Consider the following 230686-nt stretch of genomic DNA (forward strand, 5'->3'; position numbering starts at 1 on the left):
CGGTTATTTCTTTCCAAATTCTGTTGTGGTAAAAGGAACCTCATTTAATTTTTTAGGAAATTATGTTGAGCAAATCAAAGAAATAGTACTGAGGAAAATTATTTTGAATGTAAAATTTTATCAAGTTGTGCTACTTCCTTTATTAATAGGATTTATACTGATCTATAAAGATTATAAAAGTATACTGAGTTTTCAAAAAATCATTATTAATAACTTCCTTATTGTAGCTTGGAGTCTTACATTAATGCTACAATGTATTTTTGGGGAATTCAAAGGGCCTTTCAGGTATGAGGCTTATCTATTAACTGTTTTTTCAATGATCTTGATTCCAAGGCTGAAGCCTTTTTTTATAAGTCCTTTATCTGAATTTAAAAAAGAAAAATTTACAGGTGCGATTCTTATTGTAAATATTATATTATTAATCTATAAGTTCTGTTTTGCACATATATTAATAAAGCAGGGCAGCGAAAATATTTACGAACAGCAAATTCAGTCTGCAAAATTCTTAAAGAAATATTACAATAATTCTAATGTTGTTGCTAATGATATTGGTGCAATTTGTTATTTCTCGGATATTCATTTGCTTGATTTTGTCGGACTGGGTTCAACAGAAATGATTCCATTCAACAAAAAAGGAGCAGTTATAGATAGTAGATTTAAAAATTATCTTACAAAATACTGTAAAGAAAACAATTACCAGCTCGCAATAGCTTATGAAGAATGGCTGAGGGGTCAAACACCTGAAAACTGGAAAAAAGTTGCAGTTCTTACCATTAAAAATAATGTAGTTGTAGGTCAGGATCATGTTTTTATTTATTCGATCGATCCTAAAATTCATGAATCACTTAAACAGAATGTGAAGGATTTTAAGTGGAATAAAAATGTTGACGTTAAGATCATGGAATGAAAATTTAAATTTATTTAATATAACTCTATTTATCTCCTTCTTTACTCACTTTTCTTCCTATATATAATGATATACTTATTTCTTTAATCATAGATTGAAGCTTTTTGGTGTAAGTGATTGATTTTAATTTTCATATAAGTTTTTGTAGATTGGAAAATTATTTATATTTTTGCACCCTAAAATAAAAAGCAATTAAATGCCTACTATTCAACAATTAGTAAGAAAAGGAAGAGTCGCACTCACCAAGAAGAGTAAATCGGCTGCCCTTGATTCTTGTCCACAAAGACGAGGTGTATGTACGAGAGTATATACTACCACTCCTAAGAAACCTAACTCTGCACTTAGAAAAGTTGCAAGGGTAAGACTTTCTAACGGGAAGGAAGTCAACGCCTACATCCCGGGCGAAGGACATAATCTTCAAGAGCACTCGATAGTATTGGTACGCGGCGGAAGGGTGAAAGACCTACCGGGAGTACGTTATCATATCGTAAGAGGAGCATTAGATACTGCAGGTGTAAGCGGTAGAACACAGAGAAGATCTAAGTATGGAGCTAAGAGACCAAAACCAGGTCAGGCAGCAGCTGCACCAGCTAAAGGAAAGAAAAAATAATCATTAAATAAGGTACAGAAGCAATGAGAAAGACAAAAGCGAAAAAAAGACCGTTGTTACCAGATCCGAAATTTAATGATCAATTGGTAACAAGATTTGTAAACAATTTAATGCTAGACGGTAAAAAGTCTATCGCATTCAAAATATTCTACGATGCATTAGACCTTGTAGAAGCTAAAAAAGGAGAAACTGAAAAAACTGCCCTTGAAATCTGGAAAGATGCATTAACTAACGTTATGCCTCACGTAGAAGTACGTTCTAGAAGAGTAGGTGGAGCTAACTTCCAGATTCCTATGCCAATCAGAGCTGACAGAAAAATTTCTATGGCAATGAAATGGTTAATCAAATATTCTACAGCTAGAAATGATAAGTCTATGGCTTTGAAATTAGCTAACGAAGTTGTAGCTGCTTCTAGAGAAGAAGGTGCTGCTTACAAGAAAAAATCTGATACTCACAAAATGGCGGAAGCTAACAAAGCTTTCTCACACTTTAAATTCTAATTAGAAATGAGTAGAGATCTTAAATTTACAAGAAACATTGGTATTGCTGCCCACATTGATGCGGGAAAAACTACCACTACAGAAAGAATCTTATTCTATACTGGTGTAAACCATAAAATTGGAGAAGTTCATGATGGAGCTTCTACAATGGACTGGATGGAGCAGGAAGCAGAAAGAGGTATTACAATTACTTCTGCTGCAACAACTTGTTCTTGGAATTTTCCAACAGACCAAGGTAAAATTTTACCTGAAAGTAAGCCTTACCACTTCAATATCATCGATACACCGGGACACGTTGACTTCACAGTAGAAGTAAACAGATCTTTAAGAGTATTAGATGGTTTGGTATTCTTATTCTCTGCAGTAGATGGAGTAGAGCCTCAGTCTGAAACAAACTGGAGACTTGCTGACAACTATAAAGTTGCAAGAATGGGATTCGTAAACAAAATGGACAGACAAGGTGCTGACTTCCTTAACGTGGTAAACCAGGTTAAGACGATGTTAGGATCAAACGCTGTTCCAATCGTTTTACCAATCGGTGCTGAAGAAGATTTCAAAGGTGTTGTTGACTTAATTAAAAACAGAGCTATCATCTGGGATGAAGCAGGACAAGGAGCTACTTTCGAAGTAGTGCCAATTCCTGAAGACATGAAGGCTGAAGTTCACGAATACAGAGAGAAATTAGTAGAAGCTGTAGCTGACTACGATGAGACTTTGATGGAGAAATTCTTCGAAGATCCAGATTCAATCTCTGAAGACGAAATCAACGAAGCTCTAAGAAAAGCTACTATTGATCTTTCTATTATCCCAATGACTTGTGGTTCTTCATTCAAGAATAAAGGAGTACAGTTTATGTTGGATGCAGTATGTAAATACTTGCCTTCTCCATTGGATAAAGATGATATCAAAGGTACTGACCCTAGAACTGATCTTGATATTACAAGAAAACCATCTGTAGACGAGCCTTTCGCAGCTCTAGCATTTAAGATTGCTACTGACCCATTCGTGGGAAGATTGGCATTCTTCAGAGCATACTCTGGAAGACTAGATGCAGGTTCTTATATCTTGAACACTCGTTCAGGAGATAAAGAAAGAATCTCTAGAATCTATCAGATGCACGCTAACAAGCAAAATCCTGTAGAATATATTGAAGCAGGAGATATCGGTGCAGCTGTAGGTTTCAAATCTATCAAAACTGGTGATACAATGTGTGACGAGAAAAACCCAATCGTTCTTGAATCGATGGTTTTCCCTGATCCTGTAATTGGTATCGCTGTTGAGCCTAAAACTAAGGCTGACCAGGATAAAATGGGTAACGCTCTAGCCAAATTAGCTGAAGAAGATCCTACTTTCCAGGTTAAAACTGACGAAGCTTCTGGACAAACGATTATCTCAGGAATGGGTGAGCTTCACCTTGATATTCTTGTAGACCGTATGAGAAGAGAATTCAAAGTAGAAGTTAACCAAGGTCAACCTCAGGTTGAGTACAAAGAGAATCTTACAAGAGTTGCTCAACACAGAGAAGTTTACAAAAAACAATCTGGTGGTAAAGGTAAATTTGCTGACATTGTATTTGAACTAGGACCTGCTGACGAAGGTAAAGTTGGTTTAGAATTCATCAATGAGATCAAAGGTGGTAACGTTCCTAGAGAATTTGTTCCTGCAATTGAAAAAGGCTTTAAAGCTGCAATGAAAAACGGTCCTTTGGCTGGTTTCGAAGTTGAAGGTATTAAAGTTACTCTTAAAGACGGATCTTTCCACGCAGTGGATTCTGATGCACTTTCTTTCGAATTAGCTGCTAAATTAGGATTTAAAGAAGCGGGACGTGCTGCTAAGCCAGTAATCATGGAGCCTATTATGAAATTGGAGGTTGTAACTCCGGAAGAATATATGGGTAACATCATTGGTGACCTTAACAAGAGAAGAGGTACTATCAGTGGACAAGAAGAAAAGAACGGTGCCGTTGTAATCAAAGGTTCAGTTCCACTTTCTGAAATGTTTGGATATGTAACAACTCTAAGAACACTTTCATCAGGAAGAGCTACTTCTTCTATGGAATTAGAGAAGTACCAAGCTACTCCTCAAAACGTTGCTGAAGATATCATTGCTAAAGCAAAAGGTTAATTTTTTAAATTAAAGAAATGTCACAAAGAATCAGAATAAAACTAAAATCTTACGATTACAACTTGGTAGACAAGTCTGCTGAGAAAATCGTAAAAACGGTAAAGGCTACTGGTGCTGTTGTAAACGGACCAATTCCATTGCCAACTAATAAGAGAATCTTCACTGTATTGAGATCTCCACACGTAAACAAGAAGGCTAGAGAGCAGTTCCAATTATCAGCTCACAAGAGATTGATGGATATCTACTCTTCTTCTTCTAAAACTGTGGATGCTCTAATGAAATTAGAGTTACCAAGCGGTGTAGACGTTGAAATTAAAGTGTGATAACGTGCATACTTTGCCCGTGATTATATAAAAATCCGTCCCTTTCGAGGGGCGGATTTTTTATTTACATTAACTGGAAACTATTTTAAAGTATAATTATAAAGTAGAATTTCTTAAATGTATTTGTTTTGGATGTTTATTGATAAGTTAGATTAAAATTTTAAACCAATTTATAAGAATTTATATTTTTTTAAAATTCAATTAAAACTTACCTTCCTGTCTAATAGTTGGTTATCTAATGTTTTATATTTGCTTTCAAATAATTCCTAATATTTAATAAGCAATAATGGTCTGAAAATTAACAACAGACAAAGATTTAAAATTTTACACAAATGAAAAGAAAAAAAATGAATACACTGGTTCCTGCCGGTGTGAAGAAAGCTATTGTTTTTTTGAGTTTTGCTCCGGTAGCTTTACTAATGTCATGTAATAATGATCATAATGATGATATGCATGAACTGAATTCTTATCCGTCGGAGCTTATCAGTACACCAATTTCTACTTCTAATTTTCCGGCAGCTGTTGCAGAATCCCAGACTCCGATTGATATTATTCCGGCTAATGCTATACGTATTCACAGTAATGAACCTGTAATGCATTATGGTGCTATCAATTTAAGTTCTGTAGCCAATAATGCAGGTGAGAATTTAAGAGTCAATGTTAGCGGGGCAGATAATGCTAATAACTATATTACTGTGGCAGGAAAAAAATATAATCTTGTTAATTTTCACTTCCATTATAGCAGTGAGCATACTGTAGATGGGAAATACAGTAAAATGGAGATCCATTTTGTAAACGTTGCGGCAGATAATTCGTATGCTGTTTTGAGTGTTTTGGTTGATATAGGAACGGGTAACTCTTCTATTCAGAATTTATTTGCGCAGTCTCCAACAATAAATAATGCCATCAACTCACCTAATACGACATTCAATCTTTTAGATTTATTTCCGAGCAACACTCGTGAATATTATACATACAGTGGTTCACTTACAACTCCAAACTTTGGAGCAAACTCTGCTCTTACAAATGGAGGTCCGGTGGATTGGTTTGTGTTTAAAAATAAACAGCAACTTTCTGATGCACAGTTCAACTCTTATACATCAATCTATACAGATCCTAATTTCCGATCAATACAACCTTTAAACGGTAGAAAGGTATATGTGAATCCTGGATATTAATGAAAAGAAAAAATAAGAATACACAACATATTACTTAATTTAGAAACTTCGTCGATTTCGGCGGAGTTTTTGATGAATTATAGTGAAGAGAGTTTAAGAAATTCTTCAAATACAAAAGCATAAAAATTAATACATACTAAATGTTAAAATTAAATAACAGCGTTTTTGAAAAATTTTCAAATTGGGCTACAAAATTTACAGGAAGCTCTTATGCTTTTATAGGAGCCACTCTTATTGTTATTGTTTGGGCTGTTTTAGGACCTGTTTTTAATTATTCTGAAACTTGGCAACTAGTTATTAATACCGGGACTACAATTATCACTTTTTTGATGGTTTTTTTAATTCAGAAAGCACAAAATAAAGATTCAAAAGCCATTCAGATAAAGCTTAATGAATTGCTTGCTGCCAATGAAAAAGCGAGTAACCGTATTGTTGATATTGAAGACCTCACAGAAAAAGAGCTCGACCAGCTTCATTGTTATTATGAAAAATTAGCTGATTTTGCAGAAGAAGATGCTGATATTCATTCTTCCCATTCCATAGATGCTGCTAAAAGAAATCAGAATTATAAACATGATCAATTCAAAAAAAGGCATGATGAATGGCTTCAAAAACAAAAAAAGGAATCGTAATGATTCCTTTTTTATTTAAGTGTAAAAATTATCTTTTCATAAAGTATCCAAAATAAGAACAGCTTCCCATAAGGTTTTTGGTAACCTCTGCATCTGCATATTGCGATTTCAGGATAGCAAAATAGGTTCTATATTTTTGATTTTTAATATCATTAAGCTGAATTTGATAAGCATCGCTTTTCTCAGAATATTTAGGATCGGAGTAATCAATTTTTGACGGATTTTTTGCTTCATATTGATAATACTTTCCTTGTTCGGCACTTGCCATCTGGAAAAGAACTCTTGCTTTTTGATCTTTATTGGTTGAAAGGTCTAGAGCTTTCTTGTAATAATTAATAGCCAGATCGAAATTATCAGGTTCAATGTAAGATGTATCTAGGAAGTTCTTGTAGTAATATTGGTATGGCGTTTTCTTATCCGTATTCCAGAAATCATATTTTCCGCCATTACTGTTGTCGATATCCATTACGAATACTTCTCTGTAATATCCTAAAATTGAGGTGTTATAAAGTAAATTTCCGATCAGCTGATTGGCCTGTGCTGCTTTTTCATCTTTCCCGCTGCCAATTTTCCTTAATTGAATTAAAGCATCGGAAAGTTCAAGCTTATTCATCGAATTTTTAATGAAAGGAAATGCCGAATAATCTTCAGTTTCTATACTAATATTGTCTGGGCTTTCAAAACTTTCCCACACATTGTGCCCGAAGATAAGATTGGAAACATTTTTAAAGCCATTATATTCGGAAACGGCATATTGGCGAGGTGTTACTTTTTGATTATTTTCGGTCCATTCATAATTCAGTCTTGGAATTCCGGTGAAACTTTGGGCTTTCTGATAATAAGATTTAGCCTTTCCAAAATCCGCCATTCTCATTGCTCTGTCTCCATAAATTACACTGAAAAAGGCATCAATATTTCCTACATCATTGATATTTTTAGCAATAATTTGTTGCTCAAATTGTGACTTATTAGGCTTTCTGTAAAAATCTTCAACACTTTTTACCAAACTTGAATTCGGGTTATACTGAAGATCAGAAAGTTTATTACTCATCAGGAACGATTTTCCATCTTCTCCTTGTAAGAAATAACGGTTGGCCAAAACATCTTTAAGGAAAGAAGCAGTTGACGGAACCGGACCATAATAAGAATCGTAGTCTGATTGAGTACTGTCTTTCTTAACTTCTTTTTCAACAAAATATTCCGAATAATCTTTCATTAAATGATCTTCATATTCCGCAGTGATTTTTGGTTGGGAAACAATATCGTTCAGAACTTTCATTCTTTTTATTTCTTCAAGATATTCCGGATTGTTGGTTTTAATATCTTCTAAAATTTCCGTACTTGCTTTGTAATCTTTTTTCAAAAACTTCAAGTAAGCATCTGCGATCTGCCAATATTCATCTTTGGATTTCGTCTTTGTTTTTTCTGTGAATTTTTCAAGATCATCTAAGAAATCTTTTTGCTTTTCATCGTAGTAATAACTTTGATTTTTAGTGTAAAAAGGAATTCGGTTAGGATTATCTAGCAATTCATCATCGCTTTGGTCAGCTTTACTGTTTTCGGTTGTTGAATCTGATTTTATTCCGAATAGTTTTTTAAAGAATCGTACGATCTTTTGCCAGAAAGACAATTCTTTTTCTTTTACCTCAGGAGTTTCGGCTTTAGCCGGATCGGTGGTTGTATTTGTAGTGCTTTTTTGAGCGGTTGCATTATTACCATTATCTGTGGAAGCATAGTAATATGTCGGAAGATAACTTCTTTCCAACTCATTGATACTTCTTACGGCCATTACTTTCAGAATCTCAGAATCAGGATTAATGTCGAACATTTTTTCCATAATGGGAATTGGATTAGTAAAATCTTCATATCCCAAAAGGAAATATCCCATATTTTTTTCCTCATTTGTTCTGGCTCTTTTTAAGATGTTATTAAAAGAAGCGGTATCCGAAAGTTTCATCGAAACAAATGCAGATTTCTTGCGGCTTTTACTGTTCATAAAAACCTGAAAAAAGTTCCAGTTGGCATCACTGTTCATCTGTAAACCTCTTTGCGCACCTGCCAATTGATCTAGAGACATAAAATAAGGTGCTCCTTTCAATTTTATAGGTTCTACATAAGTTTTGAATGCCTGAAGAGCTGGATCATAATTTCTTGTATAATGATTAAAACGGACAAGCTGATAACCATATCGTTGTTTGATCTCCGGATTTTTTGCAGCATTGTATAAAGAGGTTAATGCAGAAATTATTTTAGGATAATCAAGATTGGTGGCATTTTTATCCGTGCTGTTTTCTCTGTAATAGAAAGAATCTGCACTTTCCACATAATTGATTTTCATGTAAGGTTCCAGATATTTAGCCTCGATCAAATAATCAATTCCTTCATGATATTTTTGATAAAAACCAACGCCTAATTTTGTGAGTAAAGCATTATTGGGGTTTCCTTTTTTCAGTTCATTAAGATCATTCATGCTCATTTTATTGACCATGAAATCTGTTTCAGTATAACTTAACTGATTATTAAAGAACTTTCTCCAAGACTCAATATTTTCATCAGGAATTTGAGATTGCTTGAAATCTGTATAAAACCGCGTTGAATAGCTGTGAAGAAAAGGTAAATACGATTTATCCTTGATGATGCTTTGCGTGAATAGATTAAAATATTCATAATCTGGATCAGACCATGCGCAGGCATCAGATTTCGTGTAAAAAAGTGATAAAACGGCAAGTGAAAGTAAGTACTTTTTCATTTTTATGAGTGGTGTTTTTAAGCTTTTATTAAAAATTAAAATTCTGATTAACAACAAATTTACTATCTAATTGATAATAAATAATATCAAATTGCGGTATTTTTTTCTCTAAAAAATTAACAACGGTTTGAAGCTGTTCATCAGAGATCTCTTCAATTTTTATTTTGAAACCTTTATTAAGATAATTTCCGAAATAAAATCCGTCTTTTTCGATCTCAATTTTGTTTTCTGATATTTTTTGAAAATTAGGATTGTTTAAATCTTCTTTAGATAAAGCATTGATGAGTTTATGCTTTCCTAAATGATTGGTGACAATTCCCCACGAGTAAATCGGAAGGGCAACCGCAATTTTCTTTATCGGATAATCTTCAATGTTCGACAAATAACTTTTCAAAGTATTCACATCCAAAATTGAATTGATGTCGGCATTTTCCAACGGGGAAGAAGTGGAGTAGCACATCAAATAGACTTTTTCAACAGGTGGAATTCCGGTTTGAGCTTTATCTTTTACCTGATGAAGGCGAAGTGTACAGGTAATTTGTTTTCCTGAGATCTTTTTTAATTCTTTTAAAAATTTGAAATAATCATCACGTGTTCCGGCGGTCCAATCGCAGTCGATTTGAATTTCATTGTTGATATTTAAATGATATTCTGTCGTTTTCTTTTGAACTAATTGATTGATTTTTTCGGCTAAAAATTTAATTTCATCTTGTGAAATATTCAATAAGGTTCGATTCGTTATAAAAACGGTTGGAACAATTTGTTTGTTGGTCTGGAAACTTTTGTCTTTCGTAATAACTGCAATCGGCTGAAATTTCCCTTCCACTTTATCTACATCAAAAAACCGTGTGTATAAATAAGGAACGGTAGCCTTGTCTAAAACTTTTTTCTCTTTCTGATCTAATGAAAGTTTCGTTTTCCAGTAATAGAAAGTATATGAATGATCATTTTTCTTATTGCATGAAACAATTAGAAAAAGAAAGAATACTATTTTTAGGATTTTCATTATTGATAAAATGCGCTGTCACAAATACAACTTCCGCTTTCTGTTTCTGAAACAGAGCAGCAGTCTTCGGATTTTGAAATGTTTCCTTTTTCGTCCGTCATATAGATTTTCTCTTTATCAAATTTTACATAAAAAGTTTCATTAAAACTATTAAAATGGACTTTCATGACTTTCGGGTTGTATTTTCCGGCATTCATTTCTTCTTTGGTTTCTTCACCACTAGCCTGATTAACCTGTACAAGCCCGAAATGAACATCACCATTTTTCTTTACATCCACATAGTAAGCCGGAGTTCCAGTTCCGCTATAGCCTTCAAGGATGTTGAAATCTCTTTTTCCTGTAAAAGGAGCTTTAGACTGAGCAAAAGACAGCATGCTGATGCATAAAATAAATAAGCAGAAAACCTTTTTCATATTTTTTTTCTCAAAATTAAAGATATTCAAGCAAAAATTAAACCGTAAAAACACGGTGATTGCTTTTAGAAGAGGTTTTAAGTAATAGCATTTTTTAATTTTTTAAACGCTATATTTTTTTTAAAAATAAAAAACCATCCCAAAATTGGAATGGTTTGTAAATTACTAACAATTTTTATTTAAAATACCGTTGCAGCCAGTTGAATCCTTGCATATTTGTTCGAAGGATTCCACATCGCCATCATAGAAACGGGAAGGCTGTAGTGATCTGTGATTTTAACGGTTTTGGTGGCTTTAACACCAGTATTTACGATGTCGAAACTATTCTTTCCGTTACCATAAAGAAAGGTTTGATCATTAAGAGCGAAGCCAGCACCAACAAACGCGTCCAGATTTACTTTTTTACCAGAAATTACGGGATAGCTTACCTGTACATAGGTAGAATATTTATTCTTTTTATAGCTTCCGTCTGGTTCTAAAACAACTTCTCCGGCGTTCGCTCCTCCGTAAAGCATAATATCTGCTTCAACATTGATAGGAAATGAAGGTCCGAAAGTATAATTGGTTCTTAAATCAATAATATGAGCCGTTCTTCTGTTTGAATAATGGAAAATATCTTCTGATGCAATTGCCGTGTTGATGTTTCTAGAATTAAATAAATCCCACAACCCAATATAAAAACGTCCGTTTGAATATTGAACATAATAATTGATTTCTTTATAATGGGTTCCGTCTTTATCATCAGTTAAAGAAGAGGCTCCCCAAATTCCGACTTTCCATTTTTTTTCTGCATCCAGAGCGTAAGATAGATTTCCCATCACAACAGGTTTGTCGGTAATGATCAATCCTCTCCAAAGGTGGTTGTTCTGAATGTTTGCAGTGAAATCTAATCTGTTGTCATCTTTAATTTCTTCAGCTTCTTGAGCAAAAAGCTTCCCTATGCCCAGGGTTACCAGGCAGATAATTGTTACGAATTTTTTCATGGATAATTAGTTTAAAACACTGTAGAGTAATGCTGCTAAAACGGCTCCTAAAATTGGTCCTGCAACAGGAATCCATGCATATCCCCAATCACTGCTTCCTTTAATCGGAAGAATGGAGTGCATAATTCTTGGTCCGAGATCTCTCGCCGGATTGATGGCGTAACCTGTAGTTCCACCTAATGAAAGACCGATAGCCCAAACTAAGAAAGCAACAGGTACTGCTCCGATAGAGCCTAATCCTATTTTTGCTGTAGTATCGGTGTGTAAAGAAAGGCTGGGATCTGCAAAATAAAAGATTACAAAAACAAGTACAAAAGTTCCGATCGTTTCACTAATGAAATTTGAAGAAACTTTCCTGATTGCCGGACCGGTACTGAAACAAGCGAGTTTGCCTCCTTCATCTTCGGTGATCGCAAAATGATCTTTATAAAATAGCCAAACGAGAAATGCTCCCAATGCGGCTCCGATCATTTGGGCTGCAATATATGTAGGAACAAGATCCCACGAGAATTTTCCTGCAACTGCCAAACCAATTGTAACGGCTGGATTCAAGTGAGCGCCACTGATGGGACCTGCTACCTGAACGCCTACAAAGACCGCCAGTGCCCATGCTGTGGAAATAACGATCCATCCGGAATTATTTCCTTTGGTGTCTTTCAAAACAACGTTTGCTACAACGCCGTTACCCAATAGTATAAGAAGCATTGTGCCAATTATTTCTGCTATAAAAGGTGTCATATTCGTATTTTTTTATGTGAGAAAAGTTAGTCTTAGATCCAGCTTTGAGAACGCTTTACAGCTTTGCTCCAGAAATGGATCATTTTAGCTGCTTTCTCTTTTTCCAATTGAGGGTGGAAATCTTTATCTACGATCCATTGAGATTGAATTTCATCAATGTTTTTCCAGTATCCGACAGCAAGACCTGCAAGATAAGCTGCGCCTAGAGCAGTTGTTTCTAAAGTCTTTGGTCTCGTAATCTTAACTGAGAAAAGATCAGACTGAATCTGCATTAATAAATCACTTGCAGAAGCGCCACCATCAACTCTTAGTTCAAGACTTGGTCTTCCGGAATCTGCTTCCATTGCTTTTACAATATCATACACCTGAAAAGCAATTCCTTCCAAAGTTGCTCTTGCAATGTGTCCGTTGGTGGTTCCACGAGTCACTCCTACGATAGTTCCTCTTGCATATTGATCCCAATAAGGAGCTCCTAAACCAGTTAATGCAGGAACAAAATAAACTCCGCCATTGTCTTCTACTGTTTTCGCAAGATCATTTACTTCTTCGGCTGAGTTGATCAGTTTAAGTCCATCTCTTAACCATTGTATCGCTGCACCTCCTACAAATACACTTCCTTCTAAAGCATAATTTACTTCTCCATTTATTTTCCACGCAACTGTCGTCAGAAGGTTGTTTTTTGATTCTACCGCTTCTTTTCCTGTATTCATTAATAAAAAGCATCCGGTTCCGTAGGTATTTTTTACCATTCCCGGAGTGGTGCACATTTGTCCGAATAGAGCAGCCTGTTGATCTCCCGCAATTCCGGCAATAGGAATTTTAGTTGAAAATAAAGTGGTTGCTGTTTCACCGTAAATTTCACTGCTTTGCTTTACTTCAGGTAAAATAGCTCTTGGAATATTGAATAATTCCAACAAATCATTATCCCAATCTAAGGTGTGAATATTCAGAAGCATTGTTCTGCTGGCGTTCGAAACATCAGTGATAAACATTTTTCCGCGGGTAAGCTTCCAAACTAGCCAAGTATCGACGGTTCCGAAACAAAGTTTTCCGGCTTCGGCTTTTTCTCTTGCTCCTTCAACATTATCTAATATCCATTTTAATTTTGTTGCAGAAAAATAAGCATCCAAAACAAGACCTGTCTTCTTTTTGATCATTTCGGTGTGACCTTCTGCTTTTAGTTCATCGCAGTATTTTGATGTTCTTCTGTCTTGCCAGACAATAGCATTGTAAACGGGTTCACCGGATTCTTTATCCCAGACGACAGTAGTTTCACGTTGGTTGGTGATTCCGATGGCGGCAACTTCCAGCCCCGAAATTCCGGCTTTTGCAATGACTTCTGCTGCTACTGAGATCTGCGATGACCAAATTTCATTAGGATCATGCTCAACCCAACCTGGAGTGGGGTAGATCTGTTCAAAACTCTTTTGGGAGATATATTCTATTTCTCCACTGTGGTTGAATAAAATGGCTCTAGAAGAGGTAGTGCCTTGATCTAAAGCGAGAATTAATTTTTCACGCATGCTGTATATTAATTAAGGTTGATTGTTTTCGGAGAGTATGGTATTAATAAATAACCTTTTGCTAATTCAATGAATTCCTTTTCCTGCTGCAATGCCCATTCCTGTGAAAGTCCTCTTTCTTCTGCAATAGTCACTGCTACTTTGTGAGCGCTGTCTATGGCTGCTCTTGCGTCTAAAAATAGCATACGGACTCTTCGTGCCAGAACGTCTTCAATTGTTTCTGCCATTTCATATCGTACTGCCCAGACGATTTCTGCGACTGTGAATGGATGATCCGGATGGATCTTTTCTGAATATCCAGGATTGCTTTCCTGCAATTTTTTGATAGAAGGAATATCTGAACCGTAAACATATAAATGACTGCTTCTGTCAACCAGATCAGCTTTCATATTGCCATGAATAGATAAGTTTTCTGTTTTGGAAGTTGTGATACCCAGTTTATGTATTTCCATGGCTTTGTTGATGGTGTCTTCCGCCATTTTACGGTAGGTTGTCCATTTTCCACCGATAATAGAAACCAATCCTGTATCAGATGTGATGACTTTGTGACTTCTTGAAACTTCTTTAGTGCTTTTACCTTCGCCTTCGGGAGCTGCAAGAGGTCTTAATCCTGCGAAGACAGATTTTACGTCTTCACGGGTTGGTTTTTTTGATAAATATTGTCTTGCTGTGGTTAAAACGAAATTAATTTCTTCTTCCAACGCTCTAGGTTCAAAACTTTCGTTTTCCAATAAAGTATCAGTTGTTCCTACCAACGCTCTGTCGTGCCACGGAACAACAAATAAAACTCTTCCGTCTGAGGTTTTAGGAATCATTATCGCATCATCGCTTTTTAAGAATGATTTATCTAAAACTAAGTGAATTCCCTGGCTGGGAACAACTAGTTTACCATGCTTGGGATTATTCATATTCAAAATATCGTTGGTGAATACTCCTGTTGCGTTGATGACTACTTTTGTGTGTATTTCGTATTGCTTTTGTGTAAATTGATCTTCTGCAAGTACACCGCTTATTTTTCCTGAAGCATTTTTAAGAAGGTTAATTACTTTTAAATAATTAATAACACTTCCTCCTTTTTCAATAATTGTTTGAGCTAAATTAATTGCCAAACGAGCATCGTCAAATTGCCCATCCTGATACACAACTCCGCTCATCAGATTTTTCTGTTCAATCGTTGGAAGTTTGCTTACGGTTTTAGACTTACTTATATATTGAGTTCTTCCAAGGCTTAATTTCCCGGCAAGGAAATCATAGATAGATAATCCTATTTTATAATAAATTCCGCCCCACCATGTATAGTTGGGAATGATGAAAGATTGGTTTTTTACAACATGCGCTGCATTTTGTGCAAGCAAGCCTCTTTCTTTTAATGCTTCTTTTACCAGGCCGATATCTCCCTGAGCAAGATATCTTACGCCACCATGTACGAGTTTCGTACTTCTGCTGGAAGTGGCTTTTGCAAAATCATGAGATTCTATCAATAAAGTTTTGAATCCTCTGCTTGTTGCATCTAATGCTGAACCTAAGCCACTGGCTCCTCCTCCTATGATAATAAAATCCCACTCCTGAGTATTGGCTAATTTATTTAGTTCTTCATTTCGTTTCATAATACTTCGTTTATGTTTCGTTTTCAAATGTATTAATTAAAAATGAAACTAAAAAGAAAATAAATGAAATTTTTAAGGTCTCAATAAAAATTAATAAATTTGATGAATGGAAAAATTACAACCACGACATAATGATATATTAAAGGAAATAGACGAAAAAGACTATGTTCTTGTTCAGGAATTGTGTGAAAAGTTTAATGTCTCCTCGGTTACGATCCGAAAGGATCTGACGTATTTAGAAAGCTTAGGGTTGCTTTTTCGTAATCATGGAGGAGCAAGTAAGCATGTAAGATATGCCTATGAAAAGAATGTTGGTGAAAAAGAAAGCATTAATGTAGAAGCAAAACAAAATATTGCTAAAGCTGCTTTACAGTTGATACAGGAAAATGACTGTATTATATTGGCTTCCGGAACAACGATGCATTATCTTGCAAGAATGCTTGTGAATTTTGGTCAGCTTACTGTACTTACTTCCTCTTTAAGGGTTGCGCTAGAGCTTTGCAATAATCCTAATATTAATATTATACAGTTAGGAGGAGAGGTTAGAAAAAGTTCTACTTCTATAGTAGGTTCTATTTCGGAAACTATTCTAAAACAGTTTTCATGCAATAAATTATTCCTCGGCGTTGATGGTATTGATATGGAGTTTGGAATAAGCACATCCAATGCCGCAGAAGCGCACCTTAATCAACTAATGATTGAATGTTCTGAGAAAGTGGTGATATTGGCAGATTCTTCAAAGCTTAATAAAAAAGGATTCGGAAAGATTGCTCCTCTGGATAAAATCGATTACCTCATAACGGATGACGGAATCTTAGAAGAAGACAGAAGGGGACTTGAAGAAAGAGGCGTTTCTGTTATTACGAAATAAATTTAATAATTGATAAATAATTATTGTATAAATCACCCTGCATTTGCTAATTTTCTGTAAACTGCTAAAAATCAAAATATTTTGCAATAAAATTTGTCAATTTGAAAATTATTCATAAATTTGCACACTCATTTTAGGGGTAGAGTATGCCTATATCAAAAGTAGAAATTACTCAAACCTTCCTGAAATGAAAGTGTATCCAAGAAAATTTTATAACATATTATATAAATAATGTCAGGTATTATTGGTAAAAAAATCGGTATGACATCTTTGTTTAACGAAGAAGGAAAAAACATTCCTTGTACAGTTATCCAAGCTGGTCCATGCTCGGTTTTACAGGTCAGAACCATTGAAAAGGACGGCTATAAAGCAGTTCAATTAGGTTTCGATGACAAGAGTGAGAAGAACGTTGGTAAAGCGTTAGCTGGTCATTTTAAAAAGGCTGGTTCAGCTCCTAAAGCTAAGTTGGTAGAATTCTACAGAGAATTCGTAGACCAAGTAACAGTAGGAGAAGATGTAACTGTGAAACTATTCGCTGAAGGTGAATTTGTTGACGTAACAGGAACTTCTAAAGGTAAAGGTTTCCAAGGTGTTGTTAAAAGACACGGATTTGGAGGTGTAATGCAAGCTACTCATGGTCAGCACAACAGACTTAGAGCTCCAGGTTCTATCGGTGCTGGATCGGATCCTTCGAGAGTATTCAAAGGAATGAGAATGGCAGGTAGAATGGGAGGTAAGCAGGTAACTGTACAAAACCTTCAAGTATTAAAAGTGGATCAAGAACAAAATCTTTTAGTAGTAAAAGGTGCTGTTCCGGGAGCTAAAAATTCTTATGTAATTATCAGAAAATGGAACTAGTAGTATTAAATACATCAGGAAAAGAAACCGGAAAAAAAGTAACTCTAGACGAATCTGTATTCGGTATTGAGCCAAACAAGCACGCGGTTTACTTAGAAGTAAAACAGTACCTTGCTGCACAAAGACAAGGGACTCATAAATCAAAAGAAAGAAGCGAAATTACTGCTTCTACTAAGAAACTTAAGAAGCAAAAAGGATCTGGATCTGCTAGATATGGTGATATTAAATCTCCAACTTTCAGAGGTGGAGGTAGAGTATTCGGACCTAAGCCAAGAGACTACAGGTTCAAATTGAACAAAGCTCTTAAGAGATTAGCTAAAAAATCTGTTCTTTCTCAGAAAATGAGAGACAACAGCATCAGAATTGTAGAAGGATTGAGCATTGCTGCTCCTAAAACTAAAGATTTCATCACTATCTTGAATGCATTAGCATTAAATGATACTAAATCTTTATTCATTCTTCCTGATACAAACAAGAATGTATATTTATCTTCAAGAAACTTACCTAAGACTAAAGTTATGAAATTCAACGAAATTTCTTCTTATGACTTAATCAATGCAGGTGAGATCGTTTTCTTAGAAGGTGCAGTTGAAAAATTCCAGGAAAATTTAAAGAAATAAATCATGTCACTAATTATTAAACCAGTTATTTCAGAAAAAGCAAACTATCTTACAGATTTAAGAGGTGCTTATTCTTTCTTAGTACAACCTAAGGCGAATAAAATCCAGATTAAAAATGCAATAGAGCAAGCTTATGGTGTAAAAGTAGCAGACGTTAGAACGATGATTTATGCGCCTAAAGTTTCTTCGAAATACACGAAAAAAGGTCTTCAAGTAGGAAAGACAAACAAATTGAAAAAAGCGGTTATCACTCTTGCAGAAGGGGAAGTAATCGATATTTTTGCTGTAAATTAATTATTAATTATAAATAATAGTAATGTCTGTTAGAAAATTAAAACCTATCACCCCAGGACAGAGATTCAGAATTGTAAACAATTTTGAGGAAATTACTACTAACAAACCAGAGAAATCTCTAACTGTTGGTATTAGTAAGTCAGGTGGACGTAACCAAACTGGTAAAATGACCATGCGTTACACCGGAGGTGGACACAAAAAGAAATACAGAATTATCGACTTCAAAAGAAACAAGCATGATGTTGAAGCAACGGTAAAAACTGTAGAATATGATCCAAACAGAACTGCATTTATCGCTTTATTAGAGTATGCTGACGGAGAGAAGAGATATATCATCGCTCCAAACGGTATCAAAGTAGATCAAAAGGTAGTTTCAGGAGAAAGCGTAGAACCGAATATCGGTAACGCAATGAAATTGAAAAACATTCCATTGGGTACTGTTATTTCTTGTGTTGAAATGAAGCCTGGACAAGGTGCTATTTTAGCAAGAAGTGCTGGTTCTTCAGCTCAACTTACTTCAAGAGATGGAAAATATGCAATCATCAAATTGCCTTCAGGAGAATCTAGAATGATCCTTACTGAGTGTTATGCAATGATTGGATCTGTTTCTAACTCTGATCATCAGTTAACTGTTTCAGGTAAGGCTGGTAGAAGCAGATGGTTAGGTAGAAGACCTAGAACTAGACCGGTAGTAATGAACCCTGTAGATCACCCAATGGGAGGTGGTGAAGGACGTTCATCTGGAGGTCACCCAAGATCTAGAAATGGTATGCCTGCTAAAGGTTACAAAACTAGAAAGAAAAACAAAGCGTCTAACCGTCATATCATATCTAAACGTAAATAATTATGGCAAGATCACTTAAAAAAGGACCATTCATCGCATATACTTTAGATAAGAAGGTTCAGGCAAATATAGAGGCTGGAAAGAAAACAGTTATTAAAACTTGGTCTAGAGCATCAATGATCTCTCCGGACTTCGTAGGACAAACTATTGCAGTACACAACGGGAAATCTTTTATCCCTGTTTATGTTACAGAAAACATGGTTGGTCACAAGCTAGGCGAATTTTCTCCAACAAGATCTTTCAGAGGTCATGGTGGTAACAAAAACAAAGGAAGTAGATAATCATGGGATCAAGAAAAAGAGAAAGTGCATTAGCACGTAAATTAACGAATCAAGATGTAGTAAAAGCATTACATAATGATTGCCCTTCTTCTCCAAGAAAGATGAGATTAGTTGCTGATATCATCAGAGGAGTTGAAGTTGACAAAGCTTTATACATTCTAAAATATTCTAAAAAAGATGCTTCTAACAAATTAGAGAAAGTATTACTTTCTGCGATGGCCAACTGGCAGTCAAAGAACGAAGGTGCTGATATCGAAGAAGCTAATCTTATCATTAAAGAAATTTTTGTAGATAGTGCTAGACAATTGAAGAGACTAAGACCTGCACCACAAGGTAGAGGACACAGAATCAGAAAAAGATCTAACCACATTACACTAATCTTAGGTAATAAAGAAAATTAATCAAGGTATGGGACAGAAGACAAATCCAATTGGTAACAGATTAGGTATCATCAGAGGATGGGATTCAAACTGGTTTGGTGGTAAAGATTATGGAGACAGAATCGCTGAAGACTACAAAATCAGAAGATACCTTGAAGCTAGATTATCTAAAGGTGGAATTTCAAAAATTTATATTGAAAGAACATTAAAATTAGTAACAGTAACAATCACTACTGCTAGACCGGGACTTATCATCGGTAAAGGAGGTCAGGAAGTTGACAAGTTAAAAGAAGAATTGAAGAAACTTACTAAAAAGGATATTCAAATCAATATTTTCGAAATCAAAAGACCTGAACTTGATGCAGTTTTAGTTGCTGATAGCATTGCTAAGCAAATTGAAAACAGAATTTCTTACAGAAGAGCTGTTAAAATGGCTATCGCTTCTACAATGAGAATGGGTGCTGAAGGTATCAAAGTTCAAATCTCTGGTAGATTGAACGGTGCTGAAATGGCTCGTTCTGAAAACTTCAAAGACGGAAGAATTCCATTATCAACTTTCAGAGCAGATATCGATTATCATATCGGTGAAGCACTTACTCAATACGGTAAGTTAGGAGTTAAAGTTTGGATCATGAAAGGAGAAGTTTACGGTAAGAGAGATCTTATGCCATTAGTAGGACAACAGAAGAAAGGTGGTCCTTCAGGAGGCGGAAACAGAGGAGATAGAGACAACAGAAGACCTTCAAGAGATAAAAAAAATAATTAATAAAATTTTAGAGGATAGTTTTTAAACGACCGTTACTTTTTTAAAATCTAAATTCTAAAATCTAAAATTTAAGAAATTATGTTACAACCAAAAAGAACCAAATTCCGTAGAGTTCATAAGATGAAGATGAAGGGGATTGCTCAAAGAGGTAATCAACTTGCTTACGGAACTTTCGGAATCAAAGCTACAGAAGGAGCTTGGATCACTGCAAGACAAATTGAAGCTGCTCGTATCGCTGCTACAAGATATATGAAGAGAGAAGGTCAACTATGGATCAAAATATTCCCGGATAAGCCAATTACTAAAAAACCAGCCGAAGTACGTATGGGTAAAGGTAAAGGTGCTGTGGAATATTGGGTAGCTGTAGTGAAGCCAGGTAAAATTATGTTCGAGGTCGGAGGAGTATCTTACGAAATCGCTAAAGAAGCATTAAGACTTGCTGCACAAAAATTACCGATAGTTACTAAATTTGTAGTTGCTAACGATTTTGTTAAACCTCTATAATCTTTGAATACAATGAAACAAGCTGAAATTAAAAATCTAAGCGCTGAAGATATTCAAGCAAAATTGGCTGAAGCTAAAGCTGAATTCACTAAAATGAAATTAGCTCACAAAATCAGCCCACTTGAAAATCCAATTCAAATCAGAGATTTGAGAAGAACGATCGCAAGACTAAATACTGAGTTAACTAACAAACAACAATAAGATTTTCATACATTATGGAAAGAAACTTAAGAAAAGAAAGAATCGGAATAGTTTCCAGCAATAAAATGGAAAAGACCATTGTTGTAAGTGAGACGACTAGAGTGAAACACCCGATGTACGGTAAATTCGTATTGAAAACGAAAAAATATACTGCACACGACGAAAACAACGAATGCACAGAAGGAGATACAGTTCTTATCCAAGAAACTAGACCTATGAGCAAGAGTAAGAGATGGAGATTAGTAAGAATCATTGAAAAAGCTAAGTAATAATGTTACAAACAGAATCAAGATTAAAAGTTGCTGATAACACTGGTGCTAAAGAGGTACTAGTAATCAGAGTTCTGGGTGGTACCAGAAGAAGATATGCTTCAGTTGGTGATAAGATTGTAGTTACTATCAAGGCTTCTACACCATCAGGAAACGCAAAGAAAGGTCAAGTATCTAAAGCGGTAGTAGTAAGAACTAAAAAAGCAGTGAGAAGAAAAGATGGTTCATACATCAAATTCGAAGACAATGCTTGTGTTTTACTAAACGCTGGTGGAGAAATGAGAGGAACACGTGTTTTCGGACCTGTTGCTCGTGAGTTGAGAGACAAAGAATATATGAAGATCATTTCATTGGCTCCTGAAGTACTTTAATTTTAAAAATTTTTAAAAGAAAATGTCAAAGTTAAAAATAAAAAGAGGAGATAACGTAATCATTACTACTGGTAAGAAAGATATCAAAGGTAAAACTGGTGAAGTTATTGAAGTGATCAAAAAAGAAGGAAGAGACCCTAGAGTTATCGTTGCAGGACTTAACATCGTTAAAAAACACGTTAAGCCTTCAGCTTCAAATCCTCAAGGAGGAATCACAGAAAAAGAAGCTTCTATTCATATCTCAAACATAGCTTTAGTTGATAAAGACGGAAAAGCTATCAAAATCGGTTACAAAATCGAAGGAGATAAGAAAGTAAGAATTAACAAAAAAACGGGTGAAACTTTATAATTTTAAATAACACATGGAATATATAGCAAGACCCAAGAAAGCATATAAAGAAACGATTGTTCCTGCAATGATGGAAGAATTTGGGTACAAATCTGTAATGCAGGTACCTAGATTAGAAAAAATCATCTTATCTCAAGGTTTAGGTGATGCTACTGCAGACAAGAAAATTATTGATTATGCTGTAGAAGAACTTACAAATATTACTGGCCAAAAGGCTGTAGGTACTATTTCTAAGAAAGACGAAGCTGCTTTCAAATTAAGAAAAGGTATGCCTGTAGGTGCTAAGGTAACTCTTAGAGCTAGCAAAATGTACGAATTCTTAGACAGACTTACTGCTTCTGCTTTGCCACGTATTAGAGATTTCTCTGGTATTAAAGCTGACGGTTTCGATGGTAGAGGTAATTATAACTTAGGTATTACTGAGCAAATTATCTTCCCTGAGATCGCAATCGACAAAGTGAAAAAAATCCAAGGGATGGACATCACTTTCGTTACAACTGCGAAAACAGATAAAGAAGCTAAAGCATTGTTAACTCACTTCGGTTTACCTTTCAAAAAGAACTAAGAAATGGCTAAAGAATCAATGAAAGCGCGTGAGCGCAAAAGAGAAGCTACTGTAGCTAAATACGCTGAAAAAAGAAAAGCTTTAAAAGAAGCTGGTGATTATGAAGGACTTCAAAAATTACCAAAAAACGCTTCTCCTGTAAGATTACACAACAGATGTAAACTAACAGGTAGACCAAGAGGTTACATGAGAACTTTCGGTCTTTCTAGAGTAACTTTCCGTGAAATGGCCAACAACGGTCTTATTCCGGGAGTGAAAAAAGCTAGTTGGTAGTTAATACTAATTAAAAAATCGGGACAATTAAGTTGTCTGGATACTAAAGAAATAAATATCAGACCGAAGTTTTCTGAAGTCTGATATTTTAATCTTCAAGTCCCTTCAATACTGATTGTCTTTAACCAATAATTTAAAAAAGAAAAATGGTAACAGATCCAATTTCAGATTTCCTAACAAGAGTAAGGAACGCACAAAGCGCAGGCCACAAAGTGGTGGAAATTCCTGCATCGAAAATCAAAAAGGAGCTTACAAAAATCTTATTTGACCAAGGGTATATCTTAAACTACAAGTTTGAAGAGAGCGCTGTTCAAGGAACGATCAAAATAGCTTTGAAGTATGACAAGCAAACTAGTAAGCCTGCAATCAAGTCTATCCAAAGAGCTTCAAGACCAGGTCTAAGACAATACAAAGGTTCTACTGAACTTCCAAGAGTATTGAACGGTTTGGGTATCGCTATTATCTCTACTTCTAGAGGGGTAATGACTGATAAAAAAGCTAGAGAAGAAAAAGTAGGCGGTGAAGTAATCTGCTATGTTTATTAATTTTTAATCAAAGGAAAATGTCAAGAATTGGTAAAGCAATTATAACAATTCCCGCTGGAATTACTGTCACTGAAAAAGACGGTGTGGTAACTGTAAAAGGTCCTAAAGGAGAACTTACTCAGGAGCTTACAGAAGGAATTACTTTAGAACAAAACGATGGTGTGCTTACATTCAGCAGACCGTCTGATTCTAAGCAACACAGAGCGCTACACGGTTTATACCGAGCGTTGATCAATAACATGATTTTGGGAACTGCTGAAGGTTTCACAAAAAAGTTAGAACTAGTAGGGGTAGGATACAGAGCGTCACACACAGGTCAAAAACTTGAGTTAGCTTTAGGATTCTCTCACGGTATCGTTTTAGAACTTCCAAAAGAAGTAATAATCGACACATTGACTGAAAAAGGTAAAAACCCAATTATTACTTTAACGTCTCATGACAAGCAACTTCTAGGAATGGTTTCTGCAAAGATCCGTTCATTCAGAAAGCCTGAGCCATACAAAGGAAAAGGTGTAAGATTCGTAGGAGAAATTGTTAGACGTAAAGCTGGTAAATCTGCTTAATAAATTATAAGTATTATGGCATTAAGTAAAGTAGAAAAAAGAATAAGAATAAAAAGAAGAGTAAGAGGAAAAATCTCTGGATCTTCTGAATTGCCAAGATTATCTGTATATAAAAGTAATAAGGAAATTTACGCTCAGTTAATCGACGACAAAGACGGTAAAACTTTAGTATCTGCTTCTTCTAGAGATAAAGGAGTTGACGCTAAAGGTACAAAAAGTGAAGTTTCTGCCGCTGTTGGTAAAGCTATTGCTGCTAAAGCAGTTGCTGCAGGAATTGGAGCTATTGTATTTGATAGAAACGGTTTCGTATACCACGGTAGAGTGAAAGCTCTAGCTGATGGTGCGAGAGAAGGAGGACTTAAATTCTAATCATTAAATTTCGGAAAATATGTTAGGACTAGATAATATAGAAAGAGTAAAACCGGGAGGATTAGAATTAAAAGATCGTCTCGTATCAGTTAACAGAGTAACTAAAGTAACAAAAGGTGGTAGAGCTTTCGGGTTTTCTGCTATCGTTGTTGTTGGAAATGAAGAAGGAGTTATTGGTTACGGTTTAGGTAAATCTAAAGAGGTTGCTTCTGCAATTGCTAAAGCAGTTGAAGACGCTAAGAAAAACCTTGTTAAAGTACCTGTAATGAACCATACAATCCCTCACCAGACTACTGCTAGATACGGTGGTGCAGATATCTTCTTGAGACCTGCTTCTCACGGTACAGGACTTATTGCAGGTGGTGCAGTAAGAGCGGTATTGGAGTCTGCTGGTATTCACGATATCCTTTCAAAATCTAAAGGATCTTCTAACCCTCACAACGTAGTGAAAGCTACTTTCAAAGCGTTGTTAGACATCAGAAGACCTGAAGAAATTGCAAGAATGAGAGGAGTTTCTCTAAGTAAAGTGTTTAACGGTTAATAAATAAACAATGGCAACAATTAAAGTAAAACAAGTAAGAAGCGCTATTGGTAGAACAAAAACCCAAAAGAGAACGCTTGAAGCATTAGGATTTAAGAAACTTCACCAAGTTGTAGAGCACGAAGCTACGCCTTCTATTTTAGGTATGATAGCTGCAGTTAGTCATTTACTTGAAGTTCAAAAATAATTTTAAAAAGAAATTAAAATGAATTTAAACAACATAAAACCTGCTGCAGGTTCTACTTTTAGTTCAAAAAGAATTGGTAGAGGACAAGGTAGTGGAAAAGGAGGTACTTCTACGAAAGGTCACAAAGGACAGAAAGCAAGAGCTGGTTATTCTCAGAAGATCGGTTTTGAAGGAGGTCAGATGCCTTTACAAAGAAGATTACCGAAATTCGGTTTCAAAAATGTAAACAGAAAAGAATTTAGAGCTATTAACCTAGACGATATTCAAACTTTAATTGATACTAAATCTGTAACAGGAGATATTACAAAAGAAGTTTTGGTACAAAACGGTTTAGCTACTAAAAACGAATCAGTGAAAATTATGGGTAGAGGAGAATTGAAATCTGCGGTTTCAATTTCTGCTGATAAATTTACTAAATCTGCATTAGAGCTGATCTCTAAAGCAGGTGGACAAGCAATTACATTATAATAGTAACTAATGAAAGAATTTATACAAACCCTTAAGAATATTTGGAGCCTAAAGGAACTAAGAGATAAAATTCTCTTTACGTTAGGTATTATCCTTGTGTATAGATTCGCATCTTATATCTCGTTGCCTGCAATTAACCTTGCAGAAGTAGGGGATCTCTTAGAGCATTATAAAAATCAAGGCGGTAACAAGCAAGGAGCAGGTCTCCTTGGCTTGCTTTCGTCGTTTACGGGTGGGGCTTTCAGTCACGCTTCCGTAATGGCGTTAGGTATCATGCCTTATATTTCAGCTTCTATTATTGTTCAGTTGATGGGGATGGCTATTCCTTATCTTCAGAAACTTCAGAAAGATGGAGAGTCCGGTAGAAATACATTGAATCAAATTACTAGATGGTTAACAATTGGGGTTTGTCTTGTACAGGCACCTTCTTATTTAACTTCTATTACTCAATTATTCTTACCATATGCTCAGTTCCAGTCTGCATATTATGTAGAGCCAAATTCTATTATGTTCTGGTTACCAAGTATTGTTATACTTGTTGCCGGATCAGTATTTGCAATGTGGCTAGGTGAGAAAATTACTGACAAAGGAATCGGAAATGGTATTTCTATCCTTATTATGGTTGGTATCTTATCTAGACTTCCAGAAGCATTTGTACAGGAAATGGCCGTGCAGAACGGAAAAGGAGGAATGGGATCTATCATGATCCTTATTGAAGTGATATTCTGGATGTTGGTAGTTCTTTTAGCAGTCGTCCTCTCGGTCGCTGTTAGAAAAATTCCAATTCAATATGTAAGCAGAGCTCAAGCAAGAGGAGGTGTAAATAGAAATCTTATGCAAGGAGCAAGACAATGGATTCCATTGAAAGTTAATGCTGCCGGGGTTATGCCGATTATCTTTGCTCAGGCATTGATGTTCGTACCTGGTTTATTAACCAAATTCGATGAGTCTAATACTTTTCTTGCAGGTTTCAAGAATGTTTTTAGCTGGCAGTACAATGTATTGTTTGCGCTATTAATTATTATCTTCTCATTTTTCTATACTGCAATTACTATTCCGGTAAACCAAATGGCTGATGATTTGAAGAGAAATGGAGGTTTAGTACCGAAAGTAAGACCCGGTAAAGAGACAGCTGATTATTTAGATGATATTTTATCAAAAATTACCTTGCCAGGTGCAATATTTTTATCTATCTTTGCAGTCCTTCCAGCAATTGTGCATGGAAGCTTTGTTCAGACAGATGCGTTCGCCCTATTTTTCGGGGGAACATCACTATTGATTATGGTGGGAGTTATTTTGGATACAGTTCAACAGATTAATACATATCTGCTGAACCATCACTATGATGGCTTAATGCAGTCTAAACTGTCAAGAACGACTGGATATTAATTTATGGCAAAACAAAAACATATTGAACAAGACGGCGTTATAACGGAAGCACTTTCGAACGCTCAGTTCCGTGTAGAGCTAGAAAATGGGCATATGCTTATCGCTCATATTTCTGGTAAAATGAGAATGCATTATATTAAACTTTTACCTGGTGATAAGGTAAAACTAGAAATGTCTCCCTATGATTTGACAAAAGGGAGAATTACTTTTAGATATTAAACAACCGCCAAATGGAGTCTTCGGGTTTCCATTTGGCTATTGTTAAAAAATAAATACTATCAAATGAAAGTTAGAGCATCAATCAAAAAAAGAAGTGCTGATTGCAAGATCGTACGCAGAAAAGGTGTACTATTTGTGATCAACAAGAAGAACCCAAAATTTAAACAAAGACAAGGCTAATATTAAATTATGGCGAGAATTGCAGGTATTGATTTACCAAAAAACAAAAGAGGCGTTATCGGTTTAACTTATATTTACGGAGTTGGAAGAAGTACTTCTTCTGAAATCCTTAAAGTAGCCGGTATTAGCGAAGATAAGAAAGTCAACGAATGGAATGACGATGAATTGGCTGCAATCAGAAATTATATTACTGAAAACGTAAAAGTTGAAGGTGAGTTAAGATCTGAAGTGCAATTGAACATCAAGAGATTGATGGACATAGGATGCCAACGAGGAATACGTCACAGACTAGGACTACCTTTAAGAGGCCAGAGAACGAAAAACAACTCTAGAACCCGTAAAGGAAAGAGAAAAACAGTTGCTAACAAGAAAAAAGCAAGTAAATAATCGTTAGGAATTATGGCAAAACAAAGTAAAGTAGTTAAAAAAAGAAAAGTAAAAGTTGAAGCTATTGGTGAAGCGCATATTCAAGCTTCTTTCAATAACATCATCATTTCTTTAACAAATAAAAGCGGAGAAGTTATCTCTTGGGCTTCTGCCGGTAAAATGGGATTCAGAGGTTCTAAAAAGAACACTCCTTTTGCTGCTCAAATGGCAGCTGAAAATTGCTCTAACGTAGCTCACGAAGCTGGATTAAGAAGAGTAAAGGTGTATGTGAAAGGTCCAGGTGCAGGTAGAGAATCTGCTATCAGAACAATTCACAATTCAGGTATTGAAGTTAGCGAAATTATTGACGTTACTCCTATGCCACACAATGGATGTAGACCACCAAAAAGAAGAAGAGTTTAATTTTTAGAATTTACCCATTATGGCAAGATATATTGGACCTAAAACTAAGATTGCTAGAAAGTTTGGTGCTGCAATCTACGGAGATGATAAAAACTTCGAAAAGAGAAAAAACCAACCGCCAGGACAACATGGTCCTAACAAAAGAAGAGGTGCTAAAAAATCAGAATATGCAGTTCAGTTAGCTGAAAAACAAAAAGCTAAATATACTTACGGTATTTTAGAAAGACAGTTTGCAAATTTATTCGATAAAGCACACAGAAGTAAAGGTGTAACAGGTGAAGTTCTATTACAGCTTTGTGAATCAAGATTGGATAACGTAGTATACAGATTAGGTTTTGCTAAAACCAGAGCTGGTGCTAGACAGTTAACTTCTCACAGACACATCACTGTGAATGGTGAGATCCTTAACATCCCTTCTTATTTAGTAAAAGCTGGTGATGTAATCGCTGTAAGAGAAAAATCTAAGTCTCTTGAAGTTGTTACTGACTCATTGGCTGCTAAAGCAAATTATGAGTGGTTACAATTCAACGATGAGAAGAAAGAAGGTACTTTCATCTCTGCTCCTGAGAGAATCCAAATTCCGGAAGACATCAAGGAACAGCTTATCGTCGAACTTTACTCTAAATAATTTTTTAATCAAATTTTTGCTCAACCCAATAATATGGCAATTTTACAATTCATAAAACCCGATAAAGTAATTTTACTTAACTCTGATGAATTTAAAGGTCAATTCGAATTCAGACCTCTAGAACCAGGTTTCGGGCTTACAATCGGTAATGCTTTGAGAAGAGTGTTGCTTTCTTCTCTGGAAGGATACGCTATTTCATCTATCAAAATAGAAGGTGTAGAGCACGAATTTTCAACTATTCCAGGAGTAATCGAAGACGTAACCGAAATTATTCTTAACCTTAAGCAGGTAAGACTAAAAGCTACGGCAGAAAACCAGACGAATGAGCAGGTTGTTGCTAAAGTTTCGGGACAGACGATTATTACTGCTGGAGATTTAGGTAAATCTATCAATGGATTCGAGATTTTAAATCCGGATTTGTTAATCTGTAACCTAAACAGTGATGTAACTTTCGAAATCACCTTCAATGTAGAGAAAGGTAGAGGGTATGTTCCTTCAGAACAAAATAAGACAAACAATGCTCCTGTAGGAACTATTGCTATTGACTCTATTTTTACCCCTATTAAGAAAGTACAATACAGTATTGAAAATTATCGTGTAGAGCAAAAAACAGACTACGAAAAACTTGTATTAGATATAGAAACTGATGGCTCAATCAGCCCTCAGAATGCTTTAACAGAAGCTTCTAAGATATTAATTTATCACTTCATGTTGTTCTCTGATGAGAGAATCACGTTGGAGACTGAAGCAGTAAAAGCATCTATCCAATACGATGAAGAGACTCTTCACACAAGACAACTTCTTAAGTCTAAATTAGCAGATATGGATCTTTCAGTAAGAGCCCTTAACTGTCTGAAAGCGGCTGAAGTCGAAACTCTTGGAGAACTGGTTTCTTACAGTAAGTCTGATTTGATGAAATTCAGAAATTTTGGTAAAAAATCTTTGACAGAACTAGAAGAATTAGTGCATTCAAAAGGTCTTAACTTCGGTTTCGACGTTGCAAAATATAAGTTAGACGCTGATAAATAATTAATAATGAGACACGGTAAAAAATTCAATCACTTAGGAAGAACAGCTTCTCATAGAAGTGCTTTACTTTCTAATATGGCTTGTTCTCTAATTGAGCATAAAAGAATCAACACTACTGTAGCTAAAGCGAAAGCTTTAAGAGTATATGTTGAACCTCTATTAACAAAGGCAAAAGAAGATACTACACACAATAGAAGAATTGTTTTTTCATATCTTCAAAGTAAAGAAGCGGTTACTGAACTTTTCAGATCAGTAGCTCCTAAAATCGCAGAAAGAAACGGCGGATATACAAGAATCATCAAGACTGGTTTCAGACAAGGTGATGCTGCTGATATGGCTCTTATCGAGCTTGTTGATTTCAACGAACTTTACAATCCTAATGCTGAAGAGAAAAAGACTACTAGAAGAAGTAGAAGAGCTACAACTGCTAAAAAAGAAGCTGTAGTTGCTGATGCTCCTAAAGTAGAAGAAAAAGTTGAAGAGCCTAAGGCTGAAGCAACTGATTCTACAGAGGAAAAAACTGAGGAATAATATAATATTTTCTTCAAGATATAAAAGGAGCGTGTATTTATTTACAGGCTCCTTTATTTTTAATAAAAATTTAACCATGAAAAAAACTTTACTTTTTATTTTATTACAGTTTTGCGTGTTAGTTTTCAGTCAGGTACCCACATTAGACTGGCAACTTACTACTCCTTTCATAAGACAGGAGCAGGTAAAAAAAATGGAAATCTTACCGGATGGCAGCTATTTAGCGCATAAGGATAACGATAATAATGATTTAATTATCACCGAAAACAATGGCAAAACATGGAGACAGATTAATGATAATTCAAAAACTGTCGCCGACTTTACGATTCATAATAACAAAGGGTATGCTATCATAGGAGGTGATCTTAGAATTACAGATCCCAAGTTTTCTACTGCGGGAGTTTCTTACCCGCTTCCTACAAATACTCAGACAATTTTTGTATTGAATGACAGCACTATATTCATAGGCTCGGATAATAGCAGAATACATAAATCTACCAACGGAGGGGCAACATGGGTTAGCTATATTGTTCCAACAGTATATCAGGATAAAATCATGAGTGTATTTTTTACTGATGCAAATACTGGATTTTGTGTTTCGGATGCAACGGTTGGAAACAGTTTTATTTTTAAAACGACTAATGGTGGGCAGACATGGGTGAAGATGAATACAAGTTCTGTGGAATTTAGCAAGATTGTATTTAAAGATTCAATGAATGGAATTGCTACAAAATATGGTGGAAACCCTCTATATACTTTAGATGGTGGAAATACTTGGAATGAAGCTGCAGGCGTTGGAACCTTAAATGATATTAAATTGTATAACAATGAATATATTGCCATAGGAAATCCTAATAAATTATACAAAACTGCTACTGGAGAATCTTGGACAAATACAGGAGATATGTATCCTCCAGTTTTTCATGTTTTTACTTGTCTTGCGACTCATCCTGATTTTGTTCTTGTGGGAACAAATAATGAAACAGGTAGTAGCCAATTACGCCATACCATTTTTAAAAGTACTAATTTGCTGAATTGGAATCCTTTAAATATTAAATGGATCTACTGGGCACTTTACAATCAGGCTTATGCAAGTGAAAAATTAGCAATAGTACCTTTTAGTTATTTTTCTCAAGACAAAGGTTATTCTTGGGAGGCTTCGAGAAATGATTTCCCTGCAGGAGCAATGAATATATTACCTGATGGGAGAGGTATTGCTATAGGAAGAAGTACATCTCAATTTTGGAAAACAATTGATAATGGACTAACTTGGACGGAAGCTATATCTCCTAATACAAGATTAACCATCCCGGCTATGAAACCCAATGGAGATTTTGCAATTGCCAATTTGGGAACCAATTCCAACCAATTTACAGGATATATCTCAACATATTCTGCTGCGGGTGGATGGACTCCGCCGGTGAGCGTTGAATGGGAAGTTTCTTCCATGAAATTTATTGATAATAACGTAGGTTTTCTTGTGCAGCGAGAAAAAGTGATGAAAACTGTAGATGGTGGACTGACATGGACGGCCGTTACCAATTATCCCGGAGCAATAATAGATGCAAGGAATATTGTCTTTGGAAACTCTTCAAGAGTATACATTGGTAAATATTATACAACGAACTTAGGAGCTACATGGACGGCTGTACCTTCGCCAATGTCATTTTTTAAAGATTATGAAATTTTTTCGGACGGCACAGGATATGCTATGGATCTCTATAGAGATATTTATAAAACAACCAATTTTGGAGCATCTTGGCAGAAAATTATAACAACACAATTGTTGGCTACACCAGGCAGTACGATTAACAAAGTTGCTTTTGCTAAAAATTATATGGTAGCAGTAGGGTCAACAGGTTTCTATGTATTAGACCTGGTAACGGGTAATCTTTCTACCAACGATCCTAAATTAGAAGTAAATAATAAAATGAGGATTTATCCTAATCCTACTTCTTCAATATTATTTTTTGACATAAAAGATAAAATAAAAAGTATCATTGTATTTGATATTTCCGGAAGGATTTTCAAAAATATTGAGAATGTAAAACAAAGCTCAATTGATATTTCTGATTTAGAAAAAGGAAATTATTTTGTGAAAATAATTACTGAAGATAAGACGTACTTAGAAAAAGTCATTAAGAAATAAATAAAAACCGTTCAGGCTTCTGAACGGTTTTTTATGTTTTAGATTTTGGTTCTTTTCAACTCGATAATGTTGTTACCTTGTTCAAGGTGAAGACTGTCTCCTTTTACTCTCGCGGTCATATCATCTTTTTTATAGATTGTTTCGCCATCTTTTGTTTCTTTCTTTTCCAGTGTGAAAGTTTTTTTGTTGCTTGTGATCGCAACAGTACTTTCTTTCGGGTCATTCTTGAAAACTACTTTTACTAAAGCTCCATCTGTTGCTTTGTAAACGAAATCTGTCTTTTCCGTTTTCTGTCCATTAACTTCTATCGTAGATGAATTTACTGTAGAAGAATCTATTTTCCCGTTATTATCAACAATAGTTGTTTCTGAACTATCAGTTTTAATAATATTTTTATTGCCGCTTTCAGTTTTGTTGCAACTTACTAATGATAAAGCAACAAGTGAAACTGTGATTAAAAGTCCTTTTTTCATGTTATTTATTCTTTAAATGTATTTGAAAGTTAATTTTCTGTGGTAAAGAAATTAGAATAAATTTAATAAAACAAAAAACAAACCAATAATTATCGCTGAAAATTTAAAAATAAAAATCTTAAGACATGATTTTATACGTATGGTCAAAAAGATGTGTTTTGAGCTTTAATATTAACTAAAATTTAACTTGCAATTCCTTTAAAAGATAAGCTATATATGGTCAGAAAAGTTAAAAATTGATTAAATTTGTATAAACTATAAAAAAAACAGAAAAATGAGTTACATTTCTTATATAGAAGCGAGACAAATTTTGGATTCAAGAGGAAATCCTACAATAGAAGTAGATGTATTTACTGAAAGCGGGGCAATGGGCCGTGCAGCAGTTCCTTCGGGAGCATCTACAGGAGAACATGAAGCGGTTGAATTACGTGATGGTGGTTCAGAATATATGGGGAAAGGAGTTCTTAAAGCTGTTGAAAATGTAAGAGAAGTAATAGCACCTGAATTGGTGGGTCTTCCTGTTTTTGATCAGAATCTTTTAGATCAGATCATGATTGAACTTGATGGGACACCTAATAAAGGAAGTCTTGGGGCAAATGCAATCCTTGGAGTTTCTTTGGCAGCAGCAAAAGCAGCAGCAGCAGAATTGAAAATGCCTTTATATAAATATGTAGGTGGTGTTAATGCAAACACACTTCCTGTTCCGATGATGAACGTTATCAATGGTGGTTCTCACTCTGATGCGCCTATCGCGTTCCAGGAATTTATGGTAATGCCGGTAAAAGCAGACTCTTTCTCTCATGCGTTGAGAAAAGGAACTGAAATTTTCCACAACCTAAAAGCAATTCTTCATTCAAGAGGTCTTTCTACTGCAGTAGGTGACGAAGGTGGTTTTGCACCAACTTTCAAAGGAACTGAAGATGCTTTGGATACTTTGCTTCAGGCAATAGAAAAAGCGGGTTACAAACCTGGTGATGATGTAATGATCGCATTAGACTGTGCTGCTTCAGAATTCTACAAAGACGGAATTTATGATTACAGAAAATTCCAGACTCCGGATGCTGCACAATTTACGAGCAGTGAGCAGGTTTCTTATTTAGCTGATCTTGCAAACAAATACCCGATTATTTCTATCGAAGACGGTATGCAGGAAAATGACTGGGAAGGTTGGAAAATGTTAACTGACAAGATTGGTGACAGAGTACAATTGGTAGGTGACGATTTATTCGTAACGAATGTTGAAAGATTAGCAAGAGGTGTTGAAGAAGGAATTGCCAACTCAATCCTTGTAAAAGTAAACCAAATTGGTTCTCTTTCTGAAACAATGGCGGCTGTACAAATGGCTCAACACAACAAATTCACTTCAGTAATGTCTCACAGATCAGGTGAAACTGAAGATTCTACAATCGCTGATTTAGCAGTTGCTATGAATTGCGGACAGATCAAAACAGGTTCTGCTTCAAGATCAGACAGAATGGCGAAATACAACCAATTATTGAGAATTGAAGAAGCTCTTGGTGAAACAGCAATTTTCCCAGGTTTAGGAGCATTTAAGATCAAAAGATAATCGAAATTATAAATAACGGCAAGCGATAATTTTTGTTTGCCGTATTTTATGGAATTTAGTAAATTTAGAAAAAAAATAAATAAATGTCAGACAACAAAGTAATATTGAATTACGACGGTAATTCATATGAATATCCAATCGTGGATAGTACTATCGGAGACAGAGGGATCGATATTTCAAAACTAAGAGACCAAACAGGTTTAATCACTCTAGATTTAGGTTACAAAAATACAGGAGCTACACTTAGCGACATTACTTACTTAGACGGGGATAAAGGAGAATTATTCTATAGAGGATATCCTATTGAGCAGATTGCTGAAAAGTCTAACTTCACAGAAGTAATGTATCTTTTGTTACACGGTGAATTACCAACTTCAGATCAATTCAATACCTTCAACGGTAATATCAAAAAATATAACTTCGTAGCAGAGGAGATGAAAAAAATCATCGATGCTTTCCCTCGTTCTGCTCACCCAATGGGAGTTTTATCTTCTTTAACTTCTGCTTTAACTGCCTTCAACCCGAAAGCTGTTAATGTAAACTCTAAAGAAGAAATGGACCTTGCTGCAGAATTGCTTATTGCTAAATTTGCTCACCTTGCTGCTTGGACATACAGAAAAACTCTAGGTTTACCATTAAACCACGGAGATAATAGTCTAAACTATGTAGAGAACTTCTACAAAATGGCGTTCAGATTACCAAATGAAGAGTTTGAAATCAACCCTGTGGTAACTGCTGCTTTAGATAAATTATTAATCCTTCATGCTGACCACGAGCAAAACTGTTCTACATCTACTGTAAGAATGGTTGGTTCTGCTCATACAGGTCTTTTCGCTTCAGTTTCTGCGGGTATTTCTGCACTTTGGGGACCACTTCACGGTGGTGCAAACCAAGCAGTTATCGAAATGCTTGAATTGATCGAAAAAGACGGTGGAGATGTTAACAAGTGGGTTGAAAAAGCTAAAGATAAAAACGACAGCTTCCGTTTGATGGGATTCGGACACAGAGTTTACAAAAACTTCGATCCAAGAGCGAAAATCATCAAAAAAGCTGCTGATGATCTATTAGTTGCATTAGGAATTGAAGACAAAGCTCTTGATATTGCTATGCAGTTAGAAAAAGTAGCATTGGAAGATGAGTACTTCATCGAAAGAAAGTTATATCCAAACGTAGATTTCTACTCAGGAATCATCTACAGAGCATTAGGAATTCCTACAGAAATGTTTACAGTAATGTTTGCATTAGGAAGACTTCCGGGATGGATCGCTCAATGGAAAGAAATGAGATTAAAAGGAGATCCAATCGGAAGACCAAGACAGGTTTACCAAGGAGCTCAAAAAAGAGACTATATCGATTTAGTAAACAGATAATATTTGTTTCAGATAAATATAAATCCCAAAGTTTTTAAGCTTTGGGATTTTTTTTGTTTGAATATTTTACTGTAATTAAGATTCTTTATTTTATTTTAAATCATGAAAAAATATTAATCAGTAATTTTCAGACTTGAAATTTTCTCATTCTTAATCTCAAATTTATACTTTAAAACAATCGGACTCCCATCAAAAGTTCCCGAAACTTTAGTTGTTAAGATGGTTGTTTGATCTTCATTAAAAACATCAATAACTTCTAGTTTGGTTTTGTATTCTTCATTAGTTTTTTCGTTCCAGTCTTTTATTTCTTCTTTTCCTTTGTGAGTTTTTCCTTCATCAAAAACTTTTGGATCATCCGAAAAGCACTCAGAATATGAATTACTGTCAAAATTTTCCTGAGCTTCTAATAGGTTTTTTAAAATAATAGGTAAATCCATTTTTATAATTTTTAGGTTAATTTAAATTGTTGGAATCGTTCCTCCATCAATCACATATTCAGTTCCGGTTAAATAACTTGCTCGTGGAGATACTAAGAATCCTACAAACTCTGCTACATCTTCCGGTTGAGCAGGTCTTCCGATGGGAATTCCACCCAACGCATTCATCACGCTTTGGGTTGCTTCTTCTATTGTTGAATTGGAGCTTTCAGCAATTCTTTCCATCATTCTTGTTGCAGAATCTGTCATGATCCATCCCGGTGAAACCGTCAAAACTCGAACTCCTTTTGATGAAACTTCCTTTGACAAACCTTTGCTGTAATTAATTAAACCCGCTTTTGCAGCCGCATACGGCAAAGTAGAATCATACAGCGGCAATCTCCCCTGAATTGAAGCAATATGAATAATTACGCCACTTTTTTGTTCGATCATTTGTGGTAAAAATCCTCTGTCTAAGCGAACGGGAGCCAGCAAATTTGTTTGAATTGATATTTCCCAATCTTCATCCGTCAAAACAGAAAATCCACCACCTTTTGTTTCCGAACCGCCGAGAGTATTGATTAAAATATCAAGCTTTCTGAATTTTGACAAAACTTCATCAACAACTTTTTGTGTACTTTCAGATTTACTTAAATCAGAAGCGATAAAATGAAGTTTTTCATTCATAATTTCCGGATGATATCTTGCGGTTACAATTACTGTTGCACCTGCGGCTAATAATCTTTCTGCGATGGCCTTTCCTGCGCCTTTTGTTCCACCAGTTACTAAGGCTATTTTATTGCTTAGTTCATTATTAAAATTAAATTGTTCGTTCATACGTTTAAAGTTTGGTACAAATTTCAGGAGTATGATGGGTTTATACAAGTACGGAAATACGATTCATATAGGGATAAATTTTTCCCCTATTGGTGTTTTTAGAACATTGATTAATTTTGTTGTATGTATGAAAGAAAAATTCCGCCTAATTTAAATTGTGGTCTTGACCTAATTGGTGAAGTGCTTTATGGCAAATGGAAGATCCGTTTGTTATGGTTTATCAATGAAGGTTTTCTGCGACCAAGTGAGTTGCAGAGGAAAATTCCGGATGCTTCCCGTAGGGTTTTGAATATTCAGTTGAAAGAATTGGAAGATCATGAGCTTGTTACGAAGAAAATATACCCTGTTGTTCCTCCAAAAGTTGAGTACAGCCTTACTGAATTTGGTAAAACTTTAATTCCGGTAATTTCTGTTTTGGGTGAATGGGGAGATAAAAATGAAGAACGTCTTCGAACGGTTATTCTTAATCGATTAGAAAATAATTCAGAAGAAATAAGCTAAGAAAGTATAGTCAGATAAAAGTAAAACCTGCTTTTGTGAGCAGGTTTTTTATTTTTAATTAAGGACATTGGCATCTGTCGCATGTCCAGATATAGCATTTTCCTGAGTCATCCCATTCGCAGCAGCGTCTTGCTCCACCGATTGCGATGCCTCCTACAATTGATTTTTGTTGATCTCTTCCTAATTTTTGTGCGTGTTTCAGCACTGGATTTTTCTTGTTCATGATTTTGTGATTTGATGTTAATAGTTAAATTTTAATTTTTCGCGAAAATTATATCACTAAGATAGGAATTTATTTTAAATGTTTATTAAATTTTATACGTAAATTAATAATTAGCAATATGTTATATTTAAAATTATCTTTCAAAACCTTAGACGAAAGCAATTAAATCTGTCTTTAATTCAAAAAAACTTAACTAAAAACTGTAGAATTGAGATTTTGCAGTATAAAATTAAAGCTTGTTTATAAAACAGCTCAAAAGTTTCCTAAATACAGACCTTTACTTATATTTGTAGTATTGCATAAATCTTTATGAAACTAAACATTAAAAACGAAACGGGAAGGCTGAGATCTGTAGTTTTAGGCCAACCCAATTCAATGGGACCCGTTCCCACGCTTGAGGAAAGTTATGATGCCAAGTCATATTACTCAATCGAAAACAACATGTATCCAAAAGAAGAGGATATCATCAATGAAATGAATGCTTTTGAAGCGGTTTTAAAAAAATATGATGTAGAAGTGCTGCGTCCGAGTATCATTAAAGATTACAATCAGGTTTTCGCAAGAGATGTAGCTTTTGTGATCGACGATAAAATGATCATTTCAAACGTAATTGCCGATAGAGCAGACGAGCAGGAAGCTTATAAAAATGTTTACGAGAAAGTAGCATGGAGAACAATAATCAATCTTCCGGAAACTGCCCATATTGAAGGCGGAGATGTAATTGTTTGGAATGATTTTCTTTTCATAGGGACATGTTTCAGTGAAGATTACAGAAATTATAAAACTGCAAGAACAAACGAATACGCGATTGAAATTCTAAAGGAATATTTTCCAAAAAAGAGAATTATTGATCTGGAATTAAAGAAAAATGACAGAATTCCATACGAAGGAATCTTGCACTTAGATTGTACATTCAACCCGATAGGAAAGGATAAGTGCATTATTTACAAAAATGGTTTTGTGGATGAAAGCGATTACCGTCTGATCATCGATATTTTTGGTGAAGAAAACTGTTTCCACGTTACAGACGAAGAAATGTTTGAAATGTTTCCCAATATCTTTTCCATCTCTCCTGAAATTGTAGTTTCGGACAAAACATTCACAAGAATGAACAATCACCTGAGAAACGAATGGGGAATGACCGTCGAAGAAATTCCTTACAGAGAAATTTCTAAAATGGGAGGTCTTTTACGTTGTTCAACGATGCCACTTGTTAGGGAGTAGCAGTGTAGTAGGGTTTTAGAGTGGGAGTGTGTAAGAGTTGGACAATATTAGTTTGAGAATAAGGGAAATGTAGGATTTAAGAGTTTATAAAGTATTTGTTTTTTTCTATTTTAGTTGAAAATACAAAGATGTCAATAATTAAATTTCATCAGGATCTGAAGGTCTTTCAAAAATCGGTTGATGTTGCTATGATTATTTTTGAACTTTCGAAGTCTTTTTCTAAGGAGGAACTTTATTCTCTGACCGGTCAAATCAGGAGATCTTCAAGGTCAGTTTCTGCAAATATCAGTGAAGCTTGGGGAAAAAGAAAATATGAAAAATCTTTTGTAGCAAAACTTACAGATTCTGAAGGTGAAGCGAGAGAAACTCAAACATGGCTTCTATTTGCTCTAAAATGTAATTACATTAATGAAGAACAATTTAATAATTTAAACAATCAGTATAATCAAATAATTGGGATGTTGGTCAATATGATGAGTCAGTCACAAAGTTGGTGTACATTTTCGTCAATAAATAAAGAAGAAAAATAATTTATACTAAAAAACTAAAACACTCAGACTCTTAAACCCAAACACCCTCAAACTCAAAACAGATGCAGACAACAGATACAGTATTAATGATAGAGCCGATTGCATTCGGTTACAATGCAGAAACGGCGGAAAACAATTATTTTCAGGTTGAACAGAAAGGTTCTGATATTCAATCTAAGGCTTTGGCAGAATTTAATATTTTCGTTGAGAAATTAAGAAGTAAAGGAATCAATGTGATCACTGTAAAAGACACAATAGATCCTCACACACCAGATTCAATTTTCCCGAATAACTGGGTAAGTTTCCACAAAGACGGAAAAGTAGTTTTGTATCCGATGTTCGCTTCTAACAGAAGAGTGGAAAGAAGAGAAGATATTATTGAAATAATAAAAGAACAAGGTTTTCAAGTTTCTGAAATTGATGACTGGTCGTTACCGGAAATCCAAGGTCACTTTTTGGAAGGAACAGGAAGTATGATTTTCGACCACGACAATAAATTGGCTTACGGTTCGGTTTCTTTAAGATTGGATGAAAGATTGTTCAGAGAATTTTGTGAGAAATATGACTTTACACCTGTTGTTTTTCATTCTTTTCAGACGGTAGGTTCAGAAAGACTTCCGATTTATCATACAAACGTTATGATGTGTGTTGCAGATAAATTCGTTGTAATTTGTCTTGACTGCATCGATAATGAACTGGAAAGAAGCAAAGTAATCGAAACCATTAAAAATTCAGGAAAAGAAATTATTGAAATTTCTGAAGAGCAAATGCAGCAGTTTGCAGGAAATATGCTACAGGTTCAGAATAAAGACGGAGAAAAATTTTTGGTGATGAGCCAGACTGCATTTAAATCTTTAAATGAAAATCAGGTTTCAGCAATTGAAAAATACTGTGAGATTATTTATTCGGATTTAAATACAATTGAGGTAAATGGTGGTGGAAGCGCACGTTGCATGCTTGCCGAGGTTTTCTTGCCAAAAAAATAATCTTCTCATTTGTCATTCTGAACAAAATGAAAGCAATGAAGAATCTATTATTTGAAATTGATTTTTCGTTTGTAGAAATTACAGAGTTTATATTTACAACTTAAATCTAGTGTACTAGAGCAAATACTCTCAGCAGTAGAATAAATATCCAGTACACTAGAACAAGTATCCTGCTAAGCGCAGGAAATCTTAAAAGTCATAAGCATTATCCTTTCTTTACAAAAATAAAAACAGATTGCACAATCTATAATCTTTCCCATAGTAGATTAAAAATGAAGTGACTCATAAAAAAGACGAAGAAAAATGATATATTTATATTCAATTTTTAAATCTTAAAATTATGGGAATACTTAAAGAAGAATATGTTCCGATAGCAGATGCATTATTAAACAGCTTTAGTAGGGATTTGAACTTATTTGAAGCGGAAAATCATTTGTTCAGTGCAGGATATTTAGCATCTATGCAAAATAAAGCCAATGAATTGAGAGCAAAAGAAACAGGTGATGCAGTTCTCGAACAACAAAAATTAGCGACCCAAGAGCTGTACCGGTTGGGAAATGAACTCAACAAGCCAATGAAACTTTTGAATTTGGTTTTTGATAAGGCGGGTGTAAAAACCTCATTGGCAAGTGATATTCTTAAAAAAGTGAAGAAAAGAAATTTTGAAGGAGTACTGCAATCTCTGAAATCATTAAAAGAGATCGTCACTTCTCAATCTGCATTGCTTACCACCAACGGGATGAAAGCAGATACTGAAACCACGTTGCAAAATGCTTTTGATGCCATTACTACAAAAGGCAATGAGCAGACAGACTTTCAACAGCAGAGAAAAGCCTTTACTTCTGCCAATAAAGGCTTGTATAAGGAACTCTATATTTATATAGGTGAAGTTGCTAGATTGGGTAAAATTATCTTTCAGGGGGAGCAGAAAGCTTCGGAATATACGATAGATAATCTTATTGCTATGGTGAATAGCTCTCGAAATAATGCGGGTAATAGTCAACAAAAAGTATAACCTTATTGATCAAAATTGTATGGGTATGTAGCAAGATTATTATTTTATCTATATATTCGTGCTATAAATTTTACGATAACACAGCGTAAGCTATCTTATTGGTTACTGGAAACCGCTAATTTTCAAAAAGAAACCCAATAGATAGACTTACGCCTGCGTCTCATATGGGCGTGGGCGAAGTCTTTCTGGTTTCCCGGTTCTTAGCGGTACCGCAGTAACAGATTGGCTTTAGTTCCACGCCTTTTTGTTTTTTCTAAATACAGAAAATTTCTAAGGTCTGATATAATACGCCAAATTCTGTCGCTTCGCATGTGTATTTTTGATAGACAACATTAAACCAAAGAGATATGAAGCTAAAATATTTAAAAAACAGATCAATAGATATTGAAAATTATGTTAGATTTGCAAAATATTAAATAAAAACACAAAAATGAAAAAGAATTACTCTGCAAAAAGAGTGCATTTTCTATGCGCAACTTCGAAATCAAGAGCATATATAAACTAACAATAACACAAGTATGAAAAAACTTTACATTGGTGCACTTATGGTGTGCACTACTGCTGTATTGTATTCTCAGGAAGTGGTTTGGCAGAAGGATATTAAATCTAATACACAGGATTTTCTGAGCCAGGTTACCACAACCATTGACGGACAGTATTTAATTACAGGAAGCTCCATTCAGAGCAATAAGCTTCAGGCAGGAGGCAGTAAGCAGAATAACGGTTACGATTTTCACTTAGTCAAGCTTAATCAACAAGGTGAAGAGGTTTGGGAGAAATATTTCTCTGGCCAGAATCATGATTTCTTATCTGCAACTGTAGCCACCCAAGAGGGAGGTTTTCTTTTGGCAGGAACATCTTATTCAGGAAAAGGTCTTGACAAAAAAGATGATTCTAAAGGAGGTTCTGAAATCTGGTTGATAAAAATTAATGAGTTTGGAGATGAAATCTGGCAAAAAACAATCGGCTCGTCAGCCGACGAAGAAGCAAGATCAGTAATTCAGACCACAGATTTAGGATTCTTTATAGCTGGTAACGTTCAGAATTCAGCTAAAGGTTACGGTTCAAAGGATATTTTGATTGTAAGACTCGACAAAAACGGAAAAGAATCATCACAATTAATTTTAGGCGGAAAAGGTCTTGATGAAGTTGAAAAAATGATTCCAACTAGAGATGGTGGTGCTTTGCTAGGGATGTATTCCAGAAGCGGAAAAATAGCTGGAAGTGGGAAGATGGATGCCGGAAGTTTTGCAAAGCAAAGTGAGAATTTTGGAGAGGGAGATTATTGGATTATTAAACTTTCGAAAGAAGGCAAAGTTGAATGGGAAAAGAATTTTGGAGGAAAAGGTGACGATCATTTAAGAACATTGGCACTAACATCGGAAGGATTCTTAATCGGAGGTGAAAGCCGTTCAGAGCGATCTGGAAATAAAACTGTTGGAATTGAAGAGGGTACGGATTTATGGTTAATTTCTTTGAATGAAAAAGGTGATGAAATCTGGCAGAAATCTTACAATTTCAAAAACAGAGATGTTTTGATGGGAATGAGTGTTCTTAGCAGGGAGTCGGAAGATGGAAGCGGGAAGTCTACCAAAGGAGTGCTGATCGGAGGATATACTCAGGCGGAAGGAAGAATTGAAAGTGATGATGAGAAATTCTGGATGCTGTATTTAGATGAAAACGGCAACGAACAATGGAGAAAGCACGTTCAGGGTGAGTCAAGTAAGAAAGAAGAAAGATTATCTGATATTAAGTTCAATAGAGATGGTAGTATCGTTCTAGCAGGCACCAGTGCTGAGGAGCTTGGCAAAGAAAATTGGAAAATCATTAAACTTGGAGACAAACAAATTGATCAATTGATCGTAAAACAAGACATTAAGATTTATCCGAATCCTGTATCAGATTATACTTATGTTGAGATTGGTTTTGATTTCAAAGATGCTGAAATTATTTTGTATGATATGTCAGGAAGACAATTACAAAGTTTAAAAACTAAGAATAAAGTGACGAAAATCAATACTCAGGCTTTGATTCAGGGAGCTTATTTAATTGTTATTAAAACGGATACGAATAAAACGGCTAACGCTAAGCTCATAAAAAAATAAACACAAATAGATTCAAATGAAAAAAGTTAAATTAAGTGCACTTCTATTGGCTGCGATTTTAGGAAATGTCAATACTTTAAAAGCACAGGATGGTTTCACTAATAAATATATTAATTTTCTTAAACCAACACCTGAAGTTGGAAAATTAATATCATCAATAGATTTTCCTGTAAGCCAAACAAGTGGAGCTTTGGATTTAAAACTTCCTTTGTATACAATCAAGACAAAGAGTGTTGATATTCCTATTACACTCAGCTACAAAAACTCTGGTTTTCAGGTTAATGAGGAAAGTTCTAATGTAGGTTTTGGATGGGATCTTGATGTGGGTGGTAGAATATATAGACAGGTTCGAGGATATGTTGATTATCAGCAGGGCTTCAGAGAATTCAGACAATCTGGTAACAGAGTTTTGTTCCCGGAATGTCCAGATGTTGATTATAATTCTCCTACTGTCCAGGATGCCTGTAATATGGATTACAAATATATGTTTGGTATTTTTGGTAACCCATCAATAAATTATGGCTTTGATGGAAATCATTACAATTATCAGGGGATGGGAATTCCTCTTCCGGGGGGAAATGGTATTTGGCCATTTCAGTCTGCAAATACTGTTTATCAAGACGCAGAAAGCGAAGCCGATATTTTTTATTATAAATACCCAAACGGATCAGGCAAATTTTTTCATGGGGATCTTTTTCAAATTAAAAGTATTCCGTTTACCAAGGAAAAAATAACTGAAAATACAATAACTGATACTCAAGGAAATACGTTTTATTTTAATGATCGAGCGGATGAAATAACACAATCTTTAAGTAACACTATCAAATATTTTAGCGCTGGCTCTCCTGTACCATCAAACGGTCCTAGAAGTAATAATTATTCATACTCATTACTCTTAAGTAAAATCACAACAAACTCAAATGATGTTATAGATTTTACTTATTCAACTGTTGAGTATATTAAATATGGTCCGAAAGTTTGGAAAATTAGAAGAAGTGTAAATACAATCCCAAATTCAGGTAACTTTAACTTTACACCTATCACGAATGGATATTTTGATAATGAAGAGACCAGCCAACAAAAAATTAAAACAAAAAAAATAGAGAGTATTTCTTTAAACAACAAGGTTATTGCAAGATTCATCTATTCTGATTTGCCCCGTAACGACCTGTATTATGAAACAACTAATGCTCCAAAATCATTGTCTAAAATTTTAATACTAGATGAATCCGGTAGAACCATAAATACTATAAACTTTCATCAATCCTATTTTGGACAAAACAGCACAACTCAAAGTAGTTTGCAGGAGGTATCAAAATATCTAAGATTAAGACTTGATTCTTTCGAGAATAATGATGCAAGCTATAAATTCGGATATTTCAATTCGGTTGACAATATCTTACCTAATAAATCAATTCAAGATAGCAAAGATCATTGGGGGTTCTATAACGGTAAACCAGCACATTATGGTCATCTAATGGGCAAATCCCAATTAATCGAAGAAATTGGTAATAGCTATAAGTATCCTGATTTGGAAAAGACAAAATTAACCGTTTTAAAAGAGGTTACTTTTCCAACTGGAGGTAATGAACAATATGGGTATGAATTAAATACTGTAAACAGCGGAAACGTTGGAGGGCTAAGAATTGCATCTATTACTAAGAATGATAGTAATGGAGGGAGTATCAAGAAAAATATAACCTATGATAATGGCTATCTTTATACAGACCCTCAATATGTAACTTTTGAAGCAACGAATGCATATCCACAGTCAACACCATTTTTACCTAAGCCACTTCTTTATCGTTTCAACGTTTTTTCTTCAACATCAATTAATGATTTAATGGGATTCAACGGCTTTCCGGTTTATTATTCAAAAATTACAGAAGAAAATGTTAATCCTACAAATGAAAATTTAGGTAAAACGGTTACTGAATACAGTTACTTTGAAGATGTTATTGGAGATACAGGCTACACACCAGCTTACTACATGACTAATATTTCTTATGATTGGAAAAGAAATCTCCCTCTAAAAGTTTCATACTTCAGAGCTAATGAAACGGCTCCTTACAAAAAGATAACCAATCATTACACATTTTTGGATACTCCTATAGATATTAGTGATGCAATGTATCCCGGGCCTGGTGGAGGATTTCCAACGTTGCTTAAACAAAACGAGTCTCAATATACATCATATAAATTGTTCGTTCAGAAATTACAGACAACTATTAATAATCAGACGGGTATTTGGATGTCCGGAATACCTGCAAATGAGTTAAAAGCAGAGTTTGAATTTAGTTTTTCAAGATTAATTTCTGCTCAATTTTTTAAAGATAAAGAAACCGTTGAAGAAACTATAGACGGTAATTTATTAACGACCTCAACAGACTATAAATATGATAATCCAATCAATGCACAATTAACTTCTGAAATCACAACTTTTCCAGATAATTCTACACAGGAAAAAATTTATAAATATGCTCATGAAAAAGGAATCCAAAAACTTATCGATGCAAATATGATAAGTGTTCCATTAGAGACTGAAATTAAAAAAGATAGTAAAGTAATAAGTATAATCGAGCAAAAGTATGATAATCCAGCTCATTTATTCCCAACATCGGTTTTAACCAATGATATTCAAAACAATGCGACTATTACTGAACTCACCTTTAATAAATATGATAGTAAAGGGAAATTGCAACAGTATACTACTAAAGATGGTGTTCCAATCTCTATTATATGGGGGTATAACAATACAGAGCCTATTGCAAAAATAGAAGGCGCAAAACTATCTGATATTCAACAATCTTTTATTGACAGTATTGTTAATGCATCCAATACCGATGCTCTAGCCGCTCCAAATAATGACGAAGCTTCATTTTTATCTACTCTGAATACATTCAAGAATAATCTTCCAAATTATCAAGTAACGACGTATACCTACGATCCATTGATTGGCGTAAGAAGCATCACTCCACCATCAGGCATTAGAGAAGTTTATATTTATGATAATGCTAATAGATTAAAAGAGATCAGAGAAAATGATGCAACAGGAAAATTGTTGAAAGAATTTAAATACAACTACAAAAACTAACACAGGATGAAAAAGATAATTATTCCAATTGGAGCTTTGCTTATCACGAGTTTAGCCCATGCACAGAATCTGCCTAACACTGAAAATTATATTGAAACCAGAACGTATCTTGAACCAGTAGCAACAAGCAGTTCAACTGCAAAACAAATCCATACCGTTCAGTATTTTGACGGACTAGGAAGACCAAAACAGGTAGTGAATGTAAAAGCATCGCCATTAGGAAGAGATGTAGTTACTCAAATCGAATATGATAGTTTCGGAAGACAGACAAAAGACTTTTTACCCGTCCCACAGTCTCAGACTTTAAACGGAGCCATTGTTCCGACTCCATTGGCTAATGCTACCAACACACCTTTAGGAAATGAAAAAATCTATGCAGAAAAAATCTTAGAAAATTCACCTTTAGACAGAATCCAGCAACAAATCCAGGTTGGAACTGACTGGAGTACTAAACCTGTGAAATTTAGTTATGATACCAATATCACCAATGAACTTTTTAAATTTGCAACTTCTACTACGTGGGAAAATGGAGCTACTAAAAGCACTCTTACAAATTTATGGGGATACCCTCCCAGTCAGCTCTACAAAAATACGGTAATAGATGAAGATGGAAACAAAACCATAGAATTCAAAAACGGACAGGGGCAGAAACTTTTAGTACGAAAAATGCTAAGTGATACTGAACATGCCGATACATATTATGTGTATAATGAGTATAACCAATTGGCATTTGTCATCCCTCCAACGGCAGTGTATCAGACTTTAACGGATGATATACTGAATAATTTATGCTATCAATACCGATATGATGGCAGAAATCGTTTGGTCGAAAAGAAACTTCCAGGCAAAGGTTGGGAATATATGCTGTACGATAAACAGGATCGTTTAGTTGCAAAACAAGACACTGTTTTAAAAGGAAAAGGACAGTGGTTATATACAAAATATGATCAATTTGGAAGAGTTGCCATTACAGGAATAGGAACTGGCTACCAAAGAAGTGTTGAACAAAATACAGTTGACGGTTTTGGTTCTAATAATGTTAACAGAGTAACAGTAGCCCCTTTCAACAGGCAGGGAGTAGATGTGTATTACGGAAGTCAGGACAGTAGTTATCCAAACTCTTCAAATTGGGTGACATTATTGTCATTGACTTATTACGATACTTATCCAAATTACAGCTTCAATCCAACTTTTCCAACCGATATTTTCGGACTGACTTTAACAGATAATCCTGCAACTACAGGTAAAAGTACCAAAGGACTTCCTGTGATGAGTTTGGTTAAAAATATTGAGGATGATAATTGGACAAAAAACTACTCATATTATGACACCAGAGGAAGAGTTGTCGGAACGTATTCTATAAATCATTTGGGTGGATTTACAGAAACAAAATCTGAACTTGATTTTGCTGGAGCTACAAAACAAAATATAACCCGCCACAAAAGATTAAATTCGGATACTGAAAAAGTAATCACAGAGACTCTTGAATACGATCATCAAAATAGATTACTTGTTCACAAACATAAGATAGATAATAATACTGAGGAAATTTTAGCTCAAAATAAATACAATGAACTTTCTCAGTTAGAATCTAAAAAAGTAGGTGGGACAAATATTGCAACGCCACTTCAAACCATTGATTATGCCTACAATATCAGAGGCTGGTTAACTAAAATCAATAACCCTACAAATTTAGGTGGGAAATTATTTGGATATGAAATAAAGTATAACGATCCTGAGCCATTATTGGGAATTCAAGAGCCTAAATATAATGGAAATATCTCTGAGGTTGATTGGAAAACAGCAACCGATGGTATCCTGAAAAGATATACATATAAATATGATGGTCTTAACAGGCTTACATATGGGAAAAGTTATCAGCCGTTATCTACTACTTTAAATGTCGATTATTATGAAAATGTAGAATATGATCATAATGGGAATATTACAACCCTAGCACGTGGAAAAAAAAGATTAGAAAGTGCATCAATTACTGAAATGATTGATAATTTAACATATAATTATCAAGGCAACAAACTTGTTACGATAACAGATGCGACAGGAAATAGTGATGGTTATAAAGGGGGAGGGAATACAATTACCTATGATACCAATGGCAATATGACCAGCATGCTTGATAAAAAGATAAAACAAATAGATTATAATTTCCTCAATCTGCCTAATTATATTCAAATGAATTCTGCAATTGGCGCAGGGTATACCCTAAATCATATCTATAGTGCTGATGGAACTAAACTTACAAAACAATACAAAAAACTTTCAACAGTAATTAATACGGATTATTTGGATGGTTTTAATTATGAGCATAGCTCAATGGGATCAATCGCATCAGATTTAAAATTTGTATCTACTACAGAAGGGTTTTATAGTTTTGAAAATAATAAGTATATTTATCAGTACAAAGATCAGGTTGGAAACATTAGAGTTTCCTATTATAAAGATGCTGGAGGAAATGCCGTAATAGATGATGCCGTTGATTTTTATCCATTTGGATTTGAGCATGGGGCTATTCCTGCATCAACAGTTACTCCTAATTATAAGTATAGTTTTCAGTCTCAGGAAAAACAAGTTCATACCGGTTGGAATTCTTTTAAATGGAGAAATTATGATCCTTCGCTTGGAAGATTCTTCAATATTGATCCTTTGAGCGAAAAGTATGCTTATCAATCTCATTATAATTTTTCTGAAAATAGGGTGATTGATGGTCGTGAATTGGAAGGGTTGGAATGGGTGACTACAAAAAATAATCAAGGAGTAACTACGCATCGACAACTTACTGTTTCAATTGCAAATGATGCATCACTCAATGAAAGACAATTTAGTAGGATAGTTGATGCCATAAAAACAGATTTTTCAACTACATTTGGAGCTGATGGAGCAACAGCAGAGTTAATAGTTTCTAATAACTCAACTATGAGAACTAGTTTAGTAAATGTGACAAGTGAGATTGTAACTAACGAAAATGGAGAAGAACAATTAAGATATAGAGGAGGTGTAACAGCAACCTTAGGAGAGTCTCAAACAAATACTTTTTCAGCTACTGGTACAGTTGATGGTTCTAGGAGGAATACTAGCGATATAACAAGATCATTTAATCATGAGGCTGCACATGCAGCTGGACTGGATCACCCTTGGGAAAATAGAGATCATGTTTCTGATATTAATCAAAATTCACCAACTGTACAACCAACTGCAATTAAAAGTAATCTATTAAATTCAGGAGCAAATCCTAATTCTAATTATAATGTAGATGCTAATGGTACAAGTTTAACTCCGGGACAATTTAACACGATGGATCGTAATATAGAAGCTCAGCAACCTCAACAATCACAAAATCCATAAAATTATGAAAGTATATTTTTTTATTTTAATATGTCTATTATTTAGTTGTAAAAGCTATGATAATTACAGTCAGCAGAGCTTATGTGGAAATAACTTTGAAATTCAATATAATAAATCAAGTAAATATGTATTACCTAAAAAAGGAAAAAGTAAAAACTATTTTATAGTCTATCTTGAAAATAATTTTAATGATAGAATACATATTACTATTAATCAAAAAGAGATTTTTAATAAGCTAGTTATAACAAATGATAAAAAACCTGATGAATATTCAGATATGCTAATATATAGAATGGATAAGAATAATAAATACACTATGAATATTCAAGGAGAAAATACAAAAACATGTGTTGAGCTCACTCTTGATAATAAGTATAGGGCTATCTATTTGTTCTACTATCAAAATAAGTGGATTATAAGATTCTCTAATCAAATGAGAATTAATTAAATTAGAATTACCCCCGCTGCGCAAAGTCTGTGACTTTGAGTAAATAAAAATAACCCACCATAAACGAAGCTAAAAAAAGAAGTAGCAATGTGTATTCTTTCATCATTGTTGTTTTATTATAACTGTAAAAAAATAAAATAGAAACCCTCTGAATTTCTCAGAGGGTTTCTATTTATCGCTGTAATTATTGGATTTGCTTTTTTTTGAGGAATTTTTATGGTAAATTTTAATTTGGCGCGAATATTTTTCATTTAATATTAATATTTCATTAAATTGGTTTCAGTTTGTGGTTCCGTTGTTAGTTGTTCCTCAGTTAACGCACTATCTTTTAGATGGGTTCATATGGAGAAAACCTAAAAAAATCATTTAACTTTGTAAAAATTCAATTTAAAATATTATTTATTAACGGGATGAAGTAAAAAGTGCTTATGAAAACGAAAATTATGCTATTGATGGCGCTGTTGCCATTCTTTTTTATTAACGCTCAGCAGAAAACATTCTGTAATCCGATCAATATTGATTATGGATATACGCCGTTCAAGAATTTTTCGAGTCAGGGGAAACATCGTGCGACAGCTGATCCGGTGATCGTTAATTTTAAAAATAAATTATTCCTTTTTTCAACCAATCAGGAGGGATATTGGTACAGCGATGATATGCTGGATTGGAAATTTGTGAAAAGAAAATTCCTTAGAGACAACAAATATACTCACGATCTTAATGCTCCTGCAGTTTGGGCAATGAAAGATACTTTGTATGTGTACGGCTCAACTTGGGAACAGGATTTCCCGATCTGGAAAAGTACAAATCCAACAAAAGATGATTGGCATATTGCCGTTGATACATTGAAAGTCGGAGCTTGGGATCCAGCTTTTCATTATGATGAGGATAAAAATAAACTGTATTTATATTGGGGTTCAAGCAACGAATGGCCTTTATTAGGTACAGAAGTTAAAGTGAAAAATTTACAGTCTGAAGGTTTTGTGAAACCTATTTTAAGATTAAAACCTGAAGATCACGGCTGGGAACGTTTCGGAGAATATAATGACAATGTTTTCTTACAACCTTTTGTGGAAGGTGCTTGGGTTACAAAACACAACGGAAAATATTATATGCAGTACGGTGCTCCGGCAACAGAATTCAGCGGTTATTCTGATGGTGTGTATGTAAGTAAAAATCCTTTGGAAGGTTACGAATATCAGCAACACAATCCGTTTTCTTATAAACCGGGAGGTTTTGCGAGAGGTGCTGGACATGGAGCAACTTTTGAAGATAATTTCAAAAACTGGTGGCACGTTTCAACAATATTTATTTCAACTAAAAATAATTTTGAAAGAAGATTAGGGATTTGGCCTGCCGGATTTGATAAAGACGATGTTATGTACACCAATACGGCTTATGGTGATTATCCTACATTTCTTCCGCAATATGCTCAGGGAAAAGATTTTTCTAAAGGATTATTTGCAGGCTGGATGTTGTTGAATTATAATAAACCTGTTCAGGTTTCATCTACTTTGGGTGGTTATCAATCGAATATGGCTGTGGATGAAGATATCAAGACCTATTGGAGTGCAAAAACAGGAAATTCGGGAGAATGGTTTCAAACTGACTTAGGAGAAATTTCTACGATCAATGCGATTCAGATCAATTATGCAGATCAGGATGTTGAGTTTTTAGGTAAAACTTTAGGCAAAATGCATCAGTATAAAATTTACGGTTCAAACGACGGTAAAAAATGGAATGTTATTGTTGATAAAAGTAAAAATACCAAAGACGTTCCTCACGATTATGTAGAACTGGAAAAACCTGCCAAAGCGAGATTCCTGAAAATGGAAAACTTAAAAATGCCAACAGGAAAATTTGCATTAAGCGGTTTCAGAGTATTCGGAAAAGGAGAAGGTGCAAAACCCGCAAAGGTTGAAAACTTTGTTCCTCTGAGAGCTGACGCTAAAAAATTTGGTGAAAGAAGAAGCATCTGGATGAAGTGGCAACAAAATCAGGATGCAGACGGATATGTGATCTATTGGGGGAAATCTCCGGATAAATTATACGGAAGTATCATGGTTTACGGTAAGAATGAATATTTCTTCACCGGAGCAGACAGAGTAGATTCTTATTATTTCCAGATCGAAGCTTTTAATGCTAATGGAATTTCGGAAAGAACGGAAGTCGTAAAGTCAGAATAAAATTTAAAATATATTTATTTCCAACCCTCAGAATTAGTTTCTGAGGGTTTTTTGTGGTCGATTTTTTTCAAAAATGCATCAATTTTAGTCATTAAAAAAGAAGCATTATTTTCTTTATCCCAATCGAGATGTCCGCCATTGAATTCGAAAGATCCATTAATGATCTTGTTTTTATTTAAAAGAGAATCTAATATTTCTTTTTGTGATAACGGAATGACCTGATCACTATTTCCATTATAAGAAAGTGTTGGAGCTGAGGTTTGTGTTATCCAATGGGTCGGACTGGCAAAATTCATCATTGATACATTGGAAGAAAGACTTTTGGGATCAACTAAATGTTTTTCAACAAAAGAATAATCTGAATATGTTTTAAAATTGGGATCAGACAAATCTGATGGTCCAACAATATTGATAACTGCTTTTACTTTTTTATCCTGATCAAATTTATAAGCATAAAGCATTGATAAATGCCCGCCGGCACTGTTTCCTAGAAGAATAAATTTAGGCTTATAGTGTAATGTTTTTTCTAAATAGAGAAGCGCATTGTTGATGTCATCGGTCTGATTTGGGATTGCAAAACGCGAAGTTGAAGCCAGTCGATAATTAATATTAGCAAAAATATGATTCGGGAATTTCTTCATCATGGATAAGGTAAAGAAAGATAAATTTGATTTCTCCCCACCACGCCATCCGCCGCCATGGATCATGATAAAGACATCCGACTTTGAAGTTGAATTGTTTTTAGGGATATAAAGATCCATTTTTTGTTCAGGATCTTTTCCGTAAGAGATGTTTTCTTGGCTTTCGAAAGAGATTTCCTTACCGAGATTTATCGTTTTTTTTCTGCAGCTTGTATTGAACAGTAGCATAGAGAAACATCCGAGAATTATAATTAAGTTTTTCATACGTATTAAAGATAAAAAACTCGCTGATTTCTCAACGAGTTACTGTACAAAATAATTTATATGAAGAATGATTGTTTCCTATCTTGTTCTGTTTTTGATTGCATCGGAAGCACTTTCAATATCTCTTACTTTTTTTACTTTTTGGTTTCCAAAGTTATAAGTGATGCTTACGGTCATTGATTGTCTGTATTGGTCATTTTTGATGTAGTTGTAGTTTCCGTTGGCTTGCGTATCTTCAATCTCAACAACATTTGTTCTTAGTACATCATTTACGTTTACTGCAAAAGTCCAGTCGTTCCAGTTTTTCTTTAAGCTTAAATCTAAACTCATTAAGTTTTTCAACACTCCAAGTTCAATTTGTTGCTTATCAACGAAGAAGTAATTAACTCCCAAGAACCAAGTTTTCTTTTTGTCTAAACGTAATGTATTGTTGGTTTGAATAACTAAGCTTGTTGATTTTGAAGTATTAATATAATCATCAAAAACCTGTCCTGTTGTTGGATCTGTGTTCAAAAAGCCATCATTAATATTATGCTGAACACCAATATTAAAGTTCGTAGTCAAATATTGTTTAAATAAGGTCTTTTGAATTCCCACCATTGCAGACATTTCCTGCTTTGTTCCAAAATTGGTTCTGATATAAGCAAGTTGTAGCTTTTCAACACCACCTTCCTGATATTTTCTCTGTAAAGGAACTTGAGTTATTGCATCTTTGAATAATGAATGGTTCAAAATCAAGAAATAAGAGTTTTTATACATGTATGTCAGTTCCTGATTATACACAGAAGAAGCCTTTACAAATGGATTGTTTTGAGTATAATTATCTTTTGTAATGATATTTTTCACAGGATTTAGCTCCCAGAAACTAGGTCTTCTCATTCTGCTTGAAAATGCGTATGAAATATTATTTTTATCATTGATCGCATAATTGAAGCTTAAATAAGGTAAAAGATTATTATAATTTCTTTTAATTTCTTGGTATTTCATTGCTTCTACCTCGTTTTGAGGATTGTCTGCAGTTCCTAAACTTCTTGTGATCTCATATCTCGCACCAACTTTTCCGGACAATTTATCCGAGAACTTTTTTTCAAAAGTTAAATAAGCTCCATATATATTCTCATCATAAATAAAGTGGTTGAAATCTGGTTTGGTACTGGCTAGATTTCCGTCTGTATCGTAAAAATAAGTATAGTTTTTTGTATCGTTGTCTGTTTTAGTTTTGTTAAAATTTCCTCCTAGTGAAACTGTAAAATCATTTTTTAATTTTTGAATATAATCTACAGTTGCAGAGAAGTTATTGATAATTTGAGGAATGTCCTGAGTTATTTTTTGTTCCGGCTGTATAAGTTGCCCAAATGTATTGTCAACCAAAGTGTTATTATCAGAATATTGGAATCTCTTATAATTAAGATAAGCCGCATTCAAGTTTAATTTACTTCCCAGAGAATCAGTTTTTAATTCATAATTTAAGTTTACAGAATTATTGTAGTTGCGGGCATCTTCCTTGTTCTGCGTACGGTTATAATCTGTGGTAAGTAGATTTCCTTCTTTATCATATTTTGTTATTTTATTAATTAAATTAATGGTAGAATTGTAGCTTTTATTTGCCCAGGAATTCCATGTTAAAGCTAAATTGCTTTTCTCAGTCAATTGATAATCAATATTTAAATAACCTCCTATGTTTTTGTTTGGATCATCAATGTTACCTGTTGATTCGTTTTTAACCGTACTTGTCCCGTTTCTTAAAATATAACTTTGAGGATTAATATTTTCTCCGCCGCTTAAATTTGCACTGATTCCTAATTTATCTTTTCTATAGTTGGCAGAAAAACTTGCGTTGCTTCCGTTGAATTTGTTTTGAGTATTAGACATTCTCATGTTTCCGCTCAAACCATCGCTCATTTTTTTCTTTAAAACGATATTGATGATCCCATCTGAAGATTCAACCTGATATTCACTTCCCGGAACGGTGATTACCTCAATTTTCTGGATGTTTTCTGCAGGAGTATTTTTTAAGAATTGAACTAATGAATCTGCATCCATATTGGTTTTTCTACCATTGATATAGATTAAAGCATTACTTTTTCCTGCAATTCTCAATGTTTTGTCATCAGTAGAAGAAAGTAGAGGAGTTTGCTTTAGTAGATCAAAAGTTGTATTTCCTTTTGTAACAGGCGAAGCGGCAACATCGTAAACAAAACGATCACTTTGTTTTTTGAAAACCTGCTTCGTTAAGGTTACTCCTTCTATACTTTTAGTTTTTAAGGTATCTGATTTTTTTTCCTGTGCGAAGGTCAATCCGCTGAAAAATATAGCTGCGATAAGAATTTGAGTTTTCATGATAATCGTTTTAGAGAGTTTAATAGCTTGTATATGTTATTATTTGATATTGCAAAGATATATAATTAATTTAGTATCTTGCAATACAAAGTAGTAAAAATATTTTTATACTTATTTTAACATGTTGATTTACAGTGGTTAAAATTTAAATAAAAATTTTGATGTACTTTGATTTTCTACATAATAAGACAACTGTAACAAGGATTTTGTTACAGAGAAATGTAAAATTTTAGAAAAATAATTTTATTCTCTATCGAAACGGGCTAATTTTTTATCAACCCAGATAGTAGCGAAAGGGAAAAAAGCGGACAATAATGCGAAGACAAAATCTTCATCATCCCAATTATAAATTTTTCTTGCCGGAAGACAAAGTAAAAGATAAAGCGTGAAGAAAAGTCCATGAAGACTTCCGATTACACTAATGAAGATGATGGAATATAAATTTTCATCATAACGAATCCATATCATGGCAACACCATATAATAAAACACAGGAAAGTGCTTCTGCAACGCAGATTTGTTTAAACCATTTAATGATTTTTTCCTGAGAATATTTTGAGAAAATTTTATCGATGAAGTCCATTTTTTGAGTTATGAATGATGAATTTTAAGGTATGAATTAAAATCTAAACCCTAATTTCTAAAACCTTCTTCCTGTGTGCAAATTTACTTATAAAAATTACTACCATCCAAATAATCAAAAACTTCTGGTGGCAGCATGGGTCTTACATTTTTACCATCTTTGATCATGGTTCGGATCTCCGTTGCAGAGAGCTCGATAACCGGAGCTTTAATTAAAGAAATATTTTCATTTTGAAGGTATTCGGAATCTTTTTTCTCCCCATCAAAAACTCTTGGATACACAATAATATGATGATTTTTGATCAACGTTTCATAGTTTTTCCACTTGTGTAAACTGCTCAGATTATCTTCACCCATAATTAAACTAAAAGAATAGTCTGGGTGTTTTTCGTGAAGATAAGTCAATGTGTCAATCGTATAACTCGGCTTTGGAAGAGAAAATTCCACATTGGAAGCTCTCATATTCGGATAATTTTTAATGGAAAGTTGTACCATATCCAGTCTGTTATGGTCTTTCAATAAAGATTTTTTATCCTTAAAAGGGTTTTGTGGACTTACCACAAACCACAATTCTTCCATATCTGAATTTTCTAAAATATAATTAGCCAAAATCAGATGCCCAATATGAATTGGATTAAACGAACCGAAAAATAAGCCTATTTTTTTCATGAATATTCCTAATCCCTAAACTTAACGTCCTTTATATTAAGATAATGCGTAACATTTCCTTTCCAATGATTCTCTTCTAAAGTGAACACAATATCGAATTTTTTATTTTTAAAATCTTCTACAAACTGACCCAATTTGAAGCCAACACATTCGATATTTCTGCCTGTAGATTCCTGTTTTATGTAAAACTTAACGTGATTATTATCTTTTCCCATCGTTTTTACATAACCTGAAAGTTTTTGGTTTTTGATCGCCAAAATCGGTTTCATGTTATGAGGCCCAAATGGCGCTAACTTTCTATGGAAATTAATAAACTCTCTGTTTATATCATCAATCTGAATCTCAGAATCTATCAAAATAGAAGGTTCTTTTTGATGTTCTTTGATCTTTTCGGCAACAACTTTTTCAAATTTTATTTTGAAAGCATCAAACTTGTCCTTTTCCATTGAAAGCCCTGCAGCAGCGTGATGACCACCAAATTTCAGGAAATATTCAGAACAGATATCCAACGCTTCATGAACGTCAAAATCCGAAACAGATCTCGCAGAAGCTACCATTTCTCCGTTGTTTCCATCGGTGAATACTAGAGTAGGCTTGTAATATGTTTCAATAAGTCTGGAAGCAACAATTCCGATAACGCCTTTGTTCCATTCAGGATGGTAAACGATGGTTGTAAGTTTGCTTTGCTGTTGAGATTCAATGATTTGGTTCAAAGCTGAAAGCGTAGAATTCATATCGAGTTCACGTCTTTCATCGTTGAGGTTCATAATATCGCCAACAATTTGGTTGGCATGTTTCAGATTATCCGAAACCATCAACTGAACAGCAGCTTTTCCATGGGAAATTCTTCCTGCAGCATTAATTTTCGGAGCAATTTCAAAAACAATATTAGAGATCTCGAAATGAGATAATTTATCTTCTGGAATTAATAATCTTAAGCCTAAATTTCTCGTTTTTCTAAGAATTTTAAGTCCCATTTTAGCCAAAACCCTGTTTTCGCCGGTCATAGAAACAATATCAGCAGCAATAGAAATTGCCAGAAGATCTGTTAATTCAAATAATTCGGCATCGGGAAGTTTGTAAATGGTATTTAAACCCTGACATAATTTAAAGCCAACTCCACACCCTGAAAGTTCTTTGAACGGATATCTGCAGTCGCTTCTTTTTGGGTCTAAAACAGCTACGGCGTTTGGGATCTCGTCTCCGGGTAAATGGTGGTCGCAGATGATAAAATCAATGTCTAAACTTTTGGCATAGTTGATCATATCAAGTGCTTTGATTCCGCAGTCTAAAGCAATAATTAACGAAAAACCGTTTTGCTTGGCGAAATCAATTCCTTCTGTGGAAATTCCATAACCTTCAGAATTTCTGTCCGGAATATAAAAATCTAAATATTTTTTCTCAACAATTTTGCTGAGGTATAGGTACATTAAAGCTACGGCAGTAGTTCCATCTACGTCGTAATCTCCGTAAACCATTATTTTTTCTCCATTTTCAATAGCATTTGCAATACGCTCAACAGCTTTTTGCATATCTGCCATTAAAAATGGGCTGTGTATATCGGTAAGATTTGGTTTGAAAAATTCTCTGGCCTTTTGATAATCGTCAATCCCTCTAAGAACGAGGAGTCTAGATTCGAAAGTTCCAAAACCAAGAGACGAACTTAATCCATCCACTATATCCTCATCGGGTTCAGGCTTGTAAATCCATTTTTGACTCATTTCACAAAAATAAGGAAAATTTATTTTAAAAACGACGAATTGTTGTCATAAAAAAAATAGTGTAATATTTAATAATCTATTGTTTATCAGTGTTTTGGTTGTTTTGTTGAAACTTTTTTAAATAAATTTTAATAAAATTTGAATTAATGAAAACCGAAACAGATTTGTCCTCGTAGATAACATTATAACACTTAAAAAATTAATATTATGAAAAAAACGATCAGTGTTTCAAACAAAGGTGCCACTTTGGATACCGGAAGACGAAACTTTCTTAAACTTGGAGGACTTGGTATTGCTATGGCAGGCCTTGCTCTTGTAGGATGTTCAGATAATGAGTTTGATTATCAATACATGGATCCAGCCAATAAATTTGATCTTGGTACAGGAGATGTTGGTGTTTTAAACTATGCGTATGCACTTGAACAATTGGAAGCAGATTTTTATACTAAAGTAGTAAATAACTTCTACTCAGGAATTTCTGATGCCGAAAAAACACTTTTTACAGATCTGTATCATCATGAAGTCATTCACAGAGATTTCTTTAAGGCTGCCATAAGCGGAGCTACAACAAATGTGCTTCCAACGTTAGAATTTCAATATCCAGGTGTGAATTTCAGTAACAGAGCTTCAGTCTTAGCTACTGCAAAAGCACTTGAAGATACTGGTGTAGCTGCTTATAACGGAGCAGGAAAATATATTACAAATCCCGATTATTTAGTCATTGCAGGGAAAATCGTTTCTGTTGAGGCAAGACATGCTTCTGCTATCAGAAATCTGATTAATCCTGGTTCTGCTGATTTTTCAGGAGATGATGTAATCAACGCAACCGGGTTGGATGTTGCTAAAGAGCCAACTGAAATTGTAAGTGTGGCCGGAGGATTCATCAAAACGCCATTCACTTGGAAAGAAAGAGGTATTAGCTAAATTATTCATCTTCAAAATCAACAATTATGAACATTCTTAAATTACTAGATAAACTTTCTAACGATAAATTTTTCACTACAGAATCATCAAGATTAGAAACTCTTACGAATATGTCTTCAATCGGTAAAAAAGCAGCAGTTGCTGCTGTACCATTGGGATTGGGAACTTTAATGGCAACTTCAGCGAAAGCTGAAACCACAACAACTTCAGGAACTTATTTTAAAACTCCGTTAACAGACGCTTTACAGCTGGCTTTAACTTTAGAATATCTTGAAGATGAATATTATGCAAAAGGTTTGGGTACTGCAGGGCTTATTCCGAGCTCGGATAAAGTTGTATTTATGCAGATCTCAAAACATGAAACGGCTCACGTTGCCTTTTTGAAAAGTACATTGACTTCTTTAGGGGTAACGCCTGGAGTTAAACCAACTTTCGACTTTACGGTAGGTGGTGCTTTTGCTCCTTTTAGTGACTATAATCAATTCCTTATTCTGGCTCAGGCTTTTGAAGATACTGGAGTTAGAGCATATAAAGGACAGGCTGGAAATGTGATGTCGAACAAAGCCGTTTTACAGGCAGCTTTGCAGATACATTCCGTTGAGGCAAGACATGCTTCTCAGGTGAGAAGAATGAGAGCAAATAAAGGCTGGATAGAATTAGCAGATGGTGGAAACATGCCTGCAGCAACAAATGCAGTGTATGCAGGCGAAGGTATTACAAATCAAGCTGGATTCAATACAGCAACTGCTTTTGGTGCTGCTGCAGGTTCTGCTGCTTACGACGAAGTTTTAAGTGGTAGTGACGCAACTGCAATTGCATCTTTGTTTATTGTATAAGTGATTTCTTAATATTAGGTGTAAGATCCTTTTTCAGAATTTTCTGAAAAAGGATTTTTCATTTAAAAAATGATATATTCGCCAAACTAAACTTAAAATTATTACTATGAAAAAAATTATCATCGGTGTATTTTTATTGGGCACTATTTGTGAAGCCAATGCACAGAAAATTAGTCTTGGAAAAGCGGTGGATGTAGTTTCTAAAGGCTCAAAAGCACTTACTTTTACCAATGAGGATGCAGTAAAATTATCCAAAGAGTCAGTAGATTATATGGATAAGAATAATGCTATCGCAGGTCCCAAAGATCCTTATACAGTAAGATTGAACAAACTTTTCGGAAAACATAAGACTCAGGACGGTCTTAATCTTAATTATAAAGTCTACAAGGTAAAAGATATTAATGCTTTTGCATGCGCAGATGGAAGTGTGCGCGTTTTCTCTTCTTTGATGGATATTATGACGGATGATGAATTGCTGGCTGTAATCGGTCACGAAATCGGTCACGTGAAAAATCAGGATACTAAAGATGCTATTAAATCTGCTTATTTAAAGGCTGCGGCGCTTGATGCGGCTTCTTCGGCTTCATCTTCTGTAGCTACATTGAATGATAGCCAGGTTGGTAAAATGGCCAATGAATTTCTTGATGCTTCACACAGTAAAAAACAGGAGTCAGAAGCAGATACTTATTCTTATGATTTCATGAAAGCGAATAAATATAATGTTGTGGGAGCTTACACAGCTTTCAAAAAATTAGCATTGCTTTCGGAAGGAAGTACTCAGTCTGGTTTTCAAAAGATGTTTAATTCTCACCCTGACAGCGAAAAAAGAGCTCAGGCTATTAAGAAAAAAGCAGAAAAAGATGGTTTGTGGAAAGATCCGGGAGCAGTCACTTTACCAACATCAAAACTTACGAAATAGTAAATATCTAATTTTATCATAAATCCTCAAAGTTGCTTTGAGGATTTTTTTTTTTTTTTTTTTTGATGTTAAATGTTTTTGTTAAAATATATTTTCTTTATTAATTCTTTCTTTAAAGAAACTTGTTTGATGATTTTAAAAATATAAATGTTTCATTTTTAATAATTTTTGACGTTATTTATTTCACATGGGAAGGAAATGGGAGTGTTCTTTACGATAAATAAATTCAAAAAAAATGAAAATAATTTGAATCACGGAATGATAAAATTTTATTCTTTAAAAAAGAATGATGATTTATAATAATTCCGTAAATTTAATTATGTATATTATATTTTTTGTAATTTAAAATTGATTTAAATATGTTAAATTAAGTTAAAATATTATTTTTTTTTTTTTAAAATATATATTTGCCGAATAATAAAAAACATTATGAATAAAAAAATTACAGTAGGTTTCTTTTGTTTAATGACAGCTTCATTGTTTTGCAAAATTAACGCTCAAACTTATCAAACATTAAATGTTACCAGTGGTTATAATCAAGATCTTATTGCAAACGGATCTGGTACAGCATCATCCAGTACAACTCAAAGTGTAGATTCTCCCACTTATGGTTATGTATTTATGTCTACAGATTTTATTAATGGATCGGGCGTGGCTCCTACATCTGGTTTGCCCAGCTCGGGATTGATTAATTCTGCGAATACCGCCGGGTTATCATTTCAACTAGCTCCATATACCTCAAATAACTCTCTGAGGTTAGTTAATGAAAATGATTTGGGAGTTTTAAATTTCAGTTCAACGCCTAAAGCTTCAAAATTATTTATGTTGGCTACAGCAGGAAGCGGGACGTCAGTTGCTAGTGTGGTTGTTAATTTTACGGATGGTAGTAATCAGACTTTTACCGATCTATATGTACAAGACTGGTATGGGGGTACAGAGTTTGCGATAAAAGGTATTGGACGCGGAAATAGGATTACGGATGCTGTCGAAAATAATAGTAATGATCCTAGATTGTATGAGATAGCTTTATCTATTAGTGCTGCTAATCAGTCGAAAAGTATTTCCAGTATTTCAGTAACAAAAACATCATCTAATACAAGTTTTTTGTGTGTATTTGGTTTTTCTTACCAAGTTGCCAATGCTTGTATTGCAACGGATTCTATAACAACCTCAAATATAACTCCAAATTCAGCAACTGTTTCTTGGCAAGCGATTCCGGGAGTTTCATCTTATGAGCTTTACAGAAGCACATCAAATGTAGCTCCGGTGGGCTCGACTACGCCAACGGATACGGGGATTACGACTGCTTCAAAAAATATTACAGGCTTGTCTCCTGCTACATCATATAATGTATGGGTAAGATCAAACTGTGGAGGAGGAAGCGTGAGTGATTGGAGTATTGCAGCGGCTAATTTTACAACGTCTTGTATGAGTGTGAACGCTCCATATACAGAGGATTTTAATTCTACAGCAACGGGAACTCTTCCAATGTGTACTTCGCAGCAGGTTATAAATCCGGGCGGAGATTGGATTGTTGATAATGCTACAGGATTAGCTGGGTTTACTTCTAATGTAGTCTACACGACAAATAGCACCACAAATGATGCAAATACGTGGTTTTATACCAATGGTGTTAATTTGCAGGCAGGAACTTCTTATACTTTTACATTTGACTATGCTAATTATGCTAGTCCTCAGAATTTTAAAGTTGCATATGGTACATCGCCGATAGATACTTCAATGACTAATGTAATAAGTGATTTTGCTAATGTAGATGTATCTTCATATACACCTGGATCTTTTACAATTACACCTTCAACAAGCGGTGTTTATTATTTAGGATTCAATGTGTATACAACTACAGATATGATTGGAAGTTTTGGAGTTATGATGTTTGATAATATATCATTAACTACAAGTTCTTTATCTACTTCAGAGAATTTATTATCACAGAATATGCAGGTTTATCCAAACCCGACAAGTGACTACTTAAATATAAAAGGAGCTAAGAAAGTTTCAGGAATCAAAGTTTTCGATGTTTCAGGTAGAGTAGTTTTATCTTCAGACAAAGCGGAACAAAGACTTGACGTTTCTCAACTGACTAAAGGAGCTTATATTCTTAACTTGAAAAATGCAGATGGAACTTCTTCAACTAACAAGTTTATTAAGAAATAATAATTTAGCAATTAATTAAGATAATAAAATAGCTACTCAAATGAGTAGCTATTTTATTTTTTAGATGTTCTTAATCATTAAGAATACATTTTTTCTCTTAATTCTTTGATCTTTTTATCAGCAAGATATTCGTCGTAAGTCATTTCTCTATCGATAATTCCTTGAGGAGTTAGCTCGATGATTCTGTTACAGACCGTTGAAAGCATTTCGTGGTCATGAGATGACAACAAAAGATTTCCTTTGAAGTTAGACAATGAGTTGTTCAATGTTGTGATACTTTCCAAGTCCAAGTGGTTGGTAGGCTCATCAAGTAAAAGAACGTTTGCTTTCTGAAGCATCATTCTACTGAACATACATCTCATTTTTTCACCTCCTGAAAGTACTTTACAAGATTTTAAAGCTTCATCACCAGAGAATAGCATTCTACCTAAGAATCCTCTCATGAATTCTTCGTGACGCTCTTCATCATTTTTAGTGAATTGTCTTAGCCAATCTACCAAGCTAATGTCATCTTGGAAGAATTTAGTGTTATCTAAAGGCATGTGAGATTGGTTTGTGGTAACTCCCCAAGCCACAGTTCCTTTGTCGGCTTCAATATTTCCTGCTAGAATTTCGAAAAATTCTGTGATTGCTAAAGAGCTTTTAGAAAGTACAGCAACTTTATCTCCTTTTTTAAGATTTAAGTCGATGTTTGAGAACAATAATTCTCCGTCTTTCGTTTTTTCAAGACCTTTTACATCTAAGATTTGATCTCCTGCTTCTCTTTCCATTTCGAAAATAATCGCCGGATATCTTCTTGAAGAAGGCTTAATATCATCGATGTTTAATTTATCGATCATTTTCTTTCTTGCAGTAGCCTGTTTAGCTTTTGCAACGTTTGAACTAAATCTTGCGATGAAATCCTGAAGCTCTTTTTTCTTCTCTTCTGCTTTTTTGTTAGCCTGAGCTCTTTGTCTTGTTGCCAATTGAGAAGCTTGGTACCAGAAAGAATAGTTACCTGTATAAAGGTTTAATTTAGCATAATCTAAATCTCCGATATTTGTACAAACCGTATCCAAGAAGTGACGGTCGTGAGATACAACAATTACTGTATTTTCGTAATCAGCAAGGAAGTTTTCCAACCAAGCAATTGTTTCAATGTCAAGGTCATTCGTAGGTTCATCAAGGATCAATACGTCAGGATTTCCAAAAAGAGCTTGGGCCAAAAGAACCTTTACTTTGTCCTGATTCTCAAGTTCACTCATCATCTGCCAATGCATACCATCTTTGATACCTACGTTAGAAAGCATCGTTTGTGCATCAGATTCAGAGTTCCAGCCTCCCATTTCATCATAAACTACACCTAGTTCACCTGCTTTGATACCGTCTTCATCAGAGAAATCTTCTTTGGCATACAAAGCGTCCATCTCTTCTTTTATTTCAAATAATTTTTTGTTTCCTCTCAAAACAGTTTCAAGAACAGTAAATTCGTCATAAGCAAAGTGATCCTGCTCCAAAACTGACATTCTTTTCCCTGGTTCCAGAGATACATGTCCTGTTGTTGGGTCCTGTTTTCCTGTTAATATTTTAAGGAATGTAGACTTTCCTGCTCCATTTGCTCCGATGATTCCGTAGCAGTTTCCTTTGGTAAACATGATGTTTACATCATCAAAAAGAACTCTTTTCCCGAATTGTAAAGATAAGTTAGATACTGTTAACATATAGTTTTGTAAATTTGGCGCAAAAATACGAAAAGAATTTGGGTATTTCGTAATAATGTAATATTCAAGTTTTTAAATATGGGGTATTTTTTATATATTTCATTAATGAAATTAAAAAAAGCGAAGTCTTAAAAGGGACGGCTTAATATAGAATTGGGGATAACTCAATTTTAATATAATTATTTAGGAATACTAAAATGAAGATTGAAAAAACAGTTAATATATTAAATAGAAGAGCTAGATTCGAATATGAATTTATCGAAGAAATGGAAGCGGGGATGGTTTTAACGGGTACTGAAATCAAGTCTTTACGTTCTTCGAAAGCATCAATAACAGAATCGTTCTGTCAGTTTATTAATGGGGAATTGTACATCATTAATATGATGATTGATGAATATAAATTGGGAACATTTTATAATCACAAAACAAAAAGGGAACGGAAATTGCTGTTGCACAAAAAAGAATTACAAAAGCTCGAAAAGAAATTAAAAGATGCTGGTAATACTATTATACCTTTGAAATTATATATAAATGATAGAGGTAAAGCGAAGGTGCTAATCGCCTTGGGAAGAGGGAAAAAGCTTTTTGATAAAAGGGAGAGCATAAAAGATAGAGAAAACAAACGAAATCTGGACAGAATATTAAAGAAAAGTTAAAAATCATTTGAAAAACTTTGTATATAAAGAAAAATTATATTTATTTTGCATTATCAATTATTTAATCATTTAATTCTATGAAAAATCTAAAATTAGGAATTTCAGCATTGGCACTTACTGTTGCTTCTACTGTGTTCGCTCAGACTACCAACAATCCGTGGATGATCGGAGTTGGTGCTCATGCAGAGAACCATACAGCAGTTAGAAATACATTCAGTAACACTTTTGCTGCAAAGAATTTAACGAAGACAATGTTCAATACGAACAACTTCTCTATTACACCTCCACTATCTAAACTTACAGTTGCTAGAAACGTAGCTAAAGGTTTTGTAGTAGACTGGCAGACTACTGTTGGTAATGTTGAGAACAAGAGATTCAACATGGGTAAAGAGTTTATGTTGATGACGGGTCTTGGTTTACAAGTAAAGGCTGCAGGTCTTTTATGGAACGAAGAATCTTGGTTTGATCCATACTTAAGAGTTGGTGCTAACTACTTAAGACATGACTATACTGCTCTTACTTTCCCAAGAACTGATGTTAACGGAGAGTGGGTACAGAATGGTGATAACGGTAACGAGAACGGTAAAGCTAACTTCTTTACAGTTTCTACTGGTGCTGGTGTAAACTTCTGGTTGACTAAAAACTTCGGTTTAGGGGTACAAGGAGATTACGTTTCAACTCCAGGTGATAAGTCTACAGTTGCTAACTTCTGGCAAGCTTCTGCTTCATTGAACTTCAGATTCGGAAACAGAGACAGAGATAAGGATGGTATCTTAGATAAAGACGATTTATGTCCAGATACACCAGGTTTACCAGAATTCCAAGGATGTCCTGATACTGACGGTGATGGAGTTCCAGATAAAGACGATCAGTGTCCAGATGTTGCTGGTCCAGTTGAAAACAACGGTTGTCCTTGGCCAGATACTGACGGTGACGGTGTAATCGACAAAGATGATGCTTGTCCTACAGTTGCAGGTCCTGCTGAAAACAATGGTTGTCCTTGGCCAGATACTGACGGTGATGGTATCCTTGACAAAGATGATGCTTGTCCTACAGTTCCAGGTCTTCCAGAATACAACGGATGTCCTAAACCTAAGACACAAACTGCTATTGATGTTGAAACTAAATTAGGAAGTGTATTCTTCGATTTCAACAAAGCTACAATCAAAGCTGAATCTAAAGGTGCTTTAGATGCTGCTGCAGACATTATCAAAACTGATAAAGGTAACTATCTATTAGAAGGTAGAACTGATGCTAAAGGTGCTGAGGCTTACAACTTGAAATTATCTAGAGAAAGAGCTGCTGCTGTAGTTGCTGCTTTAGATGCAAGAGGTGTAGATCCTAACGCTCTTAAATCTGTAGGTGTTGGTGAATCTAAAGCTACAGTTTCTGAAAAAGCTTCTGATGCTGAAAGACAAGTTGACAGAAAAGTAGTTGTAAAAGCTATTGAAAATGATGCTGAGTGGAATGCAATCGCTAAGAAAGATTACGCTGACGCTCCAGTTAAGAAAGCTGTTGCTAAGAAAAAAGCAGTAGCTAAGAAAAAAGCTCCGGCTAAAAAGAAAAAATAATTAAATTTTTCTAAATATAAATACCTCCAGTTCTCTGGGGGTATTTTTTTTTCGTTTACTTTTAATTAATTTTGTTGAAAATTTAAAATAAAATGGGAAGAGCGTTTGAATATAGAAAAGCTTCTAAAATGGCCCGTTGGGATAAAATGGCCAAGACTTTCTCTAAAATAGGTAAAGACATTGCATTAGCAGTTAAGGCCGGTGGACCTGATGTTGAAGCAAATCCTGCATTGAGAAGATGCATCCAGAATGCGAAAGGTGCAAACATGCCAAAAGATAATGTTGAAAGAGCTATCAAAAAGGCAAGTGGTGCAGATGCAGAAAACTATGAAGAGATCACTTATGAAGGATACGGACAAGGTGGTGTCGCTTTCTTTGTAGAATGTACTACAAACAATACAACAAGAACTGTTGCTAATGTAAGGGCTATTTTCAATAAGTTTGACGGTAACCTTGGTAAAAACGGCGAATTGGCATTTATCTTCGATAGAAAAGGTATTTTCAGCATAGATATCGCTCAGATCAAAATGGATTGGGATGATTTCGAAATGGAAATGATCGACGGAGGAGCAGAAGATGTAGAAAAAGATGAAGAAGAGGTAATGATTACAACTGCTTTTGAGGATTTCGGTTCTTTATCTCATAAATTAGATGAGCTTAAAATCGAAGTGAAAAGTGCAGAACTTCAAAGAATCGCTAACAATACAAAAGAAGTTACAGAAGAACAGTTCAAAGCTAATATGAAAATGCTTGACCGTTTTGAGGAAGATGATGACGTACAAAACGTGTATCACAACATGGAAATCACAGAAGAGTTGATGAACGCTCTATAAAAATAATATAACATTCATATACAGTTAACTTTCAATTAGTTTCTTTGCATAAAACTATGAAAAGAGATATTGAGTTAGTTGTTATTTCGGATGTTCATTTGGGAACTTATGGATGTAAGGCTAAAGAATTATTAAGATATTTGAACTCTATTCAGCCTAAAACTTTAGTTTTGAATGGTGATATTATCGATATCTGGCAATTCAAAAAGTCTTACTTCCCTAAACCTCATTTAAAGGTGATCAAGAAAATTCTTTCATTGGCCACCAAAAATACCGATGTGTACTACATCACAGGGAACCACGACGAGATGTTCCGCAAGTTTACCGATTTTCAATTGGGTAAGCTTAAAGTCTGCAATAAAATCTGTTTAGATATCAATCAAAAGAAAACCTGGATCTTTCATGGAGATGTTTTCGATGCATCTGTCCAGCATTCTAAGTGGATCGCGAAATTAGGAGGAAAAGGCTACGATTTATTAATTGTAATCAATAATGTTGTAAATTGGTTCTTAGAGAAAATGGGTAAAGAGAAATATTCATTTTCAAAAAAGATAAAAAACAACGTAAAAAAAGCAGTAAAATATATCGGAGATTTTGAATTAACAGCTTCTGAACTGGCCATCGATAATCATTATGATTATGTTATTTGCGGACACATTCATCAGCCTCAAATCCGTGAAGTTGTAACTAAAAAAGGATCTTGTACTTATCTTAATTCCGGAGATTGGATTGAAAACCTTTCTGCTTTGGAATATAACGATAATGAATGGAAGATCTTTTATTACGACGAACACAAACATTTGCTGAAAGATGATGAAGCAGAAGAAATTCAGGATATGGATAATACCGAGCTTTTGAAAATAGTAACCAATTTTTCCTAAATGAAAATTTTATACGCATTTCAGGGCACCGGGAACGGACACGTCGCAAGAGCACAGGAAATTATTCCTATTCTAAAAAAATATGCTTCGGTTGATACTTTGATCAGCGGTCACCAATCGCAATTAAAGGCTGATTTCGACATTAACTCTCAATATAAAGGTATTTCACTGCTTTACAATAAAACCGGAGGATTATCCTATCGAAAAACGTTTTTTGAGAATAAATTTCTTGAGGCTGTAAAAACGATCAGAGAATTAGAGTTAAAACAGTATGATTTAATTATTAATGATTACGAACCTTTGACGGGTTGGGCTTCTAAATTGAAGAAGCTTCCTATGATCGAATTAAGTCATCAAGCATCAATGAGTTTTCCCGAAACACCAAAACCTGACAAAAAGGATTTCTTAGGCGAAATGATTCTCAAATATTATGTTCCAAGTGAAAGAAGAATCGGTTTCCATTTTGAAAATTATCATCCTCAAATTAAAAAACCTGTTATCAGACATAAGATCAGAAATCTCAATCCTGATAAAAAAGGTTATTATCTGGTGTATTTACCGAGTTTTTCTGATGAAAATATCATTAAAGTTTTAGAGCAGATTCCTGTTGAATGGAAAGTATTTTCTAAACACAGTAAAATTCAGACTAAAATAAAAAATGTTGAAATTTTCCCAATTGATGAAATTCAATATTTAAAATCTTTCGAAAACTGTGACGGGATTTTATGCAACGCTGGTTTTGAAACCCCTGCCGAAGCCCTTTTTATGGATAAAAAATTATTCGTTATTCCGATTCATAATCAATATGAGCAGGAATGCAATGCGTGTGCTTTAGATAAAATGGGAATCCCAAATTCTAAAGTTTTAGATTTAAATGAAATAAAGGATTGGGTAGCTTCCGATCATCATCTGAAAGTTGACTACCCGGATGATATTGAGCAAATATTGGTGAATGAAGTTTTAATTCTTTAAAAAAATATCATCAACATCACTCATTCTCGTCATCACAGCTCTTGCATAAGAACAGTGCGGATAAACTTTCCAATTATTTTCTCTTGAGAATTTGATGGCTTCTTCAACCAAATATTTCCCCATTCCTCTTCCTTCAAATTCTGGATGAACCAAGACGAAGGAAATAATCAATTTATTGTCTTCAGGAAAAATAGTATACGTCAGTCTTCCTATTTCTTTGATCTCGTTATTTAATGTAAGAACTCCGCCGTTTCCGGATTTATTATTTTCAAATTTCATAATTAAGGCTTTGTTGATTAAATACAAAAATTGAACCGACTTGAAGTGGTGAATTATGATTGGTCAATTTGATTCTCTCGTCAATTTTTTTTTGTGAAGGTAATTAACAACTCACTTGCAAAGCAAAATTGACAATTGATACAATCAACTATCCTTTCCCGTATAATAATTATAATCTTTAATGACAACATTAATAAACTGTCTTTCCGTCATTTTTGTGCCGTCAATTTCAAGCTTTAAAATCCCTTTAATTTTATCGGAAAGTTTACTGATAATCTGTCTGTCATCAACTCTCAAAGCTTTTGTGTAGTTATCTTTAATAATTCTCATATCATTGTCAGTTAGAGCAATGACTTGCGGAAACGATGGAATATAATCTTCTTTAATATTTTCTAAGATTGTATGAGAAATATTAATGGTGTTTTTTAGTGAAATTACAGCAGTTCCCGAAGCAATATCTCCTAAACGTTGATTATTTTTAGAAACGATCATGGAAATTAAACCAACAACACCTGCAAAAGAAGTATCAATCAATCTGAACATCCAGCGAATAAGATAATCTCCAAAACTTGCCTGGTAACCATCAATTTTCACAACACGGATCTTCATTAATTTTTTTCCGGGTGTCTGGCCTTCCATCAAGCTTTCCAGCACTACAGGATAAATATAAATGGGGAAAGTTATCGCAATATAAATTGCCATTTGTGACCATTGATCGAGTCCATTCAACAAATAACCAAGGTCGAAAAAATTAAAAAATACGTAGAAAGCAACGACTACATAAGCAACCTTTATCAGAAGATCGATGATAAACGCAAGCATCCTCTCTCCAACACTGGCGATGTTGAAATTAATATTTACATTTTGTGAAGTATTAATCGCAATTTGAGACATATTTTTTATTATTTTAGCCTTACAATTATGAGAGAAGTTTATTTCATTAAACAAAATAAAGAAAAATGGTTGGGAATTGAACAGGTTATTCAAGGGAAAATTAAAAAAAATCCTGATGACCTGTCTTCGTTGTACATTAACTTGATTAATGATCTTTCTTTTGCCCAGACTTATTATCCCAAAAGTAATACAACGGTTTATTTAAATCACTTATCTTCTCAGATATTTCAAAAAATTTACAAAACGAAAAGGGTAGAGCAAAATAGATTGCTATATTTTTTCAAAACAGAAGTTCCTTTGTTGGTCTATCAGTACAGAAGATATTTGACGTACGCATTTTTGTTTTTTACTTTGTTTACTTTGATTGGGGTTCTTTCTGCAATTTATGACAAAGATTTTGCGAATATTATTCTTGGAGAAAGCTATGTTAACGAAACCATAGAAAATATCAAAAAGGGAAATGCTGTAGGAGTTTATCAAAGCGGTTCAACCTGGGGCAGTACGATCGGAATTATTTTCAACAATATCGGAGTCGGCGCAAAATTGTACATCTACGGAATTGCAGGCGGAGTCGGAACTTTATACGCTTTGCTTTCAAACAGTGTAATGTTGGGCTCTTTCCAGTATTTTTTCTATGATTACGGAGCATTAAAAGACAGCGCAAGAGGAATCTGGCTTCACGGCGTTTTTGAGATTTTCTCGATGGTTGTTGAAGCGATGTGCGGATTGATCTTGGGAGCATCTATTTTATTTCCGAAAACTTTGTCAAGGTTTAATTCGTTTAAAAATGGGTTTAAAGATTCATTTAAAATATTTTTAAGCACGGTTCCATTTACGATCTGTGCAGGAATTATCGAAGGATATATCACAAGACATGCTTTGAAAATGCCTTTGATTCTGAATTTAATTATTATTTTCGGAACACTGGCGATCATAGGATTTTATTATATTATTTATCCGTCAATTGTCAACAAAAAAACTAATAACCAGATCAATGATGCAGTTTTATAAAAAAAGAGATTTTGGAACTTTTATAAGTGACAGTTTCACGTTTTTCAAATTATACGGTAAGAATTACTTTAAAAATTATATTTTACTGAATGGTTTGCTGATGATTTTAATGATCACAGTATTTGTTTTAGGATACAGAGAATTATTTTCACAGATTTTCGGTTCAAATCTAAGTGGCGAAAGCTATTATTTTCAACAATATTTTGAAGATAATCTTGGAATGCTGATTACCATCGGAATTCTGACCTTTCTTCTTTTCCTAATTTTAATAATCGTTAATTATCTTTTCCCCGTTTTTTATCTAAAAAGATTGGGACAGGGACAGGAAAAGATCAAAACGGATGATATTTTGAGCGACTTTAAAAACAATGCAGGGAAAATTGCCAAGCTTTGTTTAGGAATGATATTTATCGTTACACCGCTGTCATTCATTATAATAGGATTTTCTTATGTGTTGGTTCTGATCGTGATAGGATTCTTTTTAATCTTACTGGTTTTTCCAACGCTATTCAATGTTGTTACATTTTTGATGTATGATTATTTTAATTCTAGCCGAGGCTTTTTCGAAAGTTTAAGCTATTCCATTAGATCTCAGTTTTCTTATCCGAACGGCAGAGAAAAATCGCCGTATTGGAAATATTGGGGAGCAACGATCATTGTTTCAATCATTTTATATGTTGTAACTTCAATTTTTACATTTGTTCCGATGATGTTCTTTTACGGATCACTTTTAACGTCCGCTCCGGATGGTAATTTTGAACAAAATCCGTTTGCAGGGACAGCAGGAATACTTTTCTTTGTACTTTACGGAGTTTCGATGCTTGTATCATTTTTCCTTTCAAATATGCTGTACGTGAATTCCGGATTGATGTATTACGATAGCAGAACAGACCTTCATCAAAAAGTAGAATTAGCAGAAATAGATACCATCGGTAATAATGAATAAAATCTTTTTTTTCTTACTGATATTTTTCTCCTATGAATCTTCATTTGCTCAGGATCAGACAGATCCGCCGCCAGTTGCGGAAGCCTATATAGATTCATTGAACACGGGACATTACAAAAATATGTACCGTGCAGATTCTGTTTTGCTTAAAAATCCGGTTTCAGAAAACACGGTTTATCCAAAAAAGTTCAAGGAAAATATTCAGTCGAGATACAAAGGAAATGAGTTTGATTATACAACCGTAAAACCTAAAGAATCTTTTTGGCAGAAGCTTTTAAGAAAGATCGATAAAATATTGCAAAGTATTTTTGGCGACACCGTTTTCACTAAATCAGGCAATATTGCAGGGATTTTAATTCGAATATTTGCCATTATTCTGGTCGGTTTTCTTTTGTATTTTATCATTAAATATTTAATTGGAAAAGACGGGAATTTCATTTTTGGAAAAAAGAACAAGAAAGTTATTATTAAGGATGAAGAGCTTCATGAAAACATTCATGAGATCAATTTCCCGGAAAGTATTGCTAAGTTCGAAAGAGAAGGGGATTACCGTTCTGCAGTTCGTTATCAGTTTTTATTTGTCTTGAAAAAATTAAGTGATAAAAAATCCATCAACTGGAATCCAGAGAAGACCAATAAAGATTACGTGACAGAATTAAAAGTTCCCAATCTGAAAAATGAATTTTCTAATTTATCTTATATTTTCGAATATGTTTGGTACGGTGAATTCAGTATTGATGAACAAAGTTATCAGAAATTCAAAGCCCAATATCAAGCATTTAAACCTTAATTAAACTCTTTTTAAAATGAATAAAACTTTCAAAATATATGCTGTAATTTTCATCGTTGTGATGGTGATTTTGGCGTTGCTTGAAGTGAACAAAAAAGAGGTTACAGACTGGCGTAAGAATTTTGATACGAATGAAAAATCACCTTTCGGATTATTCGTTTTCGATCATGAAGCTAAAGATCTTTTTAAAAATAAACTAAAAAAAATAGATCAGACACCTTACGATTATTACAATAGTCACAAAAAAGAATCTCATAATATTCTGGTGGTAGAAACTGAAATAGACACAGAATCCTGGAACAAGATTTTGGATCAGGTTTCCAAGGGTTCAGATGCGATGTTCATTGTAAGCCAAATTCCAAAAGAAGTTTCAGACAGCATTGGATATTATGATTCGGAAATCTCTTTTGCGGATGAAAATGTTTTAAAACTAACCGATAAAAAATACCAGAACGATTTTATTAAATTAGATAAATTTCCGTCAGGCAGAGGATTTTCTTATATTAAACCTCAAGTTGAAGTTTTAGGAAAAACGGTTGAAAAGAATAATTCTGATCAAGCCAATTTTATTAAAATTAAATTCGGAAAAGGAAATATTTATGTTCACTGTGAGCCGCTTTTCATGACGAATTATTATCTTTTGAAATCGGGAAATATAAAATATGCTCAAGATGTTTTTTCGTATCTTGATGACAAAGAAACGCTTTGGTTTGTAGAAAGCAATGCGAAAGTTTCTCGTTTTTTCATGAGATTTATTTTGTCAAATCCTGCGTTAAAATATGCCTGGTGGGTGTTTTTAGGAGGATTGGTATTGTTTATTTTCTTTAATGCAAAACGAAAACAGCGAATTGTTCCGATCATCGAGCCTTTGAAAAATACTTCGGTAGATTTTGTGAAAAGTATCGGAAATCTTTATCTTCAGGAAGGCGATTTTCATGATATGATGTCGAAAAAAGGCCAATATTTTCTCAATAAAGTAAGAATGGATTTCCTCATTGATACCCAAAATTTAGATGAAGAATTTGCTAAAAAGCTTCAATTAAAAACAGGAAAACCAATTGAGATGATCAATGAAGCAATAAACCTTATCAAAAAAGCTCAAGATCCTTATGCAAGCGTGATGAAGGAAGATTTAGCAAGAATGAATAAGATTTTAGATGAAATTTTAAAATAAAAACGGGAGTCCCGAAGAGAAAACTTAAAACAGGGTTGGATGAAGCCCAATCAATTGAAAATTAAACAAAATAATTAAAATGTAACGATATAATTATTGGTAAACTGTTACATTGATACATTGTTATATTGAAAAATATATTAATATGGAAAACCTTGAAAACCAAAACTTAGAAAATCAAAGTTCTATAAATCTAGATAAAAAAGAAGGCGATTTTCAATCCCGAATTGATATGATCGAGCTTCGTGCAAGTTTAGAAAAAGTAAAATCTGAAATTGCAAAAGTAATTGTTGGTCAGGAAAATATGGTTGAGCATCTTTTGGCTGCACTTTTATCAAACGGTCACGTTTTGATCGAAGGTGTTCCGGGAGTTGCAAAAACGATCACGGCAAAATTGTTGGCTAAAACAATTGATGTTGGATTTAGCAGAATTCAGTTTACACCGGATTTGATGCCTTCCGATATTTTGGGAACATCAATTTTTAATGTCAAAAATTCTGAATTTGAATTTAAAAAAGGTCCGATTTTCTCCAATTTTATTCTGATCGATGAGATCAACAGATCGCCTGCAAAAACTCAGGCTGCGATGTTTGAAGTAATGGAAGAAAGACAAATTACAATGGACGGAATCCGTTATGTAATGGAAGAACCGTTCTTAGTAGTTGCGACACAAAACCCTATTGAGCATGAAGGGACGTACAGGCTTCCTGAAGCGCAATTAGACCGTTTCTTATTTAAAATTAATGTAGGCTATCCAAATCTGGAACAGGAAATTGCAATCATCAAAAATCAGCACGAAAGCAAAAGAGAAGATAAAACTGAAGTTGTAAATCGCGTTGTCACAGCACAGCAATTAAAGAGTTATCAACAATTGGTTAAAGAGATCATTGTTGAGACTCATTTGATGGAATATATTGCGAAAATCATTGTAAACACAAGAGAGAACCAGTTTTTATATTTGGGAGCTTCGCCGAGAGCAAGTTTAGCATTATTAACCGCTTCAAAATCTTTTGCAGCATTAAGAGGACGAGATTTTGTAACTCCGGAAGACATCAAAGAAGCAAGTTACGCAGTTTTGAGGCACAGAGTAATTGTTTCGCCGGAAAGAGAAATGGAAGGTTTAACTGCTGATGAAATTATACGCCAAATATTAGAAGGAATAGAAATTCCGAGGTAGGTTGCATATAAAAGGTTGCAGGTTATAGTTTACAGATTCAAGGTTAAAGTTTTTAAGTTATGGCAAATTTTAAAGAATTATTGGTTTGGCAGAAGTCTATTAATTTTGTTACTGAAATTTATAGGACGACAGAAAGTTTTCCTAAAGATGAAACCTTTGGGTTGAAATCTCAGATCAGGAGAGCATCGGTTTCAATACCTTCAAATATTGCAGAAGGAAACTCAAGAAGAAGTAAACCTGATTATCTGCAATTTCTAAAGATTTCTAGAGGAAGTTGTGCAGAAGTTGAAACGCAATTAATTATTTCAAAAAACCTCAACTTTTTAAATGAAAACGAATATTTACAATTAAATCAGAATATTATAGAAATTTCAAAAATGTTAAACGGACTTATTAACTCTTTAAAATAAAACTTTAAAACATTCACCCAAGCCTATAACCTAAAATCAACTACCTGCAACCAAATAAATGAAAAACTTATACATCAATACACGCTTTTTTTTCGCACTCATTGGAGTGGGGATCCTTTATGTTTTTGCGTTTTTCTTTCCGATTTTAATGGTTGTTGCGCATAGTGTTTTGGTCTTGTGTTTTCTTGCGGTGATGGTTGATTATTTATTAATTTTTAACCAAAAAGACGGCATTTTGGCACAAAGAGTCTTACCAGAGAAATTATCCAACGGTGACGAGAATCCTGTAAAAATTGATATAAAAAATAATTACAGTTTTAAGATCAATGCTAAAATTATTGATGAAATTCCGTTTCAGTTTCAAAAGAGAGATTTTTTAATTAAAAAACTGATCGAATCCGGGCGAAATACTTATTTTCAATATACTTTAGAACCAAAAGAAAGAGGAGAATATAATTTTGGAAGCTTAAATATTTATGCTTCATCGCCAATAGGTTTTATTTCTAAAAGATTTAGGTTTCAAAAAGATGCTAATTTAGCTTCGTATCCGTCATTTGTACATTTGAGAAAGTACGAATTAATGGCTCTGCAAAGCGAGTTTTTAATGGGCGGAATTAAAAAGATCCGAAAGCTCGGTCACACCATGGAATTTGAGCAGATCAAAGAATATGTTCCCGGTGATGATATCAGAACGATCAATTGGAAGGCGACTTCCAAAACAAACCGTTTAATGGTCAACCAGTTTCAGGATGAGAAATCACAGCGTATTTTTATGTTGATTGATACCGGAAGAACGATGAAAATGCCTTTCAAAGGATTAAGCCTTTTGGATTATTCCATCAATGCAACCATGGCGCTGTCTCATATTATTTTGAAAAAAGGAGACAGGGCTGGAATGATGACTTTCTCGAAGAAGACCGAAAATAAAATTGCGGCGGAAAATAAATCCGGTCAGCTTAAAAAGATCTCGGAAGCACTTTATAATATCAATACCAACTTTTTTGAAAGTGACTTTAACAGATTATATCAAGACGTAAAATATTCTATCAATCAGAGAAGTTTAATTTTATTATTTACAAATTTTGAAACATTGGATGGATTAAACCGTCAATTAAAATATCTCCGCGGAATTGCAAAAAATCATTTGTTGGTTGTTGTGTTTTTCAAAAATGCAGAACTTCATACTTTGATCGATAAAAATCCGGAAAGTATGCAGGAAATCTATGATGAAATTATTGCTGAGAAATTTGAGTTTGAAAAGAAATTGATCATTCAGGAACTTCGTAAATACGGAATTTATACGGTGTATACGCTTCCTGAAAATTTAAATATCGATGTTATCAATAAATATTTAGAGATAAAAGCGAGAGGAATTTTATAATTTTGCCTTATTATAATTTTAAATACTTATTCTATATATTGAATCATTTAACATTTATCAATTATCATTTATAAATAAATCACATGAAAATAACACTTAACAGAATAAACGACGATTTTTTATTTGAATGTACGAATTCTCAAGGAAATTCTATTCTTTTGGATAATACAACACAACCCGGCGCAAAAGGAGTTTCTCCAATGGAAAGTGTTTTAATGGCAGTTGCAGGATGCAGCGGAATAGACATTGTTTCTATCCTTAAAAAACAAAGACAGGAGATTACAGATTTTAAAGCAGAAGTTGAAGGAGAGAGAGTTCAGATCGAAGATGCAAAACCTTTTAAAGCAATTAAAGTTAAATTTTTACTAGAAGGAAATATCGATCCCAAAAAAGCGCAAAAAGCTGCAGAATTATCTTTCGAAAAATACTGTTCAGTTTCTAAAACTTTGGAACCCAATGTAGAAATTGGTTATGAAGTTTTTGTGAATGGAGAAAAGATTTAAGCTAAAAAACGTAAAATAAAAAACCCGGATTTGATGTCCGGGTTTTTGTTTGTCAATAATTTGGGTATTATCTTTTAATGATTTTTGTGCTTTTTACGGTACCGTCTTTTGCTGTCAGTGTTAAAATGTATACTCCTGCTTTCACACCTTCCAAATGTAATGCTGAAGATGGATTATCAAAAGTTTTCACAGTAATCCCTGAAAGATCTGTAACCACAGCACGTTTCACGTTGTCTGATTTTTCAATATTTAAAACATCCGTGAACGGATTAGGATAAGCAACGATTTGTTTTTCGGCTTTTACCTCACTTGTAGCTAAAACCAATGGCTCTAAAGTTATAATAACCTTCCATGTATTATCATCAACAAGGTTATAATCTGCACTACAGTCAGATCCACCATAAGTTCTCCAGGCTCTCAGTTCAAAATTTACATTTCCTGTAAGGTCATTTGCTAAAGTTAAACCTGATCTTTCATAAGAGAAAGTTCCTGTGGTACCGCCTGAACCAGATGTTACAGATGGTTCTGAAGTACCATTGGTTGTACAAACTAACAAACTCTTTTGTTCAGACATCCATCCGTTTCCTTGAGTGGTCATCGTATAAGATACACCGGTTGATTTTATTTTGTAACCTGCCGGAACTGCCACTGTAAGTAAGCCCGGACAGTTTGTTGTCGCTGTAATGCTTGGTGTACCGCTGCTGTACATTGTATTGATAACTCCTGATGTGTAGCTTGTAGAGACTTGCCCGGTAGCAAACTCTTTCATTTTCCAGAAACCTTGTGATGAGCCACAATTTGATCTTACCCAGAAATAATACGTCTGCCCTGTAGCCAAACTATTTAAGGTTACGGAAGTATTTCCTGCTGCTACGCTTCCTGTGGGGGTAGTTGTCGCAGTTGGGGCATTAGGAGAAGTGCTTACATAGTATTGATAGCCTGATAAAGGTGCGCTGGCAGGAGCTGTCCAGTTCAAAGTAGCGCCTGTCATCGTAGAAGTATACGTAATATTGGATGGTGAAGCGCATGCAGCATAGAGATCTGCCGAAAAAGCAAAAATATTAGGAACTCCTCCTGATACTTTGGTTACTGTAACACTTTGTATATTTTTTGACTGATTCCCGGCATCTATTGCTAACGGAATTTGATATAATCTAGGATCTGTTCCGCCTCCGGCTTCTAAATTGTCATTATTGATATTAATCCTTCCAATCCCCTGAATGGCAAAATTTGATCCATAATACCAATCTGAGATATCAACTCCACTAAAAGTTTGAGTGGTAGAATCTGAAAAATTAACGGTAACATTTACTGTACAGTCACCACTTCCGCCAGTTGCCAACATGTATAAACTCAGAACCGGTGTAGGTGTTGAAAAAGTTAATGTTCCGGAATCATTTACGTTTTGTAGTCTTAAAGAATTGTTGGAGCTGTAAGGTGCAAGCTGATAACTCAATCCCGAAGTGGATCCTACAGCCGAATTGATAATTCTGTTAATAGGAAGTCCATAAGTGAGCGCTGTACTTGAAGAGGTCAATTGAAAATCCCTAGATACAAAAGCATAACTCACGCCGTCTACATCATTGTTGGTAGATGAAGCTGAGGGGCCAACTCCGTTTGCGATAACATCGGCATTGAAACCGCTTTGAATTGCTATCGACTGATATTCCTGCGCTTTAATTTGATTAATAAACATGCTTGATAATACCAAGCCCGTAATAGGTAGTAGTTTTGTTTTCATAGAAGCAGTAATGATTTTTGTTGTGCTAATATATGTATTATGTTGTAAATAATTTAATAAAATTTTAAAATTAATATTAAATTTTAATTAAAAATGTTTTTTAGGTGTCTTTGCTTTATTTATTAATAATTAGATAGTAATTAATTATAAAAAATACCCTTCCATTGAATGAAAGGGTAGAATATTGAAAAATGATTTCCTTAGTTTTTAATGATCTTTTTAGTAAGTGTTTCTTTTTCTGTAATAATTTTAAGAATATATATTCCCGAAGTATTACTATGAATAGAAACTTTCGTGTTTTGAGAATTAATTCCTATTTGTTTCTGAATAATTCTTCCCTGCGCATCATAAATTTCAATTGAATTGATCTTAGAATCAGCAGCTATATTCACATCTCCTTTCGTAGGATTTGGATAAATATTCACAGAATTTTTTTCGTTTGAAATATTATTTGTTGATAATACGGGACCGGTTGTGTTGCAATCGGTATAAACAGCACAAGTTGTATTACCCATCATATCTAATTGATCCTGTATGGCCGCAGCTTCGCTCGCATCACAACATATGAATTGACTTGGTGATGCAATAAGGTAATCAATCATTTCATTTACACCATTTTTTATGTATAATCTTTCCAATACAGAAGATGCTAAGATGAAGTTTTGCATGTTTGGACAATTATTTACATTCAGACTTTTTAGATAATTATCACCATTTAGGGTTGGCATATTACTGTCATAAAACTCATTGTAACCATAGTCTTTAATAAGAATTGATTGTAATTTCTGATGTCCGCTAAAATCTATATCAACGAATTTATTATATCCAATCGAAATCAACTCTAAGTTTGGAGTACTGTGAATGTTGAAGGCAGTCAGATTATTATTAAAAACATGAAGCTTTTTTAAGTTGTTTGAACTTCCTTGAATGCTGGTTATCATGTTAGAATTACAGTCTAATATTTCTACACTTGGCATTTTTAATAGATTCACATTTGTAATTTTGTTTGCCGTTACGGATAATGCTTTGATATTTGGGCTGTTATCCATCAAAATATTATCTATGGTTGTAAGCAAGCCTTTATAGGCAATAATTTCTTGTAAGTTTGGACAATTTTTTACATTTAGGTTGGTAAGACTTGTTCTCGCAACATTGGTAGAAACTAAATTTGTACAACCTTCTAGATTCACATCTCTTAAAGCCAATTTTTCCGGGGAAGAAATATGGTTCGGACCAAAATAATCTTGATGGTTATGATTAAATTGAGTCAGAGAAATACAATTTTTTAGATTAACCATTTCTAAGGCACTTTGAAAACTCAAATCAATATTTATAAGTGATGTACAGTTTTCACCTTTTAAATATTTCAACCTCATTCCTTTTTCTGGTAAGCTAGTTGGTGTAAAAGAATTGTTTTCAATGCTTATTTCTAGGCTAGTCAAGTTGGCCATATTACTTACATCAATTCCTCTTAAAGGATGATCATTAAATGCTATAGTTTCTAGATTTGGAGAACCTTTTAAATCTACATCATATAAGCTGCCCCAATAATAGAATTGTGTTTGCCCCATATTTTCTAGCCCGACACCATCATATTTAATTTTTTTCAAATTAATCATTCCATACGTATTGATAGAGCTTAAAGATGTAGGAGTAATAGGATAAGATTCATTCAAATCCAATTCTTTAATTTGAGAAAGCTCAGACAATTGTAAAATACCATCTACGTTTGCATCAATTTTAAAATATTGATTACTAAGATTTTTTGCAACCATATTAGATGAGGATGAATAAAGTAATGCTGCTTTAAAAGTCGGATCAAGATAAGGTATTGTACTAATTGTTTGTGAAATACTTCCTGTGGATGGTAAAATATCAGAACTGTCTTTTAAAACTTCCGTTAATACAGGATTGTTCGAAACATTAAGTGTTTGAATGTTATTCGGATGCGCATCAATAAAAGACAAACCTGAAAGCTGATTTCCGGATAAATTAACGGTAATAAGATTAGGTAAATTTGATACGTTGATATAAATAAGGCTGTTGTTAGCTAAATCAATATTCTTGATGTTTGGGGAATATTGAAAATAAGCACCAGCGATATTATTATTGTTGGCTATAATTGTTTGCAGGCTTTCCAACCCCTGTAATTCTAATCTTTGAATGGTGTTATTAGAGCAGTCAAGTTTTACAAGATTTCTGAATTGAAATATTCCGTCAAGTTCATGTATATTAGAATTTGATAAATTCAGTTCACTTACTTTTTCAGCTTCATTTTTACTAATATCTCCATCTGCATTTGCATCTACTGCAAAATAATTTCCGTTTAGATCCTTTGCTATCATATTTCCTGATGAGGAAGCAACTAGTTTTGCTTTAAAATTTCCTTCCAGATTCAATATTTGCGCTTTTAATCCCAACATGAACATCGAGAAAGAAAGCAAAAGAAATAATTTTGTTTTCATAGTATAATTTTTTATTGTGTGTTTTAATTTTAGCTGATTTTATTCTTTTTAAGAAAAAATATTGATGTTTGATAAAAAATATTATCAAGAAAATATTAGCAGATTTATTGAGTAATTAATTGCTTTTTGGTGTTAAAAAAGAAACCAGCTTTAAAAAGCAAGATATAGACAGAGCAGTTCTGTTTAAGTTTTCCTAATAAGAATATTAGGAAAGCAAAAGGGAATTTTGTTTTCATTTGTGTTTTTGTGATGCAAATATAAATAAATTATAGATATCTCGCGACTATTATAATTTAGATATAAATCTATAGATTCAGTCCATAAAAAAGCCCCTTAAAAAGAGGCTTAGAATTATATCGTCATTCTGGGTTTCATTAATTTTGCGACGGTGGCAGTCCATCCAGTTTGATGTGATGCGCCAACTCCGCGACCATTATCTCCATGGAAATATTCAAAGAAAGTGATGTAATTTTTAAAATTTTCATCATGATTAAATGTCGCATTTCCTCCATTGAAAGCTCTTTCTCCATTTTCATCTTTTAAGAATATAGAGCAAAGCCTGCCGCTGATATTTTGGGCAACTTCGTCAAGATTTCTTTTGTCACCGCTTCCAGTTGGTAATTCTACCTTTAAACTGTTTCCGTAATAAAAATGGAAGCGTTGCAAACTTTCCACGATCAGAAAATTGATAGGAAACCAAATTGGACCTCTCCAGTTGCTGTTTCCTCCAAACATTCTGCTGTCACTTTCTGCGGGAGTATAATAGACCCTATTTTCTCTACCATGTACAGAAAACACAAACGGGTTTTCTTCATATACTTTAGACATTGCCCTGATTCCGTACGAGCTTAAAAATTCTTTTTCATCAAGCATTCTTGTCAGAACTTTCGACAATCTGTTTTTACGCAGAATACTCATCAAATGCTTTCTTCCGTGACCTTCCTCTTCCCAATGAGACACAAGTTTTGTTAATTCCGGTTTGTTTTTTAAGATCCATTCCATTCTTGTCGTAAAGTTTGGCATCTTATCAAGCAAATGATGATCAATAACTTCCACAGCAAACAAAGGAATTAGCCCGACAATACTCCTTAAACGTAAAGTAGCACTTTCACCGTTTCCTAGTTGAAGCACGTCATAGAAAAATCCGTCTTCTTCGTTCCATAGACCTTCTTTTCCGTCACCCATGTTTTCCATGGCTTCAGCAATGTAAAGATAATGTTCAAAGAATTTGATCGCCATATCTTCGTAAACCTGATAATATTGAGCAAGTTCCATTGCCATTCTCATCATATTCAGAGCGTACATTGCCATCCAGCTTGTTCCGTCGGCTTGTTCGAGATGCTGACCGTCTTTCAATTCCATATTTCGGTCAAAAGCTCCGATATTATCGAGTCCTAAGAATCCTCCACCAAAGATATTTTTTCCGTTTTTGTCTTTTCTGTTAACCCACCAAGTAAAATTTAGAAGCAGTTTTTGAAAAACTTTTTCTAAAAATAAAAGATCAGGTTTTCCATTTGTTTTTTCATCGATTTTAAAAACACGGAAGCACGACCAGGCATGAACTGGCGGATTTACATCACTCAAGTTCCATTCGTAAGCCGGAAGTTGTCCGTTCGGATGCATGTACCATTCTTTGGTCAATAAAAGAAGCTGGTTTTTGGCAAATTCAGCATCAATGATGGCAAAAGGAACACAGTGGAAAGCCAGATCCCAAGTTGCATACCAAGGATATTCCCACTTATCAGGCATGGAAATAATGTCTTTGTTATGCATGTGATTCCACTCCGTATTTCTTACATAATTATTGAAATCTCTTGGAGCCTCAAAATTAGGATCACCTTTTAACCATTTTCCAACATTATAATGATAAAATTGTTTGTTCCAAAGTAATCCTGCGAAAGCTTGTCTTTGTACATTTTTTTCGTCTTCACTGTTTACATCATGCTGAATTTCATGATAATATTCATCAGCTTCGGAAATTCTTGTTCTAAAAATTTCATCAAATTGATTAAATGGTTCATCAGTTTCATTCGGAGAAAGTCTGAAATCAAAAGTTTTTGATTCTCCGGCTCCAATCATTTCATCAATTAAAAAAGAAGCTTTTGTACCTCTTTTTTCTGGATTTACAGTATTACTTCCATAAATGATATGATCATTAATTCCGTCTTTAAAATAGGTGTTTCCGGAATAAAGTGTTCCGTATAATTTGGGACAATTCGTCTCATTTTCACAAAAAACGCTATTTGAATTACTCTTTCTGGAATAGAATTTTTTAATAGAAATACTGTCATGATTAATATCGATACAGCTTTCCGAAGAAGCATTTAGCTGACCTTTGTAAGTATTGTAGCCCCATTTCCAGTTGTTTCTGAACCAGACGGTCGGAGCAACCAATATAGGCGCATCATTCTGACTTCTGTTGGCTACCGTTACCCTTACTAAAATATCATTATGTTCAGCTTTACAATATTCAATGAAAATATCAAAATATTCATTGTTATTAAAGATTCCGGTATCAAAAATCTCGTATTCAGGTTCTTTTTTGCTTCGTCTCCCATTTTCGGAAATTAATTGATCATAAGGAAACTCGTTGATGGGATATTTATATACCATCTTCATGTAACTGTGAGTAGGGGTGTTGTCTAAATAATAAAAGATTTCTTTAATATCTTCACCATGATTTCCCTGATGATTGCTCAACCCGAAAAATCGCTCTTTTACCATCTTATCTTTTTTGTTCCAGAAAGAAAGCGCAAAACATAAAAGCTGCTTCGGATCAGAGATTCCTGCGATGCCTTCTTCTGCCCATCTGTAAGCATAGCTTTCGGCTTTGTCATGACTTGTAGATCCCCACGCATTGCCGTCCGGACTGTAGTCTTCACGCACATTTCCCCATTGTCGGTTACTTACATAAGGTCCCCAGTTTTTCCAGTCTTTATCTTGTAATCTTTGTTTTTCAACACTCATATTTCATCACTTTTCATTACGAAGGTAAGTTTTTTGAAAAATAATTCCAACATTTTGAATTTGAAGAATACTTAACATGTCCTTGGAACTCTTTTGTTTAAAGGCTTTTCGAGATTAAATTAAATTTTTATAAATATTTAAAAGAAAATTTCTATCTTTGCAGCATTCGATCATTCACATATTGAAAATGTTATCAAGAAAGGTTGAGGGATTAGACCCTGTGAAACCTTAGCAACCCTTTGCGCAAGCGAAGAAGGTGCTACGTTCTACCAAAATTTATTTGGACAGATAACTTACTGAAGTTCTTTCAGCCATTTCTAATGGCATTTTCAAATTGTATTATCAAAAAGTATAATAGAATTGAAAACAGAACTAAACTATATTAATCTTTCGTATCAAACGAATTCCAAAAAGGAATACAATATCCCGTTGAGCTATCAGCTTTTCGGGAAAGACCTGTTTTCAGCACCGATCATTTTAGTTAATCATGCCTTAACCGGAAATTCAGATGTTTCAGGAGAAAAAGGATGGTGGAAAAAATTAATTGGTGAAAATCAGGTTATCGATACAAACAAATATACAGTTCTGTGTTTCAATATTCCCGGAAACGGTTATGATAATTTTTTAATTGATGAATATGAAGATTTCACGCCTTCAGATATTGCCAATATCTTTTTAAAAGGCCTTGAAAAACTTAATATAAAAAACTTGTACGCCATTATTGGAGGTTCTCTAGGAGGTGGAATCGGCTGGGAAATGTTGACAAAAAATCCAAATCTTGCCGAGATCTTCATCCCAATTGCCTGCGATTACAAAACGCACGATTGGCTTCATGCACAATGTCTGGTTCAGAAATTTTTATTAAATGGAAATGATAAACCACTGCAAAAAGCCAGAATTCATGCGATGTTGTGTTACAGAACACCTCAATCTTTAAACGATAGATTTCAAAACAAATATAATCAGGAAAAACAGCTTTTAGAATCGGAAGATTGGCTTGTTTATCACGGAAATTCATTAAACGAAAGATTTAGTTTAAAATCTTATAAACTGATGAATCATCTATTAATGAACATTAACGCAGAAGAAATTCAATTGGAGAAAATCCAGGCGCGAATGCACATGATCTCCGTTGATACAGACTTATTCTTTCCTGCTTCCGAAATCCGAATGTGTTTTGAAAAGCTTAAAGAAAAAAAGGAAAATATTTTCTATCACGAGATCAAATCAATTCATGGGCACGACGCCTTCTTAATGGAATACGAACAATTAAATAAAATCATTAAAAATATTTTATAGACGATGAAAAATGCTAACGAAATAAAATTTTTGAAAAACAGATCAATCATTAAATTTGAAGGAGAGGATTTCTTAGGTGAAATAGGGATTGACGGACGAATTTTTAAAGCGCTTACTTTAGCGCGAATCAGTGTTGGAGTAATTTCTCAACAGGCAATTGAAAACGGATTATCAATTTTGGTTCAGGAAGCTGACTCTGAAAAAGCGGTAAATTGTCTGATTGACGAATTTGAAGCAGAAAGAAAATCAGGGAAAGTTTCTCAGATTTACAGCATAAATAATGTGTCAGTTTTAGGCTTTGTTGCAGAAGATTTCAACAAAATTTTGGCAGAATTAGCTAGAAATAACGTTTTCCCGTTACTTTTAAATCAAGTAGCAAGTGAAGGACGTGTAAATATCGTGGTAACTTCTTCGCAAGATGAAAAAGCGAAAAATATCATCGAATCCGAAATTTCTAAAAAACCAAAAACGGTTCATTTAGCAATTATCGGTCATGGAAATGTGGGAAAAACTTTGATCGAACAGGTTTTACAGTCATCAGAAGAAATCAGAAGACGTAAAAAAATCGATCTTAAAGTTGTTGCAGTTGCCAATTCAAGAAAAATTGCTTTCAACAAGAAAGGTTTTGATGCCAACTGGAATGATGAGGTTTTAACGGCAGAAAGTCCGTCAGATGTTCAGGAATTAATTAAATTCTCGAAAGAAAATCAACTGGAAAACCTGATCGTTGTTGATAATACCGCGAGTAAAGATTTTGTTCATAATTATCATGCTTTAGCAGAAAATGGATTTGACTTGGTCTCTTCCAATAAAATTTTCAACACACTTCCAATCGAAGAATACCGTAAACTAAGATATACGTTGAACAAAAATAACAGACGTTATTTGTATGAAACGAATGTTGGGGCGGGTTTACCATTAATCGATACAATAAAATTATTACACCTTTCAGGAGAAAATATCACAAGAATCAAAGGCGTATTCTCCGGAACATTGAGCTATGTTTTCAATAATTTTTCTTTGAGAAATGATAAATTTTCAACAATCATCAATGAAGCTTTAGAAAAAGGTTATACAGAACCGGATCCAAGAGAAGACTTGTCAGGAAATGATGTTGCTAGAAAATTATTGATTCTGGCTAGAGAACTAGATTTAATAAATGAATTTGACGATATCAATGTTCAAAATTTAGTACCTGAAAGTTTATCATCTATTTCTAAACCGGAATTTCTTACAAGACTTGCAGAATTAGATGATGAATACCAAAAAATAAAGGAAAACCAAGAACCTGGTCATGTATTAAGATATGTTGGAGATTTACATGGAGATCTGCAAAAAGATAAAGGTGAATTGGATGTGAAATTAATTTCTGTTCCCGCAACTTCCGCTTTAGGACAATTAAAAGGTTCAGATTCAATCTTTGAAATTTATACTGAAAGTTATGGTGAAAACCCAATCGTAATCATGGGAGCTGGAGCCGGAGCGCAAGTTACCGCAAGAGGTGTTTTCGGAGATATTTTAAGAGTAAGCGAAACTAAATAATCAGCGAACCCGAAGGGTTCAATATCAATAGCCGTAGGTGAAACCTATGGAACAAAATAATAACAAACAACCGTAAATAAAACCTACGGAAAATATAGAAATGGAAAACGAAAATTTTGAAACCTTCGCAATAAGAACGCAAACTGAAAGAACCCAGTTTGATGAGCATTCTACGCCATTATATCTTACATCCAGCTTTATTTTTGAGGATGCGGAAGATATGAGAGCAAGTTTTGCCGAAGAAAAGCCAAAGAATTTATACAGCCGATTTTCAAATCCTAATGTAACGGAATTCACAGATAAAATTGTGAAAATGGAAGGCGCAGAAGCAGGATATGCTTTTGCAACAGGAATGGCCGCGATCTATTCAACTTTTGCAACTTTATTGAATGCCGGAGATCACATTGTGAGCTGTCAGTCAGTTTTCGGATCTACTCACACGTTGTTTACAAAATATTTCCCGAAATGGAATATCGAAACAACTTATTTCAAAGCGCAAGATGCAGAAAACGTAGAAAAATATATTCAACCAAATACCAAGATTTTATACCTTGAAACACCTACAAATCCTGCGATTGAAGTATTAGATTTAGAGTTTTTTGGAAAAATAGCAAAAAAGCATAACCTTATTTTTATTGTAGATAATTGTTTTGCAACACCTTATCTTCAACAGCCGATTAAATATGGTGCAGATGTTGTTGTTCATTCAGCAACAAAATTGATCGATGGTCAAGGGCGTGTTTTAGGTGGAGTAGCGGTTGGTAGAGAAGACTTGATTCGTGAAATTTACCTTTTTGCAAGAAATACGGGACCTGCAATGTCGCCTTTCAACGCTTGGGTTCTATCAAAAAGCTTGGAAACATTAGCAATTCGTGTAGAAAAGCACTGCGAAAATGCTTTAAAAGTAGCCGAGTTTTTAGAAAGTCATCCGAATGTAGAATTAACAAAATATCCATTCCTGTCATCTCATCCAAGTTATGAAGTGGCAAAAAAACAGATGAAGTTGGGCGGAAATATCGTTGCATTCGAAATCAAAGGCGGAATTGAAGGCGGAAGAAACTTTTTAGATAAAATAAAAATGTGTTCTCTTTCTGCCAATCTTGGTGATACCAGAACGATTGTTACGCATCCGGCTTCTACCACGCACTCGAAATTATCAGATGAAGAAAGAAATGAAGTAGGAATTACGGCTGGTTTGGTTCGTTGTTCGGTAGGCTTGGAAAATGTAGACGATATCATCGCAGATCTGAAACAGGCATTGGATTAAAATAATTTGGGCAGCTATCTCCGCCTTCCGCTCCCGCTTTTTTTGTTTCGCTTTGCTACACAAAAAAGAGCTCCGCTCAAGTCGGGCTGCAAAAGAACCCGGAGGGTTCAACAACAATAGCCATAGGTGAAACCTGTGGAAAAAATATTAATCATTAATTCAACGATGAAAAATAAATAAAAATGAAAAATTCAGAACAATTATATAAAGCATTATCCGAAAGAATCCTTGTGTTAGACGGAGCAATGGGAACAATGCTTCAGCGATATAAATTCGAGGAAGAAGATTACCGTGGCGACCGTTTCAAGGATTATGAGCATCCTGTAAAAGGAAATAATGATCTACTTTCATTAACGCAGCCTCATGCGATCGAGGAAGTTCACAAAAAATATCTGGAAGCAGGAGCAGACATCATCGAAACCAATACTTTTTCAGGAACAACCATTGCGATGGCAGATTACCACATGGAAGATCTGGTGTACGAACTGAATTATGAGTCGGCAAAAATTGCAAGAAAAGCTTGTGATGAATTTACAGCTCAAAATCCTGATAAACCAAGATTTGTAGCGGGTTCGATCGGACCAACGAACAGAACGGCAAGTTTAAGTCCGGATGTAAACGACCCAGGATACAGAGCAATCACTTTTGACGAATTGAGAATTGCCTACAAACAACAGTCTGAAGCTTTACTAGACGGAGGTTCAGATATTTTATTGGTTGAAACTATTTTCGATACGTTAAATGCAAAAGCAGCACTTTTCGCAATTGATGAAATTAATGAAGAAAGAGGAATTAAAATCCCGATCATGGTTTCAGGAACAATTACCGACGCTTCAGGAAGAACATTGAGTGGACAAACCGCAGAAGCATTTTTGATCTCAGTTTCACATTTGAATTTATTGAGTGTTGGTTTTAACTGTGCTTTGGGAGCCAATCAATTAACTCCCTATTTGGAAACGTTGGCACATAATTCAGATTTCTTTGTTTCAGCTTATCCTAATGCAGGTCTTCCTAACGCGTTCGGAAAATATGATGAAACACCAGAATTTATGGCAGAACAAATCAGAGAATATGTAGAAAAAGGACTCATCAATATTATCGGAGGTTGCTGTGGAACAACGCCAGATCATATCAAAGCAATTGCAGATTTGGTTGATAAATATGAGCCGAGAAAAGTGAGAGAAATTGTATAAATTTTTCAACATTTATTGCTTAAGATTAAAGCTACTAATTTATTTTAGAAGAATACACAATTAATGAAATATTTAAGACTATCAGGCCTAGAGCCTTTGATTATAACGCCGGAAAGTAATTTCATCAATGTTGGTGAAAGAACGAATGTTGCCGGTTCAAAAAAGTTTTTAAGATTAATTAAAGAAGAGAAATTTTCTGAAGCTTTGGATATTGCCCGTCATCAGGTTGAAGGTGGTGCGCAGATCCTTGACGTTAATTTTGATGACGGATTGATCGATGGAAAAGCTTCCATGATAAAATTCCTGAACTTAGTAGGTTCAGAACCTGATATTTCCAGAATCCCGATTATGATCGACTCATCAAAATGGGAGATCTTGGAAGCCGGATTGCAGGTTGTTCAAGGAAAATCTGTAGTAAATTCTATCAGTTTAAAAGGAGGTAAAGAGGAGTTTGTCAAACAGGCTAAAGCAATCAAAAGATACGGTGCAGCGGTTATTGTCATGGCATTTGATGAAGACGGACAAGCTGATACCTACGATCGCAGACTTGAAATCACAAAAAGATCGTATGATATTTTAGTTGATGAAGTGAAGTTTCCGGCTGAGGATATTATTTTTGATTTAAATATTTTCCCTGTTGCAACGGGAATGGACGAACATAGAAGAAATGCAATCGACTTCATCGAAGCAACAAGATGGGTTCGTCAAAACCTTCCATATGCGTCTGTAAGCGGAGGTGTAAGCAATGTTTCGTTCTCGTTCCGCGGAAATGATACAGTGAGAGAAGCAATGCACTCGGTTTTCCTTTATCATGCGATTCAGGCGGGAATGAATATCGGAATTGTAAACCCTGCAATGTTGGAGGTTTATGATGAAATTAATAAAGAATTATTAGGTCTTGTAGAAGACGTAATTCTCGATAAAAGAGAAGACGCAACAGAAAGGTTGTTGGATTATTCTGAAAAGAATAAATCTGTCAAAAAAGAAGTTGTTGAAGAACTAGAATGGCGTACCAGACCTTTGCAGGAAAGGATTACGCATTCTTTAGTAAAAGGAATCGACCGTTTTATTGAAGAAGATGTAGAAGAAGCAAGGTTACAATCTGCCAAGCCTTTGCATGTTATTGAAGTTAATTTAATGACAGGAATGGGCGTTGTCGGTGACTTGTTCGGAAGCGGAAAAATGTTCCTGCCACAAGTTGTAAAATCAGCAAGGGTAATGAAAAAGGCAGTGGCCTATTTACAGCCATTTATTGAAGCTGAAAAAGACGGTGAAAGACCTGCTAACGGTAAAATTTTAATGGCAACGGTAAAAGGAGACGTTCATGATATTGGTAAAAACATCGTGAGCGTTGTGTTGGGCTGTAACAATTACGAAATTGTTGACCTTGGGGTAATGGTTCCTGCCGAAAAGATTATTCAGGCTGCGATTGAACATAATGTTGATGTTATCGGTTTGAGCGGTCTGATCACGCCAAGTTTAGATGAAATGGTGTACATCGCATCAGAATTAGAGCGTCAGAATCTTAATTTTCCTTTATTGATCGGTGGTGCAACGACTTCAAAAGCACATACAGCGGTAAAAATAGATTTAAAATATAAAAATGCAGTTGTTCACGTTAATGATGCTTCAAGAGCGGTAAATGTGGTGAGTTCTTTGTTGGGAGACAGAAATAAAGAATATGTAAGCGATTTAAAGAATGACTATTCAGATTTCCGTGAAAAGTTTCTGAACAGACAGATTGACAAAGAATATGTGTCTATTGAAGATGCAAGAAAAGATAAATTTAAAATCGATTGGGAAAACGAAGAAATTTTCACACCGAATAATTTAGGGATACAGGTTTTTGAAGGTCAGGATTTGAATGAATTGGTTCCGTTTATCGACTGGTCGCCGTTTTTCAGAAGTTGGGATCTTCACGGGAAGTACCCGAATATTTTTGATGATGAGGTAGTAGGAGAGCAGGCTAAAGAATTATTTAAAGATGCTCAGGTTATTTTAAAGAAAATTTTAAATGAAAAATCATTGACAGCTAAAGCGATCTTCGGAATTTTTAAGGCAAATTCAACTGAAGATGATGATATTTTGATCTTTGATGAAAATGGTCAACAGCAATCGAAATTCATCACATTAAGACAACAACTTCAAAAATCCAAAGGGAAAGAATATTTAGCATTAAGCGATTTTATTGCTCCTCAAAGTTCAGGAAAAACTGATTATGTGGGAGCTTTCTGTGTGACAACAGGTTTCGGGACTGATGAATTATCAGATGAATATGAAAAAGCTAATGATGATTATAATGCAATTATGGTAAAAGCTTTGGCAGACCGTTTTGCAGAAGCTTATGCTGAATTTTTACATAAAAAAGTAAGAACAGAATATTGGGGATACGCCAATCAGGAAAATTTAAGTAATGATGACTTAATTGCTGAAAAATATAAAGGAGTTCGTCCCGCACCGGGTTATCCGGCTTGTCCGGACCACTTGGAAAAACATGCCATTTGGGATCTTTTAAAAGTGGAAGAAAATATCGGAGTTTATCTTACAGAAAGCTTAGCAATGTTTCCGACAGCTGCCGTTTCCGGATATTATTTCGGAAGTCCGCATGCAAAATATTTTGGACTCGGAAAAATTACAGAAGACCAGTTGAAAGACTATTCGAAGAGAAAAGGAATTTCTTTACAGGAAGCGAGAAAATGGTTGTCACCTAATTTAGCAGATTAATATGTCAAAAGAATATATAAAAAACGTTCTTCAAAAATTTGATGATCATCTAAATATTGAAAATAATAATCGGATTATTTTCTCAGGAAAATTTGGTATTGGAAAGTCATATTTCTTAAATGAGTTTTTTAAAGATGAAAATTATGAAAAAGAATATTTTCCAATTTTCTTAAATCCAATAAATTATTCTATTGCATCTAATGATGATATTTTTGAATTAATAAAATTTGATATATTATTTCAAATTTTAAGTAAAGATGTTATAGTATTTGAAAATTTAAAATTTTCAAAAGGAAATCTTTTACATCAATATTTTTCAAATAAGTTTTTAGAAGATTTTATTTCAACGACAGATTTAATTGGTGAAAATATAATGGAAGAACAGGCTTCAGGATCTTTTGGATTGCTTAAGAATTTGGGAAAATTAATAGGAAAGCTTTCTGAAGTAGGCGTTAAAGATTTTGAAAGTTTTAAAAATAAGATTGAGGGAAATCCTGAGTTAGATATTATAAAAAATTTCTTTACTGATCAACAAAGTAAATTAGGTTCCTTATATGAAAGCAATGCGATCACACAATTAATTTATGACTTAGTTAAAGATATTGAAAAAACGAGTGAAAAAAAGATAGTTTTAGTAATTGATGACTTAGATAGAATTGATCCAGAACACATTTTTAGAATTCTGAATATTTTTTCAGCACATGATAAACTGGGTGAGAATAAATTTGGCTTTGAAAAAGTTATTTTAGTTTGTGATATAAAAAATATTGAAAATATTTATCATCATTTCTATGGTGAGAATGTAGACTTTTTCGGATATATAAATAAATTTTATTCTTTAGACGTTTATAATTATTCCAATATTGATTATGTTAAGTGGTTTAATGTAAATTTTTCAGAAGATCAATATAATGCTGAAAATGTTGAGTTTTTAAGATTCATTTTTTCAGATGCTATTATAAAAAATTATATTTCTGCAAGACAACTATTTAATAATGATTTCTCAAGATTAGGTATTTCAAATTTTTATAATTCAATTGTTGATCAAAAATTTACTGTTATTTCTAATAATCAGAGCATTGGATTTTTTTCTTTGTTTCAACCCATTTACTCAATTTTAAAAACTATAATTCGATATTTTGGTAGTTCAAATAATTTCCTAAAATATTTAGACGATGTTGAATTTCAACAACTTTCGAGATTTCAAGATATATTAGGAGCAATGTATTTATTCATTAATCTTCGAAAAGAAATTAATGAGTCAGGAAATCAAATTTTTAGTACACCCTATAATTTTACTATAACTTATGATGGATATAGCAAATATCAATTTGAAGGTGATTTTAGAAGTGCTGATTTAAAGATGTTTTTTAAGGACGTAATAAACCAATATAATCAAATAACTGAAATTAATTAGAATGAAGATTACAGAACACATAAAAAATGCAAACGGAAAAACTTTGTTCTCCTTAGAAGTTGTTCCGCCTCAGAAAGGAATCGGAATTGAAGATTTGTATAGAAATATAGACCCTTTGATGGAATTTAAACCTCCTTTTATTGATGTGACGACTTCTCGCGAAGAATATATTTACATTGATAAAGGTAACGGTCTGATGGAACGTAAAATTACCAGAATGCGTCCCGGAACATTGGGGATTTGTTCGGCAATTCAGCATAAATATAATGTAGATACCGTTCCACACTTACTTTGTGGAGGATTTACGAAAGAAGAAACAGAATATCTTTTGGTTGACTGTATGTATCTTGGGATTGATAATGTGATGGCGCTTCGTGGTGACGCGATGAAAGGACATCAATATTTTGAACCAACAAAAGGAGGTCATGAAAGTGCGATGGATTTGGTTCATCAAATCAATGATTTAGGAAGAGGAAAATATCTCCATGATGAACAGGCTTGTGAAGAAAACAACAAATTCTGCATTGGAGTAGCCGGTTATCCTGAAAAACATATGGAAGCACCTTCCATGAATTACGATTTAAAATGGCTAAAACAAAAAGTAGATGCCGGAGCAGATTATATCGTGACCCAAATGTTTTTTGATAATAAAAGATTTATCGAGTTTGTGACAAAAGCCAGAGAAATGGGAATTACAGTTCCAATTATCCCCGGAATTAAACCTATTGCAACAAAAAGACATTTAAAGTTATTGCCACAGGTTTTCAAAATCGATTTACCGGAAGATTTAATTAATGCAGTGGAAAGTGCTAAAAACAATGAAGCCGTAAAACAAATCGGAGTAGAATGGGCAATTAATCAATGCAAAGAACTTCTTGATTTTGGAGTGCCTGTTTTACACTTTTACTCAATGGGGAAAAGTGACAATATTAAAAAAGTAGCCGGAGAGTTATTCTAAAGTAAAAATAATATTTGATTTTTTAAGCCTTGCTTTTTAGCAGGGCTTTTGTATTTGAAGAAGATTTTTTATAGTAAATATTTAATGATTATTGTGAATTGTAGTAAAGTTACTATATTAAAATATATTTTTTAATATAATTTTTAAATTAGAAATCATATATTGGTTTAAAAATTCAGTTTATGAAAAAAATTATATTATTTCTAGGTTTTATTTCTTTATCTACAACTTTTAGCGCGCAAGTTGGTATCAACACTGCAAATCCTCAAACGACTCTAGATGTTGTTGGAAATGGAGCTTCTGCAACGATCAAAGACGGTTTTAGAGCTCCAAGAATTACAAAACAACAATTAGCCGCCAAGTCTGCCGGAGTATATGGGGCAACAGAAAGTGGGGCGCTTGTTTATGTTACAGATATTACGGCTCCTTCAGGTATAACTCCAAGTTTAACGCAGGTTGCAGAAGTTTCGGGCTCGGGTTATTATTACTTTGACGGTTCAATTTGGAAGCAGGTGGTAAATTCTACTGGTTTTACCAATATTTATAACTCAAATGGAACGCTTACTGGACTTAGAACAGTAACAACGGGTGGAAATCAATTAAATTTTAATAACAGTACAAATAGTAGTGTATCTATAGTTACTAATGCTACAGAGGGTAGAGTGACGACCTCCGGAACAGATAGAGCATCAATCGCAATGTCTTCAGGAACATCTGTTTTAAATCTTTTTCAGGATAACGCTGGTGTTGCTCAAATAACAACAACTGGAGCATCTACGGGAATGAATATATTTACAACCAATACGACTCCTATTACTCTTGGAACCAATAATTTAGCTAGGGTGACTGTAACAAGTGGAGGAAATGTAGGTGTTGGCACTGCAGCGCCCGAGACAAAATTACATGTGATTTCTGGTACTGCAACTTCTAACAGGTATAATATTGTAGATGCGGCTAATTCTACTAATCAATATGCAATGATTGCTTTAAGAAATACCTCACCTTTGGCGACAGGTAATTATTCTTTGCTAGGATTTACCAATAGCGGACCTACATCCGGCGGTGCCAATTGGGGGTTAGGAAGTGTGCGTACCGGAGCTACTGCAGTCAATGGTTCTGAAGAAGATTTTTATGTAGGTAATTCGTTAGGAGGTAACTTGCTTGAACGTTTTAGAATCAGTTCAGCAGGAAATGTAGGAATCGGAACAAGTACTCCTGCAAGAAGACTTCATGTCAATGCCAATTCAAGTGCAGTAAGATTTGAAAGTCTGGCAACATTGCCTACCAACACAGCCGCTACAGGTCTGGTTATTGATACGAATGGAGATATTTATAAAAATAATACAGTTTCTGTAGAAGGGCAGATTCTTAGAATAGGTTTGAATGCGGCTACTTATGCAACAACGACGGAAGTTGGATTAAGATTTAATTCTAATGATACCGCAACAGAGATGGGAAATGCTCCAAACTCAGCGCCTAACTTTATTAATACAATTGTAGGAGGAACTATAAATGCCGGGGTTGCTGCAACGGCAGGGCAAGGTGCACCTGCAAGAGTAGCGGATCAAATTTTATTACAACCAGGAATTTACAAAATACAGGTAAGGCTTGTTGGGAGTTTTGCAGCAGCAAGTGCTTTAAATAATGTTTTTCTAAAGAGTATTGTAAATAATAATGAGTATTCTTTGGTAAATTTTACCAATAATTCAAATCAGACCACAACTTATTATTTTGATGACTTTATTAATATCACAGGAGCTGCACAAACAGTTGATTTTACGATAAGCCCCGGAACTAATACTTTCACTACATCATCAAGTGAAACTCCAGGTACCGGACGATCTTATAGAAGTTTGATTTTGATACAGAGGTTGAGATAATAATTTAATTTATTTATAAAGAGTTTCGGCGCAGCCAAAGGCTGCACCGAAACTCTGTCTTATAACATCGGATGTCTTTCAAAAACCTTCTCTCTATCAAACAAATATCTATAAGTCGCCAATTTCCTAGTCACTTCCGTATCTAAATTTTCTGCAATCTTTATCATTTTAGGGTTAAAATCACCGATCCATTGAAGTTCGGTAACTTTAAAGTCCGTGTGTTTTCTTAAATGTTGAGTGCCTTCCCAAATCATATAACCCTCAAGTCCTTTTTTTTGCCATTCAGGGACAACACCGAAGACAAGTCCAACCATTTTTTCATTCTTTTTGAATTTTTTGATCCATAAAAACTTTAGTTTCTCAATAAATCCAAATTTCCCATTCATATATTTAAACCATTGATTCAAATCCGGGATATTCATCCACATGGCAACGGGTTTTTCATTTTCATAAACAAACCACGAAATATGTTCATTGATGATCGGTTTCATCGTTTTAAACATCTTCAATGTCTTTGCTTCCTCAAGCTGTTTTCCTTCTCCGTGAGCGGCCCAGGCTTTGTTGTAAATTTCAGTAAAATCTTTAGCAAACTTTTCAAGATTATTCTTTTTCAACGGTTTTGCTGAAATGGCAGGATTTTTACTGTGTTTTGCATGCATTACCGTAAAAACTCTCGAAACTTCCGCGAAAATTGGCCTTGAAAAACAAAGCTGTTCAAAATAAATTTGAAAACCATAATTCTCAAGAAGCTCTTTATAATAAGGAAAATTATAATTCATTCCATATAAAGGTTCTATAAAACCATCGATAAGCAATCCCCAGAATTTGTCTCTTTCACCGAAGTTTATAGGTCCGTCCATCGCTTCCATTCCTCTTTCCTGAAGCCATTTTTTAGAATAATCAAAAATAAAATTAGCCGTTTCCTGATCGTTGATACAATCAAAGAACCCAATTCCTCCGGTTGGTTGATTTTGTTCGTATAATTGATTGATAAAAACTGCAATTTTCCCAATGGTTTTATTGTCTTTATTTTTGAATATAAATCTTTTGCATTCTCCGGTTTTGAAGAATTTATTTTTTTGAGGATCAAAAATAGCTTCAATATCTTTATCTAAAGGTCTGATGTAGTTTTTGTCATGTTGATAAAGTCTGACAGGGAATTCTAGAAATTCCTTTTTCTGATTTTCATGGTGTACTTCTTCAGCAATAATCATAACTTTTATACGAATGAGGAGATGAGGTAATATTTTTGGGTTAAATTGAAATATACGAACAAATATTATCCGTATTTTTGTTGCAAATTAAATAAAAAATGGTTGATTTTACTGATAACGACGATGATATTTTCACAGGAAAAGAACATACGCCTATACGGGAAGATGCTTTTGATAAATCGCCACAGGAAAAAATAGAAAAAATCACTGAACTTTTCGGTGAGATTATGGAAACGCTTGGATTGGATATGACGGATGATTCTTTGAAAGATTCTCCAACGCGTGTTGCTAAAATGTATGTGAATGAAATTTTTGGAGGATTACTGCCTGAAAATAAACCGGGAATTTCTACATTTTCCAATAAATACAAGTATAGCCAAATGTTGGTTGAAAAGGATATCACTGTATATTCTTTTTGCGAGCACCACTTTTTACCGATCATTGGGAGAGCGCATGTTGCCTATATTTCAAATGGTGAAGTAATTGGTCTTTCAAAAATTAACAGGATTGTAGATTATTATGCTAAAAGACCACAGGTGCAGGAAAGATTAACAATGCAGATCGTGAACGCTTTAAAAGAAGCTTTGGGAACAAAAAATGTTGCCTGCATTATTGATGCTAAACATCTTTGTGTAAATTGCAGAGGAATTAAAGATACTGCAAGTTCTACAATAACAGCGGAATTAAGCGGAATCTTCAAAACAAATCCTATCACAAGACAGGAATTCTTACATTATGTAGGAAGCCATGCTAAATTGGATTAATAATAAATTAATAATGATAAAATTTAAAAAAGTTTCAGACCAGATTTTTATAGCTACAATTATTTGCTGTTGCTGTGAATGCTGTTGTTAAAAGATTTCTGTCTTTTAGCATGTCTAAACTTTAAACTAAATTTTAAAATCATTACATCAAAAACAACACAATGCAATTAAAAATATACAACTCGCTTACAGCGGAAAAAGAAATATTTAACCCAATTTTAGAAGGAAACGTCGGAATGTATGTCTGTGGACCTACGGTTTACAGCAATGTACATTTGGGAAATGTAAGAACTTTTCTTTCTTTCGACTTTATTTACAGAAGCTTAACGCACTTAGGATATAAAGTGAGATATGTGAGAAATATCACTGATGCCGGACATCTTACAGACGATGGAGACGTAAATAACGACAGATTTGTGAAGCAAACCCGTCTTGAAAAACTGGAACCGATGGAAATCGTACAAAAATACACGGTTGATTTTCATAAGGTTTTGGAAATGTTTAATTTACTTCCTCCAAACATCGAGCCTACCGCAACTGGTCATATCGTTGAGCAGATTGAATTAACTCAAAAACTAATTGAAAAAGGTTTCGCTTACGAAAGCAACGGATCTGTATATTTTGATGTTCTTGAATACAATAAAAGAGGTCTTAATTACGGTGAACTTTCAAAACGTAATATTGAAGAACTTTTCGCCAACACACGTGATCTAGACGGACAGGGTGAAAAGAAAAACCCACAGGATTTTGCCCTTTGGAAAAAAGCTTCACCTGCACACATCATGAGATGGAATTCGCCTTGGGGAGAAGGTTTCCCGGGATGGCACCTTGAATGTACTGCAATGAGCACTAAATATTTAGGTGAAAAATTTGATATTCATGGAGGTGGAATGGATTTGAAATTCCCACATCACGAATGTGAGATCGCTCAAGGAAAAGCTTGCAATGATACCGCTCCGGTAAATTATTGGATGCATGCCAATATGTTGACAATGAACACGCAACGTATGAGTAAGTCGACAGGGAATTACATTTTGCCAATGCAGTTGGTTACAGGAGATAACGATTTCTTTGAAAAGCCCTTCCATCCTTCGATTGTACGTTTCTGTTTCCTACAGGCTCATTACAGAAGTGTTTTGGATATTTCTAATGATGCGATGATTGCGAGCGAAAAAGGTTTCATCAGATTAATAGAAGCGGTAAAAGTTTTAAATTCAATCACGCCAAATGATGAAAAACAATCTGGTTTCAATCTTGAAGAGTGGAAAAATAAAGCGTACGATGCTTTAAATGACGATTTCAATTCTCCGGTTCTTATTGCTCATTTGTTTGAAGCTGTGAAATTTATTTTTGCTTTAAATGATGATAAAGAAACGATTTCAAGGGAAAATCTTGAAGATTTAAAATCAACTTTAAATGCTTTGATATTTGACGTGTTAGGACTTCAGGCGGTTGAAGAAAACAATAATGAAAAGCTGGATCAGACATTACAGGTTTTAATTGAACTGAGAAATCAGGCTAGAAAATCTAAGAACTTTGACCTTTCAGATCAAATTAGAGACAAACTTCTTGCTGAAGGTATTGAATTGAAAGATGGAAGAGACGGAACAACTTACGTTTTAAATTAAAATAATAAAATAAGTATATACTTAAACTCTCACAAATTTGTGGGAGTTTTTTTGTGCGTGTTGTTGTCATTTCGACGAAGGATAAATCACTATTTTAATAATCTTAAAACTTTAAACAAAAATCTTATCGGTTAAAAATTAAATGTAAAGAATTTGTTAAATTTAAATATTCTTCAAATTATCATAATCACACCATTAAAATTAAATTATTGTAAATAGTATTTAAATAGTAGAGATTTTTTATCATCCAATTTGAAAATTATGTAACTTAGTAATAGTAAAATCATTACGAATCTAAATCCAACTTATTATGAAAAAACATTTATTCCCTTTATTTTTGGTATTACTTGGAGCAAACGCTCATGCTCAGCAAGATTTTTTTGCACTGACAGGAAAAGATACTCCAGGTATTGTTTTTAATGATTTCCGTGCTATTGATGCGGTAAACGGAACTTCCGGAGAAGCTGTCTTCACTGCAGATTCTTCTGCGAAAATATTTTCACAGACAAGAAACAGTTCTGTAACTGAGGATAAAAATTCTTACAATAATTCTCAGGCGACAACAATGGCGACGTTGGCGTATGATTCAAGAAATAATAATCTGGTGTACATGCCGATGTTTTCGTCAAATATCTATGTTTTAAATCCTAAAACTAAAGAAATCACTTTGGTTGAAAATAATGTTGTGAGAGTAACTTCTTGCGACATCAATTCTCACATAACGAGAATGGCGACAGGATATGATGGAAATATTTACGCGATGAATAATTCCGGAACACAGTTTTTACAGATCAGTAACAAGAACAATCAATATGTTGTCAATGACCTTGGGATCGTTAAAGATGATTCTTCAAACGGAAAAAACTCTTTCACAACAATTGAAACCGGCTTTGGAGGTGATATGATTGCTGATGCAGATAATAATTTCTATGTTTTTGCAACATCAGGAAATGTTTTCAAAGTTTCAACGATAGAATTAAAGGCAAAATTTGTCGGAAAAATCACAGGAATTCCTGAAGGGTATTCTGTAAACGGAGCAGCGGTGAATTCCAAAGGAAAAGTTGTGATTGCGAGCGCAAAAGGAGCGCCTTTATATGAAGTGAATTTAAATGATTTACAGGCAAAACAACTTCCGGGAAATTTAAATTTACATATTTATGATTTGGCGAGTAAATATTTTGCTAATGATAAAGCTATTTCAAATAGTGCTTTAGCAAATTTAGATATTTATCCGACAAGAGTTGATGAGCAATTAATCAACGTAAATGTGAATGATAAATCAGTAAAAGGAAATCTTAAACTTACTATTTTTGACATCTCAGGTAAGAATGTAATGCAACAGAATTTATCCGTAAAAGATGGCTCATTAAATCAACAGGTTTATTTAAAAAATCTGATTAATGGAGCTTATATTGTAAGTATTGCTGATGAGTCCGGGAAAATATTATTAAGCAAAAAAATTCTTGTAACAGAATAATCTTTTAACTTTAATAAAAACTCAGCCTTTTCGTATATTCGGGAAGGTTTTTTAATGAATATTTGATATTCAATAAGTTTTGTTTTTCGATATTATAATGTATTTTTATAAAAAAATATAGATGAAATTATACTTTAATATAGGTTACAGCGCAAAAATTGGGGAATGTTTGCAGTTGGTTATCAATGAAGAAGGAGCTGTGCCTAAAACTCATAAAATGTTTTGCACTGAGAACGGTTTGTGGAAATGTGAAGTAGATTATTTTTCAAAGTCCATATCTTATAAATACCAGCTTACAGATGAGAAAGGAAATCTTTTGAGGGAAGAATTTGTCTTACATCATCTTAATTTCCCGCATAATTACAAAGAATTTTCAATCTTCGATGAGTGGAATAATAAAAATTTTCCCGAGAATTATTTAAATAATAAAATTCTTTACAATAAACTCAATCAGTTTGTTCCTGAAAAAATTTCGGTCTTAAAAAAACATACCCATTTATTCAGATTAGAGGCTCCGGTGTACAACCCGAATTGGAAGATTGTCTTGTTTGGAAGTACGGATTCTCTCGGAAAATGGGATTATGAGAAAGTAATTCATTTATCTCAGACGGATTTTGGTATCTGGGAAACTTCAGTTGAGATTCCTGAGAACGAATTTATTCAGTTTAAATATTGTCTTTATGACAAAAATGAAGGTAGGGTAATTGATGTAGAAGCTGGCGAAAACAGATTTGCGGTTCCCAATCAGCAGAAAGATGTTTTGCAGATCGTTTCGAGTCATTATTTTAAATTCAAACTATATCAGATGTATCATGATGCAGGAGTTGCGGTTCCTGTGTTCTCTTTAAGAAGTGAAAATGGTTTCGGTGTCGGAGAATTTTCTGATATGAAAGAATTGGCTGACTGGACAAAAGAAACAGGCTTAGGAATTATCCAGATTCTTCCGATCAATGATACAACGGCCAATTACACTTGGACAGATTCTTACCCTTACGCAGCGGTTTCTGTGTATGCTTTACATCCACAATATATTTCTATTGATAATCTTGATTTTAAATTGCCGAAGGATTTAGTTGAAGAATATAATGCTGAAAAATTAAAATTAAATTCTTTAGAATTAATTGATTACGAGGAAATGATTTCCGGAAAATGGAAGTTTTTGAAAGCCGTTTTCAATACAGAAAAAGAGAAGATTTATAAAGACAGAAACTTTAAGAAATTTATAAAAGATAATGAAGATTGGTTGATTCCGTATTCTGCATTTTGTGTATTGAGAGATAAATATAAAACTCCGAATTTCAATGATTGGAAAACACATAAAAAATACATAGCAGGAAAAATTTCACCATTCTTTTCAGCAAAAAATAAAGAATATGATGCCTCAATGCTTCATGCTTGGGTGCAATACCAACTTCATAAGCAACTAAAAGATGCGATTGAATATATCCATAGTTTAGGGGTTTCTGTGAAAGGAGATTTACCGATTGGAATTTATCGTCATTCTGTTGAAGCCTGGACGGAGCCGGAATTATTCGGTATGGATTTCCAAGCCGGAGCACCGCCGGATCAATTCACAGAATTAGGTCAAAACTGGGAATTCCCAACCTATAATTGGGAAGCGATGAAAGCTGACGATTATACATGGTGGAAAAACAGATTCAAAGCATTGGAACAATATTTTGATGCAATGAGAATTGATCATATTTTAGGATTTTTCAGGATCTGGAGAATGCCGATTTCTGCTACTCAAGGGCTCTTAGGATATTTTTATCCTGCAGTTCCGATTACTGAAGCAGAATTTAAGGCTTGGCATATTCCTTTTGATTTTAACAGATATTGCAAACCGTTTATCAATGATCAGATTCTTTGGAATTATTTCGGTGAAGATCACGGAAAAGCATTTGAGTTCATTAATAATAATCATAATGGAACGTATTCTTTTAAAGAAGAGTTTGATACCCAGAGAAAATTATCAGATTTCTTTAAGAAAAATCCAAGAGGTCCGATTGAAGAACAATTGATTGCCCTTTGTGCGAATGTTTTATTTTTAATTGAAGAAAGAGAAGGAGAAACCGTTTATCATCCAAGATTTAATGTCTATAATACTGAGTCTTACAAATATTTGTCGGATTGGGAAAAGAAATCTATTTACGATCTGTATCACGATTATTTCTTCAAGAGACAGGATAAGCTTTGGAGCGAAAAAGCAATGGAAAAACTTCCCATGATCTTAAATGCAACCGAAATGTTGATCTGTGGTGAAGATCTAGGAATGGTTCCTGACTGCGTACCTGCTGTAATGGACGAATTGGCGATCATAGCCTTGAAAGTTCAGCGTATGCCTTCGGATAATATTCCTTTTTATAATCCTAAAAATGCGGGTTATCTGAATGTAATTACGGCTTCTTCGCATGACAGTTCAACGTTAAGACAATGGTGGAAGGAAGATCCGGCTTTGACGCAGAAATATTTTAATCAACAATTAATTCAATACGGTAAAGCGCCGGAAGAATTGGATACTCATTTAGCAGAGATCATTATGAAGCAGCATCTCTACACAGATGCGATGCTGGCTATTTTCCCGATTCAGGAGTTTTTTGCAACGGATAAAGAGCTTACCAACCCGAAAATGGACAATGAAAGGATCAATAATCCTGCAGTATTTCCACATTATTGGCGTTACAGGATGCATTTAAATTTAGAAGATTTAAAAGATAAGACTGATTTTAACCAAAAAATAAAATATTGGGTTAAAGATAGTGGAAGGTTGTAAATTTAACAGTTGATTATCAGTTAATTAATGATATTTTAAAAGAAGTTAAGTCAAAAGATTTAACTTCTTTTTTTTATTTATATCCAAAAGATAGATTAGAGATAGTCTACTATATATTAACCAATTAACGACAATAAGAATGAAAAAAATATTTTTGGGATTTGCTCTGAGTTTGGCGACTTTGTCGTTTGCTCAGCAATATCCAAACAACGGTTACGGTAACGACGGATACAATAACGGATACGGAAATAATGGTTATGAAAATAACAACTATGGAAGTAATAACGGATATTATTCTAACGAAGACGACCAGAATTATTTCCCAGACGATTATTACTACAATTATCCTCAGGATTATTATCCTCAAGATTATTACCAGAATAATTATAACGATTACAGAAGCAGTATCGTAAATGTCAACTGGAATGTGTTTTTTAATCAAAATAGATTGAACCGTTGGCAAATTGATCAAATCTTAAGATTGAATAATCTGTATGTAAGCTTTTCAACATGGGATAACTATTACAGATACAATCCGGACAGATGGTATTATGATAGATTCTATGCGTTACAAAGAATTATGGGACCGCAGATTTTTATTAGTTTTCAAAACAATTATTACAGAGGAGCTAGCCCGGTTGTGTATTTTCAAAACTACAGAAGAACACATTATGCTTCCATTTGCAGACCGATGCCACGCTATAGAAACGTAAATATCAATATTTACAGAGTAGACAGAGCTAAATTTAGAGGGAATAATAATCCTTCCTTTAATATTGTAAGAACGAGCCAAAGAGAAAATAACGGATTTAGAGGATCCGGAAGAGATAATAATAACTCAGGATTCCGTAATCAGTCTATTAAGAGAGATAATAACTCAGGAGGTTTCCGTGAAAATAACGGAACAAGAAATAACGGAGGCTTTAGAGCAGGAACTGAAAACACTGGTGGAACGAGAAATACTGGAGGATTCAGAAATGATGTGAGAACAGAACCTTCTGCTCCTAGAGAAAATAACGGAGGTTTTAGAGGAAACTCAGGAAATAGTGGTGGAACAAGAAGTTCTGGTGGATTCAGAAATGAAACAAGAAGAGAAGCTTCTGGACCTAGAGAGAATAATGGTGGTTTCAGACAGCAAAGATCTGAAAGTTCAGCTCCAAGACAGAACAATAATGGTAACAGAAATTCTTCGGGAGGTTTCAGATTGACAAAGAATTAATAATTTTCATATATTATATTTAAGTGGTGTGAAGGGCAGGTTTTTATAATCTGTCCTTTTTTTTTGTATTTTATTATTTCGATATTAAAATTTAACATTTTTTATGAATATTCAGCTTTAACTTCCGTTTTAATTAAGTATCAAAAAGATGTATAACAATTAATTAATAATTAAATATTTAAAAAGATGAAAAAATTAGTATTAGCAATAGCATTTATCGGAATGGGAAGTTTTGCAATGGCACAACAAACTACTCCTCAGGACAAGCAGGCAAAAAGAGCAGAAATGCAACAAAAAATGCAGCAAAAAGAGCAAGAGCATTTAGATAAAATGCAGAAAGATTTAAATTTAAATCAATCACAGGTAGCTCAGATAAAAGATCTTCACGAAAAGAGAAAAGCTGAAATGAAAGCTGATTTTGATAAGAACAAAGGAGAAAGACAAGCTAAAATGGAGAAGATGAAAGTCAAGAGAGAGCAAATGGATGCGGATATGAAAAAAATCTTAACTCCTGAGCAGTACGGTAAATGGCAAGCTGACAGACAGGCTAAAATGGAGCAAAGAAAAGCAGCAATGAAAGACAGAGGAATGAAGGGTGGAAAAATGAAGAGATCAATGGATACGGCTGCTCCTGCTGTGAATTAAGAGTTTTCAATTTTGATTTTTTAATGTGTTAAGGACGGATGTATTTCCGTCCTTTTTGTATTAAATTTGATTAAATCTTTTGATTTCGGGGTTTTATTCCATAATTTTACTGTAAAATTTATTATTATGGTAAGCGATAAAATTGCACAACTAATTAACGAACAAATAGCTCACGAACAATACGCCGCACAATATTATCTTTCAATGTCTGCTTGGTTTTCCAGCAAAGATCTTGATGGGATCGCCAATTATTTCAGAGTACAAAGCAAAGAGGAATTAATGCATGCTGATAAAATGTTTGATTATTTAAATGATGTAGGAGGACAAATCATCATCGGAGAAATTGCAAAACCACCACACGAATTTGCAAATGCCATCGACATTTTTGAAAAAGCATTGGAGCACGAGAAAAAAGTAACAAAAAGTATTTTCAACATCGTAAAAAATGCGAATGACGAAGGAGATTTTGCTACAACTTCTTTCTTACAGTGGTTCATCAATGAGCAGGTAGAAGAGGAAGCGAGTGCTTCTCAGTACGTAACGAAGATCAAAATGGTGTCTGATAACCCTTCAGCATTATATCTTTTTGATCAGGAATTGTCACAAAGAGTGTTTGTTGCGGATCCAAAGGCTTAAGATTTAACTTTAAATAAGTTTAAGATAACCAGTTTCGGCGGCACCAAAGGTGCCGCCGAAACTTTGTAATCAACCCATTAATAGAAAGATTACGATTAATATTTAGGATGATATTTTATTTTTATAAATTATTAATCCATTTATTAAGGTCTGTGGAAACTTCTAAGCCTAATTTCTTTTTAAGTCGATATTTTGTAGTTTCAACACTTCTGAATGTCAAATTTTTAAATACAGCAATTTCCTTATTACTGATATTAAGTTTTATATACGCACAGAATCTTATATCATTATCATTTAAATTGGGAGTATGACTGATTAATTTTTCGTAAAAATCAGGATATACTTCTTTAAAATACGAAAGAAAAAAGGGACTGTCTTCTTTCGCCATTTGTGTGACCTTATCAAAGGAATTATCATTTAAATGTTTTTTTAATTTAAGAACTTTTAAAGTCTGTTCTTCAAGCAGACGATCATTTTTTAACTGTTTAGAAAGATTAATTCTTCGAATGAAGTAAACGGAAACCAGAAATAAAATAACAAGGCCAGAAATGATAAAATACATTTTATTTTTTTCTAGTTGTTTTTCTCTCTCTTCATCTTCTGAAAGTCTATTGATAACAATGTTTATAGCAGCTTTTTCTTCGTTTTTTATACTGTCATTTAATGCTTTAAATTTCTCCAGATATTCCTTAGCCATTTTCTCGTTATTCATAGCACTGTAAACACTTGAAAGTGAATCATAAGCTTTTCTAATAAGAATTTTAGACTCACCTTTCTTAAAAGTACTAAGAGATTTAAGATAATAATGAAGCGTTTTTTCATGATCACCTTTTACTGCATATAGATTACCATAACTAAACAATGTAATACCTTCAACTAATATAAAATTTCGATCCGGAGCAGAGCAGGCTTTATTAAGATAATATTCTGCTGAATCTAGACGTACATTATTTTCAATAAATCTATCCGCAATTTTGGTATAAGTAAGAGCGCTAGGTAAATTTATAAGAGCTTTTCTATCAATACTTCTCAATGAATCCGGGTGAGCCAAAAAGTTGAGTCGCTTCCATGTATAAATGTAAAATAAAAGATATTTTTTCTGTTTTTCTACAGGAATTTCCTCTGTGTATTGAATAGCCTTATCAAAAAAAGTGTTGGACTTATCAAGCATTCCCAGCCGTGTATAATTTTTGGCATATTCACTATAAATTCTAGCCGAAAAAAGAGGATTATTATCATCTCCCATTTCCTCTTTGGCTTTGTCTAAATAAGCAATACTCTCCTGAAGTTTGTTATAAGAAAAAAGCAAAAATCCGATATTGGTATAGATTGTTACAATTCCTTCCTTATTACCATTCTTTTCATATTTTTTTAATGCATTGATATTAAAATCCATCGCTTTTACATACTCTCCTTTATTGTAATATCCCGCTGTCTTTTGTATTGTTTCTGGAAAAAAAGAATAATCCTGAGATTTACAATTTGCAAATTGTACCAGAAAAAGCAGGGTTAATAATTTTAAGATAATGCGATCAATAAACATGAGTGTATTTTATTACTCGAATTTACGAAAATCAAAAAAACAAATCATGAATTAAAATAAATAAGCGAAAACTCATAATAATAGTAAGATCCCAGGATACTGCAATCTTACTTCGGTGTTATGTTAAATGTTTGATTTCGAATTGATTAAAAACGTGTTGTGTTATTGTAGTGCTTTAATTTAATCTGATGGATATAAATTTGCAAACACAAATGAACATCGAAATACTTTTAATAATACTAGTCATTTTTAAGTATGAGATACGATTCTAAAACACACGAAAGAATAAAAATTTAATCAAAACAAACAATTAAGGAAATGAAAAAACAATTAATTATTTTATCAACTTTACTATATTCAGGTTTTGCTTTCTCACAAATCGGAGTAAATACTCCCGAACCTAAAGCTACATTAGACATTATGGGTACTACTTTTGGTATAAAAAATGGCAATAGATCTGCAAGCTGGGACAATCTATGGTTTAATGTAGGATCGCGCGGACCATCTATTAATGCATCTGGAGCAGAAGATGGAATACAGTTTAATGTGGGAGCCAACGCAATAGGAACTTACGGAGATGAAGGACAGGTGTTGACAACAGTAGCTACAATGCGACCTAATGGAAATGTAGGCATCGGTACAATTTCTCCAAATAATAATGCAATATTAGAATTATCTGCTACCAACAAAGGATTTCTTCCTCCAAGGCTTACAACAGCTCAACGAGATGCAATTCCTGCAGCTAGTAGACCAGCCGGGTTGATGATCTACAATGCAACTACCAATTGCATGGATTTTTGGAATTCCGCATCTTGGGTTTCTACTTGTGCGGCTGTGACACCACCTGCAGGTACCATAACAGCAATCACATGTGCAAGTGCTACTAATATTGGAACACTATCAAGAGGTTTAGCAGCTAGTGGAGTTACATCTGTAATTCCTTATACAGGAGGAAACGGAGGAACACATGGCGGGCAGACAGTAACTTCTACAGGAGTAACAGGTTTAACGGCAACTTTAACCGCAGGAAGCTTTGCTAATGGAGCAGGAAATCTTACCTACACCATTACAGGGACTCCAACTGCAGCAGGAACAGCTAATTTTGCCATCAATATTGGAGGAAGAACATGTACATTATCAAGAGCAGTAGTTGTTCCTGTAGGAGCAATTTCAAGCTTAAACTGTGGGGGCGCTACCAATACTGGAACTTTAACAGGAGGAAGTGCGGCTTCAGGAGTTTCATCAGTAATCCCTTATACTGGAGGAAACGGAGGAACATATTCTGCTCAATCTGTAACATCTACAGGGGTGCCAGGCTTAACAGCAACATTAACAGCAGGGAGTTTTGCTAGTGGAAACGGAGCAATCACTTATACCATTACAGGAACTCCGGCAGCTTCAGGAACGGCAAGTTTCTCCATAAACATTGGAGGACAAGCATGCGTGCTAACAAGAACAGTATCTGCTGCTGCAAATCCGCCAGCATTACCAGGTGCAAGTTGTACAGCCAATTCATTCCTGATACCATATACTGCAAATGGTGGTACAGCAAATGGAACCATAAATGGTATTCCGGTTACAGCTACTATTACTTCAACTAATTTTACATCGGGAGCAGGACTTACCAACTGTTTTGGAGCTACACAGGCAACAACTTTCCGTGGAGGATCAGCCAGTGCAAATATATTAACAATCAAATTCAACAAAGCAGTAAGTAATGCTAAAGTATATGATACATTTACTGGAGGCTCAGGGGTCGACTGTTGAGTATTACAATAATGGAATAAAAGTTACCCCAATAGGAAGTATTCAATATGGTAATTGTGGATACGGGGCAAATTCTACAATTGCAAGACCAGCAGGAGGTGTATGGTATAATGAAATAAGAATACGTACCATCGGTACCAATATTGAAATGATCTGTGTAAGTGATGTTCAATAAAAATAAATAAAATAATACATCATTATTAAAAATATTTTAATATTTCATCATGAAATCTTAGTGTTTGTGTTTAGTGAGCAGAGGTAGTTTTTACTCCTCTGCTTTTTCTAAATACTTCAATTTTTTTTTTTTTTTTAAAATTAATAAATTCTAAATAAAGAGTACGAAAACCTTTATTTACAAATAAATCAACTGAGTTCTTAAAACCTTTCTTCCCAAATGTTCCAAAACATTTTTATATCGTTCAATCTGTCGATCATTCTTCGCCGTTTCTTCACCGGTCTTGAAATCAACAATAATATACCCTTCACTACCTTTTAAAATTCGGTCGGGTCTGTAGATTCGGCTTTCTCCATTTTCTGAGATCATGATATCCTGTTCATTGATCACTTCCCATTTTTCATCAAAAAACTCTGAATACGTATTAACGATCTCTTCTAGAGTTTGCTGAATGTCATTTTTTTCTTCCACGGTAATTTGTCCTTCCAAAAGATAACTTTCAAGAACTTTTGCAATATCTTTTTCGGTATTAATTTTTGATAATAATTCGTGAACAAAAAGACCAATTCTCACTTTCTCGTTTCGAACCTGATAATTTTTCGATGGAGTAGCAATTTTTACGGAAGTACTTTTTTCATTGATATTTTTAAGATTCTCAATATTTTTTGTTTTGAAAGATGAAGTTTTATCTTTCGAATACTTTTTCAGCATTTCGGGCTTCACTTCGTATAGATCAAACTCGTCACTTTCATTGATATTTTTAGTTTGAAGAAATTCTAAAAGCTCCAAATTGTTGGAGGTTTTGTTTGCTTTTTGCAGATAGAAAAATAATTGCTCAACAGGTCGGGTAGTAGCAACATATTGCAGACAAAGCCTGTCGACAAGGTTTTTGTAAGAATTTTGTTTGTTGAATTTCTCAATTTCCTGATCGTAAACTTCAAGATTTTTACTGAACTGATTGATATTAACAGACTTCAAAGCTTCATCACTGTTTGTTTCAAACCAGTTGGTAAATTCACTGTCACGGTTCTTATTCATCATCGGAATAAAAACGATGGGGAACTCCAATCCTTTAGATTTGTGGATCGTCATGATCTGGATCGCATCAATATTTTCCGAAGCCTGAATGGTGTAGGTAGAAGCTTCTTCATCCCAATATTTCAAAAATTCTTTGGTACTGGCTCCTGCATTTTGTGTGAAGTTGAAAAGCATTTCTAAAAAGTTCAGAAGAAAATCGGTTTCTTTGTTTTCAAGGGAAAATTCGTTGACGTAATATTCTACAAAATTATATAAGTTAAATTTCGGAAAATTATCCTGCTTTAATTGTAAAGAATAGGTCTGCTGAAGAAATTGTAAAATTTCCTCATGCGTTTCAATATCCAGAATTTCCTTCATTTGTAGTGTGAAATCCGGCATACTGATTCTTCCTAATGTATTCAGATGATACATCATCATGATTAGATTAGGTTTGTTTTTCGGGTTGATTTCCCATTTCAAAAATTCAATGACAGCCTGTAAAGTATTCGATAATTCTAAGGTTAATCCTTTATCAGAAATGGTTTTGATATTCGTCTCTTCACCACGATAATTGACTTTCAGATTCCCCAGTTTTTGAGAATAACTGAAAATATCAAAATTTCCACGGCAGAGAATCGTAATATCAGAAAACTTAAAACCATTATTCAGACATTCCTGAATATCTGTCTTCATCCTTTCGGAAGTATCGTTGTAAAAATCTTCGTTGGTGAGATTTTCAATAAGATTTACTTTAACGCGGCCTTCATTGATGGATTTGGCGTTTTGTTCGGCATCGGTTCCGAAAATATTTTTATGTTCTTCTTCAAGATTTCTAGAATGATATTCGTATAATTCGTTATTAAACTGAACAATATTCTTTGCACTTCGCCAGTTGTCTTTTAAAACAAGTAACTGTGCTTCTTTAGGAGAAATTTCTTTTTTATTGATAATATCGAGCATTAATTTACTTTCTCCACCACGGAATCGGTAAATACTCTGCTTCGGATCTCCCACCAACGTAAAAGAAGTATTTTCCGTTGAAACGCTGTGATCTCTTAACGGAACAAAATTCTGCCACTGAAGCTCAGAAGTATCCTGAAATTCATCAAAGAAATAATGCTGGAACTGTGAACCTACTTTTTCATAAATAAAAGCTGAAGGCTCGTTTTTAAGATTTTCGTTAATTAAAATATTAAATTTTGAAAGCAAAACAAGATCATTCTCATCTTCAATTTTTTTCAATTCATCCTGAATATCTTTATTAACCTTCAAAGGTAGTAAAGCTGATAAAATTTTCTCTTTTTTCTGAGTTTCGATGAATAAAAGAATCAATTGCATTCTGTTTTCCAGCAATTGCTCTAGAATTTCAAAAATTTCAGATTCTTTACTTTTAGATTTTGCAGAAGCCCCTTTTCGGTAATTATTCACAACAGATTCTTCCTGCGTCGTCGGGAACGGGAATCCTGCTCTTTTTTGATTGTAAAAATCTAAAACTTTGGTAAAAAATCCTCCAATTCCATTTTTTCCCTGTGCAAAATCCTCGATCTCAATATTTCTTGATTTAAATAATTCGATTGATTTTGTTGCAACCTCTAAAGAATGTTTTTTATTGAAAATTATCTCTTTTCGGATCGTATTTTTTATACTTTCATAATTCGTATCATCAAAGCTTTTGTTACTTTTAAGATGCTCATAATGAATGTCTTTTACAAACTCTTTTGCAGAGTCGTAAAGGTTTTTATTAAGGTTGATTCTTTCGTTGTTTTCAAGGCTGTAGTCTACATAATCCATAAAAGAATTAGAAATAGACTCATTTTCACCGATCTGGTCAAGCATTTTGTCTACAGCTTCGATCAAAAAAGGTTCTGCATCAATTTCAAGATTAAAATTTTTCGCCAAACCCAATTCATAAGAGAAACTTCTTACCAATCGGGAGTTGAAACGGTCAATCGTTCCAATATTTAAAGTAGAATAATTGTGAAGGACATAATCTAACATTTTTTTAGAACGGACATGCAATTCGTCGATCGTTATTCTTAATCCTTGTTCTTCAAATGCTTTTTGAATATTTTTTAAATCTGTATTTGTCGCAAAAGTATCTCCGGCAAAATTATTCAACCAGGATAAAATCCTTTCCTTCATTTCATTGGCAGCCTTATTGGTGAAGGTCAAAGCCAATATATTTCTGATGGCGTGTTGCTGGTTAGGATACCGAAGACAGATCATCAAAAGTCTCTGAACCAAGGCGTAAGTTTTCCCTGAGCCTGCAGAAGCATTGATTACTGTGTAAGAATTTTGCATTTTTTTGAAAGAATTGAGAGTGCAAGTTAGCTAATTTTTAAGTGAAATTTTAACAAATTCAATTCGCTATTTAACAATTTAGAAATAGAAAATTCACAAAAATTTCCTAAAACGCGTTAACTGTGGTTAAACTTATTAAATACAGTGAAAATAGCTTTAGTTTTGCATTATAAAAAAACTTTCCGTGAAATTTAAACTACTTTTTTTATTATTTACTATATTTTTCATCCATATCAATGCTCAGGATTATATTTTTGGGAAGATATCTTCTGAAGAAAATATTGAGATGGCTGATGTTACGGTCATCAATATCCGAACTGATGAAAGGGTTTTAACAAATCGGGACGGACATTTTATGGTCTTTGGAAGACTGGGCGATGAACTCCGTTTTGTGAAATCCGGTTATGAAAGACTTAATAAAAAGGTGACCCAAGAAAATATAAGTTCTTCCATCAATATTACTTTAATAAGATCTGCTGCATTAATTGCTGAGATTGAAATAAAAAAAGGCCTCACCGGAGATATAAAAATTGATTCTAAAAATCTTAATCCTCCAAGAAAAGTTGAGAAGTTAAAAAGTGATCTGGCGGTTTATATGTCTCAAAAATCAGATCCAAGACTTCTGGCAGCAAGAGCCGGAGAGTTTGTTCAACCCAAAGGACAAGGTTTTTCTATCGGAAAGATTAAAAATAAATGGGATGATGTAGATTTTATGGATTATCTTACAAAGGCATTGGGTGAGCGATATTTTACAGATCTTAAAATAGATAAAGCACTGACTCAGAATTTTATTTATTATGTTTTTGCAGGCGGTTTTGAGAGAAAAAACATCTTAAAATATGGATATTGCAGTGATGCGGATCTGTACAGATTCCAACGATTTGTTTTAACGAGAATTTCGTCTTATCGTGCTCCTCAAACCCAAAAATAAATCCTTTTAACAGATGAAAAAGACACTTTTTCTAATCTTCATGTTTTTATTTGAATCTATATTTTCTCAACAGAAAATTACAGGTAAGGTGGTTGATGAGAATAATATTAATCTGAATTCTGTTTTAATTGTAAATATTTCCAGTAATAAAAGTGCTCACAGTGATTCTTCCGGACAGTTTATGATCGAAGCTCAGGAAAATGATGAAGTCCGTTTTGTAAAAGATGGATATTATCGTACTGATAAAAAGATCACAAATGGAAATATAAATACTCCTTTTAATGTAACGCTTTTAAGAGCTGAAACTTTGATTCCGGAAGTTAAAATTACCTATAAACCTACCGGAAATCTTGAAAAAGACAGTAAATATTTTGATGGTTCAAGAAAAATTGCTTCTTTGAATTCTACAATGGAAAAATATATGAAGAGTCCGTTAAATGAAGCTTTACCGGATAATTCGATTTCAAAAACCTTTAAAGGTCATGACTTCAGCGCGGGGCAAGTTGACATGGTAAAGCTAATAGGCTCTGCAATAGGTTTAGTAAAAAAAGCAACTCAGCCTAAAATTACAAAACCAGATTATTTTGAAAGCCGGAATTTTATCAATAAACTCAAAACAGAAATAGATCTAGGTTTTCTTAAACAATATGGAATGACGGAGGAGCAGATTGATAAGTTCTTGCTGTATGCTAATGATACAAGGGGACTGGCAAAAAATTACAGAAAAGACTTCAACAAACAGACTGTTGAAACTGAATTGAGAATAGCTTTTGCATTATACAAGAAAACTGAAAAAGTAGGAAATTAAAAATAGTGAAGCTCAATAATAAATATACATTTTTATCAGACTGGAAAAAAGTTCTTCTGATCCTAATATTTTTGTGTAATTACATGTTTTCTCAGGAAACAGTTACAGGAAAAATTACTGATGATAATGATATTAATCTTGGCTCCGTTACGGTAATTAACATTTCGACAGATCAAAAAGTATATACCAATTCTCAGGGTGAATTTTCTATTGAAGCCTTTAATAACAATGAATTAAGATTTGTAAGAGCAGGCTATGAAAGAGTCTCCAAAAGAGTATTGACAGACGGAATAAATTCTCAATTATTTATCACACTAGTTAAAATTCCGGAAGAGATAGAAGAGGTTAAAGTTACCAAAAGATTGACCGGCGATTTGGCCGATGATTCCAGAGCTGTTGCGAAAATAGATAAGGACGAAATTGTTCAGCAAGCAGTCGGGCTTCCGCAGCCTATCGGTAAAATGAGGGAAAAACCTGCAGAAGTGAAAAGCGTTTTGCTTCCAATGCTTTTAGGAAATCTTAATGTGCAAGGCGTTTATGATCTGGTAAGTGGAAAAGCAAGAAGACAAAAACGTCAATATCGATATGATGATCTGCAGGAGCATATTATGTGGATCCGTAAGAGAGTTGATGATGATTATTTTACAAAAGCAGGAATTCCTGCTGAAAGAATTTCGGAATTTATAGAATTTTCTTTTCTCACAAAGCCTCACACGAGAACCTACGTTAAAGCCAAAAACCTGTCCGGAGTGTTATTAAGCCTTGAAGAAGTAATCCCTCTTTATGCAGAAAGATTAAAGCAAATTAAGCAATAATTTAAATGTTAAAAAAATCTTAAATTTTCGGAATAGAAATTGATATAATTATAGAATTAAAATTAATCAAATTCACGATTTTTATGAATAAAAACATTCTTGCAATTGCGGTTGCATCTTTAGGCTTCATTATTGGTCTTGGACTTTTAGGAAGTGCTATTAAAAATAGAAATAAATCTGAAAATACTATTTCTATTACTGGTTTAGGTACGAAACAATTCACTTCCGATTTAATTACTTGGTCGGGAAGTTTTTCTAAAAATAATGCCGATCTGAAATCTGCTTATGATGAATTGGCGATGGACAGAAAAGTGATCAACGATTATCTTATTTCAAAAGGTATCAAACAAAGTGAGATCGTTTTTTCTTCGGTAGATATTCAGAAGCAGTTTAGAAATTATACGGACTCAAATGGAAATAATGTACAAGGAGAATTTTCGGGATATAGTCTGACGCAGAAAGTTTCTATTGAAAGTAAAGAAGTCGCAAAAATTGAAAACCTTTCCAGAAATATTACGGAAATTATCAACCGTGGGATAGAATTTACATCTTCTTCACCATCTTATTTTTATACAAAATTAGCGACAGTAAAGCAGGAAATGATTGCTTCTGCAACGAAAGATGCTAAAGAAAGAGCTGAAAAGATTGCAGAAAATTCTGGAAGTAAATTAGGAAATCTGAAAAAGGCGACGATGGGAGTTATTCAAATTACAGCCCCAAATTCTAATGAAGATTATTCGTATGGCGGAACTTTTAATACTTCTTCTAAAGAAAAAGAAGCGAGTATTACGATTAAGTTGGAATATGAGGTGAATTAAATTTTCTATTAATTATCAATTGGAAAACACAAAAAATCCGGAGCATTAAAACTTCGGATTTGTATTTTAATGATAAACAATATCGTAAATTTCATCTTTAACCTCCTTCAGATTTTCAGGAGAATAATTTGATAACAACCACATATCAATAGGATTTTTTCCTTCGCCGTAACTTGGCTGCACATATATTTCATCAAGAAGTTTAAAGCCATTTTTCTGATAAAATGAATAGCGTCTTTTTGCATCTTCTCCTAAATGTTCGGGTTCGATCTCTAAAATAATTCGGGGGTAATTGTCAAATAAATATCCGGTAATATGTGATCCGAATTTCTGACTTCTAAATTCTTTAAACACTTCAAAATGTTCAACAAAAACAAAGTTGCTCAATTCCCAAAGGATGAGGTAACCGATCGTTTTTGATTCGTGTAAAACAGAAATTATTTTGACATTTGAATTTTCAAAAAGCTTTATAAATTTATCCCAATCCCGTCTTTCATCCTCGGGAAAGGAGCTTGAATAGGAAGTGTAGATTTCCTGGACTCTAAAGTCGTCTGATGATGTAATCGGTAAAAATTCCATAGTTTATAAATCGAAAACGCTTGGCCTTCTTGTAATAAAAATATCTTTAATCCAAAGGGTAAACGCTAATCCTAAATAGATAAGAAAGAAAAAACCTGCCGTGGCAAAAGTAGAGTAGATAAAGAAAACCCTCAGTTTAGACACAGGAATTCCCAATTTAGCGCCCATTCTTGTAAGAACGCCAAACCATTCTCTTTCCATTTTATGGCGGATATTATCGAACATTTTAGGTTTCTTTTAAAAGTTTAATCCAATACCGCAATTTAAGCAATTTTTTTCTTCGCAGGAATTTTTATAGTGATAAATCAGGCTCTGACTTTCCAGGGCATTTTTAGTTTTTAAACCAAGGTTTTTCCATTGATCGATGATTGAATTTTTTTCTGATGAAATGTTCGTGTAAAATTCTAAAATCTCACTAGTGATTTCTTCATTGTGATATTGATGATAAGTATATTTTAAAGGAAGAATGGAGTTTAAAATAATTAATTCAATGAAATCTTTAGTCAAAACTTTAGGTTGATCAACTGTTGAAATTTTCCCGAAATTAAAATGATTATCCCAATATTTCGAAGCTTTTACATTCTTAAATAGTTCAAATAATTCGACAGAACTTTTCGCAAAAATGATCTTTGAAAATAAACTGTGATGCTGATGGTAAAGATTAGCCAATTGCGACAAACGAATAGTAGGGAAATTCGGAGGTCTTAATCTTAAAAATTTAGGACGAAATTTTAAATCTGAGATATTGAATTTAGCTTTAACAAAATCAAATTCTCGCTTCCAAATTTGCATTTGGTCATCTTTTGGATTTTCCAACCAACCGGAAATCCCGAAGAATAAAGCTTCAAGCTGAGTTTCGTTCTGTTTGATTTTATTGATGATCGTGAAATCAATACTTTCTGCAATTTGTTTAAAAATAAAAGCATTTACTTTTAACCCAAAAGAGTAGGCGAGATGATGAAAAAGGACGGCTTCGAAATTATTTTTATATAATTCTAAACTTTCCTCTATCTCCAAAGATTTCTGTTCCAGTTTTTTTAGAATATTTTCCTCATGAAAATGGATCGGAATTTTAGTCTGATCAAAAATATTTTCGCAGGGAATAAATTGATTTTCACTGACCAATTTTTCATATTTCCAGAGAATATTTTCATCGATGAAACTTTTTAATTCCAGTGTTGGAATATTTTTATTTTTCAGTTCATCAATATCAGCATCGTTTTGAAAAACAACGTGAAGAATAATGTTTTGGTAATTGGGATCTATAGAATGATTATGAAATATCCAGTCGGAGGATTTTACGTGAAGCTCGATATTTCCTGCAAAAATTACATTGTTGATTTTAATTTTCGCCAATAAAAAATCGGGTCCGGAATCGGTATTCCATTTGCCGAAATCTAATATTTCAACGGAATTTCCTTCAATATCCTTGAAGTCAAAATGTTTGAAAATCTTAAAGTTCCAAAGATATTGAAGTAGTTTTTCCGTCATGAGTGTCTTACAAATATAGCTGACTGCTATACTTTAGACAACTCTTTTTTAAAATTTTCTATTGTTGTTCTATACATTTCTTCATATATAGGAAGAATGTTTTTCAAATCGAATTTTATCGCTTGTTCTTTCGCATTTATCTTCATTTGGGTTAAAAGTTCTTCATTGCTCAACAATTTGATCGTATAGTTGCTCATCGCTTCTACATTTCCAATTTCGGCTAAGAAACCTGTTTCTCCCTGGATATTTACTTCAGGAATTCCACCTGCATTTGAACTGATAACCGGAGTATTTGCAGCCATCGCTTCCAACGCTGCCAGACCAAAACTTTCCTGCTCAGAAGGTAATAAAAATACGTCTGAAAGCTGAAGAATTCTATACAAATCATTCACTTTTCCTAAAAGACGAATTTTTGAGATCAGATCCGGATTTTCTTCTAAAAACTGATTAACTTTTTCCATATCAGGACCTTCTCCGATAATGATCAGTTTAGATTTTACTTTATTCTGAACATTTTTAAATATCTGAAGAACTTCTTCCACACGTTTTACAGGACGTAAATTGGATACGTGAATCAATATTTTTTCGTCAGGATTCGCAAATTGAGTTCTCTGACAATCGCTAGGCTCGTCAAATTCAGAATTATCAATAAAATTGGTAATTACCTGAATCTCTTTTTTGATCTTAAAAAACTGTAGTGTATCTCTTTTTAAGCTTTCAGAAACAGAAGTGATCGCATCTGATTGATTAATCGAGAATTCTACGGCATGTTTGTAACTTGGATGCTGACCTACAAGCGTAATATCAGTCCCGTGAAGCGTTGTTACCAACGGAATGTCGTTGTTATCTTCCTGTAACATTTGCTTAGCTGTAAATGCCGCGTAAGCGTAAGGAATCGCATAATGTGCATGTAGCAAATCCAGTTTATAAAGATTCACGACACGGTAAATCATCGAGCTTAACGCAATATCATAAGGCTGATATTGGAAAAGCGGGTAAGTCTGAACATTTACTCTGTGAAAGAAAATATTCGGATTGGTGATGTCTAATCTTGCGGGAAGAGCCGAGCTGATGAAATGTACTTCATAGCCTTTGTTGGCAAGAGACATTCCAAGTTCTGTTGCCACGATTCCGCTTCCGCCGTATGTTGGGTAGCAAAGTATGCCTATTTTCATTAGTTTATTGTTGTTTTTTTGGATGTTGTAAATACTGTTGAACTTACTTTTGTGTTTGAAGCGGAAGTAGGGTTTAAATCAATCCCCATTCCTGCTTTCAATTTATCATTAACTGAAACAGGAAGTCTGCCCCAGATTTTTGTTTTTCCGTTGAATGCATTTGCTGTTGCAATCATTGAGTCATCATTGTTTTCATAAGAAACGAGAACGGTTGAAACTTTTGAAATATCAATATCTTTCAACGCGTAAGTACTTCCGAAAATATTTAGAATAACATTTTGAGTTTTTGTTAAATCAGATAAAACTTTTTTAGAGGTATCTGATATTTTATAAGGTTTGTAAGCTGTTGAATTGTCTTTATGAAAAGCAACAATTACAGTAGAATTTTTTGGAATTGAATTAATCTCTCCAGCTTTTTTAATAATTACATTTGAACCCAATTGAGAAGCAAATGTCTGATAAGGTGCTTCTTCCAAAGGAACGTAATACACTTGTTTTCCGTTCAATGGAAGCAATTTTTTATCGTCTTTTATTAAGGTCAGAGCATTTGAATATAAATTTTGAACTAGATTTTTGTGAGAATCGTTGTTCAGATCCTGATTTACATTTTCAGGATTTTTTGGAGTGTATTGAGTTAATCCTAAATAATATTTTGTCAATAAAATTTTCTTTACACTTTCTTCAACTCTAGCTTGAGGAATTTCTCCATTGTCAATTGCTTTTTGGATTAATTTTTTTCCGTTAGCCACACCTTGAGAAAACAGCATGATATCATTTCCTGCTTTGAAGGCCATTGCATCCAGCTCTCCCGGATTATATTTGTTGGCAACAGCGCCCATGTTTAGGGCATCAGTGATAATTAAACCTTTATAGCCTAATTTTTCTTTCAATAAACCTGTGATGATATTTTTAGAAACGGAAGCCGGAATGCCTTTTCCCGATTCTAAACTCGGAACATACAAGTGAGCAACCATAACACCGCCAATTCCTTTATTCATCAATGCTTTGAAAGGTGCTAATTCGACAGTATTAAGTCTTTCTAAACTATGGGAAACTACTGGAAGATCAAGGTGTGAATCTGTACTTGTATCACCGTGTCCAGGGAAATGCTTTATTGCTGCAAGAATGTTATTATCCTGAAGTCCGTTTGAATAAGATAATGCCGAATTGATCACATTATCAACCTCAGAGCCAAAACTCCTGTTTCCGATAATCGGATTGTTTGGATTGGTGTTGACGTCAACAACTGGGGCAAAATCCCAATTAATGCCCATTCTGTGGCAGTCTTCGGCTATTTTGGCAGACATCTGATACAGTAAATTTTTATCCTGAATAGCTCCCAAAGTCATTGCCCAAGGGAATTTATGTGCCGCAGCGATTCTTTGGTATAAACCCCATTCTGCATCCATCCCGATCATCAATGGGATCTTAGATTTTTGCTGAAATTCATTAACTAGGTTAATTTCTCTCGCTGCATCATCCTGCATCAGGATCAAACCACCGATTTTATCGTTTAAAACAATATTTCTTACCTGATTGATATGGTTCTCGTCTTTATTGGTATATAAAGCAACAATAAAAAGCTGACCTAATTTTTCATCCTGTGAAAGTGATTTGTACGTTTTGTCAACCCATTGATTTGCCTTGTCCACATCTGCCTGAGAAATGCCTTTAGGCTGGTATTGAGCCGATATTTTAGAACTAATACATAGAAATACAAAGAGGGAAGTATAAACTATTTTTTTCATGACTTTTTGAATATGAACAAAAATACAATTAAAAAAACGATGAAAACAAAGTTTTTGAGTTTTTTGGTATATGTTTTGAATAAGCCATATCAATAATAATTAAACTTTTATAAAATGAAAAAATTTCTTCCAATTTTACTATTAGCTTTTGTGAGCTTATTCATATTTAGCTGTGATAATGACGACGACGTAATACAAGGCCAAGATAGTGATACAGTAGCTGTAATGAAAGATGCCACAGGAACATTCTCAAGTGGTAATAATTTTACCCTTGGATTAGATATTAATATTGCAAGTACAGATGTAGTTTTAGTATACAAAAGAGTAGGAAATGTTTGGCAAATTATTCCTAAAACATATTATTTAGACGATGTTCAAAACTTGCCAACAGGTAGAGAGCTAGATTATAATTTCGATTTTACGTCTCAGGATGTGGAAATCAGAACTACTGCAAACTTTAATCAGGCAACACAGATGACATCTGCAGAAACAAATCAATATTTAGTAAATCAGACATTTAGAATTGTACTTGTTCCTGCTAATGCTGCCGGAAAAGCTTCTAAATCTGCTGGTTTAGACTATAAAGATTATAATGCTGTAGTTAAATATTATAATCTTAATGATTCTAATGTTACTAACACTAAAGTAAATTAAGAATATATCTTTTCAATTTTTTATAATTAAAAAGGCTCCGAAAGAAATTTCTTTCGGAGCCTTTGCTTTTATGAAGTTTAATTATTTATCGTTATCATCGAGAAGATGTCCAAAATAATCTTTCTTTGTCTGTAAGTATTCTTTACTATTTTCGTTGGCCGGAATTTGTAAAGGTATTCTTGAATTGAGATGAATATTGCTTTTCTCTACATGTTTCACCTTTTCAGGATTGTTTGTAAGAAGGTTGATATCTTTTACATCTAATAAGTTTAAGATCTCAATGGCCACTTCAAAGTTTCTGTCGTCTGCCGGAAGTCCTAGTTTTAGGTTGGCTTCCACGGTGTCAAAACCTTTTTCCTGAAGAGAGTAAGCTTTAAGCTTATTGATAATTCCTATATTTCTTCCTTCCTGTCGAAGATAAATTATCATTCCTCCATTTTCATGGGTATATTTCATTGCGGCATCCAGTTGCTGCCCACATTCACATTTTTTTGAATGGAAAACTTCTCCGGTAATACATTCTGAGTGGAAACGTACATTTACAGGCTTAGAAAAGTCTGTATTTTCGGCGATAATAGCCATATGAGGCATCCAGTCGTTCTCATTTTCGGAGAAAGCAATCATTCGGAAACTGCCGTGTTCTGTAGGAACATTGGCCTCCGCCTGAATTTTTATCATTAATTAGTTACGAATTAGTTTTTAATTTCCTTTTAAAGAATCTTCGATAACGGTAATATTGGTTTTCAATCTTACCAAATATCTGTTAAGTACTTCGTCATCATCTTTGTTAAGATTCTGTCTCAGTTTCTGAATTTTTTTATAAGATTTTTCGAAGCTTTTAATTGCTCTGTTTTTTCCTGAAAGATTATTTGCATCAATTGCATAGAGGTAATTCTGTAAACTATATTTCAAATTTAATACTTCCTCATTTAAGTTCACATTTTTGAACTTCGGAAAAGTTGAAATGAGATTTGAGATCTCTGATGCATTAACATTTTCTTTAATATTTATATCGATGCTTTTCTTAACTCCTCTATCGGAATCAGAACCTTTGGCTTCGCTATAAAAATTATTAGACAGCGGAGAAAAATTTAATTTTTCCGTTGCGCAGGAAGATGTTATAATTATTAGTACTCCGAAAAAAAATAGTCGTTTCATTTTTGCCCCTTTTGATAAAGGATTGGGTTAAGACTATCATCGTTGTACATTTTCATTTGTTTGTACACTTTCATCTTAACGTTACCGTTCTCAATATCAGTAAGCAACTGATTAATAGAAGTAAATAGGTCCTCTTTCTGATCTAGAAGCACATCTAGTTTTGCCTGGCAATTCTTTCGGTGCTCTTCAGAAGCGGATTCTCTATTGGCTTCTAATGACATGTGATAAACCTTTAACGCAAGGATAGATAATCTGTCTACAGCCCAAGCTGGAGTTTCAGTATTGATCTTTGCATCAGATTTAGGAGTTATATTTTCATATTTATTAAGAAACCAACTATCAATAAATTCCACCAAATCAGTTCTTTTCTGATTAGAAGCGTCTATTGTTCTCTTTAATTGAAGAGCTTCAGTTGGATCTATGTTCTCATCTCTAATAATATCTTCCAAATGCCATTGAACGGTATCAATCCAGTTCTTTGCATACAAAATTCGTTCCAAACTATCTTTCTCGAACGGGTTATTAATTAGAGTGTTAACGTCATCAAGCACGTGATAATCTTCAATAGAAGTATTAAAGACTTGCCATGCAATCTCTGTAAAGTTCATTAATTCTGTAGAATTTTAGTTGCTGGTGGGGTTATTATCAGTAGAAGATTTCTTTTCAGAACCTGGTTTGTCTTCTTCTTTTACAGCATCTTTAAATTCTTTAATACCTGAACCAACACCTCTCATTAATTCCGGAATTTTTTTACCTCCAAAAAGTAACACAAGAAGTACAGCTACGATAAGGATATGTTGCCAAGATAAGGCTAATATTGTTAGTGTTTGCATTGCTTAATTTTTTACAAAGTTAATCTATTTTTTAATAGGAAACCCAACCTAGTGGATCAACTGGTGTAGTTCCGCTCCAAACTTGGAAATCAAGGGTGTAAGAACCGTCAAAATCCTGACCTACAACCCCTACCGGAGTGCCTGCTGATACCTGTTGTCCTTTAGAAACATTTACACCTCCCAAGTTGGAATAGATTGTAAAATAACTTCCATGTTTGATCATAACGGTTTTTGTACCGTCACTATTTGCTAAGATCGAAGAAACGGTTCCAGGGAATACAGATTTCGCACGTGTACCTGAAGGTACAGATATCTTGATTCCATTATTTTCTTCAACAATATTTTTGAAAACCGGGTGAGGCTGTCTTCCGAATCGGTGGGTAACCTGCCCTTTATCTACAGGGAAACCTAATCTTCCTCTGTTATCTGCAAAGTTATTTCCTGCAACTGTAGATGTTACCCCAAAGTTGGTCATCGCTTTGGTTTCTGCAGCTTTTTTCTCGGCGTCTTTTTTCTTTGTAAGTGCAGCTTCTGCAGCCCTTGCGGCAATTAATTTGTTTGATGCTTCTCTAGCTCTTGCATTAGCTTCTTCTGATGCTTTTGTAGCAGCTACTTTTCTTGCTTCATCTTTTGCATTGGCTTCCGCTCTTGCAGCTTCTTCTGTACGTTTCTTTTCTTCAGCAGCTCTTTTTGCAGCTAGTTCTGTTGCTCTTTTAGATTCTGCTTCAGCTAATAACCTTTCTTTTTCCAAGGCTTCTGCTCTGGCTCTGTTTTCAGCTTCAATTCTTGCTTTTTCTCTTTCGGCTGCGATTTTTGCAAGACGTATTTTTTCAGCTTCCGCTTTTCTTCTTGCTTCTTCTTCAGCTTTAGCGATTCTTATTTCTTCTGCAATGATCGATCTAATTTGTCCTTCAAGAGCTTTAGACTGAGTTTGCTTTTGTTTAAGCTCGACAGTTAACTGAGATTCATTTTTCTTAAATTCAGCAACAAGCTGTTCTTTTTGAGCTCTTTCGGCGTTGATTGTTGTTAAATCTTTTTGTTGATTTACTAAAAGCTGCTCTTTATCTTTAATTGATTTTTGTCTCTGAGTAATGGTGTTTTTTATCTGAGCAGCGGCATTTGAAATTTCAGCTGCTTTTTTATCTTGATAATCAGCGTATTGTTTTAAATACTGAACCCTTCTTATCGCTTCACCCATATTTTTGGCAGAAAGAATAAAAGTTACTTTATTCTGTACGCCTTTATTTTTATAGGCATTCACCAAAACTTCGGCATAATTCTTTCTGAGAACTGCCAATTCTTTGTTCTGACGGTTGATTTCCAATTGACGAAGGTAAATGTCATCTTCAATAAATCTTTTCTCTTTTTGAGTATTGGTGTACACCTTTTCTCTTAAAGCTAGTTTTTTATTGACGTTGGTAAGGTAGGATATAGAAAGTTTAGATTCGCTTCTGGTTTTAGCTAAATCTGAATTTATTTGTGCAATTTGTTTTTTAAGGTCAGCATTCTGCTTTTGTAATTGCTCTTTTTTTTGCCCATATTGCAATGAGAACAGCAAAATACCTATTAAAAAGCTAATTTTTTTAATCATTTAATCTCGATTTTCTTATAACTGGATGGTACTGAATACGGTGTTTCCATCGGGGAAAAGTCAAATTTCGTATTTTCTAGTAAAATCTGACTGCTTTTTGACCCTTTTATAATTATTTTAACATTTTTAGGTAAACGAATTCCATTATATTCATCCCAATTGCTGTAAGATATTTCTAATTCGTCCGGAGATAAAACATCTTTTAAATTTACATTCAATAAATCATAATTAGTATCATATTGCAAGGTAATTTTATATTCTCTTGTTTTTTCATCAGTAACGATTTTTTGATTTGCGTTGGATGTCATTTTAAACCCCTGAGCATTTTTTGTAAGGGTAAACTGTGAATCACTGATCTTTACAAATGTTCTTCCCATTAATATTTTTTCCAAAGATTTATAATCAATGAAATTGACATTCAGTAAGTTATTAAGATAATCGAAATCTGAATCGATATATGATTTACTTGTTCGGTCGAGCCCTTTAACACCTTCAGGAGTTGCAACTCCTCTTGCCACCCCAAGAAATAATGCAGTTAAGTTCATCCAAACTTTTTTATTATTTTCAATATATATCGTAGCATCAAGCGTAGGAATAAAATTTCCTGTTTCAACATTTACCTTGCTACTAATTTTTATCTGATCAAATTTCGGTGGAATAAGAACATGTTCAAAAAATGTAATTTTATCTCTTACAGGTTCATTGGCATCTTTAGGATTTCCATCGTCTTTTACTACGATAGTGCTGTCATTAATGTTGTTGTTCTTTTTAGCAGCATTTCTTGTCTTACAGGATGACAATACGAAAAGCAGTAAAATTAATGGGATCCAGTTTTTCATGTATTTATCTTTTCAATTAAAAATAATACTTTGCAATATTAACGCCAAACCACACAAAACATTTTGTGTGGTTTGAAGATATATAATTTAAATTAATTTCTGATCTTATCTAGACAAAAAATCTAAAACAGAATAATCTCCTAATGAGATCTCTCTAGAAACTCCAAAATACTGAGCAGAATTTCCGATCATTGAATTAGAAAGGTTTCCGTGATTGATTCTTGTGTTTTCCTGAATCAAAGAGTTCTCAATGTTTGAATTTACTACAATTGTGTTGTTTCCTAAAGAAACTCCAGGACCTACTTTTGAGTTTGAAATTTTCACATTTTCACCAATAAAACAAGGCTGAATGATCAATGAATTTTCGATAACTGCAGAAGCCGGGTAAGTAGACATTTCTTCTATTTCGTAGGCAAGAATTTTACTGTTGGTTTCTACGGTTGCATTTTTATTACCGCAATCCATCCAGTCGTTTACTTTTCCTAGAGAGAATTTTGCGCCTTTTGCTCTTAAGTTTTCCAACGCTGTTGTTAATTGATATTCTCCACCGTTTTTAATATCATTATCCATGATATAATTGATCTCGCTCATCAATTTTTCAGCACTATTGAAATAATAAATACCGATAATAGCAAGGTCTGAAACGAAAGTAGTTGGTTTTTCAACAAAATCGGTAATGAAACCGTAGTTGTCTAATTTTACAACTCCAAAAGCAGAAGGATCTTCTACGCTTTTTACCCAAATTACACCATCAGAATTTTTATCTAAAACAAAATCTGCACGGAAAAGTGTGTCTGCAAAAGCGATTACAACGTCTCCTTGCATTGATGCTTCAGCACATTTGATAGCATGAGCAGTTCCCAAAGGATCATTTTGATAATAAATGCTTCCTTTAGCACCTAGTTTTTCAGCGATCTGAATTAATGATTTTTCGATCTCAGGACCAAAATCTCCGATGATAAAAGCTACTTCTTCAATTTCTTCTCCAGCAACTTTAGCAATATCTTCAACCAATCTTTGAACAATCGGTTTTCCGGCAATCGGAATAAGAGGTTTTGGAACCGTCAATGTATGAGGACGTAATCTGGAACCACGTCCAGCCATAGGTACTATAATTTTCATTTATATAATTCTGGGTGTTTTATAATTAAAGTATTATTGATTTATCGGTTAAAGATAATAATTAAAACGATTTTTATGATTGAATTTTATTAAGCTTTAATATGTTTGTTTAATTTTTTAAACAAAATTGTTTAGCATCAAAATTGAGACCAATTTTTAGCTTTTTTTAATCCGGGAAAGAATCATGTCTTTTTCTGAGTAGATTAAAATACCTATGAAAATTAAAAATAATAGATTACTCATTAAAATATTATAGTTAAGATATTTCACAATGATAAAGCTGAAAAATCCAAGTAATATTAAGAAGAAAGACATTTTTTTCATTCTATAAGGTATAGGGTAGTATTTCTGACCTAATATATAAGACACAATCATCATGATAAGATACGCTCCGAAAGTTGCCCATGCAGAACCAATCATGCTGTGATAATAATTTAATGCTAAAAGGTTAAAAGCGATATTGATACCTGCTCCAAGCCATGAAATAATAGTTCCAACGCTGGTTCTGTCTGTTACTTTATACCAAGTGGAAAAGTTATAATATATTCCGAAGCAAAGATTGGCCACTACAATAATCGGGATGATATCTATTGCGATCCAATAGGATTTGTTGGGAATGAAAACATCTTTCAGCCATGCAATATTAGCGATAATTCCTAAAGCGACGGCACATGCAAAGAATGCAAAATATTCGGCAACTTTAGCATAAGTTTTCTTGGCGTCACCTTTATCCATTTGTTTAAAAAAGAAAGGTTCAATCCCCATTCGGTAAGCTGTAACGAATAATGTCATGAGGACTGCCAATTTATAACAACCACCGTAAGCGCCAGCCTCTTCGTCTGAAATATAATTTCTTTGTACAGATTTATCGAAGTTTTCATTGACCATAAAAGCTAATCCTGCAAGCATTAACGGAAACGAATATTTAATCATACGTCCGAATAAAGAGGTTATAAACTGAAATCTGACCTTTAATAGAATTGGAAGCAATAATAAGAAACCTAAAGCACTTCCCGCAAGATTACTAAAAAACGGATAGTCGACATTTTGGTCTAAACCAATGCTTTTTGAAACATTTTCCGGAATCCAGAAAAATAATGCTGCTGTGAAAACTGCCTGAAATACTGCCTGAATAATTCTTACTGCAGAATATTTGATGGGTTTGTTATGAAAACGCAACCAAGCAAACGGAATCACCAATAAGTTGTCAAAAAAAGCAATCATTGCAAACCATTTGATATATTCAGGATTATCATGATACCCTGCATAATCAGCTATAGGCTGGTTAAATAAATAGCATAAAGCGAGGAAAACAGTAGAAGTTGAAAACAAAAACCAAAACGAAGTATTGAAGGTTTTCTTCTCATTACCTTCTTCAGCAGAAAATCTAAAATAAGCCGTTTCAAAACCAAAAGAAAGTATAATGTTAACAAAAGAAATCCATGCGTATAGTTGTGTGAAAATCGCAAAACCTTCATTGGGAATTTTATAAATCAAAAGTGGATTAAGGATAAACAAAATAATCCTTGGGGCTATGGCTCCTACTCCGTAGATGATTGTCTGCCCTAATAGTTTCTTATACAAAGTCGAAATTTTTTTACAAATGTAAATATTTAGAAATTGATTTTTTATCAGCAACGTTAAAATTCATTCATAAACCTTAATTTTGTGTTTTATAGAAGCTAGATAGTAGAAGTTAGAAACTAGTGATTGATATTTTAATCATAATTTATAACTCAAAATTTTTTCTAACTTCTACTATCTAACATCTAATTTCTAAATAAAAATGAAGACCTTAATCAAAAACGTAAAAATCGTCAACGAAGGAAAGATCGTTGAAGGTGATATTTTAATTGAAAATGATTTAATTTCTAAAATAGATTCTCAAATTTCTGAAGAAGCAGATCAAATTATTGATGGTGAAGGAAAATATCTTTTGCCAGGAGTGATTGATGATCAGGTACATTTTCGTGATCCGGGACTGACTCATAAAGGCGATATTGAAACCGAATCTCGTGCTGCTATTGCTGGTGGAATTACAAGTTTCATCGATCAGCCAAATACGGTTCCGAATGCTGTGACACAGGAATTATTAGCTGATAAATATGAAATAGGTTCTCAAAAAGCGTATGCCAACTACGGCTTCATGATGGGCGGAACAAATGATAATTTGGAAGAAGTTTTGAAAACAAATCCAAGAAATGTTCCCGGAATTAAACTGTTTCTAGGTTCTTCAACAGGAAATATGTTGGTCGACAATCCTGAAACGCTGGAAAATATTTTTAGCAATACTAAAATGCTGATTGCCGTTCACTGCGAAGATGAAGCAACGATTAAAGCCAATACTCAAAAATATCTGGATGAATATGGGGAAGATATTCCGGTAAAATTTCACCATTTAATCAGAAGTGAAGAAGCTTGTTATAAATCTTCTTCAAAAGCAATTGAGTTGGCAAAAAAAACAGGAGCAAGACTTCATGTTTTTCACCTTTCGACAGCGAAAGAAATGGAACTTTTCAGAAATGATATTCCTTTAAAAGATAAAAAAATTACTGCTGAAGTTTGCGTTCATCATTTGACGTTCACCAATGAAGATTACGATACAAAAGGTGGATTAATCAAATGGAATCCTGCCGTAAAAACTCAAAAAGACAAAGATGTACTTTGGGAAGCTTTGCTGGACGACAGAATTGATGTGATCGCCACAGACCACGCGCCTCACACTTGGGAAGAAAAACAGAATGTTTATACTAAATGTCCTTCCGGTGCGCCTTTAGTTCAACATTCTTTAGTTGTAATGCTTGAAAATTATATCAACGGAAAAATTTCTTTAGAAAAAATCGTTGAGAAAATGTCTCATAATCCAGCGATTCTTTTCAGAGTGGAGAAAAGAGGTTTCGTAAGAGAAGGGTATAAAGCTGATTTAGTTTTGGTTGATTTAAATGAAAACTGGACGGTTGCCAAAGAAAATATCCTTTACAAATGTGGTTGGAGTCCATTGGAAGGGACGAATTTCCATTCTAAAGTGACCCACACTTTTGTCAATGGAAATCTGGTTTACGATAACGGAAAAATTAATGAACAAAAATTCGGAGAGCGTTTGCTTTTTGAAGTTCAGGAATAAATATAACAAACTAATGATATCATAGGAGCGGGCTTTAGCCCGCTTTTTCATTTACCTTATTTAGCCAAAACATAATTTTTCTCTCGCAGATTTTTAAACGCAATCATCTGTGAAAATCTGAGAAATCTGTGGGAAAATTAATTAAAAGACTGCCGAAATTCCAAAGGCGAAACATTAGTTTTCTTCTTAAAAAGTGTACTGAAAGACTGTGAATGCTCAAATCCTAGCTCATAAGCAATTTCACTTATCGAAAGTTCCGTTGTCGAAAGCTTTTCTTTTGCCTTACTGATCAATTTTTCGTGGATATGTTGCTGCGTATTTTGTCCCGTATGAACTCTCAAAAAATCACTTAAATAATTAGCGGAAAGATTCATCGCCTCAGCAATTTGGTGAACCGTTAAAAGACCTTTTTCGGATGATTCCGTATTAAAATAATCATTTAAATAAGATTCAAATTTCGTTAAAAGCTGATGGCTTCCACTTTTTCGGGTGATAAACTGTCTCTCATAAAATCGCTTGGAATAATTCAGCAATAATTCGATTTGCGACAAAATAATTTCCTGCGTATGATGGTCGATATGTTGATATTCTTTATCAATTTTATATAGAATTTCGAGCAAATCATTCTCTTCATCTTCAGATAAATGCAGCGCTTCATTTACGGCATAGGAAAAAAATCCGTAAGAAGAAATCGTTTTTGCTAAAGAGTGGTTCAGCAAAAAATCTTCATGAAAAATAAGCAGATAACCTGTATTTTCACAATCCATTGTCTTCAAATCCAGATATTGAACCTGATTGGGCGCTGTAAAACTCAATACCCCTTTGTCATAATCATAATGTTGCTGTCCGTATTTTATTTTTCCTTTCGCATTTCTTTTCAGGGCGACACAATAATATCTGCTGACAAAACCTTTCCAGACATCATCTTCAATAAAAATACTTTCATGAAGGTTGATAACACTTACCATCGTATGCTTTGGTTCAGGAAGTGAAAGCAATCTGTGAAATGCCGAAATAGATTTTATCGTGTTCATAATTTTTAAGTTTTAATAATAATTTTTTTGGCGCCTTAGAACTTCGTTCGTAAGCTTCGATAAAGCTTTCGCTTTTTCTCACTTATGTCTTCCACTCCCGCTTTTTTGCTTCGCAAAAAGAGCTCCGTTCAAGCCGGGGCGCGATTGTATTGTGTTTTTAAGATAAACCTCATAGGTTTCAAAAACCTATGAGGTTTGAGTTATTTTCAACAATTAAAGTTACAAATTAATAATCCAACAATCCCATGCTGAATTCATCATAAGGAGCTCCTGTATCTGTTCCTAAAGGTACAATACTTTCCAGCTTCTGAATGTCAGATTCGCTTAAGATAATTTTACTTGCTTCAATATTTTGTTCAACATATTTTCTGCGTTTCGTTCCCGGAATTGGTACGATTCCTTTGCTGATAATCCAAGCTAGAGCCAATTGAGAAGAAGAGATATCTTTTTCCTTTGCCAGATTTTCAATCGCTTCTACCAGTTCAATATTTTTATGGAAATGTTCCCCTTGAAAACGCGGAATTCCTCTTCGGAAATCATTTTCCGGCAAATCATCAATCGAACGGATTTGCCCTGATAAAAATCCTCTGCCCAAAGGTGAATAAGCGACAAAACCAATTCCCAATTCATTTAGCGTTTGGATAACACCTTTTTCTTCAACCGTTCTTTCAAACAGAGAGAATTCACTCTGAACTGCAGAAATCGGATGAATTGCGTGTGCTCTTTTCACAGTCTCAGAAGAAACTTCGGACAAACCGATATAACCGATTTTTCCTTCTTTCACCAAATCGCTCATCGCTCCAACAGTCTCTTCAACAGGAATGTTTTTATCCAAGCGATGCATATAATAAAGGTCGATGTAATCAGTTTTCAGATTTTTAAGAGAACGTTCAATCGATTTTTTTACATAATCTTTAGTTCCGTTAATTTTCCAGGTGATTTGTTCATTATCATCAATTTCCCAACCGAATTTTGTTGCGATAATATATTGGCCCCGGTTTCCTTCAATTGCCTTTGCAATTAACCGTTCATTTGTAAAAGGTCCGTACAGATCGGCAGTATCCAGAAAGTTGCCACCCAATTCCAAAGAACGGTGGATGGTTGCGATAGCTTCTTTTTCATCAGCTTTTCCATACGTATCTGCCTCACCAAAACCTGTCATTCCCATGCATCCCAAACCGATATTCGGAATGATTAAACCCTGACTTCCTAATTTTACTTGATTCAATTTCATATTGTTAAATTTTATTGATACAAAATTCAACAGAAATTAAGAATCTGATGTATGCAAAACCATGATTGTCGTATTCAAATTACGGATTGTATTTTTTAATTTTAAAAAGATACAACACAATCATCTGTGAAAATCTGAGAAATCTGTGGGAGGATTTATCTAACTTTTGTCTTCCCGGTACGAGTCTAAACAACGTACATAAAGCTATGTTTAGATTCCACGCTCCACTACGTTCCGCTCTGAATGACAAGTTTTGTGAATATTCGAATGACAAACTTACACTTAATTATTTGTGAAAAATTAGTGCAAAACATTAGTGTAATTTGTGTTTAAATATTATTTCTTCGCCCTAGAACTCATATAAAAGCTCAATTTCCCGCCATTCATAATTTCAGAATGTTTCAATGTAAAGTTTTTTATTTCTTTTCCATTTAAAAGGATTTTTTCAACATAGACATTCTTCGGACTTTGATTAATCGCCTCAATTTCAAAAATTTTTCCGTTCTCTAAATTCAAAACTGCATTGTCAATTGCCGGACTTCCGATGGCATAATCTTCCGAACCCGGAGCAACCGGATAAAAGCCAAGCGAACTCAAAATATACCACGCGCTCATTTGTCCGGTATCATCGTTTCCGCCCAATCCATCGGGAGTGGCTTTGTATTGCATTTCTAAAATTCGTCTGATTTGTGCCTGAGTTTTCCAGGGTTGTCCGGCCCAATTATAAAAATAGGCAACATGATGTGCCGGTTCGTTTCCGTGAACGTATCCGCCGATAATTCCTTCTCTTGTAATGTCTTCTGTGTCTGCAAAAAATTCGTCTGGCAAGTGCATGGTGAACAATTCATCCAATTTTGAAGCAAATTTTTTCTTTCCGCCCATCATTTTTATTAGTTCATCGGGATTTTGAGGAACGAAGAAACTGTAATTCCAGGAATTTCCTTCAATAAAACCTTGTCCGTGGGTACTTAATGCATTAAAATCTTTCTTAAAGCTTCCATCGGCTAAACGAGGACGCATAAATCCGATCGTTTTATCAAAATTGTTTTTCCAGTTTTCAGAACGTTTGATGAATTGATTGAAAATTTCCGTTTCACCCAAATGTTTAGCCAATTGGGCAATTGCCCAGTCGTCATACGCATATTCCAGTGTATTGGAAACCGAAGTTCCGTTTTTTTCGGCAGGAATATATCCTAAATCAATATATTGTCCGATGCCTTCATAATCTCTTTTATTGGCTGTTTCAACGCATGCTTTTAACGCTTCTTTTGGATCTCCGTCATAATTTCCTTTAATAATCACATCTGCAACGACACTCACGCTGTGATAGCCGCTCATGCACCAATTATCATTGGCATAATGCGACCAAATCGGTAACATTTTCATTGAAAACTGATTGTAATGAGCCATCATCGATTTCACCATATCACCATTTCTTTTTGGCTGAATAATATTAAAGAAAGGATGAAGCGCACGGTAAGTGTCCCAAATTGAGAAAGTTGTATAATTTGTAAAACCCTCTGCTTTGTGAATATTTTGATCTAAACCTTTATATTCTCCATTGATATCTGTATACGTTGTCGGATTGATAAACGTATGATACATCGCGGTATAGAAATTTGTCTTTTCAGTTTCAGAACCTTTAATGACAATTTTATTTAATTCTTTATTCCAATTTTCCTGTGTTTGTGCTTTGACTTGGTCAAAAGATAAATTTCCAACTTCTTTTTCTAAATTTCCTAAAGCATTGGCTTGACTTACAGGTGAAATAGCCAGCTTAACTTCAATCGCTTCACTTTCATTAGTGTCAAAATCAAAATACATTTTCAGGTTTTTTCCGGCGATCTCCGGAAAGTTTTTTGTTTGGTCAAATTTTCTCCAAAAACCATTGTAAACCTGTTTCCCGTCATAATTTTTCTGGCCGTAAGATTTAAATGGTTTTGAAAATTTCATAGCAAAATAAACGGTTCTCGTTCTTGCCCAACCGTTAGTTTGTCGGTAGCCAGTAATAGTATTTCCGTTTTCTACGCGAACATACGTCCATACATTTTTACCATCATAATTGTAAATTCCGGCCATCAAATCTAAAATAATATGAGCCTGGTCAGATTTCGGAAAAGTATAGCGATGAACTCCAACTCTGGTTGTGGCCGTTAATTCAGCCAAAATATTATGATCATCAAGTTTTACTTTGTAATAACCTGCTTCTGCTTTTTCGTTTTGATGTGAAAATCTGCTTCTGTAGCCACTTTCTGGGTTTGAAGCGGTTCCGGGATTCAATTGTAATTTTCCAACGGTTGGCATAACAAGGAAATCCCCTAAATCGGAATGTCCTGTTCCACTGAAATGGGTTGAACTGAAACCTACAATCGTTTTATCTTCGTAACGATATCCAGCACAATATTTATAGACTTCACCATTATATTTTCCGTTGAGTTCATACGAAATACTATCAGTTTCCGGACTTAATTGTACGGCTCCAAAAGGTGCTGTTGCTCCGGGATAGGTGTGTCCCATTTTTTCAGTTCCAATCAACGGATTTACATATTGATAGAGCTTTTCGAATTGTTGAGCTTTTAGATTTAAACTAAATAATAAAAATAATAGAAAAACAGAAGTTCCCGAATTTTTCATGGATAAGTAAATTTTCGAATGATAAAAGTAATCAAAATCAAAGAATAATTATTTATCATTATATCTTTTAAGATCTTTGTTTTTCAAAATTAAGTGAAACGCCTTTGTTTATCATAATTCAAAAAAAGAGGTTAGAAACCTTTGTGTTGCTTTGCGTTTAATAATCGCAAGGATAGGCAAATATTTTTGGAAGGCAATATGTTTAATTAAAGATAAACAAAGGCACTTCGTTTATATAAGTAAAATGTGTTAAGTTATTGAAGATTTATTTTTCAGAAAAGCGAAAACCTATTCCATGCAGATTTTCGATGATTACATTTTCATCCGCAAGTAATTTTCTTAATCTCGAAATAAATACATCAAGACTCCGTCCCATAAAGTAATCATCATCGCCCCAAATTGCTTTCAAAATATCTTGTCTTTTTAAAACAGTGTTTTTATTTCGAATGAAATATAATAGTAATTCAGATTCTCTTTGAGTAAGGGTAATTGTGCTTGCTGTATCTTGTAAAGTATAGTTTTTAGGGTCAAAATCATATTTTCCGACTTTGTATTTTGATGGAGTGGTGCTTGTTTTCTTTGAGCGTTTCAGGAAAACTTCGATTTTCAGAATAAGTTCTTCAATACTAAATGGTTTTACCAAATAATCGTCTGCGCCAATTTTCAAACCTTTAATTCTATCTTCTTTCAAAGCTTTTGCTGAAATAAAAATAATGGGTATTTCAGAGTTTTTATCGCGGATATATTGTGCTAATTCAAAACCGTTTAGTTCAGGCATCATAATATCTAAAAGGCAAATGTCAAAAGTTTTGGTATTGAATGCTTCAAGTGCAGATTTTCCATCAGGATAACAATCTATGTCATAATAACTTTCTAAGCTATCCTGAATCAGGAAAGCGATCGTATTGTCATCTTCTGCATATAAAATTTTAGATTTTTCCATGATTTGCACTGATATTTTTAAGAAGGTAAAAACAGAGTTATTGTAATTCCTTCATCCGTATTATTTTCAACTGAAATTTTCCAGTTGTGTTGTTGAACGATTTTTTTTACGTAAAATAAACCTAATCCAAAACCGTTCACTTCGTCGCTCTTTTTGGTATTTACTCTGTAAAATTTATCAAAAATATGAGTAATATTTTTAGATGGAATTCCCATCCCGTTATCTTTAAATTTTAAATATAAACCTTTTGAATCTTTAAAAGAAGAGATTATAATATTAGGTTTTGTTTCGCAGTACTTGATGGAGTTGTCTAAAATATTATAAATGATATTTGTAAAGTGAAATTCATCAGCAATAATTGATGTATTGTTGTCAATTTCTATTTGGACAGAAAGGTTTTCATTCTTTTGCTTTATCGTGTCGACAATTTCTACAATGAAAGGCAATAAAACTATTTTCTGAGGCTTTAATGAGAGCCCGGAGGCATCATTTTTAGCGATATTTAATATTTTTTCAATATGATTATTAAGCTTATAGCCTTGATCGGTGATAATCGATGTATAGGTTTGTAATTTAGGATTTTCCTTTATCAGTTCTTGCTTCGTGAGTGCCTCCGAAGCCAAAAGAATGGAAGAAAGAGGAGTCTTAAACTCATGGGTCATATTGTTGATAAAATCACGCTGCAGTTCTGAGAATTTTTTTTGCTGAATAATCGTATATATAGAATAAACATATACCAAAAGAATAATAATAAGGGCAAAGGTGAGTATATACCAAAAACGTAATGAACTAATCAAATACGTAGTTTTATCCGGAAAACGTATGGAGAAATAATAGACTAAATTTTTATGTTTTGGAAATTTAATCATCTTAGTGTTAGGACTTTCCTGATGGGTAGAAATATATTTTCCATACATCATTTGGTCACTACGACAATTGTATAATGCGTAAACGTAATCTGTATTTATTTGTAATCGTGTGAATTCTGTTCTCAGATAATGTTCCAGCACGGCGGGATGAAAATCATTATTAATATTAACCACATAATAATCATTGGAAATATTCTGCACCGGACTTTCGCTAAAGGAAGTTTTTCCTCCGGATAATTTTTCTACAACTTCCAGTAAAGCGATATTTACGGTTTGATTAAATTTTTCGTCCTCAATATTATAAGCCTGTCTTGTCCATAGAAGTTGAGCTATCAGAATTCCGATAATAGCGACAAAACCTAGGGTAATAATAATATTGAGTTTCTTTATTTCCATTTAATGAAGCAATATTATCCAAAAATATCTATTAATCTTTTATCATTAACAACTTATTAACAAATGTTTGATAGCGGTTAACATGTTGAAGGAACAATCAGCTTTACATTTGCTATATCAAAAAATAATAATTGTTTTTTTACATTTAACTATTAATAAAATTTATACTCATGAAAAATTTAAAGATTACAGCTCTTTTAGCAGTGTTAGCATGCTCTCCATTTTATGCAAATGTATTTCCTGCTGAAGGAACTCCTGTCGTAAAAGTAATTGCAGCTGATATCAAATGGAAAACAGAATCTATTGACGTTGGAAATATTCCTCAGGGAAAGCCAAAGTTGATCAGATTCGAATTTACAAATACATCTAAAAAGCCAATTGTTATAGAAAATGTAGCACCATCTTGTGGATGCACTACAGCAGATTATACTAAAACGCCTATTCTTCCAGGGAAAAAAGGATTTGTGGAGGCTAGCTTCAATGCCGCCGCCGCAGGTCCATTCATGAAAACGGTTAATGTTACAACAAGCGAAAGTAAAACCCCTAAAACGCTTTCATTTAAAGGAATAGTTGCTGCATAATTAATATTTAAAACAAATTTTATAGCCTGATAATTAATTATCAGGCTGTTTTTTGTTTAAGAAGCAATGCTTTTTTCGCGTCGAACAGAGAGAATAACTATTTATGGCATTATTTATCAACATATTTTAAAACTTTGCATTTTAATATTTGTTATTTTTAGGAAAAATTAAAATATATGAATCTATATACACAACCCATGTTGCGTGAAGATGCACTGAAAGATAAAGTAGCCATCGTTACAGGCGGTGGAAGCGGTCTTGGAAAAGCAATGACCAAATATTTTCTTCAATTAGGGGCAAAAGTAGTTATCACATCCAGAAATTTGGAGAAATTACAAGGAACAGCAAAAGAATTGGAAGAAGAAACAGGCGGAAAAGTTCTTTGTGTTGCATGCGACGTAAGAAATTGGGATGAGGTAGAAGCAATGAAAGAAGCTACTTTGAAAGAATTTGGAAGAATTGATATTCTATTAAATAATGCAGCAGGAAATTTCATCTCTCCAACAGAAAGATTGACGCATTCTGCTTTTGATTCTATTTTAGATATTGTGTTGAAAGGAACAAAAAACTGTACGCTTTCCGTTGGAAAACACTGGATCGACTCAAAAACTCCGGGAACGGTTTTAAATATCGTAACAACTTATGCTTGGACAGGTTCTGCATACGTTGTTCCATCTGCTTGTGCAAAAGCAGGAGTATTAGCAATGACAAGATCTCTTGCTGTGGAGTGGGGGAAATATAATATTAGATTTAATGCCATTGCGCCGGGACCATTTCCTACAAAAGGAGCTTGGGACAGATTGCTTCCGGGAGATATGAAGGATCAATTTGATTTAGCAAAGAAAAATCCTCTTAAAAGAGTAGGAGAACATCAAGAATTGGCCAATCTTGCCGCTTATCTAGTTTCTGATTTTTCATCTTTTGTGAATGGTGAAGTTGTAACAATCGATGGTGGAGAATGGCTACAGGGAGCAGGGGAATTTAATATGCTGGAAGATATTCCGCAGGAAATGTGGGATGCGCTGGAAGCGATGATTAAAGCGAAAAAATCAAACTGATAAAAGTTATAAGTTTTGAATGATAAGTGATGAGTTAATTTTGCTTATTTCTTATTGCAAAAATTAAATTTAACATAATAATTATACATCTAAAACTTCTCTCTCGCGGAGAAGTTTTATTTTTGTGGCTTACTAATTTAAAACAGATGAATATGAATTTCAGATTTTCAATGATATTTTTGATGCTTTTTGCATTGGGATTTTCGCAGGATCTTAAAGTAATGAGTTTCAATATCAGGCTTCAGATAGAATCGGATAAGGAAAATGCTTGGACAGAGAGAAAACAAGATGTAGTAGATTTATTGAATTATTATCACCCCGATTATTTCGGAGTTCAGGAAGCGCTTCCCGAGCAGATGAAAGACATCAAAAGTGGATTAAAAAACTACGATTATGTAGGCGTTGGAAGAGATGATGGAAAAGAAAAAGGAGAATTTTCCGCTATATTCTATGATACAAACAGGCTTCAAGTCTTAAATTCAGGAACATTTTGGCTTTCCGAAACGCCTGAAAAACCATCAAAAGGTTGGGATGCCGCTTACAACAGAGTTTGTACGTATGCTGTTTTTAAAGATAAAAAATCAAAGAAAGAATTTTTAGCCATGAATCTTCACTTCGATCATATCGGAAATGTGGCAAGAGTGAAATCTGCAGATTTAATTTTAAAGAAAATCAAGGAAATCAATCCTAAAAACCTGCCTGTGACATTGAGTGGAGATTTTAATTTAACAGATGATACAGAGCCGATTAAAATTCTTTCTCAAAATATGAAAGACAGTTTTTCTCATTCAGAAGCCAAACATTATGGTCCGGTGGGAACTTTTACAGCTTTCAATGTTAATGAAGTTTCGAAAGACAGAATCGACTATATTTTTGTAAATGGCTTTAAAATAAAATCTCACAGACACATCAATGACAGAAGAGAAAATTTATTGTATCCTTCCGATCATTTTCCGGTCTTGGTAGATTTGCAGTTTTAATGAAAAATTTAAATTAGACCTATATAATAAGCTTTATTCAATTGAATGAAGTTTATTTTTTTCTGATTTCTAGGTCACTCATTGTTATCGGGCTTCCTTGGCAATCTAATAGGTTTTGAATGAATTGCTTTTTTAAAATCGATCATCATTTTATTTTTTTAATCAATCAATTAGAACACTATTATGTAAGTTGTAAAATACTCTTTTACTGTTTGAAGATAATAAATATAAAGTTTCTTTTTCTAATGAAATTTATTAATATTATTCTAATGTCGTGCTTGTATTTTAAATTGGAAAAATGGTTAAATTAAAGAAACTGAAAAAGTTTTTAATGCAAAGCTCAACTAGATATTACCATTTTTGTTACTTTTATGTTAAATTGAATACTTATTGTAAAATAATTGAAATGAGAGGGATAATTTTAGCGTTTGCTTTTGCAATTTCTTGTCAGATTTCTGCGCAGGAATTATATATGCCGAGAAATATTAAGAAGGCTTATGAAAATGGAACAAGAGATATTTCAGGGGCTCCCGGAAAAAATTACTGGCAAAACAAATGTATTTACACGGTTGATGTAAAGGTTGATGCTAGTACAAAAGTAGTATCAGGGAAAGAAACAATTGTTTACACCAACAACAGCCCAAATGATCTGGATGAGTTAGCAATAAGATTCGTTAATAATTTACATAAACCTCAATCGCCGAGATCGGGTTCTGTTTCCAAAGACTTTTTGTCGTCTGGTTTACATATTAAGTCATTTATCGTAAATGGTGAAAAATATGATATAAACAGTGATGATTGGGGAACGGTTGAAAAAGTAAAATTAAATTCAGTTTTAAAATCAAAATCAAAATCTGAGGTTAAAATTGAGTGGGAATATCCGCTATCCGTACAAAGTGGAAGAGAAGGGCAAATTGATCCAGAAACTTTCTATGTTGCCTATTCTTTCCCAAGAATTTCTGTATATGACGATTACAACGGTTGGGATATGCTTCCGCACTCCGACAGACAGGAGTTTTATAATGATTTTAATGATTATAATTTCGCAATTACGGCTCCGAAAAATTATGTAGTTTGGTCTACGGGAGATTTCTTAAATCCTGATGTGGTTCTTCAACCCGAATATTTAAAAAGATATAAAGCTTCCTTAAAAAGCGACAAAGTAATGCACATCGCTACTGAACAGGAAATGAAATCGGGAAAAGTAACAAAACCCAATAAATGGAATGTCTGGAAATTTAAAGCTACTCATATCACAGATTTTTGTTTTGCATTGAGCAATCATTACGTTTGGGATGCTGCGAGTGTTCAGCTTAAAACAAAAAGAGCAAGCGTTCAGGCAGGTTATAAGGCAGGAGCAAAAGATTTTGAACATTATGTGGAATGGATGCGTTACAACCTGGATTGGTTCTCGAAAAACTGGCCGGGAGTTGAATATCCGTATAATGTAATGACGGCAATTCAGGGATATGCAGACATGGAATATCCAATGATGATCAATGATTCAACGGTTCCGGATAATTTTCAGGATGCGAGACTAACGGCAGATCACGAGATTGCTCACACCTATTTCCCTTTCTATATGGGAATCAACGAAACGCGTTATGCTTTCATGGATGAAGGCTGGGCAACAACACTGGAGTATTTGATTGGAATTGATGAAAACGGAGAAGCTGCAGCCAAAGACTTTTATAAAAATTTCAGAGTAAAAAAGTGGATCAATGATCCTTCTGCAGAACAGGATCAGCCAATCATTTCGATGAGCACACAGGTTAGCGGAGCTGGTTATGGAAACAATTCTTATGTAAAAGCATCTCTGTCTTATTTAGCGTTGAAAGATTATCTTGGTGATGAAGTTTTCAAAAAAGCATTACACCACTATATGGCTAACTGGAATGGAAAACACCCAATTCCGTGGGATTATTTTTATTCGATGAACGCCGGTTCTGGAAAAAACTTGAATTGGTTCTGGAATAATTGGTTTTATACCAATAATTATATTGATTTAAAAATCGCCAACGTTTCTCAGTTGAATGATCTTCTAACCGTGAATATTGATAATGTAGGCGGTTTTGCTATTCCTTTTGAAGCGATATTAACCTATGAAGACGGAACTGTGGAAAAACTTCATTTCTCACCTTCACTTTGGGAGAAAGATCAAAAACAGGCTGTTTTAACGATTCCTATTAAAAAGAAAGTGAAATCTGTGAATTTAGATGGTGGTCTTTTTATGGATTATACGCCGGCAGATAATTCTAAAAATTTATAAATAAAAGCCTTCATATTTTGTGAAGGCTTTTATTTGTTTAAAAAATATTTAATATACTCTTAATCCAGCTCTTGCTCCTGCTGAAGCAATAACAGACTGAATTCTTGTTTTCTGCCCTCCGGAAAACATAAACATAGCAGCATCATCCACGTAATCCATGTAATTCATAAACATTACAGATCTCTGAACGCCGCCGCATGTATTATACAAAGGGTAAGTCGGTTTGCCATAATTTGCTGTTGTTTGAGTAGGAGTATCACCTACCATGTCATTTCCACAATTAGTATCTCCCCAAATGTGTCTCAGATTTAGATAATGTCCTACTTCATGTGTTGCAGTTCTTCCTAAGTTATAAGGAACTGTAGAAGTGTTACCGAAATATTTGGAGGCAATTACAACACCGTCATTCCAAAGTCCTGCCGATTCTGGGAAGGTTGCGTACCCTAGTATACTTCCCATTTCTCCCACTACCCAAATGTTGAAATAATGAGTAGGATCTGTACCATCCAATCCTTTGGATGAAGTTTTTTTCATAGCATCATTAGTTCTCCAGCTTCTTACCGTTGTAGATTTTCTGTTTACCTGTACCAGACGGAATTTTATGCCTGTATTTCCTGCGGCTACAGAAGCAAATTCTGCTGGGATTTTATTAATATCACTATTCGTAGCTGTAAAATCAGCGTTGAGCGTATTAATCTGAGACTGAATTTGGGTATCTGAAATATTCTCAGCGGCTGTTCTGTAAAGAACATTTACAATCACAGGGATTTCCACTGTGCCATCGGGAAGAACTTTTCCTAATTTTACATCATTCATAAACTTTTCGGTTTGGGCTTCCAAAGCTTCATATTTCTGTCTAAGCTGAGCATTGTTTTTTAAAGCTTCCTTACGAACCTCTTCTGAGGCACAATCTCTTTTAGCAATAAAATCGCCTGATGTTTCGGATGTTGATTGGTCTTCACTTTGATTTGATAGCGTGTCGCTGTTACAAGCTGACATAAATCCTAATGCAAGGATTCCAAATAATAGTTTTTTCATAAGCTATTTCTTTATAAATTTAGTTTAATGAAATTATATTATTTTTAATTAATATGCAAATTTTTTATCTATAATGTTGCTTTTTATGTTAGTTTATGTTTTAATATCTTGTTATTTGTTGTTATATTTAAATTAAATTCATGTTTTGATTTAAAATTTTCATTAAAAAATAACAATTTATGATTTAGAAAAATTCAATGTAATGAGCATTTATTTTATTGATAATTGTTTGATAAGTGTTTATTGTTGGGATTTTAAAACAATCTAAATTTGAATTCTATGGATATAATCATCTTCTATGATTCTGCAAAACCATTTCTGATAGCAAAAACAGCAAGACCAACACGTGTTTTTAAATCCAATTTATCACACAATTGATCTCTGTAACTTTCAACCGTTCTTGGGCTACAGCACATTTTATCGGCGATTTCCTTGTAACTCAGTTCTGTTATGGTGTATTTTAAAAATTCTTTTTCGCGGTCTGAGATTCTTACGCCATCTGTTTTATCATTATTCATGTTGGAGAAAATGATCTTTGAAGCCCATTCCGGATAGAAAAAACCTTCGGAATTTAATTTAATAAGGGCATTTTCAAGTTCTTTTGGGTGAGTGTTTTTCAGTAAATATCCTTTCGCCCCATTTTTGATCATTTTGATGACGCTTTTATCGTCACCCTGCATGCTCAGCGCCATTACTTTGATGTTCGGATGATTTTCTTTCAACCAAAGTACCGTTTCAAAACCATCCATGATCGGCATGCTGATGTCTAAAAGGATGATATCCGGAATTTTGCTGTTGTTTTCAAATTTCTGGATCAGATCTTTACCATTTTCAGCAACATAAATTACTTCAAAATCTTTAAAATTATCAATAATTCCTTCTAAAGCTTTTGCGATAAGTACGTGGTCATCAACAATAACTATAGTTTTTTTCATGGCTGTTTTTTTAAAATAATATTGAGTGTAGTTCCCATGTTTTTATGGCTTTCAAGGCTGAAATCTGCCCCGATGATCTCGGCTCTGTTTTTCATGTTGGTTAAGCCGATTCCGTTTGAAGTGATCCTTGATCTGTCAAATCCCACTCCGTCATCTTTGATTTTTAATTCCCAAAAAGATTCGTCAGAAGTATTAAGATCGATAAAAATATTTTTACAACGCGAATGTTTTATACTGTTCTGAATGAATTCCTGAGTAATTCTTAAAAGCATATTTTTCTGAACAAAGTCTAAATCAAGGTTTTCGAAATTATGTTTAAAATTTACTTTACATTTTTTAAAGGAATTGGTATTGTCTACTTCTTCCTGAATTAAAGTTACGATTTCCTTTTGACTTATATTGTCATCTGTTAAGGTTTTAGATAAGCTTCTTAAATCCTGCAAAGATTGGTTGATGATCTGTGAAACCTGTTCTATTCTTTCGCTCACCTCGGGAACTTTATTTTCGTATAAAAGTTGCTGTGTGTAAAGACTTACAAGGGTTAATTTTTGTCCGATATTATCATGAAGCTCACGCCCGATCTGCTGCATCGTAGCCTGCTGAATTTCCAGTTGTGTTGCCAGAAGTTCTTTCTGGTGGATTTCGTTTTTTATTTCAATTTCAATTAAATATTCTTTTTTACGCTGCTTGTATTTTCTGATATATACAATGATAGCAGCAACAAACAACACAAAAAATATGTTGAATAAAATTAATGTTATTAAGAGCTCTGTTTTCCCCATATGAATGAAATTGAGAATAATAAGTACATTACAATTCCTGAAATCAAAAAGTAAGCGAAGTAGATATCGTAAATCTCTCTGTAGGTTTTAATAAAAGCAAAAAACGTCCAGAAGGGTAGAGTTCCGATATAAAACAGCGTCACGCCCAGATTAATATAAAACATCGGGTTTTTATTGAAATTCAGGATGTTTGAGGAATTAACCTGCTGATAATATTCCATGACTACAAGGATCATTAAGATCAGGCAGCCTAAAGTATAGTTTAATGAAAACATGACTTTATCTGTTGAAAAAAGAAGTTCACTGGGGATAAATGATAATAAATAAATCAAGGATAAAGTGATGAAGAGTTTGGGTTTTCCAAAAGATTTTGATGCGTACAGCCAATAGAAAAATATAAACTGAACGGGAATTACAAAATAATTGTAAAACGCAGCTTTATCGTAATCCATTAATTTACCTCCCCATTTTCCTACGGCTTCACACAGGAAAATGAAGATCAGATAAAACACAAAGTATTTCCAATATTGGTTTTTTATACGGTTGTAATACAGAACGGATATTAATGCAGCGATACCCTCACTCCAGAACATAGATTCGTATATCAATTTTTGGAAATCAGTCATTGTGTTTATGCTTAAAATATTGTTACGTTAATATTAATTAAAATTTTTTAGTATTCTTCAACTTTTTTATCATCCGGCGGTATAAGGTTTCCGTGATTTTGAGACAAAACAGCTGTTAAGGCTTTATTCATCGCCATTACTTCTCCTTGTTTACCGTCATTATCACTGTTTTGATTATAAGTGGAAGCATCCAAAGGATTGAAATCATAGCTTAAAATTTCTCCTTCAGCATTCCCCATTTTCAGTGTAGGAACCATTACCAAAGTATGTTTTCCTGCATAGTTTGTCCCGATCGGAGTATTTTCCATCATATCCCAGTTGTTCGCTTGTGGATAGGCTGCATAATAAAATCTAATACCTAGATCATTTTCTGTGATTCCTGAATCTACTTTTTGCGTTTCATTTTCAATGTCTGAAATGAATTTTTTCAAGGTTGCTAGATCGAAACGGATAGAATGAGCATCTTCCATTCCGAATTTAGTATTGATTGCAGTTAATTGATTACTACGATAGTTATTAATTAATTTTTGAACAAATTCTGAAGGCATAGTGTTTGGAGCATCGGTTAGCTCGATAGTGTCTCCGCTAAAGATTGGTTTTGTTTTCATAATGTTAGCTTTTATAGTATAATGTTAGTTAGTAATGCAAATTTCGTAAATTTTTTATGTTAAATCGTACGTTTTTTTCCTATTAATTCTCCGTGATTTTACGGATTGTTCTGTTTAATTAAAATAATAAGGAATTTTGATGCATTTGACTAAAAAAATAAGTGCCGCAGATTGGGTCTGCGGCACTTATTACAAAAATAATATATATGAAAAAAACTACTTATTTTTCAGCAGGTCTGAACACCAAACCTGTTTCTTCGAAATAATCTAACGTGATTCTATCGCCTTCATTCACCGTTCCTGCAAGAATCTCTCTGGATAATTTATTTAAAACTTCCTGTTGTATTACTCTTTTCAATGGTCTTGCACCAAATGCCGGATCATAACCTTTATTCATTAAATAATCTACAGCATCCTGAGTGGCAGTCATAATGATATTTCGTTTTGCCAACAGATCATTGTATCCTCTCAATTGATACTGAACGATTTTTCCAATTTCTTTTTTTCTTAAAGGTTGGAACAATACCGTTTCATCAATTCTGTTTAGGAATTCCGGACGTAAAGTTTGTTTTAATAAATCAAAAACTTCAATTTTAGTTTTCTCAACAATTTCGTCTTGATTTTCTTCGGTAATATTTTCAAAATTCTCCTGAATGATGTGCGAGCCTAAATTCGAAGTCATAATGATAATCGAATTTTTAAAATTCACGACTCTACCTTTATTATCCGTCAATCTTCCGTCATCTAAAACTTGCAACAAAGTGTTGAAAACATCAGGATGCGCTTTTTCAATTTCATCTAAAAGCACGACTGAATAAGGTCTTCTTCTCACCGCTTCCGTCAATTGACCACCTTCATCATATCCAACATATCCCGGAGGTGCACCAACAAGCCTAGACACGCTGTGTCTTTCCTGATATTCACTCATATCAATTCTCGTCATATTGTTTTCATCGTCGAATAAAAACTCGGCCAATGCTTTTGCGAGCTCAGTTTTACCAACTCCGGTAGTTCCTAAGAATAAGAATGATCCGATTGGTTTTTTCTCGTCGCTCAATCCTGCTCTGTTTCTTCTGATCGCATCTGCAACAGCACCAATTGCTTCCTCCTGACCAACAACTCTGTGATGAAGTTCAGTTTCAAGATGTAATAATTTTTCTCTTTCAGATTGAAGCAACTTGGTAACAGGAATTCCTGTCCATTTTCCGATAACTTCAGAGATGTTGTCTGCTGTGACTTCTTCTTTAATTAATTCATTTTGATGGTTTTGCATCTCCAATTCTAGTTTTTGCAAAGCATCTTCTTTTTCTTTTATTTTTCCATACTGAATTTCAGCAACTTTTGCGTAATCTCCTGCTCTTGAAGCTCTTTCTGCTTCCAATTTCAGAGATTCTATATCTTTTTTGATGGATGTTAAATCCTCAGATTTTTGTTTTTCTTTAAGCCATTTAGCATTAATTTCATTTCTTTCCTCAGAAATTTTCGAAATATCTTCTTTTAAATGGTCAATTTTTGTCTGATTGCCTTCTCTTGAAATGGCAGCCAATTCAATTTCCATCTGCATCAGTTTTCTGTCTAAAACATCCAGTTGTTCAGGTTTTGAATTGATTTCCATTCTCAACTTAGCCGAAGCTTCGTCAATCAAGTCAATCGCTTTGTCCGGTAAAAATCGGTCCGAAATATATCGTTGAGACATCTCCACCGCAGCAATAATCGCTTCGTCTTTGATTCTTACTTTGTGGTGAGCTTCATATTTATCTTTAATTCCACGAAGAATAGAGATTGCAGATTCAGTATCAGGTTCTTCCACCATCACTTTCTGGAAACGTCTTTCAAGTGCTTTATCTTTTTCGAAATACTTTTGATATTCATTTAAAGTTGTTGCACCGATTGCTCTTAATTCTCCTCTTGCCAAAGCTGGTTTTAAGATGTTAGCAGCATCCATCGCGCCTTCACCACCTCCAGCTCCCACTAAAGTGTGGATTTCATCGATGAAAAGAATGATTTGTCCGTCGGATTTTGTAACTTCATTAATAACCGATTTCAAACGCTCTTCAAATTCACCTTTATATTTCGCACCGGCGATCAAAGCTCCCATATCCAATGAATACAAGGTTTTATCTTGTAGGTTTTCAGGAATGTCTCCTGAAATAATTCTGTGTGCAATTCCTTCAGCTATAGCAGTTTTTCCAACTCCCGGTTCACCAATTAAGATCGGATTGTTCTTTGTTCTTCTTGAAAGAATCTGCAAAACTCTCCTGATTTCTTCATCACGACCGATAACCGGGTCTAATTTCCCTTCTGCAGCGAGTTCGTTGAAGTTTTTAGCATATTTTTTTAAGGATTGATACGTTTCTTCTGAGCTTGCAGATGTCGCGGTACTACCTTTTCGTAATTCTTTAATTCCGCCTTCCAAAAGACTTTTGGTCACGCCCATATCTTTCAACATCTTCGAAACTTCAGAATTGGTTTCTAAAAGAGAAAGCCACAAATGCTCGATCGTTACAAATTCATCACCCATTTTTTTAGCGATGTTGGGAGCATCAAGCAAAACTTTATTTGCAGATTGTGAAAGATAAATATTTCCTCCCTGTACTTTTGGAAGCTTTTCTAAATTTTCACGGTTTCGCTCTCTTACCAAATTAGCATCTGCTTCAGATTTTTTTAATAAGAAAGGCGATATATTTTCATCTATCTGGAAAATACCTTCCAATAAATGTTGAGGTTCTATGCTTTGATTGCCAAATTCCATAGCAACTTGCTGTGCTGCTTGGATGGCTTCCTGTGATTTTACTGTATATTGATTTAAGTTCATATTTTTATATTTTTTGTAATGGTTACGTTCGTATTAATTTTTCTAAAAACATCAAGAAACTAAATTCTAAGGCTCAGTTTCTTAATGCTATCAATTATTTATCATTTAATTCTATTAGCTTATCGCAAAAAGTGTTCTATTATTAAATTTTTAAACATTTAAGACAGAATTTCCGAATTATGCATTTTTAAATTAAAACAAAACGACAAAATTTCCGATTCATAATATTTTGGAATAAAATGATGGAAAAATCGTCATAACATGAAAAATTTAAGAAAGATTTTGAAGTTAGTTGAAAAGTATAAAACATTAAAAGGGCCGTAAAAAGTGCAGAAAAAATTAGAGATTTCATTAGTCAGAAATCTTTTCAGACTTAAGAATATTGAATATTATTAAATATTTACATTCCTTACGTTAAATCATGATATGAAATCAGCATATTAAAATCAAAATAATTACTTTTGCGTTTACCAGATGGAGTTAAAAGAAAAACAAAGGAAAATATTAGACGTTGCTGTAGAACTTTTCAAAGAGAAAGGGTATATGGGCAGCTCTGTGAGGGACTTAGCGACGAAGCTTAATATTAAAGCGGCTTCTTTGTATGCACACATCCGTTCGAAGGAAGAAATTCTTGAGTGGATCTGCTTCGGAATTGCCAATGATTTCTTTACCGAGCTTCAAACCGTAAAAAACACGGACATCAATCCAAAAGATAAATTGAATTTATTCATCGATAAACATTTATCAATAGTTCTCAGAAACCGTGATGTCACGCACATTTATTCTAATGAATGGAAACATTTGGAGGAAAGACTTCCCGAATTTGTAGAATTAAGAAAAAAATATCAACAGGAAGTTGAAGAATTGATTTCTGAAATTTACCAAGCTGAAAACTGGGAACTGAAATCGCCAACTTTTACGACAAGATTCATTCTTCATACTTTAAACAATTCCTATTTCTGGTTCAAAAGAAACATTGAGTCAACCACTGAAATTACTGATGAGATAAGGGATAAGATTCTTTTTGGTCTTTTGGGAAATCAAAAGTAAGCATTATTTTAATCTTCTTTTTATAACATCATCTTTTGTCATTCCGTAGGAATCTCGACACATGTTGTTTAAGATATTTAGATTCCACGCTCCACTGCGTTCCGCTCTGAATGGCAAACTTTGTGGATATATTTTAAACAGCATTTTTGAAGGAAGAATCTAAACTTAGTATTAGAGGTTCTTCACTACGCTGCGCTCCTTTAAGAATGACAATTCGAAGTAAAAATTTCTCTAAATCTCAACCTAAAAATTATTTAGAATCATTCAAAATATGACGAAAGTCATAAAAATTTTGTCACCTCCCAAATTCTTTTTAAATTTACACCTAACAAATGTTAGTTAGTCATGAATGTGGATTTTTCAGTTGAATACTTACAGCTCGACCAATTGAGACAGCTCCAGTCGGAAAGATTGGTGGATTTGGTGGGTTACCTTGAGGAGAAGTCGGATTTTTATAAAGGAAAATTTGATGAATTAGGAATATCTCCACAGGAAATAAGGACAATTGAAGATATTACGAAACTTCCGATTACTTACAAACAAGACTTAAGAGACAATTATCCGTTCGGATTATTTACCGTTCCGAAAAATGAATTACAGAGAATTCACTGTTCAAGCGGAACAACGGGAAAACCAACGGTGGTAGGATATACAAAAGAAGACGTTGATTTATTCAGCGAAGTGGTAGCAAGATCTTTGAATGCAGCCGGAGCAAAACCGGGAATGCAATTACACAACGCTTATGGATACGGAATTTTCACAGGCGGACTTGGACTTCATTACGGAGCGGAAAAATTAGGAATGAGTGTTCTTCCGATTTCGGGAGGAATGACTTCAAGACAGGTTGATCTGATTATGGATTTTAAACCGGAAGTGATCTGTTGCTCTCCTTCTTATGCTTTAACAATCGCTGATGAATTTGCTAAAAGAGGAATCTCGGCAGACGAAATCAGTTTAAAATACGCCGTTTTGGGTTCAGAGCCTTGGACGGAATTGATAAGACATCATATTGAAGAAAGATTAGGCGTTCACGCTACCAATATTTATGGGTTGAGTGAAATTATCGGACCCGGAGTTTCGATGGAAGATTTTGAGGAGAAAGGTGGCTCTTACATTTGGGAAGATCATTTTTATCCTGAAATTTTAGATCCGATTACAAAACAGTCGGTTCCTTTCGGGGAAGAAGGTGTTTTGGTAATAACAACGTTAACGAAAAAAGCAATGCCGCTTTTACGGTATTGGACGAATGACATCACGAGTCTTTATTATGAGGAAAACTCAAAAAGAACAATGGTTAAAATGAAACCAATTCTTGGAAGAGCCGATGATATGTTGATTGTAAGAGGTGTAAATGTATATCCAAGTCAGGTTGAAGAAGCATTTTCTCATGTGGAAGGCGTGGTTCCGAATTATTATTTAACACCGATTGAGAAGGAACAAATGTGTGTAGCATTGGATATCGATCTGGAAATTGATGATGAATTTGTGAAAGACCAACAAATTGAAATTAATACCGATGATTATGCTATTTTTGTCGGAAACTTTGGAAAAAGTATAGAAAACGAAATAAAAAAACGAGTAGGAATCACCACGAAAGTGAAAATTCATGCTCAGGACAGTTTGCCTAAGTGCGAAGGTGGAAAAATTAATAGAATACTTAAAACAAAATGAATTCATTTTATAAATTAAAAACGGTAAGGGTTCAGAAAGATACCAACGACGCAGTCAATGTTGCCGTTGAAATTCCTGAGGAACTGAAGGATAAATTCAGATTCAAGCAGGGGCAGTATCTTAACTTCCGAATGATGATCGACGGAAACGAAGAGCGTCGTTCTTATTCTATCTGCAATGCTCCGAGTGAAAAAAGCAACACGCTGGAAGTATTGGTTAAGCTTTTAGAAAATGGAAAAGTTTCCGGTTATTTTAACGAGCATCTTCACATGGATGAAGTTCTTGAAGTGATGCCTCCGATGGGCGGTTTTAATACGTCTTATCACCCGACAAATGTAAAAACTTACGTTGGTTTGGCTGCAGGAAGCGGAATTTCTCCGGTTTTATCAAATATTAAAGAAAGTCTTTACCAAGAGCCTAATTCTAATGCTTATCTGTTCTACAGCAACAGAAGTATGAATCATGTGATGAAAAAGACTGAAATTGATAAATTAGTTGAAACTTTTAACGGAAGACTGAAAGTTGTTTATTTAGTAAGCCGTGAGCAACATGAAGATCCGATTTTTGAAGGAAGAATTTCTCCCGAAAAATTAAATCAGCTGTTTGAAAGATATACAGATATTGATGTTAAAGAATCTACTTTCTTTATTTGTGGCCCTTCAGAAATGATTAAAGGGATTGCTGACTATTTAAAGAAAGAGAAAAAAGTACCTGCCATTCAGGTTTTATTTGAATATTTTACTGCTCCTGACGAAGAAAATTCTGAGGAAATGAGCGATGAATTCAAGGCAATTGCCAATTTAGAAAGTATGGTAACGGTCATTATCGATGATGACGAATATTCGTTTCACCTTAATTCTAAAAAAGAGAGTATCTTAGATAAAGCATTGAAAGACAATCTTCCTGTACCATTTGCTTGTAAAGGAGGAGTTTGTTGTACGTGTAAAGCGCAGGTTTTGGAAGGAGAAGTTTTCATGGAGAAAAATTTCGCGCTTACCGAAGATGAAGTAGCCAGAGGTTACGTTCTGACGTGTCAATGTCACCCGACAACGAATGTGGTGATGCTTAATTATGATGTATAATTAGTGTAACAAAGTAATAGTTTAACAATGTAACAATTATTGCTAGACTGTTAGATTGATTCATTGTTAAATTGGAAAAATTATGGATTTAGAAAAATTTGTACAATACGTACACGACGAAAATAAAGTAGAACCAAAAGATGTAATGCCCGATGATTACAGAAAATTATTGGTTCGTCAGATTTCACAGCACGCACATTCTGAGATTGTTGGGATGTTGCCGGAAGCGAACTGGATTTCCAGAGCACCTTCTTTGAGAAGAAAAATGGCTCTTTTAGCTAAAGTTCAGGATGAAGCAGGCCACGGTTTATATCTTTATTCTGCAACAGAAACTTTAGGAAACGGAACGATCAGAGCTGACAGAGACGCGACTTACGAAGATATGTTGGACGGAAAAGCGAAATACTCAAGTATTTTCAACTATCCGACGTTGAGTTGGGCAGATATCGGCGCAATCGGTTGGTTGGTTGATGGTGCTGCAATTATGAATCAGGTAATGTTGATGGGGAATTCTTATGGTCCTTATTCAAGAGCCATGGTGAAAATCTGTAAAGAAGAATCTTTCCACCAAAGACAAGGGTATGAGATTTTAATGGCACTTTGCCGTGGTACAAAACAACAGAAAGAAATGGCTCAGGCTTCGTTAAATCGTTTCTGGTGGCCGGCTTTAATGATGTTTGGTCCAAATGACGACAGTTCGCCAAACTCTAAAATTTCTATGAATTACAGAGTAAAAAGAGAAAGTAATGACAGTCTTCGTCAGAGATTTATTGACGTTACGGTTTCTCAAGCTGAATTTTTAGGATTAACCATGCCTGATAAAGACCTGAAATGGAATGAAGAAAGACAACATTACGATTTCGGAGAACTTCCTTGGGATGAATTCATGGAAATCTTAAAAGGAAACGGACCTTGTAACAAGAAAAGATTACAGACAAAAGTGAAAGCGCAGCAGGAAAACCTTTGGGTAAAAGAAGCGGCGATAGCTTTTGCAGAGAAACAACAAAAAGAAGTAATATAAACTTGTGAAAGCTATATTTCAAACATTTCTATTTGCAGTTTTATGCAGTTCTTGTTTTCTACCAAGTGGATCTCAATCAAATCCAGAAGTTTGGGAAGATAACAAAGAAGATTTACAAAAGATAATAAATAGAGTTCTTTTAAATCCTAACAAATTTGAAGAGGGAGAAAATTTAATTCCGGAAGATTTAGATTTTTCTTATGATAAAACTTTTAATATTCGGGGAAATTTAAAAGATAAAAATAATTTGAAAATAACTTTTTATACTGATAGAGGACTAGTAGATCATTATTCAGCAATAATTTATACAACTCAAAAAGGTTTAGTAAAACAACTTGATGAAAATGTAAAAAATGGTGGAAATGATTTTAAGCTCCAAAATAATTGGTATGCTATAAATGATTAAAATTTAAAATTAAAATTTGACTATGGCAAATTTAGATATGTGGGAAGTGTTTATTCAGACTAAACCGGGATTATCTCACAAACACGTTGGAATAGTACAGGCGCCAACAGCAGAAATGGCTTTGCAGAACGCAAGAGACGTTTATACAAGAAGAAAAGAAGGAACTTCTGTTTGGGTGGTTCCAAGTAAATATATTGTGACTTCAGAAGGAATTGATAAAGAAGCATTCTTTGATCCGGCTGATGATAAATTGTACCGTCACCCGACGTTCTACGATATTCCTAACGATGTAAAAAATATGTAATAAAGAAGTTAGAAGTTAGATTCTAGAATTTAGTCTAATTTCTAACCTCTAATTTCTAAATTCTATAAAAAATGAATCCATTATATAATTATTTATTAAAGTTTGCGGACGACAGTTTCATCATGGGACAAAGACTGTCTGCGTGGTGCGGTGAAGGTCCTTATTTAGAGGAAGATATTGCATTGACAAATATCGCATTGGACGAACTTGGACAGGCAAACAACTTTTATGTTTATGCTTCAAGAGTGGCTGATAACGGCAAAAGCGAAGATGATTTAGCATTTTTAAGATACGAGCACGAATACGTAAACGCACATTGGGTTGAACTTCCGAATGAAGATTACGCGCAGACGATTCTTAAAGTATATGTTTTCGCGGTGTATCAGAAATTGATGTACGAGGCATTATCAAATTCGGCAGATGAAGAACTTTCTGCTCTTGCTCAAAAATCATTGAAAGAAGTGCGATATCATTATACTCACGCTGCATCTTGGATGAAAATTTTCGGACAGGGAACAGAGGAAAGTAAAGCTCGTTTGGTGAAATCTCTTGAAAATATTTGGGAATATTCAAAAGGGTTATTTGCAAAAGTGGAAGGAGAAGATGATTTAATTGCTTTAAACATCGCTCCAAATGTTGATGCGTTGTATGAAGATTTTCTTTCTATCACACAAAAAGATTTTGAAGATTTCGGTTTAGAATATCCTGCGAATCCTTTTATGCAGCCAAAATCAAGAACAGGTTATCATACAGAATATTTTGGATTTATGCTTTGTGAATTGCAGTATATGCAGAGAGCGTATCCGGGGTGTACATGGTAGATTTTTGAATGTAACAATGTAGCATTTTATCAATATAACAATTGTTAGAATGAAAAATTGACTGTGATTGAACATTCTATTCTTTTTTTGACTTAGCTGAGTGAAACGCCTTTGTGAACTTAAAAACATTTAGTAGTCAAAAAAAACTTTGCGCACTTTGCGTTAAAAAAATCAAATTAAAAAAGATTGAAAAATCCTTTAGAAATATTAGAACTCGTTCCCGATCCGGAAATTCCGGTAATCAATATCGTGGAATTAGGCATTGTAAGAGAAGCAAAAATTACCAGCGAGAATTCTTGTGAAATAACAATTACGCCGACTTATTCTGCCTGTCCCGCTATGTTTACCATTGAGGAAGACATCATGAAAATCATGAAGGAAAACGGATGGGATGCGAAAGTAGTCACCAAAATGTTTCCGATTTGGACAACAGACTGGTTGACGGATGAAGCGAGAGAAAAACTTCGTATTTACGGAATCTCTCCTCCCGAAAAAGGAGCCGACGAACATCACATCGGGAAACCTAAAAAATGTCCGCGTTGTGGTTCTATGAATTCAAAACAGATCAGCAGATTCGGGTCTACATTATGCAAGGCTTCGTATCAGTGTTTAGACTGTTTAGAGCCTTTTGATTATTTTAAATGTCATTAAAATGATACATTGCTACGTTATTTAATATTGTTAAATTAGAGCAGTGTAATTTTTTAATTCTTTAATCATTAAATTTAAAACCATGTATACACAACTTGATATTGAAACGCATTTTGATGGAAAACTTAAAATTGCTTATCTCAATCAACCAGACACAATGAACGCTCTTACAAAGCCTTCTTTATCAGATCTAAAAGATTTTATTAAAGAATGTAGCGACGATGATACAGTAAGATGTGTGGCAATTTCAGGAAGAGGAAAAGCTTTTTGCTCTGGACAAAACTTGGATGATGCTTTCGTACAAGGTAACGAACACCACGACCGCGATATCATTAGAAAGATTGTCGTAGATTATTATAACCCTTTGGTGACAGAGATTACAAAATGTAAAAAACCAGTTGTTGCATTGGTAAATGGTCCTGCAGTAGGAGCTGGTGCTATGTTGGCATTGATCTGTGACTTCGTGTTGGCGGTTGATAAATCATATTTTGCTCAGGCATTTTCAAATATTGGGTTGATTCCTGATACAGGCGGAACGTACTTCTTGCCGAAATTATTGGGAAGACAATTGGCGAATTATTTGGCTTTCACAGGGAAAAGATTATCTGCTGATGAAGCAAAATCTTATGGTTTGGTTGCTGAAATTTTCAATGAAGAAGAATTCACTCCAAAATCAATGGAAATCCTTGAAAAAATGGCAAATATGCCGACTGCTGCGATTAAATTAACTAAAAAAGCTTTCGCTCAATCATACCATAATACATTGAGAGAACAGCTTGAATTAGAAGGTGATCTACAACAGGAAGCAGCTGAAACAGAAGATTTCAAAGAAGGAGTAAGTGCCTTTTTACAAAAAAGAAAACCTAATTATAAAGGAAAATAATATTATAGAAATTAGAAATTAGAAGTTAGAAATTAGCAAGTGAAAAATCTAACTTCTAACTTCTAGATTCTAACATCTATAAATTAATGAAAAATATAGGAATTATTGGTGCAGGAACCATGGGCGTAGGAATCGCTCAGGTAGCTGCAACAGCGGGTTGCAAAGTCGTTTTATTCGACGCAAATACTCCGCAAATTGATAAAGCTCTTTCAGGCTTAGAGAAAACATTAAATAAATTAGTTGAAAAAGCTAAAATCTCTCAGGAAAAAGCCACAGAAATTAGAAATAATATCGTTAAAAGTGAAACTTTACAGGATTTAAAAGATTCTGATTTAGTGATCGAAGCGATTATCGAAAACAAAGAAATCAAAACCAAAGTTTTCGCAGAATTAGAGACTTACGTTTCAGAAAACTGTATCATTGGTTCCAATACATCATCCATTTCCATCACCTCTCTTGGTGCGGAATTACAAAAACCGGAGCGTTTCATCGGAATTCACTTTTTCAATCCTGCTCCTTTGATGCCTCTGGTTGAGGTTATCCCATCTTTATTAACAGAAAAATCGTTAGCGGAAAAAATCTACAATCTTATGAAAGATTGGGGGAAAACGCCTGTGATTGCTAAAGATATTCCTGGTTTTATCGTCAACAGAATTGCTCGTCCTTACTACGGTGAAGGGTTGAGAATGGTTGAAGAAAACATTGCTACTATAGAACAGGTTGATGAAGCCATGAAAACAATCGGAAACTTCAAAATGGGACCTTTTGAATTAATGGATCTCATTGGTGTTGATGTAAATTTCTCTGTAACAACAACGGTTTACAAAGAGTATTTCTACGACCCAAAATACAAACCATCTCTTCTTCAACAAAGAATGTCTGAAGCAAAACTTCACGGTAGAAAAACCGGAAAAGGTTTCTACGATTATTCTGAAGGCGCAGAAAAACCTGTTGCAGAAAAAGATGATGCTCTTTATCAACAAATATTTTTAAGAATTATTTCAATGTTGATCAACGAAGCGGTTGAAGCCAAAAGATTGGGTGTTGCAAACGACGAAGATCTTGAATTAGCAATGCAAAAAGGGGTAAACTACCCAAAAGGATTATTGGCTTGGGGAAAAGAAATTGGTTATTCAAAAATCTCTGAAACCTTACAAAATCTTTACGAAGAATATCAGGAAGAAAGATACAGGCAAAGCCCGTTGTTGAGAAAATTATAATTAATAATAGCTAGTTTATTAATGAGTAGGTCAAGAAAGAAAACTCCGATAATAGGAATTACCACTGCAGTGACAGAAAAGAAAAATAAATTAGAAGCAAATAGAAAATTAAGAAGATTGAACAGAATCAAAATTCATAAAGGTGATTATGATTTATTTCAATTAAGAGAAATATCAAATGTTTGGGGTTTTGATAAAGATGGTAAAAGATATTTAAAAGATCCCGATAGAAAAGATTTGATGAAATAATTAATATTTTTTCATGAATATAGATGAATTTAGAGCCGAGCTAGAGACAAGGCTTTTAATTGAAAAAGAATATATAATTCAAGACCTTTCTTCGATCGATGATGATCAGGAAAGACTTGGAATGTTGGGAACTTTTAATGAAAAATATAAAGAGCTGATCAAAAGATTAGCGAATGAAAATGGTATTGATCTAAATGCTCCTTATCAGTCTGAAAATCCATCAAATTCTGAAAATCTTTCATATGAGAAAATAATTTTTGGTAAGACCATGAGTATTTATGACAAATTGGTTGATGAATTATATGATAAAATAACAAGTGTAAATTAAAAATGAATCCAAGACAAGTTGCAGAATATATGTTCGATCAGGATTATTTTTCCCAGTGGATGAATATCAAAATGATCGAAGTCAAAGAAAATTATTGTTTACTGGAAATGCCCATCAAAAAAGAGATGATTAACGGGCTTAAAACGGTTCACGGAGGCGTTACGTTTGCTTTTGCAGATTCTGCATTGGCATTTTCGTCCAACAATTCCGGAGACGCTGCCGTAGCACTGAACTGTATCATCAATTTTACGAAAGCGGGAAAAGAAGGCGATATTTTCAGAGCAGAAAGTATCTTGGTAAACGACACCAGAAAAACAGCTGTTTACGATATTAAAATTACCAATCAAAACGAAGAATTGATTGCGAAATTCGTCGGAACAGTTTATAAAATCGGAAAAAAAGTAACAGAACTATAAATAAGCAGTAAGCTTCAAGCAATAGGCAATAAGCTTTTTTCGAAGCTGGTAAAGCCTACTGCATATAGCTTAAAGCCTAAAGCAAAAAATATGAACAACGTATATATCATAGATTACATCAGAACTCCTATTTCAAAATTACAGGGAGGTTTATCAGAAGTTAGAGCAGACGATTTGGCGGCGGTTGTCCTTAAAGAGATCGTGGCAAGAAACCCTGAAGTTCCTGTAGAAGAAATTGAGGACGTTATTTTCGGATGCGCTAACCAAGCAGGTGAAGATAACAGAAACGTTGCAAGGATGGGTCTTTTATTGGCTGGACTTCCTTATAAAATAGGAGGTGAAACGGTAAACAGATTATGCGCTTCCGGAATGTCAGCAGTAGCAAATGCTTTCCGTTCGATTGCTTCTGGTGAAGGTGAAATTTACATTGCCGGTGGAGTAGAGCACATGACGCGTTCGCCTTATGTAATGTCAAAACCTAGCGCAGCTTTCGGTAGAGATAGTCAAATGTTTGATACGACTTTCGGATGGAGGTTTATCAACCCAAAAATGAAAGAATTATATGGCGTTGACGGAATGGGAGACACTGCTGAAAACTTGGCAGATATGCACAATATCAGCCGTGAAGATCAGGATAAATTTGCCCTTTGGTCTCAACAAAAAGCGACAAAAGCTCAGGAAAGTGGAAGACTGGCGGAAGAAATTGTAAAAGTTGAAATTCCTCAGAGAAAAGGCGATCCAAAAATTTTCGATAAGGATGAATTCATCAAACCTACATCTTCAATGGAAGGATTAGGAAAACTTCGTCCGGCTTTCAGAAAAGAAGGAACAGTAACTGCGGGAAATGCTTCAGGAATGAATGATGGAGCGGCAGCTCTTATTTTGGCAAGCGAAGAAGCTGTAAAAAAATACGGTTTAAAACCTAAAGCTAAGATTTTAGGATCTTCAGTTGCGGGTGTTGAACCAAGAATTATGGGAATTGGTCCTGTTGAAGCTACTCAAAAATTATTGAAAAGATTAAATCTTTCATTAGAAGATATGGACGTTATTGAATTGAATGAAGCGTTCGCTGCTCAATCTTTAGCAGTAACAAGAAGTTTAGGATTAAAAGATGATGATTCAAGAGTAAATCCAAATGGAGGAGCCATTGCAATTGGGCACCCACTTGGAGTTTCCGGAGCAAGAATTGTTGGTTCTGCAGCCATAGAACTTCAAAAACAAAATAAAAAATATGCATTGTGTACGCTTTGTATCGGAGTCGGACAAGGCTATGCAATGGTAATTGAACGTGTCTAAAACGACATCTAAACTTTTAGCGTTAAGCAAATTTCAAAATTACCGTTAAGAAAAGTTTTATGTTTGAGCGAAGCGAGTTTTAAAATTTTTAGGAAATTTTTCAATTTGTAGCATAAAAGTTTACAGTCTTGAATTTTTGGTTCTTTTGTTTCAAGACAAAAGAATTTAATAAGAAAAATAAATTTATGAATATTTACTCATATCACGGAATTCGCCCTATCATAAAACCCTCTGCATACATTCACCCACAAGCGGTGATTATCGGGAATGTGGAAATCGGTGAAGAAGTTTACATCGGTCCAAACGCAGTTATCCGTGGCGACTGGGGTAAAGTTATCATCAAAGACGGTGCGAATGTTCAGGAAAACTGTACGCTTCACGTCTTTCCGGGTATTGAAACTATTTTAGAAGAATCTGCACACATCGGTCACGGTGCAATCATCCATTCCGGACACATCGGAAAAAATTGTCTGGTTGGAATGAATGCTGTGGTGATGGATAAAGCCGTTATAGGTGATGAATGTATCATCGGAGCATTGGCTTTTGTTCCTGCAAACTTCAGATGTGATGCAAGAAAATTAATTGTCGGAAGTCCGGCAAAAATCATCCGTGATGTTTCTGATGAAATGATTAAATGGAAAACCGAAGGAACAAGATTATATCAGGAGTTGGCAAGAGAAGGGAAAGATGCGATTTTGCCTTGCGAACCATTTACTGAATTTGTTCAGCAGATTCCTACGAAAGTTGTTGATTACAGCATTTGGGATGATGTAAAATAACCCAACCTTACAAAATTTAATATGATTAAAAAACTTCTTATTTTCTGTAGTATTTTGTTTGCATTTCAAAGTATGGTTTTAGCCCAAAACGGGAATTTAAAACCACTAACTATTGGAGAAATCAGAACAATAAAGTCTAAAATTTTAAATGAAGACAGAACCTTAAACATCTACCTTCCTCAAAACTTCGACAAAACAAAATCTTATCCTATTATCTATCTTCTGGATGGAAGCATGAATGAAGATTTTATCCATGTTACAGGACTGGTACAGTTCTTTAACCAAATGTATGCAATGCCGGAAACAATAGTGGTCGGAATTGCTAATATTGATAGAAAAAGGGATTTCACATTTCACACCGATTTAAAAGATTTACAGAAAGATTATCCTACAACAGGACATTCTGATAAATTTATTAATTTCCTAGAAAAAGAATTAAAACCTTATATCGAAAGTCAGTTTAAAACTACCGATAAATATTTGTTTGGTCAATCTCTTGGCGGACTTTTAGCGGCAGAAATTTTGTTGAAAAAACCTGAAATGTTCAATAATTATTTTATCATCAGTCCGAGTTTGTGGTGGGATGATGAAAGTCTTTTAAAACAGGCAAATCAATTATTAACTAAAATTCCGGATACAAAGAAATTCGTTTACGTTTCTGTAGGTAAAGGCGAACATCCTGTAATGGTAAAAGATGCAGAAGATTTCTTCGATATTCTTAAAAAATCAAATAAGAAAAATTGGACGGTAGAATATAAAATGATGGAAACAGATAATCATGCAACGATTCTTCACAGAAGTTTATATGAAGGTTTGGTGAAAATATTTCCTTATCAGGAACCAAAGTAATATCTTAATTTATGGATGAAAATGAAATTAAGAATATAACTAATATTGAAAATATAAAAGAACTTCTTAATGATCTTCCTGAATTTAAATATCAGAAAGAATTAACGGATAAACTAGATGCTAAAAAAGATGATTTCACATATGAAACCATGTTAGAAATCGTTCTTTGGAAAACTAATAGATTTCCTGAAATTAATGATGATTTAATTGTGAAAATTAATGAGTTAAGGAAAAGATATGATGAAAGTTTATCAGACTATATTTTAATCAAATTATTAGATTCAAAGGGTTTTGATTTGCCAATGGCTTCTACTTTTCTGAGATTTATTGATCCTGATTATTTTCAAATTATTGATCAGCGAGTTTACAGAATTTTGTATGGAAAGAATTTGAAAATTCCATTCAGTAAACCAAAGAAAATTGAGTTGTATAAAAAATATCTTATTGATTTAAAAGAGACTTGTATTAGCTATGAAATTCCTTTTTCTAAGTCTGACAGAATTCTGTATTTATTGGATAAACATCCAGAAGTGAATAGAAACCAGAAAATAAAGTATTAAAATCAAGTAAAAAGTAAAAAACTATATGGAAAAATTAAAAAACTATATCCACGGCGAATGGGTAGAAGGTACCGGAAACGGAATTCCTTTGTACAATGCCGTGACGGGAGAGCAAGTTGCTGTTTCGGATACTGAAGGGCTCAATTTTGAACAAGCTCTTGATTACGGAAGAACAGTTGGTTACAAAAATCTTTCTTCAATGACGTTCTACGATCGTGGAGAAATGTTGAAAAAAGTGGCGCTTTACCTTTTAGAAAGAAAGAAAAAATATTACGAGCTATCATATAAAACAGGAGCAACTCACGCAGATTCTTGGGTAGATATTGAAGGAGGTTTCGGTACATTCTTTACCTATTCAGGATTGGCAAAAAGAATGCTTCCAAATACTCCGTTTTGGGTAGATGGTGAAACTCAGAAAATTTCTGCTAATGGAACTTTCTTGGGAACTCACATTTTAATGCCAAGTGAAGGCGTTTCTGTGCAAATTAATGCTTACAATTTTCCTGTTTGGGGAATGTTGGAAAAGTTATCCACATCTTTGTTGGCAGGTGTTCCGTCAATTGTAAAGCCTTCTCCTTATGGTTCTTATTTGACGAATGCGGTTTTCCAGGATATGATCGAAAGTGGTGTTCTTCCTGAAGGGGCACTTCAATTGGTTTGTGGTGAACCGGGAAATATTCTGGATTATGTTCAGGATGGAGATTCTGTATTGTTTACAGGTTCTGCAACGACAGGTAGAAAATTAAAAGCTTTGCCTTCTGTTTCAGGAAATGCTGTTCGTTTCAATATGGAAGCCGATTCTTTGAACTGTTCAATTCTTGGGTTGGATGCAAAACCTGGAACTCCTGAATTTGATTTGTTCATCAAAGAAGTTCGTACAGAAATGACAACAAAAGCGGGTCAGAAATGTACAGCGATCAGAAGAATCATTGTTCCTGAAAACTTAATCGGTGATGTTCAAAATGCTTTGTCTAAAGCTTTAGATCAAACTAAAATCGGAAACCCTTTAAGCAGAGATACAAGAATGGGTTCTTTGGTTGGAAAACAACAATACGATGAGGTTTTGAGAAAAGTAAATATCTTAAAAACTGAAAACGAACTTGTTTATGATGGAAAACACGAGCTTGTAGATGCTGACTATGAAAATGGAGCATTTATGAGCCCTAAATTATTCTTAAATGATTCTCCGTTTACTAAAAATATATCTCACGATGTCGAAGCTTTCGGTCCGGTTTCTACGTTGATGCCTTACAAAGATGCAGAAGAAGCTGCAGCCTTGGCAAAAAGAGGAAAAGGAAGTTTGGTAGGTTCTATTGTTTCTCACGATGAGAAATTTGTAGCAGAAACTTCTTGGAAAATGGCTTCTCAGCACGGTAGAATTTTCGTGTTAAACAGAGATAATGCGAAAGAAAGTACGGGTCATGGTTCTCCACTTCCTACGTTAATGCACGGAGGTCCCGGTAGAGCAGGAGGCGGTGAGGAAATGGGTGGATTGAACGGTCTTCATTTCTTCCTTCAGAAAACAGCAATTCAAGGTTCTCCGGATATTTTGACGGCGATCACAAAAGTATATCAGCAAGGAGCCGAGAAAAAATATTCAGACAAACATCCTTTCCAGAAATATTTTGAAGATGTTGAAGTTGGAGATTCGTTGGAAACAGCAGGAAGAACAGTTACTGATGCAGATATCGTTAATTTCTCAAACGTTTCGTGGGATCATTTCTACGCACACACGGATGCTACGAGCTTAACGGGAACTATCTTCGATAAAACAGTTGCTCACGGATATTTCATCCTTTCTGCGGCAGCTGGATTGTTTGTTTCAGGTAAAAAAGGACCAGTAATTGCGAATTATGGATTAGAAAACTGTTCGTTCTTTAAACCTGTTTATGCAGGAGATACAATTACGGTTTATTTAACCGCAAAAGAAAAAATCAACAGAGGAGTAAAAGGAAGAAATATTCCTTCCGGTGTTGTAAAATGGTTGGTTGAAGTTGTGAATCAAAGAGAGGAAGTAGTTTGTGTAGCAACAATTTTAACATTGGTGGCAAAACATTCTCCTTTTATCGATCTTAAAAATGTTCAGAAAATAGTAAATGGTTTAACGGAAAATACACAGCCAATTTGGGGTAAAATGTCTCCTCAGCAAATGATCGAGCATTTGGAACACGGCGTTTTGGTAAGTCTTGGCGAGCCGGAAGCTGATAAATGTTTCACTCCTGAAGAGCAGTTGGAAAAATGGCAGGATTCTCTTTACAATCACAGAAAAATGCCGAAAGATTTCCCCGCGCCATTCTTAGCTGATGACGAAAAGTTATTAGAATTAAAACATAAAAATCTGGACGCTGCAAAACAGTCTTTCTTAGATAACTTGAAGAAATTTTCAATTTACTACAAAGAAAATCCACAAGCTGAACACATGAATTTTGTATTCGGAAAATTAAACAAAGAAATGTGGGAACTGATGCACAAAAAACATTTTACGCATCATTTTGAACAGTTTGGATTGATTTAATTCAAAATGAATAATAAATTTATAGTCCCTTTCGGTTTTTACTGAAAGGGATTTTTTTAGTTATTAATCCTTAGTAAGAATGAAAATGAAACATTTATTAAAGGATTAAAAGACTAAGAAGAGTTTGATGAAGAATAAATAAGCTGTATTTTTAATGCTTACAATTAAATCATAAATTATAATGAACGAAAACTGGATGCAAAAATGGGAAGAAGTAAAAGATATCATGGTTTGTCCTACAGACCTTGAAACATATTTTACTTCGAATGAAATTCTGGGACAGAAAATGGAAACGATGCCCATCGGAAATGTTTCTCTTCCTTCCGGACAAGTGGTGGTGAGAGATCCGCTTGTTTATCTGAGTTCTAATGAAAAACCGTATTTCATTCAGGCTCCGAAAGGAAATTTCCCTGTGACGATTGCGGTGGTAAAATCTGAAGACTGGGGCGATAGATATGCTGTTGTAAAGGTTGAATTTACCAAGGAAAAACCTGTTATTTATCGTGAAGCCTTGATCGGAATTGAAGAATTGGAAGGTGTAACCGAAGACGATTTTTTCGGTTTCGGAGTTGATGCAGGTTTAGGTTGTATTACTGATGCAGAAGTGCTTCCGTTTGTAGACAAATTTGTAGCTGAGACGGATGTAGACAATGTTTACGATGATTATTTTGCCGGAATTTTCGAACAAAGCTATAAAGATCATCCAAACAATCAGAGAGAAGCGGGAGATTGGATCAATTGGACGGTTCCTAATACAAATTATCAGATTCCGATGTTTGCAAGTGGTTTTGGTGATGGCAGTTATCCTGTTTACTTTGCTTATGATGCCAACGGAGAAATTTGTGGGTTGTATATTCAGTTTATTGATATAGAATTGGCTTTAAGTGAGGAAGGAGACGAGGATGATGTAGACGGCGATGACGATGATCAGCCTGAAAACTTTATTTTCCATAAAGATTAAATATGAATAAAACTTTTGCTGATCAAGTCGTTCAGTTCAATAAAAATCTGGAATATTCAGGAGATCTTCCCGAAGGTTTTCAGGTACTGAATCCGTATTTGGATAATCCCGAAACGATGGTGGTCATGCAAAAGTTTTATCTAAAATATTATAACGATTCCAACAAAAGGAAATTCATCATCGGAATCAATCCGAGTCGTCATGGAGCAGGAGTGACGGGTGTTCCGTTCACCGATACAAAACGTTTGGAATCTGTTTGCGGAATTACAATGAAATCTGCCCACACGCACGAAATTTCTTCTGTTTTTATGTATGATATGATCTCGGAATATGGCGGCGCAGAAGAATTCTACAAAGATTTTTATATCAATTCTCCTTTTCCTTTAGCGATTGTCAGAAAAGCAAAGACTGGCTGGCTGAATGCCAATTATTATGATGATAAACAACTATTCGAAGATGTAAAAGATTTTATGATTGATTCTTTACAAAAACACATTAGTTTAAATCTAGATACTTCCGAAGTCTTTATTTTAGGAAAGAAAAATGCTGACTTTATTTCCAAAATTAATAAAGAAGCCAAACTTTTTGATAGAATGACGGTTCTGGAACATCCAAGATATATTCAGCAATATAAATTGAAGGAAAAAGAGATGTATATTGATAAGTATATTTTAGCCTTAAAAAATAAAAATCCCCTGAAATAATCAAGGGATTTTTTTTCACACTTATGTATTAGAATCTTCGTGGTTAAAACTTATAGTAAAAAATTCATGGTTATTAGTTCTTTACCCTCTATAAGTTACTTTTTAATAATTTTATAATACTCTGAAGCGGTTTTCATGATGTAAACTCCAGTCGGAAGCTCAGAAATATTAGTTTCATTGATGCCTTTTTTGATGTCTAGGCTTTTTACCAATTTTCCTTCCTGATTATAAACCTCGGCTTTAGTATTTTCCTCAGTTTTTATCGTAAGAGGACCGTTTGTCGGGTTAGGATAAATGCTTGCCTGTTTTTTGGTGATGTTTGCATTTTCATTGGTTGCTAAAACAATACCTGTGTCTTTTACCCAAGTGAAAGCGTCAAAACCTACATAGGTATAAAGACCACCAGCGGTAATTTGAAGCTGATCGATAATAATATTCGAATAGTTCTGACCATTCAGATTTGTTAAATCGATCAAAGTATATCCATTTGTAGAGCCTAAAGAAGTTACAAACCCTGTAGTTTTGGTTTGTGTATACTTTGTAACTCCGTTTAGTTTACCTGTTATGGTAAGTGTACCGGCTACCGTTTGATTTAAACTTGTATCAGATAAAAATACCCAAAATCTGTTGACTTTATACAAATTAGATGTTGTTTTGATACTGAATGACGCTCCAACTGCAATATTTCCTGCTCCGGAATTATCAATATATCTATTATCATTTGCTGTACCATTCCAGCCTGTGTTTGGGTAGTTGGCCTGAATGTCAAACCCGCCTACATGAGTTAGAATGTTAAAGATTACTCCGTTATCTGTGAAGCTTGCACTTCCGTGAGATTCCGTTTCAAATTGTTCAGTACTGGTCTGCGCAAAGGTGAAAGTAGAAATGAGCAGACTACAGATTAATAAAAAAGTAGTGCTTTTCATGATTTTAATTTTTTAGATGTTTATAAATGTATTTTTTTTATGGTCTTGAAGGAAAAATTCCTTCTACACAAATAATGTAGTTCATACCTAAGTATGGTGGCATATTTTCAATAGGCACATTGGCACCTGTAAAAGTAACTGAGGCTGCATTGATCACAGTATCCGGTGCTGTATCTACAAAACTGGGAACTGCAGTAAAGTCTCTACCTACAGTTGTTCCTGAAACCGCAATGGATGAAGCTGATGATGGAGAAGCTGTAGTTGCATTAGACTTAGATATCTTCAATTGACTTATAAAAGTCGGTAAGTTTGAGTTAAGCAATGTTGTTGTTGGAGCTCCGCCTACTTCGCCAAGATTTACTGATTTTCCTGTATTGGCAATTCCTGAACCGATTGGGGCACGACCGTTTAGATTAGGTAAAGCAAAGTTTGTTGTACCGTTTCCTCCATAAGTTGTTCCTAAAAGTGAATATAGAGCTTGATTTTGTGCGATACTTAATATAGCTCCGTTGCATGCTAAATATCCTCTTGGGATAAAGTTTCCTGCAAACATTTTGATGGTTCCTAAATATTCTTCCATGATATTTTCGTTTTAATTGTTGGTTGTTATTAATACTTATTTTTTAAATTAAGGTCTTGAAGGATAAATTCCCTGAACACAAATAATGTAGTTGAGTCCCATATAAGGAATCATATTATTAATGGGCTGATTTTGTCCAATAAACATTACAGATTGTGGATTAAGAAATGTAGCAGATGCTGGAGCTGCATTGTCGATGAAACTTGGTACTGCAGTAAAATCTCTTCCTACAGTTGTTCCCGGAATTGCAATTGATGAATTTGCAGATGGTGAAGCTGAAGTAGCATTCGCTTTAGCAACTTTTAATTGACTTGTAATGCTAGGTAAGTTCATAGACATGATTATCGTTTGTGGAGTTCCAGACTGCTCTCCCAATACGTAATTTTGACTTCCGTTGCTTCCAACTCCTAGAGGATAGCGCCCGTTAAGGTTTGGCAAAGCAAAAGTTGAAACACCGTCACCTCCATAGGTAGTTCCTAAAAGGGAGAAGAGGGCGGAATACTGTGCAATACTTAATAATCTTCCATCGCAGAACATAAAGTTTACAGGGGCAAAGTTTCCGGAGAATGATTTGATGACTCCCATTAATTCTTCCATGATATTATTTTTTTCAGTTTTAAATGTTCCTACTCTTTTCTAAGGCTTTTCGGATCTCGCCAGTGTTTGTGATGTTGTTTTAACACATTTCAAAGGAACGATTTATAGGAAAACAGAAATAGAGTAGAAAATACCAAATTGGGGACTCCGTATTTCTACGTAACGAATCTTTTTTATAGATCAAATTCTTTAAAATGTATTGATATAGAAAGCCCTTCAGAAGATTCTAAAGGGCTTAATCTATTTTAGAGATGTTACAATTTTTTCAGGATTTAAATTCATGAAAAAGTGCGACAACTTTTTATTTCTGTTGAGTTGTTGGCTCTACATAATCTTCCGGAATTGCATCTTCAGCTGAATTTACGATTCTTGTAACAGCGAACGTTGTTGGTGTTTTCTGTATAATAGCAAACTGACTGTAAGAAGTTCCCGATGATTCATAAGGAGTAGCCACAATATCTCCGTTTGGAGTTTTAACAGTAGCTGTAATCTTCGTTAGTAAACATACTCCTCTGCTACTTGCTTTCCATGTTGTAAGCGGAGTTACGGTATAACTGTCATTTGAACAGAAAATACTTGCGTAATCAACATTTCCTGATACAACATAATTTGTCGAATTGTAGATTTCTACTAGTGGATAACCCATGATAATTAGTTTTTTGTGATTAGTTTTTTTCCTACTCTTTTTCAATGGTTTTTCGGATTTCACCATATTCATATTTTTTTGAAGCTTCGTTAAATGAACAATACAAATGTAGTTTCGGATGTAAACAAAAAATAGAGTAGTAGTTACCAAATTGAAAATTGAGTATTTATACCTATTGTAAAATCTGAATGGATTTAAGGTTAATTTATATTGTTTTAATTTTCATTAAAAGCTTCGTATTTAGTATTTTTGTAAGAATCTAATTATAATTAAAAAATGAACGAATTCGTAGTTTCAGAACTGAAAAACAATATCGCCGAGATCACATTCGGTACTCCGAAAAGTAACTCTCTTCCGGGAGCAATTTTAGAAAAACTGGCTCAGACCATTTTGGATGAAGGATCAAAAGATGAGGTGAAAGCTATTCTTGTAAAAAGTGAAGGTGAAAAAGCTTTCTGTGCAGGAGCAAGTTTTGATGAACTTTTGTCTATTGAAGAGTTGGAAGCATCAACAAAATTTTTCGGAGGTTTTGCTAAAGTTTTGAATGCGATGAGAAATTGCGGTAAAATTGTTGTCGTAAGAGTTCAGGGAAAAACTACAGGAGGTGGAGTAGGTATCGCTTGTGGTGCCGATTATTGTTTTGCAACGAAAGATTCTGCTTTGGCTTTAACAGAGATCAATTTAGGAATCGGACCATTCGTGATCGGACCATATGTTGAAAGAAAAATTGGAAAATCTCAGTTTTCAGCAATGGCGATTGATGCAGATTTCAGATCGGCAGAATGGGCAGAACAGCACAATGTGTATCATTCAGTTTCAGAAAATATTGCAGAAATGGATGTTAAGCTAGAGAAATTTATGCAGACGTTAGCAACAAGAAGCAGTGATGCTTTAGCTTTAATTAAAAAAGTATCTTGGGAAGGAACAGATCATTTCAACGAATTAATGCCTGCAAGAATCCACATGAGTGCAAGCTTGATTCTGGAAGATTCTGCGAAGAAAAATATTGAATCTATTAAAGAGAGATTGAGAGTGAAATAGGTTTTGATCTTTTAAATAATATAGCCGTTGATTTATTCAGCGGTTTTTTTATGAATTTTATTTAAGTGTGAATAGTCAATTTTGCTTTGCGAGTCAATAGTGAATTTTAATACACAATTAAAATTGACAAGTGAAAGGAATTGACTATTCACAATTCACTTTTTACTTTTTTTTAAAAAAAAAGTTTGCAGATTAAAAATAAATTATAACTTTGTATTTCAAAGTTCTTTATATGGATTCAAAAAACTATCACGAAGATCTGTCACATATTCGTTCCATGATGGAGCGTTCGTCCAGATTTATTTCATTAAGCGGATTATCCGGAGTTGTTGCTGGTTTGGCTGCGCTTATCGGTGCCGGTTATGTGTATGTTGTTTTTCAGAGAGAAGGGATTGACTATTTTGATGGGGACAGAAATATATTTAGTCCGGCCTTAGTGCGCGAATTGGTTATTATTGGAACTTTGATTCTTTTTGTGGCTGTTCTCAGCGGATATTTTTTTACCGCGAATAAAAGCAAAAAGAAAGGCCTTAAAATTTGGGATGCTACAACCAAACGACTGTTGTTCACATTTTGTGTTCCTTTAATAACGGGCGGAGCGGTTTGTCTGGCGCTTTTATACCATCACTTTTTCGTTTTGGTGGCACCCGCAACATTGATTTTTTATGGATTGGCTTTAGTAAATGCCGAGAGATATACTTTAACGGATGTAAAATATTTAGGATACTTTGAAATAGTTTTAGGATTACTTTCCCTATTTTTCTTGGGATGGGGATTGCTGTTTTGGGCCTTTGGCTTTGGAGTCTTACATATTGTTTACGGACTGATAATGCACAAAAAATATAAATAAGACATAAATTTACGCCTCGGAAACTAATTCCTAAGCTCTGCAACCTATCACCTGAAATTATGATCAATATAAATCAACTCAATAAAGAATTCGAAAGCCGTGTAAGATTGGGCATTATGTCCGTTCTCATGGTGAACGACTGGGTTGATTTCTCAGAAATGAAGAGTCTTTTGGAGATCACAGACGGAAATTTAGCCAGCCACAGTAATGCTTTAGAAAAAGCAAATTATATAGAAGTAAAGAAAGAGTTTGTAGGTAAAAAACCTAAGACTTCTTACAGAGTCACACAAAGTGGGAGACAAGCCTTTACAGAACATTTAAATATGTTAGAAAAATTAATAGGAAGATAAACTCTATATTTTTTTTGAAATTATACTTTGCAATTCAAAGTTCTTTGTTTATAAATGATAATTAAAATAATAAACTAATGAAAAAATTACGTACTCAATTCTTGCTTTTCATGTACGAAAACTCTCAAAAGCAATATCGGAAATACTTTAAAAAGAAAAAAAGACAATGGCAATTCAATGAAAAGCAATTGTTGAGCTTTAAAGAAGATTCACTAGGAAAAACGATGGGAGAGTTTTATCAAAAACATGGCTTCAGAATGATCCCCAAAATGGAAAACCACGATGTATACCATCTTATTACCGACTACAGTACAAATATTCAGGATGAAATTGCGATGCAGTATCTGCTTTTCGGGAACGGAAAAAGAAGCGCTTACCTTTTAGGAGTTTTGTTATTGGGAACTTTTGTTTTTCCGGAATACTATAAAACCTATAGAAAAGCCTTTCAAAAAGGAAGAAATATGAGATCATTTCACGATTGGGATTTTGAAAATCTCCTATGGCAGAATTTCGATCATCTGAAAGATTTTATCCAACAAAAACAAACTCCTGTATATTACTAAAAACTAAAAGCCAAACACTAAATACTAAAAACAAAACACAACTTTAACTTCTTTATTATGAAAACACATCATTATATATTACTCACCACCTTAGCGTTCATCATCTTATTTTACGATGAAAACGTAGGATTGAACCTAGGAATTCTAGGAATTATTTATTCAGTACTTACATTATATAAAACGCCTGAAAAAAACAGAACCAGAACATTTCTCATACTTTTTGTAACGAGCATTCTTTCAAGTATTGCTTTTGCTTGGTACGGCGATTTTCCATCGTTTTTGGCTATTGCAAGTTCACTTTTGCTGTTGTCTTACAGGTCAAAAAATAGGAGGCTAAAAACGCTTTTCCTCATTCCTGTTTTTGTGGTCAACTGTTTCACATTTATTTGTAGATTTTTCAATTTTGACAAATGGTTGCCGAAAAGAAATATCTCCGGATTATGGCAAAAAACATTGGCTTTTGTATTGATTCCGCTTGTGCTGATAGCTATTTTCTTTGGAATTTATTCTGCGGGAAGCGATCATTTTGCGAATCTTTTTAAAAATATCGAATTAGATATTAACTTCTGGCAGCTTTTAGTAATCACGGTTTTAGGTTTTTTCTTCGCATTCAATTATTGGAATTATACAGTCGAAAAACTGATCTATAAACAGAATCATACACTAGATGATAATTTCACGGAAGAAAATAAAATTCAGAAATCAACGTATTCTTTTCTTGATTTGGATGCTGAACGAATGAGTGGCGTTATTTCTTTCTTTTCTTTAAATATTTTATTGATATTCTTTATCGCTACTTACAATTACGAACAGTTTTTTGAATCGGTAAAAACACCCAATCAGCTTTCCGAAGAAACACACGAAAGGGTAAATGCGGTAATCGTTTCGATTGTCATGGCAATTTTGGTGATTATGTTCTATTTTAAATCGAGTTTTAATTTTGATCCTAAAGCAGGTTTGATGAAAATTTTAGCCAAAATCTGGATTGCATTAAATGTAATTCTTGTTTTCTCTGCAATGATGAAAAACTATGAATACATCATGAGTTACGGTTTTACGTACAAAAGATTAGGCGTTTGCGGATTCTTGATTTTATCATTAATTGGCTTGATTATGACATTCATTAAGATTCAAAAGAAAAAAAGAAACGCATTTCTATTCAATGTGATGGTTGGGTATGTTTACGGAACTATTTTGGTTTGCAGTTATTTCAATTGGGGAGGTTTTATAACTTCTCAAAACTTAAAACGCAATCATTTTGACGAATATTATCATACAACTTTTGTTAATTTTAATGAAGAGTATTTATTAAAATATGCTAAAGAAAAGCATTCCGATGTTATAAAAAATAGTGTTCTGGAAAGAGTACGAATCGAACAAAAGGAAAACTTCTTATCCAAGGTTCTTTACTATCAAACCATTAAATAATTTGCTTTAAAATGATGGGAAAATTAAAAAACAGTCAAAGATTTGAGATTACGATCTTGCTGATATTGATGACATTGTTTTGTTTCAGTCTTTCAATTTTCAGATATTATTTGAGTGATACAAAAGTATTTTTCTTTCTGAACTGGAATTTATTTTTGGCTTGGATTCCTTTTATCATAAGCAGTTTTTTATTGATATTTAATATTAAAAGTAAAATTGCACTGGCTTTTGCAATCGTAGTTTGGATATTATTTTTTCCGAATTCACCCTATATTCTGACCGATCTTTTTCATCTGAAAACCAGAAATTCTGTGCCCATTTGGTATGATCTTATCGTTATTCTTTCATACGCTTGGGCAGGATTAATTTGCGGTTTTATAAGTTTATTGGATATTGAGAAAATGTTTTCATCTTATTTTAAAATATCAACGATTAGCATAATTGCTGTTTTATTTCTTTTTGTAAGCAGTTTTGGAGTTTATCTTGGTCGATTTTTAAGATGGAACAGTTGGGATGTTCTGAACAACCCGTTTGGATTATTTAATGATATCGCGGTGAGATTTATTTATCCGTTGGACTATACAAAAACGTGGGGAGTTACTGTATTGATGGGAAGCATGCTCAATTTTATGTACTTTATGTTGAGATCTGTCAGAAAAGAGAGTTTTATTCCTGAAAAAATAGAAAACTAAGCTTTTTTTAAGGTTTTAATATACTTTATGGAACAATTTTGGCTTCTGAATAGGTTCATGAGTTATTAAAACTCCAAAGTATCATTTAAAAATAACTATTATGAAAAAATCCTTATTGTTGATCCCATTGATTATTATTTCTTGTAAAAAAGAAGCAAACGTAACTGAAACTCCGAATAAAGATTCAATGGTAGTCACAGAAATGCAGGATTCTCCAGCTAAAGTAGATTCGGCGGCAATAAGAAAGAAAGATTCAATCATTAATAATTCTCCTGTAACGAAAGAAGTTTTGAAAACAGGGGTAATGAGAAATATGAAGGAAGGACAGATCATCAGAACAGCCGATGCTTCTCAACTTCCGTTTACGCTTGGAGAAGAGTTTACAAAAGATAATCAGGAATTGGTTTTGAAAATTACAAACTACGAAAAACCTGATATCAAGGCTACGATTACGACCAAAGAGAAAGATTTTAATATCAGATTCAATCAAATAAAAACACCTGACGGAAAATACGACGGACCTTTCGGAAGAGAGATTACGCATGAAGTTTCCGGGAAAGGTGAGGTTTGGTTAATTATTGGAAAAAGCAATATGGCTTCCGGTAATTCAAAAGGTAGTTTTAAGGTAAGTGTAGAATAATTTTGGTACAGTTTGTGTAAGTCATTCTATCTATAAAAGAATTACTATTATGAAAAATATGATTTTAACAGCAATGGTAGCCTCTGCAGCTCTTGTGAGTTGTGGAACGGTACAGTCGCTTGTCCAGAATACATTTCCTTATACAGCCAATGTTTTAGTTTCTACAGGAGTTCCTGCTGATAAAGAAGTTTCTTCTACAGCTACGGCAACGAACGTTCAGACTTGGTTTGGAGGAAATAACAATGCTCAGATCAAAGATGTAAGAATTTCAGATGCTAAAATTTCTGTAGTTTCTCCATCAGGTGGTAATCTGAGCGCTCTTAAATCTATCAAAGTATACATTTCTTCAAGTGGAACTAAAGAAAGATTGGTAGCTTCACGTTCAAGTATTTCTACAGAAGGATCAAGCTTAAATTTAGATCTTAATGATTCAGGATTTTTGGATGAGGTAGTAAAAAGTTCAGGCGTTACTGTAAGAACGGTTTATGAATTGAAAAATCAGACAAGTTCGGATATGAACTTAAAAATTGCACTTAATTTCAGCAGTGTACCTGCGAAATAGTTTTTATAAAAGGTTATTATTAAAAAACGTCTCTCAAAATCTTGAGAGACGTTTTTAATTTTATGATAATCCTCAATTTGATGTAATTGAATAAATCTTAGCAGACTTTGCGTTAAAAATTATTATTAAATGAAATTCAAATTATTGCTTAATAAATTTCTCAACAACTCTTCTTTGACCGTCTGTCGCATTAATTATATAAGTTCCTTTTGATAAGTGAGAAATATTCAGTTTTTCATCAGATGAAGTTGAACTTTTTAAGATAGATTGTCCAGCCATATTAATGATCTCAAAATTGATATTTTTTTCCGGGCTTCTCACTGAAATTGAGTTGGTTGCCGGATTAGGATAAATTTCAATTTTTAATGGAGTTACATTTGTACTTCTTGCAGAAAGTACAAGACTGCTTTCCAATTGCTCGATAGCTGCTTTGATGTTAGGAAAAGGACCAATTTTTGTGGTTAAAACTCCACCTTGAGGAATTCCTGTTGTCACCAAAAGATTTTTCATCGCTGCCGGAGTTAAAAACTGCCCGGTAGCCTGACGATAATAAGACTGGATCAAAATCGCTGCTGAAGATACAATTGGTGTTGCAGAACTTGTCCCACTAAAAAGGGTATATTTTCTGTTGGTATCTCCATCATAAGTCGCCCAACCGCCATAACCAGCGGCTAAAACATTTTGCCCCCAACCTTGTACATCTACTCTGTTTCCATATGTGCTGAAACTTAATTTTGAGTGAGCAGTTGTATTGGTTCCTGCTCCAACAATGATAGCACCGCTGTTTCCTCTTCCGTTATAAGCTGAATAGAAAGCGGAATCAAGATTTTCGTTACCATTTCCTGCGGCTGCGATAACGATGATCCCAGAATCTGTGGCTGCTTTTGTTAAGTCCCAGATAAGATTGTCATATTCTGCAGGAACATAATTGGAGTTTTGACCTCCGGTTTGCATTTCGTACAAAACAATATCTCCGGCCTGAGAAGCGTTAATAGCTCTTGTTACGGCTGCAACTCTGTTATACGACGCGGTTGTCCATTCCAGGAAACCTTTCATTTCAGTAGCATTGTAAGCACTTCCTGAAAGTCCGATATTATCTTTTGCTGAACCTAAAATACTCATCACGGCAGTTCCATGATCAAGCCAGCTGTAATAAGTGCTTGTTGGAGTCGTTAGTGATGAATTTGGAGAAACTCCGGATTCTAATTGGACGGTATTTCTGTCAACCAACATTTCATGAGTCTTGTGAAAACCATATTCTACATCACGAACTCTCACATTTTGACCTGTAATTCCTCTTGACCATGCATAATTTACATTAATTCCGGGATTTTCAAATAAATAAGTTTGAGAAGCCTCCAAATTAGGTGTAATAACAAAAGTAGCCGTTGCAGGTGGTTCAATAGGTTCATTACTTAATATTGAAGCATATTCTATCTCAGAAAATTTTTCAAAACTTTCGGCTAATTTTAAAATATCTTCATTGTTTTTTACTGAAGTTTCAATTTTGAAAATACGTCTTAGTTTTTCAATTGATTCTCCTGAGTTTTTATTTTGTTTACTGCTTTCGATCATTTCGTTCAGCTTTCTGTCGCTGAAACCGAGGTCGTTCACAAATGAAATTCCGTTTGCTCTTACAAATTCTTTGAATGCTGGATTTTTGCTTAAAGTATAATTAATAATATCAACAGCATTGGCATTTTTAGAAAAAGCAACATAAAGGCTGTGTGAATTTGAGTTTTTCTGTAATTGAAATTCTCCCTTTCTGTTCTGTCCAAAAGATAGGATGAAACAGAAAATCATTAAAATAAAGATTCTTGTTTTCATAGGCGTTTTTCAGTTTTAAGTTTTTTTAATTCTATAATTAGAGAATAAATATAGTGATTTTAAGTTTATTACAAAAAAAAACGTCTCTCAAGTTTTTTGAAAGACGTTTTTAGCTAAAATCAATTTTTATTTAAAATCTACCAATTCTACATCGAAGATTAATGTTGCTCCTGGAGGAATTACTCCGCCAGCTCCGCTGTCTCCATATGCTAAATCGGAAGGAATATAAAATCTATATTTAGCACCTTTACTCATTAATTGAATACCTTCTGTCCAACCTTTTATAACAGATGAAATGTTTAATTCAATCGGTTTTCCACCTTGTTTTTCCGTAGAATCGAAAATGGTTCCATCCATCAATTTCCCGCTATAGGATACAGTAGCCGTGCTTGAAGCAGTCGGTTTTGCTTTTCCGTCACCTGGAGCCAAAACTTCATACTGTAAACCGCTTGCTGTAGTTGTTATTTTCTTGTTTAGTTTGTTTTTCGCAAGAAATTCTGCTCCTTTCTTTTTATTTTCTTCAGCTTTTAATTTGTCCTGAGCCTGTCTTTTCTCATTTTGTTTCTGCATGAAACCTTGTAAGAAAGTGCCCATTTCTTCTTTTGGTAATAATCTTGGTTTATCCGAAAGCTCATCTTTTATTGCCTGAGCCAAAAGATCCGGATCTATAGCAAGTCCTTGCTTTTTAAGATTTTGAGCAATATCAAGACCTATGTAGTAAGACGCTTTTTGATCGTCAGTATAAGATTTTTGAGCATAAGAAAAATTGATTCCTGCAAGAAGAACTAAAGTAACTAAGGTTTTTTTCATTTTTTGTATAAATTATTATCTGTTGTAAATTTAAGCTTTTGTAATGGAATCCATCACAATTGTGACAGGTCCGTCGTTGATTAGAGATACTTTCATATCAGCTCCAAAGATTCCGCTTTCTGTTTTCAGCCCTGATTTAGAAATTTCTTCTTTAAAATAATCAAAAAGAGGAATAGCTTTATCCGGTTTTGCTGCTTTGATGAAAGACGGACGATTTCCTTTTTTGTAATCAGCAATTAACGTAAACTGACTGATGCAAAGAATCTCTCCGGAAATATCTTGTACAGAAAGATTGAGTTTGTCATCTTCATCACCGAAAATTCTAAGGTTTAAAATTTTCTGAACCAGCCAATCAGCGTCATTTTTTTCGTCATTTTCATCAATACCTACCAAAAGCATTAATCCTTTTCCGATTTCTCCTACAATTTTTCCGTCAACTTTTACATTCGATTCAGAAACTCTTTGAATAACAACTTTCATCCTAAAAGTATATATTTAAAACATTACTGTTTGAATCATAGTTAGATAGATAGGTTTTTGGTGGAATGTTGGCAACTGCAGTTGGCTGTCCGGTCAGTAAGATCCATTTTGCATTGTCTTTCGGGCAAACCACACTGATGTCATCCTTTACCTCAAGCGTTGTGTTGTTATCCGGACAAATATGAGGTGCATTTCTGTCATAGATTTTAAATGTCGTGCTGGAAGCTCTTACAACGATTAACCCTCTGGTACCCGAACTTTGCTCGTCAATGTATTTCCAGCCTCCAACTTGATTCAGAGAATAGTAAGCAGGAAGATTAAGGTTTAATATTACGTTGATGGGAGCGTTCGGAAAACAACTGACAGTGTCTTCCCTGCTACCGCATGAATTTATACTTAAATTACTGATTATCAATAATATGAAAATAGATAAGATTGAGAAACTTTTTTTCATTTCAATTTAAATTTTTATATATTTGTAAAACTTAAACGATTATTACAACAAAACATTGTCCGGCAAATGTCGGATTATTTTTTTATACTAAAACTAAATTTTGAAAATTATGGCAAGCTATGTAACAAAGGAGGGTTTAGAGAAAATGAAAGCTGAGCTGGAACAGTTAGAAACTGTAGAGAGACCAAAAATTACTCAGCAGATTGCAGAAGCCAGAGACAAAGGTGATTTGTCGGAAAATGCGGAATATGATGCTGCTAAAGAAGCACAAGGTATGTTGGAAATGAGAATTTCTAAACTTAAAGACGTTGTTTCTTCTTCAAAAATTATAGATGAAAGCCTATTAGATACTTCAAAAGTTTCAATTTTAACAACAGTGAGACTTAAAAATAATGCTACAAATATGGAGCAGACTTTTAAATTGGTGCCAGATAACGAAAGCGACTTAAAAACCGGAAAGATCTCAGTAAATACTCCGATCGCTAAAGGCTTGCTAGGTAAAGTTATCGGGGATACTGCTGAGATTGTTTTGCCAAACGGAAACAAATTGTCTTTCGAAGTTTTGGAAATTACTTTATAAACTAATATCTAAATTCTAACATCTAATTTCTAAGAAGAATGAGTACAATATTCACAAAAATCATTAATGGCGACATTCCATCATATAAAATTGCAGAGAATGAAGACTTTGTAGCTTTCTTGGATGCAATGCCACTGGTGAAAGGACATACTTTGGTAGTTCCTAAAAAAGAAGTTGACCTTATTTTTGATCTGGACAGCGAAGAGTATAAAAATCTTTGGGGTTTTGCTCAGGAAGTTGCCAAGAAAGTAAAGAACGCGATTCCTTGTGTGAGAGTAGGAGTGGCAGTTGTAGGATTAGAAGTTCCTCATGCACATATTCATTTGATTCCTTTAAATAAAGTAGAGGATATGAATTTTAAAAATGAGAGATTAAAATTAACAAACGAAGAATATACCGAGATTCAAAACTCAATTATTAATTCTTAAAAAATAAGGAGATCGTAAAGAAGAAATTTTTTACGATTTTCTTTAACATATATATAATAGTATAAGATGAATTCAAACCAGTGTTCTTTCTGCGGCAGAAAAAGAAGTGAAGTTCAAATGCTTATTTCTGGTCAGAACGGTTTTATTTGCGAAAATTGTATAGAACAGGCTCATTTAATTGTAAAGGATGGTGTTTCTAAAACAGAACAGTCTCCTGCAGAAAATATCGACGAGCTGAAAAAGCCTAAAGAAATCAAAGAATTTCTTAATCAATATGTAATAGGGCAAGATCAGGCAAAAAAACAACTGTCTATTGCAGTTTACAATCATTATAAAAGATTACTACACGCTCAGAACGAAAACAGAGAAGTAGAGTTGGAGAAATCAAATATCATCATGATCGGTGAGACGGGTACAGGGAAAACTTTGTTGGCTAAAACAATTGCCAGAGAGCTGAATGTTCCGTTTTGTATTGTTGATGCAACGATTTTAACAGAAGCGGGTTATGTTGGAGAAGATGTAGAAAGTATTTTATCAAGACTTTTGATGGTTGCTGATTATGATGTAGAAAAAGCAGAAAAAGGAATCGTATTTATTGATGAAATTGATAAGATTGCAAGAAAATCTGATAACCCTAGTCTTACAAGAGACGTTTCGGGGGAAGGTGTACAGCAAGGTTTATTAAAATTATTGGAAGGTAGTATTGTGAATGTTCCGCCTCAGGGGGGAAGAAAGCATCCTGACCAAAAATATATTCAGGTAAATACCCAAAATATTTTATTTATTGCCGGTGGAGCTTTTGACGGGATCAAGGAGATCATCGAAAGAAGAATGAATAAGCAGGCAATAGGTTTCAGCTCAGAAAAGATCAATAAAGTAGATGAAGATGATTATGTATTAACAAATATTAATGCAATCGATCTTCGTACTTTCGGATTAATTCCCGAACTTTTGGGCAGATTTCCAATCATTACTTACCTTGATAAACTCACAAAAGAAGTAATGGTTCGTATCATGAAAGAGCCGAAAAACTCAATTGTCAATCAATTTGTGGAGCTCTTTAAAATGGATGGCACAAATTTGGTATTCACCGATGGTGCAATTGAAAAAATTGTAGAAGAAACAATGGAGAAAGGTTTGGGAGCCAGAGGGCTTCGTGGAACCACTGAGAAAGTACTTGAAGACTACATGTTTTCAATAGGAGAGGAGAAAGAAATAGTATTAACTGAAGATAATATTTTTGTTAATAAATAAAATATATTTTTTTCCTTGAAAAAAAAATCTTACCTTTGCAGGTGAAGATTGTATTAACACACAAATAATTATATACAATGAGAAAAAGTTTATTTGCTATTGGTTTATTAGCAGCAGTTAGTTCTGTTCAGGCGCAGAATGTTCTATTACACGTAGATGACACTGCTACTACGTACGTAAGTAAAGGTACACTGGTTTATTCCGGTGGAGGCGTACAAATGAGAGGGAATGGATTAGTTGAAAATCACGGTAACTTTATGGTTAGCGGAACAACTACAGATTCATTTAAAACTATTACAACTGGCGGTACAGACAAGCCAGAGGGTTCCGCAACTTCTAATTTTATCAACAAACTTAATGAGCCGGATAACTACTTATTAGCTAATGCTAATGATGGAGGTGTTACAGCTCCTGTCTATACATATGGACAGTTATATATTACTGGTGTTCCACAAGGTAATATTACAGGTATTGTTGATGAAGAAATGAGACAGGCGAAACATGGGGATTATCAACAAATGGGTATTCCATTTTTCCAAAAATCTGTAGCTTCTTTAGGGACTGATGTTGGTAAAACATTCACTCCTGTAAGAGGTTCTAAAAATGATGTTTTATATTGGCATAATACTGATGTTAAAGCAGTGCATTTTGGAGATCTGAATTTATATAAATTCGGTGATGCAGCACCTTCAACAGCTTATTATATGATAGGTGGTCAAGGTCTTGACCTTGCTACAGCTCCTAAAAGCATTAAAGGTCGTCCTGTTTCTGATGATGGTACATTTGCTAATACGCCAGTTACATTGAGTAATGCAGGAGCAAACGTTACTTTCGGATCTTTTGGACAAGGACATAACAGCTATAATGAAGCATATAATACATATGTTGCAGATGAGTTCAACGGTGCTTCTGGTAAATGGCAGGGTAACTATGGAAAAAACATGTACCAATTTGCTAATCCATATCTTACTAATTTAGATTTAACTAATATTGGAATAGCGGAAGCAGGTGGTGATGGTGTAACTTTGAATAATATTTACGGTGTAAGAACTGAAGCAACTGGAGTTCAGTATACAGGAACTGGTAGTACAGCTGCTGCTTACAAAGTAGTTACATTTAATTCTGGAGTTCCAACTGGGGATGCTTCATCTTTAGTGGTGAGACCTTTCGGTGCATTTACTATTAAACTTAATGACAATGCTAATATAGGTAATACTGCCCTTAACTTTGGTAATTTAAGAAGATTTAATTATCATGGTAGAGCATCAGCTACTCCTTATACTGTTACTGCTGCTAAAAATGGTGCAACAGGAACTGTAAAGCAATTAGGAGTTATTGCTCTTGATGCTAATGGTAAAGAATTGGACAGAACATATTATGTTGTTTATCCAAATGGTACTACAGGGCATACTTCAGCTCAAAAGACTCAATATACAGCAAGTACTGCGAATCTTTTAGGTACTTTTGAAGAAGCTACAACTGGAGGTATTGATCCTAACTATAGCTCTAACTATTGGTTATATATTAACGAAGCTAATGAAAACGACTTTACAGGTAAAAACGTTAGCTTAATGAATTATAGTTCTCAAATTAAATCTTATAAATTTGAGATCAGAGAGAATGCTGAATTAGTTTCTAATGGAACTCATCAGCTTTCAACAGGTACAGGATTCTTTTACAAGGCTCCAAATGGATCTGTAATGCAGGCTAAACAAGGAGAAACAATTCCTGTTACTACAAATACTTTACCTTATGACTTATTCTATGGTGAGCCTAAAAATGTTTTAGCAACTCAAAATCCTGTTAAGTCTTCAAGAACTATGGTTGTTTATAACCCGGAAATTACTAACTATATTGTTAGATTTGATCCAAACTGGAAAAAAGCAGATATTGAAGTTTATGATATGAGTGGTAAACTGGTAATCTCTAAAAAAGCAGTAAATACTTCTACAGATTTTGTAATTGAATTAGATAACTCTATTAAAAATTCTTACGTTGTAAAAATTGTTTCAGACAAGGGAGAAACTGTTAATACCAAAATCTTAAAATAAAATATATGAAAACTATAAATAAACTAGTAGGTACTTTTTTTCTTTTTATAGCATTTATGGGAAATGCACAGAAGACAATTGTTGTAGACGATCCGACTGTACAAGGAGTTGGTCCGGGAGTTTCTTCACCGATTGACATGTATGTTTACGCATTAGGAGCTATTGCAATAATGTTTATTGCATTTTATACTAAAAGATATAAAAGTCAAAAAATATAAAATTTTATTAAAATATTTTAAACTCTCTGATTAGTCAGGGAGTTTTTTTATTTTTACATTATGAAAAAGATTTACGTACTATCGGCAGTATTATCTGCATTTGCTTTACAGGCTCAGTTTACAGTTACAGTACAAACGCCTGCTGATTTTAAAGAACAAGATGCCATTTTGTATACTTTAAATGGCTCAAAAGATATTATTGCTTCTAAAGAGCAAGTTAAAAACAATGTATGGACTTTTAAATACCCTAAAAATTATTCGGGTATGATGAAGATTTATTTTCCAACTACTAATAATTCGATTAGTTTTATTTCAGAAAATAAAAATGTAAGTATAAAATTAGAAACTCAAGATAATAAGGTTAAGAACATTGTTTATCAGGACGAGTCTAATGATGTAATGAGTAAATTACAGGAAGGGTCTCAGAAAAAGGAACTGATTTTGCCTGCCTTAGCTCAAATTAAAGAATATTATAAAGACAATACTGATTTCGGGAAGGCTTTGAAAACTGAAATTAGCAGACTTTCTGGAGGTATTAATTCTGTTGATCAGGCTCAGCATCCTTTTATATATTATTACAATACTAATTATAGCAAATTTTTATCTGCTGATAGCGCTAAAAAAGTTACTCAGGATGAAATAATTAATTTCCTAGATAAATCTAATGATCTTCTTGAGACATCATCATTGCTAAGACCAATACTTGTTGCTTATCTTAATACCGGAGGGAACACGAATGTTGGTGCTTCTGTAGACAAGCTTCTGGATACTTTAAAAGTAGAAACACCACGTGGGCAGACCGTTTTATCGGAACTGATTGATATCTTTGATGTATACGATATGAATGAGTTCAAGGATAAATATCTTGGTCTTGCTAAAGGTCTTAAGTGTACAATTAATGATAGGTTGGCTTCAACGATTAAATCAAATACAAATGTAGAAATGGGGGCTACGTTTCCCAACAATAAATTTCAGTCTCCTTTAAATACAACGGCAAAATCGTTGTATGATGTAAAAGCTGATAAGAAAGTTATTGTTTTCTGGTCGTCTACTTGTTCACACTGTGAAAGCGAACTTCCAAAATTGTTGGAAAAATACAATGATTTAAAAGCTAAAAATATTCAGATTGTAGGACTTTCTCTGGACACGGATAAAGATTCATACAGCAAAAAAATAAGTGTATTTCCCTGGATCAATGATTCTGAATTAAAGGGATGGAACAGTAGTTATGTAGATACTTACAATGTTCATGCAACTCCGACGTATTTTATTTTAGATGCTAACAATAAGATAATCAGTAAACCAGATCACGTAGGTGATGTTTTGGAATATTTTAAGATAAAATAATTTTGGTGGTAAGTAAATATTTTCTATATTTGCACCACCAAAACGGCGAGGTAGCTCAGTTGGTTAGAGCGCAGGATTCATAACCCTGAGGTCACGGGTTCAATTCCCGTCTTCGCTACAATAGCGAGAAAAACCGCAACATTAAGTTGCGGTTTTTTGCTTTTCTATATTTGAAGAATATCAACTCTGATATCCCAATAATTTTCTAATTTGGTAGAAGAACCTCTCAATAAGTCTTAGATCTTGGGTTACAATTTCGGCACTTCCTCTCAGTTCTTTATCAAAAACTAAGGTTTTATTATAACTTGTTTTTAAACCCTTTGGAAGAACAACGTCTACATAATAATTTCCTTTGTCATCTGAAGAAAGGGAAATATTTTGCACTCTGCCCTCAACAATACCATACTCCTGGAAGCGATAATTGTCAAGTTTAATTAAAACTTTTTCTCCCGGAGTTATCTTTCCTGAGTTTACTGCCGGTACAGACATTCTGCCTACTAATTTATCCTTGTTTTTAGGAAGAATAGATAAAATCGCATCTCCGGTTTTTACGAACTGATTTTCGCCAAAAAACTGCTGAAAACTGGCGACACCATCCGTGGATGAAATAACCAGATAATTTTGTTCCCATTGCTTCAGAGACTTTCGTAATTGCTCAAATAATTGTAATGTTTGTGAAGAATAAGTAATCTTATCTTTTTCGGTATTAATAACAGTACCACTTTTTGTTCTGTTGAGATTAGAAATACTTTCTTCCATTTGTGATAATGAAATGTTTATATTTTCTAAATTCTGTTGAGCCTGCAGATACTTTATTTTTTCATTTTCAAGCTCCATTGCTGCAATTACGCCTTGGTTGAATAATTCCTGAGAACGTTGATAGCTTTTCTTTGTGATTTCATACTTTGCCTGCTCCAGGCTTTTCTGCTGTTTCATTGTTAAGATTCTCATTCTATATTCGGAAAGACTTTGATTGGCAGCTAAACTTTCAGGGGCGTAAGGCTGTAATCTTGTAAAAAGTTCCTCATCCTGAAAAGCTTTAGCAAAATTATTATAATCACCTTGTAACTCGCCCAGTTTAAAATGAGAACTCTGCTGGACAGGGAATGAACGTAACTGATTGGGAGAAATAGAATCAACAAGCTTTTTAAGCTCTAAAATATCTTTATAATTAGCTGCGGACTGCATGACCATTAAGACCTGATTCTTTTTAACTTCCTGATGGTTTTTAATGAATATTTTTTCGATTTTGGAATTTATTCTGGCCTCCAGTTTTTCCGGAGGGTTTTGTGAAGTAACAACAATAGGTGCTGGTATAAATTCCGGATATTTTATTATATAGCTCATTCCTAAAATAAGCAGAAGGATAATAAAAATAATGGTGTTGCCCCAACGGATCATCCAGTGGGGTGGTTGTGTAAGAATGTCCTGAACACTTTCAGAACGTAATTCTATATTGTCTAAAATATCTTTGTTAGTTTCCAAGTTCTAGTTGATTTTTTACCAATCTGTAATATTCGCCTCTTAATGCCACTAATTCTGCATGACTTCCTTCTTCCACGACATTTCCTTTATCTAAAACGATAATTTTATCTGCATGTTTTACGGTTGAAAGTCTGTGAGCAATAACAATGGCTGTTTTTCCTTTAAAGAATTGTTCCAGATTTTCCATAATTATTTTTTCATTGTTGGCATCTAAAGCAGACGTAGCCTCATCAAAGAAAATATATTCCGGAGATTTATAAACTGCTCTTGCAATGAAAAGCCTTTGTTTCTGGCCTCCGCTTACTCCTAAACCTTCATTTCCGATCTTGGTATTGTAGCTTAATGGTAAACCTTCGATAAAGTCTTTAATGTTGGCAATTTCTACGGCTTTTCTTAATTTTTGTTTATCAATGTAATCTTCACCGACTCCAATATTGTTGGCGATGGTATCGTTGAAAACATATCCTTCCTGCATTACGACACCACATTGATCTCTCCAAAATCTTGGAGAAACATTCTTTAGTTTTGTGTTTCCGATTTTAATATCACCCTCAGTTGGTTCATAAAACTTCATTAATAGTTTTAAAAGGGTAGTTTTTCCACTTCCGCTGGCTCCAACAATCGCTGTTGTTTTTTGATAAGGAATCGTTAAGTTTAAACCTTCAAAAACAAATGCATCAGAACCAATATATCGGAAAGACATATCCTTAATTTCTATATCTTTTTGAGGAATTTCGGCAACGTATTGTTCTTCTTTATTTTCCTCATCATCTTTATCATGGATTTCGCCTAACCTCTCAAGGGAAATTTTGGCATCCTGAAATTGTTTAATAAAATCAATCAACTGTAAAAGCGGACTGTTTAGCTGTCCAATGATATACTGAACGGAAAGCATCATTCCCAACGTAAGATTTCCCTCTAAAACCAATTTAGCAGAAAGGAAGCTTACCAGAATATCTTTCATTTGATTAATGAAGTTTCCTCCGACGGACTGCCATTGTTCTAATGATAAAGATTTAATTCTTATTTTAAATAATTTCACTTGCAAGAATTCCCAATCCCAGCGTTTTTGCTTTTCTGCGTTATGCATTTTGATTTCCTGCATTCCGTTGATAAGCTCGATCACTTTACTTTGTTCCTGAGAAACCTGCGAGAATCTTTTATAATCAAGTTCTTTTCTTTTATTAAGGAAAAAAGTAATCCATCCGATATACAAGACTGCGCCCACCAGATAAACGACAAACAGTCTGTAATCATAAAACAAGAGAACAATACTGAAAATAACAAGATTCACCAATGAAAATAGAGTGTTCAGAGATGAACTTGTCAAAAGTTGTTCTATTCTGTGGTGATCGTTGATACGCTGCATAATATCTCCAGTCATTCTTGTATCAAAGAAACTTATGGGAAGCTTCATTAATTTGATAAAGAAATCCGAAATAATTGAAATATTGATTCTCGCAGAAAGGTGGAGTAGAATCCAGCTTCGGATCATTTCGATACCCATTCTGCCTAAAAAAAGCATGACTTGGGCTAATAAGACAACGTAGATGAAATTTAAATCCTGATTTTGGATTCCTACATCGACGATACTTTGGGTAAGAAAGGGGAAAATTAATGATAATAAACTCCCCGCTAAAAGTCCGACCGCTAGTTGAGCGACCAATGATTTATATTTTAATAAATATTTTGAAAGAAAAGTAAAACTTGCCTTGCTTTCCTGATCATCAAATTCGGTTTGAAAAAACGCAGGTGTAGTCTCCAAAATAAGAACTATCCCTTCTTCTGTTTTTTCAGTGGCATTTTCGCCGATCCATAGTTTGATGAATTCATCTCGGGAATAGGTGATCAGTCCATAACTTGGATCTGAAATATATACTTTGTTATTTTTATCAATTTTATATACTACAACAAAATGATTTTTGTTCCAATGAACGATGCATGGGAAAGGAACTTCTTCTGCAAGGGTCTCAAAATCAATTTGAACGCCTAATGAGCGAAAACCTAGGTCTTCCGCTGCATCGCTAAGACCTAATAAGCTGCTTCCTTCTCTTGTAGTTTCAGAGAGGTTACGAATTTGCTGTAAGGAAATGCTTTTTCCATAATGTTTGCTTACGATACGAAGACATGTGGGACCGCAATCCTTGGAATCTGGTTGACGGTAGAAAGGAAAAGTTTTCAACTTCAATGATCTATCTATTTGTTTAAAATAAGTTGCCGCCATTTTTTGACGGCAACCCTTCTCTTATGTTTAAAAGTATATTAACTTTTAGTAATTCTTAATAGCAATATTTATTGCAATAACGGATACAGAAATTAAAATCTGGATCTGAAAAAGTAGCTTCACAAGCTGCTAACGTAGAAAAGCATGCAGTAGATGCTGCCTGTCCTCTTGCACATTCTTCTGTGATTCCTCCCTTTACTGTTTTAAGATTTTCTCTTGATAGTTTTCTCAGGTTTTTCATAGCTTAGAAAATTTGTGATTAGTGGTATCGAAAATAGGATATTAATCTTTAAGTATCAAAAAATAATACCATATTTTGATATTTTGTTTGTGATCAGTGTTTTAGATTAGTCTATTGGATAGTAAGTACACAGATAGGTAGACGGGCTTGCTCCTGCAATCGTACGGCATGCACCATTTGCGCAGCACCACCCTGGTCCGCAATCTCCATCTACAGGACACATTCTAAGACCTCCTTTAATCGTTTTTAAATTTTCTCTTGAGATTTTTGTAAGATTTTTCATAGTATAAATTATTTTAAAATGATTTGTTGATTTTGGATTGATTTATTCGATTGAAATTCCACAAGACGTGCCAAAAGGGATACATTTTCTGGTTATATTACACCAATAATACCCTGCAAGACACTCCGGAATAGATCCTTGAATAGACTTCATGTCTTTCTTCGAAAGTTTTCTTAAATTTTTCATAGTAATAGTTTTTAGTGTTCCTACTCTTTTTAAGCTTTTCGGATACCGCTTTTTAATTTGTCCTAAGTTAGTGAATTTTTATAATTGATAAATATTTTTCTTTAAAACTCCTCGTCTTCTATTAAATCAGTAATGAAATACCAAATATCTTCACGATCATATTTTTCCGGAAACTGATGTCCATTGATGATAAATACGGGTGTAAAGTTTAATCCGGCATTACTGTTATCATTTGACATTTGAATCAGAGGATCCAGATTTTCCTGATTTGAGCTTGTTCCGGCAATTTCTCTTATTTTGTCTTCGTTTTTATTTTCAAACCAAGTATCTACAGCATTTAAAAAATCTTTTTCGGGTCTGTTATTATAAATATGAGTGAAATCTGAAATCAGGTTAGTAAATTTTTCATTCGCTCTTTCCGGAGTATAGTTAAATCTTATCTGCGCCGAAATATCATTAGGATATTTTTCTAATAACTGCTCTGTTATTTTGTGAGCATCTTTACAAAATCCACAATACGGATTTGAAACGATTGAAATATGAAGTTTGGCATTTTTATTTCCTAAAGAAAAGGTTTCATTATCAGAAAATTGAATTTTTTCATTGTCGGTAAGTTCTCTTTTGAAGAGATCATAATTTCTTTTGAACCTTAAATTCTTTGCATTAGATTTTTGTAATGTTTCTTTTTGTTCAAGTACATTATTTAAAAAGAGTATAAGAGAAAAAGATGATAACCACAGAATAATACTTAATAAAAGTATTTTGGAATCAAAAAAGAGATTCTCAAAAAAGAAAAAACTGATGGCTATCTGAGCAACAAGAATCGAAATGATGATAAGGCATACACGACAGAAAGTTTTCTCAACAAAAGCCTGTACGTAAACCGAATAACCAATTGCTACCAACGATGCCAACGTAAATCCTTTAATTACAAATGCCGAACTCGGTAAAAATAGACCTAAAACAGAAATTCCAATAAAATAAATTAGAGAAAAATCTGAAAATTTCAATCCAAGAATACTCGTTTTGTCTTGGTTAATAATCTTATTACATGAATTGACGTTTTGAGAGGCTGAAGCTCCGGCACCACAGATACTTCCAATTACCGCAGAAATATTTCCAAATTTTTGATTGAAAATTTCAAGAGAAATATACACGCCAATGATTGATAAAAGGTTGAATGCAACGTTATACCAAGCATGATTTAATAAAGAATAGATAAGTATAATTCCTAAAATAGAATATACAAAAGGAGTGAAATTAGTAACGGATTTAGTTTCTGTTTTTTCATCTTTTTCAAAAAGCAGTACGAAGTCGGTCGAGTTTTTGTGAAGTTCTTCTTTATTTAAAGTTTTTGCTTTATCTGAATAAACAGAGTATTGTGCTCCTGCTTTTTTAACTAGTGAAAAGGAATTTTCAACAATAGCAATAAATTCTTCAGGTAGCTCGTCCCAATATTCTTTGTCTAATTCATAAGCGTCATTTCGTACACCCATAAAATTCAGTGTATCGCTAAAAGCCAGTGCTGACGGGTAGTTCGGATGAGAGTTGAATTGGAAAACAAATTCCTGTTTGTCAAGTTTAAGATAGTTGATGAGTTTATCAAAGGTCATGTTAATATTTTTAACTAAAATACGCAGATGTTTTAAAAAAACAAATGTTTTTCTTGAAATGGTGAGTTATATTTAGTTTTTAGGATATTTTATGGCTTCAGATAATTCGATTGGATTGTTGTATTTTTTCAAACGAGATTGGATTGCTTTTGTCATTTCTCTAAAATCAGGTTTTACCTCTTTTCCTTTTTCATCTATAAATTTTGTTTTTGCATTTTTTGATTTCATTTCTCTTAGAGGGTCACTGTAATAATTTAAATATACTTTTTGTAACTGCTTTTGCGGAATATTAAGCGCTCCTTTATACATATTCTCAAAATCTAAAGCATCAGATCTTTTCTTTATTGATTGAAGGCTAAATTTGTAAGAACCGGTTGAATCTTCCATATAAACTATTAATCCAGGCAAATTTCGAAATATATACGGCCCTGCTTGAATTGGCAAATCTTGAGTATACCATGCCTCCCAAGTTCTTCCTTTATATTTTAAAGTTGCTTTTCTACATAAGTATGTGCTTATTTTTTTTGTGTCGGGTTTTAGTTCCCAATTTAGCTTTACATTTTCTTTTACTTTATATACATCTTTAATAAAAAAATAATATTTAAAACTTAGATCTTCTTTATCATTAATAACTAAAAAACTATTATCTCCCATAGCAGAATTTTTAGATCCCGTACTTTTAAGTGAGTCTACTTTATATTGGGTTTCAGTCAAAAATTTAGATTTAACTCCCTGAACCAAAAGTATCATATTTTTATTGGTCATCTCGGAACTTAACGAATCTTCTTTATAAGTAAGTTGATAATCAAGTCGAAAATTTTGAGCATAAAAATTACAAGACAAAATGATTAGTACTAAACTTTTTAAAATTTTATAATTCATAATAAATATTTTTCATTTAATTTTTTGATCTTTTAATTAAATTCTGCGGTGTAGGGATTATAATTACAATCAACTGTATATCCGGTTTTACCTTTCTCTGGAAGATAGGTCGTTGTGCAGCAATACCTAAATTCACAAACATTACATGGGGTAATATCATCTTTTTTAATATTCCATAATTTCGATAATTTTTTCACAGTATTTGTTTTTATTTCTTTAAAATCTTCCAAAATATTTCCATAACTGTTTTTAGCTGAAAAAGTATGTTTTATATTTCCATTTTCGTCAATAAATATTGTTTTGTATAATGCTAGGTTATAATTATTAGCAATATTATATGCATTTATACTTATAGCAATATCGTAAATTCTAAATTGTGTTAAAAACAAATTAGTGCCGTCCTTGGTTATATAATCTGTAATCACTTCATTATTTTGTTGAACTCTTTTTTTGGGAGAATTAAATATAACAATAGATGTTAGTCGTTTATTTTCATAAACTTTTTTATTTATTTTTTGATATGGAATAGAGAGTGATAAATTAGATATTTGCGAATATTCCAAAGAAGATAATATTTTCAATATTTGTTCCATACAGTTATTGTTATCAATATGAATATGTAATCTTTTAACTCCTAATTGTCTAATATTTTTCACAAATAAATCAATATTACCATAAATATATTGTGATAGAATTACTGTTGTAAAAAGGACTTCGGATATATCTTCATTGATACTTAAAATAGGCAAATCGTGAAAAAATTCATTGGAAGAATAAAAAATAAATTCTTTTTTTTCTAAAAAACTCAAATATTCTTTTGCTGTTTCATGTAGTTGATATTCTTCCAAAACATCACTAACTTTTTGACCTCTAATATCTTCTACAAAATTTATTAAAGTATTTGGCACAAATTCTATATTTTCTCTTTGAATGTCATATATAGCACTTCTTTCAAAGCCTTTCACTAAAATACAACATGAAAAAAAAGAAATATATTTATTGTTATTTTTCTGTAAATAAATTAATTCCATCTTTGTATATTCTTAAACAATGTATTTCTGATTGATGAATAAATGTCGATATTTTTCTATTTCTACTATTTCTTCTTGCATTTATGTTATTTTCAATAGGAAAGACATTTGAAAATAGAATTGGAAACAATTCCTTATTATATCCTATTTCTTCTATTAAACTTTTTTTCATATATTCATGTTTTTTAGATAATTAGCTACTTCATAATGAAGATTATAATTACAAGGTAAAGAAGTCATCCTAAACTGACCAGATGGATTTACTTCTAAAAAATAATATTCGCCATCATCTGCTTTTATCATATCCAAAGAACCAGTATTCAGTCCTAATTTTTGCATCAAAGCTGATATTTTTTCATCCATACAATTGGGGAGACTATATGAAACGTATCTATTCGGATTCTCGGAGTTGATTTGTCTGTAATCTATTTTTGTTTGATCATCATTTTGAGAAAATATAGCCATACTATAATTTTTGCCGTTCAAGTGGAAAATCCTAAGCTCATATTCTTTGCTGATCTTTTCTTGAAATAAACTAGGAAAGAAATTTTCATAACTTCTGATTTTTTTTTCACTTAATTCATTGGTGAAAAAAAAGAATGCTTTCTCATCAATATCGATTACTGATCCGTCATTTATAGATTTAGTGACATATACCTGATCATAGTTTAAATTACCTGAATTGTTGCTTACATATGTTTTAGGAATTTTAATTCCAATTTCTTGTGCCGCAATTAAAACTCCTATTTTAGTCATTGATTGTAGGTTTAGATAATGGTTAAGCCATTTTTTATCTTTTAAAAATTCAAAAAAAATATCTAGTGTCGACATATATTCTGATTCCAAATAATTTAATAGTTTTATATTTTTTTCTGTTTTTATAAGTTCCTTATATTTATTAAAGAAACCAAATTTCCTGAACCAAACACATTTGACTTCTGATATATTGACTTTTCCAAAAAAAATATTTTCTACAAACAATTTAGGATATGGCTGTAATTCCACATACATTTTCGTTTTTCCTGTAAATAAATCTAAATCGTTAATTCTTATATGCTTTTCGCCAAGAAGTGACAAGTGTTCCATTACCCAGTTTGTATCATCATCATTTGGAGTAGATAAAATTAAAATCATATTATAAAAACTATTTATGTGGATTGAGTTTGTTCATTTGAAAGACCTTCATATTACGAAGTACAAAAAACAAAAAATCACCTCAAATGTATTGAGGTAACTTTTTTGTTGCATGCTAATTCTTACGATCCCAAGATGAATCATCAGCTGTACCACCATTATTCATAATCGTAATACAGTTTCCCAGTTCAGCATCTTCAAGGGTACTCGCTGATTTTAATCCTGCATAAACAGTTTTCAAATCACCTAATTTTTTACCTTTTAAGGATTCTAATGATTTCTTTGATTGCATTTCTTTTTTCATAATATTTAAAAAATGATTTTTCCTACTCTATTTAAGCTTTTCGGATTCCGCTATTATTGTGAAAGTATAAAATGTGTTTTTACCCTTAAGCAAAGATGCAAAATGGCAAATTATCAAAAAAGAAAATAGATTCTATATTTATAAATCTAGGGCTATATATTTATAAAAATATAGTGTTTAAAGGTTTGATTAGTAAGTGGTTGTATTGTTGTTCGGAACTGTTTGATGTTCTATCTCTTTAATGTAAATAGAAAGTGTTGTACCTGTTTTTTTCTTGAAAGCTAGGGAAAATGCCTGTTCATTATTGTATCCTAATTCCTCTGCAATGACAGATAATTTATAAGATCGAAATCTTTTATCTTTCACTAGCTGATTTAATGCAAAATCAATACGAAGATCATTCAGGTAAGTAGCAAAGTTTTTTCCTTTCTGAGTATTAATGACCTCTGACAGATAAGTTGTATTTGTTTTTATACTTTTTGCTAAACTTGCTGATGTGATGCCTTTCTTCAAAAAAAGCTCTTTCGTTTCGAAAGTTTCCAATTCTTTTAAAATATATTGGGTTACATCTTCTGGGGTTGTCTTTGCTATTTTGTCTTCTATATTAACTTGCTCCTTTTCTTGAATATGAAATACATCTAATTTTTCTTCAGGAGTTTCAAAACTTCTCAGCTCAATAGAATTGATTAAATCCTGAGCAATTTTCCTATGCTTTTTTTCTGTTTTTTTAGATCTATAATAGAAAAAGGAAAGTAATAACAGAGATATTGATAGAAAGCCAATGGAAACATATAAAATTATTTTCCTGTTTTGTAAATCATTAATGATATCCTCTTTTTCCTGTAAGAGATTTGGAGTATCGTATTTTTTAGGTATTTCTGCAGATAAATACTTAAATTGTTCATCAAGTTTTTTATCAACTTTTAAAAAGCGGTCAATATAATATAATTGTTTCTCTTTGTTGTTATTTTCTTTGTAATATTCTACAAGATAGGTGTATACTTCTCGAAGCTGAGGAAAGGTTTTATTTGTTTTTTGTACATTAAAGTCTAATAAAGTAAAATATCGAACTGCTTTTTTCTTATCTCTTAATCCATCATAAGATTTGCCTAAGCTATATAATGCGTAATTTGCATTGTCATCATTAATACTCGAAAAAAAATTATAGGCTTTTAACAGCTCAATTATAGCAGATCTATATTTTTTCTGTTTAAGATAAGCATATCCAGAAAAATAAGAATATTGATTAACACTATATTTACTTTTATTTGTAAATGAGGATGTTAGGCCATCTTTGATTAAAATATTGGCAGAGTCCAATTTATTAAGTTCAATATAACAATAGATGAGACTTACACGTATTTGATTATGTTGTGACTCATTGGTAATATTATGAGATCCATGTAAATAATATCTGAATGTTTTAGCGGCTTCTGCATATTTACCTAAATAATTATTTAAATAAGCAATATTTATGTTAGCATATGCAATCTGTTTCTGATCTTTTTGCTCTTTTGCGTACTGTAAAGCTATAAGATAATTGTCTAATGCCTTCTTTAAGTAATCATTTTTAAAATATAAATTTCCTTTCATCAAATATGTTCTGGTAGGGTATAAACTACCTTTTATATTTTTTGTGATTATATCTAAACTATATATATACTTTAAAGCTATTGGAAAATTTTCATTAAAATGTACTAGTATATAACCTTCTGCGATTTGAAGATTATTTTTCTCTTTTTTTGCTTTTTGTAAATAGTATTCGGCAGTGAGTTTAGTTTTTAAAATATTATCATTTTCATAATATTCATAAAATTTATTTTTCAATTTATCATAATCTAATGTTCCTAAGTTGTCAGTAGTCTTATTTTGTGTGAAAAATAAATTACTAATAAGGAGTAAAAAAAAGCATGTATGTTTCATCATTTTGTAAATACGTTACAAAAGTATTCATTTTTTATATAAACTTATGCTTATGCTAAATTAAAATGAATGTGTCATAAGTCGTTTTTAATTAGCTATTTATATTTTTTTGATATTTATAAATTTATAAATCTATAGATGCTTTTTATGTACAGTTAGAGAAATATTACTTTCTTTGCATAAGTTTAATTAAAAACATATTATAATGAAAAAACAAAACAAAGACAAAAAGAAATTGTCACTAAAAAAGTTACAAATAATTAAAATTAGTGATATGAAAACAATTAAAGGAGGAAGCATTAATCAAGTATTAAATTTTAATGGAGGTGATGATCCTACTGATCCTACTGTTCATCAAACTATGGGGCAACAATAATTTTGACACTCATGAAAATAAGAATATTTATTATTATCTGTTTATTACCTATTCTTTTCAATGCTCAAAAAAGTAATTTGGCGATTTCTAATCCGGTTATATATGAATATTTTGGAAATAGAATAATAGATGAATACAGAAATCTAGAGAATCTGGATGACCCTCAAAATCTTAAATGGATGAAATCTCAGACGGCTTATACTAGTTCTGTCTTGGATTTGATTCCCAAAAAGAACTATTATTTTGAAAAAAGATTAGAGCTTGATAAAAGACAAGGGTATTCTATATCTGATTTGAAAATAGTAGATAGTGATAAATATTTTTATTTAAAGAAAAAAGGTGATGAAAAAGTGGCCAAGGTTTACTTTAGAGAAGGATTTCAAGGAAAAGAAGAACTTCTTTATGATCCTACCAATTATAAAGATTCAGAGACAAATCATGAGTTTGTTATCAATTACATAAGTCCGAGTTGGGATGGTAGTAAAATTGCTATTTCTATGTCTGAAAAAGGGAATGAATTGGCAGATGTAATTATTATGGATGTCAAAACAAAATATATTCATCCCGAAATCATTACTAATACAGCACCTGCTACTTTTGATGGAATTAAATGGGTAGATGATAATAGTGGTTTTTTCTGTGTAGCCTTTTCTACAACAGATCCTAAATCTAAGGATTTTTATAAAAATACACGAACCGTCCTATATAAATTAGGAACAGATCCAAAAAAATTAATTGATGTTTTTTCTGCTAAAAATAACCCTGATTTAGATATTACAGAAAGTCAATATCCAATGATTTTAAGTTTTGATCAAAATGATCAGTATTATATTGGAATGATAGTTGATTTTCAATCTTTCAGAAAAACATTTATTATTAGCAAAAAAGATTTATTAGCTGGTAAAAAAAATTGGAAACCATTTTCTGAACCAAGTGATAAAACTAAGAATTTAGACTTTTGGAATGATAATGTTGTTTTTCAATCGTCTTATAATTCACCTTTTAATAGACTATGTAAAACCAGTATTACTAATCCAAATTTTAAAAAAGCAGAAACTTTAGTTCCAGATAAAAAAGATGAAATTATTAAGAGTTATAGGATAACCAAGGATGGTATCTATTATACAACAACTAAAAATGGAGTAGAAGCTAAGTTATATTTATATAGAGACGGAAAAGATAGCGAAATTACGCTTCCTTATCCATCTGGAAATATTGAATTACAGTATAAAGACGGAAACTCTTCTGATATTTGGATAACATGTTCAGGATGGGCGAATGAGGAGCAACGTTTTAAGTATGATGTAAAAACTAATATCTTTAAACCGGAAAATCTTAGTCCTATTACAGAATATCCTGAATTTAATAATGTACTAGTTAATGAGATCACTATAAAAGCCAGAGATGGAGAAGAAATTCCAGTTTCCTTAATATATAATAAAAACCTCAAAAAGGACGGTAAGAATATGATACTCATTGATAGCTATGGCTCTTACGGAATATCCTATACTCCATTTTTTGCTAAAATGTATTTATTATGGGGTAATCAGGGTGGAATGGTAGCTGTAGCCCATGTAAGAGGAGGGAGTGAAAAAGGAGAAAGATGGCGTTTAGGAGGATACAAGGAAACCAAGCCTAATACTTGGAGGGATCTAATAGACTGTACAGAATATCTGATAAAAGAAAAATATACATCAAAAGATAAAGTAGCTATTTGGGGAGCGAGTGCAGGAGGGATTACGGTGGGAAGAGCAATGACGGAAAGACCTGATCTTTTTAAAGCTGTTATTGCTGAAGTTGGTGCGCTAAATACACTTAGAGAGGAAGCAACCCCTAATGGGCAGCCAAAAGAATTTGGAAGTGTAAAAGATCCAAAAGAGTTTAAGGCATTATTGGAAATGGACGCCTATCATCATATTAAAAAAGGAGTGAAATATCCTGCTACATTTATAACAGGAGGAATAAATGACCAAAGAGTAATAGTTTGGGAACCTACAAAATTTGCAGCCAAACTAATGGCAGATAATGTTTCGGATAATCCCATATTACTAAAAATAGATTTTGAAGGAGGACACGTTGGTAATGTACCTGTAGCACAACGATATGCCAATTTAGGAGATATGTTTACCTTTGCCTTCTGGCAACTAGGTCACCCAGATTATCAACCAAAAGAAACTCCAAAAAAATAAAATGTCCCGTTTCCCGTATAATTTCTTCGATGAGTATATATTTCGTACTCCTTTATTTTCGCGAAAAAACTTTAGTGATCAATTCAATAAAGAGAAATTATCGGAAGAAGAATTAAGAGAAATCTGTAAAGATTCTATTTTCCAGGAAGCCATTTATTTGGCATCACCTTATTTATATGAAGAAATCAATCTTTGGTTGAATTCAGAAAAAGAACTTTCACCAAAACAACATCAGAAACTAATAAATAGCATACTGAAATACTATGGTCGAATGAGTACACGTTGTACACCATTCGGCTTGTTTTCAGGAGTTGGTTTAGGGAAATTTGAAGATTCTTTGGAATCTAGAGACTCTGACTTAGAAAAAATCCGAGATACAAAGCTGGATATGCATTTTTTGGTAGGCTTATCAAAAAGTTTTACAGTAATTCCCGAGATAAAAAATCAATTATTATTTTTTCCGAACAATAGTATTTATAAAGTCGGCGATAAACTTCGTTATGTTGAATACGAATATAATAATGGAAAGAGAGAATATATAATTTCTTCCGCGCCATTTTCAGATTATCTAGAACAGGTTTTACATTTTTCAAAAGAAGGTAAAACGATCTTGCAGATTGCGAAAACTCTTGTAAATAATGAAATTTCATTACAGGATGCATCTGAATTTATCGAAGAGCTTATAGAAAATCAGGTTTTGGTAAGCGAATTAGAACCAAGTGTATCCGGAGATGATTTTTTAGAAGTCATAATTTCTGTGTTAAAAAGAATAGGCGCCGAAAAAGAAACATCAACCTTAATTTCAATCAAAGAAAAACTCCTAGAATTGGATCTGAAAATTGGAAATCCAATTTCAGTATATACTGAGATCGAGAAACTCATTCAGTCTTTTCAAACGGAATATGAGCAGAAATATCTTTTTCAAACCGATCTATATTTTCAAAATGAATTTCAGCTTCCAAACTATTGGAAAAAAGAATTAAAACAAGGTTTTTGCTTTCTAAATAAAATGTGTCTGCTTCAAAAAGATACTTCTCTTGAAAAATTCAAAAAAGCTTTTAATGAAAGATTTGAAGGAGAAGAAGTTCCTTTATCATACGTTTTAGATACAGAAGTTGGAATTGGATATCGACAAGAAGTTCAATCAAAAGGGGTTCATCCTTATTTGGATGATCTTCAGTTACCGTTTTCTAAAAATGTTCATGACCTTACTATTAAAATCAATCCGGTTCATAAGATATTGAATGATAAACTGCAGGAAGCTTTGTTTGAAAATCAATCCGTAATCAAATTGAATGATGAAGATTTTAAAGATTTTGAAGAAAATTGGAATGATTTACCAGATACCATATCTTTTATGTCAGAGATTATTTCAGAATCCGGGCTGGAGAAACTTGTGTTAAGTGGAGGAGGAGGGAGCAGTGCTGCCAATTTATTAGGACGTTTTTGTTCGGAAAAATCAGAAGTAAAAAATCAGACAAAAAAAATTGTAAAAAAAGAAGAAGAACTAAATCCTGATTATATTTTAGCCGAAATCATTCATTTGCCTGAAGCCAGAATTGGAAATGTGATCAGACGGTCTTCATTGAGAAACTATGAAATTCCTTATTTGGCGCAATCAATTTTACCAAAAGAAAATCAAATTTCTGTTGACGATTTGTATATTTCTTTAAGACATGACAGACTTATTTTACGCTCCAAAAAACTCAATAAAAAAGTTCAACCATATCTTACCAATGCTCATAATTATTATACAAATTCTCTTCCGGTTTATCACTTTCTTGCTGACTTTTCTTCACAAAATGTAAGAACAAATTTGTATTTCAATTGGGGTGGATTGGCACAGCTTTATAAATTTTTACCCAGAATTGAATATAAAAATATTATTTTATCTAAAGCTCAATGGACGATCAATCAAAATGACATACAAACTTTACTTATTTCGATTGATCATAAAAAAGAGTTTTTAGATGAATTAAAAAATTGGAGATTGAAAAGAAAAATTCCTTCGTGGATTCAATGGGTGAAACATGATCATACTTTAACGCTGAATCTGGAAAATTACGATCTTGCTCAACTCTTTATAGAGACCGTAAAAACTGAAAAATCGATTATAATAGAAGAGTTTCTCTATAATGAAAATGATGATTTTATGCGGCAGTTTGTATTTTCAATGTATAAAGATAAGTAATGGAAATAGTGAGAAAATTTGTTCCCGGAAGTAAATGGCTTTATCTGAAAATTTATACAGGTGTAAAGACTTCCGATGTTCTTTTGGAAGAAGCGATTCAACCTTTGACCGAATTTTTTATTGAAAATAAATACATTTCGAAATGGTTTTTTATTCGATACAATGATCCGAAATCGCATGTAAGAGTTAGATTTGAGTTGTCTGATAATAATTATTACAGTGAAATTCTTTCCAAAATCCAGCTTACTTTTGAGAAATATATTAATTCAGGGGAAATTGCAAACCTTGTTATTGACACTTACAGCAGAGAAATTGAAAGATATGGAGTATCAACAATGGAAGAAGCGGAGTATTTGTTCTATAGAAATAGTGATTTTTTTGTAAAAAAATGTTTGCACTTAGATGATGAGGAGAAAATAATCGTCTCACTTTTTTATATTGATAAGGTATTAGATCTTCTAAAACTTTCCATGAGTGAAAAATTGTTGTGGATAAAAAACTCTAATGACGTTTTCAAAAGAGAATTCAATGCAGATAAAAAACTAAATAGCCAACTTGATAAAAAATATAGGCTTTTCAAACCAAAATATATGGATTTTCTGGAATCCGAGGACTATCTGGATTTTAGAGAAAACATGAAAATTCACTGTTTAGAATTAGAACCCACTTTAGAAAATGTTATTTTAAAAAATTCTTCTTTGCAAGATTTTTTTCAGAGTATATTTCATATGAATATCAACAGGATGTTCGTTTCGAATCAGCGGTTATTTGAAATGATTATTTATGATTATTTATTTCGATATTATAAAACAATTTCTTTTCATGAGTTTAAATAATTGTGGTTCGATATTTTTAAATAATTCAATTTTCACTTCTGTTTTCAAAACTTTATTTTTTATTATGTCTCAATTTGAGTACTGATAATTTCCCAAACAAATGTTAGGTTTATTATTTTTTTTAGGTTAATGTTTATTTTTAAGTATAATTTTGTTATTTATTTAAAGTTTTAACCATAATTCATTAAATCGAGAGGTGAACTCAAGTGAACTTAAAAAGTCATAAAGTTTTCATAAATTTTAAAAAAAGAAGGGAAATGTTTTTGTAGTTCTAAAATATATTGTACTTTTACAACGCCTTGAATGAGGGAACAAGTCAAGGTAATAAATTTTTTTTCATCATTTGTGTTTTTAGAATCGTATCGCCTGATACGATTCTTTTGTTTTATGTCTATTTTTCGTAATTTAATAATAAGTCAATAAAGTAAGAATAAGTTATAGATCCTTCTTGTTGATTACTTTTTAAGAATAGATTATTCGTAAATCCGAAAAAATCATCCAGCCAGCCTTGATGTCTCATCACAAAACTCTTCTCATATGCTCTGTCCCTTTTCATTCCGGCAGAATAATTATTCAAAACAGATTTTACGAACTCAGGATCATTTTCAACAATATATCTTAAAAGGCTTTTTAACGTAAAATATTCCGTGCTGTATCTCAATTCTAAATTTTCAGATTTGATTCCTATTAAATAGCCCACAAAATTAGCTTCCTGCTCTCGTGCGAAACCTAGCTGATGCGAACTTTCATGAGCTGATGTAAAAGGGATGAATGTAGACGGTAATTCGGAGTTATATTGTGCTTCTGCAGTAAAAGGATTGTAGTAGCCCAGGATTCCCGTAAAACTCATTACATTCTTGAATAAGCTTGGTTTAAATGAATTAATTTGCGGGGCTTTCTTATCCGAAATGTTTTTGGGAAGTTGTTGTTGCTGAAAAAGTATTTCCTTCTGAATAGCTTTTAAATCTTTCACAACGAAAATTCCATTTTTATCTTCTTTTGCAAGTTCTCTTGTTGATTTACATTTTTCAAGATATCGTAAAGCTAAAGTTTTTGCCTTGTCTAAAGTTGGCTCTTCTTGGCTTGATAATTTCTTAATAATTGGAGTTTGGAAATATAACATTCCCCAAAATATCTGATAGGTAAAATAAAAGATATTAATAATGATTAAAAGTTGTAGAATAGAATTACTTCTGCTTTTCTTTTTAAAAATTTTAATAATGAAATACAAAAGCAAAGCACCTAATATAACATAAAGCAGATCTCCAAATGAAAAAGGAATCCATGAAAATATCATTTGATGGAGACTTTTCTGAAGTTCAAAAAAAAGTTCGAAAAACGAGATCATCATTTTAGACCTCGAAAAAACATAGAACAAAAGAATTTGGACAACTAAAATAGTTGCCCAAAATGTCTTTTTCTGATATATTTTTGTAGTGTTTTTAGTGACCACTGCCTTTTGATATTTTATCAAGATCAATTCCTTGAGACTTCAAAATTCCACTTACACGGATCGCATAGAATGCTAAGTAAGCAAAACAGATAACGCCAACAATATAACTTGTGTGAATATCTGTTAAGTCGGCTACGTATCCTTGTACAAGACTTACAATTCCACCTCCCATGATCATCATAATCAATAACCCTGAACCTTGGTTTGTATGTTTTCCTAGTCCATTGATCGCAAGAGCGAAGATACACGGCCAAAGCGTAGAACAGAATAACCCAACACTTGTAAATGCATATACAGAAACCATTCCTGTAGTAAACATACCTATTAGTAAAGCTGCAATACCTGCAGAAGAGAAAATAAGAAGCATTCTTGCCGGATTTCCTTTACTTAATATATCACAAATGATCATTGCGATGATGATAAGTCCGTAAACATAGAACGGAGCTAAATCGTGATGTGCAATAGCATTCACTAATAAGAATAATCCAAAAGCTAAATACGGAGCTAAAAATCGTAAGATCTTTTTGAATCCTGCGCTAAAATCAAATGCATCAACAGCACCTGTCCAACGTCCGATCATCATAGATGCCCAGTATAAAGAAATATAAGGAGCAACATCTTTGGTTTCAAAACCTAAATCTTTTTCCATGTACGCAGGTAAATTACTTGCGGTAGATACCTCTACACCTACATAAACAAATATAGCGATCATTCCTAAAATCAACTGAGGATATTGTAGTGCTGATTTTCTGTGTTCTCCGGGAACAGAATCGTCAGTATTTTCAATATTGGTAGGCGTAATTGCGGGAAGTGATGAAAATTTTAGTAAAAAAGCAACAAGTGCGAATGCTGCTCCTAAAATAAGATAGGGTACTTTAACACTTTCTATGCTCGCTTCAGTATTAGCAGCACTTGCAGAACCGAAAATGGCAAAAGAAACAATAAGCGGACCTATTGTAGTTCCTAAATTATTAACACCTCCAGCCATTGTTAGTCTTTGAGACCCCGTTTCAGACGGTCCGACCTCAATAGCTAATGGGTTCGCCACAATTTGTTGTAAAGAGAACCCTAATCCAACAATAAATAATCCTGAGATCATTAATGGGAACGATCCCATGTTGGCTGCCGGATAAAATAATAATGTTCCGGCTGCAGAAATAAGAAGTCCAACTATTAAACCGTTTTTATACCCGATTTTATTAATTAAATCTTGTTTCAATCCTTTTGAAACTGCCATATAAATTAAAGAACCAACCGTATATGCGACGTAGAAACAGATCTGGACGAGCATACTTTCGGTTTGCGTTAAATTGAAGGCTTTTTTAAATACCGGGATCAGGATATCGTTACTTGCAGCGACGAAGCCCCAGAAAAAAAACACAATAACTAATGGCAGGAATTGTCCCCAATTAGTTTGTTTAGAATAATTTGACATGTTTGTTAAAGATTTCTTAATAACAAATATAATTATTTCTTTTAAATAGAACGTTCTAGCAAGGTTTTTTTTATTGTGTCAAATGCTTCTGTTTTCAGGTCTTTTGGAGAGGTTGAAGAGTCTAAAATTCCGTTAAAATAAACTTTTACTTTACCAGGATGCCCTTTTGCGTTGTCAAACGGAAAAATTTCCTTTAATCCGATGAAGGTATAGATTGCGATAGGGGACTGATGTTTTGAAGATAATGTGAATGCGCCGTCTTTAAATTCATCCAAAATAATAGAAGTATCATCCGGAACACCTCCTTCCGGAAAAATGACGATGCTGTTTCCTTCTTCCATTTTCTCGGCGCATCTGCGGTAAACATCTGCACGGCTTCTAGGGCTGCTTCTGTCTACCATAACGCATATCCTTTTATATATGGTACCGAAAATAGGAATTTTCACTAATTCTTTTTTCCCCACAAAGCAAACCGGATGTTTGGAGCATAAAATGCACATCAGCATAATATCCATAATAGAGGTATGGTTGGATATGAAAACGTGGGGTTTATTCTTGTCAGGTTTTTGGTTGGAAAGATTGATGACCTCATATCTCAGGCCCATGCCGAAGAACATCAGGTAGCTCCAAAGTCGTATAAATTTATAGGCGTATTTATAATGTCTTTTATTAAAAGATAAAATATAAACAGGTATTCCGAAAATAATCGTTAAAACAAAGGCTAAAATCAGCAGCCAGAATCTCCAAATATAATTTAAAATCTTTACCACAAATTAACCGTTAAATATTATTTTCTTTTTTATAGAATAATTAAGAACTGAAACCAATAATATTGCAGCAATCTTACTGGTTATTTCGGGACTCAAGGTATAAAAAATTAAATTGATATTGTCTTTAAATATAAAACTGTAGAATATTTGGAAGAACCCAAGACTTAATAATGTTGAAATAAAAGAAACGACCATGAAATAGGCAAACTCTTTTCTTTTTGAATGCTTCCCTCTTTCAAATACAAACCATATGCTCAGGAAGTAATTGGTAATGATCCCGCAGCTTGTGGAGAAAATATTACTTAAAGGATAGTGGATTCCGTGGAAGTTGGTTTCATTAGATAAAAACTGAGGCAGATAAGTGCTGAAGGCTTTAAAGCTCCCGATCTCTATAATAGCGCTGAGCCCTCCAGCAATGATGAAGAACAAAATTTGTTTTTGACGTAGTAGTATATCTCTCATCCCGATTTTATGATATGCAAATTTATAACTATATGTTAAACAGTAAAAAAAGATGTTAAATATTTTTTTTACATGAAAAATATTTCTAATTTTAATTTTCAGAACGATATAAAATAAACCTGATAATAAATTCATTTTCAGCTACTTGTGTTGATGGTTTTTTCTATCTTGTAATACGTGATTGAAGCATACTTCCAGCAATCTATTTACCAATTAATAATAATATTTGTATGAAATCTCAAAACAAATACAGAAAATTTCAGCTTCAACAGCATAATATTGAGGCTCTTGAGAAAGAAAATTCCCGTTTCAAACGAGTGTATTCCGAGTACGAAAATATGTCAAACGAACTCTGGAATCTTGAAAATTCTAAAGATGAGCCCGTTCCGGATGATTTTATTAATGCAATGATCCTTCAGACTTCATATTTAGAAGATGAAATAGAAGATTGGTTAATACAATTCAATGAAAATAAAGCTGATATAAAACATTAGTCAGCGAGCTAGTTTCCGGGCTGTTTTTTAAGCTCTTTTCAAGATAAATTCATAATTTAGCATCTTTAAACTAAAATGTGAAAAATATGGTTGCTATTGTTGATAGTGGTTCTACTAAATCAGATTGGGTGATATTGGATGAATTCAAACAAGTATTTCTAAAAACAGAAACCATTGGTTTTAACCCCAATTTTATCAACAAAGAGCTTATTGTTCCGGAAATTGAAAAGAATACCAGCTTAACATCCGTTAAGAATTCGATAAAAAAGATTTATTTCTATGGTTCCGGATGTGGTATTCAAAAAAACTGTGATACAATTGTTGAAGAACTGGGTAAAGTATTTGGTGATGCAGAAGTTACCGTAAGAGAAGATCTTTTAGCAGCTGCTTATGCTGCTTATCAGGGAAGACCTGCAATCGTATGCATCATGGGTACAGGTTCTAATTCTTGCTATTTTGACGGAACAGATTTAAAAATAAAACTTCCTTCTCTAGGCTTCATGATGGGAGATGAGGGAAGTGGCAGTGCTATTGGAAAACAATTGGTACGCAGATTTTTCATGCAAAAACTACCTGAAGATCTTAGCCGGGAATTTCAGGAAATTTATAATTTAACGATCGATGATGCATTGAAAAATATGTATCATACGACCAGACCGAATGCTTATTTAGCGAATTTCAATAAATTTGTGATAGACAGAAAAGACCATCCTTACCTCCGAACTATGGTTTTGGAGGAGATGAAGAATTTTTTCGACTATCAGGTTCTTCCTTATGAAGAAAGCAAAGATGCTGAGATCAACTTTATAGGCTCAATTGCTTATTATTACGAAGATATTCTACGTTCTGCAGCTGCAGAGCTTAATTTAAATGTGGGACATGTTGTACAGAAACCTATCGAAAGTTTAGTCAACTACCATGTTAAATACATACTTTAAAAAATATTATTTATGTCAAATAAAACTCACCGCGACGAAAAGAACTTCAATCAGGCCGCGTTAGATTATCATAAAGCTGAACCCAAAGGGAAAATCGAAGTAATTCCTTCAAAACCGCACTCTTCACAAAGAGATCTGTCATTGGCATATTCTCCGGGAGTGGCAGTTCCTTGTATGGAAATCTTCGAAAAGCCTGAAACAGTTTACGATTATACAGGAAAAGGAAACTTGGTTGCTGTAATTTCTAACGGTACAGCAGTTCTTGGATTGGGTGATATTGGAGCAGAAGCTTCAAAACCGGTAATGGAAGGTAAAGGTCTTTTATTTAAGATTTTTGCAGATATCAATGTTTTTGATATCGAGATTAATGAGAAGGATCCGGATAAATTTATTCAGATTGTAAAAGGTATTGCTCCAACTTTTGGAGGGATCAACCTAGAAGATATTAAAGCTCCTGAAGCTTTCTATATCGAGCAGAAGCTAAAAGAGGAATTGGATATTCCTTTGATGCATGATGACCAACACGGAACAGCGATTATTTCTGCAGCAGCTTTGATCAATTCATTGCAAATTGCAAACAAAAAGATTGATGAGGTGAAAATGGTGGTAAACGGAGCAGGAGCTGCGGCAATTGCTTGTACCAACTTATATATTTCTTTAGGTCTGAAAAGAGAAAACGTGTTAATGTGCGATAGCAAAGGAGTTATCAATCATAAAAGAGAAAATCTTACGCCTGAAAAAATAGATTTCATCGCCAATACAGATCTTGAAACATTAGAAGACGCCGTAAAAGGTTCAGATGTTTTCATCGGATTGTCGAAAGGAAACGTGATGACTCCCGAAATGCTATTAAGTATGAATGAAAATCCTATCGTTTTCGCTTTGGCAAATCCTGATCCTGAGATCGCTTATGATTTGGCTTTTGAAACTCGTAAAGACGTGATCATGGCAACGGGAAGAAGTGATTACCCTAACCAGGTTAATAATGTTTTAGGTTTCCCTTATATTTTCCGTGGAGCATTGGATGTTCAGGCAAAAGGTATTAATGAAGAAATGAAATTGGCAGCCGTTCATGCGATTGCTGATTTGGCTAAAGAACCGGTTCCTGAAGCTGTAATTTTGGCTTATAATGTTCAGAATTTACAGTTTGGTAGAGAATATTTTATTCCAAAACCATTTGATAACAGATTGATTACTAAAGTTTCAAGTGCTGTTGCAAAAGCAGCTATCGAAAGTGGTATTGCAAGAAAAACCATTGCTGATTTCGACGAATACGAAAACAGTCTTCTTGACAGAATGGGAAGAGACGAGAAGTTGGTAAGAATGATGCAAACTCGTGCTAAAGCTGATCCGAAGAGAATTACTCTTGGAAATGCTGAGGAATACAATGTGTTAAAAGCTGCCCAGATTCTTTATGAAGAAGGAATTGCTTTCCCAAGTCTTTTAGGAAACAAAAAATACATCAAAGAGCAGATGGAACGTTTCGGAATTGAATTGGATATTCCAATCATCGATCCAAGTGATGACGACCAAAAAGAAAACAGAAAAAGATACAGAGAAACGCTGTGGAAACTTCGCCAGAGAAAGGGGATGAACGAGTACAAAGCGAAAAGATACGTTCGTCAGAGAGATTATTTCGGACCATTGATGTTGAGACATGGTGATACGGATGGACTTATCGTTGGATTCTCTAAAAATTACACGTCAGTTTTACGTCCTGTTTTAGAAGTGATCGAAAAAGACAAAGGGGTAGATAAAGTAGCTGCAATGATGATGATCTTGTCTGAAAAGAAACCTATTTTCTTCGCAGATACTTCGATTCATCAAAATCCGACGGCTGAAGATTTGGTTAATATTGCGAAAATGGCAGAAATTACTGTTAAAACTTTTGCTGTTGAACCAAGAATCGCAATGCTAGGTTTTGAAAACTTCGCAGGAATCTCTGATACTTCGAAAAAAGTAGCGAAAGCGGTAAGCATTCTTCACGAGAAATTCCCTAAAATGGTCGTTGACGGAGAAATTCAGCCGGATTTTGCCATGAATGCTGATCATTTGAGTGATTATCCTTTCTCAAAATTAGGAACAACGCCTGCAAACACATTCATCTTCCCGAATCTTGAAAGTGCTAATTTATCTTACAAGATTATCAGAGGGATGAAAGTTGCTCAGGTTATCGGGCCAATTTTGATGGGATTAAAACAGCCTGTTCACGTTTTACAGATGCGTTCTAGTGTAGATGAAATTGTCAACTTGGCAACAGTTGCTGTTCTTGACGCTCAGAGAAGAGAGAAAAAAGACAAGAAATAACTAAGATTTAAATCCCATAGGTTTCTAAAATCTATGGGGTTTAAATAATACACAAACACACAAATTTTGAAAATGAAGTTAAATGAAAAGGCGATTATTTTTGATATGGATGGGACGATTGTAGACAACATCCCTTATCATGAAGAATCGTGGATCATATTTTTAAAAGAATATGGAATTATTATCGAGCCTGAAAATTTCAGCGCCCAAAATCATGGAACATTAGATGAAATGATTATCCGTTTTTTTGGAGCGGAAACTTCTAAAGAAAGAGTTCATGAGTTGGGATTAGCGAAAGAAAAAGCATATCAGACTTTATATCAAAACCATATCAAAGAAGTGAACGGATTAACGTCTTTCCTTCAAAAATTGAATCAGAATAACATCAAAACCGGACTTGCCACAATGGGAATTCCTTCAAGTATTGATTTTATTTTAGGTAGATTGAATATTAAAAACTATTTTCAGGAAATTACCGGCGGAATAGAAGTTTCGAAAGGAAAACCAAATCCTGAAATTTTTTTTAAAACACTTGAAAAGCTGAAGGTTGACGGTAAAGATGCTGTTGCTGTAGAAGATTCAATGGGAGGAATAAAATCAGCCAAAGATGCAGGAATAAAGGTGATTGGTATCACAACGACTCATTCACTCGAAGAATTATTGGATAACGGCTGTGCTGAGGTAATTCATGATTATTCTAATATTGAGATTGTTTAAAGGTTATTTTTAATTAAATAACTTTTAAATCCTAATAATTTTACAGAGATTCCAAATTTTGGAGTCTTTTGTTTTTATAAATAATCCTTGAATTTTGTGTTAAAAATTAACTTAAATTTCATTCGCGCGTCAAATGAAAACATTAATTAGTTTAAATTGCTATATTTGGGAGTTTTAAAAATTAATAATGATATTTTCTTTACAAGGCATTGTTCAAGAACTTACGCCAACTTACGCAGTAATCAACGTACAAGGAGTTGGTTACTATGTAGGTATTAGCTTAATGACCTCACAAACCCTGACTTTGAATCAGGAAACTGTACTTTTTATTCAACAAATCATTCGCGAAGACGCACATTTACTTTTTGGGTTTAACACTCGTTCAGAAAAAGAAATGTTCAATCTGTTAATAAGCGTTAATGGAGTAGGTGCTGTTTCTGCACTTATTTTACTGTCCACTTTAAGTCTTGATGAGATCGCTTCGGCCATACTTTCCAAGAACAGCGCATTGATCCAAAAAGCAAAAGGTCTTGGGGTAAAAACTGCTGAAAGAATTATTGTAGATTTAAAGGATAAAGTCCAAAAATTCAGCAATGCAGAAGAAAATATTTCTACATTTGTGAATAATAAAATCAAGGAAGAATCGTTATCTGCATTAGAAGTTTTAGGGATTCCTAAAAGAATGAGCGAGAAGATTGCAGATAAAATAATAAAACAAAATCCAACTATTTCGGTAGAAGAATTGGTAAAACAAATCTTAAAAAACATTTAACATTTGGTGGTGAATAATAAGTTTCTTAATATATTTTTGTTCCTGTCCTTTCTGTGTGTATCAGTAAGTACTTTTGCGCAACAGCGACCAGTACGTGATACCGCAATCATAAAGAAAGACTATGAACTGGCTGATCCTACACAGTATGAAGCCTTTTACGACGTAAAAACGGGTATGTACTATGTATATCCTAAAATAGGTAATACAATAACCGGGCCGCCAACAGCGATGTCTCCTGAAGATTACAAGGAGTTTATGATGGCGTCACAGACAAAGGCTTATTACAAGGAGAAATCAGACAAGTACAGTTTGATGTTCAGGAAAGATAAAAGTGATGCCCGAAGAAAAGGTTTGATACCTTCTTTAACGATTCGAAACAAACTTTTTGAAACCATTTTTGGAAGTAATAAAATTGAAATTATCCCCTCCGGATATGCCTCTTTCGATTTTGCCGGGTTGTATCAGAAAATAGATAACCCATTAATTTTACCTCAAAACAGAAAAAGTTTTACGTTTGATATTGATCAGAGGATTCAGCTTGGTTTGTTGGGGAAAGTAGGGGAAAACCTTCAGTTAAAAGCTAATTACGATACTCAGAGTGGTTTTGCTTTTGAAAACAGGATGAACTTGGTTTGGCAGGCAAAAGGAAGCTGGAAAGATCTCCAGCAAAAAGGCCTTGGAAATGTCGATCAGCCTAACGCGGGAGGAGAAGATAAAATTATAAAAAGAGTTGAATTCGGTAACGTAAATATGCCGCTTTCAACCAGTTTAATACGAGGTTCGCAATCATTATTTGGGATTAAAACTGAGTTTCAGCTTGGAAAAACTTTCGGAACTGTGGTTCTTTCTCAACAACAAGGTGAAGCCAGAAACATTGTCGTTCAAGGGGGAGGTGTAATGAATACATTCAAAATGAATGCAATTGATTATGAAGATAATCAGCACTACTTTTTAGGACATTATTTCTTAGACAATTATGATAATGCTTTGCTTAATTATCCTCAAATCAACTCAAAGATCAGTATTACAAGAGCAGAAGTTTGGGTGCTTGATCAGGGAAATAGCAACTTAGCTTATCAGAAAAGTATTGTCGGAATTAGAGACTTAGGTGAAGGCCCTTCAGGATTGCCCGATAACACGCAAAACGGACTTTATCAGGCGGTGTCCAATACAATGGGAACACCAAGAGATGCCGGGGCGAATTATGGTGATCTTTTGCAAGGACAGGTTTTCCCTGGAAGTGCAGAGCCTTATCAAAACAGTGAGCATTTTATTTTTAATAAAAAAGCAAGAAGACTAAATTCAAACGAATATACATTACAACCTCAATTAGGATACATTTCATTAAACCAGAAGCTGAATGACAATCAGCTTTTAGCTGTTTCATACTCGTACACGGTTAACGGAAGCAATCAGGTTTACAAAGTAGGGGAATTCTCTGAAGAAAGCCCGGTGTTAGTTACTAAGGTTTTAAGAGTAAACAATAAGCTGAATGTTGCTTCGCCAATGTGGGATTTGATGATGAAGAACATCTATGCTTTGGATGCAGGACAGGTAAACCAAGATGGATTTATTTTAAATATTTTCTATAGAGATTCACAAACAGGAGGTAAGGTAAATTATCTTCCAAATACGATCGTTAAGGACACCAATTTATTGAAATTACTTAACTGGGATCGACTTAATACGAATGGAGATATTCAGAATAACGGCAGTACGACTGGTGACGGTATTTTTGACTTTGTAAACGGAATCACGATCCGGCCGGAAACTGGAAGGATCATCTTTACCAAAGCTCAGCCTTTCGGCAAGTATATGTCACAGGTGTTGGGAAGTAATGATCCGCAATACGTTTTCAACGAATTGTATACACAGCAGAAGCAGGTTGCTTCATCAAATAACCTAGCTCAGCGATATACGATGGAAGGTCGTTACAAAGGAACGCAGGGACAAGGGATTTCTTTAGGAGCTGTAAACGTTCCGCAAGGATCTGTAAAAGTATCTGCAAACGGTGTTCAGCTGACAGAAGGTATTGACTATACTGTTGACTATATGCTGGGAACAGTTACCATTATCAATGAAAATGTAAAACAGTCCGGACAGGCAATTAATATCGCATTAGAAAATCAATTAACATTTAATACACAAAGAAAAAGATTCCTAGGATTAAACTTAGAAAGAAGAGTTAGCGAGAACTTTATTTTTGGTGGAACTGTTGTTAATTATTCTGAATCTCCGCTTACCCAAAAGGTAAACTACGGTCAGGAAGCCGTTAATAATACAATGGCTGGTGTTAACTTAATGTACAATAACCAACTTCCATTCCTTACGAGATTAACGGATAAAATTCCTTTAATAAATACGGAAGCACCATCTAATTTGAATTTCAAAATGGAAGCGGCGTATTTACTTCCTGGACTTAATAAAGGAACAAATGATCAGTCATACATTGACGATTTTGAACAGACCACATCTAAAATTTCATTAAAAGAACCTACCGCTTGGAGCTTAGCCTCCAAACCTGAAAAGAATCAGGCTGATCAGATATTCCAAGGTGCTGGTGCAAATAATGATCTTAAAAACGGTTACGGTAGAGGATTGTTATCTTGGTATAACATTGATCCAAGATTCTATGGTGTAGGTGGTAGAGCTCCTGCAGGAATTACTCCTCAGTCTGTTTCCAATCACGCTTCAAGAAGAGTTCAGCTTTCTGAAATCTTTAATAACAGAGACTTCGTAGCGGGTGAACAGACTTTCACCAATACTTTCGATATTTCATATTATCCTCAGGAAAGAGGTCCTTATAACGTTAATCCTAACAATGAAACCACTCAGCAAAGATGGGCAGGTATCATGAGACCGATAAGTGTCTCCAACTTTGTGAATTCTAATATTGAATATGTTGAATTCTGGATGATGGATCCTTATGCCGATGGAAATAATTTAGGGACTAATCCTAAACTTTTATTACAATTAGGAAACGTTTCCGAAGATGTCTTAAAAGATGGACAAATGCAATATGAAAACGGATTGCCAACAGGTTCTGCTCCTTCTACAACAACTAATACAAATTGGGGAACTCAGCCAAAACAGCCACCGATTTTATACGCATTCTCAAGTGAAGGTGATGACAGAAGAGCACAGGATTTAGGATATGACGGGTTGAGTTCTGAGCAGGAAGCAATAAAATTCGGAAATACGTTCATTAACCCGGTTACAAATATTGCCGATCCTGCGGTGGATGATTTCGTTTTCTATCTTTCTGATAAATTTACAGGAAGTCAGGGAGCATCAATTATTCAGAGATATAAATATTTCAGAAATCCGGAAGGAAACTCTCAGGCTAACTCACTTGAAGTATCTACTCAAACTCCGGATGCAGAAGATATCAATAAAGACTATAACTTAGATCAGAATGAAAGCTATAATCAGTATGAAGTAAAACTAGATCAGGGTAACTTGGTTTTAGGTCAGAATAATATTGTTGATGTTAAAACTGTTCAGGCGACATTCCAAAACGGACAGACGGATCAGGTGAAATGGTATTTATTCAGAGTTCCTATTTCTCAATATGATGCTACCGCAGGAGATCATGCTGCAGATGTGCTTAACAATGTAAGATTTGCGAGATTATTATTAACAGGTTTTGATCAGACCTCTACGTTGAGGTTTGGAACTTTAGACCTTGTAAGATCTGATTGGAGAAGATATCCTAAAAATTTCGCAGTATACGGAACGGATACAACTGCTGATCCTGCAACTAATGAAGGTACAGCTGATGTTGTAGATCCAAATAATTTTGAAATAGGAAGCGTAAATATTGAAGAGAATGCATTAAATCAACCTCCATATGTATTGCCTCCAGGAATTGACAGACAGGTGTTGAGCGGAAATGCTGGTGCACAGAGACAGAATGAGGCTTCTCTTTATATGAGAGCTAATGAACTTCGTACAACAGAAGCTAGAGGGGTATTCAAGAATGCTTCACTAGATATGAGAAGGTATAAAAAATTAAAACTTTTTGTACATGCTGAAGATCCGGAAAACAGAGATCCGAATATTGGATTAATGGATAAAAAGACGAAATTCTTTATCCGTTTCGGAAACGATGCAACAGATAACTATTATGAATATGAAGCTTCTTTAAAACTTACTTCAAAAACAGCTACGGCGCCAATGGATATTTGGCCATTAGATAATGAAGTGGATCTGGATATTCAGGATTTTGTAGACGCTAAAATCAGAAGAGATAAAAACTTCCCGAATGATATTGCCAAAAGAATTATGGATCAAGAGTTTGGAAGTGATATTAATTTTAAAAAGATCTATGTTAAAGGACGTCCAAGTTTAGGTAATGTTACTTCGATTGTATTAGGTATAAGAAATGCAGGAGATAGAACAGGTGTATCAATAGACAGGATACTTTGGGTAAACGAAATTCGTCTTTCAGAAATTGAAAATGACGGCGGATATGCCGGAAATGCAAGCTTAAACTTCAACCTTGGAGATTTTGCGACCATTAATACAAGCGCATCGTATACCTCTGTTGGTTTCGGTAATATAGATTCTAAACCTGCAGAAAGAAATCAGTCTACACAATCTGCATTCAGCATTAATACTGCGATCAATGTAGATAAGTTTCTTCCTGAGAAGAGTGGAGTGAAAATTCCGTTAAACTATTCTTATTCTCAAACAATCGAAGATCCGAAATATAATCCTTTGGATACCGATGTTGAGTTCAGTAAAGCTGCCAATAGAGAAGAACTTAAAAAAGTAGCGAGAACATATACTCAACAAAGAAGTTTGGGTGTTGTGAATATGCATAAGGAAAGAATGAATCCTAACAAAAAGGCTAAATTCTATGATATAGAAAACGTTTCCATAACTGCAGTTTATAATGACGATTACTATAGAGATATTTATACGAAGAAAAATTACAGACAGTATCTGAGAGGATATATTGACTATAATTATACCTTCAAGCCGTGGGTAATTAAGCCATTCAATAAAATGATCAGCGATACCGCGAAGTCTACAAAATATTTGAGATGGGTTAAAGAGTTTAATTTCAATCCGATTCCTACAAGATTATCTTTCAGAACAGAAATCGACAGAAATTATAATGAACTTGAATTCAGAAATATTGAATCTATTTTAAGTGGAAATATGACTGATGATTTTGCTGCAATCAGAAACAGAAATTTCTATTTTGGATGGCAGTACGGATTAGGTTTCAATTTCACAAAATCATTGAAATTAGAGATCAACTCTGTAACAAGAACACTTAATGACAATATCGATGTAAACACAATGGATAATACTGCCATCTTTGGGAATATCTTCAGAGCGGGTAGACCGGTGTTGTATAATCATAGAATTCAGTTGAATTACAAACTTCCGTTCCAGTATCTTCCATATTTGGATTTTATTGATGCAGAAGTGGGCTACGGAATGACTTATAATTGGAATGCAAGATCTACAGCATTGCTTTCATCTCCTGAAGGAAGTTTAGGATCTATTGGTCAGAACACAAGTGTGATTCAGGCGACAGCAACAGCTGATTTCCCTAAATTCTTTGGTCAGTTTAAATATTTCAAAAATATCTCAACTAAACTTCAAAAACGTAAACAGGAGATAGATTCTCTTAATAATGTATATACACAGCAGTGGGAGAAAAAAAGATATAAGTTTAAAAATTATAAATTCAAGAATAGATTAACACCGTTGCAAAGTGCAGCATTCTTACTGACATCATTAAAGCAGTTGGATGTTAACTATTCAGAAAATAACGGGACAGTACTTCCGGGATTATTATCCGCTCCAAACTTCTATGGATACGGACAGACGTTAGGAGGTCCAACACTTGGATTCTTATTTGGATCACAGGCAGACATAAGAAGATTGGTAATGGAAAATGGCTGGGTAAGTGATTCAGAATTTATGACAGATCCTTACATCAAAATGTCAACAAAAGAACTGAGGGCAAATTTACAGATTGTTCCAATGAATGATCTTAGAATTGATCTTAATGGAATACATACTTACAACAGAAACTTTACGCAAACCGGATTTAATTATCGGGACAGTAACGGAAATCCAAATCCTAATTACACTTTTGCTAATGATTTTGTGACGTATTCGAACTCAGTAATCCTTCTAAAAACATCTTTCAGTGATGGGCAGGCAATTTTCCAGTCTATTAAAGAAAATGCACGAGCGATATCTCAGCAGATGGGAGGGAATATTGGTGCAGATGGCTTTACAGAAGGACATAGTATCTCGAATGCCTATGTTTTAATACCTGCATTTAGAGCAGCGGTGGAAGGCAAGGCTCCGGAACTTATCGGAAATGCTAAGAAAGCAGGACTTCCGTTACCAAACTGGAAACTTACGTATTCAGGATTGAGAAACGTACCTTTCATAAATGGTCAGTTCTCTAAGTTTGATATTCTGCATGGTTATACGGCAACATATACAGCAACAGGTATTCAGTCAAGTGTTGATTACTTCAATACATTAACTTCAAACACAAGTTCGGGGAGAGATGTTAATAATGATTATATCAATCCATTTACTTTCGCGCAGGTTGGATATGTTGAAAACTTCTCACCACTTATCGGAATCGATGTTACGATGAGAAACAACTTCCAATTTGGTTTACAGTATAACAAAACAAGAATGTTATTGTTAGGATTGATAAACCATACGCTTACCGAAGATGCTAATACAGAATATGTAGTAAGATTAGGTTATATCGTTCGTAATTTCAGATTAGGAATGGCAAACACAAGAGGTAGCAGAGGAAAGGGTAGCGATCTTAATATTAGAGGTGATATTTCTTTAAGAGACAGCAGAACAAGTATCATGAATATCTTGTTGGATGATTCTCAGGTGACGGGCGGACAGAAATTAATGAACATCAGACTTTCTGCAGACTACAACGTTTCTGAAAATCTTAACCTAAGAGTATTCTACGAGCAAATGACATCCAAATATAAGATATCAACAGCATTCCCGCTGTCAACGATCAGAGCAGGACTTTCTGCAACATTTACGTTTGGAGATTCAGGTGGTTTCTAAGATAAATAAACATAAAATTAAATGTCCTTCAATTTTGAGGGACATTTTTTATATTCAATATTTGAACCTACTATTATTTTGAATACATTTGTAAAAATAAAAATTTAAAAATGAACACACCATCAGAATTAAAGTACACAAAGGACCACGAATGGATCAAGATTGAAGGAAACGTGGCTACAATTGGTATTACTGATTTTGCACAAGGAGAACTTGGAGACATCGTTTATGTAGATATAGATACTGTAGATGATGATTTAGAAGGAGGTGCAGTTTTCGGAAGTGTTGAAGCAGTAAAAACGGTTTCAGACTTATTCTTACCTATCGCAGGAAAAGTGATCGAGTTTAATTCAGAATTAGAAGGTCAGCCGGAATTGTTAAACACAGATCCTTATGGAAACGGATGGATCATCAAATTAGAACTTGCTGACGGTGCAGATCAATCAGAATTACTTACAGCAGAAGAATACCAAGCTATCATTGGATAAAATATCAAAAATATTAGGTAAGATATTGCCCATTTATTGGGCATTTCTTACTTACATGCTCCTGAAACCGGGAGAAGAAAACCAAGAATATTGGTTTATGTTTAATGGTGTAGACAAAGTTTTACACTTAAGCATATTTTCCACACTGGGCTTCTTATTCATTGGCGCCTTTCCAAAGATCAAATTCTCCTATTTCTTTCAGATCATACTTATATATGCATTTCTCACCGAGATCCTTCAAGAGGAAATGGGATTGGGCAGATCTATGGAATCCTTAGACATCGTAGCCGATACTATAGGCTGCTTACTCGGATACTATACATATAAGGTATTAGTCAAAAGATTTTTCTGATCGACCAATAAACGTGCGGATTGCCTTCCGACTTTTTCTTAGAAGCTATTTCCAGCTCTCCACTCATACTCCTCGCGCCAGCGCCTTCTTTCAGATCCAACTTCTTGCTGTGGGGTAACCGCTCCTATCTGGGCTAGGGTATTTGGCGCTGTTATTACTATTTCTTGCAATAGAATTTTTCGACCGACATAATCAATCAATCTTCCCAACCCTAAAAACAATCCTAATACCCTCCAACTCTCTCACAATCAAACGTCTAAGTTATCCCACAATCATCTGTGCCAATCTGTGAAAATCTGTGGGAAATAAAAAAGCATCCCTCAAACATAGTCCTCATCCTTCACATTAAAACCTTTTAAGTTTTCAAAACCTAAAAGGTTTATTAGAGTATACCTTATATATAGTATATTTAATAATCCAAGAAATCCTCTTCAAAGTGCTTTCAACCGTTGAAAACACCTATTCTGACACTTCTCAAAAAGACAATCGAATAGTGTGGATAACTACGGCTTACTCTATAAATAAAACTATATCAATAGCTTATAATCAAAACTTTTCCACAATACGAGTTTTGTATGAACATTATGTTAAATATATTTGGAACGGTGGGTAAGATTGGAGTACTTTTGCCCCACTGAAAACGATATGTTGGAAGTAGCGCAGAAGTAGGTAATAGAGTATGAATACTACGAAACGGATTAGAAATAAACTTTAAATTTTTAGTAAATAAAAGTTGTAAGGTTTAAAAAGATTTGTATCTTTGCAGTCCGGTAAAACGGGAGCAGAGGAGTAGAAGATTGGGATGTTGAAAGATGAGATTAGGGTGAATTAAAAAACTTTAAATTAAATCAAAAATATCTTGGTCAATTAGAAATAAATAATTACTTTTGCACACGCAAATCTATACTGAAAACGACAGAAAATTAGGTATGGTAAAAAGCGGAAGATACAAGAAGATCATTGAAAAATAGATATAACAACCAAGTAAGGAAAAGACTAGAACGTTAATAACTTTGAGTGAGTCAGACAAACATACAATGGAGAGTTTGATCCTGGCTCAGGATGAACGCTAGCGGGAGGCCTAACACATGCAAGCCGAGCGGTAGAGATCTTTCGGGATCTTGAGAGCGGCGTACGGGTGCGGAACACGTGTGCAACCTGCCTTTATCTGGGGGATAGCCTTTCGAAAGGAAGATTAATACCCCATAATATATTAGATGGCATCATTTGATATTGAAAACTCCGGTGGATAGAGATGGGCACGCGCAAGATTAGATAGTTGGTGAGGTAACGGCTCACCAAGTCAATGATCTTTAGGGGGCCTGAGAGGGTGATCCCCCACACTGGTACTGAGACACGGACCAGACTCCTACGGGAGGCAGCAGTGAGGAATATTGGACAATGGGTGAGAGCCTGATCCAGCCATCCCGCGTGAAGGACGACGGCCCTATGGGTTGTAAACTTCTTTTGTATAGGGATAAACCTTTCCACGTGTGGGAAGCTGAAGGTACTATACGAATAAGCACCGGCTAACTCCGTGCCAGCAGCCGCGGTAATACGGAGGGTGCAAGCGTTATCCGGATTTATTGGGTTTAAAGGGTCCGTAGGCGGGCTCGTAAGTCAGTGGTGAAATCTCATAGCTTAACTATGAAACTGCCATTGATACTGCGAGCCTTGAGTAAGGTAGAGGTAGCTGGAATAAGTAGTGTAGCGGTGAAATGCATAGATATTACTTAGAACACCAATTGCGAAGGCAGGTTACCATGTCTTAACTGACGCTGATGGACGAAAGCGTGGGGAGCGAACAGGATTAGATACCCTGGTAGTCCACGCCGTAAACGATGCTAACTCGTTTTTGGGTTTTCGGATTCAGAGACTAAGCGAAAGTGATAAGTTAGCCACCTGGGGAGTACGTTCGCAAGAATGAAACTCAAAGGAATTGACGGGGGCCCGCACAAGCGGTGGATTATGTGGTTTAATTCGATGATACGCGAGGAACCTTACCAAGGCTTAAATGGGAATTGACAGGTTTAGAAATAGACTTTTCTTCGGACAATTTTCAAGGTGCTGCATGGTTGTCGTCAGCTCGTGCCGTGAGGTGTTAGGTTAAGTCCTGCAACGAGCGCAACCCCTGTCACTAGTTGCTAGCATTAAGTTGAGGACTCTAGTGAGACTGCCTACGCAAGTAGAGAGGAAGGTGGGGATGACGTCAAATCATCACGGCCCTTACGCCTTGGGCCACACACGTAATACAATGGCCGGTACAGAGGGCAGCTACACAGCGATGTGATGCAAATCTCGAAAGCCGGTCTCAGTTCGGATTGGAGTCTGCAACTCGACTCTATGAAGCTGGAATCGCTAGTAATCGCGCATCAGCCATGGCGCGGTGAATACGTTCCCGGGCCTTGTACACACCGCCCGTCAAGCCATGGAAGTCTGGGGTACCTGAAGTCGGTGACCGTAACAGGAGCTGCCTAGGGTAAAACAGGTAACTAGGGCTAAGTCGTAACAAGGTAGCCGTACCGGAAGGTGCGGCTGGAACATCTCATTTTAGAGCGTCTTTAGACGTTAAACAAAATTAAGGTACTTAAGTGTACCATGTACTTACTTAAAGGACGTTTTAGTTTTTTACTCGGTTGATTTATATTAAAAAAATACAAAACCCACTAGAAATTAGTATCAGGGAGAAAGAGATTTTAGAATTAGAAATTAGAAGTTAGTCGTTAGAAATTAGTCTAACATCTAAAATCTAGCCTCTAATATCTAAATAATGAAGTCTCGTAGCTCAGCTGGTTAGAGCGCTACACTGATAATGTAGAGGTCGGCAGTTCGAGCCTGCCCGAGACTACTAATTAAAATAGAGGTTAGAAATTAGAACTTAGAAGTTAGTTTTTTACTAATATCTAATTACTAACATCTAACATCTGACTAGAGGGGGAATTAGCTCAGCTGGCTAGAGCGCCTGCCTTGCACGCAGGAGGTCAAGGGTTCGACTCCCTTATTCTCCACAGTTTTGTGAGTCTGATTTAAAAGTACGATGAATAGAGCCAAAACAAATATTCATTTATCAGACAAGCAGAAAGACATTAAAGATCATTGACATTAACGGTAAAAATATCACAAAGAGAAAACCGAGCACTTGCGAGTGCTTGAGTAATTAATAAAATAGGAAAGAAATCGTTAAGGGCGTATGGCGGATGCCTAGGCTTTCAGAGGCGAAGAAGGACGCGGTAAGCTGCGAAAAGCTGCGGGGATCGGCACACACGAATTGATCCGCAGATGTCCGAATGGGGCAACCCGGCATGTTGAAGACATGTCACTCTAAATTTATTTAGAGAGCAAACCCGGAGAACTGAAACATCTAAGTACCCGGAGGAAAAGAAATCGAAGAGATTCCGTAAGTAGTGGCGAGCGAACGCGGATTAGCCCAAAAGTCTTTATATATTTAAAAGAATGTTCTGGAAAGAACAGCCATAGAGGGTGATAGCCCCGTATTTGAAAGGTATATTTTGATGATAAATGAGTAGGGCGGGACACGTGAAATCCTGTCTGAATATGGGGGGACCATCCTCCAAGGCTAAATACTCCTGAAAGACCGATAGTGAACAAGTACTGTGAAGGAAAGGTGAAAAGCACTTCGAATAGAAGGGTGAAATAGAACCTGAAACCGTACGCCTACAAGCGGTCGGAGCCCACATGTTGGGTGACGGCGTGCCTTTTGCATAATGAGCCTACGAGTTAATGTTACTAGCGAGGTTAAGGACTTCAGGTCCGGAGCCGGAGCGAAAGCGAGTCTGAATAGGGCGCTTAGTTAGTAGTATTAGACGCGAAACCTTGTGATCTACCCATGGGCAGGTTGAAGCTTTGGTAACACAAAGTGGAGGACCGAACCGGTTGACGTTGAAAAGTCTTCGGATGACCTGTGGGTAGGGGTGAAAGGCCAATCAAACTGGGAGATAGCTCGTACTCCCCGAAATGCATTTAGGTGCAGCGTCGTGTATAAGTTTATTAGAGGTAGAGCTACTGATTGGATGCGGGGGAGTCAAATCCTACCAATTCCTGACAAACTCCGAATGCTAATAAATGTTCCACGGCAGTGAGGGCGCGGGTGCTAAGGTCCGTGTCCGAGAGGGAAAGAACCCAGACCAACAGCTAAGGTCCCCAAATCTCTATTAAGTTGAAGCAACGCGGTTGGACTGCATTGACAGCTAGGATGTTGGCTTGGAAGCAGCCATTCATTTAAAGAGTGCGTAACAGCTCACTAGTCGAGCGGTCCGGCATGGATAATAATCGGGCATAAATAGAGTACCGAAGCTATGGATTTATAACCATTGGGTTATATCTGGTAGGGGAGCATTCTGTTTGCACAGAAGCAGTGGCGTGAGCCATTGTGGAGCGTACAGAAAAGAAAATGTAGGCATAAGTAACGATAAAGCGGGCGAGAAACCCGCTCACCGAAAGACTAAGGTTTCCTCAGCCATGCTAATCAGCTGAGGGTTAGTCGGGACCTAACGCGAACCCGAAAGGGGTAGTGGATGGACAATGGGTTAATATTCCCATACTTGCTCACACTAAAAAGGGGACGGAGTGCCGTACTTACTGGAGACTGACGGAATAGTCAAGACCTAGCCTTCGGGCGAAGTTGCTGTAAGGAAAGTGCTTCCAAGAAAAGCCGAAGTGAAGCAACCCGTACCAAAACCGACACAGGTAGTCGAGGAGAGAATCCTAAGGTGCTAGAGTGAATCATGGTTAAGGAACTAGGCAAAATAGTCTCGTAACTTCGGGAGAAGAGACGCCATCAGCAATGGTGGCCGCAGTAAAAAGGCCCAGGCGACTGTTTATCAAAAACACAGGACTCTGCTAAATCGAAAGATGCTGTATAGGGTCTGACACCTGCCCGGTGCTGGAAGGTTAAGGAAGGGCGTTAGCAGTAATGCGAAGCGTTTGACTGAAGCCCCAGTAAACGGCGGCCGTAACTATAACGGTCCTAAGGTAGCGAAATTCCTTGTCGGGTAAGTTCCGACCTGCACGAATGGTGTAACGATCTGGGCACTGTCTCAACCATGAGCTCTGTGAAATTGTAGTCTCGGTGAAGATGCCGAGTACCCGCAATGGGACGAAAAGACCCTGTGAACCTTTACTATAACTTCGTATTGACTTTGAGTAAGTAATGTGTAGGATAGGTGGGAGACTTTGAAGCAGGCACGCTAGTGTTTGTGGAGTCAACGTTGAAATACCACCCTTTACTTACTTGGAGCCTAACTTCTTTTAGAAGGACATTGCGTGGTGGGTAGTTTGACTGGGGTGGTCGCCTCCAAAAGAGTAACGGAGGCTTTCAAAGGTACCCTCAGCACGCTTGGTAACCGTGCGTAGAGTGTAATGGCATAAGGGTGCTTGACTGTGAGACCTACAAGTCGATCAGGTGCGAAAGCAGGACATAGTGATCCGGTGGTTCCGTATGGAAGGGCCATCGCTCATAGGATAAAAGGTACTCCGGGGATAACAGGCTAGTCTCCCCCAAGAGCTCACATCGACGGGGAGGTTCGGCACCTCGATGTCGGCTCGTCACATCCTGGGGCTGGAGAAGGTCCCAAGGGTTGGGCTGTTCGCCCATTAAAGTGGCACGCGAGCTGGGTTCAGAACGTCGTGAGACAGTTCGGTCTCTATCTATTGCGGGCGTTAGATGTTTGAGAGGGCTTGATTCTAGTACGAGAGGACCGAATTGAACAAACCTCTGGTGTATCAGTTGTTCCGCCAGGAGCACCGCTGAGTAGCTACGTTTGGAAGAGATAAGCACTGAAAGCATATAAGTGCGAAACTCGCCTCAAGATGAGACATCTTTTAAGGGTCGTTGGAGATGACGACGTTGATAGGCTACAGGTGTAAAGTTGGTAACAGCATAGCCGAGTAGTACTAATTACCCGTAGATTTATTGCCTATTGAAGGAATAAATATAATCATCAAATGAGTAATCATTAATATTACATTAAAAACCTATCTCAAGAGACTTGCAAGTGCAAGAAAGGTTTTGTCTTTGTGAGTGTTTTTATCGATTAAAATCAGGTAGCAGATGTTAGCTGTCAGAAAGCAGGTTTTCCCTGCAATCTATAACCATCAACCTGCAACCTTATATAACGCCTTTAGGGTGGTTTTAGCGGTGGGGCTCACCTGTTCCCATTCCGAACACAGAAGTTAAGCCCACCAGCGCCGATGGTACTGCGAAAGCGGGAGAGTAGGTCGCCGCCAGTTTTTATTTAAAACTCCTTCATCAATTGATGAAGGAGTTTTTTTATGTCCATACCACAATACATGAATAATATAAATAATGGGTAATAGATAATAAGAAATCATTGCCACGGGGAATAAGTAATTTTGCTAAAAGCTAAAAGCTAAAAGCTAAAAGCTAAAAGCTAAAAGCTAAAAGCAATCAAACCTTCCAACTCTTAAACCCTTAACTCTCCCGCTCTCTTTGTCATCCTGGAAGGATCTAAAACCTCTTTTTAAATTTATTTAAAAATCTGCTTTATCCGCTTAATCTGCGAGAGATCATTCTTATCAAACTTGATACCGTGTAGAAAAGCTATTTTTCTTGTCATCCTTATTTTTTACTAAATACTAAATACTTTTTTGTGTCATTGTGAGGAGCGAAGCTAGCCTGTGTTGAGCCTGTTGAAGTAAAGCAATCCCTTTTATAGATGTTCGTTGCCTGTAGCAGTAAATAATCTTTCAATTAAAAAATATTAACAAACATCTGTGAAAATCCGTGTGATCTGTGGTAAATTAAAATTTCGCATAAGGCATGTATTAATTGATTATAATTTAAGATGTAAGCCCTATTCAATAGGAGTGGGCTTTAGCCTAACCTTAAATAAAAATCAATAGCTTCATGCTTATTCCGGATCCTGATGATTTTATCCTTCACACTTGTTGTCGTTTTCTATTTTTCTTTAGAATATTTTCCGGGTATATTTTTCAAATTATTTGAAAGCTTAAAAAGTTCCGGTTAATTATCCATCCTTATCAATTACATTTTCTATTCTACTTTCCCAGAATTAACCCTTTACTATCCTAATTCAAAAAAAAACACATTTTTATCTCCAACTTTAAAGCGCAAAAACCCAATATCCTTCCTGTTAATCCCAAAATCTTCTCCTCGAAAGACTCATATCCTCCCACTCTAAACCACTTCAGCCCTTCCGCCTACTGCCTTATCCTTAATTCCTCAGGCCTAATACCTCAAAAAAACAAGCATTAGTTTAAAATTATTCTTCCACGTTATCAATTACTTACCCTTAAATATGAACTAAAAGTAAATTTTATGTTAAATATATTTGGAATGGTGGGTAAGATTGGAGTACTTTTGCCCCACTGAAAACGAGAAGTTGGAAGTAGCGCAGAAGTAGGTAATAGAGTATGAATACTACGAAACGGATTAGAAATAAACTTTAAATTTTTAGTAAATAAAAGTTGTAAGGTTTAAAAAGATTTGTATCTTTGCAGTCCGGTAAAACGGGAGCAGAGGAGTAGAAGATTGGGATATTGAAAGATGAGATTAGGGTAAATTAAAAAACTTTAAATTAAATCAAAAATATCTTGGTCAATTAGAAATAAATAATTACTTTTGCACACGCAAATCTATACTGAAAACGACAGAAAATTAGGTATGGTAAAAAGCGGAAGATACAAGAAGATCATTGAAAAATAGATATAACAACCAAGTAAGGAAAAGACTAGAACGTTAATAACTTTGAGTGAGTCAGACAAACATACAATGGAGAGTTTGATCCTGGCTCAGGATGAACGCTAGCGGGAGGCCTAACACATGCAAGCCGAGCGGTAGAGATCTTTCGGGATCTTGAGAGCGGCGTACGGGTGCGGAACACGTGTGCAACCTGCCTTTATCTGGGGGATAGCCTTTCGAAAGGAAGATTAATACCCCATAATATATTGAATGGCATCATTTAATATTGAAAACTCCGGTGGATAGAGATGGGCACGCGCAAGATTAGATAGTTGGTGAGGTAACGGCTCACCAAGTCAATGATCTTTAGGGGGCCTGAGAGGGTGATCCCCCACACTGGTACTGAGACACGGACCAGACTCCTACGGGAGGCAGCAGTGAGGAATATTGGACAATGGGTGAGAGCCTGATCCAGCCATCCCGCGTGAAGGACGACGGCCCTATGGGTTGTAAACTTCTTTTGTATAGGGATAAACCTTTCCACGTGTGGAAAGCTGAAGGTACTATACGAATAAGCACCGGCTAACTCCGTGCCAGCAGCCGCGGTAATACGGAGGGTGCAAGCGTTATCCGGATTTATTGGGTTTAAAGGGTCCGTAGGCGGGCTCGTAAGTCAGTGGTGAAATCTCATAGCTTAACTATGAAACTGCCATTGATACTGCGAGCCTTGAGTAAGG

212 protein-coding genes, 3 tRNA genes, 4 rRNA genes and 1 riboswitch (2 of these 220 cut by a window edge) are annotated in these 230686 nt (G+C 34.2%); of the genes, 146 read left to right on the plus strand and 73 right to left on the minus strand.

Annotated features, from left to right (window positions below; all coding sequences use genetic code 11):
* The 7 genes from EG348_RS08810 to EG348_RS08840 all read left to right on the plus strand — a co-directional run.
* A protein-coding gene (locus tag EG348_RS08810) for a hypothetical protein (protein ID WP_123982563.1) crosses the window boundary here: on the plus strand, positions 1–907 show its 3' portion. The gene continues 677 nt to the left of window position 1, outside the view; only the last 907 of its 1584 coding nucleotides appear in the window; its start codon lies off the left edge, out of view; the stop codon is at positions 905–907.
* Between the two features lie 196 nt (positions 908–1103).
* Positions 1104–1517, plus strand: a complete 414-nt coding sequence (gene rpsL / locus EG348_RS08815) for a 30S ribosomal protein S12 (protein WP_027383325.1) — start codon at positions 1104–1106, stop codon at positions 1515–1517.
* 23 nt (positions 1518–1540) lie between these two features.
* Positions 1541–2017 carry a 30S ribosomal protein S7 gene (gene rpsG, locus EG348_RS08820; RefSeq protein WP_066752920.1) on the plus strand — a complete coding sequence of 159 codons (477 nt, stop codon included), beginning with the start codon at positions 1541–1543 and terminating at the stop codon, positions 2015–2017.
* A gap of 6 nt (positions 2018–2023) precedes the next feature.
* On the plus strand, positions 2024–4141 hold the full coding sequence (fusA, locus tag EG348_RS08825; protein ID WP_072407347.1) for an elongation factor G: 2118 nt from the start codon (positions 2024–2026) through the stop codon (positions 4139–4141).
* 17 nt (positions 4142–4158) lie between these two features.
* Entirely contained in the window at positions 4159–4464 is a 306-nt protein-coding gene (gene rpsJ / locus EG348_RS08830; protein ID WP_002661363.1) for a 30S ribosomal protein S10, read from the plus strand.
* A gap of 332 nt (positions 4465–4796) precedes the next feature.
* Complete coding sequence (locus tag EG348_RS08835) at positions 4797–5642, plus strand: carbonic anhydrase family protein (RefSeq protein ID WP_123982565.1); 846 nt, start codon at positions 4797–4799, stop codon at positions 5640–5642.
* A gap of 140 nt (positions 5643–5782) precedes the next feature.
* On the plus strand, positions 5783–6274 hold the full coding sequence (locus EG348_RS08840; RefSeq protein WP_123982567.1) for a low affinity iron permease family protein: 492 nt from the start codon (positions 5783–5785) through the stop codon (positions 6272–6274).
* Positions 6275–6302: 28 nt separating this feature from the next.
* Here the strand turns inward: EG348_RS08840 and EG348_RS08845 are convergent, their stop codons facing one another.
* The 7 genes from EG348_RS08845 to EG348_RS08875 all read right to left on the minus strand — a co-directional run bounded on the left by EG348_RS08845 (position 6303) and on the right by EG348_RS08875 (position 15293).
* Complete coding sequence (locus EG348_RS08845) at positions 6303–9023, minus strand: hypothetical protein (protein WP_123982570.1); 2721 nt, start codon at positions 9021–9023, stop codon at positions 6303–6305.
* A gap of 28 nt (positions 9024–9051) precedes the next feature.
* Complete coding sequence (locus EG348_RS08850) at positions 9052–10029, minus strand: hypothetical protein (protein ID WP_123982572.1); 978 nt, start codon at positions 10027–10029, stop codon at positions 9052–9054.
* Entirely contained in the window at positions 10029–10442 is a 414-nt protein-coding gene (locus tag EG348_RS08855; protein ID WP_123982574.1) for a hypothetical protein, read from the minus strand. The genes EG348_RS08850 and EG348_RS08855 overlap by 1 nt, the downstream gene beginning before the upstream one ends.
* A gap of 179 nt (positions 10443–10621) precedes the next feature.
* The gene (locus EG348_RS08860) at positions 10622–11425 is read right to left on the minus strand and encodes a hypothetical protein (protein ID WP_123982576.1); all 804 of its coding nucleotides are present in this window, start codon (positions 11423–11425) and stop codon (positions 10622–10624) included.
* Between the two features lie 6 nt (positions 11426–11431).
* Complete coding sequence (locus EG348_RS08865) at positions 11432–12163, minus strand: MIP/aquaporin family protein (protein WP_123982578.1); 732 nt, start codon at positions 12161–12163, stop codon at positions 11432–11434.
* A 32-nt stretch (positions 12164–12195) separates the two neighbouring features.
* Positions 12196–13686, minus strand: coding sequence for a glycerol kinase GlpK (gene glpK / locus EG348_RS08870; protein WP_123982580.1), 1491 nt, complete (start codon positions 13684–13686; stop codon positions 12196–12198).
* Between the two features lie 8 nt (positions 13687–13694).
* Positions 13695–15293 (minus strand): glycerol-3-phosphate dehydrogenase/oxidase, encoded by a 1599-nt coding sequence (locus EG348_RS08875; protein ID WP_123982582.1) that lies wholly within the window; start codon positions 15291–15293, stop codon positions 13695–13697.
* A gap of 106 nt (positions 15294–15399) precedes the next feature.
* Here EG348_RS08875 and EG348_RS08880 point away from each other — a divergent pair, with 106 nt between their 5' ends.
* The 30 genes from EG348_RS08880 to EG348_RS09025 all read left to right on the plus strand — a co-directional run bounded on the left by EG348_RS08880 (position 15400) and on the right by EG348_RS09025 (position 32326).
* On the plus strand, positions 15400–16164 hold the full coding sequence (locus EG348_RS08880) for a DeoR/GlpR family DNA-binding transcription regulator (RefSeq protein ID WP_123982584.1): 765 nt from the start codon (positions 15400–15402) through the stop codon (positions 16162–16164).
* 231 nt (positions 16165–16395) lie between these two features.
* On the plus strand, positions 16396–17022 hold the full coding sequence (rplC, locus tag EG348_RS08885) for a 50S ribosomal protein L3 (RefSeq protein WP_072407369.1): 627 nt from the start codon (positions 16396–16398) through the stop codon (positions 17020–17022).
* Positions 17013–17642 carry a 50S ribosomal protein L4 gene (gene rplD / locus EG348_RS08890; RefSeq protein WP_072407371.1) on the plus strand — a complete coding sequence of 210 codons (630 nt, stop codon included), beginning with the start codon at positions 17013–17015 and terminating at the stop codon, positions 17640–17642. Before rplC ends, rplD begins: the two co-directional genes overlap by 10 nt.
* Positions 17643–17645: 3 nt before the next feature.
* The gene (gene rplW / locus EG348_RS08895; protein ID WP_047442263.1) at positions 17646–17936 is read left to right on the plus strand and encodes a 50S ribosomal protein L23; all 291 of its coding nucleotides are present in this window, start codon (positions 17646–17648) and stop codon (positions 17934–17936) included.
* 22 nt (positions 17937–17958) lie between these two features.
* Positions 17959–18780 carry a 50S ribosomal protein L2 gene (gene rplB / locus EG348_RS08900; protein WP_034702846.1) on the plus strand — a complete coding sequence of 274 codons (822 nt, stop codon included), beginning with the start codon at positions 17959–17961 and terminating at the stop codon, positions 18778–18780.
* 2 nt (positions 18781–18782) lie between these two features.
* Positions 18783–19061, plus strand: coding sequence for a 30S ribosomal protein S19 (rpsS, locus tag EG348_RS08905; RefSeq protein ID WP_050378485.1), 279 nt, complete (start codon positions 18783–18785; stop codon positions 19059–19061).
* Positions 19062–19063: 2 nt separating this feature from the next.
* The gene (rplV, locus tag EG348_RS08910) at positions 19064–19462 is read left to right on the plus strand and encodes a 50S ribosomal protein L22 (RefSeq protein WP_066752878.1); all 399 of its coding nucleotides are present in this window, start codon (positions 19064–19066) and stop codon (positions 19460–19462) included.
* 7 nt (positions 19463–19469) lie between these two features.
* Positions 19470–20207 carry a 30S ribosomal protein S3 gene (gene rpsC, locus EG348_RS08915; protein WP_054512045.1) on the plus strand — a complete coding sequence of 246 codons (738 nt, stop codon included), beginning with the start codon at positions 19470–19472 and terminating at the stop codon, positions 20205–20207.
* A 78-nt stretch (positions 20208–20285) separates the two neighbouring features.
* Positions 20286–20711, plus strand: a complete 426-nt coding sequence (gene rplP, locus EG348_RS08920) for a 50S ribosomal protein L16 (protein ID WP_066752872.1) — start codon at positions 20286–20288, stop codon at positions 20709–20711.
* Positions 20712–20723: 12 nt separating this feature from the next.
* Positions 20724–20912, plus strand: coding sequence for a 50S ribosomal protein L29 (gene rpmC / locus EG348_RS08925; RefSeq protein WP_066752868.1), 189 nt, complete (start codon positions 20724–20726; stop codon positions 20910–20912).
* Between the two features lie 11 nt (positions 20913–20923).
* Positions 20924–21181, plus strand: a complete 258-nt coding sequence (gene rpsQ / locus EG348_RS08930; protein WP_052186088.1) for a 30S ribosomal protein S17 — start codon at positions 20924–20926, stop codon at positions 21179–21181.
* A 2-nt stretch (positions 21182–21183) separates the two neighbouring features.
* Positions 21184–21552 (plus strand): 50S ribosomal protein L14, encoded by a 369-nt coding sequence (gene rplN / locus EG348_RS08935; protein WP_066752865.1) that lies wholly within the window; start codon positions 21184–21186, stop codon positions 21550–21552.
* Positions 21553–21574: 22 nt separating this feature from the next.
* Positions 21575–21901 (plus strand): 50S ribosomal protein L24, encoded by a 327-nt coding sequence (gene rplX / locus EG348_RS08940; RefSeq protein ID WP_072407373.1) that lies wholly within the window; start codon positions 21575–21577, stop codon positions 21899–21901.
* A gap of 13 nt (positions 21902–21914) precedes the next feature.
* Positions 21915–22466, plus strand: a complete 552-nt coding sequence (rplE, locus tag EG348_RS08945; RefSeq protein WP_054512039.1) for a 50S ribosomal protein L5 — start codon at positions 21915–21917, stop codon at positions 22464–22466.
* Positions 22467–22469: 3 nt separating this feature from the next.
* The gene (gene rpsN / locus EG348_RS08950) at positions 22470–22739 is read left to right on the plus strand and encodes a 30S ribosomal protein S14 (protein ID WP_034712998.1); all 270 of its coding nucleotides are present in this window, start codon (positions 22470–22472) and stop codon (positions 22737–22739) included.
* 146 nt (positions 22740–22885) lie between these two features.
* Positions 22886–23284, plus strand: coding sequence for a 30S ribosomal protein S8 (gene rpsH / locus EG348_RS08955; protein WP_072407375.1), 399 nt, complete (start codon positions 22886–22888; stop codon positions 23282–23284).
* Between the two features lie 17 nt (positions 23285–23301).
* Entirely contained in the window at positions 23302–23847 is a 546-nt protein-coding gene (rplF, locus tag EG348_RS08960; protein WP_123982586.1) for a 50S ribosomal protein L6, read from the plus strand.
* 15 nt (positions 23848–23862) lie between these two features.
* Positions 23863–24216, plus strand: a complete 354-nt coding sequence (rplR, locus tag EG348_RS08965) for a 50S ribosomal protein L18 (protein ID WP_123982588.1) — start codon at positions 23863–23865, stop codon at positions 24214–24216.
* A gap of 19 nt (positions 24217–24235) precedes the next feature.
* Positions 24236–24757 (plus strand): 30S ribosomal protein S5, encoded by a 522-nt coding sequence (rpsE, locus tag EG348_RS08970; protein WP_123982590.1) that lies wholly within the window; start codon positions 24236–24238, stop codon positions 24755–24757.
* 10 nt (positions 24758–24767) lie between these two features.
* The gene (gene rpmD / locus EG348_RS08975) at positions 24768–24944 is read left to right on the plus strand and encodes a 50S ribosomal protein L30 (RefSeq protein ID WP_007839493.1); all 177 of its coding nucleotides are present in this window, start codon (positions 24768–24770) and stop codon (positions 24942–24944) included.
* Between the two features lie 18 nt (positions 24945–24962).
* Positions 24963–25412 carry a 50S ribosomal protein L15 gene (rplO, locus tag EG348_RS08980; protein ID WP_066752854.1) on the plus strand — a complete coding sequence of 150 codons (450 nt, stop codon included), beginning with the start codon at positions 24963–24965 and terminating at the stop codon, positions 25410–25412.
* Between the two features lie 9 nt (positions 25413–25421).
* Entirely contained in the window at positions 25422–26801 is a 1380-nt protein-coding gene (secY, locus tag EG348_RS08985) for a preprotein translocase subunit SecY (protein ID WP_034702876.1), read from the plus strand.
* A 3-nt stretch (positions 26802–26804) separates the two neighbouring features.
* On the plus strand, positions 26805–27020 hold the full coding sequence (gene infA / locus EG348_RS08990; protein ID WP_047401287.1) for a translation initiation factor IF-1: 216 nt from the start codon (positions 26805–26807) through the stop codon (positions 27018–27020).
* Between the two features lie 63 nt (positions 27021–27083).
* Entirely contained in the window at positions 27084–27200 is a 117-nt protein-coding gene (gene rpmJ / locus EG348_RS08995; RefSeq protein WP_007839480.1) for a 50S ribosomal protein L36, read from the plus strand.
* A 9-nt stretch (positions 27201–27209) separates the two neighbouring features.
* Positions 27210–27587: a 30S ribosomal protein S13 gene (rpsM, locus tag EG348_RS09000; protein WP_072407381.1), complete on the plus strand. Its 378-nt coding sequence runs from the start codon at positions 27210–27212 to the stop codon at positions 27585–27587.
* A gap of 12 nt (positions 27588–27599) precedes the next feature.
* Positions 27600–27989, plus strand: a complete 390-nt coding sequence (gene rpsK, locus EG348_RS09005; RefSeq protein WP_034702879.1) for a 30S ribosomal protein S11 — start codon at positions 27600–27602, stop codon at positions 27987–27989.
* Between the two features lie 19 nt (positions 27990–28008).
* Positions 28009–28617: a 30S ribosomal protein S4 gene (gene rpsD / locus EG348_RS09010; protein ID WP_072407383.1), complete on the plus strand. Its 609-nt coding sequence runs from the start codon at positions 28009–28011 to the stop codon at positions 28615–28617.
* A gap of 33 nt (positions 28618–28650) precedes the next feature.
* Complete coding sequence (locus EG348_RS09015) at positions 28651–29646, plus strand: DNA-directed RNA polymerase subunit alpha (protein WP_123982592.1); 996 nt, start codon at positions 28651–28653, stop codon at positions 29644–29646.
* 6 nt (positions 29647–29652) lie between these two features.
* Entirely contained in the window at positions 29653–30177 is a 525-nt protein-coding gene (gene rplQ, locus EG348_RS09020) for a 50S ribosomal protein L17 (protein ID WP_034725967.1), read from the plus strand.
* A 76-nt stretch (positions 30178–30253) separates the two neighbouring features.
* Positions 30254–32326: a T9SS type A sorting domain-containing protein gene (locus EG348_RS09025; protein ID WP_123982594.1), complete on the plus strand. Its 2073-nt coding sequence runs from the start codon at positions 30254–30256 to the stop codon at positions 32324–32326.
* Between the two features lie 38 nt (positions 32327–32364).
* Here the strand turns inward: EG348_RS09025 and EG348_RS09030 are convergent, their stop codons facing one another.
* Positions 32365–32799, minus strand: coding sequence for a hypothetical protein (locus EG348_RS09030; RefSeq protein WP_123982596.1), 435 nt, complete (start codon positions 32797–32799; stop codon positions 32365–32367).
* A 274-nt stretch (positions 32800–33073) separates the two neighbouring features.
* On the opposite strand from EG348_RS09030, the gene eno reads away from it, so the two are divergent.
* The gene (gene eno, locus EG348_RS09035; protein ID WP_123982598.1) at positions 33074–34366 is read left to right on the plus strand and encodes a phosphopyruvate hydratase; all 1293 of its coding nucleotides are present in this window, start codon (positions 33074–33076) and stop codon (positions 34364–34366) included.
* A gap of 83 nt (positions 34367–34449) precedes the next feature.
* Entirely contained in the window at positions 34450–35736 is a 1287-nt protein-coding gene (locus EG348_RS09040; protein ID WP_123982600.1) for a citrate synthase, read from the plus strand.
* Between the two features lie 113 nt (positions 35737–35849).
* On the opposite strand, the gene EG348_RS09045 is transcribed toward EG348_RS09040, so the two are convergent.
* On the minus strand, positions 35850–36173 hold the full coding sequence (locus EG348_RS09045) for a nuclear transport factor 2 family protein (protein ID WP_123982602.1): 324 nt from the start codon (positions 36171–36173) through the stop codon (positions 35850–35852).
* 21 nt (positions 36174–36194) lie between these two features.
* Entirely contained in the window at positions 36195–36989 is a 795-nt protein-coding gene (locus EG348_RS09050; RefSeq protein ID WP_123982604.1) for an SDR family oxidoreductase, read from the minus strand.
* A 123-nt stretch (positions 36990–37112) separates the two neighbouring features.
* Here EG348_RS09050 and EG348_RS09055 point away from each other — a divergent pair, with 123 nt between their 5' ends.
* Entirely contained in the window at positions 37113–37490 is a 378-nt protein-coding gene (locus EG348_RS09055) for a winged helix-turn-helix transcriptional regulator (RefSeq protein ID WP_123982606.1), read from the plus strand.
* A 58-nt stretch (positions 37491–37548) separates the two neighbouring features.
* Here the strand turns inward: EG348_RS09055 and EG348_RS21655 are convergent, their stop codons facing one another.
* On the minus strand, positions 37549–37695 hold the full coding sequence (locus tag EG348_RS21655; protein ID WP_157885965.1) for a hypothetical protein: 147 nt from the start codon (positions 37693–37695) through the stop codon (positions 37549–37551).
* A gap of 327 nt (positions 37696–38022) precedes the next feature.
* Here EG348_RS21655 and EG348_RS09060 point away from each other — a divergent pair, with 327 nt between their 5' ends.
* From EG348_RS09060 to EG348_RS09105, 9 genes are all read left to right on the plus strand, one after another.
* Positions 38023–38937 carry a dimethylarginine dimethylaminohydrolase family protein gene (locus EG348_RS09060; protein WP_123982608.1) on the plus strand — a complete coding sequence of 305 codons (915 nt, stop codon included), beginning with the start codon at positions 38023–38025 and terminating at the stop codon, positions 38935–38937.
* Between the two features lie 128 nt (positions 38938–39065).
* Positions 39066–39467 (plus strand): four helix bundle protein, encoded by a 402-nt coding sequence (locus tag EG348_RS09065; protein WP_123982610.1) that lies wholly within the window; start codon positions 39066–39068, stop codon positions 39465–39467.
* A 62-nt stretch (positions 39468–39529) separates the two neighbouring features.
* On the plus strand, positions 39530–40453 hold the full coding sequence (gene ctlX, locus EG348_RS09070) for a citrulline utilization hydrolase CtlX (RefSeq protein WP_123982612.1): 924 nt from the start codon (positions 39530–39532) through the stop codon (positions 40451–40453).
* Positions 40454–40793: 340 nt separating this feature from the next.
* Entirely contained in the window at positions 40794–41468 is a 675-nt protein-coding gene (locus EG348_RS09075) for a hypothetical protein (RefSeq protein WP_123982614.1), read from the plus strand.
* Between the two features lie 518 nt (positions 41469–41986).
* Entirely contained in the window at positions 41987–43573 is a 1587-nt protein-coding gene (locus EG348_RS09080; RefSeq protein WP_123982616.1) for a T9SS type A sorting domain-containing protein, read from the plus strand.
* A 16-nt stretch (positions 43574–43589) separates the two neighbouring features.
* Positions 43590–46667, plus strand: a complete 3078-nt coding sequence (locus EG348_RS09085; RefSeq protein WP_123982618.1) for a hypothetical protein — start codon at positions 43590–43592, stop codon at positions 46665–46667.
* A gap of 6 nt (positions 46668–46673) precedes the next feature.
* Positions 46674–50030 (plus strand): DUF6443 domain-containing protein, encoded by a 3357-nt coding sequence (locus tag EG348_RS09090; protein WP_123982620.1) that lies wholly within the window; start codon positions 46674–46676, stop codon positions 50028–50030.
* A gap of 4 nt (positions 50031–50034) precedes the next feature.
* Positions 50035–50478 (plus strand): hypothetical protein, encoded by a 444-nt coding sequence (locus EG348_RS09095; protein ID WP_123982622.1) that lies wholly within the window; start codon positions 50035–50037, stop codon positions 50476–50478.
* A gap of 428 nt (positions 50479–50906) precedes the next feature.
* Positions 50907–52664, plus strand: coding sequence for a discoidin domain-containing protein (locus EG348_RS09105; RefSeq protein WP_123982624.1), 1758 nt, complete (start codon positions 50907–50909; stop codon positions 52662–52664).
* Between the two features lie 14 nt (positions 52665–52678).
* On the opposite strand, the gene EG348_RS09110 is transcribed toward EG348_RS09105, so the two are convergent.
* From EG348_RS09110 to recJ, 5 genes are all read right to left on the minus strand, one after another.
* Positions 52679–53569, minus strand: a complete 891-nt coding sequence (locus tag EG348_RS09110; protein ID WP_123982626.1) for an alpha/beta hydrolase — start codon at positions 53567–53569, stop codon at positions 52679–52681.
* Positions 53570–53647: 78 nt separating this feature from the next.
* Positions 53648–55909: a TonB-dependent receptor domain-containing protein gene (locus EG348_RS09115; RefSeq protein ID WP_123982628.1), complete on the minus strand. Its 2262-nt coding sequence runs from the start codon at positions 55907–55909 to the stop codon at positions 53648–53650.
* 243 nt (positions 55910–56152) lie between these two features.
* On the minus strand, positions 56153–56491 hold the full coding sequence (locus tag EG348_RS09120) for a DUF3817 domain-containing protein (RefSeq protein ID WP_123982630.1): 339 nt from the start codon (positions 56489–56491) through the stop codon (positions 56153–56155).
* Between the two features lie 83 nt (positions 56492–56574).
* A complete protein-coding gene (nadD, locus tag EG348_RS09125; protein WP_123982632.1) occupies positions 56575–57159 on the minus strand; it encodes a nicotinate (nicotinamide) nucleotide adenylyltransferase in 585 nt (194 codons plus the stop codon).
* Between the two features lie 8 nt (positions 57160–57167).
* Positions 57168–58880, minus strand: a complete 1713-nt coding sequence (gene recJ, locus EG348_RS09130; protein ID WP_123982634.1) for a single-stranded-DNA-specific exonuclease RecJ — start codon at positions 58878–58880, stop codon at positions 57168–57170.
* 207 nt (positions 58881–59087) lie between these two features.
* On the opposite strand from recJ, the gene EG348_RS09135 reads away from it, so the two are divergent.
* From EG348_RS09135 to EG348_RS09150, 4 genes are all read left to right on the plus strand, one after another.
* Positions 59088–59804, plus strand: coding sequence for a ferritin-like domain-containing protein (locus EG348_RS09135; protein ID WP_123982636.1), 717 nt, complete (start codon positions 59088–59090; stop codon positions 59802–59804).
* 26 nt (positions 59805–59830) lie between these two features.
* Entirely contained in the window at positions 59831–60640 is an 810-nt protein-coding gene (locus EG348_RS09140; RefSeq protein ID WP_123982639.1) for a ferritin-like domain-containing protein, read from the plus strand.
* Positions 60641–60746: 106 nt separating this feature from the next.
* Entirely contained in the window at positions 60747–61559 is an 813-nt protein-coding gene (locus EG348_RS09145) for a M48 family metalloprotease (RefSeq protein ID WP_123982641.1), read from the plus strand.
* A gap of 429 nt (positions 61560–61988) precedes the next feature.
* A complete protein-coding gene (locus tag EG348_RS09150; RefSeq protein ID WP_123982643.1) occupies positions 61989–63734 on the plus strand; it encodes a T9SS type A sorting domain-containing protein in 1746 nt (581 codons plus the stop codon).
* Between the two features lie 77 nt (positions 63735–63811).
* On the opposite strand, the gene EG348_RS09155 is transcribed toward EG348_RS09150, so the two are convergent.
* Positions 63812–65434, minus strand: a complete 1623-nt coding sequence (locus EG348_RS09155; RefSeq protein WP_123982645.1) for an ABC-F family ATP-binding cassette domain-containing protein — start codon at positions 65432–65434, stop codon at positions 63812–63814.
* A gap of 197 nt (positions 65435–65631) precedes the next feature.
* On the opposite strand from EG348_RS09155, the gene smpB reads away from it, so the two are divergent.
* From smpB to EG348_RS09180, 5 genes are all read left to right on the plus strand, one after another.
* Positions 65632–66090 carry an SsrA-binding protein SmpB gene (smpB, locus tag EG348_RS09160; RefSeq protein ID WP_066752750.1) on the plus strand — a complete coding sequence of 153 codons (459 nt, stop codon included), beginning with the start codon at positions 65632–65634 and terminating at the stop codon, positions 66088–66090.
* Positions 66091–66167: 77 nt separating this feature from the next.
* The gene (locus tag EG348_RS09165; protein WP_123982647.1) at positions 66168–67661 is read left to right on the plus strand and encodes an OmpA family protein; all 1494 of its coding nucleotides are present in this window, start codon (positions 66168–66170) and stop codon (positions 67659–67661) included.
* Between the two features lie 92 nt (positions 67662–67753).
* Positions 67754–68494, plus strand: coding sequence for a YebC/PmpR family DNA-binding transcriptional regulator (locus EG348_RS09170; protein ID WP_072407436.1), 741 nt, complete (start codon positions 67754–67756; stop codon positions 68492–68494).
* Between the two features lie 56 nt (positions 68495–68550).
* Positions 68551–69375 carry a UDP-2,3-diacylglucosamine diphosphatase gene (locus tag EG348_RS09175; RefSeq protein WP_123982649.1) on the plus strand — a complete coding sequence of 275 codons (825 nt, stop codon included), beginning with the start codon at positions 68551–68553 and terminating at the stop codon, positions 69373–69375.
* The gene (locus EG348_RS09180; RefSeq protein WP_123982651.1) at positions 69376–70347 is read left to right on the plus strand and encodes a glycosyltransferase family protein; all 972 of its coding nucleotides are present in this window, start codon (positions 69376–69378) and stop codon (positions 70345–70347) included. It abuts the gene before it with no gap.
* Here the strand turns inward: EG348_RS09180 and EG348_RS09185 are convergent.
* Together EG348_RS09185 and EG348_RS09190 are read right to left on the minus strand one after the other, a co-directional pair.
* Positions 70336–70626, minus strand: coding sequence for a GNAT family N-acetyltransferase (locus tag EG348_RS09185; RefSeq protein WP_123982653.1), 291 nt, complete (start codon positions 70624–70626; stop codon positions 70336–70338). The genes EG348_RS09180 and EG348_RS09185 overlap by 12 nt on opposite strands.
* 144 nt (positions 70627–70770) lie before the next feature.
* Positions 70771–71520, minus strand: a complete 750-nt coding sequence (locus EG348_RS09190; protein WP_123982655.1) for an RDD family protein — start codon at positions 71518–71520, stop codon at positions 70771–70773.
* Between the two features lie 27 nt (positions 71521–71547).
* Between EG348_RS09190 and EG348_RS09195 the strand changes: the two genes are divergently transcribed.
* From EG348_RS09195 to EG348_RS09230, 8 genes are all read left to right on the plus strand, one after another.
* Positions 71548–72531, plus strand: coding sequence for a stage II sporulation protein M (locus tag EG348_RS09195; protein ID WP_123982657.1), 984 nt, complete (start codon positions 71548–71550; stop codon positions 72529–72531).
* Positions 72515–73477 carry a DUF4013 domain-containing protein gene (locus EG348_RS09200; protein ID WP_123982659.1) on the plus strand — a complete coding sequence of 321 codons (963 nt, stop codon included), beginning with the start codon at positions 72515–72517 and terminating at the stop codon, positions 73475–73477. Before EG348_RS09195 ends, EG348_RS09200 begins: the two co-directional genes overlap by 17 nt.
* The gene (locus EG348_RS09205) at positions 73470–74267 is read left to right on the plus strand and encodes a DUF4129 domain-containing protein (protein ID WP_123982661.1); all 798 of its coding nucleotides are present in this window, start codon (positions 73470–73472) and stop codon (positions 74265–74267) included. Before EG348_RS09200 ends, EG348_RS09205 begins: the two co-directional genes overlap by 8 nt.
* A 16-nt stretch (positions 74268–74283) precedes the next feature.
* Complete coding sequence (locus EG348_RS09210) at positions 74284–75441, plus strand: hypothetical protein (RefSeq protein WP_123982663.1); 1158 nt, start codon at positions 74284–74286, stop codon at positions 75439–75441.
* Positions 75442–75586: 145 nt separating this feature from the next.
* Complete coding sequence (locus tag EG348_RS09215) at positions 75587–76618, plus strand: AAA family ATPase (RefSeq protein WP_123982665.1); 1032 nt, start codon at positions 75587–75589, stop codon at positions 76616–76618.
* Positions 76619–76677: 59 nt separating this feature from the next.
* Complete coding sequence (locus EG348_RS09220) at positions 76678–77028, plus strand: four helix bundle protein (RefSeq protein WP_123982667.1); 351 nt, start codon at positions 76678–76680, stop codon at positions 77026–77028.
* Positions 77029–77086: 58 nt separating this feature from the next.
* Complete coding sequence (locus EG348_RS09225; protein ID WP_123982669.1) at positions 77087–78409, plus strand: DUF58 domain-containing protein; 1323 nt, start codon at positions 77087–77089, stop codon at positions 78407–78409.
* Positions 78410–78492: 83 nt separating this feature from the next.
* On the plus strand, positions 78493–78912 hold the full coding sequence (locus EG348_RS09230) for an OsmC family protein (RefSeq protein ID WP_123982672.1): 420 nt from the start codon (positions 78493–78495) through the stop codon (positions 78910–78912).
* 67 nt (positions 78913–78979) lie between these two features.
* Here the strand turns inward: EG348_RS09230 and EG348_RS09235 are convergent, their stop codons facing one another.
* The 3 genes from EG348_RS09235 to EG348_RS09245 all read right to left on the minus strand — a co-directional run bounded on the left by EG348_RS09235 (position 78980) and on the right by EG348_RS09245 (position 86085).
* Complete coding sequence (locus EG348_RS09235) at positions 78980–80653, minus strand: T9SS type A sorting domain-containing protein (protein WP_123982674.1); 1674 nt, start codon at positions 80651–80653, stop codon at positions 78980–78982.
* A 200-nt stretch (positions 80654–80853) separates the two neighbouring features.
* On the minus strand, positions 80854–83118 hold the full coding sequence (locus tag EG348_RS09240) for a T9SS type A sorting domain-containing protein (protein ID WP_123982676.1): 2265 nt from the start codon (positions 83116–83118) through the stop codon (positions 80854–80856).
* 351 nt (positions 83119–83469) lie between these two features.
* Complete coding sequence (locus EG348_RS09245; RefSeq protein ID WP_123982678.1) at positions 83470–86085, minus strand: MGH1-like glycoside hydrolase domain-containing protein; 2616 nt, start codon at positions 86083–86085, stop codon at positions 83470–83472.
* A gap of 187 nt (positions 86086–86272) precedes the next feature.
* A riboswitch (SAM riboswitch) is annotated at positions 86273–86380 on the plus strand.
* Positions 86381–86445: 65 nt separating this feature from the next.
* Between EG348_RS09245 and EG348_RS09250 the strand changes: the two genes are divergently transcribed.
* The 8 genes from EG348_RS09250 (at position 86446) to EG348_RS09285 (ending at position 98365) form a co-directional block, all read left to right on the plus strand.
* Positions 86446–87384, plus strand: a complete 939-nt coding sequence (locus EG348_RS09250) for an alpha/beta fold hydrolase (protein WP_123982679.1) — start codon at positions 86446–86448, stop codon at positions 87382–87384.
* 3 nt (positions 87385–87387) lie between these two features.
* Positions 87388–88926, plus strand: a complete 1539-nt coding sequence (locus tag EG348_RS09255; protein WP_123982681.1) for an ACT domain-containing protein — start codon at positions 87388–87390, stop codon at positions 88924–88926.
* A 100-nt stretch (positions 88927–89026) separates the two neighbouring features.
* Positions 89027–90193: an O-succinylhomoserine sulfhydrylase gene (locus tag EG348_RS09260; protein WP_123982683.1), complete on the plus strand. Its 1167-nt coding sequence runs from the start codon at positions 89027–89029 to the stop codon at positions 90191–90193.
* Positions 90194–90375: 182 nt separating this feature from the next.
* Entirely contained in the window at positions 90376–91386 is a 1011-nt protein-coding gene (locus EG348_RS09265; protein WP_123982685.1) for a homocysteine S-methyltransferase family protein, read from the plus strand.
* 63 nt (positions 91387–91449) lie between these two features.
* Positions 91450–94110 carry a methionine synthase gene (metH, locus tag EG348_RS09270; protein WP_123982687.1) on the plus strand — a complete coding sequence of 887 codons (2661 nt, stop codon included), beginning with the start codon at positions 91450–91452 and terminating at the stop codon, positions 94108–94110.
* 1 nt (position 94111) lies between these two features.
* Positions 94112–95527 (plus strand): P-loop NTPase fold protein, encoded by a 1416-nt coding sequence (locus tag EG348_RS09275; protein WP_123982689.1) that lies wholly within the window; start codon positions 94112–94114, stop codon positions 95525–95527.
* Between the two features lies 1 nt (position 95528).
* Positions 95529–96485, plus strand: a complete 957-nt coding sequence (gene metF, locus EG348_RS09280) for a methylenetetrahydrofolate reductase [NAD(P)H] (protein ID WP_123982691.1) — start codon at positions 95529–95531, stop codon at positions 96483–96485.
* A gap of 182 nt (positions 96486–96667) precedes the next feature.
* A complete protein-coding gene (locus tag EG348_RS09285; protein ID WP_123982694.1) occupies positions 96668–98365 on the plus strand; it encodes a hypothetical protein in 1698 nt (565 codons plus the stop codon).
* A 59-nt stretch (positions 98366–98424) separates the two neighbouring features.
* Here EG348_RS09285 and EG348_RS09290 read toward each other — a convergent pair whose 3' ends face one another.
* A complete protein-coding gene (locus tag EG348_RS09290) occupies positions 98425–99579 on the minus strand; it encodes a hypothetical protein (protein WP_123982696.1) in 1155 nt (384 codons plus the stop codon).
* A gap of 98 nt (positions 99580–99677) precedes the next feature.
* On the opposite strand from EG348_RS09290, the gene folE reads away from it, so the two are divergent.
* The 7 genes from folE (at position 99678) to EG348_RS09325 (ending at position 108721) form a co-directional block, all read left to right on the plus strand.
* Positions 99678–100343, plus strand: a complete 666-nt coding sequence (gene folE / locus EG348_RS09295; RefSeq protein ID WP_066752686.1) for a GTP cyclohydrolase I FolE — start codon at positions 99678–99680, stop codon at positions 100341–100343.
* 161 nt (positions 100344–100504) lie between these two features.
* Positions 100505–101971 (plus strand): cysteine--tRNA ligase, encoded by a 1467-nt coding sequence (gene cysS / locus EG348_RS09300; RefSeq protein ID WP_123982698.1) that lies wholly within the window; start codon positions 100505–100507, stop codon positions 101969–101971.
* Positions 101972–102281: 310 nt separating this feature from the next.
* Positions 102282–103448 carry a T9SS type A sorting domain-containing protein gene (locus tag EG348_RS09305; RefSeq protein ID WP_123982700.1) on the plus strand — a complete coding sequence of 389 codons (1167 nt, stop codon included), beginning with the start codon at positions 102282–102284 and terminating at the stop codon, positions 103446–103448.
* 121 nt (positions 103449–103569) lie between these two features.
* Positions 103570–106221 carry a 4-alpha-glucanotransferase gene (locus EG348_RS09310; protein WP_123982702.1) on the plus strand — a complete coding sequence of 884 codons (2652 nt, stop codon included), beginning with the start codon at positions 103570–103572 and terminating at the stop codon, positions 106219–106221.
* 139 nt (positions 106222–106360) lie between these two features.
* Positions 106361–107440, plus strand: coding sequence for a hypothetical protein (locus EG348_RS09315; protein WP_123982704.1), 1080 nt, complete (start codon positions 106361–106363; stop codon positions 107438–107440).
* Positions 107441–107626: 186 nt separating this feature from the next.
* The gene (locus EG348_RS09320; RefSeq protein WP_123982706.1) at positions 107627–108085 is read left to right on the plus strand and encodes a hypothetical protein; all 459 of its coding nucleotides are present in this window, start codon (positions 107627–107629) and stop codon (positions 108083–108085) included.
* A gap of 126 nt (positions 108086–108211) precedes the next feature.
* Positions 108212–108721: a ferritin gene (locus EG348_RS09325; protein ID WP_123982708.1), complete on the plus strand. Its 510-nt coding sequence runs from the start codon at positions 108212–108214 to the stop codon at positions 108719–108721.
* 121 nt (positions 108722–108842) lie between these two features.
* Here the strand turns inward: EG348_RS09325 and EG348_RS09330 are convergent, their stop codons facing one another.
* The gene (locus EG348_RS09330) at positions 108843–110264 is read right to left on the minus strand and encodes a tetratricopeptide repeat protein (RefSeq protein ID WP_123982710.1); all 1422 of its coding nucleotides are present in this window, start codon (positions 110262–110264) and stop codon (positions 108843–108845) included.
* Between the two features lie 318 nt (positions 110265–110582).
* Between EG348_RS09330 and EG348_RS09335 the strand changes: the two genes are divergently transcribed.
* Positions 110583–112031, plus strand: coding sequence for a hypothetical protein (locus tag EG348_RS09335; protein WP_123982713.1), 1449 nt, complete (start codon positions 110583–110585; stop codon positions 112029–112031).
* Positions 111994–112206 (plus strand): hypothetical protein, encoded by a 213-nt coding sequence (locus EG348_RS09340; protein ID WP_123982714.1) that lies wholly within the window; start codon positions 111994–111996, stop codon positions 112204–112206. The genes EG348_RS09335 and EG348_RS09340 overlap by 38 nt, the downstream gene beginning before the upstream one ends.
* A gap of 177 nt (positions 112207–112383) precedes the next feature.
* On the opposite strand, the gene EG348_RS09345 is transcribed toward EG348_RS09340, so the two are convergent.
* A complete protein-coding gene (locus EG348_RS09345) occupies positions 112384–115524 on the minus strand; it encodes a UvrD-helicase domain-containing protein (protein ID WP_123982716.1) in 3141 nt (1046 codons plus the stop codon).
* Positions 115525–115708: 184 nt separating this feature from the next.
* On the opposite strand from EG348_RS09345, the gene EG348_RS09350 reads away from it, so the two are divergent.
* From EG348_RS09350 to EG348_RS09365, 4 genes are all read left to right on the plus strand, one after another.
* Positions 115709–116455 (plus strand): hypothetical protein, encoded by a 747-nt coding sequence (locus tag EG348_RS09350; RefSeq protein WP_123982718.1) that lies wholly within the window; start codon positions 115709–115711, stop codon positions 116453–116455.
* A gap of 13 nt (positions 116456–116468) precedes the next feature.
* Positions 116469–117263 carry a hypothetical protein gene (locus EG348_RS09355; RefSeq protein WP_123982720.1) on the plus strand — a complete coding sequence of 265 codons (795 nt, stop codon included), beginning with the start codon at positions 116469–116471 and terminating at the stop codon, positions 117261–117263.
* Between the two features lie 5 nt (positions 117264–117268).
* A complete protein-coding gene (locus EG348_RS09360; protein WP_228414854.1) occupies positions 117269–118078 on the plus strand; it encodes a carboxypeptidase-like regulatory domain-containing protein in 810 nt (269 codons plus the stop codon).
* 83 nt (positions 118079–118161) lie between these two features.
* Complete coding sequence (locus tag EG348_RS09365; RefSeq protein WP_123982722.1) at positions 118162–118896, plus strand: SIMPL domain-containing protein; 735 nt, start codon at positions 118162–118164, stop codon at positions 118894–118896.
* A gap of 66 nt (positions 118897–118962) precedes the next feature.
* Here EG348_RS09365 and EG348_RS09370 read toward each other — a convergent pair whose 3' ends face one another.
* Genes EG348_RS09370 through EG348_RS09390 form a run of 5 tightly spaced genes read right to left on the minus strand, consistent with a single transcriptional unit; the run spans position 118963 to position 123889 of the window.
* The gene (locus tag EG348_RS09370) at positions 118963–119475 is read right to left on the minus strand and encodes a GNAT family N-acetyltransferase (RefSeq protein ID WP_123982725.1); all 513 of its coding nucleotides are present in this window, start codon (positions 119473–119475) and stop codon (positions 118963–118965) included.
* A gap of 3 nt (positions 119476–119478) precedes the next feature.
* Positions 119479–119700: a PspC family transcriptional regulator gene (locus tag EG348_RS09375; protein ID WP_034712816.1), complete on the minus strand. Its 222-nt coding sequence runs from the start codon at positions 119698–119700 to the stop codon at positions 119479–119481.
* 12 nt (positions 119701–119712) lie between these two features.
* Positions 119713–120966, minus strand: coding sequence for a DUF2851 family protein (locus EG348_RS09380; RefSeq protein WP_123982727.1), 1254 nt, complete (start codon positions 120964–120966; stop codon positions 119713–119715).
* A gap of 26 nt (positions 120967–120992) precedes the next feature.
* Positions 120993–122141 carry an N-acetyl-alpha-D-glucosaminyl L-malate synthase BshA gene (gene bshA / locus EG348_RS09385; RefSeq protein ID WP_123982729.1) on the minus strand — a complete coding sequence of 383 codons (1149 nt, stop codon included), beginning with the start codon at positions 122139–122141 and terminating at the stop codon, positions 120993–120995.
* Complete coding sequence (locus tag EG348_RS09390) at positions 122141–123889, minus strand: glycoside hydrolase family 3 protein (protein ID WP_123982731.1); 1749 nt, start codon at positions 123887–123889, stop codon at positions 122141–122143. Before EG348_RS09390 ends, bshA begins: the two co-directional genes overlap by 1 nt.
* Positions 123890–124003: 114 nt before the next feature.
* Between EG348_RS09390 and EG348_RS09395 the strand changes: the two genes are divergently transcribed.
* Positions 124004–124543: a hypothetical protein gene (locus tag EG348_RS09395; RefSeq protein WP_123982733.1), complete on the plus strand. Its 540-nt coding sequence runs from the start codon at positions 124004–124006 to the stop codon at positions 124541–124543.
* An 81-nt stretch (positions 124544–124624) separates the two neighbouring features.
* On the opposite strand, the gene ribA is transcribed toward EG348_RS09395, so the two are convergent.
* From ribA to EG348_RS09435, 8 genes are all read right to left on the minus strand, one after another.
* Positions 124625–125221: a GTP cyclohydrolase II gene (gene ribA / locus EG348_RS09400; RefSeq protein WP_123982735.1), complete on the minus strand. Its 597-nt coding sequence runs from the start codon at positions 125219–125221 to the stop codon at positions 124625–124627.
* Positions 125222–125242: 21 nt separating this feature from the next.
* A complete protein-coding gene (locus EG348_RS09405) occupies positions 125243–125701 on the minus strand; it encodes a hypothetical protein (RefSeq protein WP_123982737.1) in 459 nt (152 codons plus the stop codon).
* Entirely contained in the window at positions 125698–126309 is a 612-nt protein-coding gene (locus EG348_RS09410; RefSeq protein ID WP_123982739.1) for a DUF4254 domain-containing protein, read from the minus strand. Before EG348_RS09410 ends, EG348_RS09405 begins: the two co-directional genes overlap by 4 nt.
* 15 nt (positions 126310–126324) lie before the next feature.
* A complete protein-coding gene (locus EG348_RS09415) occupies positions 126325–126534 on the minus strand; it encodes a twin-arginine translocase TatA/TatE family subunit (RefSeq protein WP_066752633.1) in 210 nt (69 codons plus the stop codon).
* Positions 126535–126565: 31 nt separating this feature from the next.
* Complete coding sequence (locus EG348_RS09420; protein ID WP_123982741.1) at positions 126566–128125, minus strand: peptidoglycan DD-metalloendopeptidase family protein; 1560 nt, start codon at positions 128123–128125, stop codon at positions 126566–126568.
* The gene (locus tag EG348_RS09425; RefSeq protein ID WP_123982743.1) at positions 128122–128964 is read right to left on the minus strand and encodes a DUF4292 domain-containing protein; all 843 of its coding nucleotides are present in this window, start codon (positions 128962–128964) and stop codon (positions 128122–128124) included. The genes EG348_RS09420 and EG348_RS09425 overlap by 4 nt, the downstream gene beginning before the upstream one ends.
* Before the next feature lie 105 nt (positions 128965–129069).
* Positions 129070–130086, minus strand: coding sequence for a sugar phosphate nucleotidyltransferase (locus EG348_RS09430; protein WP_123982745.1), 1017 nt, complete (start codon positions 130084–130086; stop codon positions 129070–129072).
* A 156-nt stretch (positions 130087–130242) separates the two neighbouring features.
* Positions 130243–131670: an oligosaccharide flippase family protein gene (locus tag EG348_RS09435; protein ID WP_123982747.1), complete on the minus strand. Its 1428-nt coding sequence runs from the start codon at positions 131668–131670 to the stop codon at positions 130243–130245.
* Between the two features lie 202 nt (positions 131671–131872).
* Here EG348_RS09435 and EG348_RS09440 point away from each other — a divergent pair, with 202 nt between their 5' ends.
* Positions 131873–133210, plus strand: a complete 1338-nt coding sequence (locus EG348_RS09440; protein WP_123982749.1) for a dihydroorotase — start codon at positions 131873–131875, stop codon at positions 133208–133210.
* Between the two features lie 137 nt (positions 133211–133347).
* Here EG348_RS09440 and EG348_RS09445 read toward each other — a convergent pair whose 3' ends face one another.
* From EG348_RS09445 to EG348_RS09465, 5 genes are all read right to left on the minus strand, one after another.
* Entirely contained in the window at positions 133348–134244 is an 897-nt protein-coding gene (locus EG348_RS09445) for a helix-turn-helix domain-containing protein (RefSeq protein WP_123982751.1), read from the minus strand.
* A 226-nt stretch (positions 134245–134470) separates the two neighbouring features.
* Positions 134471–135478, minus strand: coding sequence for an aldo/keto reductase (locus EG348_RS09450; protein ID WP_123982753.1), 1008 nt, complete (start codon positions 135476–135478; stop codon positions 134471–134473).
* 336 nt (positions 135479–135814) lie between these two features.
* Positions 135815–138112, minus strand: a complete 2298-nt coding sequence (locus EG348_RS09455; RefSeq protein WP_123982755.1) for a GH92 family glycosyl hydrolase — start codon at positions 138110–138112, stop codon at positions 135815–135817.
* Positions 138113–138377: 265 nt separating this feature from the next.
* Positions 138378–139055 (minus strand): response regulator transcription factor, encoded by a 678-nt coding sequence (locus EG348_RS09460; RefSeq protein WP_123982757.1) that lies wholly within the window; start codon positions 139053–139055, stop codon positions 138378–138380.
* Positions 139056–139072: 17 nt separating this feature from the next.
* A complete protein-coding gene (locus EG348_RS09465) occupies positions 139073–140320 on the minus strand; it encodes a sensor histidine kinase (protein WP_123982759.1) in 1248 nt (415 codons plus the stop codon).
* 170 nt (positions 140321–140490) lie between these two features.
* Here EG348_RS09465 and EG348_RS09470 point away from each other — a divergent pair, with 170 nt between their 5' ends.
* The 4 genes from EG348_RS09470 to EG348_RS09485 all read left to right on the plus strand — a co-directional run bounded on the left by EG348_RS09470 (position 140491) and on the right by EG348_RS09485 (position 145208).
* Entirely contained in the window at positions 140491–140901 is a 411-nt protein-coding gene (locus tag EG348_RS09470; RefSeq protein WP_123982761.1) for a DUF1573 domain-containing protein, read from the plus strand.
* Between the two features lie 176 nt (positions 140902–141077).
* Positions 141078–141959 carry an SDR family oxidoreductase gene (locus tag EG348_RS09475; RefSeq protein ID WP_072407546.1) on the plus strand — a complete coding sequence of 294 codons (882 nt, stop codon included), beginning with the start codon at positions 141078–141080 and terminating at the stop codon, positions 141957–141959.
* A 152-nt stretch (positions 141960–142111) separates the two neighbouring features.
* Positions 142112–142939, plus strand: a complete 828-nt coding sequence (locus EG348_RS09480; RefSeq protein WP_164463271.1) for an endonuclease/exonuclease/phosphatase family protein — start codon at positions 142112–142114, stop codon at positions 142937–142939.
* A gap of 406 nt (positions 142940–143345) precedes the next feature.
* Positions 143346–145208, plus strand: a complete 1863-nt coding sequence (locus tag EG348_RS09485; protein ID WP_123982763.1) for a M1 family metallopeptidase — start codon at positions 143346–143348, stop codon at positions 145206–145208.
* Between the two features lie 48 nt (positions 145209–145256).
* On the opposite strand, the gene EG348_RS09490 is transcribed toward EG348_RS09485, so the two are convergent.
* The 6 genes from EG348_RS09490 to clpB form a co-directional block, all read right to left on the minus strand.
* Entirely contained in the window at positions 145257–146246 is a 990-nt protein-coding gene (locus EG348_RS09490; RefSeq protein WP_123982765.1) for a zinc metalloprotease, read from the minus strand.
* A gap of 296 nt (positions 146247–146542) precedes the next feature.
* On the minus strand, positions 146543–147181 hold the full coding sequence (locus EG348_RS09495; protein ID WP_123982767.1) for a response regulator transcription factor: 639 nt from the start codon (positions 147179–147181) through the stop codon (positions 146543–146545).
* Positions 147178–147963 (minus strand): sensor histidine kinase, encoded by a 786-nt coding sequence (locus EG348_RS09500; protein WP_123982769.1) that lies wholly within the window; start codon positions 147961–147963, stop codon positions 147178–147180. The genes EG348_RS09495 and EG348_RS09500 overlap by 4 nt, the downstream gene beginning before the upstream one ends.
* On the minus strand, positions 147942–148589 hold the full coding sequence (locus EG348_RS09505) for a hypothetical protein (protein WP_123982771.1): 648 nt from the start codon (positions 148587–148589) through the stop codon (positions 147942–147944). Before EG348_RS09505 ends, EG348_RS09500 begins: the two co-directional genes overlap by 22 nt.
* A 47-nt stretch (positions 148590–148636) precedes the next feature.
* Positions 148637–149197: a hypothetical protein gene (locus tag EG348_RS09510; protein WP_123982773.1), complete on the minus strand. Its 561-nt coding sequence runs from the start codon at positions 149195–149197 to the stop codon at positions 148637–148639.
* Positions 149198–149417: 220 nt separating this feature from the next.
* On the minus strand, positions 149418–152012 hold the full coding sequence (gene clpB, locus EG348_RS09515; protein ID WP_123982775.1) for an ATP-dependent chaperone ClpB: 2595 nt from the start codon (positions 152010–152012) through the stop codon (positions 149418–149420).
* A 474-nt stretch (positions 152013–152486) separates the two neighbouring features.
* Here clpB and EG348_RS09520 point away from each other — a divergent pair, with 474 nt between their 5' ends.
* From EG348_RS09520 to EG348_RS09615, 20 genes are all read left to right on the plus strand, one after another.
* Positions 152487–153062 (plus strand): TetR/AcrR family transcriptional regulator, encoded by a 576-nt coding sequence (locus tag EG348_RS09520; protein WP_123982777.1) that lies wholly within the window; start codon positions 152487–152489, stop codon positions 153060–153062.
* Between the two features lie 351 nt (positions 153063–153413).
* Positions 153414–154733 carry a phenylacetate--CoA ligase family protein gene (locus EG348_RS09525; RefSeq protein WP_123985047.1) on the plus strand — a complete coding sequence of 440 codons (1320 nt, stop codon included), beginning with the start codon at positions 153414–153416 and terminating at the stop codon, positions 154731–154733.
* Complete coding sequence (locus tag EG348_RS09530; protein ID WP_123982779.1) at positions 154730–155815, plus strand: 2Fe-2S iron-sulfur cluster-binding protein; 1086 nt, start codon at positions 154730–154732, stop codon at positions 155813–155815. The genes EG348_RS09525 and EG348_RS09530 overlap by 4 nt, the downstream gene beginning before the upstream one ends.
* Positions 155816–155897: 82 nt before the next feature.
* Positions 155898–156836, plus strand: coding sequence for a 1,2-phenylacetyl-CoA epoxidase subunit PaaA (gene paaA / locus EG348_RS09535; protein ID WP_123982781.1), 939 nt, complete (start codon positions 155898–155900; stop codon positions 156834–156836).
* Between the two features lie 4 nt (positions 156837–156840).
* On the plus strand, positions 156841–157242 hold the full coding sequence (locus tag EG348_RS09540; protein WP_123982783.1) for a hypothetical protein: 402 nt from the start codon (positions 156841–156843) through the stop codon (positions 157240–157242).
* Positions 157243–157264: 22 nt separating this feature from the next.
* Positions 157265–157546, plus strand: coding sequence for a 1,2-phenylacetyl-CoA epoxidase subunit PaaB (paaB, locus tag EG348_RS09545; RefSeq protein WP_034679196.1), 282 nt, complete (start codon positions 157265–157267; stop codon positions 157544–157546).
* A gap of 71 nt (positions 157547–157617) precedes the next feature.
* Complete coding sequence (paaC, locus tag EG348_RS09550; protein WP_123982785.1) at positions 157618–158367, plus strand: 1,2-phenylacetyl-CoA epoxidase subunit PaaC; 750 nt, start codon at positions 157618–157620, stop codon at positions 158365–158367.
* Positions 158368–158553: 186 nt separating this feature from the next.
* Positions 158554–159018: a 1,2-phenylacetyl-CoA epoxidase subunit PaaD gene (gene paaD, locus EG348_RS09555; protein WP_123982787.1), complete on the plus strand. Its 465-nt coding sequence runs from the start codon at positions 158554–158556 to the stop codon at positions 159016–159018.
* Positions 159019–159100: 82 nt separating this feature from the next.
* On the plus strand, positions 159101–159901 hold the full coding sequence (locus EG348_RS09560; protein ID WP_123982789.1) for an enoyl-CoA hydratase/isomerase family protein: 801 nt from the start codon (positions 159101–159103) through the stop codon (positions 159899–159901).
* A gap of 86 nt (positions 159902–159987) precedes the next feature.
* Positions 159988–161121 carry a 3-hydroxyacyl-CoA dehydrogenase NAD-binding domain-containing protein gene (locus tag EG348_RS09565; protein WP_123982791.1) on the plus strand — a complete coding sequence of 378 codons (1134 nt, stop codon included), beginning with the start codon at positions 159988–159990 and terminating at the stop codon, positions 161119–161121.
* A gap of 21 nt (positions 161122–161142) precedes the next feature.
* Entirely contained in the window at positions 161143–161370 is a 228-nt protein-coding gene (locus EG348_RS09570) for a hypothetical protein (RefSeq protein ID WP_123982793.1), read from the plus strand.
* A 13-nt stretch (positions 161371–161383) separates the two neighbouring features.
* Entirely contained in the window at positions 161384–161698 is a 315-nt protein-coding gene (locus EG348_RS09575; RefSeq protein WP_123982795.1) for a hypothetical protein, read from the plus strand.
* Positions 161699–161700: 2 nt separating this feature from the next.
* Positions 161701–162114, plus strand: coding sequence for a PaaI family thioesterase (locus tag EG348_RS09580; RefSeq protein WP_123982797.1), 414 nt, complete (start codon positions 161701–161703; stop codon positions 162112–162114).
* 90 nt (positions 162115–162204) lie between these two features.
* Complete coding sequence (gene pcaF / locus EG348_RS09585; RefSeq protein ID WP_123982799.1) at positions 162205–163410, plus strand: 3-oxoadipyl-CoA thiolase; 1206 nt, start codon at positions 162205–162207, stop codon at positions 163408–163410.
* A gap of 185 nt (positions 163411–163595) precedes the next feature.
* Positions 163596–164189, plus strand: a complete 594-nt coding sequence (locus tag EG348_RS09590) for a transferase hexapeptide repeat family protein (protein WP_123982801.1) — start codon at positions 163596–163598, stop codon at positions 164187–164189.
* Between the two features lie 21 nt (positions 164190–164210).
* Complete coding sequence (locus EG348_RS09595; RefSeq protein ID WP_123982803.1) at positions 164211–165038, plus strand: alpha/beta hydrolase; 828 nt, start codon at positions 164211–164213, stop codon at positions 165036–165038.
* 11 nt (positions 165039–165049) lie between these two features.
* A complete protein-coding gene (locus EG348_RS09600; RefSeq protein ID WP_123982805.1) occupies positions 165050–165598 on the plus strand; it encodes a hypothetical protein in 549 nt (182 codons plus the stop codon).
* Positions 165599–165623: 25 nt separating this feature from the next.
* Positions 165624–168113: a phenylacetic acid degradation bifunctional protein PaaZ gene (gene paaZ, locus EG348_RS09605; protein ID WP_123982807.1), complete on the plus strand. Its 2490-nt coding sequence runs from the start codon at positions 165624–165626 to the stop codon at positions 168111–168113.
* A gap of 181 nt (positions 168114–168294) precedes the next feature.
* Complete coding sequence (locus EG348_RS09610; protein ID WP_123982809.1) at positions 168295–169074, plus strand: DUF4241 domain-containing protein; 780 nt, start codon at positions 168295–168297, stop codon at positions 169072–169074.
* Positions 169075–169076: 2 nt separating this feature from the next.
* The gene (locus EG348_RS09615) at positions 169077–169778 is read left to right on the plus strand and encodes an SMUG2 DNA glycosylase family protein (RefSeq protein ID WP_123982811.1); all 702 of its coding nucleotides are present in this window, start codon (positions 169077–169079) and stop codon (positions 169776–169778) included.
* 95 nt (positions 169779–169873) lie between these two features.
* On the opposite strand, the gene EG348_RS09620 is transcribed toward EG348_RS09615, so the two are convergent.
* The 4 genes from EG348_RS09620 to EG348_RS09635 form a co-directional block, all read right to left on the minus strand.
* On the minus strand, positions 169874–170704 hold the full coding sequence (locus EG348_RS09620; protein ID WP_123982813.1) for a T9SS type A sorting domain-containing protein: 831 nt from the start codon (positions 170702–170704) through the stop codon (positions 169874–169876).
* A 37-nt stretch (positions 170705–170741) separates the two neighbouring features.
* Complete coding sequence (locus EG348_RS09625; RefSeq protein WP_123982815.1) at positions 170742–171284, minus strand: phage tail protein; 543 nt, start codon at positions 171282–171284, stop codon at positions 170742–170744.
* A 48-nt stretch (positions 171285–171332) separates the two neighbouring features.
* The gene (locus tag EG348_RS09630; protein ID WP_123982817.1) at positions 171333–171881 is read right to left on the minus strand and encodes a phage tail protein; all 549 of its coding nucleotides are present in this window, start codon (positions 171879–171881) and stop codon (positions 171333–171335) included.
* Positions 171882–172182: 301 nt separating this feature from the next.
* Positions 172183–172527: a hypothetical protein gene (locus tag EG348_RS09635; protein ID WP_123982819.1), complete on the minus strand. Its 345-nt coding sequence runs from the start codon at positions 172525–172527 to the stop codon at positions 172183–172185.
* 276 nt (positions 172528–172803) lie between these two features.
* On the opposite strand from EG348_RS09635, the gene EG348_RS09640 reads away from it, so the two are divergent.
* The 8 genes from EG348_RS09640 to EG348_RS09675 all read left to right on the plus strand — a co-directional run bounded on the left by EG348_RS09640 (position 172804) and on the right by EG348_RS09675 (position 178653).
* Positions 172804–173568 (plus strand): enoyl-CoA hydratase/isomerase family protein, encoded by a 765-nt coding sequence (locus EG348_RS09640; protein WP_123982821.1) that lies wholly within the window; start codon positions 172804–172806, stop codon positions 173566–173568.
* Positions 173569–173800: 232 nt separating this feature from the next.
* On the plus strand, positions 173801–174418 hold the full coding sequence (locus EG348_RS09645) for a hypothetical protein (protein ID WP_123982822.1): 618 nt from the start codon (positions 173801–173803) through the stop codon (positions 174416–174418).
* A 59-nt stretch (positions 174419–174477) separates the two neighbouring features.
* Positions 174478–174768 carry a winged helix-turn-helix domain-containing protein gene (locus EG348_RS09650; RefSeq protein ID WP_123982824.1) on the plus strand — a complete coding sequence of 97 codons (291 nt, stop codon included), beginning with the start codon at positions 174478–174480 and terminating at the stop codon, positions 174766–174768.
* Positions 174769–174845: 77 nt separating this feature from the next.
* Positions 174846–175331: a Coq4 family protein gene (locus tag EG348_RS09655; protein ID WP_123982826.1), complete on the plus strand. Its 486-nt coding sequence runs from the start codon at positions 174846–174848 to the stop codon at positions 175329–175331.
* Between the two features lie 57 nt (positions 175332–175388).
* Complete coding sequence (locus tag EG348_RS09660; protein ID WP_123982828.1) at positions 175389–176759, plus strand: DUF4153 domain-containing protein; 1371 nt, start codon at positions 175389–175391, stop codon at positions 176757–176759.
* Positions 176760–176770: 11 nt separating this feature from the next.
* A complete protein-coding gene (locus EG348_RS09665) occupies positions 176771–177451 on the plus strand; it encodes a DUF1361 domain-containing protein (RefSeq protein WP_228414855.1) in 681 nt (226 codons plus the stop codon).
* 100 nt (positions 177452–177551) lie between these two features.
* Entirely contained in the window at positions 177552–178091 is a 540-nt protein-coding gene (locus EG348_RS09670; RefSeq protein ID WP_123982832.1) for a hypothetical protein, read from the plus strand.
* Between the two features lie 49 nt (positions 178092–178140).
* Positions 178141–178653, plus strand: coding sequence for a hypothetical protein (locus tag EG348_RS09675; protein ID WP_123982834.1), 513 nt, complete (start codon positions 178141–178143; stop codon positions 178651–178653).
* Between the two features lie 141 nt (positions 178654–178794).
* Here the strand turns inward: EG348_RS09675 and EG348_RS09680 are convergent, their stop codons facing one another.
* From EG348_RS09680 to EG348_RS09695, 4 genes are all read right to left on the minus strand, one after another.
* Positions 178795–180480, minus strand: coding sequence for a S8 family peptidase (locus tag EG348_RS09680; protein WP_123982836.1), 1686 nt, complete (start codon positions 180478–180480; stop codon positions 178795–178797).
* A 126-nt stretch (positions 180481–180606) separates the two neighbouring features.
* Positions 180607–181290: an FKBP-type peptidyl-prolyl cis-trans isomerase gene (locus EG348_RS09685; RefSeq protein WP_123982838.1), complete on the minus strand. Its 684-nt coding sequence runs from the start codon at positions 181288–181290 to the stop codon at positions 180607–180609.
* Positions 181291–181320: 30 nt separating this feature from the next.
* Positions 181321–181770, minus strand: coding sequence for a D-aminoacyl-tRNA deacylase (dtd, locus tag EG348_RS09690; RefSeq protein ID WP_123982840.1), 450 nt, complete (start codon positions 181768–181770; stop codon positions 181321–181323).
* Between the two features lies 1 nt (position 181771).
* Complete coding sequence (locus EG348_RS09695) at positions 181772–182224, minus strand: hypothetical protein (protein WP_123982842.1); 453 nt, start codon at positions 182222–182224, stop codon at positions 181772–181774.
* A 109-nt stretch (positions 182225–182333) separates the two neighbouring features.
* On the opposite strand from EG348_RS09695, the gene greA reads away from it, so the two are divergent.
* The 7 genes from greA to EG348_RS09730 all read left to right on the plus strand — a co-directional run bounded on the left by greA (position 182334) and on the right by EG348_RS09730 (position 188220).
* A complete protein-coding gene (gene greA / locus EG348_RS09700) occupies positions 182334–182804 on the plus strand; it encodes a transcription elongation factor GreA (protein ID WP_123982844.1) in 471 nt (156 codons plus the stop codon).
* Between the two features lie 38 nt (positions 182805–182842).
* The gene (locus tag EG348_RS09705; RefSeq protein ID WP_123982846.1) at positions 182843–183232 is read left to right on the plus strand and encodes an HIT family protein; all 390 of its coding nucleotides are present in this window, start codon (positions 182843–182845) and stop codon (positions 183230–183232) included.
* 66 nt (positions 183233–183298) lie between these two features.
* Positions 183299–184486: an ATP-dependent Clp protease ATP-binding subunit ClpX gene (gene clpX / locus EG348_RS09710; protein ID WP_123982848.1), complete on the plus strand. Its 1188-nt coding sequence runs from the start codon at positions 183299–183301 to the stop codon at positions 184484–184486.
* Positions 184487–184563: 77 nt separating this feature from the next.
* Complete coding sequence (locus EG348_RS09715) at positions 184564–186537, plus strand: T9SS type A sorting domain-containing protein (RefSeq protein ID WP_123982850.1); 1974 nt, start codon at positions 184564–184566, stop codon at positions 186535–186537.
* A gap of 5 nt (positions 186538–186542) precedes the next feature.
* The gene (locus EG348_RS09720; protein WP_123982852.1) at positions 186543–186755 is read left to right on the plus strand and encodes a signal peptidase; all 213 of its coding nucleotides are present in this window, start codon (positions 186543–186545) and stop codon (positions 186753–186755) included.
* A gap of 60 nt (positions 186756–186815) precedes the next feature.
* Positions 186816–188102 (plus strand): TlpA family protein disulfide reductase, encoded by a 1287-nt coding sequence (locus tag EG348_RS09725; RefSeq protein WP_123982854.1) that lies wholly within the window; start codon positions 186816–186818, stop codon positions 188100–188102.
* A 44-nt stretch (positions 188103–188146) separates the two neighbouring features.
* Positions 188147–188220, plus strand: a tRNA-Met gene (locus EG348_RS09730).
* Positions 188221–188282: 62 nt separating this feature from the next.
* Here EG348_RS09730 and EG348_RS09735 read toward each other — a convergent pair.
* From EG348_RS09735 to EG348_RS09770, 12 genes are all read right to left on the minus strand, one after another.
* Positions 188283–189587 (minus strand): HlyD family secretion protein, encoded by a 1305-nt coding sequence (locus EG348_RS09735; protein ID WP_123982856.1) that lies wholly within the window; start codon positions 189585–189587, stop codon positions 188283–188285.
* Positions 189577–191769, minus strand: coding sequence for a peptidase domain-containing ABC transporter (locus EG348_RS09740; RefSeq protein WP_123985048.1), 2193 nt, complete (start codon positions 191767–191769; stop codon positions 189577–189579). The genes EG348_RS09735 and EG348_RS09740 overlap by 11 nt, the downstream gene beginning before the upstream one ends.
* A 97-nt stretch (positions 191770–191866) precedes the next feature.
* On the minus strand, positions 191867–192052 hold the full coding sequence (locus EG348_RS09745) for a bacteriocin-like protein (protein ID WP_072412841.1): 186 nt from the start codon (positions 192050–192052) through the stop codon (positions 191867–191869).
* Between the two features lie 106 nt (positions 192053–192158).
* Complete coding sequence (locus tag EG348_RS21660; RefSeq protein WP_164463273.1) at positions 192159–192335, minus strand: bacteriocin-like protein; 177 nt, start codon at positions 192333–192335, stop codon at positions 192159–192161.
* Positions 192336–192377: 42 nt separating this feature from the next.
* On the minus strand, positions 192378–192521 hold the full coding sequence (locus tag EG348_RS21665; RefSeq protein WP_164463274.1) for a bacteriocin-like protein: 144 nt from the start codon (positions 192519–192521) through the stop codon (positions 192378–192380).
* 101 nt (positions 192522–192622) lie between these two features.
* Positions 192623–194134: a thioredoxin domain-containing protein gene (locus EG348_RS09750; RefSeq protein WP_123982859.1), complete on the minus strand. Its 1512-nt coding sequence runs from the start codon at positions 194132–194134 to the stop codon at positions 192623–192625.
* Between the two features lie 72 nt (positions 194135–194206).
* The gene (locus EG348_RS09755; RefSeq protein ID WP_123982861.1) at positions 194207–195016 is read right to left on the minus strand and encodes a GLPGLI family protein; all 810 of its coding nucleotides are present in this window, start codon (positions 195014–195016) and stop codon (positions 194207–194209) included.
* A gap of 32 nt (positions 195017–195048) precedes the next feature.
* Positions 195049–196047 carry a hypothetical protein gene (locus tag EG348_RS09760; protein WP_123982864.1) on the minus strand — a complete coding sequence of 333 codons (999 nt, stop codon included), beginning with the start codon at positions 196045–196047 and terminating at the stop codon, positions 195049–195051.
* On the minus strand, positions 196019–196219 hold the full coding sequence (locus EG348_RS21670; RefSeq protein WP_164463275.1) for a hypothetical protein: 201 nt from the start codon (positions 196217–196219) through the stop codon (positions 196019–196021). Before EG348_RS21670 ends, EG348_RS09760 begins: the two co-directional genes overlap by 29 nt.
* Positions 196216–197181, minus strand: coding sequence for a grasp-with-spasm system ATP-grasp peptide maturase (gene gwsG, locus EG348_RS09765; protein ID WP_123982866.1), 966 nt, complete (start codon positions 197179–197181; stop codon positions 196216–196218). Before gwsG ends, EG348_RS21670 begins: the two co-directional genes overlap by 4 nt.
* A gap of 115 nt (positions 197182–197296) precedes the next feature.
* A complete protein-coding gene (locus EG348_RS21675) occupies positions 197297–197473 on the minus strand; it encodes a hypothetical protein (protein ID WP_164463276.1) in 177 nt (58 codons plus the stop codon).
* A 201-nt stretch (positions 197474–197674) separates the two neighbouring features.
* Positions 197675–199411 (minus strand): helix-turn-helix domain-containing protein, encoded by a 1737-nt coding sequence (locus EG348_RS09770; protein ID WP_123982868.1) that lies wholly within the window; start codon positions 199409–199411, stop codon positions 197675–197677.
* 202 nt (positions 199412–199613) lie between these two features.
* On the opposite strand from EG348_RS09770, the gene EG348_RS21680 reads away from it, so the two are divergent.
* The 4 genes from EG348_RS21680 to EG348_RS09785 are packed head-to-tail and all read left to right on the plus strand — an operon-like array spanning position 199614 to position 205000.
* The gene (locus EG348_RS21680) at positions 199614–199784 is read left to right on the plus strand and encodes a hypothetical protein (RefSeq protein ID WP_164463277.1); all 171 of its coding nucleotides are present in this window, start codon (positions 199614–199616) and stop codon (positions 199782–199784) included.
* 11 nt (positions 199785–199795) lie between these two features.
* Complete coding sequence (locus EG348_RS09775; RefSeq protein ID WP_123982870.1) at positions 199796–201973, plus strand: prolyl oligopeptidase family serine peptidase; 2178 nt, start codon at positions 199796–199798, stop codon at positions 201971–201973.
* 1 nt (position 201974) lies between these two features.
* Positions 201975–204164 carry a lantibiotic dehydratase family protein gene (locus EG348_RS09780; RefSeq protein WP_123982872.1) on the plus strand — a complete coding sequence of 730 codons (2190 nt, stop codon included), beginning with the start codon at positions 201975–201977 and terminating at the stop codon, positions 204162–204164.
* A complete protein-coding gene (locus EG348_RS09785) occupies positions 204164–205000 on the plus strand; it encodes a thiopeptide-type bacteriocin biosynthesis protein (RefSeq protein WP_123982874.1) in 837 nt (278 codons plus the stop codon). Before EG348_RS09780 ends, EG348_RS09785 begins: the two co-directional genes overlap by 1 nt.
* A gap of 391 nt (positions 205001–205391) precedes the next feature.
* Here the strand turns inward: EG348_RS09785 and EG348_RS09790 are convergent, their stop codons facing one another.
* From EG348_RS09790 to EG348_RS09805, 4 genes are all read right to left on the minus strand, one after another.
* The gene (locus tag EG348_RS09790; RefSeq protein WP_123982876.1) at positions 205392–206351 is read right to left on the minus strand and encodes a DUF3810 domain-containing protein; all 960 of its coding nucleotides are present in this window, start codon (positions 206349–206351) and stop codon (positions 205392–205394) included.
* Between the two features lie 91 nt (positions 206352–206442).
* Positions 206443–207888: a sugar MFS transporter gene (locus EG348_RS09795; protein ID WP_123982877.1), complete on the minus strand. Its 1446-nt coding sequence runs from the start codon at positions 207886–207888 to the stop codon at positions 206443–206445.
* A gap of 41 nt (positions 207889–207929) precedes the next feature.
* Entirely contained in the window at positions 207930–208658 is a 729-nt protein-coding gene (locus EG348_RS09800; protein ID WP_123982879.1) for a lysophospholipid acyltransferase family protein, read from the minus strand.
* 3 nt (positions 208659–208661) lie between these two features.
* Positions 208662–209120: a GtrA family protein gene (locus tag EG348_RS09805; RefSeq protein WP_123982881.1), complete on the minus strand. Its 459-nt coding sequence runs from the start codon at positions 209118–209120 to the stop codon at positions 208662–208664.
* Between the two features lie 230 nt (positions 209121–209350).
* Between EG348_RS09805 and EG348_RS09810 the strand changes: the two genes are divergently transcribed.
* The 14 genes from EG348_RS09810 to EG348_RS09875 all read left to right on the plus strand — a co-directional run.
* Positions 209351–209614, plus strand: a complete 264-nt coding sequence (locus EG348_RS09810; RefSeq protein ID WP_123982883.1) for a hypothetical protein — start codon at positions 209351–209353, stop codon at positions 209612–209614.
* An 86-nt stretch (positions 209615–209700) separates the two neighbouring features.
* Entirely contained in the window at positions 209701–210552 is an 852-nt protein-coding gene (locus EG348_RS09815; RefSeq protein WP_123982886.1) for an ATPase, read from the plus strand.
* A 12-nt stretch (positions 210553–210564) separates the two neighbouring features.
* Positions 210565–212859 (plus strand): NADP-dependent malic enzyme, encoded by a 2295-nt coding sequence (locus tag EG348_RS09820; RefSeq protein WP_123982888.1) that lies wholly within the window; start codon positions 210565–210567, stop codon positions 212857–212859.
* Between the two features lie 72 nt (positions 212860–212931).
* Complete coding sequence (locus EG348_RS09825; RefSeq protein WP_123982890.1) at positions 212932–213576, plus strand: HAD family hydrolase; 645 nt, start codon at positions 212932–212934, stop codon at positions 213574–213576.
* A 187-nt stretch (positions 213577–213763) separates the two neighbouring features.
* The gene (gene ruvA, locus EG348_RS09830; protein ID WP_123982892.1) at positions 213764–214348 is read left to right on the plus strand and encodes a Holliday junction branch migration protein RuvA; all 585 of its coding nucleotides are present in this window, start codon (positions 213764–213766) and stop codon (positions 214346–214348) included.
* 6 nt (positions 214349–214354) lie between these two features.
* Positions 214355–221428: a cell surface protein SprA gene (gene sprA / locus EG348_RS09835; RefSeq protein WP_123982894.1), complete on the plus strand. Its 7074-nt coding sequence runs from the start codon at positions 214355–214357 to the stop codon at positions 221426–221428.
* 110 nt (positions 221429–221538) lie between these two features.
* Entirely contained in the window at positions 221539–221916 is a 378-nt protein-coding gene (gene gcvH / locus EG348_RS09840; RefSeq protein ID WP_123982896.1) for a glycine cleavage system protein GcvH, read from the plus strand.
* Between the two features lie 25 nt (positions 221917–221941).
* Positions 221942–222268, plus strand: a complete 327-nt coding sequence (locus EG348_RS09845) for a VanZ family protein (RefSeq protein WP_123985049.1) — start codon at positions 221942–221944, stop codon at positions 222266–222268.
* A gap of 1034 nt (positions 222269–223302) precedes the next feature.
* Positions 223303–224819, plus strand: a 16S ribosomal RNA gene (locus EG348_RS09850).
* Positions 224820–225042: 223 nt separating this feature from the next.
* Positions 225043–225116: transfer RNA gene (locus EG348_RS09855), tRNA-Ile, on the plus strand.
* A gap of 86 nt (positions 225117–225202) precedes the next feature.
* Positions 225203–225276: transfer RNA gene (locus EG348_RS09860), tRNA-Ala, on the plus strand.
* Between the two features lie 162 nt (positions 225277–225438).
* A 23S ribosomal RNA gene (locus tag EG348_RS09865) occupies positions 225439–228205 on the plus strand.
* Positions 228206–228409: 204 nt separating this feature from the next.
* Positions 228410–228517, plus strand: a 5S ribosomal RNA gene (gene rrf, locus EG348_RS09870).
* Positions 228518–230036: 1519 nt separating this feature from the next.
* A 16S ribosomal RNA gene (locus tag EG348_RS09875) occupies positions 230037–230686 on the plus strand (it continues 867 nt past the right edge of the window).
* Together the 16S, 23S and 5S rRNA genes with 2 tRNA genes alongside form the textbook arrangement of a ribosomal RNA operon.

Origin of the sequence: Chryseobacterium sp. G0201 (assembly GCF_003815655.1) — a bacterium.
In the GTDB taxonomy this organism is placed as follows: Bacteria; Bacteroidota; Bacteroidia; order Flavobacteriales; family Weeksellaceae; genus Chryseobacterium.

What these genes read in the sequence shown, in the direction of transcription:
- rpsG (WP_066752920.1), top strand. Translation starts at nt 1,541, where the DNA reads ATGAGAAAGACAAAAGCGAAAAAAAGACCGTTGTTACCAGATCCGAAA.
- EG348_RS09695 (WP_123982842.1), bottom strand. Translation starts at nt 182,224, where the DNA reads ATGAAAAAAAGTTTCTCAATCTTATCTATTTTCATATTATTGATAATC.
- EG348_RS09645 (WP_123982822.1), top strand. Translation starts at nt 173,801, where the DNA reads ATGGATTCAAAAAACTATCACGAAGATCTGTCACATATTCGTTCCATG.
- EG348_RS09140 (WP_123982639.1), top strand. Translation starts at nt 59,831, where the DNA reads ATGAACATTCTTAAATTACTAGATAAACTTTCTAACGATAAATTTTTC.
- EG348_RS09595 (WP_123982803.1), top strand. Translation starts at nt 164,211, where the DNA reads ATGATTAAAAAACTTCTTATTTTCTGTAGTATTTTGTTTGCATTTCAA.
- EG348_RS09420 (WP_123982741.1), bottom strand. Translation starts at nt 128,125, where the DNA reads ATGATTAAAAAAATTAGCTTTTTAATAGGTATTTTGCTGTTCTCATTG.
- EG348_RS09320 (WP_123982706.1), top strand. Translation starts at nt 107,627, where the DNA reads ATGAAAAAATTAGTATTAGCAATAGCATTTATCGGAATGGGAAGTTTT.
- rpsN (WP_034712998.1), top strand. Translation starts at nt 22,470, where the DNA reads ATGGCTAAAGAATCAATGAAAGCGCGTGAGCGCAAAAGAGAAGCTACT.
- metH (WP_123982687.1), top strand. Translation starts at nt 91,450, where the DNA reads ATGAAATATTTAAGACTATCAGGCCTAGAGCCTTTGATTATAACGCCG.
- secY (WP_034702876.1), top strand. Translation starts at nt 25,422, where the DNA reads ATGAAAGAATTTATACAAACCCTTAAGAATATTTGGAGCCTAAAGGAA.
- clpB (WP_123982775.1), bottom strand. Translation starts at nt 152,012, where the DNA reads ATGAACTTAAATCAATATACAGTAAAATCACAGGAAGCCATCCAAGCA.
- EG348_RS09310 (WP_123982702.1), top strand. Translation starts at nt 103,570, where the DNA reads ATGAAATTATACTTTAATATAGGTTACAGCGCAAAAATTGGGGAATGT.
- EG348_RS09395 (WP_123982733.1), top strand. Translation starts at nt 124,004, where the DNA reads ATGAAAAAATTTCTTCCAATTTTACTATTAGCTTTTGTGAGCTTATTC.
- rpsC (WP_054512045.1), top strand. Translation starts at nt 19,470, where the DNA reads ATGGGACAGAAGACAAATCCAATTGGTAACAGATTAGGTATCATCAGA.
- EG348_RS09615 (WP_123982811.1), top strand. Translation starts at nt 169,077, where the DNA reads ATGAATAAAACTTTTGCTGATCAAGTCGTTCAGTTCAATAAAAATCTG.
- EG348_RS09155 (WP_123982645.1), bottom strand. Translation starts at nt 65,434, where the DNA reads ATGTTAACAGTATCTAACTTATCTTTACAATTCGGGAAAAGAGTTCTT.
- rplN (WP_066752865.1), top strand. Translation starts at nt 21,184, where the DNA reads ATGTTACAAACAGAATCAAGATTAAAAGTTGCTGATAACACTGGTGCT.
- EG348_RS09565 (WP_123982791.1), top strand. Translation starts at nt 159,988, where the DNA reads ATGAAAAATATAGGAATTATTGGTGCAGGAACCATGGGCGTAGGAATC.
- EG348_RS09445 (WP_123982751.1), bottom strand. Translation starts at nt 134,244, where the DNA reads ATGAACACGATAAAATCTATTTCGGCATTTCACAGATTGCTTTCACTT.
- rplD (WP_072407371.1), top strand. Translation starts at nt 17,013, where the DNA reads ATGGAACTAGTAGTATTAAATACATCAGGAAAAGAAACCGGAAAAAAA.
- EG348_RS09500 (WP_123982769.1), bottom strand. Translation starts at nt 147,963, where the DNA reads ATGGGGAAAACAGAGCTCTTAATAACATTAATTTTATTCAACATATTT.
- rpsJ (WP_002661363.1), top strand. Translation starts at nt 4,159, where the DNA reads ATGTCACAAAGAATCAGAATAAAACTAAAATCTTACGATTACAACTTG.
- EG348_RS09105 (WP_123982624.1), top strand. Translation starts at nt 50,907, where the DNA reads ATGAAAACGAAAATTATGCTATTGATGGCGCTGTTGCCATTCTTTTTT.
- rpsS (WP_050378485.1), top strand. Translation starts at nt 18,783, where the DNA reads ATGGCAAGATCACTTAAAAAAGGACCATTCATCGCATATACTTTAGAT.
- EG348_RS09640 (WP_123982821.1), top strand. Translation starts at nt 172,804, where the DNA reads ATGAACGAATTCGTAGTTTCAGAACTGAAAAACAATATCGCCGAGATC.
- EG348_RS09785 (WP_123982874.1), top strand. Translation starts at nt 204,164, where the DNA reads ATGGAAATAGTGAGAAAATTTGTTCCCGGAAGTAAATGGCTTTATCTG.
- EG348_RS09460 (WP_123982757.1), bottom strand. Translation starts at nt 139,055, where the DNA reads ATGGAAAAATCTAAAATTTTATATGCAGAAGATGACAATACGATCGCT.
- EG348_RS21680 (WP_164463277.1), top strand. Translation starts at nt 199,614, where the DNA reads ATGAAAAAACAAAACAAAGACAAAAAGAAATTGTCACTAAAAAAGTTA.
- rplQ (WP_034725967.1), top strand. Translation starts at nt 29,653, where the DNA reads ATGAGACACGGTAAAAAATTCAATCACTTAGGAAGAACAGCTTCTCAT.
- EG348_RS09135 (WP_123982636.1), top strand. Translation starts at nt 59,088, where the DNA reads ATGAAAAAAACGATCAGTGTTTCAAACAAAGGTGCCACTTTGGATACC.
- fusA (WP_072407347.1), top strand. Translation starts at nt 2,024, where the DNA reads ATGAGTAGAGATCTTAAATTTACAAGAAACATTGGTATTGCTGCCCAC.
- EG348_RS09015 (WP_123982592.1), top strand. Translation starts at nt 28,651, where the DNA reads ATGGCAATTTTACAATTCATAAAACCCGATAAAGTAATTTTACTTAAC.
- EG348_RS09705 (WP_123982846.1), top strand. Translation starts at nt 182,843, where the DNA reads ATGAGTACAATATTCACAAAAATCATTAATGGCGACATTCCATCATAT.
- EG348_RS09025 (WP_123982594.1), top strand. Translation starts at nt 30,254, where the DNA reads ATGAAAAAAACTTTACTTTTTATTTTATTACAGTTTTGCGTGTTAGTT.
- EG348_RS09165 (WP_123982647.1), top strand. Translation starts at nt 66,168, where the DNA reads ATGAAAAATCTAAAATTAGGAATTTCAGCATTGGCACTTACTGTTGCT.
- rplW (WP_047442263.1), top strand. Translation starts at nt 17,646, where the DNA reads ATGTCACTAATTATTAAACCAGTTATTTCAGAAAAAGCAAACTATCTT.
- EG348_RS08835 (WP_123982565.1), top strand. Translation starts at nt 4,797, where the DNA reads ATGAAAAGAAAAAAAATGAATACACTGGTTCCTGCCGGTGTGAAGAAA.
- EG348_RS09170 (WP_072407436.1), top strand. Translation starts at nt 67,754, where the DNA reads ATGGGAAGAGCGTTTGAATATAGAAAAGCTTCTAAAATGGCCCGTTGG.
- EG348_RS09440 (WP_123982749.1), top strand. Translation starts at nt 131,873, where the DNA reads ATGAAGACCTTAATCAAAAACGTAAAAATCGTCAACGAAGGAAAGATC.
- rplB (WP_034702846.1), top strand. Translation starts at nt 17,959, where the DNA reads ATGTCTGTTAGAAAATTAAAACCTATCACCCCAGGACAGAGATTCAGA.
- EG348_RS09085 (WP_123982618.1), top strand. Translation starts at nt 43,590, where the DNA reads ATGAAAAAAGTTAAATTAAGTGCACTTCTATTGGCTGCGATTTTAGGA.
- EG348_RS09600 (WP_123982805.1), top strand. Translation starts at nt 165,050, where the DNA reads ATGGATGAAAATGAAATTAAGAATATAACTAATATTGAAAATATAAAA.
- EG348_RS21670 (WP_164463275.1), bottom strand. Translation starts at nt 196,219, where the DNA reads ATGAAAAAAAGTTTAATAGAAGAAATAGGATATAATAAGGAATTGTTT.
- EG348_RS09330 (WP_123982710.1), bottom strand. Translation starts at nt 110,264, where the DNA reads ATGTTTATTGATCGCATTATCTTAAAATTATTAACCCTGCTTTTTCTG.
- EG348_RS09245 (WP_123982678.1), bottom strand. Translation starts at nt 86,085, where the DNA reads ATGAGTGTTGAAAAACAAAGATTACAAGATAAAGACTGGAAAAACTGG.
- EG348_RS09560 (WP_123982789.1), top strand. Translation starts at nt 159,101, where the DNA reads ATGTATACACAACTTGATATTGAAACGCATTTTGATGGAAAACTTAAA.
- gcvH (WP_123982896.1), top strand. Translation starts at nt 221,539, where the DNA reads ATGAACACACCATCAGAATTAAAGTACACAAAGGACCACGAATGGATC.
- EG348_RS09255 (WP_123982681.1), top strand. Translation starts at nt 87,388, where the DNA reads ATGAAAAATGCTAACGAAATAAAATTTTTGAAAAACAGATCAATCATT.
- EG348_RS09415 (WP_066752633.1), bottom strand. Translation starts at nt 126,534, where the DNA reads ATGCAAACACTAACAATATTAGCCTTATCTTGGCAACATATCCTTATC.
- EG348_RS09745 (WP_072412841.1), bottom strand. Translation starts at nt 192,052, where the DNA reads ATGAAAAACCTGAGAAAACTATCAAGAGAAAATCTTAAAACAGTAAAG.
- EG348_RS09520 (WP_123982777.1), top strand. Translation starts at nt 152,487, where the DNA reads ATGGAGTTAAAAGAAAAACAAAGGAAAATATTAGACGTTGCTGTAGAA.
- ribA (WP_123982735.1), bottom strand. Translation starts at nt 125,221, where the DNA reads ATGATAAAAATTCAGGCGGAGGCCAATGTTCCTACAGAACACGGCAGT.
- greA (WP_123982844.1), top strand. Translation starts at nt 182,334, where the DNA reads ATGGCAAGCTATGTAACAAAGGAGGGTTTAGAGAAAATGAAAGCTGAG.
- rplV (WP_066752878.1), top strand. Translation starts at nt 19,064, where the DNA reads ATGGGATCAAGAAAAAGAGAAAGTGCATTAGCACGTAAATTAACGAAT.
- EG348_RS09485 (WP_123982763.1), top strand. Translation starts at nt 143,346, where the DNA reads ATGAGAGGGATAATTTTAGCGTTTGCTTTTGCAATTTCTTGTCAGATT.
- ctlX (WP_123982612.1), top strand. Translation starts at nt 39,530, where the DNA reads ATGCAGACAACAGATACAGTATTAATGATAGAGCCGATTGCATTCGGT.
- EG348_RS09680 (WP_123982836.1), bottom strand. Translation starts at nt 180,480, where the DNA reads ATGAAAACAAGAATCTTTATTTTAATGATTTTCTGTTTCATCCTATCT.
- EG348_RS09150 (WP_123982643.1), top strand. Translation starts at nt 61,989, where the DNA reads ATGAATAAAAAAATTACAGTAGGTTTCTTTTGTTTAATGACAGCTTCA.
- EG348_RS09670 (WP_123982832.1), top strand. Translation starts at nt 177,552, where the DNA reads ATGAAAAAATCCTTATTGTTGATCCCATTGATTATTATTTCTTGTAAA.
- EG348_RS09090 (WP_123982620.1), top strand. Translation starts at nt 46,674, where the DNA reads ATGAAAAAGATAATTATTCCAATTGGAGCTTTGCTTATCACGAGTTTA.
- cysS (WP_123982698.1), top strand. Translation starts at nt 100,505, where the DNA reads ATGCAATTAAAAATATACAACTCGCTTACAGCGGAAAAAGAAATATTT.
- EG348_RS09095 (WP_123982622.1), top strand. Translation starts at nt 50,035, where the DNA reads ATGAAAGTATATTTTTTTATTTTAATATGTCTATTATTTAGTTGTAAA.
- EG348_RS09465 (WP_123982759.1), bottom strand. Translation starts at nt 140,320, where the DNA reads ATGGAAATAAAGAAACTCAATATTATTATTACCCTAGGTTTTGTCGCT.
- rpmD (WP_007839493.1), top strand. Translation starts at nt 24,768, where the DNA reads ATGGCAACAATTAAAGTAAAACAAGTAAGAAGCGCTATTGGTAGAACA.
- clpX (WP_123982848.1), top strand. Translation starts at nt 183,299, where the DNA reads ATGAATTCAAACCAGTGTTCTTTCTGCGGCAGAAAAAGAAGTGAAGTT.
- EG348_RS09175 (WP_123982649.1), top strand. Translation starts at nt 68,551, where the DNA reads ATGAAAAGAGATATTGAGTTAGTTGTTATTTCGGATGTTCATTTGGGA.
- rplO (WP_066752854.1), top strand. Translation starts at nt 24,963, where the DNA reads ATGAATTTAAACAACATAAAACCTGCTGCAGGTTCTACTTTTAGTTCA.
- EG348_RS09630 (WP_123982817.1), bottom strand. Translation starts at nt 171,881, where the DNA reads ATGGAAGAATTAATGGGAGTCATCAAATCATTCTCCGGAAACTTTGCC.
- EG348_RS09080 (WP_123982616.1), top strand. Translation starts at nt 41,987, where the DNA reads ATGAAAAAACTTTACATTGGTGCACTTATGGTGTGCACTACTGCTGTA.
- EG348_RS09180 (WP_123982651.1), top strand. Translation starts at nt 69,376, where the DNA reads ATGAAAATTTTATACGCATTTCAGGGCACCGGGAACGGACACGTCGCA.
- EG348_RS09030 (WP_123982596.1), bottom strand. Translation starts at nt 32,799, where the DNA reads ATGAAAAAAGGACTTTTAATCACAGTTTCACTTGTTGCTTTATCATTA.
- EG348_RS09190 (WP_123982655.1), bottom strand. Translation starts at nt 71,520, where the DNA reads ATGTCTCAAATTGCGATTAATACTTCACAAAATGTAAATATTAATTTC.
- eno (WP_123982598.1), top strand. Translation starts at nt 33,074, where the DNA reads ATGAGTTACATTTCTTATATAGAAGCGAGACAAATTTTGGATTCAAGA.
- paaC (WP_123982785.1), top strand. Translation starts at nt 157,618, where the DNA reads ATGAATCCATTATATAATTATTTATTAAAGTTTGCGGACGACAGTTTC.
- EG348_RS08860 (WP_123982576.1), bottom strand. Translation starts at nt 11,425, where the DNA reads ATGAAAAAATTCGTAACAATTATCTGCCTGGTAACCCTGGGCATAGGG.
- EG348_RS09450 (WP_123982753.1), bottom strand. Translation starts at nt 135,478, where the DNA reads ATGAAATTGAATCAAGTAAAATTAGGAAGTCAGGGTTTAATCATTCCG.
- EG348_RS09065 (WP_123982610.1), top strand. Translation starts at nt 39,066, where the DNA reads ATGTCAATAATTAAATTTCATCAGGATCTGAAGGTCTTTCAAAAATCG.
- pcaF (WP_123982799.1), top strand. Translation starts at nt 162,205, where the DNA reads ATGAACAACGTATATATCATAGATTACATCAGAACTCCTATTTCAAAA.
- gwsG (WP_123982866.1), bottom strand. Translation starts at nt 197,181, where the DNA reads ATGATTTTAATTTTATCTACTCCAAATGATGATGATACAAACTGGGTA.
- EG348_RS09815 (WP_123982886.1), top strand. Translation starts at nt 209,701, where the DNA reads ATGGTTGCTATTGTTGATAGTGGTTCTACTAAATCAGATTGGGTGATA.
- EG348_RS09655 (WP_123982826.1), top strand. Translation starts at nt 174,846, where the DNA reads ATGAAAAAATTACGTACTCAATTCTTGCTTTTCATGTACGAAAACTCT.
- EG348_RS09760 (WP_123982864.1), bottom strand. Translation starts at nt 196,047, where the DNA reads ATGGAATTAATTTATTTACAGAAAAATAACAATAAATATATTTCTTTT.
- EG348_RS09390 (WP_123982731.1), bottom strand. Translation starts at nt 123,889, where the DNA reads ATGAAAAAAATAGTTTATACTTCCCTCTTTGTATTTCTATGTATTAGT.
- EG348_RS09685 (WP_123982838.1), bottom strand. Translation starts at nt 181,290, where the DNA reads ATGAAAAAAACCTTAGTTACTTTAGTTCTTCTTGCAGGAATCAATTTT.
- EG348_RS09715 (WP_123982850.1), top strand. Translation starts at nt 184,564, where the DNA reads ATGAGAAAAAGTTTATTTGCTATTGGTTTATTAGCAGCAGTTAGTTCT.
- EG348_RS09750 (WP_123982859.1), bottom strand. Translation starts at nt 194,134, where the DNA reads ATGACCTTTGATAAACTCATCAACTATCTTAAACTTGACAAACAGGAA.
- rpsD (WP_072407383.1), top strand. Translation starts at nt 28,009, where the DNA reads ATGGCAAGATATATTGGACCTAAAACTAAGATTGCTAGAAAGTTTGGT.
- EG348_RS09410 (WP_123982739.1), bottom strand. Translation starts at nt 126,309, where the DNA reads ATGAACTTTACAGAGATTGCATGGCAAGTCTTTAATACTTCTATTGAA.
- EG348_RS09805 (WP_123982881.1), bottom strand. Translation starts at nt 209,120, where the DNA reads ATGAGAGATATACTACTACGTCAAAAACAAATTTTGTTCTTCATCATT.
- EG348_RS09380 (WP_123982727.1), bottom strand. Translation starts at nt 120,966, where the DNA reads ATGACGGAAAAACTACTTCAATATCTTTGGAACTTTAAGATTTTCAAA.
- EG348_RS09490 (WP_123982765.1), bottom strand. Translation starts at nt 146,246, where the DNA reads ATGAAAAAACTATTATTTGGAATCCTTGCATTAGGATTTATGTCAGCT.
- glpK (WP_123982580.1), bottom strand. Translation starts at nt 13,686, where the DNA reads ATGCGTGAAAAATTAATTCTCGCTTTAGATCAAGGCACTACCTCTTCT.
- EG348_RS09355 (WP_123982720.1), top strand. Translation starts at nt 116,469, where the DNA reads ATGAAAAAGACACTTTTTCTAATCTTCATGTTTTTATTTGAATCTATA.
- EG348_RS21675 (WP_164463276.1), bottom strand. Translation starts at nt 197,473, where the DNA reads ATGCAATCAAAGAAATCATTAGAATCCTTAAAAGGTAAAAAATTAGGT.
- EG348_RS09215 (WP_123982665.1), top strand. Translation starts at nt 75,587, where the DNA reads ATGGAAAACCTTGAAAACCAAAACTTAGAAAATCAAAGTTCTATAAAT.
- rpmJ (WP_007839480.1), top strand. Translation starts at nt 27,084, where the DNA reads ATGAAAGTTAGAGCATCAATCAAAAAAAGAAGTGCTGATTGCAAGATC.
- EG348_RS09225 (WP_123982669.1), top strand. Translation starts at nt 77,087, where the DNA reads ATGAAAAACTTATACATCAATACACGCTTTTTTTTCGCACTCATTGGA.
- metF (WP_123982691.1), top strand. Translation starts at nt 95,529, where the DNA reads ATGAAGATTACAGAACACATAAAAAATGCAAACGGAAAAACTTTGTTC.
- EG348_RS09575 (WP_123982795.1), top strand. Translation starts at nt 161,384, where the DNA reads ATGAATATAGATGAATTTAGAGCCGAGCTAGAGACAAGGCTTTTAATT.
- rpsE (WP_123982590.1), top strand. Translation starts at nt 24,236, where the DNA reads ATGTTAGGACTAGATAATATAGAAAGAGTAAAACCGGGAGGATTAGAA.
- dtd (WP_123982840.1), bottom strand. Translation starts at nt 181,770, where the DNA reads ATGAAAGTTGTTATTCAAAGAGTTTCTGAATCGAATGTAAAAGTTGAC.
- smpB (WP_066752750.1), top strand. Translation starts at nt 65,632, where the DNA reads ATGAAGATTGAAAAAACAGTTAATATATTAAATAGAAGAGCTAGATTC.
- EG348_RS09650 (WP_123982824.1), top strand. Translation starts at nt 174,478, where the DNA reads ATGATCAATATAAATCAACTCAATAAAGAATTCGAAAGCCGTGTAAGA.
- EG348_RS09625 (WP_123982815.1), bottom strand. Translation starts at nt 171,284, where the DNA reads ATGGAAGAATATTTAGGAACCATCAAAATGTTTGCAGGAAACTTTATC.
- EG348_RS09495 (WP_123982767.1), bottom strand. Translation starts at nt 147,181, where the DNA reads ATGAAAAAAACTATAGTTATTGTTGATGACCACGTACTTATCGCAAAA.
- EG348_RS08850 (WP_123982572.1), bottom strand. Translation starts at nt 10,029, where the DNA reads ATGAAAATCCTAAAAATAGTATTCTTTCTTTTTCTAATTGTTTCATGC.
- EG348_RS09475 (WP_072407546.1), top strand. Translation starts at nt 141,078, where the DNA reads ATGAATCTATATACACAACCCATGTTGCGTGAAGATGCACTGAAAGAT.
- rpmC (WP_066752868.1), top strand. Translation starts at nt 20,724, where the DNA reads ATGAAACAAGCTGAAATTAAAAATCTAAGCGCTGAAGATATTCAAGCA.
- EG348_RS09305 (WP_123982700.1), top strand. Translation starts at nt 102,282, where the DNA reads ATGAAAAAACATTTATTCCCTTTATTTTTGGTATTACTTGGAGCAAAC.
- EG348_RS09045 (WP_123982602.1), bottom strand. Translation starts at nt 36,173, where the DNA reads ATGGATTTACCTATTATTTTAAAAAACCTATTAGAAGCTCAGGAAAAT.
- EG348_RS09370 (WP_123982725.1), bottom strand. Translation starts at nt 119,475, where the DNA reads ATGGAATTTTTACCGATTACATCATCAGACGACTTTAGAGTCCAGGAA.
- EG348_RS09720 (WP_123982852.1), top strand. Translation starts at nt 186,543, where the DNA reads ATGAAAACTATAAATAAACTAGTAGGTACTTTTTTTCTTTTTATAGCA.
- EG348_RS09205 (WP_123982661.1), top strand. Translation starts at nt 73,470, where the DNA reads ATGAATAAAATCTTTTTTTTCTTACTGATATTTTTCTCCTATGAATCT.
- EG348_RS09425 (WP_123982743.1), bottom strand. Translation starts at nt 128,964, where the DNA reads ATGAAAAACTGGATCCCATTAATTTTACTGCTTTTCGTATTGTCATCC.
- EG348_RS09780 (WP_123982872.1), top strand. Translation starts at nt 201,975, where the DNA reads ATGTCCCGTTTCCCGTATAATTTCTTCGATGAGTATATATTTCGTACT.
- EG348_RS09365 (WP_123982722.1), top strand. Translation starts at nt 118,162, where the DNA reads ATGAATAAAAACATTCTTGCAATTGCGGTTGCATCTTTAGGCTTCATT.
- EG348_RS09265 (WP_123982685.1), top strand. Translation starts at nt 90,376, where the DNA reads ATGAAAAATTCAGAACAATTATATAAAGCATTATCCGAAAGAATCCTT.
- EG348_RS09335 (WP_123982713.1), top strand. Translation starts at nt 110,583, where the DNA reads ATGAAAAAACAATTAATTATTTTATCAACTTTACTATATTCAGGTTTT.
- EG348_RS09480 (WP_164463271.1), top strand. Translation starts at nt 142,112, where the DNA reads ATGAATTTCAGATTTTCAATGATATTTTTGATGCTTTTTGCATTGGGA.
- EG348_RS09375 (WP_034712816.1), bottom strand. Translation starts at nt 119,700, where the DNA reads ATGTTCGATAATATCCGCCATAAAATGGAAAGAGAATGGTTTGGCGTT.
- EG348_RS09775 (WP_123982870.1), top strand. Translation starts at nt 199,796, where the DNA reads ATGAAAATAAGAATATTTATTATTATCTGTTTATTACCTATTCTTTTC.
- EG348_RS21665 (WP_164463274.1), bottom strand. Translation starts at nt 192,521, where the DNA reads ATGAAAAATTTAAGAAAACTTTCGAAGAAAGACATGAAGTCTATTCAA.
- EG348_RS08880 (WP_123982584.1), top strand. Translation starts at nt 15,400, where the DNA reads ATGGAAAAATTACAACCACGACATAATGATATATTAAAGGAAATAGAC.
- EG348_RS09570 (WP_123982793.1), top strand. Translation starts at nt 161,143, where the DNA reads ATGAGTAGGTCAAGAAAGAAAACTCCGATAATAGGAATTACCACTGCA.
- EG348_RS09665 (WP_228414855.1), top strand. Translation starts at nt 176,771, where the DNA reads ATGATGGGAAAATTAAAAAACAGTCAAAGATTTGAGATTACGATCTTG.
- EG348_RS09290 (WP_123982696.1), bottom strand. Translation starts at nt 99,579, where the DNA reads ATGATTATTGCTGAAGAAGTACACCATGAAAATCAGAAAAAGGAATTT.
- EG348_RS09325 (WP_123982708.1), top strand. Translation starts at nt 108,212, where the DNA reads ATGGTAAGCGATAAAATTGCACAACTAATTAACGAACAAATAGCTCAC.
- EG348_RS09200 (WP_123982659.1), top strand. Translation starts at nt 72,515, where the DNA reads ATGATGCAGTTTTATAAAAAAAGAGATTTTGGAACTTTTATAAGTGAC.
- EG348_RS09260 (WP_123982683.1), top strand. Translation starts at nt 89,027, where the DNA reads ATGGAAAACGAAAATTTTGAAACCTTCGCAATAAGAACGCAAACTGAA.
- EG348_RS08845 (WP_123982570.1), bottom strand. Translation starts at nt 9,023, where the DNA reads ATGAAAAAGTACTTACTTTCACTTGCCGTTTTATCACTTTTTTACACG.
- paaA (WP_123982781.1), top strand. Translation starts at nt 155,898, where the DNA reads ATGGATTTAGAAAAATTTGTACAATACGTACACGACGAAAATAAAGTA.
- EG348_RS09185 (WP_123982653.1), bottom strand. Translation starts at nt 70,626, where the DNA reads ATGAAATTTGAAAATAATAAATCCGGAAACGGCGGAGTTCTTACATTA.
- EG348_RS09075 (WP_123982614.1), top strand. Translation starts at nt 40,794, where the DNA reads ATGGGAATACTTAAAGAAGAATATGTTCCGATAGCAGATGCATTATTA.
- EG348_RS09055 (WP_123982606.1), top strand. Translation starts at nt 37,113, where the DNA reads ATGTATGAAAGAAAAATTCCGCCTAATTTAAATTGTGGTCTTGACCTA.
- EG348_RS09635 (WP_123982819.1), bottom strand. Translation starts at nt 172,527, where the DNA reads ATGGGTTATCCACTAGTAGAAATCTACAATTCGACAAATTATGTTGTA.
- EG348_RS09120 (WP_123982630.1), bottom strand. Translation starts at nt 56,491, where the DNA reads ATGGACTTCATCGATAAAATTTTCTCAAAATATTCTCAGGAAAAAATC.
- EG348_RS08875 (WP_123982582.1), bottom strand. Translation starts at nt 15,293, where the DNA reads ATGAAACGAAATGAAGAACTAAATAAATTAGCCAATACTCAGGAGTGG.
- EG348_RS09455 (WP_123982755.1), bottom strand. Translation starts at nt 138,112, where the DNA reads ATGAAAAATTCGGGAACTTCTGTTTTTCTATTATTTTTATTATTTAGT.
- EG348_RS09275 (WP_123982689.1), top strand. Translation starts at nt 94,112, where the DNA reads ATGTCAAAAGAATATATAAAAAACGTTCTTCAAAAATTTGATGATCAT.
- EG348_RS09820 (WP_123982888.1), top strand. Translation starts at nt 210,565, where the DNA reads ATGTCAAATAAAACTCACCGCGACGAAAAGAACTTCAATCAGGCCGCG.
- EG348_RS09210 (WP_123982663.1), top strand. Translation starts at nt 74,284, where the DNA reads ATGAATAAAACTTTCAAAATATATGCTGTAATTTTCATCGTTGTGATG.
- EG348_RS21660 (WP_164463273.1), bottom strand. Translation starts at nt 192,335, where the DNA reads ATGAAAAATCTTACAAAAATCTCAAGAGAAAATTTAAAAACGATTAAA.
- EG348_RS09470 (WP_123982761.1), top strand. Translation starts at nt 140,491, where the DNA reads ATGAAAAATTTAAAGATTACAGCTCTTTTAGCAGTGTTAGCATGCTCT.
- EG348_RS09110 (WP_123982626.1), bottom strand. Translation starts at nt 53,569, where the DNA reads ATGAAAAACTTAATTATAATTCTCGGATGTTTCTCTATGCTACTGTTC.
- EG348_RS09235 (WP_123982674.1), bottom strand. Translation starts at nt 80,653, where the DNA reads ATGAAAACAAAACTACTACCTATTACGGGCTTGGTATTATCAAGCATG.
- EG348_RS09510 (WP_123982773.1), bottom strand. Translation starts at nt 149,197, where the DNA reads ATGAAAACAAAACCAATCTTTAGCGGAGACACTATCGAGCTAACCGAT.
- rplP (WP_066752872.1), top strand. Translation starts at nt 20,286, where the DNA reads ATGTTACAACCAAAAAGAACCAAATTCCGTAGAGTTCATAAGATGAAG.
- ruvA (WP_123982892.1), top strand. Translation starts at nt 213,764, where the DNA reads ATGATATTTTCTTTACAAGGCATTGTTCAAGAACTTACGCCAACTTAC.
- EG348_RS09590 (WP_123982801.1), top strand. Translation starts at nt 163,596, where the DNA reads ATGAATATTTACTCATATCACGGAATTCGCCCTATCATAAAACCCTCT.
- EG348_RS09620 (WP_123982813.1), bottom strand. Translation starts at nt 170,704, where the DNA reads ATGAAAAGCACTACTTTTTTATTAATCTGTAGTCTGCTCATTTCTACT.
- EG348_RS09040 (WP_123982600.1), top strand. Translation starts at nt 34,450, where the DNA reads ATGTCAGACAACAAAGTAATATTGAATTACGACGGTAATTCATATGAA.
- EG348_RS09345 (WP_123982716.1), bottom strand. Translation starts at nt 115,524, where the DNA reads ATGCAAAATTCTTACACAGTAATCAATGCTTCTGCAGGCTCAGGGAAA.
- paaB (WP_034679196.1), top strand. Translation starts at nt 157,265, where the DNA reads ATGGCAAATTTAGATATGTGGGAAGTGTTTATTCAGACTAAACCGGGA.
- EG348_RS09725 (WP_123982854.1), top strand. Translation starts at nt 186,816, where the DNA reads ATGAAAAAGATTTACGTACTATCGGCAGTATTATCTGCATTTGCTTTA.
- EG348_RS08855 (WP_123982574.1), bottom strand. Translation starts at nt 10,442, where the DNA reads ATGAAAAAGGTTTTCTGCTTATTTATTTTATGCATCAGCATGCTGTCT.
- rpsL (WP_027383325.1), top strand. Translation starts at nt 1,104, where the DNA reads ATGCCTACTATTCAACAATTAGTAAGAAAAGGAAGAGTCGCACTCACC.
- rpsK (WP_034702879.1), top strand. Translation starts at nt 27,600, where the DNA reads ATGGCAAAACAAAGTAAAGTAGTTAAAAAAAGAAAAGTAAAAGTTGAA.
- EG348_RS09285 (WP_123982694.1), top strand. Translation starts at nt 96,668, where the DNA reads ATGAAAAAAATTATATTATTTCTAGGTTTTATTTCTTTATCTACAACT.
- folE (WP_066752686.1), top strand. Translation starts at nt 99,678, where the DNA reads ATGGTTGATTTTACTGATAACGACGATGATATTTTCACAGGAAAAGAA.
- infA (WP_047401287.1), top strand. Translation starts at nt 26,805, where the DNA reads ATGGCAAAACAAAAACATATTGAACAAGACGGCGTTATAACGGAAGCA.
- rplC (WP_072407369.1), top strand. Translation starts at nt 16,396, where the DNA reads ATGTCAGGTATTATTGGTAAAAAAATCGGTATGACATCTTTGTTTAAC.
- EG348_RS08840 (WP_123982567.1), top strand. Translation starts at nt 5,783, where the DNA reads ATGTTAAAATTAAATAACAGCGTTTTTGAAAAATTTTCAAATTGGGCT.
- EG348_RS08865 (WP_123982578.1), bottom strand. Translation starts at nt 12,163, where the DNA reads ATGACACCTTTTATAGCAGAAATAATTGGCACAATGCTTCTTATACTA.
- rplX (WP_072407373.1), top strand. Translation starts at nt 21,575, where the DNA reads ATGTCAAAGTTAAAAATAAAAAGAGGAGATAACGTAATCATTACTACT.
- rplE (WP_054512039.1), top strand. Translation starts at nt 21,915, where the DNA reads ATGGAATATATAGCAAGACCCAAGAAAGCATATAAAGAAACGATTGTT.
- EG348_RS09610 (WP_123982809.1), top strand. Translation starts at nt 168,295, where the DNA reads ATGAACGAAAACTGGATGCAAAAATGGGAAGAAGTAAAAGATATCATG.
- EG348_RS09675 (WP_123982834.1), top strand. Translation starts at nt 178,141, where the DNA reads ATGAAAAATATGATTTTAACAGCAATGGTAGCCTCTGCAGCTCTTGTG.
- rplR (WP_123982588.1), top strand. Translation starts at nt 23,863, where the DNA reads ATGGCATTAAGTAAAGTAGAAAAAAGAATAAGAATAAAAAGAAGAGTA.
- EG348_RS09195 (WP_123982657.1), top strand. Translation starts at nt 71,548, where the DNA reads ATGAGAGAAGTTTATTTCATTAAACAAAATAAAGAAAAATGGTTGGGA.
- EG348_RS09145 (WP_123982641.1), top strand. Translation starts at nt 60,747, where the DNA reads ATGAAAAAAATTATCATCGGTGTATTTTTATTGGGCACTATTTGTGAA.
- EG348_RS09430 (WP_123982745.1), bottom strand. Translation starts at nt 130,086, where the DNA reads ATGAAAATTATAGTACCTATGGCTGGACGTGGTTCCAGATTACGTCCT.
- EG348_RS09115 (WP_123982628.1), bottom strand. Translation starts at nt 55,909, where the DNA reads ATGAAAACTCAAATTCTTATCGCAGCTATATTTTTCAGCGGATTGACC.
- EG348_RS09810 (WP_123982883.1), top strand. Translation starts at nt 209,351, where the DNA reads ATGAAATCTCAAAACAAATACAGAAAATTTCAGCTTCAACAGCATAAT.
- rplF (WP_123982586.1), top strand. Translation starts at nt 23,302, where the DNA reads ATGTCAAGAATTGGTAAAGCAATTATAACAATTCCCGCTGGAATTACT.
- paaZ (WP_123982807.1), top strand. Translation starts at nt 165,624, where the DNA reads ATGGAAAAATTAAAAAACTATATCCACGGCGAATGGGTAGAAGGTACC.
- EG348_RS09505 (WP_123982771.1), bottom strand. Translation starts at nt 148,589, where the DNA reads ATGACTGATTTCCAAAAATTGATATACGAATCTATGTTCTGGAGTGAG.
- rpsM (WP_072407381.1), top strand. Translation starts at nt 27,210, where the DNA reads ATGGCGAGAATTGCAGGTATTGATTTACCAAAAAACAAAAGAGGCGTT.
- EG348_RS09795 (WP_123982877.1), bottom strand. Translation starts at nt 207,888, where the DNA reads ATGTCAAATTATTCTAAACAAACTAATTGGGGACAATTCCTGCCATTA.
- EG348_RS09770 (WP_123982868.1), bottom strand. Translation starts at nt 199,411, where the DNA reads ATGATGAAACATACATGCTTTTTTTTACTCCTTATTAGTAATTTATTT.
- EG348_RS09060 (WP_123982608.1), top strand. Translation starts at nt 38,023, where the DNA reads ATGAAACTAAACATTAAAAACGAAACGGGAAGGCTGAGATCTGTAGTT.
- rpsH (WP_072407375.1), top strand. Translation starts at nt 22,886, where the DNA reads ATGGTAACAGATCCAATTTCAGATTTCCTAACAAGAGTAAGGAACGCA.
- EG348_RS09315 (WP_123982704.1), top strand. Translation starts at nt 106,361, where the DNA reads ATGAAAAAAATATTTTTGGGATTTGCTCTGAGTTTGGCGACTTTGTCG.
- recJ (WP_123982634.1), bottom strand. Translation starts at nt 58,880, where the DNA reads ATGAGTCAAAAATGGATTTACAAGCCTGAACCCGATGAGGATATAGTG.
- EG348_RS09220 (WP_123982667.1), top strand. Translation starts at nt 76,678, where the DNA reads ATGGCAAATTTTAAAGAATTATTGGTTTGGCAGAAGTCTATTAATTTT.
- EG348_RS09240 (WP_123982676.1), bottom strand. Translation starts at nt 83,118, where the DNA reads ATGAAAACAAAATTATTTCTTTTGCTTTCTTTCTCGATGTTCATGTTG.
- EG348_RS09755 (WP_123982861.1), bottom strand. Translation starts at nt 195,016, where the DNA reads ATGAATTATAAAATTTTAAAAAGTTTAGTACTAATCATTTTGTCTTGT.
- EG348_RS09660 (WP_123982828.1), top strand. Translation starts at nt 175,389, where the DNA reads ATGAAAACACATCATTATATATTACTCACCACCTTAGCGTTCATCATC.
- EG348_RS09580 (WP_123982797.1), top strand. Translation starts at nt 161,701, where the DNA reads ATGAATCCAAGACAAGTTGCAGAATATATGTTCGATCAGGATTATTTT.
- EG348_RS09230 (WP_123982672.1), top strand. Translation starts at nt 78,493, where the DNA reads ATGAAAATAACACTTAACAGAATAAACGACGATTTTTTATTTGAATGT.
- EG348_RS09790 (WP_123982876.1), bottom strand. Translation starts at nt 206,351, where the DNA reads ATGATGATCTCGTTTTTCGAACTTTTTTTTGAACTTCAGAAAAGTCTC.
- nadD (WP_123982632.1), bottom strand. Translation starts at nt 57,159, where the DNA reads ATGAAAAAAATAGGCTTATTTTTCGGTTCGTTTAATCCAATTCATATT.
- bshA (WP_123982729.1), bottom strand. Translation starts at nt 122,141, where the DNA reads ATGAAAATAGGCATACTTTGCTACCCAACATACGGCGGAAGCGGAATC.
- EG348_RS09340 (WP_123982714.1), top strand. Translation starts at nt 111,994, where the DNA reads ATGATACATTTACTGGAGGCTCAGGGGTCGACTGTTGAGTATTACAAT.
- EG348_RS09530 (WP_123982779.1), top strand. Translation starts at nt 154,730, where the DNA reads ATGAATTCATTTTATAAATTAAAAACGGTAAGGGTTCAGAAAGATACC.
- EG348_RS09405 (WP_123982737.1), bottom strand. Translation starts at nt 125,701, where the DNA reads ATGAAACGACTATTTTTTTTCGGAGTACTAATAATTATAACATCTTCC.
- EG348_RS09825 (WP_123982890.1), top strand. Translation starts at nt 212,932, where the DNA reads ATGAAGTTAAATGAAAAGGCGATTATTTTTGATATGGATGGGACGATT.
- EG348_RS09050 (WP_123982604.1), bottom strand. Translation starts at nt 36,989, where the DNA reads ATGAACGAACAATTTAATTTTAATAATGAACTAAGCAATAAAATAGCC.